This is a genomic window from Streptomyces sp. NPDC033178, assembly GCF_055577685.1.
Genome location: NZ_JBVIPT010000001.1, coordinates 281,572 through 501,411 on the forward strand (window position 1 = coordinate 281,572; position 219,840 = coordinate 501,411).

210 protein-coding genes and 21 pseudogenes (2 of these 231 cut by a window edge) are annotated in these 219,840 nt (G+C 69.8%); 119 read left to right on the top strand and 112 right to left on the bottom strand.

Features of this window, described 5'->3' with window-relative positions:
* The 3 genes from ACZ5VQ_RS01370 to ACZ5VQ_RS01380 form a co-directional block, all read right to left on the bottom strand.
* A protein-coding gene (locus tag ACZ5VQ_RS01370; RefSeq protein ID WP_469103556.1) for an RNA polymerase sigma factor crosses the window boundary here: on the bottom strand, positions 1 to 643 show its 5' portion. 503 nt of this gene lie to the left of the window's left edge; 643 of the gene's 1,146 nt are visible here — the first part of the coding sequence; its start codon is at positions 641 to 643; the stop codon falls past the left edge of the window.
* Positions 640 to 1,059, bottom strand: coding sequence for a YciI family protein (locus ACZ5VQ_RS01375; RefSeq protein ID WP_362070294.1), 420 nt, complete (start codon positions 1,057 to 1,059; stop codon positions 640 to 642). Before ACZ5VQ_RS01375 ends, ACZ5VQ_RS01370 begins: the two co-directional genes overlap by 4 nt.
* Positions 1,060 to 1,155: 96 nt before the next feature.
* Entirely contained in the window at positions 1,156 to 1,902 is a 747-nt protein-coding gene (locus tag ACZ5VQ_RS01380) for a TetR/AcrR family transcriptional regulator (protein WP_469103114.1), read from the bottom strand.
* 239 nt (positions 1,903 to 2,141) lie between these two features.
* On the opposite strand from ACZ5VQ_RS01380, the gene ACZ5VQ_RS01385 reads away from it, so the two are divergent.
* Both ACZ5VQ_RS01385 and ACZ5VQ_RS01390 read left to right on the top strand, forming a co-directional pair.
* Positions 2,142 to 4,379 carry an MMPL family transporter gene (locus ACZ5VQ_RS01385; RefSeq protein ID WP_469103115.1) on the top strand — a complete coding sequence of 746 codons (2,238 nt, stop codon included), beginning with the start codon at positions 2,142 to 2,144 and terminating at the stop codon, positions 4,377 to 4,379.
* Positions 4,380 to 4,604: 225 nt separating this feature from the next.
* On the top strand, positions 4,605 to 5,288 hold the full coding sequence (locus tag ACZ5VQ_RS01390) for a GOLPH3/VPS74 family protein (protein WP_469103116.1): 684 nt from the start codon (positions 4,605 to 4,607) through the stop codon (positions 5,286 to 5,288).
* 8 nt (positions 5,289 to 5,296) lie between these two features.
* On the opposite strand, the gene ACZ5VQ_RS01395 is transcribed toward ACZ5VQ_RS01390, so the two are convergent.
* Positions 5,297 to 5,665, bottom strand: a complete 369-nt coding sequence (locus ACZ5VQ_RS01395) for a hypothetical protein (protein WP_469103117.1) — start codon at positions 5,663 to 5,665, stop codon at positions 5,297 to 5,299.
* A gap of 170 nt (positions 5,666 to 5,835) precedes the next feature.
* Between ACZ5VQ_RS01395 and ACZ5VQ_RS01400 the strand changes: the two genes are divergently transcribed.
* From ACZ5VQ_RS01400 to ACZ5VQ_RS01415, 4 genes are all read left to right on the top strand, one after another.
* Positions 5,836 to 7,158, top strand: coding sequence for a hypothetical protein (locus ACZ5VQ_RS01400; protein ID WP_469103118.1), 1,323 nt, complete (start codon positions 5,836 to 5,838; stop codon positions 7,156 to 7,158).
* A 708-nt stretch (positions 7,159 to 7,866) separates the two neighbouring features.
* Positions 7,867 to 8,187, top strand: a complete 321-nt coding sequence (locus tag ACZ5VQ_RS01405; protein ID WP_469103119.1) for a PadR family transcriptional regulator — start codon at positions 7,867 to 7,869, stop codon at positions 8,185 to 8,187.
* An 89-nt stretch (positions 8,188 to 8,276) separates the two neighbouring features.
* Positions 8,277 to 8,945 carry a hypothetical protein gene (locus ACZ5VQ_RS01410; RefSeq protein WP_469103120.1) on the top strand — a complete coding sequence of 223 codons (669 nt, stop codon included), beginning with the start codon at positions 8,277 to 8,279 and terminating at the stop codon, positions 8,943 to 8,945.
* A 62-nt stretch (positions 8,946 to 9,007) separates the two neighbouring features.
* The gene (locus tag ACZ5VQ_RS01415; RefSeq protein WP_469103121.1) at positions 9,008 to 9,307 is read left to right on the top strand and encodes a hypothetical protein; all 300 of its coding nucleotides are present in this window, start codon (positions 9,008 to 9,010) and stop codon (positions 9,305 to 9,307) included.
* A 126-nt stretch (positions 9,308 to 9,433) separates the two neighbouring features.
* Here the strand turns inward: ACZ5VQ_RS01415 and ACZ5VQ_RS01420 are convergent, their stop codons facing one another.
* The 5 genes from ACZ5VQ_RS01420 to ACZ5VQ_RS01440 form a co-directional block, all read right to left on the bottom strand.
* Entirely contained in the window at positions 9,434 to 10,393 is a 960-nt protein-coding gene (locus tag ACZ5VQ_RS01420; protein WP_469103557.1) for a phosphotransferase family protein, read from the bottom strand.
* Positions 10,394 to 10,615: 222 nt separating this feature from the next.
* On the bottom strand, positions 10,616 to 10,819 hold the full coding sequence (locus ACZ5VQ_RS01425; protein ID WP_055617413.1) for a cold-shock protein: 204 nt from the start codon (positions 10,817 to 10,819) through the stop codon (positions 10,616 to 10,618).
* A 274-nt stretch (positions 10,820 to 11,093) separates the two neighbouring features.
* On the bottom strand, positions 11,094 to 11,915 hold the full coding sequence (locus tag ACZ5VQ_RS01430; protein WP_469103122.1) for a hypothetical protein: 822 nt from the start codon (positions 11,913 to 11,915) through the stop codon (positions 11,094 to 11,096).
* A gap of 73 nt (positions 11,916 to 11,988) precedes the next feature.
* Positions 11,989 to 12,708, bottom strand: coding sequence for a helix-turn-helix domain-containing protein (locus ACZ5VQ_RS01435; RefSeq protein WP_469103123.1), 720 nt, complete (start codon positions 12,706 to 12,708; stop codon positions 11,989 to 11,991).
* Between the two features lie 190 nt (positions 12,709 to 12,898).
* The gene (locus ACZ5VQ_RS01440) at positions 12,899 to 13,582 is read right to left on the bottom strand and encodes a GntR family transcriptional regulator (RefSeq protein ID WP_469103124.1); all 684 of its coding nucleotides are present in this window, start codon (positions 13,580 to 13,582) and stop codon (positions 12,899 to 12,901) included.
* Between the two features lie 171 nt (positions 13,583 to 13,753).
* Here ACZ5VQ_RS01440 and ACZ5VQ_RS01445 point away from each other — a divergent pair, with 171 nt between their 5' ends.
* Both ACZ5VQ_RS01445 and ACZ5VQ_RS01450 read left to right on the top strand, forming a co-directional pair.
* A complete protein-coding gene (locus ACZ5VQ_RS01445; protein WP_469103125.1) occupies positions 13,754 to 14,293 on the top strand; it encodes a YbhB/YbcL family Raf kinase inhibitor-like protein in 540 nt (179 codons plus the stop codon).
* An 8-nt stretch (positions 14,294 to 14,301) separates the two neighbouring features.
* Positions 14,302 to 15,000, top strand: a complete 699-nt coding sequence (locus tag ACZ5VQ_RS01450; protein ID WP_469103126.1) for a metal-dependent transcriptional regulator — start codon at positions 14,302 to 14,304, stop codon at positions 14,998 to 15,000.
* A gap of 163 nt (positions 15,001 to 15,163) precedes the next feature.
* Here ACZ5VQ_RS01450 and ACZ5VQ_RS01455 read toward each other — a convergent pair whose 3' ends face one another.
* Positions 15,164 to 15,628 carry a nuclear transport factor 2 family protein gene (locus ACZ5VQ_RS01455; RefSeq protein WP_469103127.1) on the bottom strand — a complete coding sequence of 155 codons (465 nt, stop codon included), beginning with the start codon at positions 15,626 to 15,628 and terminating at the stop codon, positions 15,164 to 15,166.
* Between the two features lie 291 nt (positions 15,629 to 15,919).
* On the opposite strand from ACZ5VQ_RS01455, the gene ACZ5VQ_RS01460 reads away from it, so the two are divergent.
* Complete coding sequence (locus ACZ5VQ_RS01460; protein ID WP_469103128.1) at positions 15,920 to 18,928, top strand: 3-keto-alpha-glucoside-1,2-lyase-like domain-containing protein; 3,009 nt, start codon at positions 15,920 to 15,922, stop codon at positions 18,926 to 18,928.
* Positions 18,929 to 19,033: 105 nt separating this feature from the next.
* Here the strand turns inward: ACZ5VQ_RS01460 and ACZ5VQ_RS01465 are convergent.
* A pseudogene (locus ACZ5VQ_RS01465) lies at positions 19,034 to 20,582 on the bottom strand (sensor histidine kinase).
* Positions 20,583 to 20,703: 121 nt separating this feature from the next.
* Positions 20,704 to 21,447 (bottom strand): winged helix-turn-helix domain-containing protein, encoded by a 744-nt coding sequence (locus ACZ5VQ_RS01470; RefSeq protein WP_469103558.1) that lies wholly within the window; start codon positions 21,445 to 21,447, stop codon positions 20,704 to 20,706.
* Between the two features lie 343 nt (positions 21,448 to 21,790).
* Between ACZ5VQ_RS01470 and ACZ5VQ_RS01475 the strand changes: the two genes are divergently transcribed.
* Positions 21,791 to 22,615: an ABC transporter permease gene (locus ACZ5VQ_RS01475; protein ID WP_469103129.1), complete on the top strand. Its 825-nt coding sequence runs from the start codon at positions 21,791 to 21,793 to the stop codon at positions 22,613 to 22,615.
* An 84-nt stretch (positions 22,616 to 22,699) separates the two neighbouring features.
* Here ACZ5VQ_RS01475 and ACZ5VQ_RS01480 read toward each other — a convergent pair whose 3' ends face one another.
* Positions 22,700 to 23,533 carry a helix-turn-helix domain-containing protein gene (locus tag ACZ5VQ_RS01480; RefSeq protein WP_469103130.1) on the bottom strand — a complete coding sequence of 278 codons (834 nt, stop codon included), beginning with the start codon at positions 23,531 to 23,533 and terminating at the stop codon, positions 22,700 to 22,702.
* 156 nt (positions 23,534 to 23,689) lie between these two features.
* Between ACZ5VQ_RS01480 and ACZ5VQ_RS01485 the strand changes: the two genes are divergently transcribed.
* The gene (locus ACZ5VQ_RS01485; RefSeq protein WP_469103131.1) at positions 23,690 to 24,415 is read left to right on the top strand and encodes an alpha/beta fold hydrolase; all 726 of its coding nucleotides are present in this window, start codon (positions 23,690 to 23,692) and stop codon (positions 24,413 to 24,415) included.
* Between the two features lie 4 nt (positions 24,416 to 24,419).
* On the opposite strand, the gene pepN is transcribed toward ACZ5VQ_RS01485, so the two are convergent.
* The 3 genes from pepN to ACZ5VQ_RS01500 form a co-directional block, all read right to left on the bottom strand.
* Positions 24,420 to 26,948 carry an aminopeptidase N gene (pepN, locus tag ACZ5VQ_RS01490; protein ID WP_469103132.1) on the bottom strand — a complete coding sequence of 843 codons (2,529 nt, stop codon included), beginning with the start codon at positions 26,946 to 26,948 and terminating at the stop codon, positions 24,420 to 24,422.
* 155 nt (positions 26,949 to 27,103) lie between these two features.
* On the bottom strand, positions 27,104 to 27,268 hold the full coding sequence (locus ACZ5VQ_RS01495) for a hypothetical protein (RefSeq protein WP_469103133.1): 165 nt from the start codon (positions 27,266 to 27,268) through the stop codon (positions 27,104 to 27,106).
* Positions 27,269 to 27,375: 107 nt separating this feature from the next.
* Positions 27,376 to 28,338, bottom strand: coding sequence for an NAD(P)H-dependent flavin oxidoreductase (locus tag ACZ5VQ_RS01500; RefSeq protein ID WP_469103134.1), 963 nt, complete (start codon positions 28,336 to 28,338; stop codon positions 27,376 to 27,378).
* Between the two features lie 74 nt (positions 28,339 to 28,412).
* Here ACZ5VQ_RS01500 and ACZ5VQ_RS01505 point away from each other — a divergent pair, with 74 nt between their 5' ends.
* Entirely contained in the window at positions 28,413 to 28,835 is a 423-nt protein-coding gene (locus ACZ5VQ_RS01505) for an ankyrin repeat domain-containing protein (RefSeq protein ID WP_469103135.1), read from the top strand.
* A gap of 99 nt (positions 28,836 to 28,934) precedes the next feature.
* Here the strand turns inward: ACZ5VQ_RS01505 and ACZ5VQ_RS01510 are convergent, their stop codons facing one another.
* The 3 genes from ACZ5VQ_RS01510 to ACZ5VQ_RS01520 all read right to left on the bottom strand — a co-directional run bounded on the left by ACZ5VQ_RS01510 (position 28,935) and on the right by ACZ5VQ_RS01520 (position 31,218).
* Entirely contained in the window at positions 28,935 to 29,315 is a 381-nt protein-coding gene (locus ACZ5VQ_RS01510) for a RidA family protein (protein WP_362070377.1), read from the bottom strand.
* Positions 29,316 to 29,589: 274 nt separating this feature from the next.
* A complete protein-coding gene (locus ACZ5VQ_RS01515; RefSeq protein WP_469103136.1) occupies positions 29,590 to 30,693 on the bottom strand; it encodes a DUF4037 domain-containing protein in 1,104 nt (367 codons plus the stop codon).
* 87 nt (positions 30,694 to 30,780) lie between these two features.
* Positions 30,781 to 31,218: a glutaredoxin domain-containing protein gene (locus ACZ5VQ_RS01520; RefSeq protein ID WP_469103137.1), complete on the bottom strand. Its 438-nt coding sequence runs from the start codon at positions 31,216 to 31,218 to the stop codon at positions 30,781 to 30,783.
* A gap of 122 nt (positions 31,219 to 31,340) precedes the next feature.
* Here ACZ5VQ_RS01520 and ACZ5VQ_RS01525 point away from each other — a divergent pair, with 122 nt between their 5' ends.
* The gene (locus tag ACZ5VQ_RS01525; protein WP_469103138.1) at positions 31,341 to 32,534 is read left to right on the top strand and encodes an MFS transporter; all 1,194 of its coding nucleotides are present in this window, start codon (positions 31,341 to 31,343) and stop codon (positions 32,532 to 32,534) included.
* Positions 32,535 to 32,569: 35 nt separating this feature from the next.
* On the opposite strand, the gene ACZ5VQ_RS01530 is transcribed toward ACZ5VQ_RS01525, so the two are convergent.
* Both ACZ5VQ_RS01530 and ACZ5VQ_RS01535 read right to left on the bottom strand, forming a co-directional pair.
* Positions 32,570 to 33,739, bottom strand: a complete 1,170-nt coding sequence (locus ACZ5VQ_RS01530) for an FAD-dependent oxidoreductase (protein ID WP_469103139.1) — start codon at positions 33,737 to 33,739, stop codon at positions 32,570 to 32,572.
* Positions 33,736 to 34,506, bottom strand: coding sequence for a TetR/AcrR family transcriptional regulator (locus ACZ5VQ_RS01535; RefSeq protein ID WP_469103140.1), 771 nt, complete (start codon positions 34,504 to 34,506; stop codon positions 33,736 to 33,738). Before ACZ5VQ_RS01535 ends, ACZ5VQ_RS01530 begins: the two co-directional genes overlap by 4 nt.
* Positions 34,507 to 34,662: 156 nt before the next feature.
* On the opposite strand from ACZ5VQ_RS01535, the gene ACZ5VQ_RS01540 reads away from it, so the two are divergent.
* Positions 34,663 to 36,180: a hypothetical protein gene (locus tag ACZ5VQ_RS01540; RefSeq protein ID WP_469103141.1), complete on the top strand. Its 1,518-nt coding sequence runs from the start codon at positions 34,663 to 34,665 to the stop codon at positions 36,178 to 36,180.
* 68 nt (positions 36,181 to 36,248) lie between these two features.
* Here the strand turns inward: ACZ5VQ_RS01540 and ACZ5VQ_RS01545 are convergent, their stop codons facing one another.
* The 10 genes from ACZ5VQ_RS01545 to ACZ5VQ_RS01590 form a co-directional block, all read right to left on the bottom strand.
* Positions 36,249 to 37,472, bottom strand: coding sequence for an FAD-dependent monooxygenase (locus ACZ5VQ_RS01545; RefSeq protein WP_469103142.1), 1,224 nt, complete (start codon positions 37,470 to 37,472; stop codon positions 36,249 to 36,251).
* Positions 37,469 to 38,980: an MFS transporter gene (locus tag ACZ5VQ_RS01550; protein WP_469103143.1), complete on the bottom strand. Its 1,512-nt coding sequence runs from the start codon at positions 38,978 to 38,980 to the stop codon at positions 37,469 to 37,471. The genes ACZ5VQ_RS01545 and ACZ5VQ_RS01550 overlap by 4 nt, the downstream gene beginning before the upstream one ends.
* 311 nt (positions 38,981 to 39,291) lie before the next feature.
* Positions 39,292 to 41,829 carry an FtsX-like permease family protein gene (locus tag ACZ5VQ_RS01555; RefSeq protein ID WP_469103144.1) on the bottom strand — a complete coding sequence of 846 codons (2,538 nt, stop codon included), beginning with the start codon at positions 41,827 to 41,829 and terminating at the stop codon, positions 39,292 to 39,294.
* Positions 41,826 to 42,647 (bottom strand): ABC transporter ATP-binding protein, encoded by an 822-nt coding sequence (locus ACZ5VQ_RS01560; RefSeq protein ID WP_362070395.1) that lies wholly within the window; start codon positions 42,645 to 42,647, stop codon positions 41,826 to 41,828. The genes ACZ5VQ_RS01555 and ACZ5VQ_RS01560 overlap by 4 nt, the downstream gene beginning before the upstream one ends.
* Positions 42,648 to 43,150: 503 nt before the next feature.
* A complete protein-coding gene (locus ACZ5VQ_RS01565) occupies positions 43,151 to 43,825 on the bottom strand; it encodes a response regulator transcription factor (RefSeq protein WP_362070397.1) in 675 nt (224 codons plus the stop codon).
* Entirely contained in the window at positions 43,822 to 45,066 is a 1,245-nt protein-coding gene (locus ACZ5VQ_RS01570) for a sensor histidine kinase (RefSeq protein WP_469103145.1), read from the bottom strand. Before ACZ5VQ_RS01570 ends, ACZ5VQ_RS01565 begins: the two co-directional genes overlap by 4 nt.
* Before the next feature lie 73 nt (positions 45,067 to 45,139).
* On the bottom strand, positions 45,140 to 46,234 hold the full coding sequence (locus ACZ5VQ_RS01575; RefSeq protein ID WP_469103146.1) for a fatty acid desaturase family protein: 1,095 nt from the start codon (positions 46,232 to 46,234) through the stop codon (positions 45,140 to 45,142).
* A gap of 204 nt (positions 46,235 to 46,438) precedes the next feature.
* Positions 46,439 to 47,650, bottom strand: coding sequence for an acyltransferase family protein (locus ACZ5VQ_RS01580; RefSeq protein ID WP_469103147.1), 1,212 nt, complete (start codon positions 47,648 to 47,650; stop codon positions 46,439 to 46,441).
* Positions 47,650 to 48,624, bottom strand: coding sequence for an alpha/beta hydrolase (locus ACZ5VQ_RS01585; RefSeq protein WP_469103148.1), 975 nt, complete (start codon positions 48,622 to 48,624; stop codon positions 47,650 to 47,652). Before ACZ5VQ_RS01585 ends, ACZ5VQ_RS01580 begins: the two co-directional genes overlap by 1 nt.
* Positions 48,625 to 48,785: 161 nt before the next feature.
* A complete protein-coding gene (locus ACZ5VQ_RS01590; protein WP_469103149.1) occupies positions 48,786 to 49,841 on the bottom strand; it encodes a helix-turn-helix domain-containing protein in 1,056 nt (351 codons plus the stop codon).
* A gap of 692 nt (positions 49,842 to 50,533) precedes the next feature.
* On the opposite strand from ACZ5VQ_RS01590, the gene ACZ5VQ_RS01595 reads away from it, so the two are divergent.
* The 3 genes from ACZ5VQ_RS01595 to ACZ5VQ_RS01605 are packed head-to-tail and all read left to right on the top strand — an operon-like array spanning position 50,534 to position 50,930.
* A complete protein-coding gene (locus ACZ5VQ_RS01595) occupies positions 50,534 to 50,674 on the top strand; it encodes a hypothetical protein (protein WP_469103150.1) in 141 nt (46 codons plus the stop codon).
* Positions 50,671 to 50,796 carry a hypothetical protein gene (locus ACZ5VQ_RS01600; protein WP_469103151.1) on the top strand — a complete coding sequence of 42 codons (126 nt, stop codon included), beginning with the start codon at positions 50,671 to 50,673 and terminating at the stop codon, positions 50,794 to 50,796. Before ACZ5VQ_RS01595 ends, ACZ5VQ_RS01600 begins: the two co-directional genes overlap by 4 nt.
* Entirely contained in the window at positions 50,793 to 50,930 is a 138-nt protein-coding gene (locus tag ACZ5VQ_RS01605) for an MmyB family transcriptional regulator (protein ID WP_469103152.1), read from the top strand. The genes ACZ5VQ_RS01600 and ACZ5VQ_RS01605 overlap by 4 nt, the downstream gene beginning before the upstream one ends.
* Positions 50,931 to 50,961: 31 nt before the next feature.
* Here ACZ5VQ_RS01605 and ACZ5VQ_RS01610 read toward each other — a convergent pair whose 3' ends face one another.
* The gene (locus ACZ5VQ_RS01610) at positions 50,962 to 51,504 is read right to left on the bottom strand and encodes a cytochrome P450 (protein ID WP_469103153.1); all 543 of its coding nucleotides are present in this window, start codon (positions 51,502 to 51,504) and stop codon (positions 50,962 to 50,964) included.
* Between the two features lie 370 nt (positions 51,505 to 51,874).
* Between ACZ5VQ_RS01610 and ACZ5VQ_RS01615 the strand changes: the two genes are divergently transcribed.
* The 4 genes from ACZ5VQ_RS01615 (at position 51,875) to ACZ5VQ_RS01630 (ending at position 54,073) form a co-directional block, all read left to right on the top strand.
* Positions 51,875 to 52,426, top strand: a complete 552-nt coding sequence (locus ACZ5VQ_RS01615; RefSeq protein WP_469103154.1) for a DUF3455 domain-containing protein — start codon at positions 51,875 to 51,877, stop codon at positions 52,424 to 52,426.
* Between the two features lie 135 nt (positions 52,427 to 52,561).
* The gene (locus ACZ5VQ_RS01620) at positions 52,562 to 53,224 is read left to right on the top strand and encodes a serine/threonine-protein kinase (protein ID WP_469103155.1); all 663 of its coding nucleotides are present in this window, start codon (positions 52,562 to 52,564) and stop codon (positions 53,222 to 53,224) included.
* Between the two features lie 108 nt (positions 53,225 to 53,332).
* The gene (locus ACZ5VQ_RS01625) at positions 53,333 to 53,668 is read left to right on the top strand and encodes a YnfA family protein (protein ID WP_055616634.1); all 336 of its coding nucleotides are present in this window, start codon (positions 53,333 to 53,335) and stop codon (positions 53,666 to 53,668) included.
* Between the two features lie 63 nt (positions 53,669 to 53,731).
* A complete protein-coding gene (locus tag ACZ5VQ_RS01630) occupies positions 53,732 to 54,073 on the top strand; it encodes a VOC family protein (protein ID WP_469103156.1) in 342 nt (113 codons plus the stop codon).
* 27 nt (positions 54,074 to 54,100) lie between these two features.
* Here ACZ5VQ_RS01630 and ACZ5VQ_RS01635 read toward each other — a convergent pair whose 3' ends face one another.
* Complete coding sequence (locus ACZ5VQ_RS01635) at positions 54,101 to 54,787, bottom strand: SDR family oxidoreductase (protein WP_469103157.1); 687 nt, start codon at positions 54,785 to 54,787, stop codon at positions 54,101 to 54,103.
* A 142-nt stretch (positions 54,788 to 54,929) separates the two neighbouring features.
* On the opposite strand from ACZ5VQ_RS01635, the gene ACZ5VQ_RS01640 reads away from it, so the two are divergent.
* Together ACZ5VQ_RS01640 and ACZ5VQ_RS01645 are read left to right on the top strand one after the other, a co-directional pair.
* Positions 54,930 to 55,535, top strand: coding sequence for a TetR/AcrR family transcriptional regulator (locus ACZ5VQ_RS01640; RefSeq protein WP_469103158.1), 606 nt, complete (start codon positions 54,930 to 54,932; stop codon positions 55,533 to 55,535).
* Between the two features lie 145 nt (positions 55,536 to 55,680).
* Positions 55,681 to 57,336 carry a serine/threonine protein kinase gene (locus ACZ5VQ_RS01645; RefSeq protein ID WP_469103159.1) on the top strand — a complete coding sequence of 552 codons (1,656 nt, stop codon included), beginning with the start codon at positions 55,681 to 55,683 and terminating at the stop codon, positions 57,334 to 57,336.
* A 166-nt stretch (positions 57,337 to 57,502) separates the two neighbouring features.
* Here the strand turns inward: ACZ5VQ_RS01645 and ACZ5VQ_RS01650 are convergent, their stop codons facing one another.
* Together ACZ5VQ_RS01650 and ACZ5VQ_RS01655 are read right to left on the bottom strand one after the other, a co-directional pair.
* Positions 57,503 to 57,724, bottom strand: a complete 222-nt coding sequence (locus ACZ5VQ_RS01650; RefSeq protein WP_370021954.1) for a helix-turn-helix domain-containing protein — start codon at positions 57,722 to 57,724, stop codon at positions 57,503 to 57,505.
* Positions 57,724 to 58,215 carry a DUF2975 domain-containing protein gene (locus ACZ5VQ_RS01655; protein ID WP_469103160.1) on the bottom strand — a complete coding sequence of 164 codons (492 nt, stop codon included), beginning with the start codon at positions 58,213 to 58,215 and terminating at the stop codon, positions 57,724 to 57,726. The genes ACZ5VQ_RS01650 and ACZ5VQ_RS01655 overlap by 1 nt, the downstream gene beginning before the upstream one ends.
* Positions 58,216 to 58,501: 286 nt before the next feature.
* Here ACZ5VQ_RS01655 and ACZ5VQ_RS01660 point away from each other — a divergent pair, with 286 nt between their 5' ends.
* Positions 58,502 to 59,029, top strand: coding sequence for a DinB family protein (locus ACZ5VQ_RS01660; RefSeq protein WP_469103161.1), 528 nt, complete (start codon positions 58,502 to 58,504; stop codon positions 59,027 to 59,029).
* Between the two features lie 176 nt (positions 59,030 to 59,205).
* Here ACZ5VQ_RS01660 and ACZ5VQ_RS01665 read toward each other — a convergent pair.
* Positions 59,206 to 59,508 (bottom strand): annotated as a pseudogene (locus ACZ5VQ_RS01665) (winged helix-turn-helix domain-containing protein); the annotation flags it as partial.
* A 138-nt stretch (positions 59,509 to 59,646) separates the two neighbouring features.
* Positions 59,647 to 60,696, bottom strand: a pseudogene (locus ACZ5VQ_RS01670) (response regulator transcription factor); the annotation flags it as partial.
* 890 nt (positions 60,697 to 61,586) lie between these two features.
* Between ACZ5VQ_RS01670 and ACZ5VQ_RS01675 the strand changes: the two are divergent.
* The 10 genes and pseudogenes from ACZ5VQ_RS01675 to ACZ5VQ_RS01720 all read left to right on the top strand — a co-directional run bounded on the left by ACZ5VQ_RS01675 (position 61,587) and on the right by ACZ5VQ_RS01720 (position 68,818).
* On the top strand, positions 61,587 to 62,057 hold the full coding sequence (locus ACZ5VQ_RS01675; RefSeq protein ID WP_469103162.1) for a protein kinase family protein: 471 nt from the start codon (positions 61,587 to 61,589) through the stop codon (positions 62,055 to 62,057).
* Positions 61,981 to 62,319 (top strand): annotated as a pseudogene (locus ACZ5VQ_RS01680) (protein kinase domain-containing protein); the annotation flags it as partial. The gene ACZ5VQ_RS01675 and the pseudogene ACZ5VQ_RS01680, both read left to right, overlap by 77 nt.
* Positions 62,320 to 62,701: 382 nt before the next feature.
* Positions 62,702 to 63,685 (top strand): outer membrane protein assembly factor BamB family protein, encoded by a 984-nt coding sequence (locus tag ACZ5VQ_RS01685; RefSeq protein WP_469103163.1) that lies wholly within the window; start codon positions 62,702 to 62,704, stop codon positions 63,683 to 63,685.
* A 160-nt stretch (positions 63,686 to 63,845) separates the two neighbouring features.
* Positions 63,846 to 64,199, top strand: coding sequence for an SsgA family sporulation/cell division regulator (locus ACZ5VQ_RS01690; protein WP_469103164.1), 354 nt, complete (start codon positions 63,846 to 63,848; stop codon positions 64,197 to 64,199).
* 393 nt (positions 64,200 to 64,592) lie between these two features.
* The gene (locus tag ACZ5VQ_RS01695; RefSeq protein WP_469103165.1) at positions 64,593 to 65,420 is read left to right on the top strand and encodes a DNA topoisomerase IB; all 828 of its coding nucleotides are present in this window, start codon (positions 64,593 to 64,595) and stop codon (positions 65,418 to 65,420) included.
* Positions 65,383 to 65,694, top strand: a pseudogene (locus tag ACZ5VQ_RS01700) (Rieske 2Fe-2S domain-containing protein); the annotation flags it as partial. The gene ACZ5VQ_RS01695 and the pseudogene ACZ5VQ_RS01700, both read left to right, overlap by 38 nt.
* 90 nt (positions 65,695 to 65,784) lie before the next feature.
* Entirely contained in the window at positions 65,785 to 65,961 is a 177-nt protein-coding gene (locus tag ACZ5VQ_RS01705) for a hypothetical protein (protein WP_362070477.1), read from the top strand.
* 72 nt (positions 65,962 to 66,033) lie between these two features.
* Positions 66,034 to 67,506 carry an aminotransferase class I/II-fold pyridoxal phosphate-dependent enzyme gene (locus ACZ5VQ_RS01710; protein ID WP_469103166.1) on the top strand — a complete coding sequence of 491 codons (1,473 nt, stop codon included), beginning with the start codon at positions 66,034 to 66,036 and terminating at the stop codon, positions 67,504 to 67,506.
* 98 nt (positions 67,507 to 67,604) lie between these two features.
* Positions 67,605 to 68,207 (top strand): LLM class flavin-dependent oxidoreductase, encoded by a 603-nt coding sequence (locus tag ACZ5VQ_RS01715; protein ID WP_469103167.1) that lies wholly within the window; start codon positions 67,605 to 67,607, stop codon positions 68,205 to 68,207.
* Between the two features lie 50 nt (positions 68,208 to 68,257).
* The gene (locus ACZ5VQ_RS01720; RefSeq protein WP_469103168.1) at positions 68,258 to 68,818 is read left to right on the top strand and encodes a cysteine hydrolase family protein; all 561 of its coding nucleotides are present in this window, start codon (positions 68,258 to 68,260) and stop codon (positions 68,816 to 68,818) included.
* Between the two features lie 91 nt (positions 68,819 to 68,909).
* On the opposite strand, the gene ACZ5VQ_RS01725 is transcribed toward ACZ5VQ_RS01720, so the two are convergent.
* From ACZ5VQ_RS01725 to ACZ5VQ_RS01735, 3 genes are read right to left on the bottom strand one after another with little or no spacing between them, the layout of a single operon-like run.
* Positions 68,910 to 69,146: a CDGSH iron-sulfur domain-containing protein gene (locus tag ACZ5VQ_RS01725; RefSeq protein ID WP_469103169.1), complete on the bottom strand. Its 237-nt coding sequence runs from the start codon at positions 69,144 to 69,146 to the stop codon at positions 68,910 to 68,912.
* Entirely contained in the window at positions 69,127 to 69,780 is a 654-nt protein-coding gene (locus ACZ5VQ_RS01730; RefSeq protein WP_469103170.1) for a HemK2/MTQ2 family protein methyltransferase, read from the bottom strand. The genes ACZ5VQ_RS01725 and ACZ5VQ_RS01730 overlap by 20 nt, the downstream gene beginning before the upstream one ends.
* Positions 69,781 to 69,839: 59 nt before the next feature.
* Complete coding sequence (locus ACZ5VQ_RS01735; protein WP_469103171.1) at positions 69,840 to 70,829, bottom strand: iron-containing redox enzyme family protein; 990 nt, start codon at positions 70,827 to 70,829, stop codon at positions 69,840 to 69,842.
* Between the two features lie 574 nt (positions 70,830 to 71,403).
* Here ACZ5VQ_RS01735 and ACZ5VQ_RS01740 point away from each other — a divergent pair.
* The 5 genes from ACZ5VQ_RS01740 (at position 71,404) to nrfD (ending at position 80,146) form a co-directional block, all read left to right on the top strand.
* Positions 71,404 to 72,714, top strand: coding sequence for an ATP-grasp domain-containing protein (locus ACZ5VQ_RS01740; RefSeq protein WP_469103172.1), 1,311 nt, complete (start codon positions 71,404 to 71,406; stop codon positions 72,712 to 72,714).
* A gap of 7 nt (positions 72,715 to 72,721) precedes the next feature.
* Complete coding sequence (locus ACZ5VQ_RS01745) at positions 72,722 to 74,743, top strand: CocE/NonD family hydrolase (protein WP_469103173.1); 2,022 nt, start codon at positions 72,722 to 72,724, stop codon at positions 74,741 to 74,743.
* 233 nt (positions 74,744 to 74,976) lie between these two features.
* The gene (gene fdh, locus ACZ5VQ_RS01750; protein ID WP_469103174.1) at positions 74,977 to 78,222 is read left to right on the top strand and encodes a formate dehydrogenase; all 3,246 of its coding nucleotides are present in this window, start codon (positions 74,977 to 74,979) and stop codon (positions 78,220 to 78,222) included.
* Positions 78,219 to 79,175 (top strand): 4Fe-4S dicluster domain-containing protein, encoded by a 957-nt coding sequence (locus ACZ5VQ_RS01755; RefSeq protein WP_469103175.1) that lies wholly within the window; start codon positions 78,219 to 78,221, stop codon positions 79,173 to 79,175. The genes fdh and ACZ5VQ_RS01755 overlap by 4 nt, the downstream gene beginning before the upstream one ends.
* A gap of 62 nt (positions 79,176 to 79,237) precedes the next feature.
* On the top strand, positions 79,238 to 80,146 hold the full coding sequence (gene nrfD, locus ACZ5VQ_RS01760; RefSeq protein WP_469103559.1) for an NrfD/PsrC family molybdoenzyme membrane anchor subunit: 909 nt from the start codon (positions 79,238 to 79,240) through the stop codon (positions 80,144 to 80,146).
* 262 nt (positions 80,147 to 80,408) lie between these two features.
* Here the strand turns inward: nrfD and ACZ5VQ_RS01765 are convergent, their stop codons facing one another.
* The 3 genes from ACZ5VQ_RS01765 to ACZ5VQ_RS01775 all read right to left on the bottom strand — a co-directional run bounded on the left by ACZ5VQ_RS01765 (position 80,409) and on the right by ACZ5VQ_RS01775 (position 82,279).
* Positions 80,409 to 81,593, bottom strand: a complete 1,185-nt coding sequence (locus tag ACZ5VQ_RS01765) for an alcohol dehydrogenase catalytic domain-containing protein (protein ID WP_469103176.1) — start codon at positions 81,591 to 81,593, stop codon at positions 80,409 to 80,411.
* A gap of 38 nt (positions 81,594 to 81,631) precedes the next feature.
* Positions 81,632 to 81,766: a hypothetical protein gene (locus ACZ5VQ_RS01770; protein ID WP_469103177.1), complete on the bottom strand. Its 135-nt coding sequence runs from the start codon at positions 81,764 to 81,766 to the stop codon at positions 81,632 to 81,634.
* Between the two features lie 147 nt (positions 81,767 to 81,913).
* A complete protein-coding gene (locus tag ACZ5VQ_RS01775; RefSeq protein ID WP_469103178.1) occupies positions 81,914 to 82,279 on the bottom strand; it encodes a DUF6479 family protein in 366 nt (121 codons plus the stop codon).
* Here ACZ5VQ_RS01775 and ACZ5VQ_RS01780 point away from each other — a divergent pair.
* Positions 82,278 to 82,679, top strand: coding sequence for an ANTAR domain-containing response regulator (locus ACZ5VQ_RS01780; protein ID WP_469103179.1), 402 nt, complete (start codon positions 82,278 to 82,280; stop codon positions 82,677 to 82,679). The two genes, ACZ5VQ_RS01775 and ACZ5VQ_RS01780, sit on opposite strands and share 2 nt — an antisense overlap.
* Positions 82,680 to 82,850: 171 nt before the next feature.
* A complete protein-coding gene (locus ACZ5VQ_RS01785; protein ID WP_469103180.1) occupies positions 82,851 to 83,879 on the top strand; it encodes a Ppx/GppA family phosphatase in 1,029 nt (342 codons plus the stop codon).
* A 427-nt stretch (positions 83,880 to 84,306) separates the two neighbouring features.
* On the opposite strand, the gene ACZ5VQ_RS01790 is transcribed toward ACZ5VQ_RS01785, so the two are convergent.
* Positions 84,307 to 84,507, bottom strand: coding sequence for a hypothetical protein (locus ACZ5VQ_RS01790; RefSeq protein WP_469103181.1), 201 nt, complete (start codon positions 84,505 to 84,507; stop codon positions 84,307 to 84,309).
* A gap of 574 nt (positions 84,508 to 85,081) precedes the next feature.
* Here ACZ5VQ_RS01790 and ACZ5VQ_RS01795 point away from each other — a divergent pair.
* Together ACZ5VQ_RS01795 and ACZ5VQ_RS01800 are read left to right on the top strand one after the other, a co-directional pair.
* Entirely contained in the window at positions 85,082 to 85,954 is an 873-nt protein-coding gene (locus tag ACZ5VQ_RS01795; protein ID WP_469103182.1) for an SDR family oxidoreductase, read from the top strand.
* Positions 85,951 to 87,120, top strand: a complete 1,170-nt coding sequence (locus tag ACZ5VQ_RS01800; RefSeq protein ID WP_469103183.1) for an FUSC family protein — start codon at positions 85,951 to 85,953, stop codon at positions 87,118 to 87,120. Before ACZ5VQ_RS01795 ends, ACZ5VQ_RS01800 begins: the two co-directional genes overlap by 4 nt.
* A 509-nt stretch (positions 87,121 to 87,629) precedes the next feature.
* Here ACZ5VQ_RS01800 and ACZ5VQ_RS01805 read toward each other — a convergent pair.
* The 9 genes from ACZ5VQ_RS01805 to ACZ5VQ_RS01845 form a co-directional block, all read right to left on the bottom strand.
* A complete protein-coding gene (locus ACZ5VQ_RS01805) occupies positions 87,630 to 88,346 on the bottom strand; it encodes a UdgX family uracil-DNA binding protein (RefSeq protein ID WP_469103184.1) in 717 nt (238 codons plus the stop codon).
* Between the two features lie 390 nt (positions 88,347 to 88,736).
* Positions 88,737 to 89,516: an Fpg/Nei family DNA glycosylase gene (locus ACZ5VQ_RS01810; protein ID WP_469103185.1), complete on the bottom strand. Its 780-nt coding sequence runs from the start codon at positions 89,514 to 89,516 to the stop codon at positions 88,737 to 88,739.
* An 88-nt stretch (positions 89,517 to 89,604) separates the two neighbouring features.
* Positions 89,605 to 89,958 carry a Rho termination factor N-terminal domain-containing protein gene (locus tag ACZ5VQ_RS01815; protein ID WP_469103186.1) on the bottom strand — a complete coding sequence of 118 codons (354 nt, stop codon included), beginning with the start codon at positions 89,956 to 89,958 and terminating at the stop codon, positions 89,605 to 89,607.
* A gap of 427 nt (positions 89,959 to 90,385) precedes the next feature.
* Complete coding sequence (locus tag ACZ5VQ_RS01820) at positions 90,386 to 91,207, bottom strand: SDR family oxidoreductase (protein ID WP_469103187.1); 822 nt, start codon at positions 91,205 to 91,207, stop codon at positions 90,386 to 90,388.
* Between the two features lie 27 nt (positions 91,208 to 91,234).
* Positions 91,235 to 92,005, bottom strand: a complete 771-nt coding sequence (locus ACZ5VQ_RS01825; RefSeq protein ID WP_469103188.1) for a metallophosphoesterase family protein — start codon at positions 92,003 to 92,005, stop codon at positions 91,235 to 91,237.
* Complete coding sequence (locus ACZ5VQ_RS01830) at positions 92,002 to 92,277, bottom strand: hypothetical protein (RefSeq protein ID WP_469103189.1); 276 nt, start codon at positions 92,275 to 92,277, stop codon at positions 92,002 to 92,004. The genes ACZ5VQ_RS01825 and ACZ5VQ_RS01830 overlap by 4 nt, the downstream gene beginning before the upstream one ends.
* Before the next feature lie 10 nt (positions 92,278 to 92,287).
* Positions 92,288 to 92,980: a nucleotidyltransferase family protein gene (locus ACZ5VQ_RS01835; RefSeq protein WP_469103190.1), complete on the bottom strand. Its 693-nt coding sequence runs from the start codon at positions 92,978 to 92,980 to the stop codon at positions 92,288 to 92,290.
* Positions 92,981 to 93,052: 72 nt separating this feature from the next.
* Positions 93,053 to 93,529: an SRPBCC family protein gene (locus ACZ5VQ_RS01840; RefSeq protein ID WP_469103191.1), complete on the bottom strand. Its 477-nt coding sequence runs from the start codon at positions 93,527 to 93,529 to the stop codon at positions 93,053 to 93,055.
* Positions 93,530 to 94,032: 503 nt separating this feature from the next.
* Positions 94,033 to 94,434 carry an SseB family protein gene (locus ACZ5VQ_RS01845; protein WP_469103192.1) on the bottom strand — a complete coding sequence of 134 codons (402 nt, stop codon included), beginning with the start codon at positions 94,432 to 94,434 and terminating at the stop codon, positions 94,033 to 94,035.
* Positions 94,435 to 95,423: 989 nt separating this feature from the next.
* On the opposite strand from ACZ5VQ_RS01845, the gene ACZ5VQ_RS01850 reads away from it, so the two are divergent.
* Both ACZ5VQ_RS01850 and ACZ5VQ_RS01855 read left to right on the top strand, forming a co-directional pair.
* Positions 95,424 to 97,268: a thiamine pyrophosphate-requiring protein gene (locus tag ACZ5VQ_RS01850; RefSeq protein WP_469103193.1), complete on the top strand. Its 1,845-nt coding sequence runs from the start codon at positions 95,424 to 95,426 to the stop codon at positions 97,266 to 97,268.
* A 317-nt stretch (positions 97,269 to 97,585) separates the two neighbouring features.
* A pseudogene (locus ACZ5VQ_RS01855) lies at positions 97,586 to 97,889 on the top strand (glycoside hydrolase family 15 protein); the annotation flags it as partial.
* Between the two features lie 303 nt (positions 97,890 to 98,192).
* Here ACZ5VQ_RS01855 and ACZ5VQ_RS01860 read toward each other — a convergent pair.
* The 4 genes and pseudogenes from ACZ5VQ_RS01860 to ACZ5VQ_RS01875 all read right to left on the bottom strand — a co-directional run bounded on the left by ACZ5VQ_RS01860 (position 98,193) and on the right by ACZ5VQ_RS01875 (position 101,014).
* Entirely contained in the window at positions 98,193 to 98,753 is a 561-nt protein-coding gene (locus ACZ5VQ_RS01860) for a hemerythrin domain-containing protein (RefSeq protein ID WP_469103194.1), read from the bottom strand.
* A gap of 223 nt (positions 98,754 to 98,976) precedes the next feature.
* Positions 98,977 to 99,990 (bottom strand): SDR family oxidoreductase, encoded by a 1,014-nt coding sequence (locus ACZ5VQ_RS01865; protein ID WP_469103560.1) that lies wholly within the window; start codon positions 99,988 to 99,990, stop codon positions 98,977 to 98,979.
* 372 nt (positions 99,991 to 100,362) lie between these two features.
* A pseudogene (locus tag ACZ5VQ_RS01870) lies at positions 100,363 to 100,632 on the bottom strand (SRPBCC family protein); the annotation flags it as partial.
* A gap of 16 nt (positions 100,633 to 100,648) precedes the next feature.
* On the bottom strand, positions 100,649 to 101,014 hold the full coding sequence (locus ACZ5VQ_RS01875; RefSeq protein WP_469103195.1) for a DUF6479 family protein: 366 nt from the start codon (positions 101,012 to 101,014) through the stop codon (positions 100,649 to 100,651).
* A 268-nt stretch (positions 101,015 to 101,282) separates the two neighbouring features.
* On the opposite strand from ACZ5VQ_RS01875, the gene ctaD reads away from it, so the two are divergent.
* Both ctaD and ctaF read left to right on the top strand, forming a co-directional pair.
* Positions 101,283 to 102,956 carry an aa3-type cytochrome oxidase subunit I gene (ctaD, locus tag ACZ5VQ_RS01880; protein WP_469103196.1) on the top strand — a complete coding sequence of 558 codons (1,674 nt, stop codon included), beginning with the start codon at positions 101,283 to 101,285 and terminating at the stop codon, positions 102,954 to 102,956.
* On the top strand, positions 102,953 to 103,342 hold the full coding sequence (gene ctaF / locus ACZ5VQ_RS01885) for an aa3-type cytochrome oxidase subunit IV (RefSeq protein WP_469103197.1): 390 nt from the start codon (positions 102,953 to 102,955) through the stop codon (positions 103,340 to 103,342). The genes ctaD and ctaF overlap by 4 nt, the downstream gene beginning before the upstream one ends.
* Here ctaF and qcrB read toward each other — a convergent pair.
* The gene (gene qcrB, locus ACZ5VQ_RS01890; RefSeq protein WP_469103198.1) at positions 103,272 to 104,819 is read right to left on the bottom strand and encodes a cytochrome bc1 complex cytochrome b subunit; all 1,548 of its coding nucleotides are present in this window, start codon (positions 104,817 to 104,819) and stop codon (positions 103,272 to 103,274) included. The genes ctaF and qcrB overlap by 71 nt on opposite strands.
* A 427-nt stretch (positions 104,820 to 105,246) precedes the next feature.
* Between qcrB and ACZ5VQ_RS01895 the strand changes: the two genes are divergently transcribed.
* A complete protein-coding gene (locus ACZ5VQ_RS01895) occupies positions 105,247 to 105,348 on the top strand; it encodes a hypothetical protein (RefSeq protein WP_469103561.1) in 102 nt (33 codons plus the stop codon).
* A 165-nt stretch (positions 105,349 to 105,513) separates the two neighbouring features.
* On the opposite strand, the gene ACZ5VQ_RS01900 is transcribed toward ACZ5VQ_RS01895, so the two are convergent.
* Complete coding sequence (locus ACZ5VQ_RS01900) at positions 105,514 to 105,744, bottom strand: DUF5133 domain-containing protein (protein WP_469103199.1); 231 nt, start codon at positions 105,742 to 105,744, stop codon at positions 105,514 to 105,516.
* A 785-nt stretch (positions 105,745 to 106,529) separates the two neighbouring features.
* On the opposite strand from ACZ5VQ_RS01900, the gene ACZ5VQ_RS01905 reads away from it, so the two are divergent.
* Entirely contained in the window at positions 106,530 to 107,636 is a 1,107-nt protein-coding gene (locus ACZ5VQ_RS01905; protein WP_469103200.1) for a baeRF2 domain-containing protein, read from the top strand.
* 152 nt (positions 107,637 to 107,788) lie between these two features.
* Here the strand turns inward: ACZ5VQ_RS01905 and ACZ5VQ_RS01910 are convergent, their stop codons facing one another.
* Genes ACZ5VQ_RS01910 through ACZ5VQ_RS01920 form a run of 3 tightly spaced genes read right to left on the bottom strand, consistent with a single transcriptional unit; the run spans position 107,789 to position 109,161 of the window.
* Positions 107,789 to 108,358 (bottom strand): hypothetical protein, encoded by a 570-nt coding sequence (locus tag ACZ5VQ_RS01910; protein WP_469103201.1) that lies wholly within the window; start codon positions 108,356 to 108,358, stop codon positions 107,789 to 107,791.
* Between the two features lie 39 nt (positions 108,359 to 108,397).
* The gene (locus ACZ5VQ_RS01915; protein WP_469103202.1) at positions 108,398 to 108,610 is read right to left on the bottom strand and encodes an ANTAR domain-containing protein; all 213 of its coding nucleotides are present in this window, start codon (positions 108,608 to 108,610) and stop codon (positions 108,398 to 108,400) included.
* Positions 108,611 to 108,642: 32 nt separating this feature from the next.
* Positions 108,643 to 109,161: a GAF domain-containing protein gene (locus ACZ5VQ_RS01920; RefSeq protein WP_469103203.1), complete on the bottom strand. Its 519-nt coding sequence runs from the start codon at positions 109,159 to 109,161 to the stop codon at positions 108,643 to 108,645.
* Positions 109,162 to 109,307: 146 nt separating this feature from the next.
* Here ACZ5VQ_RS01920 and ACZ5VQ_RS01925 point away from each other — a divergent pair, with 146 nt between their 5' ends.
* Entirely contained in the window at positions 109,308 to 109,517 is a 210-nt protein-coding gene (locus ACZ5VQ_RS01925; protein WP_469103204.1) for an ANTAR domain-containing protein, read from the top strand.
* A 433-nt stretch (positions 109,518 to 109,950) separates the two neighbouring features.
* On the opposite strand, the gene ACZ5VQ_RS01930 is transcribed toward ACZ5VQ_RS01925, so the two are convergent.
* From ACZ5VQ_RS01930 to ACZ5VQ_RS01945, 4 genes are all read right to left on the bottom strand, one after another.
* Positions 109,951 to 110,940 carry an SDR family NAD(P)-dependent oxidoreductase gene (locus ACZ5VQ_RS01930; RefSeq protein ID WP_469103562.1) on the bottom strand — a complete coding sequence of 330 codons (990 nt, stop codon included), beginning with the start codon at positions 110,938 to 110,940 and terminating at the stop codon, positions 109,951 to 109,953.
* A 68-nt stretch (positions 110,941 to 111,008) separates the two neighbouring features.
* Positions 111,009 to 112,067 (bottom strand): zinc-binding dehydrogenase, encoded by a 1,059-nt coding sequence (locus tag ACZ5VQ_RS01935; protein ID WP_469103205.1) that lies wholly within the window; start codon positions 112,065 to 112,067, stop codon positions 111,009 to 111,011.
* Positions 112,068 to 112,102: 35 nt separating this feature from the next.
* Positions 112,103 to 112,429, bottom strand: a complete 327-nt coding sequence (locus ACZ5VQ_RS01940) for a plasmid stabilization protein (protein WP_469103206.1) — start codon at positions 112,427 to 112,429, stop codon at positions 112,103 to 112,105.
* A 107-nt stretch (positions 112,430 to 112,536) separates the two neighbouring features.
* Positions 112,537 to 112,917, bottom strand: coding sequence for a hypothetical protein (locus ACZ5VQ_RS01945; protein WP_469103207.1), 381 nt, complete (start codon positions 112,915 to 112,917; stop codon positions 112,537 to 112,539).
* Positions 112,918 to 113,228: 311 nt separating this feature from the next.
* Between ACZ5VQ_RS01945 and ACZ5VQ_RS01950 the strand changes: the two genes are divergently transcribed.
* The 6 genes and pseudogenes from ACZ5VQ_RS01950 (at position 113,229) to ACZ5VQ_RS01975 (ending at position 116,977) form a co-directional block, all read left to right on the top strand.
* The gene (locus ACZ5VQ_RS01950) at positions 113,229 to 113,861 is read left to right on the top strand and encodes a diguanylate cyclase (protein WP_469103208.1); all 633 of its coding nucleotides are present in this window, start codon (positions 113,229 to 113,231) and stop codon (positions 113,859 to 113,861) included.
* A 343-nt stretch (positions 113,862 to 114,204) separates the two neighbouring features.
* Positions 114,205 to 114,447, top strand: a pseudogene (locus ACZ5VQ_RS01955) (SMP-30/gluconolactonase/LRE family protein); the annotation flags it as partial.
* A gap of 361 nt (positions 114,448 to 114,808) precedes the next feature.
* Complete coding sequence (locus tag ACZ5VQ_RS01960; protein ID WP_469103209.1) at positions 114,809 to 115,669, top strand: DUF72 domain-containing protein; 861 nt, start codon at positions 114,809 to 114,811, stop codon at positions 115,667 to 115,669.
* A gap of 313 nt (positions 115,670 to 115,982) precedes the next feature.
* A pseudogene (locus tag ACZ5VQ_RS01965) lies at positions 115,983 to 116,531 on the top strand (Ppx/GppA phosphatase family protein); the annotation flags it as partial.
* 14 nt (positions 116,532 to 116,545) lie between these two features.
* Positions 116,546 to 116,755, top strand: a complete 210-nt coding sequence (locus ACZ5VQ_RS01970; protein WP_469103580.1) for a hypothetical protein — start codon at positions 116,546 to 116,548, stop codon at positions 116,753 to 116,755.
* Positions 116,756 to 116,851: 96 nt separating this feature from the next.
* Positions 116,852 to 116,977 (top strand): hypothetical protein, encoded by a 126-nt coding sequence (locus ACZ5VQ_RS01975; RefSeq protein ID WP_469103581.1) that lies wholly within the window; start codon positions 116,852 to 116,854, stop codon positions 116,975 to 116,977.
* A gap of 2 nt (positions 116,978 to 116,979) precedes the next feature.
* On the opposite strand, the pseudogene ACZ5VQ_RS01980 reads toward ACZ5VQ_RS01975, so the two are convergent.
* The 4 genes and pseudogenes from ACZ5VQ_RS01980 to ACZ5VQ_RS01995 form a co-directional block, all read right to left on the bottom strand.
* Positions 116,980 to 117,282: pseudogene (locus ACZ5VQ_RS01980) on the bottom strand (hemerythrin domain-containing protein); the annotation flags it as partial.
* 723 nt (positions 117,283 to 118,005) lie between these two features.
* A complete protein-coding gene (locus tag ACZ5VQ_RS01985; RefSeq protein ID WP_469103210.1) occupies positions 118,006 to 118,572 on the bottom strand; it encodes a DJ-1/PfpI/YhbO family deglycase/protease in 567 nt (188 codons plus the stop codon).
* Positions 118,573 to 118,685: 113 nt separating this feature from the next.
* Positions 118,686 to 119,285, bottom strand: a complete 600-nt coding sequence (locus ACZ5VQ_RS01990; protein ID WP_469103211.1) for a flavodoxin family protein — start codon at positions 119,283 to 119,285, stop codon at positions 118,686 to 118,688.
* Between the two features lie 179 nt (positions 119,286 to 119,464).
* On the bottom strand, positions 119,465 to 120,424 hold the full coding sequence (locus ACZ5VQ_RS01995) for an LLM class F420-dependent oxidoreductase (protein WP_469103212.1): 960 nt from the start codon (positions 120,422 to 120,424) through the stop codon (positions 119,465 to 119,467).
* Positions 120,425 to 120,829: 405 nt separating this feature from the next.
* On the opposite strand from ACZ5VQ_RS01995, the pseudogene ACZ5VQ_RS02000 reads away from it, so the two are divergent.
* Positions 120,830 to 121,142, top strand: a pseudogene (locus ACZ5VQ_RS02000) (FAD-binding oxidoreductase); the annotation flags it as partial.
* 1 nt (position 121,143) lies between these two features.
* Here ACZ5VQ_RS02000 and ACZ5VQ_RS02005 read toward each other — a convergent pair.
* Positions 121,144 to 121,449, bottom strand: a pseudogene (locus ACZ5VQ_RS02005) (amino acid permease); the annotation flags it as partial.
* A gap of 374 nt (positions 121,450 to 121,823) precedes the next feature.
* Here ACZ5VQ_RS02005 and ACZ5VQ_RS02010 point away from each other — a divergent pair.
* A complete protein-coding gene (locus ACZ5VQ_RS02010) occupies positions 121,824 to 122,162 on the top strand; it encodes a hypothetical protein (protein WP_469103213.1) in 339 nt (112 codons plus the stop codon).
* An 84-nt stretch (positions 122,163 to 122,246) separates the two neighbouring features.
* Entirely contained in the window at positions 122,247 to 122,966 is a 720-nt protein-coding gene (locus tag ACZ5VQ_RS02015; RefSeq protein ID WP_469103214.1) for a DUF6766 family protein, read from the top strand.
* An 83-nt stretch (positions 122,967 to 123,049) separates the two neighbouring features.
* On the opposite strand, the gene ACZ5VQ_RS02020 is transcribed toward ACZ5VQ_RS02015, so the two are convergent.
* Complete coding sequence (locus ACZ5VQ_RS02020; protein ID WP_469103215.1) at positions 123,050 to 123,286, bottom strand: hypothetical protein; 237 nt, start codon at positions 123,284 to 123,286, stop codon at positions 123,050 to 123,052.
* Positions 123,287 to 123,465: 179 nt separating this feature from the next.
* Here ACZ5VQ_RS02020 and ACZ5VQ_RS02025 point away from each other — a divergent pair, with 179 nt between their 5' ends.
* Genes ACZ5VQ_RS02025 through ACZ5VQ_RS02040 form a run of 4 tightly spaced genes read left to right on the top strand, consistent with a single transcriptional unit; the run spans position 123,466 to position 127,691 of the window.
* Positions 123,466 to 123,951 (top strand): DUF5709 domain-containing protein, encoded by a 486-nt coding sequence (locus ACZ5VQ_RS02025; protein ID WP_469103216.1) that lies wholly within the window; start codon positions 123,466 to 123,468, stop codon positions 123,949 to 123,951.
* 58 nt (positions 123,952 to 124,009) lie between these two features.
* The gene (locus ACZ5VQ_RS02030) at positions 124,010 to 124,570 is read left to right on the top strand and encodes a (2Fe-2S)-binding protein (protein ID WP_469103217.1); all 561 of its coding nucleotides are present in this window, start codon (positions 124,010 to 124,012) and stop codon (positions 124,568 to 124,570) included.
* On the top strand, positions 124,567 to 125,559 hold the full coding sequence (locus ACZ5VQ_RS02035; protein ID WP_469103218.1) for an FAD binding domain-containing protein: 993 nt from the start codon (positions 124,567 to 124,569) through the stop codon (positions 125,557 to 125,559). The genes ACZ5VQ_RS02030 and ACZ5VQ_RS02035 overlap by 4 nt, the downstream gene beginning before the upstream one ends.
* 35 nt (positions 125,560 to 125,594) lie before the next feature.
* Positions 125,595 to 127,691 (top strand): xanthine dehydrogenase family protein molybdopterin-binding subunit, encoded by a 2,097-nt coding sequence (locus tag ACZ5VQ_RS02040; protein WP_469103219.1) that lies wholly within the window; start codon positions 125,595 to 125,597, stop codon positions 127,689 to 127,691.
* A gap of 336 nt (positions 127,692 to 128,027) precedes the next feature.
* Here the strand turns inward: ACZ5VQ_RS02040 and ACZ5VQ_RS02045 are convergent, their stop codons facing one another.
* On the bottom strand, positions 128,028 to 128,447 hold the full coding sequence (locus ACZ5VQ_RS02045) for a CBS domain-containing protein (RefSeq protein WP_362070593.1): 420 nt from the start codon (positions 128,445 to 128,447) through the stop codon (positions 128,028 to 128,030).
* A gap of 157 nt (positions 128,448 to 128,604) precedes the next feature.
* Here ACZ5VQ_RS02045 and ACZ5VQ_RS02050 point away from each other — a divergent pair, with 157 nt between their 5' ends.
* Positions 128,605 to 129,000, top strand: coding sequence for a VOC family protein (locus ACZ5VQ_RS02050; protein WP_469103220.1), 396 nt, complete (start codon positions 128,605 to 128,607; stop codon positions 128,998 to 129,000).
* Positions 129,001 to 129,237: 237 nt separating this feature from the next.
* Here the strand turns inward: ACZ5VQ_RS02050 and ACZ5VQ_RS02055 are convergent.
* Positions 129,238 to 129,375, bottom strand: a pseudogene (locus ACZ5VQ_RS02055) (plasmid stabilization protein); the annotation flags it as partial.
* A gap of 229 nt (positions 129,376 to 129,604) precedes the next feature.
* Here ACZ5VQ_RS02055 and ACZ5VQ_RS02060 point away from each other — a divergent pair.
* On the top strand, positions 129,605 to 130,663 hold the full coding sequence (locus ACZ5VQ_RS02060) for a YihY/virulence factor BrkB family protein (RefSeq protein ID WP_469103221.1): 1,059 nt from the start codon (positions 129,605 to 129,607) through the stop codon (positions 130,661 to 130,663).
* Positions 130,664 to 130,776: 113 nt separating this feature from the next.
* Here the strand turns inward: ACZ5VQ_RS02060 and ACZ5VQ_RS02065 are convergent.
* Positions 130,777 to 131,043: pseudogene (locus tag ACZ5VQ_RS02065) on the bottom strand (SRPBCC family protein); the annotation flags it as partial.
* Positions 131,044 to 131,102: 59 nt separating this feature from the next.
* On the opposite strand from ACZ5VQ_RS02065, the gene ACZ5VQ_RS02070 reads away from it, so the two are divergent.
* A complete protein-coding gene (locus tag ACZ5VQ_RS02070) occupies positions 131,103 to 132,635 on the top strand; it encodes an FAD-dependent oxidoreductase (protein ID WP_469103222.1) in 1,533 nt (510 codons plus the stop codon).
* Here the strand turns inward: ACZ5VQ_RS02070 and ACZ5VQ_RS02075 are convergent.
* From ACZ5VQ_RS02075 to ACZ5VQ_RS02085, 3 genes and pseudogenes are all read right to left on the bottom strand, one after another.
* On the bottom strand, positions 132,517 to 133,257 hold the full coding sequence (locus ACZ5VQ_RS02075; RefSeq protein ID WP_469103223.1) for a TetR-like C-terminal domain-containing protein: 741 nt from the start codon (positions 133,255 to 133,257) through the stop codon (positions 132,517 to 132,519). The genes ACZ5VQ_RS02070 and ACZ5VQ_RS02075 overlap by 119 nt on opposite strands.
* 918 nt (positions 133,258 to 134,175) lie before the next feature.
* Positions 134,176 to 134,427: pseudogene (locus ACZ5VQ_RS02080) on the bottom strand ((2Fe-2S) ferredoxin domain-containing protein); the annotation flags it as partial.
* The gene (locus ACZ5VQ_RS02085) at positions 134,424 to 136,403 is read right to left on the bottom strand and encodes a heavy metal translocating P-type ATPase (RefSeq protein WP_469103224.1); all 1,980 of its coding nucleotides are present in this window, start codon (positions 136,401 to 136,403) and stop codon (positions 134,424 to 134,426) included. The pseudogene ACZ5VQ_RS02080 and the gene ACZ5VQ_RS02085, both read right to left, overlap by 4 nt.
* Positions 136,404 to 136,565: 162 nt before the next feature.
* Between ACZ5VQ_RS02085 and ACZ5VQ_RS02090 the strand changes: the two genes are divergently transcribed.
* Both ACZ5VQ_RS02090 and ACZ5VQ_RS02095 read left to right on the top strand, forming a co-directional pair.
* On the top strand, positions 136,566 to 136,949 hold the full coding sequence (locus tag ACZ5VQ_RS02090; protein WP_469103225.1) for an ArsR/SmtB family transcription factor: 384 nt from the start codon (positions 136,566 to 136,568) through the stop codon (positions 136,947 to 136,949).
* Positions 136,950 to 137,290: 341 nt separating this feature from the next.
* Positions 137,291 to 138,121 carry an IS5 family transposase gene (locus ACZ5VQ_RS02095; RefSeq protein ID WP_469103226.1) on the top strand — a complete coding sequence of 277 codons (831 nt, stop codon included), beginning with the start codon at positions 137,291 to 137,293 and terminating at the stop codon, positions 138,119 to 138,121.
* On the opposite strand, the gene ACZ5VQ_RS02100 is transcribed toward ACZ5VQ_RS02095, so the two are convergent.
* Positions 138,118 to 138,888 (bottom strand): hypothetical protein, encoded by a 771-nt coding sequence (locus tag ACZ5VQ_RS02100; RefSeq protein WP_469103227.1) that lies wholly within the window; start codon positions 138,886 to 138,888, stop codon positions 138,118 to 138,120. The genes ACZ5VQ_RS02095 and ACZ5VQ_RS02100 overlap by 4 nt on opposite strands.
* Before the next feature lie 1,028 nt (positions 138,889 to 139,916).
* Between ACZ5VQ_RS02100 and ACZ5VQ_RS02105 the strand changes: the two are divergent.
* The 4 genes and pseudogenes from ACZ5VQ_RS02105 to ACZ5VQ_RS02120 all read left to right on the top strand — a co-directional run.
* Positions 139,917 to 140,075 (top strand): annotated as a pseudogene (locus tag ACZ5VQ_RS02105) (response regulator transcription factor); the annotation flags it as partial.
* 494 nt (positions 140,076 to 140,569) lie between these two features.
* Entirely contained in the window at positions 140,570 to 140,995 is a 426-nt protein-coding gene (locus ACZ5VQ_RS02110; protein WP_469103228.1) for an SRPBCC family protein, read from the top strand.
* A 131-nt stretch (positions 140,996 to 141,126) separates the two neighbouring features.
* Entirely contained in the window at positions 141,127 to 141,483 is a 357-nt protein-coding gene (locus tag ACZ5VQ_RS02115) for a hypothetical protein (RefSeq protein WP_469103229.1), read from the top strand.
* 291 nt (positions 141,484 to 141,774) lie between these two features.
* A complete protein-coding gene (locus ACZ5VQ_RS02120; RefSeq protein WP_469103230.1) occupies positions 141,775 to 142,689 on the top strand; it encodes a helix-turn-helix transcriptional regulator in 915 nt (304 codons plus the stop codon).
* 54 nt (positions 142,690 to 142,743) lie between these two features.
* On the opposite strand, the gene ACZ5VQ_RS02125 is transcribed toward ACZ5VQ_RS02120, so the two are convergent.
* The gene (locus ACZ5VQ_RS02125) at positions 142,744 to 143,661 is read right to left on the bottom strand and encodes a helix-turn-helix transcriptional regulator (RefSeq protein WP_469103231.1); all 918 of its coding nucleotides are present in this window, start codon (positions 143,659 to 143,661) and stop codon (positions 142,744 to 142,746) included.
* Between the two features lie 499 nt (positions 143,662 to 144,160).
* Here ACZ5VQ_RS02125 and ACZ5VQ_RS02130 point away from each other — a divergent pair, with 499 nt between their 5' ends.
* The 7 genes and pseudogenes from ACZ5VQ_RS02130 to ACZ5VQ_RS02160 all read left to right on the top strand — a co-directional run.
* The gene (locus tag ACZ5VQ_RS02130) at positions 144,161 to 145,012 is read left to right on the top strand and encodes an aldo/keto reductase (protein WP_469103563.1); all 852 of its coding nucleotides are present in this window, start codon (positions 144,161 to 144,163) and stop codon (positions 145,010 to 145,012) included.
* Positions 145,013 to 145,150: 138 nt separating this feature from the next.
* A complete protein-coding gene (locus ACZ5VQ_RS02135) occupies positions 145,151 to 145,939 on the top strand; it encodes an SDR family oxidoreductase (RefSeq protein WP_469103232.1) in 789 nt (262 codons plus the stop codon).
* A 92-nt stretch (positions 145,940 to 146,031) separates the two neighbouring features.
* The gene (locus ACZ5VQ_RS02140) at positions 146,032 to 146,652 is read left to right on the top strand and encodes a flavodoxin (RefSeq protein WP_469103233.1); all 621 of its coding nucleotides are present in this window, start codon (positions 146,032 to 146,034) and stop codon (positions 146,650 to 146,652) included.
* Positions 146,653 to 146,887: 235 nt separating this feature from the next.
* The gene (locus tag ACZ5VQ_RS02145; RefSeq protein WP_469103234.1) at positions 146,888 to 147,532 is read left to right on the top strand and encodes a (2Fe-2S)-binding protein; all 645 of its coding nucleotides are present in this window, start codon (positions 146,888 to 146,890) and stop codon (positions 147,530 to 147,532) included.
* A gap of 6 nt (positions 147,533 to 147,538) precedes the next feature.
* A complete protein-coding gene (locus tag ACZ5VQ_RS02150; protein WP_469103235.1) occupies positions 147,539 to 148,519 on the top strand; it encodes an FAD binding domain-containing protein in 981 nt (326 codons plus the stop codon).
* Positions 148,516 to 150,711 (top strand): xanthine dehydrogenase family protein molybdopterin-binding subunit, encoded by a 2,196-nt coding sequence (locus ACZ5VQ_RS02155; RefSeq protein WP_469103236.1) that lies wholly within the window; start codon positions 148,516 to 148,518, stop codon positions 150,709 to 150,711. Before ACZ5VQ_RS02150 ends, ACZ5VQ_RS02155 begins: the two co-directional genes overlap by 4 nt.
* A 77-nt stretch (positions 150,712 to 150,788) precedes the next feature.
* Positions 150,789 to 150,962 (top strand): annotated as a pseudogene (locus ACZ5VQ_RS02160) (XdhC family protein); the annotation flags it as partial.
* Between the two features lie 61 nt (positions 150,963 to 151,023).
* Here ACZ5VQ_RS02160 and ACZ5VQ_RS02165 read toward each other — a convergent pair.
* From ACZ5VQ_RS02165 to ACZ5VQ_RS02180, 4 genes and pseudogenes are all read right to left on the bottom strand, one after another.
* Positions 151,024 to 151,113: pseudogene (locus ACZ5VQ_RS02165) on the bottom strand (DUF2255 family protein); the annotation flags it as partial.
* 183 nt (positions 151,114 to 151,296) lie between these two features.
* Positions 151,297 to 152,340, bottom strand: a complete 1,044-nt coding sequence (locus tag ACZ5VQ_RS02170) for an NAD(P)-dependent alcohol dehydrogenase (RefSeq protein WP_469103237.1) — start codon at positions 152,338 to 152,340, stop codon at positions 151,297 to 151,299.
* A 70-nt stretch (positions 152,341 to 152,410) separates the two neighbouring features.
* Positions 152,411 to 152,794, bottom strand: a complete 384-nt coding sequence (locus ACZ5VQ_RS02175) for a DUF2255 family protein (protein ID WP_469103238.1) — start codon at positions 152,792 to 152,794, stop codon at positions 152,411 to 152,413.
* Positions 152,791 to 154,191, bottom strand: a complete 1,401-nt coding sequence (locus tag ACZ5VQ_RS02180; RefSeq protein WP_469103239.1) for an MFS transporter — start codon at positions 154,189 to 154,191, stop codon at positions 152,791 to 152,793. The genes ACZ5VQ_RS02175 and ACZ5VQ_RS02180 overlap by 4 nt, the downstream gene beginning before the upstream one ends.
* Before the next feature lie 637 nt (positions 154,192 to 154,828).
* Between ACZ5VQ_RS02180 and ACZ5VQ_RS02185 the strand changes: the two genes are divergently transcribed.
* The 4 genes from ACZ5VQ_RS02185 to ACZ5VQ_RS02200 all read left to right on the top strand — a co-directional run bounded on the left by ACZ5VQ_RS02185 (position 154,829) and on the right by ACZ5VQ_RS02200 (position 157,852).
* On the top strand, positions 154,829 to 154,954 hold the full coding sequence (locus ACZ5VQ_RS02185) for a hypothetical protein (protein WP_469103582.1): 126 nt from the start codon (positions 154,829 to 154,831) through the stop codon (positions 154,952 to 154,954).
* 580 nt (positions 154,955 to 155,534) lie between these two features.
* Entirely contained in the window at positions 155,535 to 155,948 is a 414-nt protein-coding gene (locus tag ACZ5VQ_RS02190; protein ID WP_469103240.1) for a (R)-mandelonitrile lyase, read from the top strand.
* A 21-nt stretch (positions 155,949 to 155,969) separates the two neighbouring features.
* A complete protein-coding gene (locus ACZ5VQ_RS02195; protein WP_469103241.1) occupies positions 155,970 to 157,004 on the top strand; it encodes a zinc-dependent alcohol dehydrogenase family protein in 1,035 nt (344 codons plus the stop codon).
* Positions 157,005 to 157,021: 17 nt separating this feature from the next.
* Positions 157,022 to 157,852 carry an SDR family oxidoreductase gene (locus ACZ5VQ_RS02200; RefSeq protein ID WP_469103242.1) on the top strand — a complete coding sequence of 277 codons (831 nt, stop codon included), beginning with the start codon at positions 157,022 to 157,024 and terminating at the stop codon, positions 157,850 to 157,852.
* 31 nt (positions 157,853 to 157,883) lie between these two features.
* On the opposite strand, the gene ACZ5VQ_RS02205 is transcribed toward ACZ5VQ_RS02200, so the two are convergent.
* Positions 157,884 to 158,807 (bottom strand): helix-turn-helix transcriptional regulator, encoded by a 924-nt coding sequence (locus tag ACZ5VQ_RS02205; RefSeq protein WP_469103243.1) that lies wholly within the window; start codon positions 158,805 to 158,807, stop codon positions 157,884 to 157,886.
* Between the two features lie 613 nt (positions 158,808 to 159,420).
* On the opposite strand from ACZ5VQ_RS02205, the gene ACZ5VQ_RS02210 reads away from it, so the two are divergent.
* Positions 159,421 to 160,959, top strand: coding sequence for a glycoside hydrolase family 43 protein (locus ACZ5VQ_RS02210; protein WP_469103244.1), 1,539 nt, complete (start codon positions 159,421 to 159,423; stop codon positions 160,957 to 160,959).
* A gap of 89 nt (positions 160,960 to 161,048) precedes the next feature.
* On the opposite strand, the gene ACZ5VQ_RS02215 is transcribed toward ACZ5VQ_RS02210, so the two are convergent.
* Complete coding sequence (locus ACZ5VQ_RS02215; RefSeq protein WP_469103245.1) at positions 161,049 to 162,047, bottom strand: aldo/keto reductase; 999 nt, start codon at positions 162,045 to 162,047, stop codon at positions 161,049 to 161,051.
* A gap of 127 nt (positions 162,048 to 162,174) precedes the next feature.
* On the opposite strand from ACZ5VQ_RS02215, the gene ACZ5VQ_RS02220 reads away from it, so the two are divergent.
* The 4 genes from ACZ5VQ_RS02220 (at position 162,175) to ACZ5VQ_RS02235 (ending at position 166,005) form a co-directional block, all read left to right on the top strand.
* A complete protein-coding gene (locus ACZ5VQ_RS02220; RefSeq protein ID WP_469103246.1) occupies positions 162,175 to 163,035 on the top strand; it encodes a helix-turn-helix transcriptional regulator in 861 nt (286 codons plus the stop codon).
* Between the two features lie 301 nt (positions 163,036 to 163,336).
* Entirely contained in the window at positions 163,337 to 164,233 is an 897-nt protein-coding gene (locus tag ACZ5VQ_RS02225) for a hypothetical protein (RefSeq protein WP_469103247.1), read from the top strand.
* A 186-nt stretch (positions 164,234 to 164,419) separates the two neighbouring features.
* A complete protein-coding gene (locus tag ACZ5VQ_RS02230; protein ID WP_469103248.1) occupies positions 164,420 to 165,322 on the top strand; it encodes a TIGR03619 family F420-dependent LLM class oxidoreductase in 903 nt (300 codons plus the stop codon).
* 212 nt (positions 165,323 to 165,534) lie between these two features.
* Positions 165,535 to 166,005, top strand: a complete 471-nt coding sequence (locus ACZ5VQ_RS02235) for a hypothetical protein (RefSeq protein ID WP_469103249.1) — start codon at positions 165,535 to 165,537, stop codon at positions 166,003 to 166,005.
* Positions 166,006 to 166,087: 82 nt separating this feature from the next.
* Here ACZ5VQ_RS02235 and ACZ5VQ_RS02240 read toward each other — a convergent pair whose 3' ends face one another.
* Entirely contained in the window at positions 166,088 to 166,555 is a 468-nt protein-coding gene (locus tag ACZ5VQ_RS02240; RefSeq protein ID WP_469103250.1) for an SRPBCC family protein, read from the bottom strand.
* A gap of 179 nt (positions 166,556 to 166,734) precedes the next feature.
* On the opposite strand from ACZ5VQ_RS02240, the gene ACZ5VQ_RS02245 reads away from it, so the two are divergent.
* The 4 genes from ACZ5VQ_RS02245 (at position 166,735) to ACZ5VQ_RS02260 (ending at position 170,133) form a co-directional block, all read left to right on the top strand.
* Positions 166,735 to 168,066 (top strand): cytochrome P450, encoded by a 1,332-nt coding sequence (locus tag ACZ5VQ_RS02245; RefSeq protein ID WP_469103251.1) that lies wholly within the window; start codon positions 166,735 to 166,737, stop codon positions 168,064 to 168,066.
* Between the two features lie 177 nt (positions 168,067 to 168,243).
* Positions 168,244 to 168,474, top strand: a complete 231-nt coding sequence (locus tag ACZ5VQ_RS02250) for a hypothetical protein (RefSeq protein WP_469103252.1) — start codon at positions 168,244 to 168,246, stop codon at positions 168,472 to 168,474.
* Positions 168,475 to 168,614: 140 nt separating this feature from the next.
* Complete coding sequence (locus tag ACZ5VQ_RS02255) at positions 168,615 to 169,214, top strand: isochorismatase family protein (RefSeq protein WP_469103253.1); 600 nt, start codon at positions 168,615 to 168,617, stop codon at positions 169,212 to 169,214.
* Positions 169,215 to 169,224: 10 nt separating this feature from the next.
* Positions 169,225 to 170,133, top strand: a complete 909-nt coding sequence (locus ACZ5VQ_RS02260) for a GlxA family transcriptional regulator (protein WP_469103254.1) — start codon at positions 169,225 to 169,227, stop codon at positions 170,131 to 170,133.
* Here ACZ5VQ_RS02260 and ACZ5VQ_RS02265 read toward each other — a convergent pair.
* Positions 170,042 to 170,527: a hypothetical protein gene (locus ACZ5VQ_RS02265; RefSeq protein ID WP_469103255.1), complete on the bottom strand. Its 486-nt coding sequence runs from the start codon at positions 170,525 to 170,527 to the stop codon at positions 170,042 to 170,044. The two genes, ACZ5VQ_RS02260 and ACZ5VQ_RS02265, sit on opposite strands and share 92 nt — an antisense overlap.
* 52 nt (positions 170,528 to 170,579) lie before the next feature.
* Between ACZ5VQ_RS02265 and ACZ5VQ_RS02270 the strand changes: the two genes are divergently transcribed.
* The 8 genes and pseudogenes from ACZ5VQ_RS02270 (at position 170,580) to ACZ5VQ_RS02305 (ending at position 178,957) form a co-directional block, all read left to right on the top strand.
* Positions 170,580 to 171,614 (top strand): ArsR/SmtB family transcription factor, encoded by a 1,035-nt coding sequence (locus ACZ5VQ_RS02270; protein ID WP_469103256.1) that lies wholly within the window; start codon positions 170,580 to 170,582, stop codon positions 171,612 to 171,614.
* A gap of 185 nt (positions 171,615 to 171,799) precedes the next feature.
* The gene (locus ACZ5VQ_RS02275) at positions 171,800 to 172,324 is read left to right on the top strand and encodes a hypothetical protein (RefSeq protein WP_469103257.1); all 525 of its coding nucleotides are present in this window, start codon (positions 171,800 to 171,802) and stop codon (positions 172,322 to 172,324) included.
* A 177-nt stretch (positions 172,325 to 172,501) separates the two neighbouring features.
* Positions 172,502 to 173,284, top strand: a complete 783-nt coding sequence (locus ACZ5VQ_RS02280) for a class I SAM-dependent methyltransferase (RefSeq protein ID WP_469103258.1) — start codon at positions 172,502 to 172,504, stop codon at positions 173,282 to 173,284.
* A 49-nt stretch (positions 173,285 to 173,333) separates the two neighbouring features.
* Positions 173,334 to 173,933 (top strand): MSMEG_1061 family FMN-dependent PPOX-type flavoprotein, encoded by a 600-nt coding sequence (locus ACZ5VQ_RS02285; RefSeq protein WP_469103259.1) that lies wholly within the window; start codon positions 173,334 to 173,336, stop codon positions 173,931 to 173,933.
* A 21-nt stretch (positions 173,934 to 173,954) separates the two neighbouring features.
* Positions 173,955 to 174,824 (top strand): ABC transporter ATP-binding protein, encoded by an 870-nt coding sequence (locus ACZ5VQ_RS02290; protein WP_469103260.1) that lies wholly within the window; start codon positions 173,955 to 173,957, stop codon positions 174,822 to 174,824.
* Positions 174,821 to 175,804, top strand: coding sequence for an iron-siderophore ABC transporter substrate-binding protein (locus tag ACZ5VQ_RS02295; RefSeq protein ID WP_469103261.1), 984 nt, complete (start codon positions 174,821 to 174,823; stop codon positions 175,802 to 175,804). The genes ACZ5VQ_RS02290 and ACZ5VQ_RS02295 overlap by 4 nt, the downstream gene beginning before the upstream one ends.
* A 40-nt stretch (positions 175,805 to 175,844) precedes the next feature.
* A pseudogene (locus ACZ5VQ_RS02300) lies at positions 175,845 to 177,917 on the top strand (iron ABC transporter permease); the annotation flags it as partial.
* A gap of 146 nt (positions 177,918 to 178,063) precedes the next feature.
* Positions 178,064 to 178,957 (top strand): Gfo/Idh/MocA family protein, encoded by an 894-nt coding sequence (locus ACZ5VQ_RS02305; RefSeq protein ID WP_469103262.1) that lies wholly within the window; start codon positions 178,064 to 178,066, stop codon positions 178,955 to 178,957.
* A 33-nt stretch (positions 178,958 to 178,990) separates the two neighbouring features.
* On the opposite strand, the gene ACZ5VQ_RS02310 is transcribed toward ACZ5VQ_RS02305, so the two are convergent.
* From ACZ5VQ_RS02310 to ACZ5VQ_RS02325, 4 genes are all read right to left on the bottom strand, one after another.
* Positions 178,991 to 179,419: a cupin domain-containing protein gene (locus tag ACZ5VQ_RS02310; RefSeq protein WP_469103564.1), complete on the bottom strand. Its 429-nt coding sequence runs from the start codon at positions 179,417 to 179,419 to the stop codon at positions 178,991 to 178,993.
* A 223-nt stretch (positions 179,420 to 179,642) separates the two neighbouring features.
* Positions 179,643 to 181,004: an NAD(P)/FAD-dependent oxidoreductase gene (locus ACZ5VQ_RS02315; protein WP_469103263.1), complete on the bottom strand. Its 1,362-nt coding sequence runs from the start codon at positions 181,002 to 181,004 to the stop codon at positions 179,643 to 179,645.
* A gap of 118 nt (positions 181,005 to 181,122) precedes the next feature.
* A complete protein-coding gene (locus ACZ5VQ_RS02320) occupies positions 181,123 to 182,040 on the bottom strand; it encodes an SGNH/GDSL hydrolase family protein (RefSeq protein ID WP_469103264.1) in 918 nt (305 codons plus the stop codon).
* A 237-nt stretch (positions 182,041 to 182,277) separates the two neighbouring features.
* Complete coding sequence (locus tag ACZ5VQ_RS02325) at positions 182,278 to 182,883, bottom strand: tellurite resistance TerB family protein (RefSeq protein ID WP_469103565.1); 606 nt, start codon at positions 182,881 to 182,883, stop codon at positions 182,278 to 182,280.
* Positions 182,884 to 183,067: 184 nt separating this feature from the next.
* On the opposite strand from ACZ5VQ_RS02325, the gene ACZ5VQ_RS02330 reads away from it, so the two are divergent.
* Positions 183,068 to 183,460: a helix-turn-helix domain-containing protein gene (locus ACZ5VQ_RS02330; RefSeq protein ID WP_469103265.1), complete on the top strand. Its 393-nt coding sequence runs from the start codon at positions 183,068 to 183,070 to the stop codon at positions 183,458 to 183,460.
* 82 nt (positions 183,461 to 183,542) lie between these two features.
* Complete coding sequence (locus tag ACZ5VQ_RS02335; RefSeq protein WP_362070705.1) at positions 183,543 to 183,953, top strand: VOC family protein; 411 nt, start codon at positions 183,543 to 183,545, stop codon at positions 183,951 to 183,953.
* Positions 183,954 to 184,010: 57 nt separating this feature from the next.
* Here ACZ5VQ_RS02335 and ACZ5VQ_RS02340 read toward each other — a convergent pair whose 3' ends face one another.
* From ACZ5VQ_RS02340 to ACZ5VQ_RS02350, 3 genes are all read right to left on the bottom strand, one after another.
* Complete coding sequence (locus tag ACZ5VQ_RS02340) at positions 184,011 to 184,775, bottom strand: alpha/beta fold hydrolase (protein WP_469103266.1); 765 nt, start codon at positions 184,773 to 184,775, stop codon at positions 184,011 to 184,013.
* Positions 184,776 to 184,979: 204 nt separating this feature from the next.
* Positions 184,980 to 186,260 (bottom strand): MFS transporter, encoded by a 1,281-nt coding sequence (locus tag ACZ5VQ_RS02345; RefSeq protein ID WP_469103267.1) that lies wholly within the window; start codon positions 186,258 to 186,260, stop codon positions 184,980 to 184,982.
* A gap of 721 nt (positions 186,261 to 186,981) precedes the next feature.
* Entirely contained in the window at positions 186,982 to 187,530 is a 549-nt protein-coding gene (locus ACZ5VQ_RS02350; protein ID WP_469103268.1) for a hypothetical protein, read from the bottom strand.
* Positions 187,531 to 187,749: 219 nt separating this feature from the next.
* Here ACZ5VQ_RS02350 and ACZ5VQ_RS02355 point away from each other — a divergent pair, with 219 nt between their 5' ends.
* Complete coding sequence (locus tag ACZ5VQ_RS02355; protein ID WP_469103269.1) at positions 187,750 to 189,381, top strand: amidase; 1,632 nt, start codon at positions 187,750 to 187,752, stop codon at positions 189,379 to 189,381.
* A 69-nt stretch (positions 189,382 to 189,450) separates the two neighbouring features.
* On the opposite strand, the gene ACZ5VQ_RS02360 is transcribed toward ACZ5VQ_RS02355, so the two are convergent.
* Both ACZ5VQ_RS02360 and ACZ5VQ_RS02365 read right to left on the bottom strand, forming a co-directional pair.
* Positions 189,451 to 189,651, bottom strand: a complete 201-nt coding sequence (locus ACZ5VQ_RS02360) for a ferredoxin (RefSeq protein ID WP_469103270.1) — start codon at positions 189,649 to 189,651, stop codon at positions 189,451 to 189,453.
* Between the two features lie 11 nt (positions 189,652 to 189,662).
* Complete coding sequence (locus tag ACZ5VQ_RS02365) at positions 189,663 to 190,889, bottom strand: cytochrome P450 (RefSeq protein WP_469103271.1); 1,227 nt, start codon at positions 190,887 to 190,889, stop codon at positions 189,663 to 189,665.
* A gap of 379 nt (positions 190,890 to 191,268) precedes the next feature.
* Between ACZ5VQ_RS02365 and ACZ5VQ_RS02370 the strand changes: the two genes are divergently transcribed.
* From ACZ5VQ_RS02370 to ACZ5VQ_RS02380, 3 genes are all read left to right on the top strand, one after another.
* Positions 191,269 to 192,657, top strand: a complete 1,389-nt coding sequence (locus ACZ5VQ_RS02370) for a glycoside hydrolase family 43 protein (RefSeq protein ID WP_469103272.1) — start codon at positions 191,269 to 191,271, stop codon at positions 192,655 to 192,657.
* A gap of 42 nt (positions 192,658 to 192,699) precedes the next feature.
* Complete coding sequence (locus ACZ5VQ_RS02375; protein WP_469103273.1) at positions 192,700 to 193,056, top strand: VOC family protein; 357 nt, start codon at positions 192,700 to 192,702, stop codon at positions 193,054 to 193,056.
* 267 nt (positions 193,057 to 193,323) lie between these two features.
* Positions 193,324 to 193,881, top strand: coding sequence for a DUF1062 domain-containing protein (locus ACZ5VQ_RS02380; protein ID WP_469103274.1), 558 nt, complete (start codon positions 193,324 to 193,326; stop codon positions 193,879 to 193,881).
* 108 nt (positions 193,882 to 193,989) lie between these two features.
* Here ACZ5VQ_RS02380 and ACZ5VQ_RS02385 read toward each other — a convergent pair whose 3' ends face one another.
* On the bottom strand, positions 193,990 to 194,157 hold the full coding sequence (locus ACZ5VQ_RS02385) for a hypothetical protein (RefSeq protein ID WP_469103275.1): 168 nt from the start codon (positions 194,155 to 194,157) through the stop codon (positions 193,990 to 193,992).
* 66 nt (positions 194,158 to 194,223) lie between these two features.
* The gene (locus ACZ5VQ_RS02390) at positions 194,224 to 195,207 is read right to left on the bottom strand and encodes an oxidoreductase (RefSeq protein WP_469103276.1); all 984 of its coding nucleotides are present in this window, start codon (positions 195,205 to 195,207) and stop codon (positions 194,224 to 194,226) included.
* A gap of 108 nt (positions 195,208 to 195,315) precedes the next feature.
* Between ACZ5VQ_RS02390 and ACZ5VQ_RS02395 the strand changes: the two genes are divergently transcribed.
* On the top strand, positions 195,316 to 196,260 hold the full coding sequence (locus tag ACZ5VQ_RS02395; RefSeq protein ID WP_469103277.1) for an AraC family transcriptional regulator: 945 nt from the start codon (positions 195,316 to 195,318) through the stop codon (positions 196,258 to 196,260).
* A 45-nt stretch (positions 196,261 to 196,305) separates the two neighbouring features.
* On the opposite strand, the gene ACZ5VQ_RS02400 is transcribed toward ACZ5VQ_RS02395, so the two are convergent.
* Positions 196,306 to 196,872, bottom strand: a complete 567-nt coding sequence (locus ACZ5VQ_RS02400; protein WP_469103278.1) for a nucleoside deaminase — start codon at positions 196,870 to 196,872, stop codon at positions 196,306 to 196,308.
* A 145-nt stretch (positions 196,873 to 197,017) separates the two neighbouring features.
* Between ACZ5VQ_RS02400 and ACZ5VQ_RS02405 the strand changes: the two genes are divergently transcribed.
* A complete protein-coding gene (locus ACZ5VQ_RS02405) occupies positions 197,018 to 197,188 on the top strand; it encodes a hypothetical protein (RefSeq protein WP_469103279.1) in 171 nt (56 codons plus the stop codon).
* A 43-nt stretch (positions 197,189 to 197,231) separates the two neighbouring features.
* Complete coding sequence (locus ACZ5VQ_RS02410) at positions 197,232 to 198,614, top strand: FAD-binding oxidoreductase (protein WP_469103280.1); 1,383 nt, start codon at positions 197,232 to 197,234, stop codon at positions 198,612 to 198,614.
* 20 nt (positions 198,615 to 198,634) lie between these two features.
* Here the strand turns inward: ACZ5VQ_RS02410 and ACZ5VQ_RS02415 are convergent, their stop codons facing one another.
* From ACZ5VQ_RS02415 to ACZ5VQ_RS02425, 3 genes are all read right to left on the bottom strand, one after another.
* Entirely contained in the window at positions 198,635 to 200,149 is a 1,515-nt protein-coding gene (locus tag ACZ5VQ_RS02415) for an FAD-binding oxidoreductase (RefSeq protein WP_469103281.1), read from the bottom strand.
* 234 nt (positions 200,150 to 200,383) lie between these two features.
* Complete coding sequence (locus ACZ5VQ_RS02420) at positions 200,384 to 200,827, bottom strand: hypothetical protein (protein ID WP_469103282.1); 444 nt, start codon at positions 200,825 to 200,827, stop codon at positions 200,384 to 200,386.
* 166 nt (positions 200,828 to 200,993) lie between these two features.
* The gene (locus ACZ5VQ_RS02425; RefSeq protein ID WP_469103283.1) at positions 200,994 to 201,446 is read right to left on the bottom strand and encodes an Lrp/AsnC family transcriptional regulator; all 453 of its coding nucleotides are present in this window, start codon (positions 201,444 to 201,446) and stop codon (positions 200,994 to 200,996) included.
* Between the two features lie 27 nt (positions 201,447 to 201,473).
* Between ACZ5VQ_RS02425 and ACZ5VQ_RS02430 the strand changes: the two are divergent.
* Positions 201,474 to 201,866: pseudogene (locus tag ACZ5VQ_RS02430) on the top strand (LysE family translocator); the annotation flags it as partial.
* A 195-nt stretch (positions 201,867 to 202,061) separates the two neighbouring features.
* Here the strand turns inward: ACZ5VQ_RS02430 and ACZ5VQ_RS02435 are convergent.
* Entirely contained in the window at positions 202,062 to 202,763 is a 702-nt protein-coding gene (locus tag ACZ5VQ_RS02435; RefSeq protein WP_469103583.1) for a hypothetical protein, read from the bottom strand.
* Positions 202,764 to 202,929: 166 nt separating this feature from the next.
* Here ACZ5VQ_RS02435 and ACZ5VQ_RS02440 point away from each other — a divergent pair, with 166 nt between their 5' ends.
* Positions 202,930 to 205,806, top strand: a complete 2,877-nt coding sequence (locus ACZ5VQ_RS02440) for an ABC transporter substrate-binding protein (RefSeq protein WP_469103284.1) — start codon at positions 202,930 to 202,932, stop codon at positions 205,804 to 205,806.
* Here ACZ5VQ_RS02440 and ACZ5VQ_RS02445 read toward each other — a convergent pair.
* The gene (locus ACZ5VQ_RS02445) at positions 205,784 to 206,776 is read right to left on the bottom strand and encodes a GlxA family transcriptional regulator (protein ID WP_469103285.1); all 993 of its coding nucleotides are present in this window, start codon (positions 206,774 to 206,776) and stop codon (positions 205,784 to 205,786) included. The two genes, ACZ5VQ_RS02440 and ACZ5VQ_RS02445, sit on opposite strands and share 23 nt — an antisense overlap.
* A 217-nt stretch (positions 206,777 to 206,993) precedes the next feature.
* On the opposite strand from ACZ5VQ_RS02445, the gene ACZ5VQ_RS02450 reads away from it, so the two are divergent.
* Positions 206,994 to 207,425, top strand: coding sequence for a Rid family hydrolase (locus ACZ5VQ_RS02450; RefSeq protein ID WP_469103286.1), 432 nt, complete (start codon positions 206,994 to 206,996; stop codon positions 207,423 to 207,425).
* Positions 207,426 to 207,465: 40 nt separating this feature from the next.
* Here the strand turns inward: ACZ5VQ_RS02450 and ACZ5VQ_RS02455 are convergent, their stop codons facing one another.
* Positions 207,466 to 208,149: a response regulator gene (locus ACZ5VQ_RS02455; RefSeq protein ID WP_469103287.1), complete on the bottom strand. Its 684-nt coding sequence runs from the start codon at positions 208,147 to 208,149 to the stop codon at positions 207,466 to 207,468.
* Between ACZ5VQ_RS02455 and ACZ5VQ_RS02460 the strand changes: the two genes are divergently transcribed.
* Together ACZ5VQ_RS02460 and ACZ5VQ_RS02465 are read left to right on the top strand one after the other, a co-directional pair.
* Positions 208,088 to 208,540, top strand: a complete 453-nt coding sequence (locus ACZ5VQ_RS02460; RefSeq protein WP_469103288.1) for a DUF5707 domain-containing protein — start codon at positions 208,088 to 208,090, stop codon at positions 208,538 to 208,540. The two genes, ACZ5VQ_RS02455 and ACZ5VQ_RS02460, sit on opposite strands and share 62 nt — an antisense overlap.
* Before the next feature lie 123 nt (positions 208,541 to 208,663).
* On the top strand, positions 208,664 to 209,128 hold the full coding sequence (locus ACZ5VQ_RS02465) for an SRPBCC family protein (protein WP_362070754.1): 465 nt from the start codon (positions 208,664 to 208,666) through the stop codon (positions 209,126 to 209,128).
* Positions 209,129 to 209,172: 44 nt separating this feature from the next.
* On the opposite strand, the gene ACZ5VQ_RS02470 is transcribed toward ACZ5VQ_RS02465, so the two are convergent.
* The 4 genes from ACZ5VQ_RS02470 to ACZ5VQ_RS02485 form a co-directional block, all read right to left on the bottom strand.
* Entirely contained in the window at positions 209,173 to 210,009 is an 837-nt protein-coding gene (locus ACZ5VQ_RS02470) for a carbohydrate ABC transporter permease (RefSeq protein ID WP_398885989.1), read from the bottom strand.
* Positions 210,006 to 211,001, bottom strand: a complete 996-nt coding sequence (locus ACZ5VQ_RS02475; RefSeq protein ID WP_469103289.1) for a carbohydrate ABC transporter permease — start codon at positions 210,999 to 211,001, stop codon at positions 210,006 to 210,008. Before ACZ5VQ_RS02475 ends, ACZ5VQ_RS02470 begins: the two co-directional genes overlap by 4 nt.
* Before the next feature lie 2 nt (positions 211,002 to 211,003).
* Positions 211,004 to 212,308 carry an ABC transporter substrate-binding protein gene (locus ACZ5VQ_RS02480; protein WP_469103290.1) on the bottom strand — a complete coding sequence of 435 codons (1,305 nt, stop codon included), beginning with the start codon at positions 212,306 to 212,308 and terminating at the stop codon, positions 211,004 to 211,006.
* A gap of 136 nt (positions 212,309 to 212,444) precedes the next feature.
* Complete coding sequence (locus ACZ5VQ_RS02485) at positions 212,445 to 213,668, bottom strand: aminotransferase class V-fold PLP-dependent enzyme (RefSeq protein ID WP_469103291.1); 1,224 nt, start codon at positions 213,666 to 213,668, stop codon at positions 212,445 to 212,447.
* Between the two features lie 220 nt (positions 213,669 to 213,888).
* Here ACZ5VQ_RS02485 and ACZ5VQ_RS02490 point away from each other — a divergent pair, with 220 nt between their 5' ends.
* The gene (locus ACZ5VQ_RS02490; RefSeq protein WP_362070762.1) at positions 213,889 to 214,605 is read left to right on the top strand and encodes a FadR/GntR family transcriptional regulator; all 717 of its coding nucleotides are present in this window, start codon (positions 213,889 to 213,891) and stop codon (positions 214,603 to 214,605) included.
* Between the two features lie 105 nt (positions 214,606 to 214,710).
* Here the strand turns inward: ACZ5VQ_RS02490 and ACZ5VQ_RS02495 are convergent.
* A pseudogene (locus ACZ5VQ_RS02495) lies at positions 214,711 to 215,280 on the bottom strand (phosphotransferase family protein); the annotation flags it as partial.
* A 92-nt stretch (positions 215,281 to 215,372) separates the two neighbouring features.
* On the opposite strand from ACZ5VQ_RS02495, the gene ACZ5VQ_RS02500 reads away from it, so the two are divergent.
* Complete coding sequence (locus ACZ5VQ_RS02500) at positions 215,373 to 216,905, top strand: DUF4419 domain-containing protein (RefSeq protein ID WP_469103292.1); 1,533 nt, start codon at positions 215,373 to 215,375, stop codon at positions 216,903 to 216,905.
* 102 nt (positions 216,906 to 217,007) lie between these two features.
* On the opposite strand, the gene ACZ5VQ_RS02505 is transcribed toward ACZ5VQ_RS02500, so the two are convergent.
* Positions 217,008 to 218,081, bottom strand: a complete 1,074-nt coding sequence (locus ACZ5VQ_RS02505) for an alkene reductase (protein WP_469103293.1) — start codon at positions 218,079 to 218,081, stop codon at positions 217,008 to 217,010.
* 143 nt (positions 218,082 to 218,224) lie between these two features.
* On the opposite strand from ACZ5VQ_RS02505, the gene ACZ5VQ_RS02510 reads away from it, so the two are divergent.
* From ACZ5VQ_RS02510 to ACZ5VQ_RS02520, 3 genes are all read left to right on the top strand, one after another.
* Positions 218,225 to 218,602, top strand: a complete 378-nt coding sequence (locus tag ACZ5VQ_RS02510) for a MerR family transcriptional regulator (RefSeq protein ID WP_469103294.1) — start codon at positions 218,225 to 218,227, stop codon at positions 218,600 to 218,602.
* Positions 218,603 to 218,665: 63 nt separating this feature from the next.
* On the top strand, positions 218,666 to 219,517 hold the full coding sequence (locus ACZ5VQ_RS02515) for a class I SAM-dependent methyltransferase (RefSeq protein WP_469103295.1): 852 nt from the start codon (positions 218,666 to 218,668) through the stop codon (positions 219,515 to 219,517).
* 48 nt (positions 219,518 to 219,565) lie between these two features.
* A protein-coding gene (locus ACZ5VQ_RS02520; protein WP_469103296.1) for a hypothetical protein crosses the window boundary here: on the top strand, positions 219,566 to 219,840 show its 5' portion. Its footprint extends 262 nt past the window's final position; 275 of the gene's 537 nt are visible here — the first part of the coding sequence; it begins with the start codon at positions 219,566 to 219,568; its stop codon lies beyond the right edge, outside the window.

Genomic DNA, 219,840 nt, shown 5'->3' on the forward strand with positions numbered 1-219,840 from the left:
GGCGGGCGTGGTGGAGCAGCATGAGGGCGAGCAGTCCCGCGACCTCGGGGTGGTCGATCACGGTCGCGAGCTGCCGGGTGAGGCGGATGGCCTCGGCGGCAAGGTCCACATCGCCGGAGTAGCCCTCGTTGAAGACCAGGTAGAGGACGCGCAGCACGGTCGCGACGTCGCCGGGCTGGTCGAACCGCACGCTGGAGACGGTGCGTTTGGCCCTGCTGATGCGCTGGGCCATCGTCGCTTCCGGCACCAGGTAGGACTGGGCGATCTGGCGGGTGGTCAGCCCGCCGACCGCGCGCAGCGTGAGTGCGACCGCGGACGACGGTGAGAGCGAGGGGTGGGCGCACAGGAAGTAGAGCTGGAGCGTGTCGTCCGTCGCCGGTGCGGGCCCGGGCGCCGGTTCCTCCTCGACGAGGTCCTCGCGCCGGCGGCGGGCGGTGTCGGCGCGGGTCGCGTCGAGGAACTTGCGCCAGGCGACGGTGACCAGCCAGCCCTTCGCATCCCGCGGAGGGTCGGCCGGCCACACGCGGACCGCCTCGATGAGCGCGTCCTGCACGGCGTCCTCGGCCGCCGCGAAGTCGGCTCCGCGGCGGACGAGGATGCCGAGCACGTTCGGCGTGAGGCTCCGGAGCAGAGCCTCGTTCACTTCCACGGGCATTCCGTGGCGGTGGGCTGCGCGCCGTAGAACGGGCGCAGCTCCAGCCACTCGTGGATCGGCCGACCACCCGCGCCGGGGGCGGCCGACAGTTCACCCGCCAGCTCGACGGCACGCTCGTAGCTGTCCACGTCGATGATCATCCAGCCGGCGATGAGGTCCTTGGTCTCCGCGAACGGCCCGTCGGTGACCGGCGGGCGCCCCTCGCCGCCGTACTGGACGAACGTCCCCTCCGGAGACAGCGCCTGACTGTCGACGAACTCGCCGCTCTTCTCCAGCCGCGCCGCGAAGTCGCTCATGTACTGCACGTGCGCCGAGATCTCCTCGGGCGTCCACTGGTCCATGGGTACGTCGTTGACCGCAGCCGGGGCGCCTCGGTAGTGCTTCAGCAGCAGGTACTTCGCCATGGTGTCTCTCCTCGGTACTGGTGCGCCCCATTGTGGTCGCGTTCACTGCAGGGACGGAGCCGGCCACGGGTTCTCGACATCGCCGCCCAAAGTTTGTTAATGCGGCTTACTCACGTGTGCGGGGATCCGGCGGTGGATGTCCTCGATCAGGGTCCGCATTGCCATGCGGAAGATCTCGGCCTGGTGGTCACCGAGGAAAGAGGTGTGCCCGAACACCTCCAGGACGACGAGACCGTGCAGGTGTCCCCACGCGCTCAGCAGGAGAGCGGTCGAGGCCGGGGGCAGATGTCCCAGACCGTAGTGCGGCAGCTGTTCCAGGTATGCCCGGAGCGGGGGCGAGAGTGCGGGGGTCTCGGCTGCGGCGAGTTGCTCCGCGGTGAACCCGTCGAACATCTCGCGCTCGAAGATCGAGCTCATCCGGCGCGTCGCCTGGGTGGTCGGGCCGTCGACCGGTGCCGCATAGTCCCGCAGCGGTGTTCCGTAGAGGAGTTGGAAGCGCTCGGGATGGGCAATGGCCCATCGGCGGTAGCCCTCGGCCGCGACCACCAGGCGCGGCAGGGCCGGGTCGTCCGGCGCGGTCTCGACGGCGGCCTGCACGGCATCGGTCAGGTCGTCGTACGCCTTGGTGACGAGGGCCGTGACGAGGGCGTCCCGGCTCGGAAAGTAGTGGTAGAGCGCCTGCACGGTCATGCCGAGGCTGCGGGCGACCGCTCGTAGGGACAGGGCCGCGGGCCCTCGTTCGGCGATGTGGCGCTCGGCGGCGTCCAGGATCTCCTGCGTGGCGGCGGCCCGGCGGCGCTGGCGCAGGGTGGGCGTGGCCATTGCGTGTTCCTCCGCGGGCATGCGGCGACCGTACGACGGTCGCCCCTGTGGGCACCCAGAATTGCAGGGTGTGAAGAAAATCTAACACTGCCAAATCTTCTACCGCGTCACTAACGTCTCTCTCGGCGACGAAGAGTGCGACACCGCACCTGCTCCTGACGGGGTGAAGAGACTCCGCAGGGCACCGCGCCGGCCCCACGCAGGTCAACTCCGGCCGTTTCGCGCCGTTTTCACCGTATGGACATCAAAGGAGATCGGGCGTGTTTGAACGCATAGCCGAACTGGCGATTCGCCGGTCCCGGCTGGTACTCGTCGTCGCCGTCGTGGCTGTGGCCCTCATGGGAGCCCTGGGCGCCGGCGCGTTCGGCAAGTTGCTGGGAGGTGGCTACGACGACCCGGCCTCCCAGTCCTCCCGGGCCGCGAAGGTCATCGACGAGAAGTTCGGCGGGGAGACGAACCTGGTCCTGCTGGTCCGCGCCTCCGAAGGCCGTATCGACGACCCGGCGGCCCAGCAGAGCGGCCGGGCCCTGGTGGCCGACCTCAAGAAGGAACAGCACCTTGAGAACGTGGTCTCGTTCTGGGACACGGCCAGCCCCGATCTCCGCTCCGAGGACGGCCGCGAAGCCATGGTGCTCGCGCATGTGAAGGGTGAGGGCACCGAGCGGGACGAGAACGCCAAGAGCGTCATCGACGCCTACACCGGACCGTACAAGGACGCGTTCACTGTCCAGGCAGGCGGCGGCGCCGCCGTCACCAGCGAGATGGGAACGCAGTCGGGCGAGGATCTCGTCCTGGCCGAGGGCATCGCGGTGCCGCTCACGCTCGTGCTGCTCCTGCTCGTCTTCGGAAGCATGGTCGCGGCCCTGTTGCCCCTGGCGATCGGAATCATCGCCATCGTGGGCACGTTCGCGGAGCTCTTCGTCCTCGGCAGCGTCACCGATGTCTCCATCTTCGCGATCAACCTGACCACGGCTCTGGGCCTCGGCCTCGGCATCGACTACGCGCTGCTGATGGTCAGCCGGTTCCGGGAGCAACTCGCGGCAGGAGCGAGCGTGGACGACGCGGTCCGGCGGACGGTGAGCACCGCAGGCCGTACGGTCGCGTTCTCCGCCGCGACGGTCGCGGCCGCACTCGCGGCACTCATGGTGTTCCCGCAGTACTTCCTGCGCTCGTTCGGCTATGCCGGGGTCGGTGTCGTCGCCATCGCGGCCGTCAGCACCCTGTTCGTCATGCCGGCCCTGTTCGTCGTCCTTGGGCACAGGGTCAACAGCGGGCGGCTGCCGTGGGCGAAGCGTGAGCGCTCCGGCACCCGGGCACCGTTCTGGGGACGGCTGGCCGGCACGGTCATGCGGCGGCCCGCGCTCACCGCGCTGCCCGCGCTCGCGGTCCTGCTGCTGGCGGCGAGCCCGCTCCTCGGCATCACCTTCGGCACACCGGACGAACGCGTGCTGCCCGAGGACGCCGAGAGCCGCCAGGTCTCGTCGGTACTGCAGGAGAAGTTCAACGGCAGCGACGACTCGGCCGTCCACGTCGTCATCGACAAGGCCGTGAGCAAGGCCCCGCTGGAGTCGTACGCGGTCGAACTGTCCGGGCTCAAGGGCGTGGTCCGCGTCGAGACCAGCACGGGAACCTACGCCGACGGAGGGTCCGGGGCGACCGACCCCGGCAACAGCGCCCTCGGCCGCCCCGACGCGCAGCAGATCAACGTGGTGAGCGCCCTGGAACCGAAGTCCGACGAGGCCCAGAACCTGGTCGATGAGGTACGGGCGGTCGCCCCGCCCGCCGGGTCACACTCCCTGGTGGGCGGAGTCGACGCCGTACTGGTCGACTCCAAGGACTCCGTCGGCAGCCGGCTCCCGCTCGCCGTGGCACTGGTCGCCCTCACCACCTTCCTCCTCCTCTTCCTGTTCACCGGCAGCGTCGTACAGCCACTGCGTGCGCTGGTCCTCAACATGATCAGCCTGGGAGCGACCCTCGGCGTCATGACCTGGATCTTCCAGGACGGCAACCTCTCCTCGCTGCTCGGCTTCACGGCGCAGCCGATGGATGTGTCCATGACCGTGCTGATGTTCTGCATCGCCTTCGGCCTCTCGATGGACTACGAGGTGTTCGTCACCAGCCGGATCAAGGAACTCCACGACCTGGGCGAGGACAACGAGTCCGCCGTGACCAACGGTCTCGGGCACACGGGACGCATCGTCACCGCTGCGGCCTGTCTCCTCGCGGTGAGCTTCTTCGCGTTCGGAACGGCCAAGCTCAGCTTCATGCAGCTGTTCGGCCTGGGCAGCGGACTGGCCATCCTCATCGACGCCGTCGCCGTACGCGGCATCCTCGTTCCCGCCGCGATGCGCCTGCTCGGCCGCTCGGCCTGGTACGCGCCCGGATTCCTGCGCAAGTTCCACGGGCGGTTCGGCCTCAGTGAGGGCGGCCCCGCGCCCACTGCCGCGCCGGGATCCGCGGTGGAGTCGCCGTACGTGAAGGACTCGACGGGAGTCTGACCGACCGAGCCCATGCGCCGCTGTGTGCCCGCCTCTGCCGTATGAGAGGCGGGCACACAGCGACGCGGTCGGCCGATCGCCGGGGCGGGCTGTCACGGGACACTCATGACGTCTGTCACGAACAGTGATGACAGGCCGCGCTGCTCTCACTGTCCATTCGGGCCTAGCTTGGAATGAGGCCCACTCCCGAGGGCCTCTCCCGACACCGCCGGTTGGAAATGGACCATGCAGAACGAGACCCTCCTTGTCGAAGATCTGATGCTGCTGCTGATGGACGACAAGTCGGAGGCGATCGCGGGAGCCGGCACGCTGTACTACACCCTCGGCGGCGCCGTTCTCGTCGAGCTCGCCCTCGACGGACACGTCACGGTCGACGATGACGACAAGGGACTGAACGGTCTGAAGGTGCACGCCGTCTCCGGCGATCCGCTGTCGGACCCCGTGCTCCGGACGGCCCAGGAGAAGGTCGCCGACCGAGTACGAGGTGCGCAGACCCTCCTCATCGAGATCGGCACCGGGTTGCGCGAGACCGTTCTCGACCGACTCGTCGAGCGGGGCATGCTGCGCCGGGAGACCAAGAAGACGCTGGGTGTGTTCCGTTCGACTTCCACGACGGCCGCGGACACGGGGCACAAGAAGGCCCTCATGGAGAAGGTCCGGGCCGTCCTGGTCTACGGCGAGGAGCCCGATGCCCGTACAGCGGCGGTGATCGGGCTGCTCTCCGCAAGCGGCACCCTGCCGAGTCTGCACGGCTCCATCCCGTGGTCGGGCAAGGTCTACAAGCGTGCGAAGGAACTGGAGCAGGCCAGTTGGGGCGCCGAAGCGGTGAACACCGCCGTGCTGCGGACCGTGGCAGCGGTCTCCGTGGGGACCGCTGTCGCCGTCGGCGTGACCAGCCAGGTGTATTGATCACGAGGTCAGGCGTGCCAGTCGAGTTGCTGTTCAGGGACACCGACGGAGCGGCCGTAGTCCTGCGCCTCGCGACGGCCTTCGGCTTGCCCTCGTGGGTAGCGGAAGACCTTGTCGGCAAAGATGACGAAGGTGTCGCGCGAGGTGTGAAAGTCGGTGTACCAGCCTCCCGTTGACGAAAGACTGGACGCCAGCTGATCCGCGAGCCGCTCGGCTTCGAGCTCGTCGGCGACGAAGTCCAGCAGTGTCCAGAGCCGTGGCTGGTCCTGCCCGGGGTCGGTCATCTCGACCCGTGTCAGCTTGGTGATCTGCAGTGGAATCCCGGTCAACTGGGCCCCGGTCCGCAGGCTTTCGGCGATCAGTACCCCTTCGAGCATCTGAACCTCCTTGGTGTCGGTGGGATTCTTTCCTTCTCGGGGCCTTCTCGGGGCCTTCTCAGGGCCTTCTCGGGACCCCTCCCGACGCCCCTCAGTAGAGTCCCCGGCGTTCGAGCACGGACGCTCGGACACGCAGTGCCGGAGGACCACACAGAAGGATCACGACGCGGATGGGCAGGAAGCTCGAAGAGCTGATCGGGAACCTGAGTATCTGGCAGACGGGCGACTACGGCGACGTAGACACTTCGAGTCCTCGCGACCTGGCCATCGCCGAGCTGCGAGCGATGGGGCCGCAAGCAGTCCCGGCGCTCATCGAGCGGCTCGATGGTCTCCTGGCCGCCGCTGCGGGGCATCGCGAGCGCGTCAACGCCGTCCAGGCCGCATGGACCGCCTGGTACGAGGAGAGCGACAGACTCAGCGACGAACACGGATTGGGCGCCGACCTGGAGCGCTACCGCACGATCCCCAGCGACAGCCTCCCCCAGCGGTCGGTGGAGGACACGAACCACCGGGATCCCTACGACCTCAAACAGGGGATCATCGAGGCTCTGCATCAGCTCGGTGACCAGCGGGCGGCGCCCGTGCTCACGGCCGCGCTGTCCGACCGTACGTGCATTCCCGCGGCGGCCCAGGCGTTGTGTGACATCCATGCCGACCGGGCCGTGCCTGCGTTGCTGGACGCTGTCACCCTCATCGACCACAACACCAACAGAAGCATCGTGTTCGATCCGCTGTTGGCCTCGCTGCGGCACTACGGGGTCACCATGGCGCAGGCGCGGGAACGGTTCGAGGCCGAGACCTCCCCGCAGGGCCGGGTGCGCCTGATGCACCTGATGAGGCAACTGCCCGACGACGGCACCGACAGGCCCTCCGAGTCTCAGATCAGAGAGTCGCTGGTCTTCCTCGCGCTCGACGACAAGGACAACACCAGTCGGTGGGAGGCCGTCGGCGCTCTGAACAAGATCGACAACAAAACGGTCGAGAGAGACATATTCTCCGAATGGGACGCGCCGCCACCGGCCGAAGTCATCCGCTCGGCGATCGCCCTGGCCGCCCACGGCAAACCGCCGGGCCATGACCGGGAGTTGACGAGCAGGCTGCGCCGCATACGGCACACGCCGCCCGCCGCGCGAGCCGTCGAGGCAACGCTCACCCAGGACTCACCCGAGCCCGACGCCCAGGAACTACGCCTCGCGCTGCGACTCGCCCTCGGGGTGCACACCTCCGAACTCGACGACCCTCTGCGGTTCGCCCGCGCGCTGCACCGTTTGACTTCGCACTCCCAGGTCAGCGACTCCGCGCTGCTTGCCCTGCGCCGCACCTGCTGGGATCTGCTGTTCCCACAGATGGTCCAGCCCGACGAAGCACGCCGACGCGAGGCGCGGACCATCTTCGACGCCATCGCCACGCCGCACGAGCACACCCGGTTCGCCGGCTACACCGCGTCCCGATCGTTCTGGAGCAAGCTCCGGCAGCGGTTCAGGCGGGGGTGACGGTGACACACACGCACCGGCCCATCCACCGTCCGCGAGTACCGCTATTCGGGGAGCAAGGGCTGGATCTGGGCCGCCATGACCGCCCCCTTCGCGGGTGCTGCCGGGCTCACCTACGACATGGCCATGGACGACGGGGTGCCGATCGCCGTGCCCATAGCCGTGGGCACCGCGTTCGCGGCGATGTTCGTCCTCCTGCTTCTCACGATCCATGCGACGGCGACGACCAGTCGCGGGCGTGAGTGCGCCCTGCGGTGGTCACCTCTTCGATGCGCCGCACCAAGGTCTCGACGCTCTCCGGTTCGGCTGATCGCCCGGTCGAGGCCCCCGCGGGAGTGCTTGAGGGTCTCGACACTGCTCTCGGCGACAGCCTGATCCGCGCAACCTCGGAGACGAGCGCGCCCTTCGTCCGTTCAGCGCCCTCGGCGGCCCCATGCTGAACGCCTCGGCCCGGTAGCGGTCGGACAGGTCGTCAGTCGGCTTGACGCATTGGCGGTGCGGTTCCAGTGGTTGGCGCGGGGCACTGAGTCAGCCCTCCCCCATCACCCGTGCGAGGGAATCCCAGCATGGGCACCGTCCGCCATGCAGCACCCTGATCTGCGAAGAAGCCGGATGAGGTGGTGTGCGACGCCGAAGGGGCTCAGTAGAGATGGACCTAGGGTCTGCCCCGTGAAACCTCGACGAGATGAACGGCCACCCCAGCCTCGGATGACACTGCCGACGCAGTTGGTCCTGCGCTCGCTGCTGAGTGATCCCACCGGTATGCACTACGGCCTGCAACTAGGTGCCGCAGCAGGTCTGCCGAGCGGCACGATCCACCCCATCCTGGCCCGGCTGGAGGCCTTCGGCTGGCTGGAGTCGTACTGGGAAGACGCCGACCCACGAGAGGCCGGCCGTCCCCGCCGCCGGTACTACGTTTTCAGTTCCGACGGCGCGGAGCAGGCGCGCATCGCGCTCGCGCTTGTCGACACCAAGCGGGATGCCCTGCGGATCCGGCCGCCCGGGCTCGCGGGCGGAGCCACGGCGTGAACCCGACCGGGCCGGGTGGCCCTCCGCCCTCCTCCGCACAACTGCCGGGTGGCCCTCCGCCCTACTCCGCACAACTCACGTCGGTGCTCTTGACCCTCATTGACCTCAAGCTCGCCATCCACCGTGTCTGCGATCTCGCGGAGGACCGCGCACGGGACCGGGCTCTGCTCCGTTCCCTCGCCCGCGTCATCGATCAAGTACGACAGGCCCGGCTGTTCCCGAACACCGACGATGAACACGAGGACCGGCTCGGCCTGGCTTCGGACGACTACCTTGGCCTCGCTCAGGTTCGTACATGCATCAGCGAACTCGTAGTGGTTCTCAACGTCGTCGACCGATTCTTCGATCTCGACCTCGACCTCGACGTAGACCTCGCCCGGGGTCTGGGACGGGTGAGGGATCTCGCCCGCGACTTCGATCTCGACCTCGTCCGAGACCTCGACCGGGTGATGGGCCGCGTGGTGGACCCGGCCGATCAGCCCTCCAGGGTGGACTTCGAGCCGAGCGGCCGTCCCCGGGCGGAGACCCCAGTACAGGTGAGCCTGTGGGCGCGTGGCTTTCTGGGCGGAGCGCTGCTCATGCTGCCGCAGCTGGAGCGCGCACGGTACGCGGAGGAGTGGCGCTCGGACCTGCGTCAGCTCGCGGAACGGCCCCGGGGACGGCTCCACCAAGTCTCCTACGGCTTCGGGCTCCTCATGGTTTCCCACGGCGTACGCCGCGCGGTCCTTCAGGGACGGCGGGTCAAAGCGGAGAAGTGACCGGGCCGGACGATGTCCCCACCTCAGCCACACATGTCGAACCGAAAGGGAATGTCAACGCAATGAAGCAGGACCCCATCTCCCCGGAGCCGAGCGCCCCCGTTCCCGCCTCCTCCACCGACCCCGCACACGACGCCAGAACCCGGTGGCGATCGAAAGAGGTCTCCTTCCGGCTGCCCGTGCCACCCCGCATCCGTATGGCGGCCACCGCCGGAACGGCCGGCAGCTGGGGAATCAGTGCAGTCCTCGCCAGGAGCGACACCATGAACGTCGACCCGACCTGGATCTGGCCGGCCGTCGCGCTCACCTTGGGCTGCATGGCGTACGACGCGGCCATGCGGGTCACTGACCGCCGCCGCTGACCATTACCGGCCCCGGGTTGCCGCTGCTCGACAGCACCGCCGAGCGGTCTCGGCCACGGCACAGGGGACGATCGTGGATGGCACGAGCAGTTCCTGACGGTCGAAGAGGTGAGACGCGGCGGGCGTTCAGGTGCGGATCAGTTCCAGCGCCTGAGTCAGGTTGTACTCGGCGACGCACGTCATGAACGCCCGGTCGGGGAAGTCCCCGTCGAGCAGCCGCAGTGGCCCCGCCGTCAGTGACAGACGCTGCGCGAGCATGTAGAGCGCGAGCCGGTCCTCGTCCAGTCCGTCCACCTCCAACGGCCGGTAGGCGTCGTGCAGGCGGATCCGGAGAAAGACGTGCTCCCACTCGACGTCGAAGTACATCAAGCCCTCGATGTCGATCGCCACGGGGTTCCCGACCGCGTCCACCAGCACGTGGTCGGGCCCCAGTTCGCCGTGCACGACCGCGAAATCCGTGCGCGGCCGCACGTCAGCCGCCAGACGCCTCAGCCGTTCCTCCAGCTGGTCGCGGGCTCCCGCGATCCGTGGATCACGGGACGCCGCCTCGGCCAGGTCCCGCAGCGCGCGGTCCAGCACGACCGCTTCGCACGAGGTCCCGAGCGACGAACCTCCCCCGTCGACCACGGCCACCTTGCCGTACGTCGGCGCCCGATGTTGCCGCATCGCCTCAAGGGACTCCCCGAGCCGAGCCATGACCGGGGCGGCCGCGCTCGGGTCGCGCGCGAGCAGGTCCTCCAGGTTCTCGCCCGGGAGGTCCTCGACGATCGCGAGGTCGGCCGGGCAGTGGGCGCCGTCACGGTCGACGAGGTGGATGGCGGGGACGCGGACGCCGAGCGCGTCAAGCCGCGTGTGCGCGGCCTGGAACAGGTCGAGCCCGAGGCCGGGCGCGAACGGGTCGGTGAGGTCGTCGTCGCCCTCGGCCGTCGGCCAGTAGTTCTCGGTGTCGTCCCACAGGTAGGCGATCGCAGTCGTCGCGTCGTCCATCACCAGGCGGTATACGCCCTTCTTACTACCGCCCGCGATCCGCTCAGTGGCCTCCAGCCGCCGCCCACCGCCCAGCGCGGCCCGCGCCGCACCGGCCAACTGCGCACGCGTCTCTGCCCCGGGTGCCACGCCCGAACCGCCTCTCCCTCACGACAACTTACGTACCGTACGGGACCAACTGCCTGGCGGCGATTGCTTTGTTCCGCCTCCGCCGACCCGCCGACCCGGTCCGCTCAAGGGCACGAGGAATCGGATCCTCAGGAATGCGTCGGGCCCCCCGGAACACGTGTTCCGGGGGGCCGACGATGTCCGACCGCCGGGTCAGGCGGGCGTGATGTTCTCCGCCTGCGGGCCCTTCTGGCCCTGCGTGACGTCGAAGGTCACGACCTGGCCTTCCTGGAGCTCACGGAAGCCGGTGGAGTTGATGTTGGAGTAGTGCGCGAAGACGTCCGGTCCCCCGCCGTCCTGAGCAATGAAGCCGAAGCCCTTTTCGGCGTTGAACCACTTGACGGTTCCCTTGGCCATGCTGATGCCTTCCAGTCAATATCGGACCCGCACCGCGCGGCCCCGGAGGTGATCGCCCTGGTCCGGCACTGCACAGCAGAACGCCCGCACCGGAGCGCGGGCAGGTACTGCGAACCACGACATCTGAGAGTGACGCTACACGGCAAAACCGGCTCCCACCAGAGAACAACAGCCATGATCCGAACCGCGTCGCGCGTGCTGCCCGTCAGCGGCCCGCGCGCGCAACATCGACACTCGTTCTCCTGGCACCCGGGGCCACGCCGGGCACGGCCGCTCAGAGCCGACCGTGCTCCCGGAGGATCTGCAGGGCGCTGAGGGTGACGATGCCACGCCACTCGGTGCTCTGTGCCGGCATCCAGTGGAGGAAGTGGAAGTCCCAGCCACCGTCGTCCAGTTGCTCGCTCTCCAGCCGCCCGAGATCGGCATCGATCTGGGCGGGCGTGAAGAGTGCCCGGCTCGGGGTTTCCGGCCGTGGCGAGAGTTCGAGCGGCTTGATGTGTTCGCCCTCGATGCCGCCCGGGACGGGGACGGTGCCGTCGGGGCGGATCGACGGCCGTAGCCGGTCGATCGCGGCGGCGGCGCGATCCGGGTCGGGCACCGCGTCGAGGAACTGCAGGGCGAACACCACGGTGTAGCCGCCGGCTTCCTTCTGCGATTCGAGCTCCCGCCAGCTCCAGGCCGTCGCGGCGTCGAGCCACGGGTGCTCGACGCCCAGCTGGTGCAGCCGGCCGGCGATGGCGAAGGTCAGGAAGCTGGACTCGTCGTTCGGCTCCATCCAAGGGGTACGCGGGTGGCCGAGGGCCGAGGGCAGTACTTGTGCGACACCACCGTCGGGTCGGGCGACCGAGGCGACCCAGTCGGCGGTCGCAGTGACCATCGGATCGTTCGTGGCGCCGATCTCCGCCAGAACCCCAAGTGCGGTGAGGGCCGCGGAGGGCTGGCTGCCCGGACAGCGCACATCGGGTTCGAGCGCGTGGCCGAAGCCGCCGTCGGCATTCCGGTAGGGCCGCAGCGCGTCGAGCACCGGCTCGGCCGGCGCGTCATCGAGAAACACTTCGAGCTGGCGCCGCTCCAGCACGCGCGCCGTGCCTTCCATGAACTGTCGAGCCGAGTCGACACGGGATTCACTGCTGGTCTCACTGCTCGTTCGAGTAGTCATGCCATCGACGCTAGGCGGCGGTCAGCCGGACGTCTTCCAGGAATCGGACAGGCGTGACTCCCGTCAGCCGGTGGACCTCATCCGTCATGTGGGCCTGACTGGCATAGCCGGCCGCAAGCGCCTGATCGGCCAGCGACACCGTGGGGGCCTCGTCGGCCCCGATGAGCCGGCGGAGCCGGGCGACGCGGGCGAGCGTCTTCGGGGCGTACCCGACCGCGGCGGTCACCCGCCGGTGGAGTTGTCTCTCACCGACTCCGAGTTCGGCGGCGAGATCGGCGACCCGGATCTCGCGATCCGCCAGCCGGCGGGCCGCCTCGGTGGCGAGCGGATCAGGCGTGGTCCGGCGGTGGAGAACGGCTCCGGCGAGCAGGCGGAGGCATTCGGCGGTGTCACCGGCCGTGGCCACCCGCTCGCTCAGGGCCCCGGCCTCCGGCCACACCTCGGTGAGAGGGACCTGGAGGTCGCGGACGGCGGAGGCCGGCAGCCCCAGCACGTTGCCCGCGGAACCCTGCCGTAGGCGTACGCCGCAGGTCGGCACGCCAGTCGGCTTCCACAGCACCGGGCCGGTGTCGGGGCCGACAACGAGCGGCGCGCCTTCGCCCAGCCAGACCAGGTCGACGCAGCCGTCCGGGACCACCCGCTCCGTCCCGTCCACGAGGGTGTCGTTGCGCCACAGACAAGCGACCACGGGCAGCAGCCCGGCCGGCGCACGGAACTCGCGGTAGCTCACGCCATCCACGATAGAACCCCGATTGGCTTCGTCCACGTGCACCGTCCACGCTCACGCCCAGGCCGCCCAGGCCGCCCAGGCCGCCCAGGCCGCCCAGCGGCAGCGTCCAGCGTTCGTCCGCTGGTTCGGGCAGCAGCCAGAGATCTTGAGGCCCGCGGATGTTACGAGAAATGGCGGCGCGGCTCTGCCGTCACCCGGTAGTGCCGGTCAGGCTTGCCGCAGTCTGGGTGAGGTGCTGAGCCAGTACCTCTGCCGCGGTGTCGGCGTCGCGGGCCAGCGCTGCCTCCTCCAACCGACAGTGCTCGTCGACGCCGTCCCGGTCGGGGTTGCGGTGCGCCGACCAGCGGCGAGCCAGCTCGCTCGCGGTCCACATCCGATCGACGGTCTCCAGCAGCACGGGGTTGCCGCAACCTTCGAGCAGGGTGCGGTGGAAGACCCGGTGAGCTTCGGACCATGCGCTGCTGTAGTACTCGCCCTCCTCCGGAACGTACGCCGGAGTGCGCGCCAGGCGGTGGTGGGCGGCTCGTACGCGGGCCTCCCAGTCGACGTCGCCGCGCTCGACGGACATGCGCAGCACGACCGGTTCGATGGTGATGCGGGCCTCCGTGATCTCCTGCCAGCGGCGGTCGGAGAAGGCCGGGACGGCGAAGCCGCGGTTGGGCAGCCGGTCGGCGAGACCCTCACCGACCACCCGCACGAGCGCCTCGCGCACGACGGCCAGGCTCACGCCCTGTTCCTTGGCGAGGTCCTGCGGCTTGAGGGCATGGCCGGGGGCGTACTCCCCGCGCATGATCGCGTCCCGCAGGTGTGCGTAGACCTGCTCGGAGAGCATCTGCTTGCCCGGCGAAGGCGAGGTGTGGGCCGTCTGGGTCATGTCGCCATCGTAGACGATCCAGCAGATAATCGATTATCCGTGTTATCGTCGATTCCATCGCGGGTGGAAGTCGACAGCGAACCCTCTACGCGACGCTGCCGCCCGCTCCGTCGGCCGCATCACGGCCATCACCACCGTCACCCCACAGCAAGGCCCGAAAGGAACGACGCAATGAGCGCCAACGACCCCTTCGCCCGCCTCCCCGAGGCGGCCTCATTCACCGTCACGAGCACCAACGTCACCGACGGCGCAGCCTGGTCGCCCGAGCAGCTCTCCGGCATGTCCGGTGTCCCGGGCGGGAAGGACATCTCCCCGCAGCTCTCCTGGAGCGGCGCCCCGGAAGGCACCAGGAGCTACGCAGTCACCGTCTACGACCCCGACGCCCCCACCGGGTCCGGGTTCTGGCACTGGGCGGTCGCCGACATCCCCGCCACCGTCACCGAGTTGCCGGAGGGTGCCGGAGACGACACCGGCTCGGGCCTGCCCGAGGGCGCCTTCCAGTTGCCCAACGACGCCCGCGCGGCCCGCTTCATCGGCGCCGCCCCGCCGGCCGGGCACGGGCCGCACCGGTACTTCGTCGTGGTCCATGCCCTCGCCGTCGAGTCCATCGGCGTTGCGGCCGACGCCACGCCGGCCGTCCTCGGGTTCACCATGGCGGGCCACATACTCGGCCGCGCGGTCCTGACCGCCACTGCCGAAACCCTCGCCTGACGAACAGCATGTCCGCACTCATCGACACCACGGAGATGTATCTCCGCACCGTCCTGGAGCTCGAAGAAGAAGGCGTGGTCCCCCTGCGCGCCCGCATCGCCGAGCGCCTGGACCAGAGTGGACCCACCGTCAGCCAGACCACCGCCCGCATGGAGCGCGACGGTCTCCTGCACGTCGCCGGCGACCGGCACCTGGAGCTGACGGAGCACGGCCGTCGACTGGCCACCCGCGTGATGCGCAAGCACCGGCTCGCGGAGTGTCTGCTCGTCGACGTGATCGGTCTGGAGTGGGAGCAGGTGCACGCCGAGGCCTGCCGCTGGGAGCACGTGATGAGCGAGGCCGTCGAACGCCGCGCCCTGGAGTTGCTCCGCAACCCGACCAAGTCGCCCTACGGCAACCCGATCCCGGGCCTGGAGGAGCTCGGCGTGAAGAGCACCGTGGATCCGTTCCTCGACGAGGCCATGGTCAGCCTCAGCGACCTGGACCCCGGGCCGAACGGAGCGAGTGTGAGCGCGGTCGTACGGCGTATCGGGGAGCTGATCCAGACCGACCCGCGGCTGATGCGCACCCTGCGGCGGGCCGGGGTGCGGCCCGGCGCGGTCGTGAATGTGACGTCATCGCGGGGCGGCGTGATGGTCGGCCGCGGCGGGGAGGCCGCCGAGTTCCCCACTCAGACCGCCGCGCACGTCTTCGTTGCCAAGCGCTGAGGCCAGCCAAGCGCCACGCCCGGCCGGGCGCCGCCCCGCCACCGCGAAACGGTACAAGCACCAGGACGGCCCTCGACCACTGGAACGGAGGATCGTGGTCGAGGGCCGTCCTCGTTGATGCAGCGGAAGCTGTGCACGAGCTGGCCCCGCACATGACGGCCTCTCAGTTCTCCCGGGCGCAGGCCTCGGCAATGGACAGGCTGTTCTCGTACAGGTGGTGCCGGGTGATCCGGCCGTCCTCGACCGTGAGGCGCAGTGCGAACGGGCCCTCGAAGGACTTTCCCGTCGCGCGTACGGTTCCCGACAGGTGGCCCATCAGGACCGCCTCGGTGCCGTCGACGAGGAAGGTGTCGACGGAGGCGCGCGCGTCCTCCGGCACGGTGTGTTCCATCAACTCCTGGGCCTGGGCGGCGCATTCGGCGGCTGTGGACCGCGGGCGGATCCACGGGACGGTCGGGTTCTCGGCGAACATCCAGTCGACCTCGTCGGCGAATAGCGCGACGAGCCGCCCGGTGTCCCCGGCCACCCGGGCGGCGATGAACTCCTGCACGGCGGACCGGGTGGCCTCGGCCACGGAACTCGCGGTGGTGGTCGAACTCGCCGTGGTCTCGGTGGACTTGACGGACATCGCACTCTCCTCGCTGCTGCGGCCGAATCCCGGCGGGGTTCCCGTCGGTGTGCTCGATCCTGCTGGAGTGAGGGGTGAAGGGTCGATTACCCCGGAGGTAAGGACCCCGGCCGCCGCATCATGGCCGATTCGTTCAGATCACACGGGTATCCGCCAAAGACTTTGAACACTCACATGACAAAGTATGGACATGTCAAGTGAAAGCCCCTTAGGTTGGCGGCGCAACGCAGTCACGTCAATGAAGACCGGAACGAAATCCGGCACGGTCCGGTCCCGCCTTATGGAGGACCGTTGTCCCACCATCTGTTCCTGCGTGCCCGAAGACTTGTCACGTCCTTACTGACCGGAGCCGTTCTGGCCGGCGGCCTCTGGGCCGCCCCGGCGTCCTCGGCCGCCCCGGCGGACATCCCGCCACAGGAGCCCGGAGTCACACTGCGCGTGTTCGACGTGCAGACGCCGCTGAGCAAACTGTGCACCCTCAAGCCCGGACAGACCCCCAACCACGACTCGTTGAAGGCGACGGTGGACTGGTCCACGGCTGACGACTTCGGTGGCTTCTCCGACCGCTTCGTCACCGAGGTGACCGGCAACCTGGTCGTGCCGCGCGACGGCACCTACGGGTTCCGCCTCACCAGCGACGACGGCTCCCGGCTGACCATCGGCGGCGACACGGTGGTCGACCACGACGGACTCCACGGCGCGGAGCCGAAGGACGGCGCGATCACGCTCACCGCGGGATCGCACCCGCTGCGCATCGATCACTTCGAGCGCGACGGCGGGCAGCAGCTCCAACTGGCCTGGAAGCCGCCGGGCGAGAGCGACTTCGCCGTCGTGCCCCGCGAAGCACTGAGTACGGATGCCGATGTCGTCCGGGTGACGGCCCCCGGACGCAAGGAATGCGAGGCGAGCGGCGACTCCCCCGGCGACGGCCTCCCGCTCACATCCGTCCGGCCGGACCTGACGCTCACCGATCTGCGCCCGGACGGTTTCGAACCGCAGGTCACCGGTATGGACTGGCTGCCCGACGGACGGCTGGCGATCAGCACCTGGGGCGGCTCCGACAACGTTGCCGGAGAGGTCTATCTGCTGGACAACGTCACCGGTCCGACGAGCAAGGACAAGGTCACCGTCAAGAAGGTGGCAAGCGGACTGCGTGAACCGATGGGCATCAAGTACGTCGACGGTTCGCTGTACGTCTCGCAGAAACACGAGCTGACCCGGCTCGTCGACCGGAACCGCGATGACGTGGCCGACGAGTACCGCACCGTCGCGACCTGGCCGTACGGAGGGAACTTCCACGAGTTCGCCTTCGGCCTCCTCTACCGCGACGGCTTCTTCTACGTGAACCTCTCCGTCTCCATCAACCTCGGCGGTGCGACCACGGTTCCGCAGCCCGCTCCGGGCCGCGGGACGACGTACAAGGTCAGCAAGAAGACCGGCAAGATCAGCCCGGTCGCCGGCGGACTTCGTACGCCGAACGGGATCGGCTGGGGACCGGACGGTGAACTCTTCGCCACGGACAACCAAGGCGGTTGGCTTCCTTCGTCGAAGCTCGTCCACGTCAAGCAGGACCGCTTCTTCAACCACTACACCGAGCCGTCGGGCCCCTTCGACGCCTCCGCGCCGACCGATCCGGTGCTGTGGCTGCCGCAGAACGAGATCGCGAACTCACCCTCCACGCCGCTGTATGTGAAGAAGGGCAGGTTCGCGGGTCAGATGCTGATCGGCGACGTGACCTACGGAGGCCTGCAGCGCGCGTACCTGGAGAAGGTGAAGGGGCAGTACCAGGGCGCCGTCTTCCGCTACACGCAGGGTCTTGAGGCCGGAGTCAACCGCCTCACCCTCGGTCCCGACGGCTCGATCTACGCCGGCGGTCTGGGCGCCGAGGGCAACTGGGGTCAGGAGGGCAAGCTCAAGTTCGGCCTGCAGAAGCTCACGCCCAACGGCGGCAACACCTTCGACATCCAGACGATGCGTGCCGTGCCGGGCGGCTTCGACCTTACGTACACCCAGCCGGTGTCCGCGACGACGGCCGAGGAGCTGGCCAAGCGCTACCGAGCCGAACAGTGGCGATACACGCCGACCACCGACTACGGCGGTCCGAAGATCGCCGAAGAGGCGCTGCCCGTACGGTCGGCCGAACTGTCGAAGGACGGACGTACCGTTCGGCTGCGGCTGGACGGTCTGAAGTCGGGCCGTGTCGTGCACCTTCGCTCCCCGCGTCCCTTCACTTCGACGTCCGGTGAGGCTCTGTGGAGCACCGAGGCCTGGTACACACTCAACGCCATGCCCGGCAAGCAGCCGCCTCCCGCCACCCAGTACGAGGCCGAGGAGGCGCGTCTGACGGGGGCGGCGGGCGTCGACACCGATCACGTCGGCTACTCCGGCAGCGGCTTCGTCGACAGATACGCCACGGAGGGCAAGGTTGCCACCACCTTCGACGTGACAGTCCCCAAGGCGGGCACGTACGACGTCAACCTGCGCTACTCCAACGGCCCGAATCCCTTCCAGGGCACCAAGTCGCTCTCCCTGTACACCAATGGGAAGAAGCTGCGGCAGGTGAAGCTGGCCTCCACCGGTGACTGGGATTCATGGTCCACCCAGACGGAACCAGTGGTGCTGCGCGCGGGAAAGAACACCCTCTCCTACAGCTACGACCCGGGCGACACCGGGCACGTCAACCTCGATCTGATCACTGTTCGCCCGCACGGCGCGCCGGTCTCCCTCTTCGACGGGAGCGCCGCCTCGCAGTCCGAATGGCAGCACACGGACGGGCGGCGGCTCAAGTGGCCGCTCTCCGACGAGGAGTCGATGGAGGTGTGCTGCGGTGACATCCGGACTCTGGACGCCTACCAGGACTTCACGTTGCATGTCGAATTCCGCGTTCCGCTGCTCCCTCCCGAAGTGACGGGACAGGACCGTGGCAACAGCGGAATCTTCATCCAGGACCGCTACGAACTGCAGATCCTCGACTCCTTCGGTGACACCTCCTTGGACACCAACGAGGCCGGTGCCATCTATCTGAAGAAGGCTCCCGACGTGAACGCGGCCAAGGCGCCCGAGACCTGGCAGACGTACGACATCGTCTTCCGCGCCGCCCGGTACGACGACAGCGGCCGCAAGACCGCCGACGCGCGGCTGACCGTGGTGTGGAACGGCGAGAAGGTGCACGACGACATCGCCCTCGACGGCCCCACTGCCTCGGGCAGAGCCGAGACGCCGGCAGCGGGAGCGATCCGTCTGCAGGACCACGGGAACAAGGTCCGGTTCCGCAACATCAGACTGGAGCCGCTGACCTGATCCGAAGCCGGCCCCGGTTTCCTGACCGGGTCCGGCTTCCACAGCGGGCCCGGCGTCCCTGGCGGGCCCGACTTCGGTACCGCCTTCGGCGGATGTGGCCCGAGGTCAGCTCCTCCGCCTGTCGGCAGGTACGACGGGCAGCGCCACGCCGAAGACCGTGCCGGCCCCCGGAGTGTTGTGGACCGCCACCGTCCCGTCATGGGCATGGGTGAGCTGGCGGACGATGGCCAGACCGAGCCCGCTGCCGCCGGTGGAACGGCTGCGGGATTTCTCCGCCCGCCAGAAACGGTCGAAGACATACGGCAGTTCCTCCGGCTCGATGCCATGGCCGGTGTCACTGACCTCGATCCTCACCCCGGTCTCCGCGCGGACCGCGCTCACCTCGACACTGCCCCGGGCCGCCGTGTGGCGTACCGCGTTCGACACCAGGTTGCCGATCATCTGGCGGATGCGTACGGGGTCGGCGTACAGCTTCGGATCGTCTTCCGTGCGGACGGTGAGGGTGACTCCGGCCGAGTCCGCCGCGGCACGGTGCGCTGTCGCCACCTGCTGGAGAAGGTCCCGTACGAAGACATCCTCGCGGTGCAGCCGCAGCACGCCCGCGTCGGCGGTGGCGAGGTCCTGCAAGTCGTCGATGAGGTGCTGCAGTTGCAGCGCCTCCTCCAGGAGCGAGGTGGTGAAGTCGTCGTCGGGCTCGGCGACTCCGTCCTCCGCGGCCTCCAGCCAGACCCGGATGTTGTTGAGCGGGCTACGCAGCTCATGGGCGATGTCGCTGACCACCGCCCTGCGCTGTTCCTCGGCGCGCTCGCGCCCCGGCGATCCGGGTGGTGTTGGCCGGCGAGAGGTCGAGTCCGACGGCCGCTGCGGCGGGCGCTTGGGCGTCACCGATGAACAGGAGGGCGGGCGGGGCCACATACGGGGTGAGCTGTTCGCGCCGGGCGGTGTCCACGCAGTCCTGTGCCGTGGAGGTGGTGGCGATGAAGTCGAGTCCGACGCCGACGGGCGGCTCGTGCCGGTCACGCAGGCACTTCGCCACGAGGGCGTTGAGGCGGTCGAGGGCCTTCCGCTCCGTCTCCGTCGGGGTGTCGAGCTCGACCGTCGGGCAGAGAACGATGATCTTGTATCCGAGGGCGTCGTCGTTGCCGATCCGGAACACCGGGCGACCGCTGGGCTGGTCCGTGCGCGTCGCGGGTGCTCCATATCGCTTCAGACACGCCTCGATCCGGTCGGCGGCGCTGCGCAGTTTCGCGCGCCCGTCGGCGGTGAGCCGGTAGGGACCGATGACACGCGGATCGATGTGGTCGGCGTCCGTGCTCCCGGCCGGTGCGACGCGCAGCGGGTCGACGACCGCGGACACCCGGTCGGGCAGCGGTGCCTTCGGGTCGGAGTCGGCGAGCGTCCGGCGGTCCCGGGTCGTCAGGGCGATGCGACGCCCGGTGCGCGACGCCAACTCCTCAACCAGCCGGTCCACTTGGGACCAGTCCCGATGGGTTGCCGCGCGGCCCACCAGGGCGTCGTAGAGCTGGGTGTCGTCGGCCAGGATGCGGCCCTGTTCCTGGCGGATCGCGCCGGTGGTGGTGCGTACGGTGAGCCACGCGGTGGCCGCGATCGCACAGACGGCGATCAGCACGGATGTGGCGAGCAGGCGTACCAGGAGGCTGCGATGCGGCGGAACCCGCCCGCCGTCGGTCCGCTCGCCGTCGGTCCGCTCGGCGTTGGTCCGCTCATCCTCAGCTCGCCCGCCATCGGCCTGCCCGTCGCCCGCGCCTGCGCTGTCATAGCGCGGCACGGCCGTCGGTGAGCTCGGTGCCGTCGGTCGCCTCGGCATCACCGGCCGGCTTGTTGCCGTCGGTGAGCTTGTGGCCGACGCCGTACACAGTCAGCAGGCGGACCGGTTCGCGCGGATCCGGCTCGATCTTCCTGCGCAGGTTCATCACATGGACGTCCACGGTGCGTTCCGTGATGTAGCGGTCGAGCCCCCGTGTCCGGGCGAGGAGTTGACGACGGCTGAACACCCGCTCCGGGTGGGCCGCCAGCGCCTGGAGGATCACGAACTCGCCCGGTGTGCACTCCACTTCACGGCCGTCGGCCTCGACCACATGGCGTACGGGGTCGACGACCAGGTCGCCGACCCGCAGAACGGACACCTCTTCCACGGCTGAGGCGGACCGGCCGGTGCGTCTGAGGAGGGCGCGGATCCTGGCCATCAGTTCACGCGGGCTGTACGGCTTGGTCATGTAGTCGCCGGCGCCGTGATCGAGCCCGCGCAGCAGATCCTCCTCCGCGGAGCGCGCCGTGAGCATCAGTACCGCCACGCCCTCGGCCTCGCAGCGGACCGTACGGCACACGTCCAGGCCGTCCACGAGGGGCGGCATCACATCGAGGATCAGCACATCGGGACTGAGTGCCTGGGAGAACGTGGCGACCGGGCTGTTGTACGCGGGCGTCGCACGCCGTTCGCGTAAGCCACGCGCGCTGGAGGCGCTGGCGAGGTGGGACTCGACCACCGCTCGGGGCATCTCCCCCACCAGCTGTCCGGTGGCGAACGGCAACGGGTGGCGATCGCCCGGGCCCTCGTCCATGAACCCATGCTGGTCCTGGCGGACGAGCCGACCGGCGCCCTGGACACCGCGAACGGCACCGCCGTCCTCGATCTGCTCAGCACACTCAACGACGACGGCACGACCATCGCGGTCATCGCCCATGACCGCGACATCGCGTCCCGGCTGCCCCGCACAGTGGAGCTCCGCGACGGGCGGATCGTCGCGGACACCGAGCCGAGGCCCGAGCCGGGACCGTCTCCGGATCCGGAGACGAAGCCCGGCCCCTCGCAGACACCCGGAAGGCAGGGAAGGCTCCCGCATGACAGGAACCGAAGCCGCGTCGGCCCATCGCCGCAAGAGACCCCGGCCCGTCCGGCTCGCCCCGGCCGATCTGCTCGGTCTCGGGCTGCTGGGCGTCCGTACCCGCAAGGTCCGGGCCGCCCTGTCCGCCCTGTCCGCCCTGGGCATCTCCATCGGGATCGCGACGCTGATAGTGGTGACCGGCATCCCGGCGTCGAGTCAGCGAGCTCTGATGGCGGAACTCTCGGCGCTCGGCACCAACATGCTGCGAGCGCAGCCGGTCCCCGACCAGGATCCGCCGGTGCTGCTGCCCGAGGAGTCCCCCGCGATGGCCCGCCGTATCGGCCCCGTCACCACGGTTGGCGTGGTCGCCAACACCCATGCCACCGTGCACCGTTCGGACCGCGTCGATCCTGGCGACTCCTCCGGCATCAGTGTGCTGGCCACCCGGCCGGGGCTGCTGAAAGCCGTCAACGGCTGGATGCTGTCGGGCCGGTTTCTCGGCTCGTCGACCGAGCGGCTGCCGACCGTGGTGCTGGGCTCGGTGGCAGCGTGCCGGCTCGGCATCCCCCGGGTGACCGGGAACCCGCAGATCTTCGTCGGCGGCCACTGGTTCACCGTCATCGGCATCCTGCGGGGAGATCGGGCTGCGCCGTGCGCTGGGTGCGAGCCGGGGCCAGATCCGCGGCCAGTTCCTGGGAGTCGGTCGTCCTGTCCACGCTGGGCGGACTGTCGGGCACGGTCATCGGGGTCCTGGCCACGATCGGCTACGCGTCCTGGCACGACTGGCCCCCGGTCGTCCCCGCGGCGGCTGTGCTCAGCGGGGTGGGAGGTGCCGTGGTGATCGGGGTGGTCGCCGGGGTCTACCCCTCGGTCCGAGCGGCCCGGCTCACACCTACGGAGGCACTGGCCACCGTCTAGCGGCCCGTCACGTCCGGACAGACATCTGTATGGCGGAGGCGAGCAGTGCCAGTTTGTCGGCGCTGTCAGTGCCGGGGTCCGGGTGGTAGACGACGAGCATCTGGCCGGCCGCGCCGCCGATGCCCAGCCTCTCCCGGTTCAGCTGCAGGCCACCGACCTGGGGGTGGTCGATGTGCTTGGGTGCGCCTTCGCACGCCTCTACGTCGTGGCGCGCCCAGAGCCGGCTGAAGCGGGGGCTGGCGAGACACAGTTCGCCGACGAGCTCGATGAATCGGGGGTCGTCCGTGTCGGTGCCGACGGACTCGCGGAAGCCGGCGACCATGCCCACGGTGGCGTTCTCCCAGTCCGGATAGAGGGCCTGCTCGGCGGGGTCGAGGAACACGTCCCGCAGCCGGTTGGCTCCGGCCACGAGACGCGGGGACAGGGCTGTCGCCAAGGCGTTGGCGGCGAGTACGTCGAAGTAGCGGCCCTCGACCGTGGCGGGCAGCGGGAGCATGGCAATGAGCTTGGTGATGCCGGGAGGAACGGTTTCCTTCCGGCGTCGGCGCCGGCGCCGTCGTGGTTTGTCGGCGCCGAGGCGTAGCAGGTATGCCGTCGCGTCGTCGTCGAGCTGCAGCACGCGGGCGAGCGACTCCAGGACCTGTACGGAGGGGTTGCGGTCGCGGCCCTGTTCCAGGCGCAGGTAGTAGTCGGCGCTGATGCCGGCGAGCATCGCGACCTCTTCCCGGCGCAGACCCGGTACGCGCCGTACCCCCATGACGGGGATACCGACCTGTTCAGGAGTGACGAGCTCACGGCGGGCGCGCACGTAATCACCCAGCAGGTTCGGTCCGTCGGTCATCTCTCCACTGTAGTTCGCGCGGTTGCGCGCGTGCCTGGTCCTGTCACCCCCAGGATCGCGGGGGCCCTGGCTCGGTCGGAACCAGGACTACAGCGTGGTCGGCGGCCCACGTCATCGCCCGCCCCAGCGCGGACAAGCACAGCAAGGAGCGCAAACATGTCGACGTATCTACTGGTACACGGTGCCTGGCACAGCGGAGAGTGCTGGCAGCGGGTGGTCCCGATGCTGGCGTCGGCCGGGCATCGGGTACTCACGCCGTCGCTGACCGGCTACGGCGACAAGACGCATCTGCTCGGCCCCGAGGTAGGACTCGACACCCATGTCGACGACATCGTCAAGCTGATCGTCGAGGAGGACCTCACCGAGGTGACCCTCGTGGGACACAGCTACGCCGGGCTGGTCATCTCGTCCGCGGCCAACCGGGTCCCGGACCGGATCGCACGTCTGGTCTACCTCGACGCGATGGTGCCGGAGGACGGCGAGAGCGCGGCCGATGTCCTGCCCGTGACGCAGGCCCTGATCGACCTCGCCCTGAAGTCCGCCAGTGGCTGGCGGGTTCCGCCACTACCCGAACTGCCCCCGCCCTCGGGTCTGTTCGGGGTCACCGACCCGGCGGACGTCGCCTGGCTGCGGACCATGCTGTCGGACCAGCCGGTGCGCTGCCTCCAGCAACCGGTCCGACTCGACAACCCGGCCGTTGACGCGATCCCGCGGACCCACATCCACTGCACCGTCGGCAAGCCGGACGGCTTCGACCGGCGCCCCGTCCCCGCGGTACAGCCCAACGGCACCCCGGCACAGGTGTGGGAAATGGCGACGGGCCACGACTGCATGGTCACGATGCCGGTCGAGCTCGCCGAACTACTGCTCAAGCTCGGCTGACCACTCACCCGCTCACCGGGGCCGTCGGCGTGCCCCGGGAGTGGAGCATTCGCCGTACCGTGTCCGAGCGTTCCAGGAGGGTGTTGCGGACCACCGGGACCGCCTCGTGGGACGCCTTCTGGGCCTCCTCGATGTACGCGGGGTCAATGGCGTGCGGTGGGAAGAGCTGGCCCGCGAAGACCATCGCCGGGATCATTCCGCCTCGGTGCAGGTGCGGGATCGAGTCCAGGTAGTGCTGGGTGTAGGGCAGCAACAGGGCGTCCTGGTCGGGGCGCCAGAACGCGGCCGCCACCTGGCCGACCGAGTTGACCGGCACCGCACGGTCCACCGCCAGCTTCTGCCAGACCTCTGACTTCGCGGCGGGGTCCGGCAGGGCGGCCCGTACGGTGAGGGCGCGGACCCAGGCGTCGGGGTCCGGGTCGCGTTCCAGCAGGAGGGCGCTCTCCGACGAGACGTCCCCGCCGAGTTCCGCCTCACGGACCAGTGTTCGCCAGAGCAGGTCCACGTCGTCACCGGCTTGTTCGCGGAGCCGTGCCAGGTCGTCCGGTGTCGTCGCGGTGCGGGCCAGTCCGCGAAGGGCCACCTGCCGACGACCGGGGTCCATGGCGAGGCGTAGGCAGGCCTCCGCCACCGCTGCCGTCAGTCCGGCACGTTCTCCTTCCGGCGCCCACAGTTCGGCGATGTTCGCGGCGAGGGTCAGACAGGGCTCGATCACGGCGTCGGACGTCTCGGCCATGAGGACAGCGGTGATGCACCGCCCTGCTTCCGCCGCCGTGGCCTCGCCGGTGGTCAGCATGTCCCATACGGTCGCCGTGGCCACTCCCCGGGAGATGGCAGTGGGCAGTTGTGCGGCTGCGCGGAAGAAGGCGTCCCTGGTCGCGGGGTCGGGACGGGTCGTGGCGAAGGTCAGGTCCTCGTCGTTGATCAGCAGAACGTCGAGGTCCGCCTCGTTCGGGAGCCCGGTGACCGGAGTGCGGGTCTGCGTGACCTCGACGCGCACCAGCGCCCTGCGTTCGACGACTTCGCCGTTCGTGTCGCTGTTCCTGCCTTCCGTGTCGTCATTCCTGCCGCTCGTGCCGCTCGTGCCGCCGTTCCCGCTTTTCCTGCTGTACGCGCCCACCGCCAGTACCTGCGGGCGCGGGGTGTCGGCGGCCACGAGCGTGACGGTGTCGTCGTCGCGTTCCAGTGAGAAGCGGTCGGTGCCCGCGGTCGCCAGCCAGGCCGTGCGCCAGGTGTCCAGGTCCCGCCCACTGGCCTCGGAGAGAGCGTCGATGAGGTCCTGGAGCGTGGCGCTGCCCCACGCGTGACGCGCGAAGTAGGCGGTCATGCCGACCCTGAACCGCTCTTCGCCGACATACGTCATGAGCTGCTGGAGAACCGAGGCGCCCTTGGGGTAGGTGATGTTGTCGAAGATCGACGCGGCCTGGGCGACATCGTGGATGGGCTGGTGGATCGGGTGGGAAACGGGACCCTGGTCGGAGAGGTACGCCCTGAGCTTGCCGCCCGCCAGATGGCTCGCCCACGCGTCGGTGTAGCGGGTGGCGCGCTCGGCGGCCCAGTGGCAGGCGAACTCCGCGAACGCCTCGTTCAGCCAAAGGTCGTCCCACCACCGCATGGTGACGATGTTGCCGAACCACATGTGCGCCATCTCGTGCAGCAGCACCTTCGCGAGCAGTTCGCTCTCGGCGGGCGTCGGCGTGGCCCGTCGCAGGAACGCGTCCGACCAGGTCACACAGCCGTAGTTCTCCATCGCCCCGCCGAATTCGGGCACGAACACCTGGTCGTACTTGCGCTGCGGGAACGGCATGGCGAAGACCTCGCCGAAGAAGGCGAGCCCCTGTCGGGTGAGGGTGAAGAGCTCGTCCGCGTCACGCTCAAGAATCGGAGCGAGGGAGCGACGGGCGTAGACGCCCAAGTCGTGGCCGCCCGCCTCGCGCCGGATCTCGTGGAAGGGGCCCGCGTTGATGACGGTGTTGTACGTCGACAGCGGCGGGGTGTCCGGGAAGGTCCAGCGGCGGGCCGACTCCAGTTCCTCGATGCGCGGTTCGCCGGAGTTGCTGGTGACAGTCCATGCGGGTGGCGCCGTGACGGTGAAGGCGTGCGGTGCCTTGAGGTCGGGTTGGTCGAAGCACGCCCAGACGAAGCGGGCCTCGTCCGGTTCGAAACTCATCCACATGTAGACCTCGCCGTCCGCGGGGTCGATCGCCTTGTGTACGCCCTGGCCCGTGGCCGTGTCGGCCTGGACGCTCTCCACGCGCAGAATGTTGTGCCCGGAAAGCGCGGGCAGGGATATCCGGCCGTCCCCAGCGGGGGTGAGAGATCTGCCGTTCAGGGTGGCACTCCGCACCTCTGCCGCACAGTCCACGAAGGTCTCCGCGCCCGGCTCGCGACAGCTGAAGATCACGGTGGAGACACAGCGGACCTCAGTCCCGTCCACCAGGCCGGTGAGGTCGACGTCCACGTCGTACCGCTCGACCTTCAACAGCGCGCCCCGACGCTCGGCTTCGGCACGGGTCAGGCTCCGGATCTCCATACGTCCTCCCTCGGCAGACAGCGGGCGTCAGCGTACGACGGAGGACGGCCGTGGGCGCAGGGATTTTGATGTGCCGAACGGGCTTCGGGAGCCTTGCAGTTGTCGTGGCTGCGGGCATGCGTGCCGTCCACTCCGCCTTGAGAACAGTGACGTGCTCAACTCATCAGCTCCGGGACGAAGTAGTCGCGCAGCCGGGCGATCTTCCCGTCGCGGATGCGGAAGATCTGTACCAGAGAGACAGTCGCGTCCTCTCCGTCCCCGTCGAAGACCGTGTCGATCTCGGCGACGAAGACATCGGGGCTGGAGTTGGTGTGCAGCACGTACCCGGACTTCTCGAACGTTCATCTCCGCCGGACAGACCGACGAGCATCCGGGGAGGGTCCGGGGAGGGCTGTTGCCCGGCGCGCCGCCCTGCAGCCGGTTCCGGTCAGCGTCTTCCGGCTCGGTCGAGTGCATCTTCGGCCTGTGCGGCCAGGGTCGTGACGAGATCAGCCGCGGACGGCAGGTCGGTGATGAGGTCGATCGCCTCGCCCGCCCACATCGGCAGCGGAGGGATGTCCCCCTGGGCCACGTCGTGTTGGTAGTCCTGCCTGGCCCTGGGGTCCGCGGCGAGTTCGGCTTCCCTGCCCCGCCACTGGTCCAGGTAACGGTGGCCCAGGGTGCGGGCGGTGTACTTCGAGGGCCACCGGGAGCCTCGGGCGATGTCGAGCACCCTGTTGCGCTCGGTGTCCTCGCCATGTCCCTCGACGATCGCCTGGGCCGTCGAGGGGTCCACCAGGGCCTCGGTCGTGGCTTGGAAGCGTGTGCCGACCAGCGCTCCCGCGGCGCCCAGCGCCAGGGCCGCCGCCACCCCGCGGCCGTCGGCGATCCCGCCGGCCGCCAGTACCGGCACGGGTGCCGCCAGATCCACCACGACCGGCACGAACGGCAAGGTGGAACGCCCTTGTCGGGCCCCATGCCCGCCGCTTTCGGTGCCTTGCGCCACAATGACGTCGGCGCCCAGGTCGACCGCCCGCCTGGCCTCTTCGAGGTCGGTCGCCTGGATGATCAGCGCCGTGCCGGCCGCGCGGATGCGCTCAGCGAACGGGCTCGGGTCGCCGAAGGACAACATCACTGCCCTGGGCCGGTGTTCGAGCGCCCGCTCGATCGCCTCGGTGTCGATCTGCCAGGTCAGGAAACCGATGCCCCACGGCCTCCCGGCAGCCTCCGCGATGAGCGGCAGCTCGCGGGCCAGCCACTCCGGGTCCCCGTTCGCGGAGCCCAGCATCCCGAGGCCGCCGCCACGAGAGACGGCCGCCGCCAGCGCACCGCCGGCCGATCCACCCATCGGCGCCAGCGCGATCGGGTGCCGCACACCGAGCAACTCCGTGAACCGCGTCGACAGTCCCATAACCTCCTTCGTCCCTCTCCGTGGAGTGGATATGACTGGCCCCGCCGCTCACCCAGTCGTTAGCCTCGGCCCCTATGAATCAGCGGCAGCGGAAGAAGCTCTCCCGCCAACTCTTCGCAGCAATTCTGGCGGGTGACACCGCCCGCGTGAAGGCAGCGCTGCGGGCCGGAGCCGACCCGGAGCGAGGAGACAGCGAGGGCACCACCCCGCTGTACGTGGCATCCGTGAACGGAGAAGCAGAGATCGCCCGCCTGCTCCTGGTAGCCGGAGCCTCCCCTGACGCCGAGAGCAGCGGACTCGGCTCGGACGGCACGCCGTTGTGCGCAGCCGCATGCTGGGGGCACACCGAGACGGTGCGCGAACTGTTGGCGCACGGCGCCGATCCGAACCTTCATGAAGACCACGGCACAGGCCGCTCCCCCCTGCACTGGGCGGACATCGGCCCCCACCCCGAAACAGCCGATCTCCTCAGGACAGCGGGAGCGGCAAACACGTAGCACCGCCGCCGACGGACTCGGCTCTGTGCGCCTGCCGCCCGGGGCAGAGCGGTCTGCGTGACCCACACCGCGCCGAAGAAGCAGGCGGGCGGCAACGGCTCAGTCTGTGACGGCTGTCATGGCGATGGACACCAGGATCCCCGGCCGGTCGACGCCGAGCTTGCTGACGCAACGCGGCGGTCGCACGTCGGGGAAGAACTCGTCGAAGACCTCGATGACGCCATCGGCGTCTTCGGGTCGCATGAGCAGGGTGTGGACCATCACCGCGTCACTCAGCTCGGCGCCTCCGGCGCGCAGGATCGCTTGGCAGTTGAGCAACGACCGGCGGGTCTGCTCCTGGATCGTGGGCCCTGCGAGCTCACCGGTCGTCACGTCGACGCCGACTGTTCCGGCAACGTAGATCGTGTTGCCGACCTTGACCGCCTGGCTGTAGCTGGGGAACTCCGGCGCGTCGGGGGTGGAGATGACTTCTCGGGGCATCGATGGGGCTCCTGTCGGGAAGGTTGCTGCTCAACTCGGCCGTCACCAGCCGGTCGAAGGTCCGCTTGTTCGGTGTGGCGCTGCGCCGTGCCGGCCCGGACCGTGCGGAATCGACTCCGTGCTCACGTATCAAGGCCCCGTACGCCATCCCGGTCCGGGCATCACGGCGGATCGTCGCGTGCAGGTCGACCTTGGAAATCGACGGTGTCATCGCAGCCTCATCCCACAGAGCGCTTCGATGCTCCCACTGCATGCCTCCAGGTGTTGCCAGAACTCAGCTTGTCCTTGCAGCCACCGTTACGTGGGTGGCGGCGCGTGTCAGTTCGGGGTGGCTGAGGACGTCGGTGCTGTCGATGAACTGGTCGACGGTGCCGATCGTCGGCAGGGAGCGGATGGCCGGGTCGGAGATGCGGGCGATCAGCGCCTCGGTGAAGCGTTCGGCGTGCAGCACTTGGAATGGTCTGCTGTGGTATGGCCGCGTGCTGGGGTCGACGGGGTCGGTGAGGCCGAGCTGGTTGTGCATGACCGCGATGGCCCTGTAGGCGCGGGTCAAGTGCTGTTCACGGATGTGCCAGTCGGTGGCGGCGAGGGCCGCGGTGAGGACCGGCATGAGGGAGGACGCCTGGGGGGTGCGGGCGAAGGCGCTGCCGAGCCACTTGCTGTAGGGCGGATAGCGGCGGTCCATGAGCAGGCACAGCCGCATCACATCGCGCACCAGGCGGCCGGCGACGACCGCGGAGCCGAGCTCGTCGCCCACTTCGCCGCAACGGCCGACGAAGGCCTCCTCCTGGGAGATGCGCTGCCACTGGCACGCGAGCAGGTAGAGCCAGAGATCGTGGGGGTACCAGTCGAGGGCCGCGCGCGCCGGTGTGAGCCGGCCGAGTCCGTCGTGGAAGACGGCACCCCCGGTGACCTCGGCGAGCAGTTGGGTGGGCGTGGCCAGCCAGTCCGCCGGTGTGACGTCCCCGCGCGGGTCGAAGCCCAGTAGGGCGGTGAACCAGGCGCCCAGGTCCGTGACTTCGACTCGGTGGTGGACCGGCCCGTCGGTCGTCTCCATGACCCCAATGCCCGGATCGCCGGCCGGGGCGAAGTGCGTCGGGTACCCGCGGAAGGTCCTGGGCAGGCGTTCGGAGAGCAGTGCGATGATCCTCGCGCCATGACGGGTGACGTCCTGCGGGTCGAGGAAGAGCTGCAGGCGGGGGCCCCACTCGTGGTCGGCGGAGCGGGCGGTGTCGAATCCGAGGACTTCCGAACCGCTGCCCAGGCGAGCGGCGGAGTGCGCCGTTCCAGGGACGACCGCGTCCAGCACCGGCCGTACGGCCTCGAAGTAGAAGTGGCGGGAGAGTTCCAGTCCGGGGATGAAGGACGGCTTGGTCATGCCGTGGAGGGTGCCGGATCGGCGTGCGGTCCGTCGAAGGCTTTTCCACCTCCTGCGAACGCCTCCTCGATATGGCACCACTCCCGATCACGCGGGAGGCGAGAGCTGTTCGCGTACCCATGCGGAATCGGGGTTGACGTGCGGTCGGCCCGCCACGAAGACAGTCGGCACGGTCTCATTGCCGTCGTTGGCTGCCCTCACCACCGTTGCTCCATCTGCGTCACGCCAGATGTCGACCCAGTGCAACCGGCGGGCGCTGCGGCCCAACCGTATGCGCAGTCGCAGGCAGTACATGCAACCCGGCCGCCAGAAGACGACCGGCCGGCCGTCGAGCGCGCTGCGGCGTTGTGCCTCCAGGGCACCGATCGACCTCGGGAAGATCAGAAGCGAGTTCACGCCTGCGAGCAGCACAAACACCAGCAGCAGTGCTACGGCCGCGCCGGTACTCCCCCTGAGGATCAGCCCAGCAGCAACGAATGAGCCGCTGAGCACAAGCAGCATCGGCAAGATCCAGGCGCGCATCATGATGACTCAGGCTATCGAGCCGGACTGGATCCGTTCCAGGGCGTACGCCACTTTTCCGCAATGGCGGCGCGCCGGGCACGCCGCGCCGGTACCCAGCGGCTCGCGGGATTACCGTCGCCGGCATGGACGGTGATCGCCGAGGGTGGCTCCAGTGTTTGCTCAGCGGGGCGGTGTTCGCCGTGTGCATGGCCGGCACCACGCTGCCGACCCCGCTCTACCCCCTCTATCAGGAGAAGTTCGGGTTCTCCGAGCTGACGGTGACCGTCGTGTACGCCGTGTACGCCTTCGCGGTCATCGCCGTGCTGATACTGGCCGGCAACGTCTCGGATGCCGTGGGCAGGCGGCCGGTGCTGCTCTGGGGCCTGGGGTTCGCGGCGGCCAGTGCCGTCTGCTTCCTGTGCGCCACCGGACTGGGCTGGCTCTATGTGGGGCGGTTGTTCTCGGGGCTGTCCGCCGGTCTCTTCACCGGGGCAGCCACGGTGTACGTGATGGAGCTGGCACCGGAAGGCGGTGCGTCCCGGGCCACGTTCGTGGCGACCGCCGCCAACATGGGCGGGCTGGGCTGCGGTCCACTGCTCGCCGGAGTCCTCGCTGAGTACGCCGCCTGGCCGCTGTACCTGCCGTTCGTCGTGCACCTCGCGCTGGCGACCGGTTCGGCCGCCCTCCTGCTGTGGTGGCTGCCGGAGACCGTACGCGAGCGGCGGCCGCTGAGCACGGTACGGCCGCAGCGGCCCGGTGTGCCCCCGCAGGTGCGGAAGGTGTTCGGGCCTGCGGCGATCGCCTCGTTCGTGGGGTTCGCACTGTTCGGGGTGTTCACGTCGGTCAGCCCGGCGTTCCTGGCGCAGTTCCTGGACGTGGACAATCACGCCGTCAGTGGGCTCGTCGTCGCGCTTGCCTTCTTCTCCTCGACCGCAGGGCAACTGGTGGTCGGCCGGGTCGGGTTGGCACGGTCTCTGCCGCTGGGCTGCGCCGGGCTCCTCGCCGGACTGGCGCTGCTCGCGGGCGCGCTGCACTGGGACCTGCTCTCGCTGGTGGTGCTGAGCGCGATCGTCGGCGGGGTCGGGCAGGGTCTGGCGTTTCGCGGGGCGCTGTCCGCGGTGGCCCAGGCGTCTCCCGCGGACCGCCGGGCATCGGTGATCTCGACGCTGTTCGTGGTGGCTTACGCGGGCATCTCGGTGCCGGTGATCGGTGTGGGAGTACTGACGGGTCCGATCGGCCTGGAGGGCGCGGGGCTGGTGTTCATCGCCTGCATGGCCGTCCTGGTCACGACCGCGGGCGTCTACTTGCTCCGGCGACCGGTACGAACGAGGACGTGAGGTGTGGGCTGCCTCCTGGGGTGCTTCGGGCAGCGTCAGTTGTCGGTGTGGACGTGGGAGGCGAACTGGTCGTACAGGCCCTGCAGAGCGTCGTCGCCGAACATCAGCTCCAGGCTGGCGGCGGAGTCGTTGGCGGACGCCTCGCTGCGAGGGAAGAGTTCCTGTTCGTAGGCGGTGAGGGCGGACTCGATGTCCCCGGAGTGGTCGGAGATCGCGCGGCCGAGCTGGGCGCCGTCGAGCATGGCCAGGTTGGCTCCCTCGCCTGCGAAAGGGGACATCAGGTGCGCGGCGTCGCCGAGGAGCGTGACGCCGGTGTGGTGGCCCCAGCGGTGACCGACGGGCAGGGCGTGGATACGGCGAGGTACCGCGGGGCCATCGGCGTCGGCGACCAGCGCGCGCAGGTCCTCGTGCCAGCCGTCGAAGTGGGCGAGGACCTGCTTCTTCGCGGTCTCCGTGTCGGTGAAGTCGATGGTGTCCAGCCAGCCCTCGGCCGCCTTGACCGCGGTGTAGACGTGAATGCTGCCGTCGGACTCGTTGTGGGCGAGGAAGCCCTTGTGGTCGCCGAGGCAGATGAAGAATCCATTCCCGACCAGCGCGGCGGCGGCCGGGTGGCGGGAGGCGGCCTCCAACAGGTCGGTCTCGACGAAGGAGATCCCTGTGTAGGTGGGGAGGGCATCGGAGACAAGGGTGCGGATGCGCGACCAGGCGCCGTCCGCACCGACGAGCAGGTCGGTGGTGATCGCCGTGCCGTCGGCGAAGGTCACCTCGTGACGGCCGTGGTCCAGCTCCCGGGCGCCGGTCGCCCGCTTTCCCCAGTGAACGGTGCCCGCCGGAGGCGAGTCCAGCAGCAGGTCGCGCAGCTGCCCGCGGTCCACTTCAGGACGGTCTCCGCTGCCGTCGTCCTCCTCCGCCAGGCGCACCGTGCCCTGTGGGTCGACGAGGCGCATCGCCTGGCCGCCGGGATGGATCAGCTTGCGGAACTCGTCGTACAGGCCTGCGGCGCGCAGCGCGGCCTGGCCGGAGTTCTCGTGGATGTCGAGCATGCCGCCCTGAGTACGGACCTCGGGTGATGCTTCCAGGTCGAAGACGGTCGCCTCGATGCCGCGGACGTGCAGCACCCGGGCCAGAGTGAGGCCGCCGAGGCCGCCTCCGATGATCGCGATGGGGTGGTGTCGGGTGGGCTGGGTGGAACCGTTGTCGGTCATGGCTGCTCCTTGTACTGGTCGAGGCGGTGGGGGGGTTCACCTGTCGGTGCCGTCGGTGTCCGACGTCGGAGTGGGGTGGGGGTGGGCGTAGGAGTGTGGGCGATGCCGTTGATCAGTACCTGAAGACACCAGGTCATGCGGTCCTCGGGCGAGCCGCCCAGGAGGCTTGCCGCCAGTGTGTGGACATGGGGGTGGGTCTTCTCGGCGACGCCGTGGATGGCGCGAGTCAGGGCGTCCCATTCCTCCTCGGCTTCGGTCCCCTGCCTGCGGGTGGACTGCTCGGCCGCGGTGGCGGTGGCGAACATCAACAGCACGTCCACGCCCCAGGCGGCCTGCAGGCGCGGTACGCCGCCCTCGTCCAGGAGGGCCAGCAGCCGCTCCAGCAGCCGCAGATAGTGCTCGCCGCTGGGGCGGGCGGTCAGGGCCGAGCGGGCCAGCGCCGGGTGCGCGAAGAGCATGTCGGAGTAGGAGGTGAGCACCCCCGCAAGCCTGTCGCGCCAGTCACCTTCGCCCTCGGCGGGGTCCAGTTCGACCTCTCCGAGCAGCTCGTCCAGGACGGCCGCGTGCAGTTCGGCGGTGTTGGCCACGTACACGTACAGCGAGGCCGGTCCGGTGTCCAGCTCCTGCGCCAGGAGCCGCATGGTCACCTTCTCCAGCCCTTCGGCCCGCATCAGGGCGACTGCGGTCGCAATGATCCCTTCGCGGGTCAGCGCCGGTTTCGCCGGACGCTCCCGCCTGCTGGTCGGTGTTCTGCGTCGTTCTGTCACGCGACCAGGGTAACGAACATGTTCGCTAGAAACAAGTTCGTGACGAACATGTTCGTTGATCCTCAGGGCGCGCCCATGACGTGCTCGGGCGCCCAGCAACTCGACCACGTGGAAATCCACGAGCCACCTGGTCCCAGTCCAGGCAGGATGCCCCCTGTGAACCACGTCCTGTGCGGGCTCGCCGCCAATACGGCCCTGCCGTCCGAGCTGGTCGACCGGCTCATCGCGGTGGCCGACGCCGACATCGCCGCGGACCTCGCCGGCCGCGCGGACCTCAGCCATGCGCAGGCGATTGCGCTGGTCTCACGCGTCGAAGAGAGCGCCGCGCGGCTTGCGCACGAGGGTCTGCTGACCGCCGCCGACATCGATCCCGCGGCGCGGCCGCACGCCGCCCTCGCCTTGCTCCATGAAGGCGCCGGCAGACCGGAGTGGGCGCGCCTGCTCGCGGCAGATCCGCTCGTTGAGCACCGGGAGAAGCTGGCTGCCTGTCCAGGCCTCCCGTCCGATGTGGTGGAGTCGCTTGCCGCGGACTCGGACATACGAGTCGTCGCGGAGCTCGCGCTCTGCGCCACGCCGGACGTGGCGGCCAGGCTCGCGGGACATCCGCACGCCGAGGTCCGCCGCGCGGTGGCGGCAAACGAGGCAACACCGTCGGTCGTGCTGGCGGCGCTGACAACCGGCGAAGGGCTGCCTCCCGTGCAACGGTGTCTGGTCTGCGACCGCGAAGAGACGCCGTTCGTGCATGATCCGCAATGCGCCCGGCTCGACTGCGATCTACTGCCGGGTGCGTCCTGCGACGGCTCCCACGAGTCCACCCTGTATGACACCCAGCGAGCGGTTCTGGGGAACCCTGCCACGCCCACCGAGGCCGTCCTCGGTTTTGCCGACCATCCCTCGACACTGCTGCGCTGGGCACTCGCCGCCCGCCCGGACCTGCCTTCGGAGGTGTGCGGACGACTCGCCGAGGACGGCGTTCCTGGTGTACGAACCGACCTCGCCGAGAACCCCGCGATCGACGAAGCCCTGATCCGCGTACTGGTCGGCGACCATGGCCACGACGTAAGGCGCAGGCTTGCGCACAATCCGCACGTACCGCTCGACGTGCTCACCGACCTGGCAGGCCATGCCAAGATCGGCGCCACACTGCTGCCGCGGATCGCCGCCGCCTCACCCAAAGAGGTTGAGGAACTGGCCGAGTCACCGAACCCGGCCGTGCGGATGATCCTGGCCCAACGACGTGATCTGCCGGCCGCGATCCGCGACGTGTTGGCCGCCGACCCTGACGCGAAAGTGGTCAAGTCCGTCGCCGGGCACCCCGGCCTCTCCGAAGCGCAGTTGCGCACCATGGTCGACCGGCACGGAGTCCAGGTCCTCGCCACGGTGGCTGCCAATCCGGACGCGACTCCGGCGCTGCTGGAGTACCTGACTCGGCACCAACCACCGGCACAGAAGGCGCTGCGCGAGGTCGCCCGGCATCGCAATGCGACCGCCCCTGCACTGCTCGTCTGCTTGGCAGACAGAAGGGCGAGGCCCGTCGCCGCCGGGCATCCCGCACTCCCGCCTCCGCTGATCGTGGAACTCCTCACCGACAACGACTGGCAGGTGGTTGAAGCTGCCGCCGCCAACCCGTCGCTGCCGCCTGCGGCGATGTGGGGCCTGGTGCCCCGGCTGTAGCGCGATGGCTCACTCGGCCGGGAGGGCGAAGTGCGGCGGCAGGGAGCACTGATCCCCGCCGCCCACCCTCACCTGGAGCCAAGCTCGCTGGGGAAGTCCTCGGTGTGTTCGGGCAGTGTGAGGGCCGTGTGGGCTGGGCGCCCGGTTTTCGGTGGAAAGGCGGTGAGGCCGCGGAGTTTGCTGTTGCGCTGTTCAAGGGCTTCGGCGGTGGTGGGGAAGAGCGCCGCATCGCCTTCGCCGACCTGTGCCTGGTTCAGTTCGACGAATGCGCGGATGTCGCGTTCGTACGCGGCGAAGGCCGCGGTGTGGTCGCGGTGGGCGGCCAGCGAGCCGGCGAGCATGTAGGCGCCGACGAGGGCGAGGCTGGACCCTTGCCCGGTCAGGAACGACGGAGCGTAGGCGGCATCGCCGAGAAGCGCGACTCGCCCACTGGACCAGCACGGCATGTGGACTTGGCTCACGGTGTCGAAGAACGCATCCTTCGCGTGACGCATGGCGGCGACCATGGCCGGGATTTCCCACCCGTCGTCGACAAAGGTGGTGGCGACGAGATTGCGTTGAGCCTCGGGAGTGCGGAGGATCTCGCGTGGTGGTTCGGGGTGGGCGAAGTTCAGGAATGCGTGTAGCTCGTTGCTGTCTCTCACCGCGTAGAGCGCCGCCGCCCTTCCGGGAGTGTTCCAGATGAGTGCCTCATGGGAGAGTCCGAAGGTGTTGGGCATGGTGAATATGGCGAAGCAGTACCCCAGATAGCGGTGGAATTGCTCCTCGGGGCCGAAGACGAGCTCCCTGGTACGCGAGTGCAGCCCGTCCGCGCCCAAGACCAGGTCGAAGCTGCGCTGAACACCGCTGCGGAAGGTGACGTCGACACCATGCTCGTGTTCCTTGAGCGCATCGATGGAGTCGTCGAACACGAACTCCACCTCGTCACGGACGGCCCCGTACAGGACTTCCGCCAAATCCCCGCGAGGAACCTCGACGTCATGTCCCTCGACCCCACCGACCACCGACTGTGGATGAACCACCGCCGCTTCACTGCCATCGGCGTTGAGGAAGGTCAACCGGCGGGACTCGATATGCGCTTTCTGGAGCCGCGGCAGGATTCCCATCCGGCGAGCCACCTCAACCGCGGTGCCGCGCACGTCTATCGGGTACCCGCCGCCGCGCAGTCCGCTGGACTTCTCCACCACCGTCACAGCGAATCCGTACCGTTGCAGCCAGAACGCCACGGCGGGACCCGCGATGCTCGCGCCGGAAACCAGGACCGAACCCTTCGACGCAGTTCTCGTGTTCATTCGTCAACTCCCAGTGCGTTATGGGGAATATGCGGAATCCGAAGGCCAGCCGTGTCCCGCTCCAGGTCGGGTGACGGCGAGTTGCGGCTGAGGCGTGTGCTCCGTACGAGCATGACGACCAGCACCGCGGCGATTGCGAATGCGCCCGAAGCGATCGCGATATAGCTGAACACGCCCGTGGCCGAGTTCGTTGTCTCGCCGTCGACGACCACGGCGGTCGACTTGAGCACGGCAGCGCCCACGAAGTTCAGCACCACCGAGCCGATCGAAACCATGACCATGACCAGGCTGGACACGATGCCCTGCCGTTCGGCGGACGCCAGGCTGCCCGCCATGTTGAAGCCGGATGTCCCGAGCGCTCCCACCGTGACTCCCAGCAGGAATGCGCAGCAGAGCGCGGCGGGAAGCTGGGAGGCCCCGAGGAACATCCCGATGGTCACCACCGTTCCGAGCATGACTGTCCCGGCCAGCGTCGAGGCCGGTCCGATGCGGGCGGCAAGCCAGCCGGCCACCGGGCCTCCGAGCATGACTCCGAGTCCTGGGGCCGCGAGCAGCTGTGCGACCGATCCCTGGTCGGCCAGTCCGTACCCGAGTTGCTGATCCGCCGAGACGTCACCGATGAGAGGGATGAGCTGGAGCATGCTCTGGTATGAACCGGCTCCGAGGAAGACGACGAGGAGCATGAGTACCAGCGGCCCATCGAGGTCCCTGACATCGATCAGCGGGTCGGGCTTTCGACTGGAGACCAGGAACCACCTGGCCAACGCCGCGACGCCGCCGACGAGGAGAGCCAGCGGGCCGGCGGCGAGCCAGCCGAGGTCCGAGCCCAGACTGACGTAGCTGAGTACCCCGGCGAGACCCCCGCCGAGGAGGAGGGCACCGCCGACGTCGATCCTGCCCGGTGTCCTGACCAGGGATTCGGGAATGACGTTGTGCACGCAGATCGCCATCACAGCCCCGACGAAGGCCGACAGGAGGAACAGGATCTGGAAGCCGAACTCCGTGGCCAGTTTCTCGATGAGGAACCGGGACGCGATGTTGAGCACCGCGGAGCTGGACGTGACGATGCCTACGACGATCATCGCGATGCGGGGTGCGCAGACACCTCGCACGATCGCGACGGAGAGGAACACGGCGGCCAGAGACGCTCCCTGAAGCATGCGCCCCGGCACGAATATCCAGAGGCTGGGGGCCACGGCGCACAGGAGGGCGCCCGCGCAGCTGAGGAGCAACGACAGCACGAGCACCCTGCGCTTGCCGTAGATGTCGGCACTCTTTCCGAGCAGGGGTGCCCACATGACCCCCGCGAGCATCGCGGTGGCGTTGAGCCAGGCCGCCTGGTCGGTACCGAAATGGTCGAGCATCTCCGGGAGGACGAGCAGCGGCGCGGTGATGGCCGAGTCGACCACGAAGTTCACCAGGGCCAGAACAACCACCAGGCCGATGAGCCGCCCGTTCCATCTCGTGTGCAGTCCGGTGTCTTTACTTCCGGTCCTGCTCTGCTGCATTGAGGACTCCTCACTACGGGTTCGCGTACGTCGACTTGCGCGACGGGGTGGAGAGTGCGGGGGCGGCTGCGCGCCGGGCGTCATACCGGGGAGCCAATGCGGAGGTGCTACCGCGGTAGGGGTGGAGGGGGCGCCGAGCCCGATGGCTCGGGGCACAGGGCGATGGCGCGAACGAATGCGGCAACTGCCCTCGCCTGTCCCGGATGTGGGACAGGCTCGCCGACAGCGGGTACGCTCCCGGCCCGGCCCCCGGACGGCCTCCCGGCTCAGCCTTTTCCGACCTCAGGCCTGCCGGCTCGGCCTCACCGACCTCAGGACTCCCGGTCCCGCAGTGCCGCGCGGGCCGGGAGAGTTACTGCGAGGAGGCCGAGGGATACCGCGGTTGCGGCGAATGTGGCGTACAGCAGTGGGGGTATGTGTGGGGACTCGCCCGTCAGGCCGCGCATCATCGGGGTCAGTGTGATCATGGCGATGGTCGTGCCCAGGGCCACGCCCGCCACGGACACCAGCAGGCTCTCCCAGTGGAGCATGTGCAGCACCTGGCGGCGGGTGGAGCCGACGAGGCGGAGCGTGGCCAGTTCGCGGCGGCGGTCCAGGACCGTCATCACCAGGGTGTTGACGGCGGCTATGACGGCGAAGCCGCCCAGGACACCGGCCATCGTGTAGTTCGCCCAGGCGCCGAGTTCGCGGTCCACGTTCTGCTCGACGGCGTAGCCCGAGGCGTCGGTGACCTCACCGAGTGCGGTGAGCGACTTGGCGTCGCCGCCGCGCACCAGCAGCGTGCTGTCGAAGCCCGACGTGACGTGCCCGGCCAGGGACGCGCGGTCCATGGTCACCGCCGCCGGGCCCAGACCACGGCCGTAGACCGCGACGACTTCCGGGCGGGCCTCGGTGCCGTCGGGGAGGTAGAGCGGCAGCTTGTCGCCGACCTTGACCTTCGCCGAGGTGGCGAGGGTCCTGCCGATGGCGATACGGCCCGCGCCCACGCGGTCCAGGCTGCCGCTGCGTACGTCCAGGTCCTGCACCTCGGCGAGTTGGGCGCCGGAGCCCGAGATGCCCTGGGCCGCCGCCCCCTGCAGCGATGTCTCGCCGCCGGAGTCGACGGGCACCAGCACCTGCGTGTCGAGGAGGCTCACGGCCGCATCGACGCCGGGAGCGCGGGAGGCCCGGTCGGCGGCGCCGGCGGGCAGGCCCGCCGGGTCCGTGACGACGTGGTCCGCGGTGATGCCGTCACGGAGCTGTTGCGAGGCGATACGGCTCTCGCTCGTGTGCATGAAGACGAGCGTCGAGGCGAAGGCCATCGCCAGGACGATCGGGGTGATGGCGGAGGCCAACCGGCGTGCGTTGGTACGGGAGTTGGCGGCGGCCAGCGCCGCAGCCGCGCCGCCCCCGCGGAGCAGCAGGCCGAAGAGCGCCGCGCACAGCCGGGCCACCAGCGGGCCGAGCAGGGCGACGGCGAGCATGAAGAGCATGATGACGCCGAGGGAGGCGTTGGCCGCGTTGTCACCGGCGGCAGAGGCGGCGACGCCGGCGAAAACCGCGCCGCCGACGAGTGCGCCCAGCCCGAGGACGGTACGGATGACGCCCGGCCGCAGCCGCTCCACCGAGGCTTCGGTGAGCGCCTGCCCCGGCTTGATCTTCGCGGGCCTGCGCCCGGCCATCCAGCCGGAGCCGAGCGCCGTGAGCAGTCCGGCCCCGACGGCGGCGGCCGGCGGGATCCACGAGACGTGCAGATCGACCGCCTCCGGGACGGCCCCGCGGTCCTTCAACTGCCCGAACCACCAGCTCGCCAGCGCGATCCCCGGCAGGCACCCGACCAGCCCGGCGAGCGGCGCGACAAGCAGCGCCTCGGTGGCGACCGCGCGGCGGATCTGCCGCGCGGTGGCGCCGACGGCACGCAACAGCGCGAACTCGCGGATGCGCTGGCCGACGGACAGGGCGACCGTGCCGGCCGCGGTGAAGACGGCGACCAGGGTGGCGATCCCGCCGAACTGGCTGCCGAGTCCGGTGAGCGTCTCCTTGGCGTACGCCAGGCCCCGCTCCTCGGCTTCGCCGCGGCTGTCGCCGGTGAGCACCTGCGCGCCGGAGCCGGCGAGGGACTTCTCGACGGCGGCGGCAAGGGCATTGGTGTCAGTGCCCTCCGCGGCCAGCACGGCGATGGCGTCGGCCTTGCCGGGGTGGCCGGCCAGTGCGGGTGCCTCGTCGTCGGCGAACCAGGCCGTGGCTTTGCCACCGCCCACTGCGCCGCCCGCGCCTGCCGCGGCGATGTCCCCCTCCCCTGCCTTGGCCAGCCCGGACACCCGGAAGTCCGTGCGGCCGGCGGCCGTTTCGAGCGCGACGGTGTCGCCCACGTCGGCCTTCGCGGTACGGGCCGCGGCGGCGTCGAGCACGACCTCTCCCGTGCGCGGCGCGGCCCCCGCGGACAGCGCGGTACCGGTGAAGGCGTGCGAGCCCCAGCCGTGGCCGGTGAGCGCCGCACCGCCCTGTCGCGGACCATGCCGCACCGGGAAGGTGAAGTCCGGCACCGCGGCCTCGGCGCCCGGCGCCCGGGCGGCCTTCGCCGCTAGCCCCACGTCCACGCGAGCGGTGTCCGGCAGCGGGTACGCGGTTTCCTCGGGGCCGTCGATGCTGTCGGCGACGAGTCGTACGGACTGGTCGGCCGCCGCGACGACCGGCGCCTTCGCGTACCGCTCCGCCGGTACCGAGGCGCGCGCGCCCGTCTCCAGCAGGATGCCGCAGGCCGCGACGATCAGCGCCGACATCATCAGCGCGACGAACGTGCCCGCGAACGACGCGGGTTTGAAGCGTACGGCCGCACGAGCGAGGCCGTTCGGGGCGAAGCTCCTCATGCCGCGGCCCCTGCCATCGCGCCCGTACGGCCGGCGAGCATCGCCATTCGCGCGGCGATCTGCTCCGCAGAACCGCGCTCCAGGCCGTCCACGAAGGTGCCGTCGGCGAGGAACAGCACGCGGTCGGCCCAGGCGGCCGCGGCCGGGTCGTGCGTGACCATGACGACGGTCGCGCCGAGGGAGTCCACGGCGTGCCGGAGCAGGCCGAGGACCTCGGCGGCGGTGCCGGTGTCGAGGGCGCCGGTGGGCTCGTCGGCGAAAATCACGTCGGGGCCGGTGACCAGGGCGCGGGCGACGGCCACGCGCTGCTGCTGGCCGCCGGAGAGCTCGCCGGGGCGGCGCCGCGCCTTGTCGGCGAGCCCGACCTGCGCGAGCACCTCGGCTGCCCGGCGGCGGCCCCGGCGCTGCCCGGAGAGGCGCAGGGGCAGCAGGACGTTCTGCTCCACGGTCAGCGACGGCAGCAGGTTGAACGCCTGGAAGACGAAGCCGAGGCGGCTGCGGCGGAGTTCGGTGAGCTTGTTCTCGCTCATTCCGGTGATCTCCGTACCGCCGAGGCGCACGGATCCCGCCGACGGCCGGTCGAGCCCGGCGGCGCACTGCAGGAAGGTGGACTTGCCGGAACCGGACGGGCCCATGACCGCGGTGAACGTGCCGCGCGGGAGGGCGAGGTCGACGCCTGCGAGGGCGTGCACTGAGCCCGCGCCGCGGCCGTACTGCCGCCGGACACCGAGCAGTTCGACGGCGAGACCGGGTGTGGTGGCGGCCGGGGCCTCCGGTCGGTCTTCCGTCTTCTGCCGCTTGCCGTTGCGTAGCCTCATGTTCCGCCCTCTCGCGTTCTTCTCGTGCTGACGAGGTGGAGAGTGCGGGGGCGGCCGCGCGCCTGGCGTCATACCCGGGAGCCAATGTGGGTGTGCTACCGCGGTAGGGGGTGGAGGAGGAGCAGGCTCTCCCTCCGCCACCGCCGGGAACTACCGCCCAGGACCTGGCGGTAAAGCCCCGGCCTGCGCCGGAGGCTCGGCGGTCCGGCTGCCGCCGACGCGGCACGCATGGGGGCTTCGCCCCGTTGCCGCCCTGTGCCAGAGTCCGGGCGCAGCCCCGGCGAGGGAGCCGCTTCGCCGAGTGCGGGCCGCCTGCGTCGTCCGGGCGTGGAACGAACCGCCCCCGACGAGGCGCGACCCGCCCGACGTGGCTCAGGGACAGGAACCAGCAGGCCGGAACGTCGCCGCGCAGCATGCGAGCATCAGGGCCGCACCCACCTCCGGCTCCGCCTCCGATGGCGACGTGCTCGGGGCCGTGGGCGCAACCCCGGCGAGAGGCCGTCCTACTCGCCTGGCGCCACCAGCCCCGACTCGTACGCGAAGACCACCGCCTGGGCGCGGTCGCGCAGGTCGAGCTTGGTGAGGACGCGGCTCACGTGCGTCTTCACCGTCTGCTCGGCCAGCACCAGCAGCTCCGCGATCTCCGTGTTGGACCGGCCACGGGCCACCAGGGTGAGGACCTCGGTTTCGCGTTCCGTCAGGGCCTTGAGCCGGAGCGCGGGCTTGCCACGGCCGGCGGGACGTTGGCGGGCGAAGTCCGCGATGAGGCGGCGCGTCACGGAGGGGGCGAGCAGCGCGTCGCCCGAGGCCACGACGCGTACCGCCGAGATGAGGTCGGCCGGTGGCGCGTCCTTCAGCAGGAAGCCGCTCGCACCCGCCCGCAGCGCCTCGTAGACGTAGTCGTCGACGTCGAACGTGGTGAGCATCAGGACGCGCGGCCGGTGCGTCACGCCCCGCGGGGGCGCGAGGAGGCGACGCGCGGCCTCCAGGCCGTCCATCTCGGGCATCCGGACGTCCATCAGCACGACGTCCGGATGGGTGCGCCGGCTCAGCTCGACGCCCTGCGCACCGTCGGGGGCCTCGCCCACCACGTCGATGTCGCTCTGGGCGGCCAGCAGCGCGGCGAAGCCGGCCCGCACCATGGCCTGGTCGTCGACGATGATGACGCGCGTCGTCACGTGAAGTCCTTTCCGTTCAGGGGAAGTTGGGCAGCCACTCGGAAGCCGCCGCCCGGCAGCGGCCCCGCGTCGAGGCTGCCGCCTGCCAGCCGCACTCGCTCGCGCATGCCGACGAGGCCGTGCCCGGTGCCGCCCTCCTCTAGCGGCGCGGCGGGCGGCTCGGGCGGCGGGCCGTTGACCACGAGGACGGTGAGCCGCGCACCGTCATCCGAACCGGACTCCGACACCAGCTCCGACACCGACACCTGCGTCGGAGCACCCGGCGCGTGCCGCACGACGTTCGCGAGGGCCTCCTGGACGATGCGGTACGCGGAGAGGCCCACCGCCTCGGGCACTTCGGCGTCGCAGGGGGTGAACTCCACCGGCACGCCCGCCCTTGCCGTCGCCTCCACCAGTTGCCCGATCCGCGTCAGGCCCGGCTGGGGCGCGAGTTCGCCGTGCGCCTCCTCGTTGCGCAGCACGCCGAGGAGCCGTCGCATCTCGCCGAGGGACTCGCGCGAAGTCGCCGCGATGGACGTGAACTCCTCCTGGACGTCCGGCGGCAGCCGGTCGAGGCGGTACGCCGCGGTGTCCGCCTGCACCGTGATGACGGACATGTGGTGCGCCACCACGTCGTGCAGCTCGCGCGCGATGCGGGCGCGTTCCTCCAGCAGCGTCCGCCGGTCGCGCTCGGCCTCGCTGATCGTCTCCTGCTCGGCCAGCCTGCGCTGCGCCTCGTACCGCTCGCGGAGCGCACCCCCGAGCACGAGTACGACGCCGCTGAGAATGGTGAGCAACACGCTCATGGCGCTCGTGCCGTGGGGCGCGACAAACCCCAGGCCGACGTTCGCGACCGCTGTCGCCAGCCACACCAGCAGCAACGTCCGGCGCGGCTCGCGCAGACCGAGGGCGAGGCAGAGCCCGATGTACCCGACGATCTCCATGGGTGGGAACGGCCACAGGAGCTGCTCCCTGAAGTCGACGGTGAGGAGGGCGAGCGCCCCGGCCACGTCCGCGGCGAAGATCACGTACCAGGCCTGCAGGGGACGGACGACGGCGAGCAGCAGCGGTGCCGCCTGCGCAACGGCCAGCGCGCTCGCGATGCCGCCGTTCAGGCCGTAGTCGGCACTGAGCACCTGGATGGTGGTGGGCAGCAGGGCGACGCTCAGCACGAACGCCACGCCCCACGGCAGCATCCGTACCCACCGACGCGAAGCCCCCGCGAGCAGCGCGCGCGGGGGTTCATCCTCCACTGAGGTCATGGGCCCCAGCCTATGTGAGGTGGGACGACGTCAGGAGACGCGCAACTGCCGGGCCGACTCGGCGGAACCGCAGTCACCGAGGCCGCCGAGCCTGTGAATGGCTCCTGTCGGAGCGCAGCGGTTCTCCCACTTCGTGCATGTGCAGCAGGGCCTGGCGGTAGGAGTCGATGAGACCGGTCTCCGCGTAGGGGATACCGAGGTCACGGCAGTGGGCCTTCACCATGGACTGGGCGAGCCGCAGGTGGGGGCGGGGCATGCTGGGGAACAGGTGGTGCTCGATCTGGTGGTTGAGGCCGCCCAGGAACCAGTCGGTCAGGACGCCGCCCCTGACACTGCGGGACGTGAGGACCTGGCGTCGCAGGTGTCCCCACTTTTCGCCGTCGGGGTCCGGCATGTCCATCCCCTTGTGGTTGGGCGCGAAGGCCATGCCCAGGTGCAGCCCGAACAGGGCTTGATGGAGCGCGGCGAAGACGAGTGCGTGCGCGAGCGGCATGGTCGTCAGGAGCAGGGTGACGTACCCGGCGATGTGGGCGACAAGGAGCGCGCCCTCAAGCATGCGCTCGCGGCCGGTCTGGCGGCGCAGGTCCTGGAAGCCGTAGAGCTTCAGGGCGAGGCCTACCAGGAGGGTGAGGGGGAAGAAGAGCCATGCCTGGTGGCGGGTGAGCCGACCGCGGAAGCCCGTGCGGGTGGCGGCCTGCTTGCTGGTGAAGACGAGGACGTCGGCGGCGACGTCAGGGTCCTTGTCGATGTGGTTGGGGTTGGCGTGATGGCGGTTGTGCTTGTCGTTCCACCACGCACAGCTCATGCCGAGCAGGAGGTTGCCGTGTACGAGTCCGATGCGGCGGTTCGTGTCGCGGTTGCCGCTGATCTGGGCGTGGCCCGCGTCGTGGCCGATAAACGCGGTACGGGCACACAGAACGGCGAGGACGGGGGCGAGAGCAAGTACCCACCACGAACCGCCGATGAGTGCCATGCCACTGACGACGGCGGCCAGGCTGAGCGCGTTGGTCACTATGGTGCGTGCGTACCAGCCGGTGCGCCGGTCGAGCAGCTCCTGTTCCTTGACTGCACGCAGCAGGGGCGTGAACTCGCTGCCCGTGTCCGGTGGGGACTGCCTCGCGGCGGCCTTCTCGGGGTGTGGCAGAGCGGTTTCGCCAGCCAAGGACATGGTTGTACTCCTGTGTTCGGTGGTTGGTGTCGATGCGGCGCGCGGCTCGTCGGCCCGGCCTCAAAGGGCGTACGGGTCAAGGGCGTTGACGGCCCGTGGACCCATCACTCGGCCGATCGGGGGCCTGCCGCCCGGTGAAAGGGGTGTGCGAGTGGGTCTGCGGCGGCCCCGGACCACGGTGATACGGCGGTGCGTATGCATCGCTCACGCCGCCAGCGCGAAGTAGGCGAAGCCCGCCGCCAGTACGCCCGCCACCGCGCGGCGGGTCGTGCCGGTGCGGTCCCACGGGGTCTCCAGGGGCTGGGCGAACTTCGCGATCACCACGAGCAGCCCCGCGAAGAGCGGCATCCAGGCCATCCGCGCCAGGATCCATCCGGCCGTGTCCGGCGCGGTGGTCAGGCCGGGGATCTCGCCGAAGCACGAGGCAGGGACCGCGGCGGCGAGCATCGCCGTCTGGTGCCAGCACAGGATCGTCATCGCCGACAGGTTGACGATCACCACCAGGGCCCACAGGACGGGGCGCCGGAGCAGCCGGGCCAGCCGGTCGCGCAGCAGGATCGCCACACCGGACTGGGCGGCCGCGAGTGCCAGGACCAGCAGGGACGGCGGATGGGAGTTGGTACGGGACTCGCCGGGCACACCCACCATCGACGCCGGGTAGTGGAAGGCAAGCAACAGGGTGGCGAACAAGGCCGTGCCGCCGGCGAACAGCAGCCACGCCTCGCGGCGGCCCAGCCGCTTGTCCGCCCAGGTCACCCCCAGTTGGTAGGCGAACATCCAGCCCGGAAGCAGGTTGAGCAGACTCACCCAGGACGGCATCGCGTCCGCGTACGGCCCGTATCGCAGGAAGTCGACCACCGCGACCGAGCCGAGCAGCGGGGCCGCGGACCAGAAACCGAGACGCTGCGAGGCGCGGACACAATACGGCGTGAGGGCCGTGATCGCGGCGTAGACGCCGACGAACCACAGGGGCTGGACGACCAGTGTCGACGCGGTGTGCAGGGTGGCGGTCGGGACGCCGAGGCCGTAGTGGAGGGTGGGAAGCAGCAGCGCCCATACGGCGGTGACTCCAAGGACCGGGCGGCCCAGACGGGTGAGCCGGCCGGTGATCCACTCACGGGCCGAGCCCTTGCGGCGCCGGTGGGAGAGGTACGAGGAGTAGCCGCCGACCAGGAAGAAGATGCCCAGCATCTGGAGGATCCAGCCGGCCGGGGCAAGCACGCCGAACGTGGCCAGCGGGCTGGCGTTGTGCAGGCCGCCACCGGTGTCCAGGGTGAAGCCGCCGAGCAGCCAGTGGCCGGTCGGGACGGCCAGGAGCGCCAGCGCGCGCAGGCCGTCGATGGCACGGTCGCGATGGGCGGGGGTCCGGTCGTCGATCTTGGCGGTGAGCTTCGCGAGCTTCGTAGGGGTCTTCATCACAGGTCTCCGCCGGCTATCGCCGCGAACGCGGTCAGGGTGGAGGTGCCGGGGGTGAAGTACTCGTCGTGCGCCGGGACGTCGTCGGCGGGCAGGACGGTCGCGCCGAAGTCGGGCGAGGTGGGATCCGCGCCGTGACCCAGGCCCAGGACCTCGACATTGGGGACGCGGTCGATCCAGTCGTCCGGGGACTTCGCCGCCCAGATGTGGGCATCGGTGCCGAGTGCGGTGACGTCGTCGGCGCGCATGCCTGGCGAGCCCATGACGACGATGTCGCTCGCGTCGATGTCGGGGGCGGCGAGGCCGCAGACCACCGAGCCGTAGCTGTGGCAGAAGAGGGAGGGGTCGGGGAGGCCGGCCGCGTCCAGGCCGTCGGTGAAACGGGTGAGGCGCTCGGCGCCGGTCTCGGCGAGGCGGCCCGTCGCCAGGTCGGGGCCGATGCCGGAGGGGGTGGTGTAGCCGGCCCAGGCGATGACGGCCGTATCGGCGCCCGCCTCCTCCTGGAGGTCGGTGGCCCACTGTGCCGTACCGTCGAACGTCGAGATGTCGATGTCCGAGCCGGGGACGATCACCGAGACATGAGTGGCGTGCTCCAGGTCGCCGGCGACCTGCACGATCAGGCCGCGGCCGCGCGGGTCGTACGCCAGGACCTGGTCGCCTGCGAAGGCGTTGGCCTCGTAACGGAGATTTACGGGGGCGCCGTCGAGGTTGCCCACCACGGTGGGGTGGTCCGCGACAAGTCGCTGTTGCTGAGTGTCGGTCAGGCCCGCGAAGAAGACCGCCACTTCGGACGGGGTGGCCGTGCCGGGGTCGGGCAACTCCTTGTCCAGAGAGTCGTCCGCCAGCCAGGCGGCGGTGCCGGGGAGCGGGCCGCTCAGCGCGCCCTCACTGCTCTCCGAGGCCCAGCCTGCCGTGCTGCCGACCAGCAGTGTGGTCAGTACGGCCGTGGTCAGGGCCTTCCTGAAGCGGCGCATCCGTGCGTCTCCCTCTGTCTCGTCCGTGGTGACGGAGAGGAAGGTAGGAAGGCGGTGGAGGGTGGCGCGTCACACTGGGGAGCCAAGTCGGGAGTAATACCCCGGTAGGGGGTGGGCCAGATGCCGGGACGAGCCGTGCGGCCGGAACCGAGGCCTTCGGTTCACTGGCCGGTCGGCCCCGTCGGCCCCGTCGGCGCGGTCGGCCCGCTCGGCCCGCTCGGCCCGCTCGGCCCGCTCGGCCCGCTCGGCCCCGTCGAGCGGGCGTACTCGGTGGGGGTCTGGCCGTAGCGCTTCTTGAAGGCCCGGATGAAGTGGCTGCTGTCGGCGAACTGCCAGTGGGCGGCGAGTTCCGGGACGCTCGGCCGGCCGGGCCCGGCGGTGAGAGCGAGGCGGGCTTCCTCCAGGCGCCGGTGGCGGATGAAGGTGGTGACCGACTCTCCCACCGCGGCGAACGCCCGCTGCAACGTACGTACGGAGACACGCAGTTCACGCGCCAGCATCGCCGGAGACAGCTCAGGATCGGCGAGATGACTGTCCGCGAGGTCCTTCGCCGCCTGTGCGAGCGAAGGAGCCAGCAAGGGTTCTGTGTCGTCGAACCGGCTCTGCGCCACCGCCTTGGCCAGCTCGACCAGGGTGCTGTGGGCGGCGTGCACACCGGCCGGACTCAGGTCGGCGATGGTCTCGTGGACCATGTTCGCGTGCGCCACCAGCAGCCGCACCTCGGCCGACTCGACCGGTCCGGTGATGGTCCGGTTCCCGAGCAATGGTCCGAGCATCGCGGTGGGCAGGAAAAGGATCTTCGCCGTGGTGTGCGGCGCGGTTTCGAAGGCCGACGGATGTCCGAAGTGCCGCAGGAGGAACTGCCCGGCCGACACGGTGTGCTCGTCACGATCGCGCGGGCCGTCCAACGCCCATGTGCCCTGCCGCACCACGTACATCCGCACCAGATCCTCGTCGCCGCGCGGGGTGCCCACGGTCCGGGTGGCCGACGCGCCGTGGAGATCGGCGATCGTCACGTCGCTCAGTCTGGCGGCGCGGCCCTTGACCCGGAAGTCACCGATCGTGGCGGGGCTGAAGGCGGGCAGCCTGAAGCCACCGCCGAGCTGTGTCTCCCACCCGCGCCGGAAGGCCTCGAGTCCTCGCGACGCGGCGCCCGGGACCGTGGAGTCCAGGTGGAACGCCCCGTGCGACACGTCGGCCCTCGTTCCAGTGCTCATCGCCTTCCGATCCCCCTCGCACGAGTTGCTCCAACGCCCGCTTGTGGCACGGATGTTCCATCCGGACGCCACTGTTGTTCGAGTGCGTGGCGTGTCGACCTTCCTGGACATCGGCGGGAGGGGCAAAACCCCGACACTTCCCGGCGTGGCGCACCGGGCATCCCGGCTACCGCCAGGCGGCCCTGCCGGCCAGGTTCGGCAGACCGTCGGCTGTCCACCTGGTGATGGGGTCGGTCATGGAGTTGGCCATGGGCCCCTCTTCCGTACGTCGCCGCGGTGTCGGTCACCCCGGACCTCGACCAGTTGACGGCACCCCGCGGCGCGGATGAAGGACACGCTCATCCACTGATCGGGAGTCAGTGGATGAGCCCGCTCGCGCCTGCGGCGATGCCCACGAGGGCGGAAGGGAACCTGTTCACGGAACAGACGTTGGGCCGCCCTCGTGGGGCGACTTCTTGCATGCCCGGCGGGAGGCGCTGCAGCCGGAGGACGTGGGGCTGCGCCGCGGTACACGTCGGCGTGCCCGCGGGCTGCGAAGGGAGGAGGTGGCCGAGTTGTGCGACATGTCGGCCGACTACTCCGCCCGCCTGGAACGCGGCAGCGGGCGCAGCCCTCACAGCAGATGGCGGCGGCCATCGCCCGCGGGCTGCGCCTCACCCCGGACGAACGCGATCACCTGTTCCTGTTGGTGTGTGCACCTCGCACCGCAGCGGCGGCTGTGCAGCGAGCACGTCAGCCCGGGACTGATGCGCATCCTGGTCCGGCTGCAGGACACACCGGCTCAGGTCATGGACCCCCTCGGCGAGAAATTGCTGCAGACACCTCCGCCGTGACCCTGCTCGGCGAACAGACCCACCACACCGGGGACGCGCGCAGCGCCCCCTACCGCTGGTTCACCGATCCGGCCGCCCGTGAGCGGTATCTCCCCGACGACCACGGCTCAGCAGCCGGGTGAACGTCGTGCTCCTGCGGGCGGCGTACACGAAGGACGGGCCCCGGCCGCAGGCCGCCCGTCTCGTGGCGAGTCTGCTGCGGCACAGCACGGAGTTCGCGTCGCTGTGGGACCGGCAGGAGGTCGGTCTGCGCTGATACCCCCGTCTCGCTGGCCCCGCCTCTCCCCCTAGCGGCGCGTCGCGACCAGCGGCAGGTGCTTGATCCCCGCGATGAAGTTCGAGTGCAGGTGTTCCGGTTCACCCGCCGGCTCGAAGTGCTCGAACTGGGCGAAGAGTTCCTGGAAGAACTCCTCCAACGTGATCCTGACCAGGGCGTGGCCGAGGCAGAAGTGCGGGCCGACGCAGAAGGCCAGGTGCCGCTGGGCGTTGCGGCGTACGTCGAAGGTGTACGGGTCCGGGAACACGCTCGCGTCCCGGTTCGCCGAGCCGATCCACGCGGCGACCGCCTCACCGGCGCGGACCGTGACCTTGCCGAGTTGGACGTCGTGCGTGGCGTAGCGGATGAAGTGGCTGGTCGGTGAGGACCAGCGCAGCGCTTCCTCGATCCCGCTGTCCAGCAGCTCCGGATGGTCGGCCCAGTCGGCGTACGTGCCGGTGGCGGCCAACTCGGCCAGGGCCGCGTTCGGTACGTGCGGTGTCGTGGCGTTCGCGCCGAGCAGCAGGCTGTAGCAGTTCGAGACGATCTCGCCCGCGGTCAGCGGTCCTGCCAATTCCTTTTCGGCTCACGGCGGTTCGGCCGGAGTGGTTCGTGGGGTTGCACCTTCTGTGGTGCCCCGGCGACGACTACGACGGCCTACGCAACCACCGCCTCGTGCCCCCCAGCCATACGCGCAAGGCCGGGATCCATACGCGTCTGAGCCTGATGTACAGCCATCCAAGCCGGTGAGCAGAGTTGGCCACTGACTGATCAGAAGTTGGCTGAACAACCGGCCGGCTGCACGCGTACAGTGCGGCATCAAGGCTGAAGATCATCTGACCGGCCCGGACGTCTGGAACCTGCCCAGTCCCGGCTTGGGACACGCACGGCATCCGCGTCCATCCCCACGATCACGTTCAGAAATTGCTCTGGAGACACACCTGATGAAGCTAGCCAAGCGGCTTGTCCTCACCACCACGGCTCTCGCCACTGTCACCGCCGCCACCCTCATAGGTGCGACGGTCGGCCCGGCGGCGGCTTCGCAGTCCGCCCGCACCGGCGTCGACGTTCCCGCCGCGCTGAAGGTCCCCGACGGCAACCGGCTCACCGGCGTCTTCTCCGCCGAAGGCGTCCAGACCTACACCTGCACCGACGGCGCCTGGAAGCTGCTGGAGCCCGCCGCCACCCTGTGGGCCAAGAAGGACCACTCCCGCCGCACGGTCGCCCTCCACTCCCGCGGCCCCGTCTGGGTGTCCACGGTGGACGGCAGCGCCGTGAACGCCGCCGCCGTCGCCACGTCCCCCAAGACCGGCACCATCCCCGAACTCCTCCTGAAGTCCACCGCCACTCGCGGCACCGGGGTCTTCGCCGACGTCTCCTACATCCAGCGCCTCAACACCAACGGCGGCGTCGCCCCGGCCACCGCCTGCACCGGCGCGGACCAGACGAGCGTCCCCTACTCCGCCACCTACACCTTCTACAAGCCCGCCAAGTGATGCGGTAGCAGCAACGGCAGTGGCCCCTGGGCGTTTTCGAGGGGCCACTGCCGTTGCGGCCCCCCAGCAACAGAAGCAGAGCGCCAGACGACGGCCGGTGGCGTTGACGCTGCCGGGAGGGATATGTGAGAGCGCGTGTTGTCCGGAGATGGCGATCACCAGGCGGGGATACGTTCCGAACGCGGCTCGGGGCGGCTGATCGCCGGCCGGTACCTGCTCCACGACATCCTCGGCCAAGGCGGCATGGGCACCGTCTGGCGCGCCCATGACCAGTTGCTGGACCGCCCGGTCGCCGTCAAGGAACTCCACGTTCTCACCCAGGGCGATGAGGAGCAGCGTATCCGGGTGCGGCGTGCGGTGCGTGAGGCGCGGGCGGTGGCCCGGGTGCCGCACCCGCATGTGGTGGGCGTCCATGACCTGGCCGAGTCGCAGGACCGGCTGTGGATCGTGATGGAGCTCGTCGAGGGTCCCTCGCTGGCCCAGCACCTGGCCGAGCGCGGACCGCTCACCGCGCAGCACACCGCCGCCCTGGGACTGCAGTTGCTCGACGCGCTGGTGGCGGTGCACGCGGCCGGCACCCTGCACCGGGACGTCAAACCGGCGACACCCTTCGGCACCCTCCTGGCACGCCTCACCGGCGAGCCGGACCTCCCCCTCCGCTCCGTCGGACGGAAACTGACCTTCAAGGCCGCCGACAACGCCACCCTGCAACTGGCCATCAACGACGCCGCCGACCGATGCCTCCACGACAACAGAGGCACCCTGACCGTCCAAGTCAGCGTCACCCACCAACCCTGAGGGGCCGGCTACAACTGGGCGGTGGTCGAGGGTGCCCACGGGCTGCTCAAGGCGAACCGCCGCCCTGCTTCAGGTTGGCGGCGCGGGTCGTCGGTAAGCTCACCGATCATGACCGTTGCACGTTCCGTGGCCCTGTTCGTCGTGGCCGCCCTGTTCGAGATCGGCGGGGCCTGGCTGGTCTGGCAGGGCATCCGCGAACACAAGGGCTGGATCTGGATCGGCGCCGGGGTCATCGCCCTCGGTCTCTACGGCGTGGTGGCCACCTTCCAGTCCGACGACAACTTCGGACGCATCCTCGCCGCGTACGGCGGGATCTTCGTCGCCGGGTCGATCGCCTGGGGCATGGTCGCCGACGGCTACCGGCCCGACCGGTACGACGTCATCGGGGCGCTGGTGTGCCTCGCCGGGATGGCCGTGATCATGTACGCGCCCCGCAGCCACTGAGCGCGGTCGCTGCCTCGGCGGTATTCGCGCGGGCAACAGAGGCGCCGCACCTACCATGACCGCATGCCCCTCGACCTCTTCGCAGGCATCCCCGTCAACGACTACGCAGCGGCACTGCCCTGGTACGAGCGACTCCTCGGCGCCCCGCCGACGTTCTTCCCGCACGACACGGAAGCCGTATGGGAACTGGCGGAACACCGGTACGTGTACATCGTGCAGCGGCCCGGTCAGGCCGGAAACGCCGTGCACACCGTCCTCGTCGATGACCTCGACACCCGTGTCGCGCAAATCGCCGATCGGGGTCTGGAGCCCACGAGCCGCGAGACCTACGCCGAAGGCATGCGCAAGATCACCTACCACGACCCGGACGGCAACGAGTTCGGATTCGGCGGCGCCGCACACTGACGCCGCCGTGCGATGAGCCGCTATCTGTCAGGTGATCAGCATGCCGCCGTCGACGTTCAGATCGTGAGCGTTCATGCCTGCGTTGCGCAGGAGGAAGTCGGTGGCGTCGGCGATCTCGGCCATGGTGACCAGACGTCCGGTGGGTGTGCGGCGCAGGTGCGGGTGGTCGGTGACGTCACGCCATTTGGGACTGTCTCCGATCACGCCGGGGTGCAGTGCGTTGACCCGGTGCGGAGCGATCTCGGCGGCGAGGGTCTTGACCAACCCTGTCAGGCCGGCGTTGAACGTGGTCACCATCGTCGAGCCGGGGTAAGGGCGTTCTCTCGCCAGACCGCCGAAGAGGACGACTGAAGCGGCAGGGTTGAAGCGGTCGCACAGTGCGCGGACCGTTTCGGCGTACCCGACCAGTTTGATGGTCACGACGCGGACGGCGTCGGTGAGATCGAAGTCGGCCAGGGAGTTCGGTACGGGATCCATGGCCGTGATGACCAGATGGTCGACTTCGGTGATGCCGCCAAGGGCGTGCGCGATCGTGTCGGGCTGGGACAGATCGAGGGCCATGCCCCGCGCCCCGCCTCCTATCTCCTCCGCTGCCGCTTCGGCCCGTGCCTTGTCCCGGCTGGTGACGACAACGGAATCACCACGATCGGCGAATCGCTGGGCGATGACGCGGCCGAGTCCGCCGCTGCCGCCGATGACGATGGACGTACTCATGCAGAAGTCCCCTTCACGTTCTGGACGGGCCTGAGCGTGACGTGCGCCTGTTGGCACAGCCCGGCTCCGCTAATGACCGCTTGGACAGTACCGCATCGCACGGTGGCCACAAGGCGTTTCTGTACGCGCGTACAGTAAGGGGGTGCCAAAGACCTCACGTCCCGACAAGGCTCCGACGCGGGCAGCCGCCACCGGTCGTCGTCGCGATCCGGAGGCGAGCCGCGCAGCCATCCTGGAGGCCGCCCGGGTGGCCTTCACGGAACGGGGCTATGCACGGGCGACGATTCGCGACATCGCCCGCCGGGCCGGTGTCACGCACGGCCTGGTCATGCTGCACTTCACCTCGAAGGAGCGTCTTTTCCTGGCGGCGGTGCCCGGGACTCGCGACCTGACCGACATCGTCGCCGGCGACCGCGAAACGCTGCCCGAGCGGATCGCCGCCGGCTTCGTCGAGCGGATGGAGAGCAACCCTTCCGGCGACCCGTTCGTCGCGCTCCTGCGCAGTGCCGCCACCAACGAGGCCGCCGCGGCGAATCTCTACACCGCCATGCAGGCCCACAGCGAGTCGGCGTACCGCGAGGCGCTCACCGGCGACGACATGGACGTCCGCATCGGGATGCTCGCCGCGCAGCTGATCGGCGTGACGTTCACCCGCTACATCGTCAGGGTGGGCAGGCTCGCCGAGATGTCCACGGACGAACTGCGCGTTCACCTGAGCCGCGTCCTGCGCCAAATCCTTTTCGCCTGAGACCTGTTGGCCAAACGAGGCCCGGGCTCGGAGCGTCGACGCGCCGCACCGCCGGAAAGCGCAATCACACCTGATTGAACACTCACCGGCATCGCCTTCGTACTCATGGCCAAGGTGCAAACCACGGGCTCAGTGAAGGATCAGCATGGCAGAAGCGCAGACCTCCACAAATGAGTTGATCGCCGGGAGGTATCGACCGCTCCAGATCGTGCACCGAGAGGAGTTCCGGGTCGGCTGGCACGGCCAGGACATGGCATCGGGCCGACTGGTGTTCCTGGCGGAGGCACGACTGCCCGCGGTCCTCCGCGAGGAGACGTCCCGGCAGACCACGGCCCGGGTGCTGCGGGAGACCGCGGACCTGGAGGCCGCCGCCCCCGGCCAGGTGGCCACCGTCCTCGACGTCACCGAGCAGGACGGCCGGCTGTGGACCGTCATGGAGCCGATCGAGGGCCGGTCCCTGAGCGAACTCCTCGACCGGCGTGGGCCGTTCAACCAGCCCCGGGCGGTCCGCATCGGCCTGCAGATCCTCGATGTGCTCGCCGCCGCGCACCGCCTGGGCGTCACACACGGCGACCTCGGTCCCGACCAGGTCTTCGTCAAGGCGGACGGCGGGGTCGTGGTCACGGGTTTCGGACTGACCGGAGCGACCCGGTCCTTGAGGGCGACCGCACCCTCGTACGCGTCTCCGGAACAGATCCGCGGTGAGCCGATCGATCCCTCGACGGATCTGTGGGCCCTGGGAGCACTGCTGCACACCATGATCGAGGGCCGGCCGCCCGCCCCGGACCAGGGGCGCGGCGAAGGTACTTCGGCCTTCGCGCAGGTGTACACGGGAGAGGGGGCCCAGGGCGGAGGGGAAAGATCCTCGGGGGACGACGTCCACACCGGCCGGCTGCGCCAGACCATTCACGGACTGCTCCGCGAGAACCCGAACGAACGGCTCACCGAACCGGTACTGCGCAAGGCGCTGAGCCGCATGGTCAGCGAGGACTCGGCCGAACAGTCGCACATGTTCAGGCTGCGCGGAGCGTACGGGAACGTGCCGGGGGCGGATCGGGCCTGGCGCAGGAAGCGGCCCATCGTCCTCGCCATCGTCGGTTCCGCGCTGGCCGTCGTGGCCATCCCGGTCGTACTCGCCGTGAACAGCAGACCGGCCTCGGACACACCCGACGCCTCCGGCCCCGTACCCACCGCATCCGGTTCCGCCGCCGCGCCGCCTCCCGCGGCTTCCACCCCTGCCGCCCCCTCCGCGGACCCGACCGGTGGCGCCTCGGCAAGCGCATCGGACCCGGGCGCACCCGCCACCCCCTCCCCCACCGCTTCCGCCGGGAAGACGGCCCCGCCCGCCACCGAGCGGTACGACGCGCCGGAAGGATTCTCGGTCCAACTGCCCGCGGACTGGGGGCGCATCAAGGACACCGGGCGGCCGGACAACGCCTTCAGTGTCACGTTCGGCGCCTCGGGTGACCCCCGCGCGCTGAGGATCACCTTCGGCAGGGTCCCCTCGTCCGACCCCGTCACCGTCTGGCGCGACGCCGAGCCCCGATTGCGGCGGCTCAACCCCGGCTTCGACCGCATCGGCGACATCCGGCGCGTGGACGGTTCCGGTGGACGGGCAGCCGACCTGGAATGGTTCGCCGACGGCGACCCCGACCGCACACGCACGCTCGCCCGTGCCCTCCTCGTCGACACCGACCTCGGCTACTCCATCAGGTGGACGACCCCGGCCGACGACTGGAACACTCCCGCCAACCAGCAGGCCCTCAACACCTTCTTGACATCGTTCCGCCCCGCGCGGTGAATGGTCCGACCCGGTTCCGCTGTGACCGCTCGCAACAGCTGGCGACCCCGGGCTGCTCGCCGAGTTGCTCAAGAGGCAGGCCGGATCGGTGATGATGCGTCGGCAGGCGCGGTCTTCCACTCGGATCACGGGACGTCGCGAGACTCCATGATCCTGGAAGGGCACGTCACCCGCCTGCGGCGTCCTCGGCCTCCCAGCGCAGCAGGTCGCCCGGCTGGCACTTGAGCACCTCACAGAGCGCGGCGAGAGTCGTGAAGCGCACCGCTTTGGCGCGGCCGTTCTTGAGTACCGCCAGGTTGGCGGGCGTGATCCCTACGCGGTCCGCGAGCTCACCTACGGACATCTTCCGCCTGGCCAACATCACGTCGATGTCGACGGCGATCGGCATCAGATCACCTCGTCCAACTCGGACTGCATCTGCGTCGCTTCGACGTCGCGTGCGACGGCCTGGACGAGCAGCATCCGCAGTACGAGCACGATGAGCGCGACCCCCAGGACGGCCAGGCCGATCCCGCCCATGATGACGGTGACACCCGGGTCGTCCCGCTGGCCCGGCGCATTGATGGCCGTGACCGTGAACCACACGAGGGCGGCCGCCACGATCGCGCCGATCACGCCGTCCACGTACCGGAAGGCGGCATGGGAGAACACGGTTCCGCGTCGCACCATCGTCACCAGCCGCCATACGCAGACCAGGGCGACCTGGACCGACACCATGCCCAGGATCGTGATCACGCGCAGCGGGGTCAGCGGGAGCGACCCGTCCTCCGGGTCGTTCCCGCCGACCAACGCCCACACCATCCCTGCCTGCACGAACACGGTGCCGGCGAGCACCACCCCGAGCACGGCGCGCAGCGCACGCACTGTCAGCTTTCCCACGACTCGTCCTCCCATCGAATGGCGATGGGAATCTATCGAAATTCGATAGGCGGGGCAAGGGTCGGGGCGGGCGGTGGCGGGTTCGCACGATGGTGGTGGAGATCCCCGAAGGTCGGATGCTGCTCGCATCCACGCTTCCGCCGACCTGCCGACCTGCCGACCTGCCGACCTGCCGACCTGCCGACCTGCCGACCTGCCGACCTGCCGACCTGCCGACCTGCCGTTGATTGTGTGTCCCGGGTATCGGAGAACTCCCAGCATGCCCGCAGGAGTTGGGGAATCCTGAGTGACCGTGACCGAAAATACGATCGAAACGGCTCCGGACAGTGAGGTCGGGGCGCTTCTTCGGGTTTTGGCCGGGCAGCGCCGCCACGTTCTCGGCATCCTTGACGGGCTCGACGCGGAGGATCTGCGACGGCCGGTGCTGCCATCCGGATGGCACTGCCTTGGGCTGGTCCAGCACCTTGCCTTGGACGTTGAGCGTTTCTGGTTCCGTGCAGTTGTCGCCGGGGAGGAGGAGACCATCCGCAGCTTGACGAGCGGCGACGAAGCTTGGAACGTGGCTCCGGAAGCGCGGGCCGTCGACGTGCTCGACGGCTACCGGCAGGAGACAGAGCTCTCCGACGCCGTCATCACCACCACTCCTGCTGACGGCGTCCTGGCGTGGTGGCCTCACGACCTGTTCGGCGAACCGCATCTGCACACCCTGCGCGACGTCCTGTTGCACGTCATCACTGAGACTGCATGCCACGCCGGCCATCTCGACGCGGCACGAGAGCTCATCGACGGCCGACGCTGGTTGGTCCTGACCTAGCACTGCGGTCCAGCTTCATGATCTCGCGTCGGGGCCGGCCGGGTCCGGGCACGTTCCTTCCGCGCGGCGGTGACGCACCGTTGGGGGTCGGCGAGACAGTCGCCTCTTCGGCGGTGGCCCCGACGGCCGTCATCCCAGCCCCTCGGGGGCTGGGATGTGGGCACGCTGCTTTGTTACTAGGCCGGGGTGACGAGACGGTAGCCGACGCCGCGCACGATCTCGATCAGGGCCGGCATACGCAGCTTGGAGCGCAGGGACGCGACGTGCACCTCCAGGGTGCGGCCGGTCCCCTCCCAACTGGTGCGCCAGACCTCGCTGATGATCTGCTCCCGCCGGACGACCACGCCTGGGCGCTGGGCGAGCAGGGCGAGCAGATCGAATTCCCTTTGGGTCAGTTCGACGACCGAACCGCCCACGCTGACCTGCCGGGTGAGCAGTTCGATGTGCACAGGGCCCAGGCGCAGTACCGTCTTGCCGCCGGCGCTGCCCGGGTCCTGCGATTCCAGGATGCTCAGCACATTGCCCGCGTGCCCGTAGCCCGACCGGGATGATGAAGGGTCGGGCGCCGCAGGGTTGCCTGCCGTGGACGGCCCTGGTGCTTGGTAGAGGTAGCCGACAGCTCGGGCCGAAACAATCGATGCGCTGCCGACAGCGGTTGAGTCCAGTTTCCTGCGCAGGCGCGAGATGGCGAATTTGACCTTTTCGGTGTCACGCCCGTTGGGGTCGTCCCACGCTCGCGCGAGCAGCGTACGGAAGGACTGGACGACTCCCGTGTTGCGCACGAGCAGGTCGAGTACGCGGAACTCGGTGGGCGTCAGCTTCAGCGGCGCACCGGCCACGCTGGCCCCAAAACTCTGGGAGTCGAGCCGTAGCAGGCCGTCGTCGTAGATGTTCTCCGCCCACTGCTGCGGTGATGTGCGGCGGTGTAGCACCCTCTGGATACGAGCAAGGAGTTCCGCAGTGGCGTAGGGCTTGACGAGGTAGTCGTCCGCTCCCAGGTTGAGTCCGTGCAGACGTGAGCGGAGATCGTCGCGTGCCGTCACGACGATGACGGGCACGTCACTGACGGCCCGAAGCCGGGTCAGGATCTCGTAGCCGTCCATGTCCGGGAGTCCGAGGTCCAGGAGCACCAGATCGGGCCGTTGGGCATACGCCGCATGCAGACCGGCAGATCCCGATGACTTGTGGATGACGGTGTAGTCGTGCCGGGTCAGGACCATGGTCAGCGCCGTGGCGACGTGCGGGTCGTCTTCGATGAGGAGAGTGCATGCCCGGCCGGCGACGACGGCCGGCGCCGGCGCTGTCGCCCCGTCATCAACCTCGCGCTCGTCGACTGCCTCGGGCAGCAGGTGAACGTCGACCGAGGAGGCCGGCAAACCGCCCTTGATCAGGAACGACATGGTCATGTCGTAGCACTCGGCGCAGACTTGGCTTTCGGTGCCGTTCACCACGACGGTGTGCCGCGCGTTCCGGTCGCAGCGGCGACCGGCTATGGCCGTCGAACACCGGCGCGAAGCGGCAGTGTCAGCAGATTCCTTCTGTCGGTTACGGGACCGCCGAGCGGCCGATCTGCAGACGTCCGAGCAGTACTGGCGTGGCCGGCCGGTGTCCGAAGCGGGTGGCAGCCGCCCTCCGCACTCCCGGCACTCGCCGCCTGCCATCCCCATGTAGAGGTCTCCTCTTCGGACAGACCGCGAGCATGACACGAAACCCGCTTTTGTGACGCTCCGTTGGGTGCAATTGGGAGAGCGCCCCTTGGCTGAGGTCGGCGGTCCATGTTCTCCTGGATGCAGAGGGCCTGACCGCCTCTCGACGATCAGGCCCCCGGTTTCATGACCGTTCGTGCTTGCAGGCCTCGACGATCATGTCACCAACCGCGATGAGAGCCCTTGCCCACTGGGCAAGGGCCTCGTGGTGTTTCAGGGCCGCCACCGTGTCCACGACGAGCAGCACGGCTCGTAACCCCGTCCACCACGAGTTCACATCCCGCGGATGCCACCTCGTGGGCGTTCCAGGGCCGACTGAGGAAGGTTCGTCGCCCTCCGCGTCCGTGCCCGGATCGTCCGGCTCTGAGGTTCGGCACATCGGCCACCTCCTCTCGACAGCGACCGCGACCATCGCGAGCTGTCGCGACGCGCACGCGGTGGATCCGCGAGTCGCCGGTGCGTCGTGCGAGAGGAGCTGAGAGGTGTGTGGACCCCATCACCTGAAGTGGTTCGCTTACCGTCCCCCAGAACACGCCCCACCGGCAAGGATGCGCAATCAACGTAGCGTCAGCGCCAGTTGGAGAGAGCGGCGATGCTCGCCCGGCCAGAGCGGCTGAGGGTCCGGCGCAGAAGCGTGTCGGCCGGTACGGGACGAGCAGGGGGCTGCATCCGCGCGTCGTGGAGCGCGGTGATCTCGCCGGTCGCTGTCCCCCTGTCTGCCCGCCTCCGCGCGCTCGCGGCGCATCGCCGCCGGATCCGTACGTTGAGCGGTTCGGGCTCCTGGGAACCTCTGGCGCCGTACAGGCGTCGCAGGGATCATCGGCGCGCGGGGCGTACAGGCAGGGGGTCCGATGGGCCGGTTCGAGTTCGGGGAGTACCGGACGCTCGCGTTGCTCGGAGCGGGTGGCATGGGCCGTGCGTATCTGGCCCGTTCGGGGTCGGGGCGGCTCGTCGTGGTCAAGGTGATGCATGCGCACCTCGCCGCCGAGCCGCTGTTCCGGGAGCGGCTGCGGCGCGAGGTGCAGGCGGCACGTGTCGTGACCGGCCCGTTCACGGCGGCCGTGCTCGACGCGGGGACGCAGGCCCCGCTGCCATGGCTGGCCGTCGAGTACTGCGCGGGACCCACCCTGTCGGAGGCCGTGGCCGGGTGCGGGCCACTGGCGGCAGGCGACCTCGCCTCGCTCGGTGCCGCCCCTCGCGGAGGCGCTCACCGCGATCCACGCGGCGGGCCTGGCGCATCGCGACCTGAAGCCGACGAATATCCTGGTCACCGGTCAGGGCCCGCGCGTCATCGACTTCGGTATCGCGAAGGCGCTCGGTGACGGACCGGCGTCAGGACCGTCGGGTGAGGCCCTGACGGGGAGCGGGGAGATGCTCGGCTCTTTCGGCTTCATGGCACCCGAGCAGATCACGTACGCCACCGGACCCGCGGCCTCCTGTGACGTGTTCGCGCTCGGGGCGCTGCTCGCACTGGCGGCGACGGGCCGCAATCCGCACGGCGGGGGTACGGCCCCGCAGATCGTGTACCGGACGCTGCACGAGGAACCGGACCTCGCCGGCGTGCCGGACGGGGAGTGGACCGCCTTCCTGACCCGCTGTCTGTCGAAGGGGCCGGACGGGTGCCCCACCGCGGCGGAGGTCCTGGACTGGTGCGCCGCGCGCGCGGGCGAACGGCCGTGGTGGGAGCGGCCGGAGGTGACCGCCCTGATCGACGGCCACGAGGAGGCGGTCGCGCGCCGGATCGCCGCGTCGGCCGACGCCGACAGGGAAGGCGCCACCCGCGTCGGCCCGCCGCCGGCCCCCGCGGGTCCGTCGCGCAGACGTGTGTTCGCGTGGGCGGGCGCCGCCGTCACGACCGCCGCGGGGGTGACGACGGCGAACGCCCTCTTTAAGGGACGAGCCGGGCGCGCGGCGGCAGCCGGTCACGTCGTCCTGGCGCACCGGCACCCCGCTGTGGACCCGCGAGGTGGGCGCCCTCGAATACGGCGGCGCGCTGACCCGTACGGCCGACGCCCTCTACGTGCGCTTCGACGGCACGGCCCGCCGACTCGACCCGAACACCGGTGCTGTGGCCTGGGAGTTCGAGGACGCGGCCGATGTCCTGCCCTCCGGCGACACGGTGTACGTCACCCACCGCGGTTCGGGCAGTTCCTCCCCCGAGGTCGTGGCGCTCGACGCGGCCACCAGCACGGAGCGGTGGCGCACGGGCGGCCTGGAGTCGAACCCGTATGGGCCCTACGGTTTCCACTCGCCCGACGGCGACTCGACGCTGCTCGCCGTCACACGGCGCACGGCATGTCTGGTCACGTTCGCCGAGTACGACACGTCGTGGGCACGGCGCACGAACCAGGGGCAGCGCTGGCGGGCGTACGGCTTCGACCTGCCGACGGGCGCCCCACTGTGGTTCAGGAGCGGTACGGCGGCACAGGTGACGGCGCTGAACGCGGCGGGCGGCCGGTTCGCCCTGGCCTCGGCGACCGCGACATTCGGTCCCCTGTACGTGCTCCGTGAGCGCTCGGGCGAGGAGGAGTCCAGCATCCCCGACGGCTCGGCCACGCCCGAGGTGCATCCGGAAGCCCGGGGAACCCGCTACTACACGACGCAGACGTCCGTGCGCCGGGTGAACCTGGCCACCGGGAAGGCGAGCTGGACCCGGCCCCTGACGCAGGCGAGGGTGGCACCACTGGCCGGCGACGAACTCGTCGTGGCCGCCACGGCCGACGGCCTGGGCGCACTGGACGCGGCCGGCGGCGACCGGCGTTGGTGGCGCGACGAGGTCCGCGCGCTCACCACCACCGACGGCCGCCCCCTGGGGGACGGCGGCGTGGTCACCCCTCTGACCAGGGCCTCCTTGGAAATGTGCGAGACGTCCGCTTCCGGAATCCTGAACATGTCTTCCGTCCTACGTGACACACCACAATCGGGGGTACCCGTCCTACCCCGTGCTTGAGACGGCAGGTACGAGGAGGGCTGGCGGGAGTCGGCCTGTCGCACTCACGCTTCGGAAGTGATCACTCGTGTCAAAACCAGTCACGCTGACGGAACTTCATCCGCACCGAACCACCACACTGCGCCACCGTACGCAACTGGTCCGCGACGGTCGGCCTGCCGTGGCTCTCGACCTGGAGTTGCGCTACACGTCGTTGGACCCGTTCGCCGTCCGCATCGGCCTGGACGCGGACGGCGCCTCAATCCACTGGTCCCTGTCACGAGAGGCTCTTCTGCTCGGGCTGCGCCGCCATGAGGGGATCGGCGACGTGGCCGTATGGCCCGTCCATCAGAGGGACGGCCGTGGATGGTTGCGTATCCGGCTCGGGCCGCTCAGGAGCTGCGCCGTCTTCCAGATGGAACGGGACGTTGTTTCCGACTGGCTGAACATCACACTGCAGCTCGTTCCCCGGGACACGGAGAACGATCACCTGGACTGGGAAGGTTTCCTCGCGCCTCTGCTCGACCAGGACTGAGCCTGCCCCGGAACCCGGTTCGACACGTTCTGCGGCCGCCTCTTGGTGGGCGGGGCGACTGACGGCCTTGCCGTGGCAAGGACGCTGCCCGTCGTGACGCGGAGCTCACAAGCAGAAGGCGCCCTCCATGCTGTGGAGACGGAGAACGCGGCCCTGTGCAAGAAGGTCCGCGTATTGCCTGAGCAATTCGTCAGGGAGGGGCGCTGTTTCGAACCAACCCGATCCGCTCTGGCGGGTGTCGCCGCTCACCGACCGCCAGGTGATGCGGCCGCCCTGTGGTGCGTCGCCACGCTGTGGCCCATCACCCTCCTACTGGCTTTCCGGATGCTACGCCGTCCGGCCGGCGCAGAGAACCGCACCAGGTCATGGTCGTGAACTCCGTGCCGTCGCACGGTGGTTCCCGGCGGTAGGCCCGGTTGCGCGCCAGTAACCTCCACCGGCCGGGAATCACCCGGATCCGCTGCGGACGAGGGTTCTGCTACGTCGATCCCGGCGGCCGCTCCATCACCGACGGGGGCCGAGAAGCAACGCCTGCGCGACCTGGCCGTACCGCCCGCGTGGGAGGACGTATGGATCTGCCCCGTGGCCAACGGCCACATCCAGGCGACGGGCACCGACGCCGCGGGGCGTCGCCAGCACCTGTACCACCCGCGGTTCCGTGAGCGGCAGGAGGCGGCCAAGCACGAGCATGTGCTGGAAGCGGCTCCCGTCCTGCCCCGGCTGCGGAAACTCACGGCCGAGGACCTCGCCGCCCGGCACCTGTGCCGGGACCGTGTGCTTGCCTACGCTACGCGTCTGCTCGACCTGGGGTTCTTCAGGATCGGGAACGAGTCGTACCGCCGCGACAACGAGGCGCACGGGCTCACCACGCTGCTCCGCGAGCACGCCTCGTGCCACCACGGCGAGGTGCGCTTCGCCTATCCAGCCAAGGATGCGAAGAACGTGTCGCAGGCACTGGCAGAGGAGTCCGTCTGCCGGGCCCTGCGCGCGCTGCTGCGCCGACGTGACGACGGTGATCGCCTCTTCGCCTACTGCAGACCGGTGCCTGGCACGACGTGCACGCGGACGATCTCAACGCCTATCTGCGCGAACGCACGGACACCGACCTCGGCCAAGGACTTCCGCACCTGGCACGCCACAGTCCTCGCGGCAGTCGCGCCTGCCGTGGCGGAGCCCGTCGCGGAAGCAACAGGCGCACGTGGCCCAGCACTTCGTCGGTGACCGGTTGCCACCGCTGACGGGCCCGGCATCGGAGGACATCCCTCGCGGCGAGGGTGCCGTGGTACGGACGGGCGGTCGGCAGTGCGTCGTTCACCGCGACGAGAACGGCTCGCTCCACGCGGTCTCGGCCCGCTGCACCCACCTGGGCTGCATCGTGGCCTTCAACCGTGCGGAGCAGGCATGGGAATGCCCGTGTCGCGGTTCCCGCTTCGCCCCGGACGGACCGATCCTCCAGGGGCCTGCCGTAGAGCCGTTGGAGAAGCGCGACATCTGAACGGCATGGCGTTTCACGGTCCTGGCCGACGGGAACCCGGTGAGCATTCCATCGAGATCCTGCCCTGACACAGAGAGAAGTTGAAACGCCGTGACCGCGCGCACTGCCCAGCAGAAAGTCCTGAAGGTGGCCAGGACCGGTTGGTGGAAGGCCCGTCACCGCCGCGGCAAGGAAGTACGTACGTGCGTCCGCGCCGTGGACAGCAGCGGCCCCCCGGTCACGGCGCACATGGGCGCGGAGTGGAACGTCGTCCGGGGCGAAGACTGACCGGCGACTGTTCGCGACGGTGCCGACGTTCCTGGCCTGCATGATTGCCACGCCGCGGGGAACCCGGCCGCCATGGGTGCGAACCAGGCTGAGGCCCCGATTCTCGAAGCGCTCGCCCGATACAGGGACGCGGACGAACTGGGATTCACGCCCCCAGGTCACAAACAGGCACGCGGCGCGGACCCCCGCGCCCGCGAGATCCTGGGTGACGCCGTGTTCTACGGTGACATCCTGGCCAACGGCGGCCTGGACGACCGGCTGACCCGGGGCGGTGTCCTGGCGCGGGCCGAGAACCTCATGGCCGACGCGGTACACGCGGAGCACACGTTCTTCTCGACGTGCGGCAGTTCCCTGTCGGTGAAGGCCGCCATGCTGGCGGTCACCTGCCCCGGCCACCGGCTCCTCGTCGGGCGCGACGCGCACAAGTCCGTAGTGGCCGGGCTCATCCTCTCAGGCGTCGAGCCCGTGTGGGTGGAACCCCAGTGGGACAATCCCCGGCACATCGCCCATCCCCCTTCGGTGGCGGCCTACGACAAGGCGTTCGCGGAGCATCCGGATGCCGACGGGGCCCTGGTCACCAGCCCCACGCCGTACGGAGCCGCGGCCGATCTCGGAGGCATCGCGGATGTCTGCCACCGCCGCGGCAAGCCGCTCATCGTGGACGAGGCGTGGGGTGCGCACCTGCCCTTCCACGACGACCTGCCGTCGTGGGCGATGGACGCGGGCGCCGACATCTGTGTGACCAGCATCCACAAGATGGGCAGTGGCCTGGAACAGGGCTCGGTGTTCCATCTCCAGGGCGACCTCATCGATCCCGCCGAACTGGCCTCGCGGGCCGACCTCCTCGGCACGACCAGCCCGAACGTCCTGCTCTACGCCGGCATCGACGCCTGGCGCCGGCAGATGATCCAGCACGGTCACGAACTCATCGGCCAGGCCCTGAAGCTGGCCGCACGCACCCGCGAGGCCATCGAGGCGATCGACGGCTTCCACGTCAACGACGCCAAGGACTTCCGCGGTCCCGGTCTCGCAGCCGATTTCGACCCGCTCCCGGTCGTCATGGACATCGGCGAACTGGGCACCAGCGGCTACCGCGCCGCCGACTGGCTGCGAACCCACCATCACATCGACACCCACCTGTTCGACCACCGGCGCATCAGCGCGCAGCTCACCCACGCCGACGACGAGCAGACCACCGCGCGTCTGCTCACCGCCCTGCGCGAGCTGGCCGACCATGCCACCGAACTGCGGGACGCCCCTCAGGTCGCCGTCCCCTCCCCCGCCGATCTGCGGATGGACCAGGCCCGCCTGCCCCGGGACGCCTACTTCGCACACCATGCGAAGGTCCCGACCAGCGACGCCGTCGGCAGGATCGCCGCCGAGATGATCACTCCCTACCCGCCCGGCATCCCCGTGGTCCTGCCCGGCGAACGCCTCACCGAGCCGGTACTGAACTACCTGGTCACAGGAGTCGAGGCGGGAATGTTCCTGCCGGACGCGGCCGACCAGCGGCTGAAGACCGTACGGGTCGTCGAGGAAGACTGACCCACGACGCCACTCACGCCCTTGTTAGTCATCCGGGCCACCGGGTACTCGGAGCGCGTTCCCGGCACCGCCGCCACACGCTCCACCTGGGAGAGACGATGTCCGACTTCGGATACTTCCTCTCGTGCGAGGAACACGGCCCGGCGGAACTCGTCGATCACGCCCGGATGGCCGAGCAGGCCGGCTTCGACTCCCTCTGGATCTCGGACCACTACCACCCGTGGAACGACCGCCAGGGCCAGAGCCCGTTCGTGCGGACGGTGATCGGCGCCCTGTCACAGGCCGTCTCGCTGCCCGTCGAAACGGCGGTGACCTGCCCCCTCGTACGCACTCGTCCCGCAGTGATCGCCCGGGCGGCCGCCACCGGCGCCGCCCAGCTGGGCGGCAGTTTCCGGCTGGGGGTCGGCACCAGCGAGCAGACGAGCCACAACGGCAAGCACTGCACAAACGAGCGACTCCCCGGCGAACTCCCCCAGATACTGCCGGCCCCGCGCCACTTCGAACAGGCGTCCGAGCTGGTCACCGAGGACCGGGTGGCAGCCGCCGTACCGTGCGGCGACGATCACGACGCGCACATCGAGGCTCCGGCCGCGTTCGTCGACGCGGGATTCGACGCCGTGTACGTCAAGCAGATCGGGAAGGACCAGCAGGGTTTCTTCGACTTCTACCGCACGAAGATCCTGCCGCGACTGCGCGACTGACAGCCTCGGCCAAGAGCAATGGCGACAGCACTGGACGGGCGGTGGAAGCCATGGACCGGCCCGCAGGCACGACGGGACTCGCTCTCGTCGTGATCGACATGATCAACACCTACGACCACGAGGACGCCGATCTGCTCGTGCCGTCCGTCAAACGTGTCGTGCCCGTCCTGGCGGAGCTGATCGACCGAGCCCGCAGCGCGGACGTGCCGGTGATCTACGCGAACGACAACTTCGGACTGTGGCGCTCCCACCACGGAGAACTCCTGGACACCGCGCTGGCCCGGCCGCACGCCGACCTGATCGAGCCGATAACGCCCGACGACGACTCGCTCTTCGTGGTGAAGGCCCGCCATTCCGTCTTCTACGAGACGCCCTTGTCCTACCTCCTGCAGCGACTGGACGTCGGACACGTAGTGCTGAGCGGACAGGTCACCGAGCAATGCGTCCTCTACTCCGCTCTGGACGCGCACATCCGCCACCTGGAGGTCACGGTGCCCAAAGACGCCGTCGCCTCCATCCACCCCCACCTGGAGTCCGCCGCCCTGGAAATGATGGAACGCAACATGGGCGCCCGGATCACCACGGCGAAGAACATCGACTTCGCCCGGTAGCAAGACGTAGAGACACTTCGTACGACCGAACACCGCGCCTCGATCAGCGGCTCAGGACAGCGGTCTTCTCCTCCGCACGTACCGCGCCGGATCACTCCCAGGAGGAGGCTCCGCCGTCCGGCTTCCTCGGCCGCTCGGGCCTGCGGTGACTGGTGTCGCACCACGGGTAGGTACGGCTGCGTCGGCAGGTGCACAGGGCGACGCAGAACCGGTCGGACGACACAGTGCTGCCATCCTCCAGTGTGACCTCCACCGGTCCTTCGACCAGCAGTGGCCCCAGGCGCCGGGCCACGATGCGGCAGCGCCGTTCATCCGGGTCGTACGGCACGAATGATCACCAGCTCTTCCTTCTCGGCGTCACCTTCGACCAGGCCGCGGTCGCGCAGCCAGCCGCTGCGGGAACGCAGGACGGGACCGAAGGCGACGCTGCGGTGTTCCACGATTCCGACGCGCAGGCCCGCCGCACGCAACCTCCGCAGCGACTCTTCCGGGCCGCTCAGCGCGGACTGGACCACCAGCAGCACGCCGCCGGGCCTCAGGAGTCCGGGTGCGTCCTGGCAGATCCGGTCCAGTACGAGACGGCCGTCGTGCCCCGCGTCCCAGGCCCGTGCCACGCCCCGCCGGGGGCACGCGCTGGTGGGGGCCGGAACGTACGGCGGATTGGACAGAATGAGGTCGAAGGACCGGCCCGAGACGGGAGCCAGCAGCTCGCCGCGTTCGACCCGGATCGGGAGACGCGCCAGCAGCGCGTTGACCTTGGCATTGAAAGCCGCTCGCCAGGAGATGTCGATCGCCGTGACGCGGGCACCGAGCCGGGCCGCGGCCAGAGCGACGGCACCTGTTCCGGTGCCCACGTCGAGAACTTCGGCATGCGAAGGCAGGAGTTCGTCGTGCAGGAATCGGATGAGCAGGTCGGTGTCGTCCTGCGGGGTGTAGACGCCTGGCAGCGTGACCGTGGTCATGTGGTTCCATCTCCGGTTCTCGTGGACGCGGGAGAACCTGTTCGTGGTGGGAACGCCGGTCAGACGGGTATGCGCAGCGACGATTTCCCCGCCCGCCACGCACCGAGAAGGTGTTCGGCGAGGCGGTCTTCGAGGTACGTGGTGGCGTCCACGCCGAAGGCGACATCTCCGTCGAGGTGGGGCTCCTCCTCAAGCAGACCCGCTACGACGTCCCGTCGGACGACCTGTTCGTGCACGGCGTCGGCCTCGACGTGCTCGTCGTAGAAGTGCTCGGCCGCCGGCCCGGCACGGGTGCGCCGCATGGCCTGGGCCAGGCGCCGTGACCCCGGCGACGAGGTGACCTCAACGGCGGCGAAATGCCCCACCAGGGCCCCTCGCAAGGCGCGGTGCAGGCCGAAGAGGGACATCTGGTTCACGGTGGCGAGGGCCTCGGCGCCTGCGGCGTCGAGCCAGTGCCCGTACGCGGTGTCCAGTTCGAGGTCGGCCATGAGATCGGCGAACAGACGGGCGTGCACTCGCTCCGCGCGACCTCCGCCGAACTCGTCGAACTCCACGGCCGCCATTCCCGCCTTTGCCCGGCCCCACAGCCGGGGCAGCACCCAGGCGTGCGGGTCGGCCTCCTTGAGGTGGTACAGCGAGCGCTGAGCGGCATACTCACGCACCTGCCACAGTTCCCCCTCGTCCCGCAGGAAGTGGCTGACGCCGCAACCGTCGACAGGTTCGACGAGCAGTTCGTCCAGCGCCTCGTCGGCGTGCCTGTGCACGGTTGCCGCGTCACGGAGAGTCTCGAGAAACGGCTGCTCCAGGGCTGCCCTGACCTTGAGCAGGTCGGGGTCCCACTCACGGTCCGCGTCGACGTCGGCGAATCCCCGGTAGTGCAGCTCGTAGCAGATGTACAGAGCGAGCTGGAGATCGTCTCCGAGCGAGTCGGCAGCAGAAACCGCCTTCCTGTTCGGAAGCGGTCCCGTATCACGCAGATACTCGATGATCGCCGCCGAGATCCGACCACGAGCGAGCGGCAAGGTCGGCTCTCGCGATGTGACGTTCATGGACGCCGAGTACCCGTGATCGAGAAGCTCTCACGTGAGACGCTGTGGAACGTTCGCGGTGCGAGTTCTCTGGTGGTCTTCGCTTGCAATACCCGTGTTCCGGGTACTGCGACTCGTACTGCGCGGAACAAGCCCGGCCGGAAGCCGGGAGACCGCTCGTATCGGTGGTGACACGCGGAAGAGCCCCACTCCCCCGAAAACAACGCCCGGGCGGCCCGAGGTCCGAACAGAGACCTGCGCCCTCAACGCCGGCTGCTGCCCCCGCCGACGGCTCTCACTGGTCCACCCCGCCCTGGTCGCGAAGGTCTGTCGGCGCAAAAGGCCTCGCGGAGTTGGTCGCTGCCCGACACGCTCCTCCTCGAGCCTTACGTGGCCAGTGACGGCCACCGCAAACCCCGCGCTCGCGGTATCCGGCGTCACTTGGGCACTCCCTGGCGCGCAACCCTGTCCCGGGTCTGCTGCCATCACCCTCTGCGTCCTGCGCGGACAGATGACGGCGTTGGGGCTCTCGCCGTATACCTGATCGTCTCGCGGGTACCCGCTCGGTTCCATACACCGACCCCTGGAGCCGTCAGTGAGCCCACGCCCCCGCAACGTATTCGTCGTCGGTCTCGACGAGGCCAATCTGCGGACCCTGCGGGCCGTCCCCCGCGCCGAAGAGCTGCGTTTCCACCGCCTCCTGACCATCCAGGAGCTCCAGCACGGCGAGGTGGCCGTACCGGACCTGCTCGACCGGGCCCGGAGCGTGCTGGACGGCTTCGACGGACCGATCGACGCGATCGTCGGCTACTGGGACTTCCCGGTGAGCACGCTGGTCGCGCTGCTCGGAAAGGAATACGGGACGCGCGTCACCAGTCTGGAATCGGTGGTCAAGTGCGAGCACAAGTACTGGAGCCGTCTCGTGCAGCAGGAGGTCGCCACGGAGCATCCGCGCTTCGGCCGGGTGGATCTCGACGCCGCCGACCCGCGGCCGCCGGAGGGTGTGCGCTTCCCCATGTGGCTCAAGCCGGCGCTGTCGTACTCCTCCGAACTCGCCTACGGGGTGGGCGACATGGCGGGATTCCGCACGGCCGTGGAGCACATCGGCCAGGGCATCCATCGCGTCGGCCGCCCCTTCGAGTACATCCTGGACCAGCTCGACCTGCCGCAGGAGATGGCCGGGGTCGGCGGCCGGGTCTGCCTCGCCGAGGAGACGCTCAACGGAGTCCAGGTCGCGGTCGAGGGATACGAGCACGACGGCGAGATCACCGTGTACGGCGTTCTCGACTCGATCAACTACCCGGATTCCACCAGCTTCCTGCGCCACCAGTACCCCTCGGCGCTGCCTGATCCGGTGCAGCAGCGCCTGCGCGAGGTGTCGAAACGGGTCATGCGACGCATCGGCTGGCGGCAGGCGACCTTCAGCATCGAGTTCTTCTACGATCCGGCCACCGACGGGATCTCGATCCTGGAGATCAACCCCCGCCACTCCCAGGCGCACGCGGAACTCTTCGCCTACGTCGACGGCGTACCCAACCACCACTGCATGCTCGCCCTCGCCCTGGGCGAGGATCCTGCCATGCCGTTCAGGCAGGGTCCGTACGCCCTGGCCGCCAAGTGGTACCACCGCTGGTTCGCCGACGGGGTCGTACACGAGGTGCCACCGCCCGAAGAACTGGCCCGCATCGAGAAGGAGATACCCGGCGTCCGCATCGACGTCGTGCCCGACGAGGGGCAACGCCTGTCGGACGTCGACCAGCAGGACAGTTACAGCTACGAGGTGGCGCACGTCTTCACCGGCGGTGCCGACGAGCACGAGCTGCGCGAGAAGTACGACCGCTGTGTCGCCGCGCTCCAACTCGCCTTCGACCACCCGACCGACCGTAGGACCGACCGCACGACCTGAGAGACGCATGCGATACATCGAGAACCTCCCGCACACCACCAGGCAAGAGGACCAGGTCAGGATCCCGATGCCGGACGGCGTCCACCTCTCGGCGCGCATCTGGCGCCCGGTGTCCTCGGACGACTCCCCCGTCCCGGCGATCCTGGAGTACATCCCGTACCGCAAGGGCGATCTGAGTTCGGTCCGCGACTCGGTCCACCACCCCTACATCGCCGGTCACGGCTACGCGTGTGTCCGCGTCGACCTGCGTGGTACCGGTGACTCAGAGGGCGTACTCACCGACGAGTACCTGGAAGTCGAGCAGAGCGACGCCGAGTCGGTGCTGGACTGGCTGGCCACGCAGCCCTGGTGCGACGGCACGACCGGAATGATGGGCATTTCCTGGGGCGCGTTCGCGGCCCTGCAGGTGGCCGCTCGGCGCCCCGCGAGTCTGCGGGCCATCGTCATCTCCTCGTTCACCGATGACCGTTACGCCGACGACATGCACTACATGGGCGGCGCGATGCTGTCCGACAACCTCGCCGAAGCGGGCACCATGTTCGCCTACGCCACGTGCCCGCCGGACCCGTCCGCCGTCGGCGACCGCTGGCGCGAGATGTGGCACGAGCGTCTGGACGCCGCACAGCCCTGGGTCCTGAACTGGCTGCGCCACCAGCGCCGCGACAGCTACTGGCGGCACGCGTCGGTGTGCGAGGACTACACCGCCGTACGCTGCCCCGTCCTCGCCTCCAGCGGCTGGGCCGACGGATACTCCAACGCGGTGACCCGCCTCCTCTCCCACCTGGACGTGCCGCGCAAGGGGCTGATCGGCCCCTGGTCCCACAAGTACCCGCACCTGGGCGAGCCCGGACCCGCCATCGGCTACCTCCAGGAAGTGGTGCGCTGGTGGGACCACTGGCTGAAGGGGACGGACAACGGGGCGATGGACGGTCCGATGCTCCGGGCGTGGATGCAGGACAGCGTGCCGCCCTCCACCTCGTACGAGGATCGCCCCGGCCGGTGGGTCGGCGAGCCCACATGGCCCTCGGGGCACGTGCGCGACACCGCGTACGCGCTGCGCTCCCGCCACCTCACAGCCAAGGACGAGGCCCCCGACGACGGGCGGAGCCAGACGCTGCGGTCCCCGCTGTCCGTGGGCCAGTTCGCCGGAAAGTGGGCCTCCTACAACGCTCCGCCCGACCTGCCCTACGACCAGCGCGAGGAGGACGGCGGCTCCCTGGTCTACGAGACCGAGCCGCTGACGGACCGGCTGGAGATCCTCGGAGCCCCGCGCGTCGAACTGGAGGTGAGCGCGGACCAGCCCGTGGCCATGGTGGCCGCCCGGCTGTCGGACGTGGCCCCGGACGGCAGCGCCACCCGGGTCACCTACGGCGTCCTCAACCTCACCCGCCGGGACAGCACGGACGAGCCCGCCCCTTTGGGACCCGGCCGACGCTACCGGGCCGCACTCCACCTGAACGGCGTGGCGCAGGCATTCCCGCCAGGCCACCGCGTAAGGCTTTCCCTGTCCACGTCGTACTGGCCGCTGGCCTGGCCACCGCCGCGGCCCACGCTCCTGACGGTCCACGAGCAGCCGAGTCTCCTCGTCCTGCCGGTCCGCCCGGCCGACGAACCGGATACCCCGGCCCCCTTCGAGGCACCCGAAGGCACCGCCCCCATCACGACGACTCCGGTGACGCCGCCCGAGCAGCGCTGGGAGGTCAGCCGCGACCTGATCGACTACGGCGCGGCGTTGGACATCGTCAAGGACCGCGGCACGGTCCACTTCGACGCGATGGACCTGGACGTCGGCTGCCGCGCCCACGAGCGGTACACCTCGGTCGCCGACGACTTCACCTCACCGGCCGGTGAAGTGACGTGGACCATGAGTTTCCGGCGCAAGGACTGGGACGTACAGGTCCGCACAAGCACGACGTTGACCTGCGACGCCGAGGAGTTCCACGTCAACGCCACGCTGGACGCCTACGAGGGCGGCCGTCGCGTCGCCTCCCGCACCTGGAACGAGTCGGTCCCCAGGGACGTGCTGTAGGCCGTGCGCGGGCAGGCCGTTTCGAGGGAGAAAGGGTCCGACCGGCCCTGCGTGGCGATGCCTCGTCCTGGGTACCCGGGGTCCGACCGGGGTCCAGCACCCCCGTTCGGACACTGCCTTGTCCCACGAACCGCCCGGCTGACGCTCCGCGCGCCGTCCCCGCCCCGGTGGGCCAGTCTGGAAACGACGCCCACCACCGACGCCGGAGATCCCAGCCGCCGAAAGGACACACCATGGGTGTGCGCACGTGGATCAGTGACTGGCCCGCCTTCCGTCAGCTCACCGGATCCGACCGGCTGGGCCGGGGCCGTGCGGCGATGTCGGGCCGCACCGAACAGCTCCGGCCGCGCACGGACACCGCCGACCGGGTGGTGAGTTCCGTCTGCCCCTACTGCGCGGTCGGCTGCGGCCAGCAGATCTACGTCAAGGACGACAAGGTCGTCCAGATCGAGGGTGACCCCGATTCACCCATCAGCCGGGGCCGGCTCTGCCCCAAGGGCTCCGCCACACTCCAGCTCACCACGGGCTCCGCGCGCCGCCACCAGGTGCTGTACCGGCGGCCGTACGCCACCGACTGGGAGCCCCTGGACCTGGAGACCGCCATGAACATGGTGGCCGAGCGGGTGGTCGAGACGCGGCGGCGGACCTGGGAGTGGGAATCGGACGGGCTGCGCACCGCGCGCACCCTCGGCATCGCCAGCCTGGGCGGCGCAACGCTCGACAACGAGGAGAACTACCTCATCAAGAAGCTCCTCACGGGCCTCGGCGTGGTCCAGGTGGAGAACCAGGCCCGGGTCTGCCACAGCTCCACCGTGGCCGGTCTCGGCACGTCCTTCGGGCGGGGCGGCGCCACCACCTTCATGCAGGACCTCCAGCACTCCGACTGCATCGTCATCCAGGGCTCCAACTTCGCCGAGGCCCACCCCGTCGGCTTCCAGTGGGTGATGGAGGCCAAGGCGCGCGGGGCGCGGATCATCCACGTCGACCCGCGTTTCACCCGCACCAGCGCCCTCGCCGATCTGCACGTGCCGATCCGGGCCGGCAGCGACATCGCGTTCCTGGGCGGGATCATCAACCATGTCCTGACCGAGGGGAAGGACTTCCGGGAGTACGTCCTCAACTACACCAACGCCGCAACCCTCGTCAGCGAGGACTTCCGCGACACCGAGGATCTCGACGGCGTCTTCTCCGGTCTGGACGAGGACAAGCACCACTACGACCCTTCCAGCTGGCAGTACGAGGGCGTGGCCGTGCAGCAGCCCACGGGAGAGGTCGACGAGCAGTACGAGGAGCGTGTCCGCGGCTCCGGCGGACCCGAGACGCACGGTTCCGGCGGGGCGCCCACCGCGGGCCGGGCGCCCCGGGACGAGACACTGCGCCACCCGCGCTGCGTCTACCAGATCCTCAAGCGCCACTACGCCCGCTACACCCCGGAGTTGGTGGAGGAGGTCTGCGGCGTGCCGCGTGCGACCTTCCTCCGGGTGTGCGAGGACCTGACCTCGAACTCGGGCCGCGAACGGACCAGCGCGTTCGCGTACGCGGTCGGCTGGACCCAGCACTCGGTCGGCGCGCAGTACATCCGCGCCGCGAGCGTGCTCCAACTGCTGCTCGGAAACATCGGCCGGCCCGGTGGCGGCATCCAGGCGCTGCGCGGCCACGCCTCCATCCAGGGCTCCAGCGACATCCCCACCCTCTACAACCTGCTGCCCGGCTACCTCCCCATGCCGCACGCCCACGCGCACGAGGACCTGGACGCGTTCATCGCGGCCAGCCGTACCGACAAGGGCTTCTGGGGCAACATGCGGGCGTACTTCGTCAGCCTCCTCAAGGCGTACTACGGCGACGCGGCCACCGCCGACAACGACTTCTGCTTCGACCACCTGCCGCGCCTGACCGGCTCCCACGCCACCTACGACACGGTGATGGCCCAGTTGGACGGCGTCTGCAAGGGCTACTTCCTGATGGGTGAGAACCCTGCGGTGGGCTCCGCCAACACGCGGCTCCAGCGGCTCGGCATGGCCAGTCTGGAGTGGCTGGTGGTGCGCGACTTCTCCCTCATCGAGTCGGCGACCTGGTGGCAGGACGGCCCGGAGATCGAGACCGGGGAGCTGCGGACCGAGGACATCGGCACCGAGGTGTTCTTCTTCCCGGCCGCCGCCCACACCGAGAAGTCCGGCTCCTTCACGAACACCAACCGCTGGCTGCAGTGGCATCACGCGGCCGTCGAGCCGGAGGGCGACGCCCGCAGCGACCTGTGGTTCATGTACCACCTGGGCCGCCGCATCCGGGCGAAGCTGGCCTCCTCGACCGACCCGATGGACCGGCCCGTACAGGACCTGACCTGGGACTATCCGGTGGACGGTCCGCTGGAGGAGCCGGTCGCCGCCGCTGTGCTCGCCGAGATCAACGGGCACGGCCCGGACGGGGCGCCGCTCTCGGCGTACACCGAACTCAAGGACGACGGCTCGACGAGGTGCGGCTGCTGGATCTACTGCGGGGTCTACGCGGACGGTGTCAACCGGGCCGCCCTCAGGAAGCCCGGGTCCGAGCAGGACTGGGTGGCCGCCGAGTGGGCCTGGGCGTGGCCCGCCAACCGCCGCATCCTCTACAACCGTGCCTCGGCGGCTCCGGACGGCACGCCGTGGAGCGAGCGCAAGGCGTACGTCTGGTGGGACGAGGCGGAGGGGAAGTGGACCGGGTACGACGTCCCGGACTTCGTCCCCGACCGCGCGCCCGGCCACGTACCGTCCGACGACGCGACCGGGCCGGACGCCCTGCGCGGCGACGACCCGTTCATCATGCAGGCAGACGGCAAGGGCTGGCTGTACGCCCCCGCGGGGTTGGAGGACGGCCCGCTGCCCACCCACTACGAGCCGCAGGACTCGCCCTTCACCAACGCCGTCCATCCGTCGACACCGCGTTCCCCCGTACGGCAGTTGCTGCCCCGGGAGGGCAACCGCTACCACCCGAGCGGCGACGAGAAGGGTGCCGAGGTGTTCCCGTACGTCGTTACCACGCACCGTCTCACCGAGCACTTCACGGCGGGCGGCATGAGCCGCTGGTCGCCCTACCTCTCCGAGCTCCAGCCGGAGTTCTTCTGCGAGGTCTCCCCGCAACTGGCCGCCGAACGCGGTCTGGAGCACCTGGGATGGGCGACCATCGTCACGGCCCGCAACGCGATCGAGGCGCGCGTCATGGTCACCGCGCGGATCACTCCCCTGACGGTGCAGGGCCGGACGATCCACCAGATCGGGCTGCCGTTCCACTGGGGGCCCAACGGCGTGGCCACCGGCGACGCGGCCAACGAGCTGGTCGCGATCGCCCTCGACCCCAACGCCCACATCCAGGAGGACAAGGCACTGAGCGCCGACATCCGTCCTGGACGCCGGCCGCGCGGCCCCGACCTGCCGAAGCTGGTCGCCGAGTACCGCAGGCGCGCGGGCATCACCGCCACCACGGGAACGGAGACCCGGAAATGACGGACCGTCATCTGCTGAGCGGTACGGAACCCGACCCCGCTCGCGACGCCGGGCACCCCGAACCCCCGCCACGCGTCGGCTTCTTCACCGACACCTCCGTCTGTATCGGCTGCAAGGCCTGCGAGGTGGCGTGCAAGGAGTGGAACGCCATCCCGGAGGACGGGCTCTCCCTCACCGGCATGAGCTACGACAACACGCAGGGGCTCGGTGCCTCCACGTGGCGCCATGTCGCCTTCATCGAACAGGAGAAGCAGCAGCCGCCGCAGGTCCCGGAGCCGGACGGACGTACCCAACTTCCCCTGGTGGAGGCCGAGTCCGGGCCGGCCGACGGGACGGGCGGCGGGACGGGCGGCGGGACGGGCGGCGAGTTGCGCTGGCTGATGTCGTCCGACGTCTGCAAGCACTGCACGCACGCGGCCTGTCTGGACGTCTGCCCCACCGGCTCTCTCTTCAGGACCGAGTTCGGCACGGTCGTCGTCCAGGAGGACATCTGCAACGGCTGCGGCTACTGCGTGCCCGCCTGTCCGTACGGCGTCATCGAGCAACGCCCCTCCGACGGCCGGGCGTTCAAGTGCACGATGTGCTACGACCGCCTCGGCGCCGGCCAGGAGCCCGCCTGCGCCAAGGCCTGCCCGACGGAGTCCATCCAGTTCGGCCCGCTGGACGAACTGCGCGAACGCGCCGCGCTGCGCGTCGACCAACTGCACGCGGCGGGCGTGGACGACGCCCGCCTCTACGGCCACGAGCCCGACGACGGGGTCGGCGGCGACGGCGCGTTCTTCCTGCTCCTGGACGAACCCGAGGTCTACGGGCTGCCGCCGAACCCGGTCGTCACCACCCGCGACCTCCCCACGATGTGGAAGCACGCCGGCGTGGCGGCCCTCTCCCTCGCCGGGAGCTTCGCCGTCTCCTTCGCGCTGTCCGCGGTCCTGGGAAGGAGGGGATCCCGATGACGGAGAAGCAGGCAGGCACCGCGCACGGCAAGCAGCGTCGGCGGCGTCGCGGGGAGCAACTCATGGTTCCGCGCGCCGAGTTCGAGTCGTACTACGGCCGCCCGATCATCAAGGCACCGTCCTGGGCCGCCCGGGACATCGCCGGATACTTCTTCCTCGGCGGGCTCGCCGGCGCCGGATCGGTACTCGCGGCGGGCGCCCAGCTCACCGGGCGTCCGACGACCGCCACCGCGATGAAGGTGTCCTCGCTCGCCGCGGTGTCGCTGTCCGCCGCGGCGCTCGTGCACGACCTCGGGGTGCCGAGCCGTTTCCCCAACATGCTCCGGGTACTCAAGCCGACCTCGCCCATGAGCGTGGGCTCGTGGCTCCTGGCGGGCTACGGCCCGGCCGCCGGCGTGGCCGCCGTCACCGCTGTCGGCGGGCGGCTGCCCCGGGCCGGGGCGGCGGCGACCGCGACGGCGGCACTGCTTGGCCCGGCGGTCGCCTCGTACACCGCCGTCCTGGCGGCGGACACCGCCGTTCCCGCCTGGCACGGCGCGCACCGTGAACTGCCCTACCTGTTCGCCGCCTCCGCGACGGCGGCCGCCTCCGGCATGGCCCTGGTCCTCGGCCCCACACAGGAGTCGGCACCCGCGCGCTGCGCCGCGGCCCTCGCCGTCGGTGCCGAGGAGGTCGCGACCCGGGCGGCCGAGCGGCGCCTCGGCATGGTCGCGGAAACCTACCGTCAGGGCCGCGCCGGAAACCTGCTGCGGGCCGCCCGTCTGCTCACCGCGACAGGCGCCACGACCGGACTGCTGCTCAGCCACCGCAGCCGCCCGGCGGCCGTGGTCGGCGGCCTGGCCCTCCTCGCGGGCTCGGCCTGCACCCGATTCGGCATTTTCGCGGCCGGAGTTGCCTCGGCCGAGGACCCGAAGTACACGGTCGTGCCCCAACGCGCAGCAGCGAATCCGTCCGACGAGGCTGCGAGCTGACGGCTCCAGGACGTGGACACGGTTTCCCGATGCCCCACTTCCTGCGGCTCCGGGGCATGCTCGCTCGGCGACCGCGCGGCGCAAAGGACGACGGCGGCGCACGGCCCAGGATCGCTGTCCCAACGGGGCAGCGCCACGCACGAAGCGATCAGCACTGCGTCCGTCGGTGTTCGTCGACTGCCTCCCACAGGTGCCCCTCGGCAGCTGACACGCGTACCGCGCGATCCGTGATCCCGTGCACGGGCACGGGCACGTCGGCGGTTCAGGGGCGCAGCAGGGTTTTAATCATGCCGTCCTGCTTGGCCTGGAAGGCCGCGTACGCCTGCGGCGCCTCAGCCAGCGGCAGGTGGTGGGTCGCGAAGCCGTCCACGCCGAGGGGGTCCTCGTCGGTGAGCAGCGGCAGGATCTCCGGCACCCAACGCCACACGTTCGCCTGACCCATCCGGAGCTGAAGCTGCTTGTCGAACATTCGCAGCAACGGCAGGGGGTCCAAGGCCCCGCCGTACACCCCGGAGAGCGAGACGATACCGCCACGCCGTACGAGATCGATCGCCGCGTAGAGCGCGCCGAGGCGGTCCACGCCCGCCTTCTCCATGAACGGCTGGGCCAACGCGTCGGGCAGCAGCGCGGTCGCCCACTGGGCGGCCCTGGTCACCGGGTTGCCGTGCGCCTCCATACCGACAGCATCGATCACCGCGTCGGTACCGCGTCCGTCGGTCAGTTCGCGCACCGCGTCTCCGAGGTCCTTCTCGTGACGGCGCAGGTCCAGGCAGGTCACACCGTGCGCGGATGCCCGGCCGAGGCGTTCGTCCACGAGGTCGACGCCGATGACCAGATCCACGCCCCGCTGCTGGGCGATGCGCGTGGCCATGTCGCCGATCGGGCCGAGCCCGAGAACGGTGAGCGATCCGCCGGGCGGCACCGCCGCATACTCGACGGCCTGCCAGGCGGTCGGCAGCACGTCGGAGAGATAGACGAAACGGTCGTCGGGCGGCCCTGCGGGCACCTTGACCGGCAGGGTGTTGCCGAACGGCACCCGCAGGTACTCGGCCTGCCCGCCCGGCACCTGCCCGTACAGCTTGGTGTAGCCGAACAGGGACGCGCCGGAGCCGTACGCATGAACCTGCGTCGTCTCGCACTGCGAATGCAGGCCCTGGGAGCACATGAAGCAGGTGCCGCAGGAGACGTTGAACGGAATGACGACCCGGTCTCCGCGGGCGAGGTCACGCACCTCGGGACCGGCCTCCTCGACGATGCCCATGGCTTCGTGCCCCAGGATGTCGCCCGGGTCCAAGAACGGGCCGAGGACTTCGTACAGGTGCAGGTCCGAGCCGCAGATACCGGTGGAGGTGATCCGCACGATCACGTCGTCGGGCTGTTCGATCACTGGGTCCGGGACCGTCTCCACCCGGACGTCCCGCCGGCCCTGCCACGTCAGAGCACGCATACTGTCCGCCTCCTCGCTTGTGCTTCGGCCAGTGCCGTTCACGGCCGGGTATCCACAGTCGGCTCACTGCCGGAGAGGGTGTACAGCTCGGCTTCGTCCGCGGTGCCCGCGACGATGGCTCGCAGGGCCAGATGTACGGCGGAGGCGGCGCCGTTCGGAGAGTAGTCCCTCACGGTGGGGCCGATATGCGGGTGAACATGCGGAGATCGCACTGTCCATGATCGTGGTCGGTACAGACCTGCTGCGTAGCGCCGTGCTCGGCGTCCTGCCAGGGGTGCGATCGTCACACGTTGGCGCGCGCCGCGGTCGCCGTGCCGCCGTTATGACTTGCTCGGGCCGCCGCCGCCGAACGAGCCGCTGGAGCCGCGATTCCAGCGTCGGCGCTTCTGGTTCTCGCTGCGTTTGCTGCCGGATGCCTGGAGGTTGTGCGGGGTGAGCCGTTCGCTCTCCTCCGCCGTTCGGGGGACCTCGTTCGGTTCCCGCATCTGCCGGGTCTCGTGGACCGGTCCGGATTCGGGGAGCGTGGGTTGTTCCTGCCGCCCGGGGGGTCCTGGTTCACGGCTCCGTACCTTGATACCGAGCTGTACGGCCCACACCAGAGCGCCGGCGATGAGAAGACCGCCGATCAGGACGGCGATCACTCCGGCCGGATTCGTCGCGGCTGCCTGATATGCGATGGCGTTCATGTTGGCCGAGTACCCAGGTCCGGGCAGCGGATACCCCCTGCCCTGGAGGTGTCTCGCGTTCAGCCACTCCGCGCCCGGTGCCGTGCAGCCGCTCCGGCAGGAGATCGACCAGCTGCGCCAAACCCTGGGCACCCGTCCGGTCATCGACATGGCACGGGGAATCCTGATGGCGGGGCTCGGCTGCTCCACCGAGGCGGCATGGGAGATCCTGGTGAAGGTCTCCCAGCACAGCAACACCAAACTGCGTGACGTGGCCGACTCCCTGGTGGAAGCGAGACGACCCGGCGGCGAAATGCCGCAGGATCTTCAACAACACCTGTCGGCGGCCGTTCAGGACTCTCAGAACGAGCCGCCCCCTCCCGCCCAACCAGGTCCAGAGGGAATCCGGCACTCGCAGTAGGAAGCGGCGGTCGTGGATGGGCCTTCAGGTCGCGCCGTCTTCGAGCCTGCGACCATGACGCGCACACCATGCGCTCCTCCTGTCTCCGGTGTCTGCTTCCGCGAAGAAACCAGGCTTTGGTGGGGGTGTCCTCGGGCGGTTCGCCTCTGGCGGGTCGGGTACTCGCGGCTGATGCGAGTCAGCGTGGTGGATGCGGGATCGAACACAGTCCGTCTGGCCATCGCGGACACCGACGCAGGCGTCCCGCTCCCAGTACACACGGTCAAGTGGAAGCTACGGCTGTCCGAACACGTCCAGCCCGACGGAGCCATCGGCGACGAGGCATTGGAGCACCTGATACAGGCCGTGGCCGCCGCCGGCAGAACAGCCCAGGACTGGAACGCCTCCGCACCCCTCGCGTTCGCAACAGCCGTGGTGCGCCGCGCCCCCAACCGCCAACAGGTGCTGGACACCGTGCAGGCACAGACCGGCATCCACATGCGCACCCTGCCCGGCGAGACAGAAGCCGAACTCACGTTCCTGGCAGCCCGCCGCTGGATGGGCTGGCACGCCGGCCCCCTGGCAGTACTCGACATCGGAGGCGGCTCACTGGAAGTCGCCTACGGCCGAGGCCGCCTGCCCGACTTCGCCGTCTCCCTCCCCCTGGGCGCCAACCGCCTCACCCACGACTTCTTCACCACCCAGGACCCACCCACCGAGACAGAGATCAAGGCACTGCGCCGCACCGTCCGCCATCAACTGCGCGACGTGGCGGAACGGATCCGCTGGGAGAACCCGCGGACCGTCGTGGTCACCTCCCGTACGTTCCACCAACTGGCCCGGTTGTGCGGAGCCGCCCCCGGACGCCATGGCCCCTTCAAGCGGCGCACCATGCACCGCCAGCACCTGCGCAAGGCCATCAACGTCCTCGCCGCCGTACCGACCGCCGAACGCGCCCAACTGTCCGGCATCTCCACCCCGCGCGCCGCCCAGAGCCTGGCCGGAGCAATCGTCGGCCACACCGCCATGAAACTCATGGCCCTGCGCACCGTCACCGTCTGCCCCTGGGCCGTCCGCGAAGGCGTGCTGCTGCGGCACATCGAGGACGGCGAGGACTGGTGGACGGAAATCACCCGCGACACCCGCACCGCCGTAGCACCTGCCGACCCCCTGCGCCTCGCCATCCTGCCCGCCCCGCCAGGCGCCCAGAGCGGATCATGAACTCCACCGGATTGCCGAAGCCGGCCCGCACCAGACCAGGCACGGAGCGGACCCGGCTCACCCGTACGAACCCACGGCATGGAGCTACCGGCGCCCCGACCACGCACCGGACCACTTGGAAGGACAACGCGGACGTGAGCTTGTCCCGCACACCGGCCAGATCATGGCCGAACCTCCATGGCGTCGCGTAGATGTTGAGGGCCCGACTCCGTGGGCGCGCCTGACGGGCCGGAGGTACCTCACAGCCGAGCCGAACATCCGCAAAGAAGCACGTCACTATGCGCGGGATCCAGGATCAGCCTTGCAACCAATGCGCGGGCGAGCGAGGGAGTCCAGCTGAAACGGGCACGGACAGGGCACCCCACCGAGGCATCATGCCGCTCTGAAGACCGGTGGGAGTGCCGGGCCGTACGGACCGATCGCCCCGTCACCACGTGAGGGTGCCCGGCAGCAAAAGGGCTCCGAGCACGGTCGTGCCCGCCAGGAACCAGGCGACGTAGTCGCCGATGTGTCCCGACTGCAGCCGACGCAGGGGTTCGGTCCAGCCGTACGGTTCCTGGCGGGCCGGACCGTGCACCGCGGCCGTGGCCAGCCCGATGGCCGGCGCGACCGAGTGCAGTCGCGACATCTGCTGCCGGTGATCGAAGCGCTGCCCCGCGGGCGCGCGCCTGGCCCTGATCACCGATCGCCGCTGGTGACCGGCTCATCCAATGGGTACGCAACGGTGGCCGAGGACCGCGTCCCCAGAAGCTGACCGCGGTCACCCCCTGCGGGTGACCAGCCACCGGATCACCGTCGCCGACACGGACAGCACCTGCCGCGGCACGACGTCCGGCTCCCCGGCCGAGCACTGTCCCTTCGAGCGTGGCAGGTGACCGATTCCGTACTCCCCGCCCGCAGCGGGAACCCGGACACGTCCGTGTGGATCACTCCAGCGGGGGCACCCGGAGCCACAACAGAGGCGACGTGCATCGCCACGGTTCCCGACAGGCCGCCCCGCGACACACAGCAGGTGCAATACGCGGTACTGGAAACAGGGACCGCAGCCCGTGCGGCCTGTGCCGGACCGAGGGGCCCCTTGGCCACAGGACAGCTGCCGACTTGGGCGGCCAAATACCTCGAGGAGCGGCTCGGCACCACCCCTCAAAACCCGGCGCCGGCCGCGCCGCATCCCGCTAATCCACGACTGAGCAGGAGCCACCGTGCCCGAGAACCCCGCTGACAAGCACCCCCGCCCCGACTTCCCGCAACAGGACCAGGAACACCCCGGCTGGACCGGCCCGATGGACCCGCCACCCGACCATGGCGAAACCTCCTACGAAGGCAGCGGACTCCTCCACGACCGCAAGGCGATAGTGACCGGCGGCGACTCCGGCATCGGACGCGCCGTAGCCCTCGCCTACGCCCGCGAAGGCGCCGACGTGCTGTTCACCTACCTGCCGGAGGAGGGCCAGGAGGCCGCCGACACCGCACGTCTCGTCGAGGAGGCGGGCCGCAAGGCCGTCGCCGTGCCCTGCGACATCCGCGAGGAGGAGCAGTGCCGTCGACTGGTGGAGCGCGCCGTCGACGAGTTCGGGCGGATCGACATCCTCGTCAACAACGCCGCCTACCAGATGTCCCAACCGGACGGAATCGAAGCGATCTCGACGGCCCAGTTCGACCGGGTGATGCACACGAACCTGTACGGCATGTTCTGGCTCTGCAAGATGGCCCTGCCGCACATCCCGGCGGGTGGTTCCATCATCAACACCACGTCCGTGCAGGCGTACAAGCCGAGCCCGCATCTGCTCGACTACGCGATGACGAAGGGCGCGATCGTGACCTTCACCCAGGGGCTCGCGCAGATGCTGTCCTCCGCCGGTGTTCGCGTCAACGCGGTGGCACCCGGACCGGTATGGACACCCCTGATCCCGGCGACACTCCCTGACACCGTCGAATTCGGTAAGCAGGCACCGCTCGGGCGGCCCGCCCAGCCCGCCGAGATGGCGCCCGCCTTCGTCTTCCTCGCCTCGCCACAGGCGAGTTTCATCACCGCGGAGATCCTCAACGCCACGGGCGGCACGCCGCTGCCGTGAGGAACTGGAAGAAGACAACCCTCTTTGCCTGGCGCTCGATCACCGGGGAGGCCCGGGCCATCAGGCACTCGGCCCGCAGGTGCGCCACCGAGGCGGGGCCGGAGCGCGACACCGCGGTGCAGTCCCTCAAAGCAGCGGGCGCCGCGCTGCTGGCCTGGGCGGTGGCCGGTTGGTGGTGGAGTGCGCCCATGGCCCTGCTGGCGCCATGGACTGCGCTGTTCCTCGTCCAGAGCACCGTCTACCGGTCGCTGTTGTCCGCGCTGCAGCAGTTCGCCGTGGTCGTGGCGGGCACGCTCCTCGCAGCCGGAGCGGGCATGCTGACGCACCACACCATGGCTGCGATGGCGCTGGCTCTACCGCTCACCGTGCTGCTGGGCAATTACGCGCGGTTCGGCGCGCAGGGTCTGTACGCGCCCACGGCCGCGCTCTTCGTACTCGTCTACGGCTCGTACACGGGCTTTGACATCCTGCACCGACTCCTGGAGACCCTGCTGGGCGCGGTCATCGGCATCGCCGTGAACGCCCTCGTTCTGCCGCCGGTTCACTCCAGCCGTGTCCGCCATCTACGGGAGCGACTGCCCCAGGACTGCGCCGAGTTCCTGCACACCGTCGCCGACGGCCTGCAGGAGCCGTACGACCGGGAGCAGGCTCGCGCCTGGTACCACCGGGCGGTACGACTCACCGACGCAGTGACGGACCTGCGGGTCGCACGGCGCTGGTCGAACGAGAGCTACCGCCTCAATCCCGGGCACAAGCTGCGCCGATCCGTTCTCGCACCTCCGCGGGCCGACTGGGACCTCACTTGGGACCGGGTCACCGAACACATCCGGGCGACCATGCGCACACTGACCGAGGCCACCGTGCTGCCGGACGGCGTGCCCGGCATCCTCGCGACGCTGCTGCGGGCTGCCGGTGACGTGCTCGGCCTCCAGGAAAGCGACGCCACCGACGATGGCCGCCGCGCCGAGGACGTGGCAATGGCAGCTCATCGCCGGCTGACTCTCGTACTCGCCGATGCCCGCTACGAGACCACTCCCGCGCTGGGAGGACTGGTCGCGGACACGCAGCGGCTCCTGGACGATCTCACTTTGCTCGTCAATGCCAGGCACGAGACACCCCGCAGCACAGCTGGTGAACCGCCCGGAACGGCAGCGTCACCCGGGTGATCGGAGACGACAGCATGGCGACTTCGCCGTCAGCCTCTCCCCGCGCCCGGGCTGATCGAGATCTGGGCCCCCACTCGTTGCGCCCGCCCGCGACCGGGAAGCCACACCACATGACAACACATGGCCCCGTGGTTCAGGGGTACTGCGCGCCACGTCATGCCGACGCAGCCCCGTCAGGCGGGGAACAAAAGGAAGGCCAAGGTGATGGCTGTTTTCGAGGGGATCGGTGACATCGTGGTGGCCGACGACCATCACGCCATCGCAGTGCCCACCGACCGTGACGTAGCCCTGTGTGCTGTCGCCCATGGAGCCAAACCGCAGACAGTGAGTGGGCAGGCGGTCTGTACCCCGCAGCCGGTCGTGCCCGGCCCGGACGACCCCGTCCTGGTCGCCCCTCCATTCCGACCACACCGGGTTGACGAGGATGTCGCCACCGCGTGGCAGACCGGCACACCGGAGAAAATGCGGCGGCATCATGGTCGGCGGTGGGAGCCCGTCGGCCGACGCTCTCAGCTGCGTTTCCGCAGCGCCCGCGCGGCGACTTCCAGATCCGACACAAGGCCCGCGTACGCGGCCTCTCTGTCATCGGATCGCAGTACGGCTGAGGGGTGAAGCGTCGCCACTACATAGCGCTCCTCACCCTCATTCCGGTCCTCGCTTCCGTGCCGTCCTGCGTCCGGATCGGGCAGCGGAATGAGGGTTCCGCGGTCCTTGGTCACGCGAAACGACTGCCCGAGCAGGGCTTTTCCGGCCGTCGCGCCGAGGGCCACCACCACGTCAGGCCTGACCAGGTGCAGCTCGGCAAGAAGCCAGGGCCGGCAGGCGGTCAGCTCACGCAGGTCCGGCGCCTTGTGGATACGGCGTTTGCTGCCTTCGGCGAGAGCGAACTTGAAGTGCTTCACCGCGTTGGTGACATAGGTGGTCTTCCGGTCGATCCCGGACTCGGCCAGGGCTTTGTCCAGCAGCCGACCGGCGGGGCCGACGAAGGGCTCGCCCTGCTTGTCCTCCTGGTCTCCGGGCTGCTCCCCCACGAGGACGATCCGCGCTGTGGACGTGCCATTGCCGAAGACGGTCCGGGTGGCGTTCTCGAAGAGGGGGCAGCCCCGGCACTCCGCCGCCGCCCGCCGGTGGGCAGGGAGCCCGCCCCGCTTCGGCAGGTAAGGGGTGGCGTCATACGCGTCGGGGCCCGGGGACTGGTCCGCGTGAGCGCCGTCTGATCGGTTCATTTTTCCGCCTGCTCACGTCCTGCCGAGGCTGCCGTCCTGCCTTCACAGGCAAGCGCACCCACACACCAGCACGCCTGCGATGCCAAGACCGCCGGTGAAGGGGCGCCGATCGGCCCCCTGGCCGCGTTCAACCCGCATCACGCAGTGCACTGCGTGATGCGTCGCCTTCATGGACGCCGAGTACCCGGCCCTCCAAAGAGCCAACCGATCCGGATGAGCTGCGTGGGCGCTTCCTGCGTCGCGGCTGCCATCAGAACAGCCCCCGAAGTCATTGCTCGGAAGGACGGCAGTTTCGCGGCCAACGTGATCATGGGGCCCCAAGAACAATCGGGTCGCGACAATCGACCGGACGGGCCCTGCCGGCCGATGGGTCACGAGCCACACGCTCGTTCAGGTCTGACACTGTGGGCACCAGACCGTGCGGCGTCCGGCGACGCGACTCGAACGCATGGAACTGCCGCAACGCGGACACAGTGGCTCGCTGTCGTCCCTGCGTCCGGTGAGCCACGAGCGTCGTGGCGGCACACACCCCGCCCGCACGGATGCCTCAAGAACACGGCCCAACGCCGCGTGGATACGCCGGAGGGCCTTCTCGCTCAGGTTCCGTGTCGGAGTCCGAGGGGCGACACGAGCCCGCCACAGGATCTCGTCGCACAGGAGGTTTCCGAGGCCCGCGATTACGGACTGGTCCATCAGCGCACTCTTGATGGCGCCCCGTCGTCCCGACAGCAGCTCCAGGAAATCCTCTCGGTTCACGTCCAGAGCGTCCGGGCCCAGACCGTCCAGAATCCGGTCGACGGCGGCGCCGTCGGCCAACTGCACGCCCTGCAACTTGCGTTGATCGCGATAGCACAGACTCCGAGTACCGTCGAGCATCAGCACGATGCGGTCATGCGCTTCGACCGGTTCCTTCCGGTCACAGCACCGGAGTGATCCCGTCATGCCGAAATGGAAGACGAGTGTCGGGCCGCCGCCCGTCGGCACGAAGAGCCATTTCCCGTGACGCCATGCCTTCCCAAGGCGGCGCCCCTCCAGTTCTCTCCGCAGCCGTTTCTCGGTGACACCCCGTAGAACTCCGTCATCCCGCACGTCGATGCCGGTGACAGACCGGTGCCGGCCGCAGGTCAGCAGGATCTGGCGGAATCCTTCGACATCTGGGAGTTCGGGCATGATTCCAATCCGGCGTTCCGGCACGTGGCGATGAAGCCGCTGTGCCGATGGTGGACACCTCTACCGACTGGCCCAAACGCTCACCGTGTCAGGAGGCGTGCGCTTTCCGGCCCTCGTTGAGGGCGAGGGCGAGGATGAGTTCGTCGCGGTTCATCGAGGACCGGCCGTGGACATCGGCATCGGTGGCACGTCGGTAGAGCTCCGCCTTGGTGAGCTTTCGCAGATCCGCAGTCGTTGAGGTCCGCCTGTCGTGAGAGGACTTCTTGCCCCGTGCCGGGGCCGCGGGCTTCTTGCGCCGGGGGCGCTTGTTGCGGACCCGGTCGGAGGTGCCGCGTTGCAGCTGATGTAAGTGAATCGCGTGGGTGTCCGTCGCTGTGAAGAGTTGCACGGGCACTGTGACGAGTCCGAACGTCAGCACTCCGCTCCATACGGCACGCGCCATCGTTCTCACCTCCTACACCCCATCGCACCCCGCGCCTGCTCCGCTCGCATCAGGAACAGCCGCGGTTCATGACCCTGCACACCCGCATCCCGCTCTTGCCCTCGTGTTCGCGGCCCACGGGACGGCATGATCTGCTGGGTGATCAAGGCGGACAAGGCACACACACTCATGTCCGGCCCGCCGCGTAAATGGGTGCAAGAGAAGGTCCTGTACGTCGCCCTGGGCCGCGCGGTGGAAGTGATGAGCGCCCAGTGCGCGCGCCGGCACCGGTCGTCGGCGAAGGGCAGCACCCGGTGGGGCATCGCTTCCAGCGGCGACCTGGGGATGCGGACCCATGCCGCTCGCCTTGATCATGATGGTGGCGCCGGTCACGTAGCCCTTGCCGGGCAGACTCAGGGCTGCCGCCAGGCATCGTCGCTGGGCAGACTCAGGGCCGCCGCCAGGCATCGTCGGGGAGATGACTGCCGGCCTGCGGTCCCATCCGCAGCATCCCCCCGTCCACCGCCCAGGAGGCACCCGTGACGTAGGACGCGTCCGGGCCGGCGAGGAAGGCGATCACTGCCGCGACCTCCCGGGCATCGCCCGGGCGCCCCAGCGGCACCCCGGGCCGTCGCTCGGTGGTGACGTCGGTGTCTTCCTGGCCGGTCATCGGCGTGGCGATCTCACCTGGAGCGACAGCGTTCACGGTGATCCCGTGTTCGGCCAGTTCCAGTGCCATGACCTGGGTGAGTAGCCCGAGCCCGCCCTTGGCCGCGCAGTACGGTGCCGCCCCCACACGTGGCTGATGCTCGTGAACGCTGGTGACGTTGATGATCCGACCGCCTTCGCCCTGGGCGATCATGTGGTGGGCGGCGCGCTGAGCGCACAGGAAGGGCCCCACCAGATCGACATCTACGACCTCGCGCACGGTGCCGAGATCCAGATCGAGGAACGGGGTCATGGTGCCGGTCCCCGAGTTGTTGACCAGCACGTCGAGCCTGCCCAGCCGCTCGGCCAGCCGATCTACGACCCCGGCTGCCTCCGGAAGCCGGGTGAGGTCCAACTGCTCGATCTCGGCGCGGCGCCCTGCCGCGCGTACCTCGTGGGCCGTCTGCTGTGCCCCTTCCTCGTCGCGGTGCCAGGTGACGCCGATGTCCATGCCGGCTTCGGCCAGCCGGACGGCTGTGGCACGGCCGATCCCGGAGTCGGATCCGGTGATCAGGGCCACGGGGACGGCACGTGGTCCCGGGGCGGGGTGCTGCGGTTCCATGGCGCCTCCGAGTGAGTGTTGGCCGGCTCACTCGACTGGACGAGCGAGCGTGGGCTGTGCCGGCACGGACGTGTCCCCGGCAGGGAGGTGGTAGACGCTGAAGGCCCGGCGGATGACCGGCTGCGCGACATTGCGTACACGCACGCCTCCGCCGGTCATCCCGTGTTCCGTGCCGGCGTGGGCGTGCCCGTGGACGACCAGGTCGGCGCCTGCGGTGTCCACCGCCTCCGCCAGCAGGTAGCTGCCGAGGAACGGATAGATCTCCGGGAGCTCGCCCGCCAGGGTGTCCGGAACCGGGGAAAAGTGCATGAGTGCAATCCGTACCGCGCACCCCTCTCGCGCCAGAGCTTCGAGACTGCCGCGCAGACCGTCCGCGCACCGGCGCGTGTACCGGACGAACTCCTTCATCAATGGTTCGCCGAACTCACTGCCGCACCGCCCCGCGAACCCGCCCCCGAACCCCTTGGTACCGGCGACGCCGACGAGGAGGCCGTCGACCTCGACGACCGTTCCCTCACCTTCCAGGACCCGCACGCCCGCCCCACGGAGAATGTCGGTGACCTCCTCCGGCTTCTCGTCGTGATGGTCGTGGTTGCCGAGGACAGCCACGACGGGTACGGCCAGACCGGTCAGTTCCTCGGCGACCACCCGTGCCTCCTCCGGTGTGCCGTGCCGGGTGAGGTCGCCGGCGAGGAGCAGCAGATCGGCGCAGCCGGACAGGGTGTCGAACGCGGGCCTGAGGAGCCCCTGGCTGTCCGGGCCCATGTGGATGTCACCGACGGCCGCGACGCGGATCATGTCAGGTCCTCCGAGTGGTCGGGCGGCGCGACCTCGGCGATCATGATGTCCGTGTGGATCGCGAGCCCCGCCAGTTCCCGACCCACCGCACGCAGCAGTTCCTCGCGGCAGTCGGCGGTGGGCACGGTTCCACGGACCGTCACGGCCGTTCCGTGCATCTCGATGCGCATGCCCAGCTCGCCCAGTTCTCCCGCGGCGAGGCTCGCCTCCAAGCCGGCGATCCGGTACTCGAGGTTCGCCGCCGACTCCGTTTCCTTGCCGTGGCCGTTCATGACCGTCTCCTCATGTCCCACTCGCCGGCGCGATCACCTGCAGGCGCTCCAGCAGGTAGAGGAACGCCTCCGGCATCGGCGCGTCCGCGCAGTCCTCGCGGACCCGCTCCCAGTCGACCTTCTCCCGCAGCGCCCGTGCGATGGGCAGCACGGCGCCGAAGTCGCAGTGGTGCTCGGAGAACGACGCCAGCAGGCTCCACAGCAGGTCGGTGGCGGCCAGCACGGGCATGTGCACCGAGTCCACAGGCAGCTCCACCGCTCGGTCCAGCATCTCGGACGTCACCGGTTCGTGGGCCAGCTCGAAGAGCAGATCGATGTCCTGGCCCAGGCACTTCGCCTTCCACAGCCAGTCCTCCGGCGGCTCGACGACGCTCAGACCCGCCTCGGTCAAGGTGGCCGCGACAGCATCCGCGTCCTCGCGTCTCACGCAGAAGTCGGCGTCGTTCTGGAGCCGGCCCGACCCGCCATGGGCGTGGACCGCAACGCTCCCCGCGAGGGCAAAGCGGTGGCCTTGTCGCTTCAGCAGGGAGCCGACCTGCTTGGCCGCCTCCAGAATCGCCTGATGGCGATCCTGCGCAGGGCCCTGACCCTCCGGCGCTCCAAGTGCTACCGGGTGGAGGGCGGCCTCGGCCGAGTACCCTGCCAGGGGCGCGCCGGATACGGTGCCACGCTCGCTCTCAGCGGTGTCGTTCGCCTTGGACATGCCTGCCACTCCATCTCCCTGGCCAGAACGCCACGGAAGCCGGCCTCGCGCGCCCCTTCGCTTCTCCGCTTGTCAGATGGTCGAACCGGGATTCTCGGGCCGGATACGTCCTCGCCAGGCACCCGTCTCTCCCCCGCGCTCTTCGACGTATTCCTTGAAGCGGTGCAGATCCCCCTTGACCCGACGGTCGATCATCCCCAACGCGTCGGCGCCCTTCTCGGCGACCCCGGTGGGCTCGACGTCCATCGTGAGCTCCACCCGAGTGTGGGTGTCGTCCAGCCGCTCGAACCTGACCGAGCCCCGCTGCCGGGTGTCACCGTCGACCACCCGCCAGGTGATCCGGTCGTCCGGCAACTGGTCGACGATCTCGGTGTCGAACTCCCGCCGCACCCCACCGATCTTCGTGGTCCAGTGATTGTGCCGGTCGTCAAGCTGCCGCACCTCCTCGACGCCCTCCATGAAGCGCGGGAACTCCTCGAACTGCGTCCACTGGTTGTAAGCCGTGTGGACGGGGACCTCGACGTCGACTGCTTCCTTCACCGTGCTCATCGATTCCTCCTCAGTGGTGATCGTCCGCGCGGAACCTGGCGGCCATCGCCCCTCCGCACGACTCCGGGTACCCCGGTACAGAGCCATGAAGACTCGCATAACAGGGCGTATCCCCCACCGGGGCGGGCATTCTGCGGCAATGGACCCTGGACGGGAGCCCAGGGTCCATTGGCGGGACCCCGCATAGGGGCGACACCGCTGCCCCGCCGTCGAATCACCTACCGACGCCGGGCCTCGCCGACCGCCGTGCGGCCCCGGCCACCGGCTCAGCGCGACGGCGCAACAACACGGCGCATCCGGGGGTGGGCTCGCCGGTCAGCGCTGGTACAGACCCCTGAGCCGTCGGCCGGCTCCCGTTTCATGACCGCCTCGTGTACTCGGTCGGCGCGGGGCGCGTCGGGGAGAACACACAGCCCTGACAGGGCGTACAGGCGGAAGAAGTGCCCCGCAGTATCCCGGCCCCGGCCGGGCATGGAGGAAGATGGGGCGGCCGTCTCTCGGCCTCAGGCGGCGCCGCGGTCGAGCAGTTCCCTGACGCCCTGAGCCGTCAGCGCTACTTCCTCGGGTGTGCCGGCGTCGATGACCAACGCCAGCTTCTCGGACGGCCAGCCGTGGGCGAGCACTCCGAGTGTCACCTGTCGATGCTGGGTGATCTCCGGGAGCGCCTGCTGCATGCGTGCCCGTGTGGTGAACACCGGCACCAGCTCGGTGCCGTCCTCCTGCTCGTAGACGGGCAGGGTCACCTCCCCGGAATCCTGCTCCGGGGCGACAACGCCGCCCGTGGGGACGAGGACCTCACTGCCGGCGAGGGTGTAGAGCTCGGCTTCATCGGCGTCGCCCGCGACCACGGCGCGCAGGGCCAGATGAACCGCGGAGGCGGCGCCATTGGGAGAGTAGTCGGTCACGGTCGGTCCAATCGGCGGGTCGAAGGTGCAGGGATCGCGTTGTCCTCACTCGTGGTCCGACGCCTCGAGTACCCCGGAGCCGCGCGGACCATGTGTCCCCTTTTGTGCGCGGTTCCGTGCCGCCCACGTCCCGTCGCAGCGACTGGCCGCGCCATTGCTGTGGAATCCAGGAAGACACCCTCGCCCGCCGACCCGGAACGGGCTGGACGCGGCCACGCTGGCGGCGCGGGCAGAGCCCACGCACCCGCGTACGCGACGATCGACGGCGACGTGTGGCAGATACGGAGCGGGGACAACTGGAACGTCCTGCGGGACGAGGACCGAACGACTCTCACCCTTTGAACACCGACCCTCGTGCACACCCGGGGCGCCCCGAGGGCGTGACGTCGAGACGATTCGCGGCCCCGTCCGGTGCTACGCGTACCCGGCGGCCTCCGACGCACGAGACGAACGCCACCCTGCCGGGGGTAGCCATGGCCAGTGCGGTCAAGGGCATGCTCGACACCTGTCCCGGCGTCCTGAGCGGTGTGGACCGTGGCGAGCTCGCTCGTCTCCCTGGGCTGACGGCCAGGCCGTCAGGCCGGCGCCGCGCACAGAGCGGCGAGGCACCGGCGAGGTTCTTCGAAGGGGGGCCCGGTCCCACCGCTGCCCCCTGGCCGGGCGCGGACGCCGCAGAGGACCCCTGAGCCGTGCGCGGCGGAACAGGCTGGTCCTGGTGCGGACTGGTACCCAGCCACCGACGGGCGGAGCTCGGGTGAGCCGCCGTCAGGCGTACGGCGACGCGGCCGCCGGCGGGTGGTTGTTTTCCGGAGAGCGTCCGCGACAGCTGCTTGCCATGAACCGCGAGAGCGACCTTCCGGGTGCGACGTTTCCCTCGTACGTGCACGGTTACCCATGGAATGTCCCGCCGCACGGCGACACATGCGATCGGCCTGGACAGGGGGCGTCGAGGACAGTCGCACAGCACGAGGACCGGAAACGGAGTTTTCATGGCCAGCACGAAAGTGTCCGACTACATCCTCCAGCGGCTGCGCGACTGGGACGTGGATCACGTCTTCGCCTACGCCGGGGACGGCATCAACGGCCTGCTGGCGGCCTGGGGGCGAGCCGAGAACAAGCCGAAGTTCGTCCAGGCGCGGCACGAGGAGATGTCTGCCTTCCAGGCGGTGGGGTACGCCAAGTTCTCCGGCAAGGTGGGGGTGTGCGCGGCCACGTCCGGGCCGGGAGCGATCCACCTGCTGAACGGGCTCTACGACGCCAAGCTGGACCACGTGCCCGTCGTGGCGCTGGTCGGGCAGACCAACCGCAGCGCGATGGGCGGCTCGTACCAGCAGGAAGTGGATCTGCACAGTCTGTACAAGGACGTCGCCTCGGAGTTCTGCGAGACGGCGACGGTGCCGGAGCAGTTGCCGAACCTCATCGACCGGGCGATGCGCACCGCGTACGCCAAGCAGACCGTCACCGCGATCATCCTGCCCGCCGACGTGCAGGAGCTGGACTACAGTCCGCCGACCCACGCCTTCAAGATGGTGCCCTCCAGTCTGGGCCTGGGACGTTACGCGCCGGTGCCGGCCGACGAGGACATCGAGCGTGCCGCCGAAGTGCTGAACGCCGGCGAGAAGGTCGCCGTGCTGATCGGGCAGGGTGCGCGCGGGGCACGCGCCGAGGTGGAGCAGCTGGCGGACGTGCTCGGGGCCGGGGTGGCCAAGGCCCTGCTCGGCAAGGACGTCCTGCCGGACGACCTGCCCTATGTGACCGGCTCCATCGGGCTGCTGGGGACCCGCCCGTCCTATGAGCTGATGCAGGAGTGCGACACCCTGCTGATGATCGGTTCCAGCTTCCCGTACACGCAGTTCATGCCGGGACTGGACCAGGCGCGGGCGGTGCAGATCGACATCGACCCGCACATGATCGGCCTGCGGTATCCCTTCGAGGTGAATCTGGTGGGCGACGCGCGGGAAACGCTGCAGCGTCTGCTGCCGCGCCTGCACCGCAAGGAGAAGCGTGCCTGGCGGGAGAAGGTCGAGAAGAACGTCTCCCGGTGGTGGGAGGTCATGCAGCGCCGGGCGGCCGTCGACGCCGATCCGATCAATCCCGAATACGTGGTGCACGCCCTGGACGGCAAGCTGCCCGAGGATGTCATCCTCGCCGCGGACTCGGGCTCCGCCGCCAACTGGTATGCCCGTCATCTGCGGCTGCGGGGCAGGATGCGCGGCTCGCTGTCCGGGACGCTGGCGACGATGGGGCCCGGTGTGCCGTACGCGATCGGCGCGAAGTTCGCCCATCCCGACCGTCCGGCCATCGCGCTGGTCGGTGACGGGGCCATGCAGATGAACGGCATGATGGAGATGGTCACCGCCGCGAAGTACTACCACGAGTGGTCCGATCCGCGGCTGATCGTTGCCGTGCTGAACAACGGCGACCTCAACCAGGTCACCTGGGAGATGCGGGCCCTGTCCGGTGCCCCGCAGTTCGAGGAGTCGCAGCACATCCCGGATCTGCCCTATGCCGAGATCGCCCAGCGCATCGGCCTGGACGGCGTGCGGGTGGAGAAGCCGGCGGACGTCGAGGCCGCCTGGGACCGGGCCCTCGCCGCGGACCGGCCCTTCGTCATCGACTTCCGCACCGATCCGGCCGTCCCGCCGATCCCGCCGCACGCGTCCCTGGACCAGATCGAGGCCGCGGCCTCCGCGATCCTGCACGGCGACAGCGACCGCGGTTCCATGGTCAGGCAGGGACTGAAGGCCAAGGTGCAGGAGATGCTGCCGGGCCGTCGGCATCGCGAGGACCGTCCTGGAGCCGGGTCCCACGACAGCGCCGAAGAGAACAAGTGACCCGTCCGGCATCACAGGCTCAGGTGCTTCACAACGGCCCTGCCGTGGAGCACCTGTCCGTCTCTGTGTACCGCGTCCCCACGGATCTGCCGGGCGGGATGCCACGCTCACCTGGAACTCCACGACCCTCGCCCTTGGTCGAGGTCGCCGCGGCGGAAGAGAGCGGAAGAGAAGGGCATCGGCTGGACGTACGGGTCGGCCGCCACAGCCTCGGTCGTCGAGCACGAACTCGCGGACCTCGTCGTCGGGCAGGACTTCGGAGTCCCCGCCGCCAACGACCGCATGAGCCGGGCCGTGCGCAAACACCGGCAGACCCGGCCCGTACTGCCTACGCCGTCCTGAACGGGCTGACCAGCACCGCCGGCGGCATGGTCGCCGCTGCCACCACCTCGCTGCCCGAACGCGCGGACACCGACCGCGACTACGACTACCGCTACGCCTGGGTCCGCGACCAGTGCTACGCCGGCATCGCCGCCGCCGCGCACGACCCCCACTCCCTGCTGGACCGCGCGGTGCGCTGCGTCCTCCCTGCTGGACCGCGCGGTGCGCTTCGTCGCCGAGCGCGTCCTGGAAGACGACGTCGATCTGCGCCCCGCGTACACCGTGAACGGGGAACCCGTCACTGCTTCAACGGCTGCCTCCGCCGTCCACGGGACGACGACCCCGATCGGCACCTGCCGGTAGTTCGAGCCGTCCGTCGAGTACGCCGCACGCCTACCCGGGTCGAACCGGACCTCCCCGTCGACCCGAGCACACAGCTCCCGTTCAAGGGCGTCGATGTCGACATCGTTCGAAGTCGACGGGCGGCGGACGACGGGCAGGGGCAGATCGACCGGGTCCATGAACAACCTTCTGCTGTGGAGTCACTGATGCGCGTCGGCGTCCGCGCCCGCTCAGCGCCTTGCCGCGTCAGTCCTTGCTACGTCAGTCCTTGCCACGTCCTGTCAGGGCGTCCCTGAGGCGGTCCACCATGCCCGCGCCGGGGGCCAGCAGCTTGTTGGCGGGCGGGGTGTCCGGAGCCGACGGATGCGGGCGGGTCGGAGCGGTCTTCTTGGCCCGGCGGACCTCGTCGCCCAGCTTCATCAGCAGGTCCTCGGAGGCCGCAGACCGCAGCCTGGGGAAGAGGTTCTCCTCCTCGTCACGGAGGTGCGAGCGGATCTCGGTCATCAACTTGCCGATGAGCCGGTCGAACCCCGGCTCGTCGGCATCGACGCCCTCAAGTTCCTTCATGGTCCGCTCGGCCTCGGAGTGGTCCTCGATCTCCTTGTCGGCGACCGTGTCACCGTCCGGCAGGACCTGGCGCACGGCGGGATAGAGGTACATCTCCTCGGCGACCGAGTGCCGCACCAGCTCGATCACTGCCTGTTCGGCATACACCTTGCGTTGCTTGTCCCCCGCGGGCAGCGCATCGATCCGCCCGAACAGTTCCTCGACCTCACGGTGATCGGTGGTCAGTTCCGCGATGACATCTCCACCGTGGCCCATGGTGTTTCCTCTCTCCTGCGGCGACCGGGATGCTCCGACCGTGTATCCCTGGCCCCACCCGCGCAAACCGGGCAGAGCATTCGGTACACACGCAAAGCCGTGCGGCCTCCTCCGCCGCGCGGCCGCATGCGCATGCGCATGCGCATCCGCATCCCGGACGGTGAGCGCTACGCCTGCCCCCTCGCCCGCTGCCCCCGCCTGCCGACTGAAGGTCAGCCGACGGTCAGGACCTGCGGTATCGGCGTAGTACGGCGTAACCTGCCCCGGCGAGTCCTGCGGCGGCGACGGCCTGTCCCACGTGGTGACGGCTGGCCCACAGCTGTGGGCTGGAGGCTTGCGCCTGGTCGTCGAAGACGCCATGCGTGCCGTAGTCCTCCTTCTCGTCCGCCGGCTCGAAGAGGTTGCCGTGCCCGGTGGTCGGCGGAAAGGCGTCGGTCTGCTGCGCCTCGAATCCGCTGCGCGCCAGGTATCGGTCCAGCAGTCCCGGTACGACGGCGTTCGCCAGCAACGTCGCCACCGTCGAGGCACCGACCCAGTACTCGCGCCGCTGCGGATGGTCGGCGGCGCGCAGCACAGCGCGGGCAGCGACCTCCGGCTGGTAGATCGGAGGCACCGGCTGAGCGTGCCGGGGCAGATGCGTGCGCAGCCAGGTGAACTGGGGGGTGTTGACGGCCGGCATCTGGACCATCGTGACCCGGACCCCGGACTTGTCGTGCAGCAGCTCGCAGCGAACCGATTCGGTGAAGCCCTGGATCGCGTGCTTGGCGCCGCTGTACGCGCTCTGCAGCGGGGCACCTCGGTAGGCGAGGGCAGATCCGACTTGCACGATCGTGCCCCGGTCCCGGGGCAGCATGCGGGCGAGGGCGGCACGGGTGCCGTTCACATGGCCCAGATAGGTCGACCTCGTCGTCTGGAGGAACTCCTCCGGCGACACGTCCATGAAGGTGCCGAAGGCGGCGGTGAAGGCGTTGTTCACCCAGACGTCGATGGGACCAAGCTCCTCCTCGACGCGGCGGGCCGCCTCCTCGACCTGGTCCGGTTCGGCCATGTCGGTCACGATGGGCAACGCCTGCCCACCCGCGTCCTGTACCTCGGCCGCAGCCGCGTCGAGCCCCGCCCTTCCACGAGCGAGCAGTGCCACCCGGGCTCCGCGGGCGCCGAACATCATGGCTGTCGCCCGTCCGATGCCAGCGCTGGCCCCGGTCACCACGACCGTCTGTCGTTTCGTCCCACTCATAGGTCCTCCCGGCTCATGACGAGTCCCTTTCAGGTATCGCGTTGTCCGTGCTGGAAAACGAAATCCCAGATAACCGGCTCGAGCACTCCGGGGCCGATGAGGGAGAGTTGCAGGCAGTCGGCCGCACACCACCGCCGCCGTTTGGAGCGGACGCCACGCGGGAGCATCTCCCCCGGAGACGAAGAAGCGCACTGAGAGCAGGCCCAGATTGGACAAGGACCAGCCATGGGACGGCCGTCGACCGGCGGCCAGCCCTGGGACACCGAGACCTATCTCGGCTTCGCGCCCACCCAGCTGGAAGCCGTACGGGAGCGCTTCGGCTTCGGTCTCCACCTGCTCCACGACGTGCACCACGATCCAGATGGTCCAGTGGCTGTGCCGGTCGTCGAGCTGCGTGCTCTCCTCGACGCCTTCCATGAACTGTGGGAACTCCTCGAACCGAGTCCACTGGTCGTAGGCCGTGCGGAACGGAACCTCCACGCCGGCTGCCGGCTGCGGCTTGTGCGAGGCACCGAGTTGTCCGGGAGCGCCGTACGAAGACTCCGGCCCGGCCGTCAAGAGGCGTCGGTCGGCTTTCGCGGGGAACTCGGGCGGTCGTCGGCACCCAGGACTCCGGCGCCGACCAGGGCGGACACGTGGCACACCCAGTGGGTCGTCGTCAGGTCTTGCCCGGGCCGCCGCCGCCGAACGAGCCGCTGGAGCCGCGATTCCAGCGTCGGCGTTTCTGATTCTCGCTGCGTTTGCTGCCGGATGACCGAAGGTCGTGCGGCGTGAGCCGTTCGCTCTCGTCCGCCGCGCGGGGGACCTCGTTCGGTTCCCGCATCTCCCGGGTCTCGTGGACCGGTCCTGATTCGGGGAGCGTGGGCTGTTCGTGTCGTCTCGGCGGCCCTGGTTCGCGGCTCCGCACCTTGGTACCGAGCCGTACGGCCCACACCAGGGCACCGGCGATGAGAAGACCGCCAATGAGGAGGGCGATCACTCCGGCCGGATTCGTCGCGGCTGCCTGATATGCGATGGCCTTCATCTTGGCCGAGTACCCAGGTCCGGGCAGCGGATACCGCCTGCCCGGGAGGCGTCACACGTTCGGCTGTGCGCGGCCGGGGCGAGCTCCTCCGAGGACGGACAGCGGGCGTGGCGCAAGCGGTTTTCCGGTGGCTCGCCGATAGCGTCGCCGACGCCGGTGTCCGGCCCGGTTTCCTACCGTGCTGCCAGGGCACTCGCATGCCGCTTCCCCGTGCGGCATGGCTCTCGGGGCGCCTCCTGGGCCGGAGGTACCCCCGCTGAGGAGGACGATGACCGAGCTCTCTGAACGTGCCGACAAAGCCGAGTCTCCGTCGGCCTCCAGACAGTCGCTGGGTCATACTCTGCTGCGCTGGGCCACGACGACGGACCACAAGGAGATCGGCCGTCTCTACATGGTCACGGCGTTCTGCTTCTTCCTGTTCGCCGGTCTGCTGGCGCTGGCAATGCGGGCCGAACTCGCCCGCCCCGGACTGCAGTTCGTGAACGAGCACACCTACAACCAGCTCTTCACGATCCACGGCACGATCATGATGCTGCTGTTCGCCACCCCGATGTTCGCGGGCTTCGCGAACGCGGTGATGCCCATGCAGATCGGTGCCCCGGACGTCGCCTTCCCGCGTCTGAACGCCTTGTCCTACTGGATGTATCTGTTCGGCGGGCTGATGGTCGTGGCCGGTTTCCTCGTACCGGACGGCGCCGCCGCGTTCGGCTGGTTCGCGTACGCGCCGTTGAACAGCTCCTACCACTCCCCGGGTGCCGGCGGGGACCTGTGGGCGATGGGGCTGGTCGTCACGGGAGTGTCGACGACACTCGGCGCGGTCAACTTCATCACGACGATTCTGTGTCTGCGCGCGCCCGGGATGACGATGTTCCGGATGCCGATCTTCACGTGGAACATCCTGTTCACCTCGATCCTGGTGCTGCCGGCGTTCCCGGTCCTGACCGCCGCGCTGCTCGCCCTGGAAGCGGACCGCAAGTTCGGCGGGCACATCTTCGACCCGGCGAACGGGGGCGCCCTGCTCTGGCAGCACCTCTTCTGGTTCTTCGGTCACCCGGAGGTCTACATCGTCGCGCTGCCGTTCTTCGGGATCATCTCGGAGATCCTGCCGGTGTTCTCGCGCAAGCCGCTGTTCGGGTACCTGCCGCTCATCGGGGCGACGATCGCGATCACCATGCTGTCGGCGGTCGTGTGGGCGCACCACATGTTCGTCACCGGTGCGGTGCTGCTGCCGTTCTTCTCCCTGATGTCGTTCCTGATCGCGGTGCCCACCGGGATCAAGTTCTTCGCGTGGATCGGCACCATGCTCAAGGGGTCGATCTCGTTCGAGACGCCCATGCTGTGGGCGCTCGGCTTCCTGGTGTCGTTCCTGCTCGGCGGTCTGAGCGGGGTGCTCATCGCCTCCCCGCCCCTCGACTTCCACCTCACCGACTCGTACTTCATCGTGGCCCACCTGCACTACGTGCTGTTCGGCACCGTCGTCTTCGCGATGTTCGCCGGGTTCTACTTCTGGTGGCCCAAGTTCACCGGGAAGATGCTCGACGAACGGCTCGGCAAGGTGCATTTCTGGCTGCTGTTCCCCGCCTTCCATCTGACCTTCCTGGTGCAGCACTGGCTTGGCGAGGAGGGGATGCCGCGCAGGTACGCCGACTATCTGGCCGCCGACGGCTTCACGCTCCTCAACGCCCTCTCGTCCGTGGGCGCGTTCCTGCTCGGTATCTCCACCCTGCCGTTCCTTTTCAACGTCTGGCGCACCGCCCGGTACGGAAAGCGCGTGGACGAGGACGATCCCTGGGGCTACGGGCGTGGGCTGGAGTGGGCGACGTCCTGTCCGCCGCCCCGCCACAACTTCGTGGCCCTTCCCCGGGTGCGCTCGGAGTCACCCGCGTTCGACCTGCACCATCCCGGCATCGTCCAGCAGGCGAAGAAGGAGGGACTGCGATGAAGGTCGAGGCATTCCTCTTCGGTGGCGTGGCCGCGTTCTTCGCGGCCGCCGCCGCGCTGTACGGCTGGTGGTCACGCGACCCGGCCGGAACGGCTGCCCTGGTGGTCGCCTTCCTGATGGGTGCCCTGGTGAGCTTCTTCTGCGCCATGCAGTACCGGCGCAAGGGCCGACGCCCACAGGACCGTACGGACGCGGAAGTCGCCGACTCCAGCGGGCCGTTGGAGTTCTTCCCGCCGCGGAGCCCCTGGCCCCTGATCACCGCTCTCGGCTTCGCGATCGCGTCCACCGGCGTGGTCTACGGACTGTGGCTGTTCCTCATCGGTTTCGGGGTGCTCGCTCGGGGGGTTCTGGGGATGGTGTTCCAGTACGCCCGTCGGCAGGGCTGACCGGGATCCTGGGGGCCCCAGGCCTGAACCGGTCGACAGGCCGGTGGCTGCTCTCGTACCCGCCTTCCAAGGTCTGCCGCACCTCTCCCGTCTCCTCCCCGTCCTCAAGACGCACACGTTCGGCATCCAGGAGGGCGTGGCAAAGCCGACGGGTGACAAAGAAGGCGAGGACGGGCCCCGCCACGAGGGCGACGCGCAGCACCCAGGTGAGGGTGTTGAGGGAGATCCGGAAGGTCTGCGCCACGATGTCGTTGCCACCGGCCAGCAGCAGGACGCCGAAGAAGGTGACTCCGGTAGCACCCAGACCGGTACGCACGGGGCGCTCCCGCGGCCGATCGCACAAGTGCTGCTCGTGGCGCCACTCCCCGGTCAGCCGCTGCTCGACAAAGGGGTACAGATACAGAACGAGGAACAGTAGCGCGGGCAGGACGACCGCCGGGAGCAGCACGTTCCACATGAGCGTGTGACCGGCAAGGGTCGTCTCCCACGGTGGTACGAGCCGCAGCGCCCCCTCCAGGAAACCGACGTACCAGTCCGGCTGGGAACCAGTGGACACCTGGTCCGGCCGGTAGGGCCCGTACACCCACACCGGGTTGATCTGGGCGAGACCGCCGAGCAGCGCCAGAACGCCGAAGACCATGAAGAACAGCCCCCCGGAAGAGGCCACGAACTGCGGGAACAACGGCTTGCCGACGGCGTTTTGCCGCGACCTCCCGGGACCGCGCCACTGGGTGTGCTTCAGGTAGAACACCAGGATCAGATGCACGGTGACCAGGGCGATCAGCGCCCCGGGCAGCAGCAGGATGTGCATGCTGTAGAGCCGCGTGACGATGTCCTCGCCAGGGAACTGGGCACCGAACGCGAACATGCTCACATAGGTGCCCACGACCGGGATCGACAGCATGATGCCCTGCGCGATACGCAGCCCCGTGCCGGACAGCAGGTCGTCGGGGAGCGAGTAGCCCGCGAAGCCCTCGGCGAGAGCGAGCGTGAACAGTGTGACGCCGATGACCCAGTTCACTTCTCGGGGCCTGCGGAAGGCTCCGGTGAAGAAGATCCGCAGCAGATGCACGCCGATCGCGGCGGCGAAGACGAGCGCCGCCCAGTGGTGGGTCTGCCGCACGAGGAGTCCGCCGCGTACGTCGAAGCTGATGTGCAGGGTGGAATCGAACGCCGCCGACATCCGCACACCGCGCAGCGGCTCGTACTGCCCTTGGTACACCACCTCGCTCATCTCCGGCTTGAAGAACAGCGTCAGCCAGACCCCGGTGACCAGCAGGACAACCAGGCTGTAGAGCGCGATCTCGCCCAGGAGGAAGGACCAGTGGTCGGGAAACGCCTTGCGCAGCATCCGCCCGCCGCCGTCGAGCACGGGCAGCCGCCCGTCCGCGGCGTCCGCGAGGCGTTCCCCGGGCCGGTGGGGCCGGCCGTCCGCCGTCGGTGAGGGCGGTGCGGACCGCCGGCGCGCCGCCCTCACGCGTCCTCCGGGCCAGGCCCGCCGTGACGTTTGCAGTCCACCAAACCCCTCCTCATGCCGGGCGTGGCCCGGCCCCCGTGAGCCGCCCTGTTCTCTGTCCCGAGCTATCCACGAGCGAAACAGCCGGCGAGTACCCAGAGACGGCCGAACACTCCTCCTTGGGCGCACAGCACCCGATCGGAGGCAGCCGACAGCCGTCTGTGTGGACGTACATGTAGTGGACGCGTGCGTCGGGCAGGCGATTGTCATGCGACAGAGCTCGACTTCTCAGCGAGGCTGCGGAGACGAAGGGCGGCCCATGCATCTGCGGAGCACGCAGGCTGCGTCCTCTCGGCGACAAAGTCATTCCGAGTCCGGTGCCGTGCAGCCGCTCCGGCAGGAGATCGACCAGTTGCGCCAAACTCTGGGCACCCGTCCGGTCATCGACATGGCACGGGGAATCCTGATGGCGGGGCTCGGCTGCTCCGCCGGGGCGGCATGGGAGATCCTGGTGAAGGTTCTCCCAGCACAGCACCACCAAACTGCGTGACGTGGCCGACTCCCTGGTCTAAGCGACACCGTGACGAGGGCGTGCCCGCCGCCCGTGATGGCCGATACGCAGGCGGGCTCGGCCCTGCACAGGGCACGCCAGCCCGGCGGCCCGCGGGAGTCGCGCTCAGTCGGTCGGCAGGTTCGCCCGTTGCAGCGGCACGTGTCAGGTGGCGGCTCTGAAGGAGTCGTTGTCGGGCCGGGTGCTCAGAAGTTGATGGCGGGCGGCTTTGAGCGCGGCATCGATGTCGCGGGTGCCAGTGGCGACGCACAGGGTGTAGGAGACATCGTTCAGGCGCTGACGTGCCTGTGCGTTGTTCTCCTTGTCGTGGCGCGCCTGCAGAGTTTCGTACTGCTCAAGCAAGTCGGCGAGGACGGTGGGGTGGGCCATCAACATGAGAGGCTCTCCCTTTCGCGAGGTGGGAGTGACGTCGGGTCAAACTGGCTGAGGGTCTGGCGGGGCCGGGGAATCGCTGTCCATACGGCGGGACAGCTGACGACCTATCCGCCCCAGCAGGCGTGGGAACTACTCTCTCTGAGCCGCCCCGCCTTCACCCGAGGCCGGCCCTGGTCATGTCCTGGACGAACTCCATCCACAGCGTGCGGCACTCTCGCGCGCGCAGCATGCGGCAGCAGGGCTTGTTCGCCTCGGGACGCAACGGCATGGTCACGGGCTATGGCCCGCCCGTGGTCGGCTGCGGTATCAGAGAGTCCTCACGGCTACGCCGGGCGGCAACGCGGATCCTGTGCTCATCGAGTCCGTTCTCCTCCCGTCGCACTGCGGTCAGACAGACGCGAGAGGAGCTTGGGGCGGCACGCACCGAAGACAGCCGACTGTCGGCCGCTCTCGCGAGTGGGCCTGTCATCCCAAGCACCTGCCGGGCTGTGTGCCCCACCTCGCACAGACTCAAACCGGCCCGTGCCGGAACCGGGCCGGCCGCCGTCGGCACCGCTACCGGACTGATCCGAAGGGCTGCGGCGCCGAGTGACGATACGACGTCCCGCCCAACGTGCCCAGCGTTCGCGACGGTGGACAGTCATGCGACGGGCACGCACGTCACAGCCCGAGCGGCGCGGCGCGCTGCACCCAGGGCCCAGTGGTACCTCGATCTTCGTGTTCCTTCGGTGCGGTTCGGGTACCCGCCCGGGCAACAATTCCCGAGCGGCATCCGGGAGGAACCAATGGATCTCGCCTTTCTCCACCCGCTTTACGAACATCCTGGGCCGTGGGCGTCCGTGTACGCCGACACCTCTCGGCATACGGAGGGCACCCTGCACGAGAGGTCGCTGACGGCCCGCGCGGCGGCCACGGAACTCGCCGGGCAGGGCGCCGACGAGGCCACCTGCCAGGCAGTCCGAGGAGCGCTGGAGGAGCTGCGGCACTCCCCCGAGCCACACGGCCAGGCCCTGTTCGCCACCGCCGGCGAGGTGGTGCTCGACCCTGCCCTGGCCGCATCCCCCCGGAGCCTGTCCGCTCAGTGGTCGGCCCTGCCGCGCACCGCCCCACTACTCGACCTGGCCGGCGAGGACCCGCTCTGTGTGGTCGCCTACATCGACCGCCGGGGCGCCGACTTCGAACTGCGGGGCGCACGCGGCAGCAAGGACGCGGGCTCGGTGACCGGGCGGCAGTGGCCCGTGCACCGGACCAGCACCTCCGACTGGTCCGAGCGACACTTCCAGCTCAAGGTCGAGAACACCTGGGAGCACAACGCGGCCGAGATCGCGGACGCACTCGCCGTGTGCCAGGAGGAAACCCGCGCCGACCTGCTGATACTCGTCGGAGACGACCGAGAGCGGCGGGCCGTGCGCGAACGGCTGCCCCAGAGGCTGCACGACCTCGTGGTCGAGGCCCCGCACGGGCCCGGCAGCAAGCTGCTGGACCAGGACGTGGAGCGGGCCCGCGCGGAGCATGTCCACCGCAGGGCGGCCGATGAACTGGAGCGGTTCGTGGCGGCCCGGGCGCCGGACGCGGAAGGACATGTCGGCGCCGTGGAGGACGTTCCCGCGCTGGTCGAGGCGGCCAGGGAGCACCGGATCGACGAACTCCTGATCCGACCGGACGGCCCCGACGCACACCGTGAGGTGTGGATAGGCGAGGCCCCGGACCAGTTGGCGGTACGTCGCACGGACACCAAGGTGCTCGGCCAGCCGAACCCCTGGCCCGCCCGTGCGGACGACGCACTCCTGCGCTCCGCGGTGGCCACGGGCGCACCCGCCCTGTCGGTGACGGTGGCCGGCCCCCAGGACACTCCGGTGGGCGGGCTCGGAGCGCTGCTGCGCTGGGCCTAGCCCGGCCGGGGAGACAGGCGCCCCGGCACGTAAATCCGTGTGCCGGGGCGCCGGCGCGCGACCGCTTCCGATTTCGGCCTGCCCTCCCTGCGCGTCATCCGGCACCGTGTACTTCTGGGCCCGCCTCGCCCTCCTCTTGCCTCATGCCGACTTCACCTTCTCCAGTGCCCGGCGGTCACTGCGGGATGCCAGGCAGCGGGGGAACGAGTAGTCGTGGGGGACGGCGAGCACCGTGCCCTCTTACGCCAGGGGGCTCCAACTGCCGTACCTCGACTGGTGAGGCAGATGACCGGGACACCGTCCCGACAGGGGCGGCCCGCCGAGCCGCGGCTCAACGACGGCCAGGCCAGTACCTCTCGGTTGCAGGAGGGCCGCGGGCCCGATCCCACCGGGTCCGCGGCCCTCCTCCCACTTGGCCACCGCTCACGCTCGGCAGTGATGTCCGGGATGCTGCGGGCAACACCGGTGCGGTAGCAGTCCATGCAGGGACCGCGTCCGGTCTGGGTCTGCAGCAACTCGACGAACGCGGCCTCTTCGTCGGTGGCGGCCATCGTCTTCAGACCGCCGCGGGCGTCGGCGGTCATCACGGCCGCCGCGTCCACCCCCAGTAGCCCCTGGCAGGCGTGGACCAGGCGATGGAAGAGATGCAGTGGGTCGAACTCTGATGCATAAGTGTCCGACAGGCCGACGAACGCCTTCGCCAGCTCTCGCTCGCGGTTCATCCTCGCCGCCCCGGCGGTGTGGCCCCATATTCTGCTTCTTCAGTCACCGCGGATGTCCATGGTGTGGTCAATGGCGGCCCGCGCTACCTCGGTCGAGGTACGGCCCTCCGCAAAGGCCCGGGCGCGCAGACGCAGAAGGGCCTCCTCGGCGCCGACTCCCAGATGCACCATCACTGTGCCGGTGGCCTGGTGAACCTCCTCCCGGTCGGACTCGGCTCCCTCCAGCCACGATGCGACTCCGTCGGGATGCACAGGAGCGTGATCAAGGGTTGCGACGGCCAGCGTCACGGCGTCGGCGACCAGCAGCGCGGTGCGTACGTGATCGCCGTCCAGCGTCCCCGCAGCGGCAACCGGTACAGGTCAAGGGTGCCCAACGCGCCTCTGGCGCCACCCAACGGGACCGAGAAGACGGCTTCCGCACCCGCCCTGGTCGCCTGGACGGAAAACAGGGGCCACCGGCGACTGTCCGGAGCACGGGTCAGATCCGTCGCGAAGACCGGCGCGCGCAGGCGTACCGCCTCCATACACGGGCCTTCGCCCAGGGTGTACTGGAGCTCCGCCAACCGTGCGGCGACCTCGCCGCTCGCACACAGCACCACCCCCGTCTCGTAACCGTTCCCCGTCATCGTCATCGTCATCGACATCGACATCTCCGAGACCACAGGCAACAGCCCCATGCAGGCTCGGCACAGAGCGTCGGGCACCTCAGCCGGCGGCAGCCCGCGCACGACTGCGATGAGTTCGCGGGCGATCCGGGCCCTGCGGACTTCAGTCTCCTGCTCGGCGTCTCCGCCACCGAGCATCTCGTGCACCCCCCGGTGCCACGTCCCGCCCCCAGGCGCGGGCCGCGAGCGACCCCCATGGCGAAGAGGACCTCCGTACAGAAATCACGCACCTGAAGCGGGCTCTCCAAACCCGGCCCGTCATCGACCTGGCCCGCGGCGTCCTGATGGCCTCCTTCGGGCTCAGCGCAGAAGGAGCATGGACAGTCCTGGTCGAGGCGTCGCAGCACACCAACACCAAACTGCGCTACGTCGCTGAAGAGTTGGTCAACGCTGTCGACGCTGACGAGATGCCCGAGCCGTTCCAGCAACAAATAGCCGCTGCCGTCACGAGGCTCCAAACCCCGCAATCCGCCTCCTCAAACAGAGAAGGATGAGTGGACCGCAGACCGCACAGCTGATGCGCGAGAACGACATCCGCAACATGGTGGCCTGCGACGGCGACCAGCTGCTCGGCCTGGTCACCGACCGGACCTCGCCGTGCGCGTCGTCGCCGACGGCGCCGACCCTCGGATCGTCGATGTGGGCGCGGTGTGCACGCCTGATCCCGTATGCATCGGTCCGTAGGAGGAGACGGAGCGCGCCGTGGCCCTGCTGCGTCGGCATGCGGTGCGTCGGCTCCCGGTCGTCAGCGACGGCCGAGCGATCGGCACGGTCAGCATCGGCGGCCTCGCCGAACACCACAACCCTGACTCGGCTCCCGCTGACGTCAGCAGGGCGAAACCGAGTCCGAGCCAAGGGCACTTTGTCTCCTTGACCGACTGGAGCAGCAGCCGGACTGCCGGGGCGGCTCGACAGAGCGGGACGAGGTCAGGAACTGGTGCGGGGCCCGGGCTCCTGCTGGTTGGCATCGCGTACGGTCCGGTCATTCCGTGCACTGGCCCAGGCCCGGATCTTTCGTGCGATCCGGTGGCGCGGCAGCCCGGCCTCATGGCCCTGGCGCAGTGGCCCTTGGCCTGGCGCTGACGGCAAGAGCCTCGCGGCGAGGCCGGTCAGGCGGGTCGTCAGGCCGGGAGCCACGCCATGCGCGAGCTGCGCCGCCTTGGCCGGCGCGGTGAGCACGAGCCGGGCGCGTCGTTGGATCACCGCGTCCACGATCCGGCGGGCCGCCCTGTCGGCGTCCATGGACAGCAGCGGGGCGCCTGCGGCAGCGCTGAACCAGCCGAACTCGGCACTCGTGTCGCCACCGAACTCCGCCTGCCGGTGCGAGCCGGTCCGCATGAGTCCGGGATGTACCGCGGTGACGCTCACACCCGCAGCTGCCGTCTCCGCGTGCAGCCCCTCGGCGAGAGCACCCACCGCGGCCTTGGCGCACGAATACGGCAGCAGGTGAGGCACGCCGAGCAGGCCACCGACGGAACCGATCAGAGCCAGGCGCCCACGGCTCCCGCGAAGATAGGGCAGCGCTTCCAACGACGTGTACAGAGCGCCGTAGAACATCGTCTCCATGGCGTCGGTGAACTCCTCGGGACCGACTGCCTCAACGGGGGCGACCTGAATGACCCCGGCGTTGGCGACCACGATGTCCAGGCCGTCGCGTTCATGGACCACACGCGTCATCTCGCCCACGGCAGCCCGGTCGCGTACGTCGCACACCGCCACGTGCACGGTCGCGCCGGTCTCCTCACGCAACTGGCCTGCCGCACGCTCCAGCTCGGCCGCGTCCCGGGCGGCGATGGTCACGATGCATCCACGCTCGGCCAGGTGCCGGGCGATGAACAGCCCCAGCCCCCGGGACCCGCCGGTGACCAGGGCCCCCGGCCCCTTGAGCCGGGGAGGAAAGCGGGTGCGGTCGGCCATGTCGTTGCCCTTCTGGAAGATGAAGCGGTTCCCACCCGCCGGACGACTCGTCGCCGGATGGCGTGCACTCACGGCTTCAGCAGTGTCTTCACCATGCCGTCCTCCTTGGCCTGAAACGTCGCGTACGCCGCCGGGCCCTCGCGCAGGGGCAGGTGATGTGTGGCGAACCCGTCGACGTCCAGGGGATCGTCGTCGGTCAGGTGCGGGCGGATGTCGTCGATCCAACGCCACACGTTCGCTTGGCCCATGCGCACCTGCGGTTGCTTGTCGAACATCGTGAGCAGGGGCAGCGGGCTGGCGGCCCCGCCGTAGACGCCGCTGATGGACGGCGTGCCGCCACGGCGCACTGCGTCGATTCCTGTCAGCAGGGCGCCCAGACGGTCGACGCCGGCGTACTCCATCAGGGGCCGGGCAACCTTGTCGGGCAGGAGTCCGGTGGCCCACTGCGCGGCCTGGGCCACCGGGGCGCCGTGAGCCTCCAGGCCGACCGCGTCGATGACGGCGTCCGAACCGCGGCCCTGAGTGAGATCGCGGACGGCGTCTCCCGGGCCCTTGTCGTGTTCGCCTGGATCCAGAGCGGTGACGCCGGGCCGCCGGGCGCGTTCGAGCCTGGCGTCGCCCAGGTCGACCCCGGTGACCTGTTCCGCGCCGCGCAGCCGCGCGATCCGGGTCTCCATGTCCCCGATGGGGCCGGGGCCCAGGACGGTGACACTGCCGCCAGGGGGGATGTCGGCGTACTCCACGGCCTGCCAGGCGGTGGGCAGGACATCGGACAGGTAGACGAAACGGTCGTCCGGGGGGCCGTCCGGCACCTTGATGGGCAGGGTGTTGCCGAAGGGGACCCGCAGATATTCGGCCTGGCCGCCCGGCACCTGGCCGTACAGCTTCGTGTAGCCGAACAGGGCGGCTCCGCTGCCCATGGACGTCACCTGCGCCTGCGTCGTCTCGTGTCCGAGGTTGTCCCCCGGGTCGAGGTAGGGGCCGAAGACTTCGTAGGGATGCAGGTCCGATCCACAGATACCTGTCGACGTCACACGGACGATGATGTCGTCGGGCTTCTCGATGCGGGGGTCAGGGACCTCCTCGATACGTACGTCGGGCTTTCCCTGCCATGTCAGAGCGCGCATGCTGACACGCCTCCCGAAATACGTGCAGGTGCGGCTCAGCGGCCCACGGCCTTGGCCAGTTCCGCCTTGTTCATCGAGGAGCGGCCCTTGACGTTCTTGCGCTGCGCTTCGGCGTAGAGCTGGTCCTTGGTGCGGCCCTGCGCTCCCTTGTGGGAACGTTCGCCTCCTCGCTGGGAAGCCGACTTGGGGTCCTTGGTGGAGGTACGGCTGGCCGTACGGGACTCACCGCTGCGGGCCCGCTCCTTGTTCACGGTACGCGCGGCGATCTCCTCGGCTCGCTTCGTGGACTCCCCGCGCTGCTTCGCGCTCTCCTTGACGTGTTCGTACTGTCGTTCCCTCTTGCGGCTCGCTCCTGCGGGCATGACCGTTCCTTTCGTCGGGCAAAGGTCCTCTTCCAGGGGCTCACATCGTGCGGCATCTCGCCACGTGACTGCCTCTGGCAGGGAACACCCCGCGTACCCACGGTCGGCTACGTAATGCGATTCGGTGTCGTTGTCCGGCACAAGATCCCCCACTCTTCCGCCATGTCACCGAGCCAATCGGCTTCACCAGCCCATGTGAACAGCGCCATGCCGTCCGTGAAGGCCATCTGTGCTGTGGCGCACCGTCCGTCGTTTTCCCGGATACGCCGACGCAGAACGGACCAGCGAGACGCCTCATGGCCGGTGAATTCGGTCAGTCCTCCTCGGGTCGGAGCGTCCAGCATCCCGGCCGCGTCGACGAGGTCGAACTCCGCGTAGAGAAACCGAGAGCCGACACGCGAAGCCAGATCCAGGAATCCCTCGCCCGAGACCTCCCCGGCCTCCACACTGCGCAGCGACATCGTGTGCTGTTTGGGCAGCGAAAGCATGCGCGGGACGAGACGGATTCGCCCACTCTCAGCGTGTGCTGACGCCTGTTCCGTCAGATCATCGAGATCGGTGGAGGAGCTGGCAGGTGCGACGGACGACATTTCCCTTTGCCTCTCTTCAGACAGGGCCGCAATAGCCCGGAATCTTCCGGGTGCCCCGGTCCATGGAGGTAAAGCTCCCTTCTGTGGCGTCTCGCCGAGGCCGAGGTCCTGCCCACCGCTGCCCGTGTCGGACACGTCCGGAGGGGTACCGGCCCGGTGGCACCCATGCGGTGCGGCCCTCGCATCCAAGCCCTTCGGAGGAGGCCCCCATGTCTCTGCGCACGATCTCCCGCTCGTGGCGTCACTGGCGCCGCGGCGCTGACCTGAGCGTCCCGATGCACGCCACCGACGCCGAGGACACCAACCGCCGGTTTCTGCTCTACGGAGTCCTGCCCCTGTGGGTGGTACCTGCCGTGGCCGACTGGATCATGCACCGCAGGACGCACATCGAGACGACGAGCGGGACCAAGGAATCCGCCGTGCACGCGCTCATGATGACGGAGGCAGGCGTCCCGGTCGCCATGGGCCTGCTCGCCCGGATCAACCCGCTCGTCCTCACCGTCATGGGCGGCGCGGCCCTCGCGCATTCGGCCACGGCCCTGTGGGACGTCACCCTCGCTACGGGCGAGCGCGAGGTACGCCCCGTGGAACAGCACATTCACAGCTTTCTCGAGGTGCTGCCCCTGACAGCGATGGCGTTCACCGCATGCCTGCACTCCGAGGAGGTGCGCGCCACTTTGCGAGGCGGCCGCGGGGCCGACGACTGGCGCCTGCTCCCCAAGAGGCATCCGCTGCCCGCCGGATACCTCGCCGCGCTGGCGGCTGTCATCGGCGCCGGCGTTGCCCTGCCCTATGCGGAGGAAATGCGGCGCTGCCTGCGTGTTCGGCTGGCTGCCGCGTGACACGGTCCCGGACCGCCCGGGGCGAACCGCGACCACTGGTCGTACGACACCGGATCCTCGTCGGTCGAGGGCAGGAGCACGTCACGCCGGATGGCCACGGCCGGCTCCTGACCGGGGTCGAGGACGGCCGCGTTCTGCGTGTTGATCCGGCGCCACCACACGCTGTCGAGCAGGTAGCGCACACCGGGGCCGTCCGCTCGGATTGACCGCGCAGACCGACGGCCGCGTCCTCGTCCGTGACGCGGAGCGGGGTCTGCTGCGGCTGTCTCCCGACGACGGGCTCCGCGAGGTGTTGGCCGACCGGATCGGCGGAGAGCCGCTACAGGTGTGCAGCAACGTGACGGTGGGCGCGGACGACACCGCGTACTTCGCCTCCTCAAGCAGCCGCTACCCGCTGTCCCGGTGGCGCAGCGACCTGCTGGAGCACACCGCATCCGGACGCGTCCTTCGCCTGACGCCCCGCGGCAGTCCCGAAGTACTCGCAGGGGCCCTAGAGTTCGCCAACGGAGCCGTCCTCGCCCCGGGCGCCCCGGACGCCCCGCACCTCATCGTCGCCGAGACAGGATCTCGCCGTCTGATGCGCCTGTGGCTCACCGGGCCGGACGCCGGCCGCCTTGAGGTGTTCCTGGAAGACCTGCCCGGCTATCCCGACAATCTGACGCAAGGGCCCTCGGGCGACCTTTGGGTGGCTCTTGCGGTGCCGCCCGATCCATGGGTGGAGGCTCTGCGCAGCGCGTCGGCCGTGCTGCGGCGGACGATGGCGACCGCGGCGGGCATCGTGCGGTCGGCGTCGGACAGGTCCGGGAAGCGCGGGGGTGAAGACCGTACGAGGTGCCCTGCTCCCCACCCGGCAGGAAGCCGAGGTGGAGTCACGGTGGCACCGCACGGAACCTCACGGGCAGGCTCGTGTCCTGTGGGTACCGGGTTCCTGTGGGTACCGGTCTCGTATGGGCGACATCCTCGTGGGCACCTGCTCGTGGACCGATCCGGCACTGGTGCGCAGCGGTTGGTATCCGGCCGGTCAGCGGGATGCGGAAGGACGGCTGCGGTACTACGCCGGGAGGTTTCCGGTCGTCGAGGCCGACGCGTCGTACTACGCCTTACCTCAAGAACGGGTCAGCCGGATGTGGGTGGAGCGCACGCCGGGCGGATTCGCCTTTGACGTAAAGGCGTTCTCATTGTTGACCGGGCATCCCACCCGCGAGTCGATGATGCCGGAAGGGCTGCCGGCCGATGCGCAGGACAGCGGTGTGCTCAAGGAGGTGTGGTCGCGGTTCGCTGAGGGAGTAGGGCCGTTGCGGCGGGCCGGGCGGCTCGGCAGCGTGCTGTTCCAGTTCCCGCCATGGCTGAGGCCCGGAGCTCGGGCCGAGCGGATCCTGGCGCAGACCGCGCGACGCACGACCGGCTGGCCGATCGCTGTGGAATTCCGGCATCCCGACTGGTGGCGTGAGGGGCAGGCCGAGTTGACGTGCGCCCTGCTCACGGACCATGGCATGGCCGCCGTCGCCGTCGACATGGCCCAAGGGCTGCCCTCCTCCCTGCAGCCCGCCGCACCCGTCACCACATCGCGGCTTGCCGTCGTGCGGTTCCACGGACGCAGCGCTTCATGGGGGCGAGGGAGCAAGGAGGAGCGCTTCCGGTACGCGTATTCCGAGGGCGAACTCGCCGAGTGGCTGCCTCGGTTGCGTGAGCTGGCCGGTCAGGCGGAGCGGGTCCACGTGCTCTTCAACAACTGCTGCGGTGGTGCCTCGGTGCGGGCCGCGGAGCAGATGGACAGCCTGCTGCGCGTAGGCCACCGGCCTGCGTGATCGACGACAGCTCAGCGAGGCCGTCGCCATGCCGGTCACCGCGATCATCTCATCCACGGTGAACCCGGAGCCCACGTCGGACACCAGGCACACCCATGGCGGGGTGATCACCTCTGACTGGGCCTGGCGGGGCTGCCGGGCTGGGGGGGAGGGCACGGCCAGCTGGGCGGGGCACGCGGCGGCCGCCGTCTCGAATGGCGGCCGCCGCGTGTTCACTCCCGGGGCGGGCTCCCGAGCCGTGGTAAGGAGACTGCCGACTCGGCGTGGCCGTCCGGCGATGGGTACTCCGGCGGCATGCGAATGAGCGTGGTGGATGTGGACTCGAATACAGTGCGAGGCCGTCCGAGCACAGACACCGTTGCCAGTGCACACCACCGAGCGACGTCTGCGCCTGGCCCAACTCGTCGAGCCCGATGGCACCATCGGACCCGACGCCGTGGACCGGTTGGTGAACGCGGTGACCGCCGCACGGGAGGAAGTCCTGCAGCAGGGTTCGGATGAGCCGTCCGCCTTCGGCACGTCGGTCGTGCGCGACGTGCCGAACCGTGCGGAGGTCCTCGACGAGGTGCAGCAGAAGTCCGGCGTACGACCGCACCTGCTGCCGGGCGAGGTCGAGGCGGAGGCGACGTTCCTGGCCGCGCGCCGGTGGATGGGATGGCGCAGCGGCGCCCGCTGCTCGTCCTCGACGTCGGCGGGGTCGCTGGAGGTGGCGTTCGACCGCAACCGGCCGGCCGACTTCGCGCTGTCGCTCCCCCTCGGCGCCGGCCCGCTGACTCGCCCCCGCCTCCGCGACCAGGACCCGACCGAGCCTGCGGCTCTCATGTCACTACGGCGCATGATCCGGCACCAGTCGCGGGACGCGGCCGAACGTATCCGGTGGGAATCGCCGCGGACGCCCGTCGCCACCTCGCGGGCCTTCGCGCAGCCGACTCAGCTCTGTGGCGCGAGTTGCTCCGCAAGGAACTCGGCCGTGCGGTGCGCCGCCTGGCGGAGATCCCCGCCGAGGAGCGCGCCCAACTGCCGGGCATCTCCGGGCCCCGCGCCGACCAGTCGCTCGCAGGGCCCTTGTGGATCGCACCGCCGTGAAGCGGATGGGCATCGGTCGGCTGACCACCTGTCCCTGGGCCGTGCGCGAGGGCATCCTGCTGCGTCGTATGGTCGTATGGAGGAGGGCGAGGGCTGGTGGGACTCGCTGCTGCCCCCGCGATCGGGCCGGGCCAGAAGGCGGTGCGGTCGCTGCATCTCGCGGCCCTCCACCTCACGTCGTCGAGCAGCCAGGCGGCCGACAACTCCCTCGTCTCCTGCTGAGCTCACCGGCCACGGCCGGTGAGGAAGTCGCGCACCCGGCGCACCAGACCCATACCGGGAGCAAGCAGCTTGTTGCCCGGCGGTGTGCTGGGGGCACGCGGATGCGGACGCGTGGGCGCCGTCTTCTTCGCCGAGCGGATCTTGTCGCCGAGGTCGAGCAGTTCCTCCTCGTTGCGCGCCTCACGCAGGCGGGGGAAAAGGTTGTTCTCCTCCTCCCGCACGTGCCCGGCCACCTCGGTCTGCAGGGTGGCGACCAGTTCATCGAACGTCGCAGCGCTCGGCGGGAGTTGCTCCAGCTGCTTGAAAAGGCCGACGGTTCGTCCTCTTCAGGCTTCGGCTGCTCCCGTATGTCGAGGGGGTCCTCTTCATGTGCTTCTGCCTGCCTGCCGTGACACGCGTCCGCAGGCTCCGCTCCCCTTGTGCCGCTAACGGCCGCGCCCCGGGCCCCGTCGGCCATGACCGTCCAGACTCGGCGCCGCCTCGGCGAAGCCGCGGCCGCCGCCGACCTCCGACCGCGTCCTCCCCTTCATTCGAAGCCGTCGGCCGACACCACGCCCTAGTCCCCGACGCCCGCTCAGAGGCAGTCGCGTGGGGCAGACTCTTTCCACGTCCTGGAGAAGACGCGCCACCGCCCCCGAACGCGTCGAGTGTCACCGAGACGTGGAACTCCTCCTCGTCGCAGGGTGAGTTCCGTGCGGGTGACGATCTCCGTGCCCCGGTCGCCCCGGTGGAAACGCATCGTCCACGTGGACTCGCCGGTCGTCGACGTGAAGTCATCGGCCACGGCGCCGTACCGCTCGACCGCCCGCCGCCCCCACCTCCAGGTCGATATCGTCGAAGCGGACCGTGCCACGATCAGCTACTGCCCCGGCAGGAGGAGGTACAGCCCGACCGCCGCCAGCGTCGCGACGACGGTCGGCAGGCGGGCCCCGCCGCATCGCTGGTGGCGGGGGTGGCGGGGTGGCGGCGCTGGGCAGCCTCTTGGGTACGGGTCACACGTCGTCCTGCGCTCGTCTGTCCGTTCGCTCTCAGACCTGAGCGAGCCGTTCGCGGATCGCCGTCACGAAGTCGTCCAGGTCTTTCGGGGTGCGGGAAGTGATCAGCGGGTAGCCGCGCTCCACGTCCACGACGACCGGTTCGTCCACCCACGCCTCGGCGCCGGCGTTGGTGATGTCGGTGCGCAGGGACGGGTATGAGGTGAGGGTCTTGCCCCGCAGGACGTCGGCCTCCACCAGCGCCCACGGGCCGTGGCAGATGGCGGCGACGGGGCGGCCGCTGGTGGCGAACGCCTTCACCGTGTCGACGGCGGCCGTCTCCAGGCGCAGGTGGTCTGCGTTGAGCGTGCCGCCGGGGATGAGCAGCAGGTCGTGCGGGGCGGCGCCCAAAGCCTCGTGGGACACGTCCGGGTCCACGCTCTCGCCGGGGTCCTTGTCCCCCTGCAGCGTCTGGACGGGGTCCGTGCTGACCGCGGCGACGGTGACGTCGACGCCGTCCTTGCGCAACTCCCGCAGCGGGACGAGCAGTTCGTCCTGTTCGACGCCGTAGTTGGTGACGAGGGCCAGGACGCTGCGGCCGTCGAGTCGTCGGTCAGTCATGGGGTGAACCTTTCTGCGCGCGGTGTGGGGCAGTACGAGTGGGGCTGTACCAGTGGGGCTGTACGAGTGGGGCTGTACGAGTGCCGCTCTGATCCGGACGGGCTCCGGCCCTGTCATCCGGCCGGGTAGGGGTGTTCCTTCAGGAGCTTCGCGAGGTGGACGGTGTTGACGGCGAGCGTGTGGGTCGTGTCCGCCACGGTGTCGGGTGTCCCTTCGAGGTCCTGGTAGTCGGTGCCCTGCTGGGCCTCCCCGACCCAGTAGGTGACGGCGCCGGGGGCGAGGGAGAAACCGACGTCGTTCAGCGCCTGGAAGACGTCCGCGCTGACCTTGTGCGCGCCGTCCTCGTTGCCGACCACGGCGACCGCGGCGACCTTGTCGTACAGGAGGGGGCGCTCCTGCTCGTCGGTCTGCGACGACTCGGCGTTCAGCCGTTCCAAAACCCGCTGGCAGATGCTGGAGGGGTGGCCCAGCCAGATCGGGGTGGCGATCACGAGGATGTCGGCCTGGTGCACCTTCTCGCGCAGCATTGGCCAGGCATCGCCCTCCCCCATGTCCACCCCGATGCCGGGGCGTACGTCGTGGTCGGCGACACGGACCGTCTCGGTCGTCACACCGAGCTTGTCGAGTTCGGCGGAGATCTGGTCCGAGAGCAGCAGGCTGCTGGAGGGGGCGGGGGAAGAGTTGAGCGTGCAGACCAGGGAAAGGGCGCGCATGGTGAACTTCTCCTTGTACGAGGATGCGTGGGCGGGATCACCGGATCAGGTGGACGGCCGGCCTGGCAGCGGGGGTTCTCGCGCCACGCGGTGAGCAGGGCCCGGCACAGCGGCCGCTCGTGCGTCGGCGCCTGCCGTTCCGGGCATCGACCGGGCGGGAGCGCGGCTCTCACGCAAGGTCACCGGTCGTCAAGCCGCGGAAGGACTTCGGTGCGGTAGAAGTCGAAGAAGCCCTGCTGGTCGGGCCCGATCTGGCCGACGTACACCTCGTCGAATCCCGCGTCGACGTACGCCTCCACGGCCCGGACGTGCTCGTCCACGTCGTCACCGCAGACCATCCCATCGGCGACGGCCTCCTCGGTCACGAGCGTCGACGCCTGCTCGAAATGGGCCGGGTCGGGCAGCACCTGACCGAGTTCGCCCGGCAGGAACTGGGTCGGCCACAGCCGGTGGGCCGTCTTGACCGCCTGGCCCCGGTCGGCGCCCCAGCACACCTTCACACCGCCGAGTACGGGCTTCTGGCCGCCTCCCGCGCGCCGGAACTGCCCCACCAGATCGGCGTCCGGCGTCATCGTGACGAACCCGTCCCCGATCCGGCCGGCCAGCGCCGCGGCCTTGGGACCGAACCCGGAGACATAGATGGGCACAGGCTCGTCGGGCACCGTGTAGAGCCGGGCGTTCTCCACGGTGTAGTGCTTACCGCGGTGGGTGACCTCGTCGCCGCTCTGCAAGCTCCGGATGATCTGGACCGCCTCCTCCAGCATCTCCAGGCGTACGTCGACGGCGGGCCAGGCGTCGCCGAGGATGTGCTCGTTGAGGGCCTCACCGCTGCCCACGCCGAACCTGAAGCGGTTGCCGGTGAGCACCCCCGAGGTGGCGACGGCCTGAGCGTTGATCGCCGGGTGCATACGAATGGTGGGACAGGTGACGAAAGTCGTCACGGGCAGTGACGTCGCCTGTGCGAGCGCACCGATCATCGACCACACGAAAGGGCTCTGCCCCTGCTCGCCCGTCCACGGGTGGTAGTGGTCGGAAATGGCCAGGCAGGTGAACCCCGCCTGTTCCGCGGCGCGAGCCTGCTCCAGCAGTTCGGCGGGCGTGAACTCCTCGCTCGCCAGAAAGTATCCGAAACGCGTCATTGCCTGCTCCTCACTGCATCGTCGCGCGCCGTCGACGGCCCGCCTCGTGAGCCCTTTCGCGGGGCTTCACACGGCTCCCAGCCCGACCCGGCGCGGGCCCGTGGCTTCCTCGGCGCCAATCTCATCAGCCTGCGCGATCCCGGTAAGGGGCACCACACGAGCGGGTTCGAGTGGCCCGTGTACCCAGAGGCCGCAATCCAAGTCACGAAACCCCGGCGAGCACGGGGCCCGAGGTATCCGGGCCTGTCGCCCGGGCACGGCGCGCGGCGGCTGCGCCCAGGACAGGGGCTTTGCTCGGCGCGATGATGGGTACCAGGGTGGTCGGCGCCCTCCTGAGTGCCGACGAGGTAGGTAGTCACGGGGCGGGTGGCGCGACCGGCGCCCGCTGAAGCGCATTCCGCGTGGGTGACCGCCCGTCCGCCGGACTACCAGGAGACCTGGGAGGGCTGGGAGGACTCGGCCGTCCCGCCCGAGCAGCTCGGCGCCTATCTGCGGGACCTGAAGCGCCTGTTCGCCGAGTTCGACTACGCCCATGCGTCGCTGTACGGGCACTTCGGCCAGGAGTGCGTGCACACGCGGATCCCGTTCGGGCTCAGGACCGCCGAGGGCGTCGCGGACTTCCGCCGATTCCTGGAGCGCGCCGCCGACCTGGTCGTCTCCTACGGCGAGCTCCCTGTCCGGCGAGCACGGGGACGGCCGGTCCCGGGGCGAACTGCTCAAGTCTTGCCCACCACGAAGCTCCAGCCGGCCAGACAGCCCCAGAAGTCCCCCAGCCGCTCACGGCCGTGGACATAAGTGCCACCCGAGGCCGGGTGCCGTGCGGCCGGCCAGCCGGGCGGAGGGCGCGCGTTGCAGTACGCCACCACTGCCGCAACGGCCAGGCCCAGCAACAGACCGGACCCGGCCGCCCGCACCGCCGGAGCCAGAGCGGCGAAGATCCCCGCACCGATCATGGATCCCAGGCCGACCACCACGGCATCGCCCACCCCGAGCCTGCGCTGCAACGCGTCCGGAACGCCGTTCACATCACTTTGGAAAGCCGGCCCGGCATCGCGGAGCCTGATCGCCTGGCCCGCCGCACTGTCGGTACGCCAGCGCCGGCACAGCGCCGGACAGCCCGTGTCGCCCTACGAGTCCACTCCATGGCACATCAAGTGCCACACCAGGCTCGTCACCGACCGCGTACGCCACGGACGTACGGCCTGTTGCGGCCCGCCTTCCTCATCCCCGCCGGATCCCCGCCGGATCGGCCAGGTGGGGGAAGGCTGGGGCGCGGTAGCCGCTCGCGTGGGGCTCGTTGCGTTGTACTGCAGTTGGAGGTGGGCGGATGGCCGGGCGAGCGTGCACGGTGGTTGTTGCCGTTCTACTGGGCGCCTGCAGCACCAGCGGGTGCGGAACGGTGGCCGAACGGCGGGACGACGTACGCGACACAACGGCCGTGTTCGAGCAGGCCCTCGGCGAAGGTGCCTACGACCGGGTGTGCGCCGTTCTCGCGCCCGCGACCGTGGAGGAGTTGGAGCAGTCGGCGGACACTCCCTGCGCGAAGGCGCTGAGTGAGGAGTCGTTGCCGCCGGGCGGTCCCGTGCGGCGGGCGGACGTGTACGGGAACCAGGCGCGGGCGGTGCTTTCGTCGGACACCCTGTTCCTCTCCCACTTCACCTCCGGCTGGAAGGTGGTGGCCGCCGGATGCGAGCCGCGGCCGCAGGAGCCGTACCAGTGCCGGGTCAAGGGCGGGTGAGGTCGTGAGGGTCATGTTCACCGTGGTCGTCGTGATCATCGCGGTCGGCCTTGTCTACCTGGCGGTCCTGGGGTTGATGCACCGATGACCGACGACTCCTCCCGGACCACACCGCCGACCCGCCGGGGCCTGAGGGGCTTCGTGCGGGACAACGGGCTCGGGCTGTTCTTCACGGCCGCGTTCCTGCTGGCCCTTGTCGGGCAGGCGATCGCCGGACACGCCGACTTCAACAACCAGATGGCCGCGGACCAGCTCCAGCAGATCTCTCTCGGCGAGTACGTCACGACGTCCGACTTCGCCGTCGACGTGTCCGAGAACTGGCAGTCGGAGTACCTGCAGTTCTTCCTGTACGTCGGGGTGACCGTCTGGCTGCTGCAACGCGGCTCCCCGGAGTCCAAGGAACTGCACAAGGCCGGCACCGAGTCCGACGAGGCACAGTTGGTCGGCGAGCACGCCAAGGAGAGCTCGCCCAGGTGGGCCAAGGCCGGCGGATGGCGGCGCGCGGTGTACTCCCACTCGCTACTGCTGGTCATGGGTACGGTCTTCCTGCTGTCCTGGCTGGTCCAGTCGATCACCGGCACGGCCGCCTACAACGAACAGCGGCTACGACAGCTGCAGGCACCGCTGAGCTGGGCCGACTACCTGGGCGCGGCGGACTTCTGGAACCGCACGCTGCAGAACTGGCAGTCCGAACTGCTGGCCGTCGCCTCGATGGCGGTCCTCTCGATCTACCTGCGGCAACGCGGATCCCCGGAGTCGAAGCCGGTGGGAGCGGCCCACGGGGCCACCGGAGTGGAAGGCTGAGGACACAGACCAGGCGGTCGGCTCGAACCCGGATCCGACCGCTCTGCCGTCACATCGACCCACGGACGTGCCCGGTACGGCCGTCAGCTGTCGGCCAGCCGCGAGCGCAGTAGACGCTTGCCGATTTCGGCGCCCTTGCGGCTGTCCGCCTGGGCCTTGCGGAAAAGATCCACGGCCTCGGCGTCCTTGTCACGCTCCGCATCCGCGATGTACGCCTCCAGGCGCAGCGCGTTGCTCAAACACGCCTCCACATACCAGATCAGGTTGTAGTCCTTGTCCGGCGTGCCCGTGACGCCACCGGTTTCCGTGCTGCTGGTCATACGAGCCTCCTTGGTGTTCGCGGGCTCTCGCCCGTCGGGACGGCCGGGTACCCGCCCCGCCCCCGCACACACCCCGGCCCCAGCCCCGCACACCTCCCCGGCGTGCCGGAAAGTGTGGACGGGGTCAGCCTGGATACGTGGACTCAAGCACCTGGATCCATCCGAAAGGTATGTGCGCCATGGGAAGCCAGAACGACGACGCCATGGGTGACGAGGTCTACCAGCCCCAAGGCACCGACGACCGTGAGGACGAGGGCGTCCTGGATCCGGAGGACACGCTCAGCGACCGGGGCAGCGACCCCTACGAGGAAGGCTGGTCACCCCCCGAGCGTCCGCTCGCCGTGGAGCACCAGGGCACCACCGGTCGTGAGCAGCACGAGGGCGAGAGCCTGGACCAGAGGCTGGCCGAGGAGCGTACGGATCCGGCGCTGGAGGAGCCCGACGCGGACGATCGCGTAGGGGACCTCCCGGGCGGGCAGGGGGAGCCGCTGGACGCGGAGGTGGGTGCAGACCGGGCGGGCCGCCTCGTGGCTCCGGACGAGGGCGCGCGCGAGGACGCCGAGAAGGACATGATCGCCGACGACGTCGGCATCGACGGCGGCGCGGCCGCTGCGGAAGAGGCTGCCGTCCACCTGGTCCCGGACGAGGACGACACATTGCCGTAGCTCTCGTACCCCTTTTCCGAACGCCCCGTCCCAACGGCCTTTACGTACGGAGGTCTTCATGGATTCCGATGTCGCGCGCGGCGCCTCCGCCTCACCCGACAGCCACCACTCGGACATCACTCTGCGGGTGAACGGCAAACCGCACACGCTCACCGTCGACCACCGTTCCGTTCTTCTGGACGTACTGCGCGAGGACCTCGACCTCATCGGTGCCAAGAAGGGCTGTGACCATGGCCAGTGCGGCGCCTGCACGGTCCTGGTCGACGGCCGCCGTGCCAACAGCTGCCTGCTGCCCGCCGTCGCCCTCGACGGCGGCGACATCACGACCGTCGAAGGACTCTCGGGGGACGGCGAGGAACTCCATCCGCTCCAGCGCGCCTTCCTGGACCGCGACGCCTTTCAGTGCGGCTACTGCACTCCAGGGCAGATCTGCAGCGCCCTGGGCGCGGTCGCCGAGGCGGGGGCCGGCCATCCCTCCCACGTCACCGACCACGCTGTCCCCTCCGGGCAGCCCGTACCGCTGGGCGGGGACGAGATCCGCGAGCGGCTCAGCGGCAACCTCTGCCGTTGCGGCGCCTACCCGCACATCGTCGAAGCCGTCCAGGACGTGATCTCGTGAAGCCCTTCGGATACATACGCGCGGGCAGCGCCGAGGAGGCGGCCGACGCGTACGCCTCGCATCCCGGCGCGCGGTATCTCGGCGGCGGCACCAATCTCGTCGATCTGATGAAGCTCGGCGTGGAAGAGCCGGCCACCCTCGTCGACGTCAGCCGACTGCCCCTGGACTCGGTGGAGTTGCTGCCCGACGGCGGGCTGCGTATCGGGGCCACCGTCCGCAACAGCGACCTCGCGGCCCACCCTGTGGTCCGTGACCGCTACCCGGTGCTCTCACAGGCGCTGCTCGCGGGCGCCTCCGGGCAGCTGCGCAACATCGCCACCACGGGCGGCAACCTTCTCCAGCGCACCCGCTGCCCCTACTTCCAGGACACCGGCAAGCCCTGCAACAAGCGCGAGCCGGGCAGCGGCTGCGGCGCCCGGGACGGCGTCCATCGCGACCACGCGGTGCTCGGGCATTCGCCGCTGTGCATCGCCACGCATCCCTCCGACATGGCCGTCGCCCTGTCCGCCCTCGACGCACGCGTCGAGTTGTACGGGGCAGAGGGCGAACGCGCCGTTCCCGCCGCCGAGTTCCATCGGCTGCCCGGTGACCACCCTGAGCGTGACACCGAGATCCGCCCCGGTGAACTCATCACCGCGGTCGTCCTGCCGGCCGCCGCGGCCGGGCTGCCGTCCCTCTACCGCAAGGCCCGCGACCGCGCCTCGTACGCCTTCGCCCTCGCCTCCGTCGCCGCGGTCCTGCACACCGGCGACGGCGTCGTCCAGCACGCCGGGATCGCTTTCGGCGCGCTGGCCCACCGGCCCTGGCGCGCCCGGCGCGCGGAGGAAGCCCTGCTGGGCGCGGCGCCCACGGTCGCCGCCTTCGAGCGTGCCGTGGACCTCGAACTCGCCGCCGCCCAGCCCCTGCGCGACAACGCCTACAAGGTGCGTCTGGCCCGCAACCTCGCCCTCGACGTCCTGACCCGGCTGGCGCCGCCGGCCAACACCTGACAGGGCCTCGCGACCGGCACCCCCAGGAGGACTCCATGGCCGACACCGATACCGCGCTGGGCGCGCCCGCCGAGCGCCGGGAGGGCCGTGACAAGGTCACCGGCCTGGCCCGTTACGCCGCCGAACACACTGTCTCCGACCGGGTGCACGCGTGGCCCGTGGCTGCCGCCGTCGCCCGTGGTTCGGTCCGCGCGATCGACGCCAGCGAGGCCCTGCGGCTCCCCGAGGTCCTGACCGTGCTCACCCACGAGAACGCTCCCCGGCTCGCCGACCCCGACGACCCCACACTCGCCGTCCTGCAGAACTCCCGGGTACCGCACCGCGGTTGGCCGATCGCACTGGTCGTCGCCGAGACGCTGGAAGCGGCCCGGGCCGGTGCCGCGGCCGTGCGTGTCGAGTACGCCGCACAGGACCATGACGTGACGCTCACCGAGACCCATCCGGGAGCGTACGTCCCCGAAGAGGCCAACGGTGGCTACCCGGCACAGCGGGAACAGGGCGACCCCGAGGGCGCGTTCACGTCCGCCGCGGTCCGCGTCGACGCCGACTATCGGGTGCCGCCCCTGCACAACCACCCCATGGAGCCGCACGCGGCCACCGCCCGCTGGAACGACGGCCGGCTTGTTGTGTACGACTCCAGCCAGGGCACCACGGTCGTACGAGCCACACTCGCCGCGCTGTTCCGGCTTCCCGAGGACCGGGTCACCGTCATGTCCGAGCATGTCGGCGGCGGCTTCGGGTCCAAGGGGACCCCACGCCCCCACGTGGTGCTCGCCGCGATGGCGGCGCGGCAGACCGGACGCCCTGTCACCGTGGCCCTGCCCCGCCGCCTCCTGCCCGCCCTCGTCGGCCATCGCGCGCCCACCCTGCACCGCATCCGCCTCGGTGCCACCGAACAGGGTTCCCTCACCTCGCTGCGGCACGAGGTCACCACTCACACATCCCGTATCAAGGAGTTCGTCGAACAGGCAGCTGTATCCGCCCGCATCATGTACGCCGCGCCGAACAGCCGCACCAGCCACCGCGTCGTACCGCTGGATGTTCCCAGCCCTTCCTGGATGCGCGCGCCCGGTGAGGCACCGGGCATGTACGCCCTGGAGTCGGCCATGGACGAACTCGCGGTCGCACTCAGGATGGACCCCGTCGAGCTGCGCGTTGCCAACGAGCCGGAGACCGAACCGGACAGTGGCAAGCCCTTCAGCAGCCGGCATCTCGTCGAGTGTCTGCGTGAAGGTGCCCGACTCTTCGGCTGGCCGCACCGCGACCCCCGTCCGCGCTCCCGCTCCGCGGGTCCCCTGCTGGTGGGGACGGGAGTGGCGGCCGCGATGTATCCGGTATTGATCCAGCCTTCCACCGCGACCGCCGAAGCCCGGCCGGACGGAAGCTTCATCGTCCGGATCAACGCGACCGACATCGGCACCGGTGCCCGCACGGTCCTCGCACAGGTCGCCGCCGACGCCCTCGGCGTCCCGCTGGAACGGGTCCGTACCGAGATCGGGAACAGTGACCTGCCGTCGGCGTCACTGGCCGGCGGTTCCTCGGGCACCGCCTCGTGGGGCTGGGCGGTCCACGAGGCCTGCACACGGTTGAGCGCGGTTCTCGCGGAACACACGAGGCCCCTGCCGGAGCCGGGCCTCACCGCGAGCGCCGACACAGAAGGCAGCGCGGACGCCGACAGCGGCTTCTCGCGGCACGCCTTCGGCGCCCACTTCGCCGAGGTCACCGTCGACACGGTCACCGGGGAGGTCCGGGTCCGCCGCCTGCTGGGCGTGTACGCGGCGGGGCACATCCTCAACGCCCGTACCGCCCGCTCCCAGTTCATCGGCGGTATGACGATGGGCCTGGGCATGGCCCTGACCGAGGGCAGCACCATGGACGCCGCGTTCGGTGACTTCACCGAGGCGGACCTGGCCGCCTACCACGTGCCCGCCCACGCCGACGTACCCGCTGTGGAGGCCCACTGGATCGACGAGGACGATCCCCATCTCAACCCGATGGGCAGCAAGGGCATCGGCGAGATCGGGATCGTCGGGACGGCGGCGGCCATCGGCAACGCCGTCCACCACGCCACCGGTGTCCGCTACCGCGAACTTCCCCTGACGCCGGACCGCGTGCTGGCCAACCTGCCGTAGATCCGTTCGGGCAACACGCCCAGCGGATCGGTCAGGGTCCGGCCCGGCCGCCCTGGGCATTGACCACAACGCTCCCGGCGAGGGCGAAACAGCGGTCTTGCCGCTTCAGGCGGGAGCCGACCTGCTTGGCCGACTCCAGAATCGCCTGATGGCGATCCAGCAGACAGCGCCGGACGTCCGCCGCTCCGGGCCCCACCGAGCGGAGGGGGCCTCGGCCGCGCGCCCCTTCGTTCCGCGCAGGGCAGCCTGCCGGTCGCGGGTATCTCGTCAGCCTGTGCGTGAACGGCCTCGTCCCGCGCTCACGGCGACGCCGAGGCCAGTGCGCGCAGGGCGGAGCTACTGATTGGACTTCGCCACGCTGATGTCTCCGAGCGCCGACTCCGGGTCCCTTTCCATGGCCAGGTCGCCGAGGGCGACGACCCCCACGGCCCGTCCACCGTCGACGACCGGAATCCGGCGTACGGAGTGCTCGCGCATCAGCTCCACCACACGGTCCAGGTCCTCCTCCGGACCCACCGTGACCAAGTCACTGCTGCACACGCCCGCCACGGTCGTCTGCTCCGGGTCGCCACCCTCCGCGACCGCCCGGACGACCAGGTCACGGTCAGTGACCAGTCCACGCAGCTGATCACCGTCCATCACCAGAACGTCCCCTATGTTCTCGTCACGCATCAGCCGGGCGACCGCCGTCACCGAACTCTGCGGTTCAACGGTCACCGGTGCGCTGGTCATGATGTCGCGTACTTGCTGGGTCATGAGCGTTCTCTTCCCTGAGCCCGGCGATGCCTGCCACTGCCGGTTGACCTCCGGGTACCCGAGGAGAACGGCCCTGCACGTCACCGTGCCATCGGAAGACGCTGCCGGGCAGACGGGTGGAAGGCGTCCCAGCAACGAACCAGGGAAGCAGTACCGCATGAGCCCCCGACCGCGTTTCACGTTGTCCGCGACCACCGTTGACGCACCGAACGCCCACGAACTCGCACGGTTCTACCAAGGCCTGCTCGGGTGGCCGACAAGAAAGGAGGAACCGGACTGGGTGGAGATCGCACCGCCCGACGGCAGTGCCGGGCTGTCGTTCCAGACAGAGCCGAACTTCACGCGCCCCCAGTGGCCTTCGGCCCCGTCCGGGCAGCAGATGATGATGCACCTGGACATCGAGGTCGACGATCTGTCATCAGCCGTCGGGCACGCCCTTGGCCTGGGAGCGACCCTGGCGGAGTTCCAGCCCCAGGACGATGTACGCGTCCTGCGCGACCCGGTGGGCCACCCCTTCTGCCTCTGGACGCGCACCGACTCGTTCAGGGCCTAGCACTTTGGGTCACCCGGTCAAGCCAGTACCTCCCGGGTGCGGGAAGGCGGCGGACCCGGGTCCCACCGGGTCCGCCGCCTTCGTCCCACGGCCGCTCAGCCACACCCGGAGTTTCCCTGCAGTCTCCGTTCAAACACAGGCGCCCACTGCCGAGCTGAACTTCTGAGGGCGGCTCCGGAGAGCGGTCGCGCTGTCACCGCGCGCTTGGGAACGGGGCGATGGGCCCGGCGTGTCCGTTCAACACCCCAGCTTCTGCTGCGGTTCCGCCTTCTTCATGCAGGAGCGGCCCTTGATGTTGCGGCGCTCGGCCTCTCCGTACAACTGGTTGTACGTGGGGCCTTCCGCACCAGTGTGCGATCGCTGGCCGCCCCGCTTTGCGTCCGGGGCCCGGCCGGCGGGGGCGAAGACGCCGCCGACCACTCTCGACACCACACTCGGATACCCGTTCGAAGTGGCGCGGGGCTGGCAGGATCTGGGGGAGTTCGCCGGACAGTTGCCCGTTGGCCCACGGGACCACCGGCGTGGAAGGCTGAGGACACAGAATTAGAGTCCGAAATGTCAAAAATCCGCGTATGAGCGGCGTGAGGCCGGATACCCGTGCGGAATGGTACGGATATTGAAGCGGCACGGACGTCACGGCGGGCGGGTCGCCGGCCCCGAGGGCGAGACCGTGCAGAATCCGGACGCCGGGCCGGACGAGCAGGTGGAGCGTCGTGCGCCGGACAGTCCGACGGATCTGCCCAGGCGCTCCTGGGGAGCGGTGCTGAAAGGCACCCTGAAGGAGTTCAAGAAGGACGAGCTGACCGACCGGGCAGCGGCTCTCACCTACTACTCGATCTTGGCGCTGTTTCCCGCGCTGTTGGCGCTGGTGTCGCTGCTGGGGGTCGTCGGGCAGTCCGCCACGCAAGCGGTCCTGGACAACATCCAGAAGCTCGCTCCGGGCGCGGCACAGGACGTTCTGCGCAACGCGGTGCAGCAGATGCAGGGCAAGGGCGGGATCGGCTCGGTCATGGCGATCGCGGGTCTGGCGCTGGCGGTGTGGTCGGCCTCCGGCTATGTCGCCGCATTCATCCGCAGCGCCAACGCGGTCTACGACGTACCCGAGGGCCGTCCGGTGTGGAAGGTACTGCCGGTACGGATCGGTGTGACCGTGATGCTCATGGTGATGGCCGTGATCAGCGCGCTGATCGTGGTGTTCACCGGCGGTCTCGCACGGCAGGCGGGCGCCGCACTGGGAGTCGGCGACGCGGGGCTGACGATGTGGTCGATCGCGAAGTGGCCGGTGCTGGTGGTCCTGGTCACGGTGATGATCGCGGTCCTGTTCTGGACCACCCCGAACGCCAAGGTCCACGGTTTCCGCTGGATCACGCCGGGCAGCTTCCTGGCACTGCTGATCTGGATGATCGCCTCGGCAGGCTTCGCGCTCTACGTGGCGAACTTCGGCTCGTACAACAAGACCTACGGCACTCTCGCCGGCGTGATCATTTTCCTGGTGTGGCTGTGGATCACGAACCTGGCGATTCTGCTCGGCCTGGAGTTCGACGCGGAGCTGGTCCGCCAGCGCGCGGTCGCCGGGGGCCACCCGGCCGACGACGAACCGTACGTCCAGCCACGGGACACCCGGAAATGGGACGAGGAGGACCGTCGCCGCCTCGGAGGCTGAGCCCTTGGCCACAGCTAGCACCCAGCGAGCACCCGCGGGCGGCGCGAGCCGTTCCGCGCGGCCCCTGGATGAGGACCGTTGTCGGCGGGAACCCGATTCGCGGTTCCAGGTCGTCAGAATGCCGAACCGGGATTCTCGGGCCGGATGCGTCCTCGCCAGGCGCCTGACTCTCCCCCGCGCTGTTCGACGTAGTCCTTGAAGCGGTGCAGATCGCCCTTGATCCGACGGCCGATCACGCCCAGCATGTCCGCGCTCTTCTCGGCGATGCCGGTGGGCTCTACGTCCATCGTGAGCTCCACCCGGGTGTGGGTGTCGTCCAGCCTCTCGAACCTGACCGATCCCCGTTGCCGGGTCTCGCCGTCGACGACCCGCCAGGTGATTCCGGCCGAGGACAGGCATATCGGCGCGTATCACGCGTCACGGAGGGCACTCGGCCGCTATGAACGCTGAGAGAGGAATCCAGGGGTCCTACTGGCTGGAAACCGCACCGCCCGGCGCCCCCGCTCCCCCGCCGTCCGGTGACCTCACCGTCGACGTCGCCGTGGTCGGCGGCGGCATCGCCGGACTCAGCACGGCCTGGGAGCTGGTCCGGCAGGGACGCGAGGTGGCGGTGCTGGAGGCCGACCGCGTCGCCGCAGGGGTCACCGGCCACACGACGGCCAAGCTGACCGCCCTGCACACTCTGGTCTACGACCACCTGCGCCGCACCCGCGGCCCCGAGGGAGCGCGACTGTACGCGCTCTCGCAGATGGCAGCGATCGGCCGTGCCCGCGAGATCGTCGACGAGCTCGGCATCGACTGCGAGTGGGAAGAGGCGGCGGCCTTCACCTATTCCGAGGATCCGCGGCGCGTCGGAAGGCTGCGGGCGGAGTCCGAAGCGGCGCGTGAGGCGGGGCTTCCGGCAGAGTTCGTCACCGAGACCGACCTGCCCTTCGCCGTCGCCGGCGCGGTCCGGGTGAGCGGCCAGGCCCAGTTCCATCCCCGCAAGTACCTGCTGGCGCTCACCGACGATCTGCGCCGACGCGGCGGCACGGTGTACGAGGGAACACGCGTCGTCGGCCTCACCGAGGGCGAACCCTGCGTCCTGCGGACGGACACCGGCGTGTCGATCCGCGCCGACAAGGTCGTGATCGCCACGCACTACCCCGTCTTCGACCGGGCCCTCCTCTTCACCCGCCTCAGCCCACGCCGTGAACTCGTCGTCGCCGCCACCATCGACGAGGACCGCGCCCCGCGCGGCATGTACATCACACCGGAACAGGCCACGCGCTCCGTGCGCACCGCGCCGTACCGTGGCGGCAAACGCCTGCTGATCGTCACCGGGGAACACTTCGTCCCCGGCACCGCGGACGTCGAGGAGCGGTTCGCCCGGCTGTCCGCCTGGGCCGACGACCACTTCGCCGGGCTCACGTTCACCCACCGCTGGGCCACGCAGGACAACGACTCCACCGACTCCGTACCTCTGGTCGGCCCGCTCCGTCCCGGCAGCCGGCACACCTACGTGGCCACCGGGTTCGGCGGCTGGGGCATGAGCGGCGGCATCATGGCGGGAGGTCTGCTCAGCGACCTGATCAACGGCCGCGAGGTCGCGTGGGACGGCCTCTACGATCCACGCCGCCTGGCCTCCGTCGTCCGGGAGGGGACATCGTTCCTCAAGCATCAGGCCCATGTCGCCCGGCACTTCGTCGGCGACCGGCTGTCGCCCGTGAAGGGCCCCGGACCGGACGACATCCCCCCGGGCGACGGCGCCGTGGTGCGCCTGGGCGGACGGCAGTACGCCGTCCACCGGGACGAGAACGGTCACGTACAGGCAGTCTCGGCCCGCTGCACCCACCTCGGATGCATCGTGTCCTTCAACCGCGCGGAGCAGGCGTGGGAGTGCCCGTGCCACGGATCGCGCTTCGCCCCGGACGGAGAGATCCTCCAAGGTCCTGCAGTACGCCCTCTGGAGAAGCGCGACTTCCCGGAATAGGCACGGCTCCTGCCCCACCGAAGGCAGGTCGGTGGCCGAGAAACCACACACACGCGACCGTGCCGTCGAGCGGATCAGGATCTCGTTGACGTTGACGTTGACGTCGGCGTCGGCGTCGGCGTCGGCGGACTGGGTGACTGGCGGAGGACCGCGCCGGCGACACCTCGAATCTGACGGCACCGAACAGGTGGGTGCGGCCCAGGAAGCCGAGGGCCAGCAGGGGTTCAGGCAGCTCGGGGAGGTGATCCTGCCGGATGCGGGTGAAGTCGGCGCGCACGTCATCCGGGAGTGCGATCGGGCCTGTGTCGGGCAGTGCGCCGTCACGGACGCCGTCAATGAGGATCTGCAACAGCACCCGTGGGGTGCGGGTGGCGGCGGGGAGGATGTCCAGCGGGGCGGTGTACCCGGGGACCGGGCTGCCGAAGATCAACGCGTACTCGGCGCGGTTGGCCAGCGCCCAGTTCCGCACCCCGTGGCAGATGCCCAGCCAGCGGCCGCGCAGGGCGGCGCGGTCGGCTTCGGCCGCGTCCCCGAGCGCGTTGTAGGCGTCGATGATCAGCGCGGTCAGCAGGTCGTCACGGCTGGCGAAGTAGCGGTACAGCGCCGAGGGCACCAGCTCCATCTCCCGGGCGACCGCGCGCAACGAGAGGTTCGCGCCGCCTGCTGAAGAGCGGACACCTGCGTGACGACTTCACCTCGCAGGACCTGGTCGTCCTCCTGATGGCCAACGCCGGCGTCATCGCCGCCACCGGCGACTCGGCCCCCGACACCTGGCGCCGCCTGGTCGGCCAGATGCTCCGCGCCTACGCCACCCCCGGAACCGAACCCCCGCACCCGCACCCGCACCCCGCACATTCTGAACCACGCCGGCGGACAGGAGCAGACCAGGGTGTATCCCGCAAGAGAGGCCACATCCCCCCCGGTCGGAGGCGGTGAAGGGAATGCCAGCCCAGTACAGCCAGGTGCCCGTCCTCCAGCGGGGACAGCCGCCCGCCGAGGGCCATACGCCCCTCCCCCGCTACCCGCGCATCAGCGGTTCCTGTCGGCCGACCAGCCCAGCAGTTGCCGTTGTCTCCGGTGAAAGACGCCGCCAGGCCACCAAAATGCGCGCGGCTTGCGGCAGTTCGACCGCTCGGCGTCACCCCAGGCGGCCGCTCCGCCGGCCTCCGTCCGAACTCACCGGCCACTGGCGGATCAAACGGCAGCCCTCCCGGTACCAACCCAATGGCGGTGAGTGCGTGTTTGCGACTTGTCGGCCTGCTTGTGAGGTGTGGGGGCGGCCGGACAGGGGACTTGGTGGGCAGGTCGGGTTCAGTGGTGTTCCCATGGGGCTGGCTCGGCCCAGGCTTCTCTGGTTCAGCCACGAGCCGGGGAGGCCGCCACTCAGTTCACGACAGGCCATCGCGGGCCTCGCGGCGCACTGTCGTGGAGGTCGGTGTCGAGCACGAGCACACCGGCCTCGACGCCGAGCGTCCCCACCCGGTCTGCGCCCAACGGGGCGCGGCCTGAGACGGCACAGCCACGCCCACCTGGCAGTTCACCTGCCGCTCGCCGCGCGGCCGGCGGACGAGGGCTGCACGACGACAACGTCGGCCTGTTCGCAGGCGTCCAGACAGTTCACCACCCGCACTTGGGCTAGCTGCCCCAACTCTGCCTTGAGTCGGGCCGGTTGAGCCGCATGGTCCAGGCCCGGGGCCCTCGGCGTACCGCAGTAGCAGCCCCGGCATACGGTGACCGTGCAGCGGGCCGCAGACGCTGCGGGAGCCGTCTGCCGGGTGCGGCAGCGGCTCACCGAGCACCCTCGACCGTGGCCCGCTGCCAGGCCGCGTCGCGCAGCAGGCGCAGGCCGTTGAGGCCGACGATGACAGTGGAGCCCTCGTGGCCGAGCACGCCGAGCGGCAGCGGCAGCGTGCCGGCCAGGTCCCAGACGACGAGACCGGTGATGAACACTCCGGCGATGACGAGGTTCTGGACGACCAGCCGGCGGGCCCGGCGGGAAAGCGCGATAGTGGTGGGGACGGTGGCGAGCTCGTCGCGGACGATCACCGCGTCGGCGGTCTCCAGGGCGAGGTCGGAGCCCGCCCGCCCCATGGCGATGCCGGTGTGCGCGGCGGCCAGCGCCGGGGCGTCGTTGACGCCGTCGCCGACCACCAGGACCTTGCGGCCCGCGCCCTCCATCTCCTTGACCGCGCTCACCTTGTCCTGCGGCAGCAGCCCGGCGCGTACCTCGTCGATCCCGGCCTCGGCGGCCAGGCGGGCGGCGGCGCGCGAGTTGTCGCCAGTCAGCAGCATGGGCGCGGAACCGGTGAGCGCGGCAAGGAACTTGACCGTGGCGGCAGCGTCCTGTCGCAGCTGGTCGGCAAGGCCGAACACCCCGGCGGGGGTGCCGTCGACGACGACCAGGACAGCGGTACGGCCGGATTCCTCCAGCCCTTCCGCGACCGCGGTCGCCCGGTGGTCGGCGCCCTGGACGAGACGGGAGGGGGCGCCCACCTCGACCGTACGACCGTCGATCACTGCCTTCACGCCGACGCCTGGTGCCGACGTGAAGTCCCGTGCCTGCGGCAGGTCGAGGCCCCGCTCGCGGGGCGCGTCGACGATCGCGCGGGCCAGCGGGTGCTCGCTGGGGTGCTCCGCGGCGGCTGCCAGGGCGAGCAACCCGTCTTCGTCGTAGAGGGAATGAGCCAGCGGCCGGATGTCGGTGACCCGCGGGGTGCCCTCGGTCAGAGTCCCGGTCTTGTCGAGCGCGACCGCGTCGACCTGTGCGAGCCGTTCCATCACCACAGCCGACTTCACCAGCACGCCGTGCCGCCCGGCGTTGGCGATCGCGGACAACAGCGGCGGCATGGTCGCCAGGACCACCGCGCACGGCGAGGCCACGATCATGAAGGTCATGGCGCGCAGCAGCGCGTCGGTCGGCTCGGCGCCGAAGGCGAGCGGCGCGAAGAAAACGGCGAGGGTGGCCGCGACCATGCAGAGCGAGTAGCGCTGCTCGACCTTCTCGATGAACAGCTGGGTGGGCGCCTTGGTCTCGGATGCCTCCTCGACCATGCGCACGATCCGTGCGATCACCGAGTCGGACGCGTCGCGCTCCACCCGTACCCGCAGGGCACCGGTGCCGTTGAGGGTGCCCGCGAACACCTCGTCGCCCGGCTCCTTCGTCACGGGCAGCGGCTCACCGGTGATGGTGGCCTGATCCACGTCACTGGCCCCACCCAGGACGCACCCGTCCGCACCGACGCGCTCCCCCGGGCGTACCAGAATCGTGTCGCCGACCCTCAACTCCTCGACGGCCACCGGCTGTTCACCATCGCCGTCGGACAGCTTCACGGCGGTGGCGGGCGCCAGGTCCAGCAGGCCGCGTACCGAATCGGCGGTGCGCGCCGTGGCCAGCGCCTCCAGCGCTCCGGAGGTGGCGAAGATGACGACCAGCAGGGCGCCGTCCATCACCTGGCCGATCGAGGCCGCCCCGAGCGCGGCGACGATCATCAGCAGGTCGACGTCGAGGGTCTTGTCCTTCAGCGCCTTCAATCCCTCCCAACCCGGCTCCCATCCGCCGGTGACGTACGCCAGCGCGTACAGCGGACCCCAGGCCCAGGCCGGGACTCCGGCCAGTTGCAGGGGCAGGGCGAGCAGGAAGAGGACAGTGGCCGCGGTGGCCCAGCGCGCCTCGGGCAGGGCGAAGACGTGCGTACGCCGCCGGAACGTGCCCCCGTCGCGGGCATGGGCGGCCCGGTTGGCGGAGGGCGGGGCGATGGTGAACGTCATGAGGGCGGTGATCCTTCACAGAGACGTACGCGAGGTCATACGCGAAGACGTGCGAACAGGCAGGCGGATGGGCGAGCACACAGTGGCGCCCGAGGCCATTGAGCCCCCATACAGGAACACATGAAGACCCATTCATATCCTCATGTCCGTAGGATGAGGTCCATGGGCCACGGAGCTGACACCACGACCACCGCCACCGCACGCGAGCGCCTCGAAGCCGTCGGTGCGGGCGATGTCGCCGCCACGCTCCAGGCCCTCGCGACGCCGTCCCGGCTGCGGATCCTGACCCGGCTCCAGGAGGGCCCCTGTGCAGCGACCGAGCTCGCCGACGCAGTGGGCATGGAGCAGTCGGCCTGCTCCCACCAGCTGCGGCTGCTGCGCAATCTCGGCCTGGTCACCGGCGAGCGCCGTGGCCGATCGGTGATCTACGCGCTGTACGACGATCACGTCGCCGAACTGCTCGAACAGGCCCTCTTCCATGTCGAGCATCTACGCCTCGGCCTGCGCGACGCGCCACCCTCGGCGGTCACCGGCGCTGACCACTGACCGGCCGGGGTCGACGGCAGCACGTGCGGCCCGAGTCCGTCACCTCACACCCGCACCGCCGGAACCGGGCACGGGACCAGGTGCCCTCCCGGTCCAGCCACGCCATCGGGCCCGAGCACCCGCGGCTCGTTCCCGCCAGCACCAGCCACGGCAACCACCACACCCCTGTCGACCAGCACGCCCACCGCCGATCCTTCGAGGGCGATCCTGCAGCCGGACGGCACACCACCCTCTGGAACCGTCAAGGCGCGAGGACCTTTGCCACTTAGGGGTCCTTGCGGAATGACCTTGTTGTGGCACGGTGGAGATGTATGTGATCCCGTGTTTTGTGGGGTGTGACCATGGCGCGGCGGAAGCCGTGGGAGGTCAGTGACGGGTTGTGGGCGGTGATCGAACCGCTGTTGCCGAAGCATGAGCGTCGTTTCCGGTATCCGGGGCGCAAGCGGATCGGTGACCGCAGGACCCTGCAGGGTGTGCTGTTCGTCCTGTACACCGGTGTCCAGTGGGAGTTCCTGCCGCAGGAGTTGGGGTTCGGTTCGGGTCCTACCTGCTGGCGGCGTCTGGCCGAGTGGCAGGAGGCCGGGGTGTGGGAGGAGCTCCAGCGGGTGCTGCTGGATGGGTTGCGGGCAGCCGACCGCCTCGACTTCTCCCGCGCCACGATCGATGCGTCCCACGTGCAGGCCAAGCGGGGGCGAAGCAGCCCAAAAGTCGGCCCGAGCCCGGTTGACCGCGCACGACCGGGCTCGAAGCATCACGTCCTGACCGACGCCCGCGGCACTCCGCTGCGGGTGTCTCTGACCGGCGGGCACCGCAACGACGTCACCCAGCTCCTGCCGCTGATCGACAGTCTTGGGCCGGTGCGGGGCAAGCGGGGCCGCCCACGGCGCAAGCCCCGCGCGTTATACACCGACCGCGGCTACGACCACGACAGTTACCGGCGACGGCTGCGCGAGCGCGGCATCGTTCCAAGGATCGCCCGGCGGGGGCAGCCGCACGGTTCGGGCCTGGGCTGCGTCCGGTGGGTTGCCGAGTCCGCGATCGCCTGGCTCCACGGGCCCCGCCGCTTACGGATCCGCTGGGAAACCAGAGACGACATGCACGATGCATTCCTCCAGCTCGCGCACTGCATGATCCTCGCCCGCAAAAACCCAGCACTCTCAAAGCACCACTAAGCAGGGGTGCGCGGCTGAGTACCGGGCCGAAGCTCGATGCGAATGGTGTCGTCGTCCACGATGACGTACGTGGGATCCGTGGCCTTACTCCACCCCAGGCCCAGCAGGTAGTAGCGCTGATCACGCTGGATCAGCAACCGCAGGCCGCTGTAGCGGTACCGGTAGTGCGCATCGGGTCCCAGATCCTCCACATGCGGGCCGGGCGCCGCGATGCTCAGCGGCTCGGTGCTCAGCACGATCACGGCCACGCGGCGCACCAACTGGTCTGCATCGCGGTGCGCGTCCTGACGGCCGAGCTGCCCAGCTATCAGGGCCACCACCCAGATCAGAAAGAGACCCGCAACCAAGACAGACACGGCACGCTCCCATGCGGGCCTGCGCGGCTCACCCGCAGGAGCAGCACTGCGCGTCTGGCCGAGGAGGAGTCCAGCTGCCACAAGCAAGGGCGCCGACCAGGCGGCAGGCTGGATCCACCGCCACAACACCATCAGCACGACCCCCGCGGCGACGAACGCCGGATACGCCCGCGCCGCTGCTTGCCCGAAAACGCGCAAGCGGCGGACATGGCGTTCTGCGAGGTGCAGGGTGATCAGCAGTCGTGGAACAGCCGGTACCAGCAGCGCCAGGGCGACGGCTACCAGAGCCGGCAGCGTGGCGAGCCGCAGGCTGCGCATCCCCAGTTCCAAAGTGCTGAAGCCCATGGCAAAGCTATCCACGTGGAAGTAGCCGAAGTAGGCGTTGGTGTAGATGGAACCGGCGTAGAGCATCAGGCCGCCGACGAACGACGTCGCTCCGAAAGCCGAGTTGACAAGCTCCAGCCGACCGCCTGTGTCCGTATGCGGGTCAGGCGGTGGTGAGGCGTTCCCATCCCCGAGATGGCGGTGACGTGCAGGCCCGCGGCGGACCTCGCGGCGGCGGGGTCGGTGGTCAGGCGGGCGGAGCGTAGCGGAGGGAACTGCCGGCTCCTGGGGTACGGCGGCGCCCATCCAGTCAGCCCTCCTCGGGTGGCATGCCGGTCTCCGGCTCGGTCGGGGATGTCGAACACGTGTTGCCCGGATCCGGAGTCGGGCTGCACGGGGGCGGCGTCGACGCCGGCTCGCTGGCCACGACCATGGGGCCAGGCTCTGCGGGTGGCTCGGTGTCCGTTGGAGGCGGTTCCACGGGGGGAATCCCCGGGTCCCCATCTGCCCCTCCACCGTTGTCCCGGTCAGCCAGGACACCGCCCCTGTCATCCTCGTCGGCGGCAGATCCATCGTCGTCACTCCGACCGCTGCCGGTGCTGCGCTCGCCGCTCTGGCCGTTGACGGTTCCGCCGCCGTCGCCCTGGTCAGCCGGGGTTCCGCTCTCCCCGCTGTGCCCGGGAGTCGTCGGCCCTGACGGGGTAGCTGCTGGCACCGAGGCATCAACAGGTGGATTTCCGCCAAGTGGCTCTCCCGGAGTGCCACACCCTGCAGCCCCAAACCCCAGGACCACCGCCGTGACAACAGCGGTAACAGCCCTGCCCCCACTGACGCCTCCTGGGCACACCCGTATCCGTTTCCTCGTCACAACCTGCAATACTTCACGGCCCGTAGAGGCAGGATCAACTAGATACAGGCATTGCACACATGTACGGATGAAACGATAGAAACCGCTGCACGAATGCGCGCTGGTGTCCTGCGCCAGTAGTTGATCGTTAGTAGTTGCGTGACTTCTGCTGCTGGCGCGTCAGTTCCTTGCCTGGGCCCCAAGTTGGAGCCGTTGCTGCTGTCTGCGGAGGAGCGGGCGGCTTGGAGCCGTGGACGCGTCGGGCGACATCGGCCACGCCAATGCCGAGATCGCCGCCTCCCTCTTCGTCTCGCTCTCGACCGTGAAGACGCACCTCACCAGCGTCCAGCTGAAGCTCTCCGCCCGAAACCGCGTCGAGATCGCCGCCTGGGCCTGGCGAACCGGCCACGCCGACGGCCCGGCATAGCCCCTCGGCCACCGCCAGTCCACGGACCTCTTCATCCCCGACCGCTGTGTCTGTTCCGACAGCTGGAGGTTTCCCAGTCTGTGCAAGCGGACTGGGGGACAATCCTCGGGACTGTTAGCAATCAGCACGCCAGACGGCAATCAAACGAGAGCTGTACGCCTCCTACCTCGCGGCCATGGCGCAGACCTGGAATGAAATCCGTGCGGCAGTCATCGAGAACTCAAGAGGGAGAACCAAACCTGGTTCGACGCCTTCAGCGCCATGCGCCGCATGACGCGCCTGGACCTCGACCCCGAAGCGCTTCCCTTGCCGTCTGCCGGGTCGTGAAGGCCCCGTCCGACGGCTCGGACATGGGCCGCCCGCGCTTCCGCCTCGTATGCGGCATCGCGAAGGGCCCGGCCTCATACGTCGTGTGGGTGGGACGTACGCGGGTAACCGGGTCCCACTGATCCGTCGGGCCCAGCGCCCCAGCCGACCGTAAAAGAGGTACCTCTGTGTCCGCTTCTCTGGTGGAGACCGTCGACATCCAGGCCCCCGTGTCCGTCACCTGGGCTCTGTGGAGCGATGTGGCGAGGTGGCCGTCCTTCCTCAGCCACGTCCGCCTGGTGGAGCCTCTGGACGAACGCCGTTTCGCCTGGCAACTGTCCCTGCCCGGCGCGGACAAGAACTTCGTCGCCGAACTGGCCGAGGTCGTCCCCGAGGAGCGGATCGCCTGGCACACCACCCAGGGCGTGCACCATGCCGGAGTTGTCACGTTCCACCGGCTGAGCGACACCGCGAGCCGGGTCACTTTGCAGATCGAGTACGACCCGAAGGGCTTCGTCGAGCACCTCGGCGCTCTCACCAACCTGGACTCGACGCTCGCCAACTACGACCTCGGAGAGTTCCAGAGGCTCGCGGAATCCGCAGCTTCGGCCTGACCACGATCATGTGGTGCCGGCGAACGCCGCCAAGCGGACCGGTCCGCTGTACGGGCCGGTTCCATGGCGGCCGAGGATGCTCGGTCCTTGGCGTCCGGGCACCGGACCACCGCAGGGACCGGGGACGACGTATGGCCACGAGTGTCGCGTTGGAGCTGGTGGTGGAACGGGCCCGGGCGACAATCGGGAGCTGGGAGCGGCAGTCGTTGGGGGTCGTACGGGCCGAGGCCGCGGCGGAGTTCGCACGCGCCGCCGGAGAGAGCGCGCCGTGTCTGGTCGACTCCGACCGCGCCGACTTCGTCGTCCAACCGATGTCTGCCGTGAGCCTGCTGCGTGGGGCGCCCGGTGCCGACCCGGCGGAGTTCCGGCCCGACGGCATGTACCGCGACGAGGTGCCCGGCACCGACGGGCTCGACGTCCGTCCCCTGGTCGAGGTCACGGAGACGTTCATCGTCCGACGACGGATCACCTGCGGCAGGTCACGGTAGGACAGCGGGTGCCGCCCGTCGAGCCGACGCTCGACGCGATCGCCCTGGTGCGTTTCGGGGCGCGCCGCGCCTCCGCCAAGGACTTCAGTTTCCCGCCGAGTTGGATCGAAGTGATGACAAGTTTACGGAGGTGCCGACGGCCCTCTGGGACGGGGGTCCCCACACGGTCAACAGTTCCTCGCGCACGCGACACGTGCCAGACCGCGCTGTGCCGGGGAACCGCGTTCCAGGGCATGACAGGGCCCCCCACGCGTCTACCGGCGGGTCACCTGCACCCGCACACTCGAAGACATGACACGTGAGCAGCCCACCAGCGGGGGCACCGAGCTGGGACGCTTCCTGCGCGCCCGCCGGGGCCGGATCACCCCCGCCGAGGCCGGTCTCACGGTCGGCCCGGGACTGCGCCGCACGCCCGGTCTGCGCCGTGAGGAACTGGCCACCCTCGCCGGCATCAGCATCGACTACTACACCCGCCTGGAACGCGGCAAGGAAACCAGGCCCAGCCCGTCCGTCGTCGACGCCCTGGCTCGCGCCCTGCGCCTGGAGGAGGACGAACACGAGCATCTGCGCAGCCTCGTCGCCCTCGCCGCCCGCACCTCGCCGGAACCTCCGGCGCTGCCCAACCGGACCATCCGGCCGGGCGTGAAGCTGCTGCTGGAGACCTTGCGGCCGAACCCCACTCACGTGGTCAGCCGTACCAACGACCTGCTCGCGGCCAACCCCAGCGGGCTGAAACTGCTGACCGGGATCGAGGAGTGGCCGACCAGGCAGCGCAACATCGCCCGCTACGTCTTTCTCCACCCCGCGGCCCGCAGCCTCTTCCATGACTGGGCCACCCAGGTCCGCGGCTGCGTCGCCCGCCTGCGCGCCCTGGCCGGCACCGACCCCGATGCCCCGGACCTGGCCCGGCTCGCCGGTGAACTCCTGCTGAAAAGCCCGGAGTTCGCCCGCCTGTGGGAGCGCTACGACATCAAGGGCCACTCCCACGGCCGCAAGACCTTCCACCACCCTGACGTCGGCGACCTCACCCTCGGCTACCAGTCCATGGAACTGGAAGGCACACCGGGCCACCGCCTCATCATGTACTACGCCGAGCCCGGCACCGCCGACCACGACGCCCTCGTCCTTCTCGACCTGCTCGGCTCCCAGTCGGCGCCGCACGCACCGACCGCGTCCCAGGACGAGAGCACGTCGTCGTCGACCTGACCCCGCGGCGCCCCACCGTCCCTGGCACGGTGCCGGACAGACGGTTGGTGTTCGTCAGGACCGTGTGCGCCGTTGCTGTTCGGCCGACCTACTGGCATGCCCGGCGGACTGGGGGACGCTCGCGTCGAGCAGGAGCATGGCGTCGTGGTCGGGGGTCCCTGGTAGGGCGGTGTAGACGCCCAGACGTTGGCCGGGGGTCCCTTCGAGGTGCATGCTCTGGCCGCTGAGAGTGAGGATGCCGACCTCGGGATGGTGGAAGGTCTTCTCGATCTTCTTGCGCCCAGTGACGTCGTAGCGCTCCCACAGCTTGGCGAAGTCGGGGCTCTTCAGCAGGAGCTCACCCACCAGGCTGGTGAGGTCGGGGGCATCCGGGTCGGTGCCGGCAAAGGCGCGGAGCCGGGCGACGCAGCCGCGGACCTGGTAGTCCCAGTCGGGGAAGAGGGTGCGCGCGGTGGAGTGGAGGAACAGGTAGCGGGCGAGGTTGCGCTGAGTGGCGGGCCAGTCGGCCAGGCCTGCGTACAGGGCGAGGCCGCCCGGATTCCAGGCGAGCAGGTCCATGCTGCGGCTGATGACGTAGGCGGGCCCCGGCCGCATGGTCTCCAGGACCAGCTTCAGATGGGGGCGCACGGTCCGGCTGGGCGGCGGCGCAGGCTCGGGGGCGTACCGGGCGGCCCGGGCTGCGAGCTCGCGCAGGTGCTGGTGCCCGGCGTCGTCGAGACGCAGGGCACGGGCCAGTGCGTCCAGCACCGAGGGGCTGGGGCGGGTCTCCTTGCCGCGCTCCAGGCGTACGTAGTAGTCGATGCTGATGCCGGCGAGTGTGGCCAGTTCCTCGCGGCGCAGGCCAGGGGTGCGGCGCAGGCCCGTGCCCACGGTGAGACCGACCTGCTCAGGGCTGGTCTGGGTGCGGCGCGCGTGCAGGAACCGGCCCAGTTCCATGTCGGCGCTCCTGCTGGTGCTTCGCTCCGATGCCATATCGACAGTCTCACACCGCGCTGACCTGCGTGGGAGGCGTGTGGGGGGCCCTGTCACACCCCTGAATGTCGCTCCCCTGTACGGCCCGGCCTGCCACAGCGGACAAAAAGGCGCGAGGCTCGTGTTCTGTCAGCTCGGCTCTTCCAGTGCAGGAGATCGTCCCTTGTCCACGTCCGCCGCAACCGCACCGCTCACGGTGGGCGCGGCCGGCCCGCCGCCGCAGATCAGGTCCGGCGCGCGGCCGACGCTGGTCGGGCGGAGCGCACTCGCCACCAGCACGGCATTCCTGCCGCTGGTGCCACTGTTGCTGGAGTTGCTGGAGAGCGCGCCTGCCGAACGGACCGACGTCACCAGTGGTGTGCTGAACGCCGCCCGCCGCCTCGGCGGTGCCCCGGGCCGTCGCCGCCATCAGTCGCAGACGCGCGCCTCGTCTCCTCGAGCACTGACCGGTCACCTGCCGCGCCCCGCCTCGCCCCTCCCCGTACAGAAAGAAGATCCCATGCAGACCGTCACCCTCAACAACGGCGTCGAAATGCCGATCCTCGGCTTCGGCGTCTACCAGATCCCGCCGGAACAGACCGAGCAGGCCGTCACCGACGCCCTCTCGGCCGGCTACCGGCTGCTCGACACGGCTGCCGCGTACCAGAACGAGGAGGCCGTCGGCCGCGCCATCAAGAACAGCGGCATCCCGCGCGCAGAACTGTTCGTCACCACCAAGCTGTGGGTTCAGGACGCGCCCGCCGAGGAGAACACCAAGCGCGCCTTCGAGACGTCCCTGACCAAGCTCGGCCTGGACTACCTCGACCTGTACCTGATGCACCAGCCCTACGGCGACGTGTACGGCCAGTGGCGTGCCATGGAGGACCTGAACCGCGAGGGCCGCGCCAAGGCGATCGGCGTCGCCAACTTCTACCCCGACCGGCTCCTCGACCTCGTCATCAACAACGAGGTCACCCCCGCGGTCAACCAGATCGAGACCCACCCGTTCTTCCAGCGCACCACCGACCAGGAGCTCATGCGCGAGCACGGCGTGCAGATCCAGTCATGGGGCGGGTTCGCCGAAGGCAAGAACAACATCTTCACCCACCCGGTCCTGAGCGGGATCGGCGAGAAGCACGGCAAGTCCGTGGCGCAGGTCGTGCTCCGCTGGCTGACCCAGCGCGGTGTCGTCGCCATCCCCAAGTCGGTCCGCGCCGAGCGCATGGCGGAGAACATCGACATCTTCGACTTCGACCTCACCGACGACCAGATGGCGGCCATCGCCACCCTGGACACCGGGGGGACGCTGTTCTTCGACCACCACGCACCGGAGATGGTCAGCTGGCTCAGCGCGCGGCGTCTGGACGGCTGACCCGGCAGACGGCGACAACCGCTCCTGAACTCGCGCGCGCGGGTGCCTTCACCCGCCCCGGACCGAGGCACCCGCGCCTGAGGATCTCCGCCTCGCCGCCCTCACGGCAGCACTCACCTCACGGACCAGGACCTCACCATGTCCCAGAACCAGAACATCACCGACGTACTCATGGTCGGCGCGACCGGCAGCATCGGACAGCTCGCCGTGCGCGCCGCACAGCGACAGGGCCTGCGCCCGCGGGCACTCGTTCGCGATCTGCGGCGGGCCGAGCAGTTGCTCCCCGGTGTCGAGCTGGTACAGGGCGACCTTGAGGCCCCCGCCTCACTGCGGCGCGCCGTGGGCGGAGCCGACGCGATCGTCCTCACCCACGGATCCGGTGGCGACTCCCGCCCGGACGCCCGTGCGCACGTCGACTACGGCGGCGTACGCAACATCCTGCAGGCCCTCGACGGCGCCCGGCCGCGCGTGGCGCTGATGACCTCCATCTACGCCACGCGCAGCGACATCCCCGGTGCGACCCCGTGGAAGCGGCGCTCCGAGCGACTCCTGCGGGCCAGTGGCCTGCCGTACACGGTCGTCCGGCCCGGCTGGTTCGACATTGCCGGCCCCGCTCAGCGGAGGCTCGTCCTGGAACAGGGCGGCACGGCCGATGGCGGGGTCGCCCGCGACCAGATCGCCGAGACGCTGGTGCGCAGCCTGCTGACCGACACCGCGCTGGGCAGGACGTTCGAGCTGATCGCCACCGAGGGCGAAGAGCCGTCGGACTGGGCAGAGCTCTTCGGCGCTCTGAGGAGCGACGAGTCCGGCACCGTGGACGGCGTGTTGGACCCGCCCGACCTTCCTGTCGAAGCCGAGCCGCGAAGGGTGCGTGCCGATCTCGATGCCGTCCGTTCCCTTCGCGGAACCAGCGGAATCAGCGGATGACTGCCGGCGGAGTCGGCGCCGGGCAGGGCAAACCCGCCGCGCCGGGGCGTCGCGCGCTCCTTCGAGGCGTACTCCTGGGAGGAGCCGCCGTCATGACCGGTGTCCAGATCACCGGCTGTTCCCCGTCGAAGCCGAGCGGGCCGACGCCGGAGTCCACCGGGCGATCTGCCTCGGCGGCCTCGCCGCGGCAGCGGATCCTGCTGGCCTACTTCTCCCGGCCGGGCGAGAACTACTCCTACGGCGGGCGTACGAATCTCAAGGTCGGGAACACCGAGGTTCTGGCCGAAATGATCAGCGAGCGCATCGAGTGCGACGTGCACCGCATCGAACCCGTCGACCCCTACTCCGACGACTACGACGAGACAGTGGCGCGCAATGTCCGCGAACAGGACGCCGATGCACGGCCCGCCATGGTCGACCCTCCGTCCTCGATCGAGCGTTACGACGTGGTGCTGCTGGGCAGCCCCATCTGGAACGTCAGAGCGCCCATGATCATGTCGACCTTCACCGAGAGGTACGACTTCCGCGGCAAGACGGTCCATCCGCTCACGACGTATGCGATGAGCGGACTGGGCACCACCGAGCGGGACTACGCGGCGTCCTGCCCGGGCGCGACCATCGGGGAAGGGCTCGCGGTGCGCGGCGAGGAAGTCCGGGAGGCCGATGCCCAAGTCGAGTCATGGCTGCGGCGCGTCGGCATTCCGCGGGGCTGAACCCGTTCCCCAAACGGCCCAGTCTTACATCGCCGTGCCCCGTGGGACAGGTGGGAAGAGGGGCCCTCTCACACCCTGGCACACCGTTCCCCGGCACAACACGGCCTGCCACCCGGCCAGTTGTCCCGCCAGGCTGGGCAGAAGCCGAAATGCCATGAGGGGCAACAGTGAACCTCCGTCCTGGGCTCACGCCGGTCAGCAAGTCCCCCACCTTCCTCGTGTCGAGAGAGTGAGCATGTCTACCGAAACCTCCGAGTCAGCCACGTCTCCCCCCACCCGGCCGCCCTCCGCACCCTCGCGTCGTACCTTCATCGCAACGACGTCCGCGGCCGGTGGTGTCATCGCGGCGGGCGGTCTGGTCGCGGCGCCGTCCGCGCTCGGCGTCGAGGAAGCGGTCGCCGCCGAGGCACCGGTCCCCAGCAGCCGCGTCTCGTTGACGGTCAACGGCCGGCGGCACGCCGTCACCGTCGACAACCGGACCTCGCTCCTCGACCTGCTGCGCGAACACCTCGGTCTGACCGGTTCCAAGAAGGGCTGCAACGCCGGCGCCTGCGGGGCCTGCACGGTCCTGGTCGACGGACGCCGCGTCAACTCCTGCCTCACCCTGGCGGTGCGCCTGGACGGCGCCGAGGTCACCACCGTCGAGGGCCTGGCCAGGGGCGATCGACTGCACCCGCTGCAGCAGGCGTTCATCGACCAGGACGCGTTCCAGTGCGGCTACTGCACGCCGGGCCAGATCGTGTCGGGCGTCGGCTGCATGCAGGAAGGCCACACCGGCTCCGCCGAGGAGATCCGGGAGTGGATGAGCGGCAACATCTGCCGCTGCGGGTGTTACGTGAAGATCGTGCGCGCGGTCGAGCAGGCCTCGGGCCGGAAGTGAGTGGCGATGTATCCCTTCTCATGCACCAAGGCACCCAGCACGCGTGAGGCTCTCGAAGCCGGTCGGCGCGGTGGGCGGTACATCGCGGGCGGGACCACCCTGGTCGACCTGATGCGCGAGACCGTCGAACGGCCCGAAACCCTCGTCGACATCAGTGGTCTGCCGTTGGACGAGGTAACCGTCACCGAGCGTGGCGGGCTGCGGATCGGCGCCCTGGTGACCATGAGCGAGGCCGCCGCCCACCGCAAGGTGCGCACCACGTATCCGGTCGTCTCGCAGGCGCTGGAGCTGAGCGCTTCCGCCCAACTGCGCAACATGGCCACCATCGGCGGCAACATCATGCAGCGCACCCGCTGCACCTACTTCCGTGACGTGACCGCCGCCTGCAACAAGCGCGAGCCCGGCTCCGGTTGTGCCGCGCGCGAGGGGTACAACCGCACCCACGCGATCCTGGGCACCTCCGAGGACTGCGTTGCCACCCACCCCTCCGACGCGGCCGTCGCCTTCGCCGCCCTGGACGCACGGGTGCATCTGCTCGGCCCGGACGGCGCACGCAGTGTCCCCTTCACCGACTTCCTGCTACGGCCGGGCAGTACTCCGAACCGCGAACAGGCCCTCAGCAAAGGCGAGTTGATCACCGCCGTAGAAATCCCGGCCTACCCGCGCCCGCTGAAGTCCGGCTACCTGAAGGTCCGTGACCGGCAGTCCTACGAGTTCGCCCTCACCTCCGCCGCCGTCGCCCTGCACGTCCGCGGCGGCGTGATCCGCGAGGCGAAGGTGGCCGCCGGAGGAGTGGGCACCGTGCCGTGGAAGCTGCCCGCCGTCGAAGAAGCCCTCGTCGGCGAACGGCCCTCGGAGCGGCTCTGGGCCCAGGCGGCGGCATCGGCTGCGGACGGGGCCCGGCCGTTGGAACACAACCGCTTCAAGGTCGAACTGCTCAAGCGGACGGTCGAACGTCAGCTGCGCATCGTAGGAGACAACGCATGAGCCCCCAGCCGCAGGCAGCCGTCGGCGCACCGCTCTCCCGGGTGGACGGGCGCCTCAAGGTGACAGGGCAGGCGAAGTACGCCGCCGACCACGAACCCGACGGTGTAGTGCACGCCGTCGTGGTCGACAGCAGTATCGGCAAGGGCCGGATCACCGGCATCGACACCCGCGCTGCCGAAGGCCGGCCCGGCGTCCTGAAGGTGATCCACCACCGCAACGCCCCCAAGCTGCCGTACGGACCCAATCCGGGATCGCTCAACCTTCCGGGTGAGCGGCTGCGCGTCTTCCAGGACGACCGGGTCCGCTTCCACGGCCAGCCGGTCGCCGTCGTCGTGGCCACCACGCTGGAGGCCGCCCAGCACGCGGCGAGCATGGTGAAGCTCGACTACGACAGCGAGCAGTCCACCACAGACCTCACAGACGCTCCGCCGGCGGGCGAGCCCAGGACCTACGCGCGTGGTGACGCGGAGGCGGCCCTGCAAGCCTCCCCCGTACGGCTGGAGATGACCTACCGTCCCGCCCGCAACCACCACAACGCGATGGAGCTCCACGCCACCGTCGCCCAGTGGGACGGCGACCGGCTGACGCTGTGGGACAAGACCCAGTGGGTGCAGAGCCCGCGGGACGAACTCGCCGCCAACTTCGGCATCCCGGCGGAGAACATCCGGGTCATCTCGCCGTTCGTCGGCGGCGCGTTCGGCAATGCCGCGCGGGCCTGGCCACACATCACCATCGCGGCCCTCGCCGCCCGCGAGGCGGGCCGGCCGGTCAAGCTCGTACTGACACGCAGGCAGCTCTACTTCGGTGTGGGCTACCGGCCGGCGTACGAGTACAAGGTGCGCCTGGGCAGCGACCGCCGCGGACGGCTGACCGCGATGACCCACGACCTGCGCGCCGAGACGTCCAGCTACGAGACGTTCGCCGAGCGCGGTGTCGTCTCCCCGGGGCAGATGCTCTACACCACGCCCAACGTCGCCCAGACGCACCGGACGGTGCCGCTGGACGTGAACACCCCGACCCCGATGCGCGGCCCTGGCTACTCCACCGCCGCCTTCCCCATCGAGAGCGCGATGGACGAACTCGCCCACGAACTGGGCATCGATCCGATCGAGCTGCGGCGGCGCAACGAACCCGAGAACGACCAGTCCAGCGGGCGGCCGTTCTCCACCAGGCGGCTGCGCGAGTGCTACACCGTCGGCGCCCGTGAGTTCGGCTGGAATCGCCGCAACCCCCGGCCCCGCTCCACCCGCGACGGCGACTGGCTCATCGGCACCGGCATGGCCACCGCGCTCTACGACACCCTGCGCGCTCCCGGCCAGGCCGGCGTGCGGCTGGACGCCGACGGCACCGCCCTGGTCGAGTCCTCGACCAGCGACATGGGCCCCGGCACGTACACCTCCATGACGCAGGTCGCCGCCGACGCCCTCGGCTTGGCGGTCCGCAACGTGACGTTCCGGCTCGGCGACACGAACATGCCCACGGCCCCGCTCCACGGCGGCTCGCTGACCATGGCCAGCGTCGGATCCACCGTCCAGGACGGCTGCGACAAACTACGACAGCAGGCGATCGAACTCGCCGTCGGGGACGAGGACTCACCGCTGTTCGGCATCGACGCCGACGACATCGTCGTACGGGGCGGCCGACTGCACGTGAGCGACAACCCCGCGCGCGGGGAGACCTATCGGCAGCTCCTCACCCGCAACAACCGCACGCACCTCGAAGCGGTCGGGTCCTGGACCCCGGGGCAGTCCCGGTCCTCGATGTACGCCTACGGCGCGGTGTTCGCCGAGGTCGCCGTCGACGCCCGCCTCGGTCTGGTCCGGGTGCGGCGGATGCTCGGCGTCTTCGACGCGGGCCGCATCATCAGCCCCAAGCTCGCCGACAGCCAGGCCATCGGCGCAATGACCGGCGGCATCGGCATGGCACTCCTCGAACACACCGTCACCGACCACCGCGACGGCCGGATAGTCAACGCCAACCTGGCCGACTACCTGGTACCGGTCAACGCCGACGTCCCCGAACTCAAGGCGATCTACGTCGACGGCCGGGACGACGAGGCCGACCCCCTCGGCGTCAAGGGCCTCGGCGAGGTCGTCCTGGTGGGCGTGGCACCCGCCATCGCCAACGCCGTCTTCCATGCCACCGGCCGCCGGGTACGCAATCTGCCCATCACCGCCGAGTCGCTGCTCTGAGTCACGCCGCGGGCAGCGGTGCACACGCACCGCTGCGCAGGGCCTGGAGCCTGCTGTTCCTTCCTGGAGACCCACCTGTGCTGAACATCGCGGAGACGCTGCACACCTGGTGCCGCGAGGCCTGCCCTTTCGCCCTCGCCACCGTCGTCCAGGTCAGCGGCAGTGCACCTCTGCCCGTCGGTACCGCGCTGGCCGTGGACGCCGACGGCAATGCCGTCGGCAGCATCTCGGGCGGCTGCGTCGAAGGCGCCGCCGCATGGTCGTCGAGCCCGCGGTGGCGCTCGTGATGCGCTCGATGGTGTTGGCGGAGTAGCGGCCGTACTTGGTGCGGTGGGCGGCGTCGACCGCGTCGTTGATCTCCCCGTCGACGTCCTCGAACGCCACGTCCTTCTCGACCCCGCCGGCCTTGAGACGGCCCTCGTGGCGGGCTCGGGTGCCGCGGAACCAGCAGGAACTCCCGCGGGGGCAAGAGGACCTTCAACGAGCATCAAGCCTGGTCACTGTTCTGTCGGCGGCACCCCGTACGAGGGCTCTCGGGGGCGCGGCTCCTCGTACGGGGTGGTCTCAGGCGGACGCGGCCGTGGGTCAGGCCAACGTCGAGGTGTCGATCACGAAGCGGTAGCGCACGTCGGAGGCGAGGACACGCTCATAGGCCTCGTTGATCTTGTCGGCCGGGATGACCTCGATCTCGGAGCCGATGCCGTGCTCGGCGCAGAAATCGAGCATCTCCTGCGTCTCGCGGATGCCGCCGATCAGCGAACCGGCGTACGACCGGCCGCGCATGATCAGCGAGAACACGTTGAGCGACAGCGGCTCGGCGGGGGCGCCGACGTTGACCAGGGCGCCGTTCACGGCCAGCAGGCCGAGGTAGGCGTCGAGGTCGAGTTTCGCGCTGACCGTGTTGATGATGAGGTCGAAGGTGCCGGCCAGTTGCTCGAAGGTGGCCGGGTCGCTGGTGGCGTGGTAGTGGTCGGCGCCCAGGCGCAGGCCGTCGTCCATCTTCTTCAGCGACTGCGACAGCACGGTGACCTCGGCGCCCATCGCATGCGCGAGCTTCACGGCCACATGGCCCAGTCCGCCGAGACCGATGACAGCGACCTTCCTGCCCGGACCCGCACCCCAGCGGCGCAGCGGGGAGTACGTCGTGATGCCCGCGCACAGCAGCGGGGCCGCCGCGTCGAGGTCGATGCCCTCCGGGATGCGGACGACGAAGTCCTCGGTGACGACGACGTGGGTGGAGTACCCGCCCTGGGTGATCGTGCCGTCCTCGTCGATGCCGCCGTAGGTGAGGGTGTTGCCGTTCAGGCAGTACTGCTCCTCGCCCTTCAGGCACGACTCGCACTCGCGGCAGGACTCCACCAGGCAGCCGACACCGACCCGGTCGCCGACGGCGAACCTGCCGACCTCGGAGCCGACGTCGGTGACGATGCCGGCGATCTCGTGGCCGGGCACGATCGGATAGACCTGCTCGCCCCACTCGCTGCGGGCGTGGCTGATGTCGGAGTGACAGATACCGCAGTACTTGATCTCGATGAGGACGTCGTGCGGGCCGACGTCACGACGTTCGACGGTGGTCGGCGCGAGAGGTTCGGCAGCGGCCGTGGCGGAGTACGCGTTGACGGTGAGCATGGCTTCTCCGATCTGGTGGTTCTGGTGGAGCTGCTGTAGCTCGTAGGGGGGTTGGGTCGGCGGAGTTCGGTCAGCGCGGTTCGAGCCGCATCGTGGTGGAGCTCGCCTCGGGGCTGGTGATGGCCTTGACGATGTACGCGGCGTAGTGCCCGTACTTGGTCCGGTACGCGGTGTCCACGGCGTCGTTGACCTCGTCGCCGGTGTCGATGATCATGACGTCCTTCTCGACCCCGCCCGCCTGGATACGGCCTTCCTGGCGGGCCCGGGTGCCGCGGTACCAGTCGGAGCCGGGGCCGTTGACGGAACGGACGTAGATGCCGTCGCCGACGCGGACCATCCAGATCGTCCGCCGACCGCCCAGCTCGCCGCTGCGCCGCACGGAGGCGATCGCCAGTTCCTCCGCGTGTTCGATGCTGTCGAGTTCCTGGCTCGTCCAGGCCGAGGTCGAGGTCATGAGGTCTTCCCCTTGAGGAGTAGGGATGCCGCCGCGGTGAGGGCCACGAGCAGCGCGGCGATCAGGAGGCTGGTGCGCAGCCCGTGCAGGAAGTGCGCGTGGTTCGAGACCAGGGCGCCGAAGACGGCCACGGACAGGGCGCCACCGAGCTGGCGGGAGGCGTTGAGGACACCGCTCGCGGTGCCGGCCCGCTGAGCGGGGACGCGGTCGAGGAGCAGTGAGGTCACCGCCGGTACGGCGAGGCCGCCGCCGGTTCCGACCGGGATCATCAGCAGGACCAGCAGCCAGGCGGGCGCCGAGGCCGTCGGAACGCAGAGTGCCACCAGGCCGGTGGCCATCAGGAGTTGCCCGGTGATGATCGGCATCCGCGGCCCGAACCTCGCGGCGAGCCGGGCCGCCGTCGGGCTGACGACCGCGGTCAGCAGCGTCATCGGCAGGAACGCCAGCCCGGTGGCCATCGGCGACAGACCCTGCTCCTGCTGGAGGTACAGGCCGAGCAGGAAGATCATGCCGTAGAAGCCGACGTTGAGCGCGAAACCCACGGTCGCCGAGAGCGCCATCGTCCGGGCGCGCAGGAGTTCCAGCGGCACCATCGGGTTCCGGCCGCGTGCCTGGGACGTCAGGAAGACCACCGCCGCCGCCACGGCCACCGCGAGCGCGAGCAGCACGCGCGGCGCGCCGATGCCCACGGCACCGGCCTCGATCGCGGCATACGTCAGGCCGCCCATCGCCGCGACCGCGGCGATCTGGCCGATCCAGTCGAACGGAGCGTCGCCCTGGCGGGGCGAACGCGCGGTCCGGGTGAGCAGGAACAGTGCCAGCAAACCCACCGGCAGATTGACGAAGAAGATCATCCGCCAGCTGAGCTCACTGAGCACACCGCCCAGCACCGGTCCTGCCGCGGCGCCCACCGAACCGCCCATCGCCCAGATCGAGATGGCCCGGGCACGCCGGGTGGGGTCGGGGAACGCCTCGCGGATCAGCGCCAGCGACGCCGGCACGATCACCGCGGCGCCTGCACCCTGCACCAGTCGGGCCACGACGAGCACACCCAGGTTCGGTGCGAAACCGCAGGCCGCCGAGGCGACGGTGAACACCACGAGCCCCGCCCCGAACGCCTGCCGCGCACCGATCCGATCGGTCACCGACCCGGCCGACAGCAGCAGCGCGGCGAACATCAGCGTGTAGCCGTCCACCACCCACTGCAGGCCCGTCATGCCGCCGCCGAAGCCACGCCCGATCTCCGGCAGGGCGACGTTGACGATCAGGGCGTCGAGTGTCATCACGAAGAAGCCGAGCAGAGCGGCCGCCAGCGCCCAACGGGCACCGTTCGCGGTGCCGCGTCGGCCGCCGGCGGTATCGGCGGACGACCTGTCCGACACGACAGAACTGGACACGGGTGGTTCTCCTGTAGAACGAAACGGGATGGATTCCCTGCGCGGAGGGTGTTCCTCGACCGACACCCAGCCTGCGCGCCGGGCCCGTCCCGTGGCAGGCCGAGCTGTGCAGGGGAGCGCTGTTCGGGGGTGTGGCAGGGCCCCTCACAGTGCGTGCCCACAGCTCATGGATCCGGTACGCCCGACCTGCCACTGAGCACATGGCACGTGAGCAGCGCAACGGCAGCGACGGCACGGAACTGGGGCGTTTCCTACGCGCCCACCGCACCCGGTGACCCCCGAGGCGGCCGGTCTCCCTCCGGCCACGGCCTGCGTCGTACCCCGGGGCTGCGCCGCGAGGAGCTGGGCCCTCGCCGACGTGAGCATCGACTACTGCACGCGCATTGAACGCGGCAAGGAGTCCCGCCCGAGCCCGTCCGTCATCGACGCGCCGGCCCGGGTCCTCCCGCTGGACGAGCGCGCTGGACGAGCGCGAGCACGCGCACTTGCGGGACCTCGCCGTGTGCGCCGCCCGCACCACCGCCCCGGCGCTCGCGGCTGCGCCCACTTCGTCAGTAGGGCCCGGAATCGAGTTCCTGTTGGAAAGCCTGCGGCCCAACCCCGCGGTCGTGGTGAGCCGCACGATGGACCTGCTCGCGTGGAACCCGAGCGGGCAATGGTCCTGCTCGACATGCTGGGGCAGGAGCAGGTCGCCAAGGGGGCACAGACACACGACGACCCGTTGGTGGCTGTGGAGGACCAGACCACTCCTCCCCCGTCCTGACCGCCCCTGTCTGTCAACCGGCCGACCGCGGTCCTGCCGGCCGGCTGCCGCCGTGGATCGATCCCGACGCGCCCGACCTGGCCCCGCCGGCCGGCGAACTCCTCCGCTACCGGGGCATTCAGCCGGAGGGTTCGCCCGGCCGTCGCCTGGTCACGTACTACGCCGAGCCAGGTGCCCCCGACCTCGACGCGATCCTCGACCTCGACCTCGACCTCGACCTCGACATGACCTCGCCCAAGGCGTCCTCCCATTCCCATGGTGCGCCGCGACAGATCAGAACGTCGGCCGCCGCGGTGGAACTCCAGACGCCGAGCGTGCAGAGACGGTGTGCGCGGTGCGGAGGGGGGCCCTGCTGTTCCCCCGCACACGGCTCCCCCGAACAGCTCGACCTGCCACACGCGTGCGGCAAGCGGAATGCTGGACAACAGACTGACCGGAGAAGGGCCGACCGGCCGCCACCCTCCACAGCGGCTTCGGTTCCGAATGGCCCAGCGCCCTGGACACCAGCACCTCACTCAAGGCCGGCCATCGTCGAAGTGACGCCTCGGCCCGACCGGCCCTCGATTCACGGAACGGCACCATGGAACTCCTCAAGAAGCAGCCCACCGTCAAAGCTCCCGCCGACTGGTTCACCGGCGACGTCTGGTTCGACGTCATTCTCGCCGGCCAGGAACCGTCCCGGATTCGTGCCAACCTGGTGCGGTTCGCACCCTGCGCCCGCACCGACTGGCACTCCCACGCGCTCGGTCAGACCCTGCACATCGTCTCCGGTGTCGCTCTGATCGGCACCCGTGACGGCACCGTGATCGAGGCTCAGCCGGGCGACACCGTCCACACCCCGCCCGGCGAGGAGCACTGGCATGGTGCCGTTCCCGAGCACTTCATGGAACATCTCGCTCTGTGGGAGGGCGTCGGTGACGGAAGCCCGGAGACGACCTGGCTGGAGAAGGTCGACGACGCGGTGTACAACGCGCCGCGCAGCAGCACCCGCTGAACCACCTGAAGGAGAAGGACCGTGCGAGCAACACTCATGTACGGAGCAGGGGACGTCCGGGTCGAGGACGTTCCGGACCCGAAGATCCAGCAGCCCACCGACGCCATCGTCCGCGTGACCCGCGCCTGTGTCTGTGGCAGTGACCTGTGGCCCTACGGCTCTCTGCCCGCCTCGGAGCAGGGGCAGCGGATGGGTCATGAGTTCCTGGGCGTGGTGGAGGAACTCGGCGCGCAGGTGTCCGGGCTCAAGCGCGGTGATCTGGTGGTTGCCCCGTTCGTCTGGTCCGACAACACGTGCACCTTCTGTGCCGAGGGACTGCACACGTCGTGCTGGCACGGCGGTACCTGGGGGCGTGAGGGCATCGACGGCGGTCAGGGCGAGGCGGTACGCGTCCCGCAGGCCCAGGGCACACTGGTCGGGCTGCCGGTGGCCGAGGACTCGGCCCTGCTGCCATCCCTGCTCACCCTGTCCGACGTGTTCTGCACCGGCCACCACAGTGCGGTCACCGCCGGGGTCAACCCCCGTACGACGGTCACGGTCGTCGGCGACGGAGCCGTCGGCCTGTCCGCCGTGCTGGCCGCCAGGCGGCTCGGTGCGGAGCGGATCATCCTGATGGGCCGACACCAGGACCGCACCGGCCTGGGCCGTGACTTCGGCGCCACCGACGTCGTCGCCGAGCGCGGCGAGGAGGGCATCGAGCGCGTACGGGACCTGACCGGCGGCGACGGCACCCACACCGTCCTGGAATGTGTCGGCACCCTGCCCGCCCTGCAGATGTCCATCGGCGCGGTCCGCGCGGGCGGCACCATCAGCCGCGTCGGCGCACCCCAGTACCCCGAAGTTCCTCTCGGCTTCCCGGAGTTCATGAACAACATCACTCTTACCGGCGGGGTCGCCCCGGCCCGCGCCTACATCGAGGAACTCCTCCCCGACGTCCTGGAGGGCCGCATCGAACCCGGCCGCGTCTTCGACCGTACCGTCGGCCTGGACGACGTCCCCGACGGCTACCGCGCGATGGCCGACCGGGAAGCACTGAAGGTGATGGTCACCCCGTGACAGCGAAGGATCCTGGCATGAGCACAGAAATCGCTGTCATCATCGGCGCAGGCAGCATCGGCCGCGCGATCGCCCGCCGTGTGGGCACCGGCCGCCTCCTGCTTCTGGCCGACCAGAACGACAAGGCACTCGCCGAGGCCGCCGAGCACCTGGGCGACCAGGGCTACGAAGTGACCACCCAGATCACCGACGTGTCCGACCGCGACGCGGTCGAGGCCCTGGCCGGCACGGCGGCCGAGCTGGGTCCGGTGACCAGGGTGGTGCACAACGCCGGTGTCTCACCCACCCAGGCGAGTACGGAGCGGGTCCTGCATGTCGACCTGCTGGGCACGGCGCTGGTCCTGGACGCGTTCGCCCGCGTGATCGCCGCCGGCCGAGCAGGCATCGTGGTCGCCAGCATGGCCGGACACCGGGAAAGTCCGTACGCGCCCGAGATCGAGCACGCGCTGGGGACCACCGAGACCTCGCGACTGCTCGCGCTACCGTTCCTCCAGCCCGACCAGGTGGGTTCTTCCGTCCACGCCTACGCGCTCTCCAAGCGGGCCAATGTACTGCGGGTGCAGACTGCCGCCGCCGCGTGGGGCAAGCGCGGAGCACGGGTCAACGCCGTCAGCCCCGGAGTGATCATCACTCCGCTGGCCAAGGACGAGCTCTCGGGCCCTCGCGCCGAGTGGTTCCAACACGTGCGCGAGGTGTCGGCCGCCGGGCGGTTCGGCACGCCGGACGAGGTCGCGGAGGCAGCGGCCTTCCTTCTCGGAGAACACGCCGGGTTCATCACCGGCACCGATCTGCTGATGGACGGCGGGGTGACCGCGGCCCTGCGCGCCGGGGAGCTGACGGCATCCTGACCGCTGCCACCGAGCCGTCCCGACGGCCCCGTCAGGCGCGCCGGTCCGCGGCCGGCAGGTGGTCCGGTGCCGCCGGCCGCGGCCGGTCCATGTCGAGGAGCACCAGCACGTCGTACTCGGAGGTGCCCGGCTCCGCGTGGTAGAAGATCACGCGATGGCCGCCGGTGCCGTCGAGGTCCATGGCCTGGAAGCCGAGCGTGAAGACGCCGAACTCGGGATGGTGGAAGGTCTTGCGGCCGGTGGTGTGGCCCTGGATGTCGTACTGCTCCCACAGGCGGGCAAAGTCCGGACTCCCGTCGCGCAGTTCGTCGATGAGCGGAGCAAGGCCCGCGGCGTCGGGCTCGGTACCGGCCAGTGCACGCAGCCGGGCCACGCAGCCGCGGATCTGGTTCTCCCAGTCGTCCCGGTACAGGGCGCGGGCGGCGGGGTGCAGGGCCAGCCACCGTACGATGTTGCGCTGCCCGGCAGGGATGTCGGTCATGCCGGGCAGCAGGCGCAGGCCGCCGGGGGTGGCGGCCAGCAGCTCGTAGGTCCGGCTGACGACGTGGGCGGGGCTGGGGCGCAGCGACTCCAGGAGCAGTGTGACGCCCCGGTCCACGACCGGACGCTCTCCGGCCGGACCCGGTCCCCCGGTTCCGCCGCCGCGGGCCGAGAGAGCGGCCAGGCCGCGCAGGTACTCGCGCTCCGCCTCGTCCAGACACAGCGCCGACGCGAGCGCCTCGACGACGGACGCACTGGGACGGTTCTCCTTGCCGCGTTCGAGCCGGGTGTAGTAGTCGATGCTCACTCCTGCCAGGGTCGCGATCTCCTCACGGCGCAACCCGGGCGTACGACGCAGGCCGGGGCCGGCGGGCAGGCCGACGTCGGCCGGCGTCACCCGGGTTCGGCGCGCGCGCAGGAAGGAGCCCAGCTCACTGCCGTCACCCTGGCCACCGGTCTGCCGCGTGTGCTCCATTTCTCCAGTGTGGCACCCCAGTGAACTGCATATTCTGCCGCGAGCGGTCGGTGCCCCTCTGCCGCCACCGACCGAGACCCCCTGAACCAGCACCCGACGTGACAAGGAGACCGCGGACACTTCTCGTCGAAGCGCTTCAACTCTTGGGAGATGCTAACTACGGACAACGTTACCCACAACAGGTCGAGTGGAGGCTCGTCATGCTCCAGCATCAGCCCCATCAGACCTCATCACCGACCTGTTGACATGACGCAGGCCTGCGTGCGAGCTTCGAAGCGCTTCGACAAGTCAGCCTTGCAGTCGGTCTCTGTACCGCCTCGCCCTGTCTCCACCAGCCGTCGCCGATCGCCGCACGACCTAGGGGTTTGCCTACTGTGAGTCCCGCTTCCGCGCCGGTACCGAGCTCCGGCGACAACCGCAGCCGGACCACGGCCCGCCGTCGGCCTCGCGCACCAACTCCCGGACACCCACGGCCTGTACCTGGTGCTCACCGGCGAACTCCGGTCGGCAACCGTCGAGTTCGGGGCCCGTGGCCCATCTGTCCGACCCCTTGACCCCGTGCGGATGTTCCCCACGGAACGCGCTTCCCCCGACCACACCCCTCAGGACGGACATGGCGTTCTTCGACAATCCCGTAATACCCGGCTTCAGCCCGGACCCGAGCATCTGCCGGGCCGGCGACGACTACTACGTGGCGACGTCCAGCTTCGAGTACGTACCGGGCGTGCCGATCTGGCACAGCCGTGACCTGGTGCACTGGCGGCTGATCGGGCACGCCCTGGACCGGCCCTCTCAGCTGGCGCTGCCCGACACGGCCCCGTCCTCCACTGGGGTGTACGCGCCCACTCTGCGGCACCACGACGGCCGGTTCTGGCTGATCACAACCGTGGTCGCCGGGGCGGGCAACGTCCTGGTGACCGCCGAGGATCCCGCGGGACCGTGGTCGGACCCGGTGCGGGTCGGCGTACCGGGTATCGACCCCGACCTGGCCTGGGACGAGGACGGGACCTGCTGGTGCGTGTTCTCCTCGGGCGGGATCCGTGGAGTCCGCATCGACCCGAAGTCCGGCGAACTGCTCGGCGAGCCGGTGCCGATGTGGTCGGGCAGCGGACTGCAGTATCCCGAGGGTCCACACCTGTACCAGGTCGGCAGCTGGTGGTATCTGCTGCTGTCGGAGGGTGGCACCGAACGCGGGCACGCGCTCTCGGTGGCCAGGGCCCGTACTCTGCCCGGGCCGTTCGAACCACACCCGGCCAACCCCGTGCTGTCCCACCGCAGTACCAACCATCCGGTGCAGAACACCGGCCACGGCGACTTGGTACAGGCGCACGACGGCACGTGGTGGATGGTTCTGCTGGGCACCAGGCCCCGTGGCGACACACCGATGTACCACGGCATGGGCCGGGAGACGTTCCTGGCACCGGTCCGGTGGGAGGACGAGTGGCCGCTGCCCGGGCCACTGGAGCTGCGCGCGTCGGCCCCGGCGCTGCCACCGTATCCCTGGCCGCAGGAGCCGGGTCGGGACGACTTCGACTCCCCCGCGCTCGCTCCGTGCTGGGTGTCGCTTCGCCGGAGTGATCCGGAAGCCGTTCGTCTGGACGAGCGGCCGGGCCACCTGGTGCTCCACGCCCGCGCGGACAGCCTGGACAAGCCCGGCGCGCTCTTCGTCGGACGACGGCAGCACGACGCCGACTGCACCGCGCGCACGCTGGTCGACGTCGCCGAAGGGGGCTTGGGCGGACTCGCCGTACGGCTGGACGAGGCGCACCACTACGAGGTGGAGGCGGGCGACGGCATGATCCGTGCGATCGCCAGGATCGGCCCGCTGCGCCACTCCATCGCCGAGCGGACCGTACCGTCCGGGCTCGTGACCCTGCGGATCGACGTCACGACCTCCGACGTCCTGCCGCCCACGGTCACGAGCCGGGGCACGGAAGCAGACGCGACTCCCCCGCCCGGCCTCAGAGCCGGCGGTCCCGACACCCTCCGCCTGGGCTACGAGACGGGCAGCGGGGAGTTCGAGATCCTCGCCGAACTCGACGGCCGCTACCTCACCACCGAGGTCGCCGGTGGCTTCACCGGTCGTGTCTTCGGCATGTACGCCACGCGGGGCAGCGCGGCCTTCGACTGGTTCGAGTTGCGGGCCACCTGACCTGGATCCACGCGTAGGCGTGGCGGGGTCGCTGGTTCCGGATCGAGGTCCGTTACAGACCCCTTCGGAGTGCTGACGGGTATGCGGACTCAGTTCCCCACGCCCAGACCGGCCATGAACGCGGACGGGTACCGGTCGCCGCGTGCCGCGCCCGGCGGCACCACCTTCTCGATCTCGGCGAGTCCGTCCGCGGTGAGGTTCACCTCCAGCGCGGGCAGCGCCTCGGCCAGACGCTCGCGGGTGCGGGCGCCGACCAGCGGCACGACGTCGTCGCCGCCCTGTGCGGCCACCCAGGCGATGGCCAGTTGGGCGACCGTGCACCCCTTCGCGTCGGCGACCCGGCGCAGTGCCTCCACGAGGGCGAGGTTGTGCTCCACGTTCCCGCTCGAGAACCGCGGGCTGAAGCCGCGGCCGTCACCGGGGCCGGCGGTGCGGTCGACGGACCAGTGCCCGGAGATGAGACCGCGGCCGAGGACGCCGTACGCGGTCAGGCCGATGCCGAGCTCCCGCAGCGTGGGCAGGATGTCCGCCTCCACCGCGCGGGACAGGAGGGAGTACTCGATCTGCAGGTCGGCGACCGGGTGGACGGCATGCGCCCGGCGGATCGTCGCGGCGTCGACCTCCGAGAGGCCGAGGTGCCGGACATGCCCGGCGTCGATCATCTCCTTGATCGCGCCCACCGTCTCCTCGATCGGTACCGCCGGGTCCAGCCGGGCGGGACGGTAGATGTCGATGTGGTCGGTGCCCAGCCGGGTCAACGAATAGGCCAGGAAGTTCTTCACCGCCTCGGGCCGGCCGTCCTGCCCGCCGAACTCGCGGCCCGGACCCCGCAACTGGCCGAACTTGACGCTCAGCTGGTAGCTGTCCCGGTCCCGGCCGTCCAGCGCCTCGGCGAGCAGCATCTCGTTGTGGCCCATGGCGTAGAAGTCACCGGTGTCGATCAGCGTCACGCCGGCCTCCAGCGCCGCGTGCACGGTGGCGATACTCTCCGTGCGGTCGGCCACGCCGTAAGCACCCGACATGCCCATCGCACCCAGGCCCAGCGCGGAAACGGCCGGGCCGGTGCTGCCCAGGGTTCGTGTCTGCATCGCGTTCTCCTTCGTCGTCGGTCTGTCAGCCACCCTGCGGCCGCGCCGCGACGCACGGGAGCGGAGCGTTCATCCTGGGAGAGCCGCTCCCTGGCTCGGCTCCCCCGCCGCGAGGGACGATGGGGCCATGGAACGTGAGCAGCTCGCCGACTTCCTGCGCCGCCGCCGCGAGGCGATCCGCCCGGCCGAGGTCGGCATCACCGACGGCCCACGCCGCCGCACCACCGGCCTGCGCCGCGAAGAGGTGGCCATGCTCGCCGGCATGTCGGTGGACTACGTCGTACGCCTCGAACAGGGCCGCAGCAGTCAGCCCTCGACCCAGCTGCTCGGCGCGCTGGCCCGGGCGCTGCGCCTCTCCGACGACGAGCGCGACCACCTGTTCCACCTGGCCGGCCACCGGCCCCCGCCCGCCGACGGAGTAGCCCGCCAGGCCCGCGCCGGCCTGATCCGCATGCTCGGCCTGCTCGGCGACACCCCGGCCCTGGTGCTGTCCGACCTGGGCGAGGTCCTCGCCCAGAACCGGACAGCCCTCCTGCTCATGGGCGACCTCACCGGCTTCTCCGGCGACCGGCGCTTCGTCGTGCATCGCTGGTTCACCGACCCCGCTGCCCGCGCCGTAGGCCCGCCCGAGGAGCAGGAACGCCACGCCCGCCAACTCGTGGCCGACCTGCGGGCGGCCGTCGGCCGCCGGACCGGAGACTCCACCGTCGCCGGGCTCGTCGACCGGTTGCAGGCCGCGAGCGCCGACTTCCGCCGACTGTGGGCCGAGCACGAGGTGGCGGTCCGGCGCGCCGACCGCAAGACGTTCCTGCACCCGCGCGTGGGCCGCCTGCCGATGGACTGCGAGACCCTGGTCACTCCCGACCAGGGCCAGCAACTGCTGGTACTCACCCCGGCGGACGCCGAGGCCCGCGAGCGGCTGGAGCTGCTGCGGGTGATCGGGAGCGAGGAATTCCCCACGGGGGCAACGGGCCCGACGGCACGGTGACGCGGCCGATCAAAGCGCAGCAGCTCGGTGGCGCAGGAACGCGGGACGCTCGGGACACCGCGGAGTCGTGAGCCGCGCAACTGCCCGCGCTGAAAATCGGACATGAATTCGCCACTTGTTGGGAAACTCCGACAAGTGCGTTGATCCGCCGTCGTGTTGGCGGCCGTCCGAGGAGAGTGCCCTGCCCATGAGCCAACCAGAGCTGTCGGGAGTGGCGTTGGCGGCCGCTGCGGCCGAACGGTGGCCATCAGGGGCACCCTCTGATGTCACGTCAAGCAAGTGAGGGAGCGGGGCCCGTGTCATGAGCACCGAGATGGGGTGGATCACCGCCGGCTGGCTGCTGGGGTTCACCGGGTTCAACTCGGCCCTGGGCGTGGCCTGGTGGAGGCGTACGCGCGCGGAGCGGCAGTTCGTGCGGGGCGCACGGAGGTCGGTCGTGGACCCGGTCCAGGCGGGGTGGTGGCTCGGCGCCTCGTGGAAGGGCGCGTCGGCCCAGCGGGAGAGATACGCCGCCGAGGTCGCCGTACGACTGCTCGTCCTGACCGGCCACGCACACGTCGACGAGACCGGCCGGATCAGCCTCGCGCCGGGGCAGCACAGTGCTCCGGAGGATCCGACCCCCGCCGCCCTCGCGGTCGGCCTGCGCCGCGACGAGGGCGTCACCGTCCACGAACTCCTCACCGAGCCGCGATTCGCACCGTTCCGCACGGCCCTGGAAGCACACCGTGCTCCCCTGCGCCGATGCTTCGGCGCCTACCGCGTCCCCGCGCTGCTCGCCGCCTTCGTGGTGTCGTTCGGGATGTCGATGAACGCGATGCTCCTGGGCAACGGATTCCCGGGCCTGCCCGACCAGGACCCCGGATGGTGGACGCTTCTGTGGATGGCACCCTGGGCCGGCTTGTCCCTCCTGGCGGCTGCTTGGCCGCCCGAAGCGTCCCGTCCCTGGCCCCGGTTCACCCGCCACTGCCGCGCCGCGCTCACGCGGGCACTGGCCGGCGAAAGCCCGGAGACCGGCTTCAGGGTCTCCAGAGGCGCGTACCCTCCGCCCACCCCGTCGACGTCCACTGCCGGTGCGAACGTCCGTCGGCCCCTGGACGAGTCCGCCGACCGTACAGGGCGTGGCGATCTCGCCGAACTCGCCCCCGACACGGCGGACTTGGATGTGGACCACGACAGCGGCTTCGTGGGAGGTGACTGACGCGGGGCGCGACACGCCGTCAGCGATCAATCGAGGTAGTTGCGCAATCAACTTCTGTACTCTCGGTGCGCATGACGGCCGTGGACGACCGTCCCGCGCTGCCAACTCCCTTACAGGGAACCGGTATGCGCTGGTCGCCCGAGGGGACGGCCGATGGTTGCCACGACTACTCAGCAAGGAACAGCCATGAAGATCGGTTTTGCGCTCCCGCAGTTCCACAAGCAGGCCTTAGGCATGGCCCGGACCGCGGAGTTCGCGCGCGAGGCGGAGAACGCGGGTGCCGCGAGCCTGTGGGTGGGCGACCGCAATCTGGCCGCCGTCAGTCCCAAGGTCGGCTACGGCGGGCAGGGCGACTCCATTCCGGCCGAACTCAACACGGCCGCCGACCCGTTCGTACTCCTCGCCATCGCCGCGAGCGCCACCGAGCGCGTACTGCTCGGAACGCATGTGCTCATAGCCCCGCTGTATCCGCCCGTCCAGCTGGCCAGGTCGCTCACCAGCATCGACGTGATCAGTGACGGCCGTCTGCTGCCCGGCTTCGGAATCGGCTGGTCGCCCGAGGAGTACGAGGCCGCGGGCTCCGACTTCACCCGGCGCGGCGCCCGGATGAACGAACTGCTCGACGCGCTCGACGCCATCTGGACCACCGACCCGGCCCAGTACAGCGGTGAGCTGATTTCGGTGCCCCTGCACCACTCCCCCCTCAAGCCCGCCCGGCGCCCCCGTCCGCCGTTCTACCTCGGCGCCATGTCCGAGCGCGCCCTGCGGCGGGTCGCCGAGCGCGGTGACGGCTGGCTGCCGCTGATCGTGGTGCCCAGCTACGTGGACATCGACGGGCTGGTGTTCCAGCGGACGGCCATCGACCAACTGGCCCGGGAGGCCGGTCGGGACCCGTCCGCGATCGATGCCGTCCTGCGGGTCAACATCGACGCGGGCACCACGACCCAGCAGGTCGCCGACACCATCAAGAGTGTCCACGAGCGCACCGGCATCGACCACTTCATGGTCGACTCCATGTACGCCGTCCACAGCGTCGACGAGTCCCTGGCCCTCGCCACCGAGCTGATCGCCCTGGTCGAGAAGGGCTGACGGCGCTGCGCCGATCCCCCTCTCGCAGCGGACGATCGGCCACATCGTGCAGTCGTCGAGGTTCGCCTGATCGCTGAAACCGAGCGTGGAACAGCGCGTCTCGCCCTTCTGCGCAATGTGCTTCTCGATTCCCGACCGGTTCGGCGCGGTTGCGCTACGCTCTCGGCGCTCCGCCCGGCCCGGGCGGGCAGGACACGACGACAGGGGGCGCGATGCGAGCCGGTACGGGGCTTCGGTCGCTGATACCGCTGCTGGTCTGCGGGGTCATCGCCGCGACCGCGGGCTGTGGAGGTTCCAGCGACGAACAGGGCGGCGAGTCCCTGGAGTTGGAGGCGAAGTGGCACGACAGGATCAGCGAGGCGGTGAGTGCGAAGCCCGACGGCTGCACGGCCGGCGTGGGCAGTGCCTGCGAGACCCATGCGGCGGCCGTGCACGCGATCACCGAGCGGTTGCACAAGGAGGTGGAGGCTCGTCCCGACAAGGACCGCTACCAGGCGACACTGGACGACACCACCGCCATCAACGAGCAATACGACCAGTACTTCACCCAGTTGTGCGCCACCGTGCCCGAGACCACGGTCGATGCCGCCACCACCCAGAAGTTCAACACCTGCTCCGGGCTCTACACCTCGATCATCACGGGCGCGGGCGACCTCCAGGACAACCTGCGCCCGTCCGGGTAGTCCAGGGCGGGCCGAGCCCAGGCCGGAAGCGGGACCACCACCTGCCTGCGACGTGGCCGGGCCAGGTCGCAGCCGACCCGAGTCAGCCGGTCCCTTCGAGGTACGACGCCAGGTTGGCCAGCGACGAGGCGATCCCGGCCTCGTGGTCCGCCTGGTCGATGCCGGGTGGCACATCCGTGGCGGTGACGGTCACCTCGGTTCCGTCACCGGCGGCGGCGAGATGCCAGGTCATCGTCATGGTGCCCGCGAACGACGGGTCGTTGGCCTCGAACACCGCCCGCTGCACCACGCGTTCCGGTGGCACCAGTTCGGCGAACCCCACGTCGACAACATCCGTCGCGTCCGAAGTCTTGCCGGGGCTGTCGGTGGGGTCGAGGTAGGTGAGGACCATCCGGAATCCGCCACCGGGCCGGGGATCACACCACTCGACCCGCCCGCGCATGCCGTCCGGCGGCAACCAGGCTTCCAGGGACTCCCGGTCGAGGAGGGCGTCGTAGACAGTTGCGGGTGGTGCCGCGATCACCCGGCTGGCGCGGTCGGTCCTGTCCATGGCCCGAGTCTAGGGCGAAGGCTGTTCCCTGCGCGGCGCAGGGCGACGGCGTCCGGGCCGTGCCGGGACGGACGCCGTACCCAGGTGAGCTGTCACCCGCTGTGTCCGCTCCCGTACAGTCCGCCTTGGCGTCGGCGCCCCGTTGCGGCCGAGCCAGGCGGTCGACCAGGAGAGGAAACATGGACACTGAAGCCGGTCCCGGCTCCCCTTCGTACGTCCCCGGCACGGGGCGGCCGGTCCCCGAGGCCGAGGCTGCACTCGTGAAGCAGTGGCATTCGGGCGGAGGTGAGTTGGTCGAGCTGCTGTCCCAGGTGCGCGAGCGGTTCGGCGGCGTCGCCGCGTTCCGACTCGGGCCGGCCCCCACCGTTCTCGTCACCGACCCGCAAGCGGTCCAGCACGTACTCGCCCGGCACCCGGAGCGGTACGTCAAGCGCTCCCACCGCGCCCGTGTGCTGATCGGCGACGGTGTCCTGGCCGCCACCGGTGCGGCGTGGAAGCAGCAACGCCGTTTGCTGCAGTCCCAGTTCACCGGTACCGGGATGCGCCGCTACGAACAGCGCATCACCGCGGCCGCCCTGACCACAGCGGGACGCTGGGACGGGTACGCCCGTACCGGGCAGCCCTTCGATGTCGGGCAGGAGATGCGCCGCTTCGCCCTGGACTCCATCTGGCGATCCCTGACCGGGCACCCCCTGGATGACGAGACCGAGCGCGAACTGGCCGCCGTGGAAAGCGTGGGGGCCGCTCTTCCGACTCTGCCCGCCGATATCGGCGACGCCCAGGAAGCCGTTGCCGCCGACCTCGCCCGGATCGATGCGGTCGCGCGGCACGCCATCGAGGCCGCCCGCGGCGGAGCGGCCGGACCCGACGGCCCTGGCCTGCTGCACGTCCTGCTCGACGCCGCCGCCGAGCACCCCGAGTACACCGACCGGCTGATCCGCGACGAGTTGGTCACGCTGCTGGCGGCCGGGCACGAGACCACCGCCACCACCCTGAACTGGCTCTACCTGCTCCTCGACCGGAACCCCGGCGCCCGCGAACAAGCCCTGGCCGCCGGCGGCGAAGGATCCCCGGAACGCCGCCAGGCCATCCAGGCCCTGATCCACGAAACGCTCCGGCTCTACCCGCCCGCCTGGATCCTGCCCCGCCACGCCACCGAGGACGACACCCTCGCCGGGTACGCCGTCGAGGCGGGCACCGACCTCCTGGTCTGCCCGTACCTCACACACCGCGATCCCGAACTCTGGCCGGACCCGGAGCACTTCGACCCCCAGCGCTTCATCACGCCGGGCGCCCGACCAACCCACCCGGGCGCCTACTTCCCCTTCGGCCTCGGCCCCCGCGCCTGCCTCGGCCTGCAGTTCGCACTCCGCGAATCAACCGTCCTGCTCGAACACCTGCTACCGCCCCACACCCCGGCCTTCTCCTCCACCCCCACAAAGGCAGTACACGGCATCACCGTCCGCCCTGATGGCCCCACCCCGGCGACCTTGGTACCGCCACCTGCCTGAGGCGGGCCATCGCACACCGTGAAGTTGCCGGAGGGCGGCAGAGTTCTGCCAGTCACTGGTGCCGGAAGCGGCTGTTCGTCTGTGGTCGCCCGCTGAGTACGGTGGCGTGAGCGGCCCTGGGCGATCTGTGCCGGGGCGCGATCGAGGTGAACGGTCCGAGGCGAGAACGGGGTGAGGATGGTCTACCTGGTCCTGGCTGCGACAGCGGTCGTGTCCATCATGGCGGCCGCCGTGACCGTGCTGGTGGGCCGTCGGAGGCGCCGGACGGATTCCGGTCCGGAGGCGCGGCGAATCGAAGCGGCGGCCACGAGAGGCGTGCGCGATGCGCGCCGCCAGGCTCATGCCCATCAGCATTTCAACGATGCCGGCGGCTTCAGCGCTCTGCGGGATCGTGACTCCCTCTCGTAGGGACTCGTAACGACTCGCAGAGATACGGGGCGACCTCAATGGCCTCACAGCCCCGACGGCCCCGCCCCTGACCGGATCGGTCCGCACCCGGACCCGATGCGGCCTGGTCCCGGCCCTCTCCTGCGGTCCAGGCTTGGGGCATGACCCGAGCACTGATCGTCATTGATGTCCAGGAGTCCTTCCGGGCCCGTCCTCTGTGGGAAACCACCTCCGACCTGAAGATCGCCGACCAGGTGAACCGTCTGGTCAGGCTCTCCCGTGAGGCCGGGGACCTGGTCGTATGGGTGCTGCACTCCGAGCCCGGCAGCGGGGACGTCTTCGATCCCGCCCTCGGCCATGTCCGGCTCATGGAGGAACTGGAGCGGGCGGACGGGGAACCGCTGATCCACAAGACCTCGCACAACGCCTTCACCACCACCAACCTGCAGCAACTGCTCACCGAGCGCGGTGTCCGGGAACTCACCGTCTGCGGCATCCGCACCGAGCAGTGCGTGGAGACCACCACCCGCGTCGCGAGCGACCTCGGCCACCAGGTCACCTTCGTCACCGACGCGACCGCGACCAACCCCATCCCCCACCGAGACGCCCCCGCCGACCAGAGCGTCGCCGAGCTGTTGGCCGACCCCCTCACACTGCCCGCCGAAGAGGTCATCAGGCGCACCGAGTACGCCCTCGCCGGACGCTTCGCCACCATCGCGACGGTCGACCAGCTGGAGGCCGCGGCAGGGCGTGGGGCATGATGACCGAATCGTGAGCCACATCGTCTTCTTCCTGGTGCCCGGAGTCCACCTGCTGGACCTGGCCGGTCCCGCGCAGGTCTTCTCGACGGCCGCCGACTTCGGGCACCCCTACACGCTTTCCTACGTCGCGGAGCGGCCGCAGGTCTCCACCGCGCAGGGGCTGCCGCTGGTGGCGGGGCTCGACTGGCCCGAACTCGGACCCGAGGACCTCATCGTGGTGCCCGGCTGGCGAGCGGCAACCCTGGCCGACAGTCCCGCCATCGGGGACTCCTCCCTCCAGGTCCTGCGCGACCACCACTCCAGGGGTGGAACGGTGGCCAGCGTCTGCGCCGGCGCCGAGGCGCTCGGCCGGGCCGGGCTGCTGGACGGCCGCCGCTGCACCACCCACCACGACGTGCAGGACGAGCTGGCCACGCGCCACCCCGGGGCACTGGTCGTCCGCGACGTCCTGTTCACCGCCGACGACCGGGTGATCACCTCGGCCGGTATCGCCAGCGGTATCGACCTGGCCCTGTACCTGGTCGCCGCCCAGCACGGCCCGGCCGTCGCGGCCCAGGTGGCCCGCGACATGGTCGTCTACGCCCGCCGCAACGGCCATGAGCCGCAGTCCAGCGCGATGCTCCGGCACCGGTCCCACCTCGACGACACCGTGCACCGGGCCCAGGACCTCATCGACGCCCGCTTCGACCAGCCGCTCCCCCTCCCCGCCCTGGCGTCGGCCGTCGGTGTGAGCGAGCGAACCCTCACCCGGCTCTTCGGCCGCGCCACGGGACTCACCCCACTGCGCTACCAGCAGGCCCTGCGCCTCGAACGCGCCCAACACCTCATCAGCCACGGCGCGACAACCGACGCCGCCGCCCGCTCAGTCGGCTTCGAGGACCCCCGCATGCTGCGCCGCCTCCGCGCCCGCACGGCCTGACCACGCCGACGCCGCGCAACCGTGCTGCCACAGGTGCCCTCACGGCGTCCGTGACGGCCCGCAGGGCGGCCGGCAGCAGGTCCGACTCCCCCGCGACGGCGACCTGATCGCCCAGTTGGGCGATGGCCTCCAGTGGATCCCTGCGTACGCCGTACACGAAGCGGTCCGCCATTCGCTGCAGCCGGTCCCGGGCCGGTGTGAGTGACACCGCCACCAGTGCCGCGGTCAGCACCCCGGGCAGCGGGCGTTCGTCCAGGGCGGATCCGACGAGGACCGTGACCGTCAGATAGACGGCGATCACCGCGGCGGTGAGTCCGCCGTGGACGAGCCCGCGCCGCCGAACAACCTCTGTGACCGAATGTGCCCCCTTGCCCGGGCAGTGGTGCTCCCTCACTGTCGTTGGGCACCGCCATTCACCTGATGACCGCCGACTGCCGGAGATCCCCATGCTGCGGGTGCACTTCACGGCCGACGACATCGCACGCGTACGTGTCGCCGCCGCCCCCGACCCCCTGTGGGAGATCGTCAACAGCTTCCAGGCGCTGATCAGGGAGGAGAACGCCCTGGCGTTCGGCGACTGGCGGCGGATCGTACGGCCACGACTGGGTCCGGCGGACGGGCTGCTTGCCGCGCTGCTGCCGCCCCGCGGCTACTTCCCGGACTTCCTCACGCCCGACCTGGGCGGCTCCCTCGGGCTGAAGAACGCGGTCGACACCGTGCTCGGCACGCCCCGGGCCGACCTGCGTGGCGATCTGGCCAGGCTCGTCACCTCCCCGGCCCGGCCGAGACCACTGCCGGCCGAGGTCCGTGCCCTCGCGGAGGGCACCCTGGAGGCCCTGCAACAACTGGGCGCCGCACTGCATGGGTACCACCGACGAGCGCTCGCCGCCTTCTGGCCGCACATCCGGGCGCAGGTGGACGCCGACCGTGCCGTACGCGCCCGGGCGGTGCTGGGTGGCGGAACCGATGGGCTGCTGGCGAGCCTCCGGCCCGTACTGCGCTGGCAGCCGCCGGTACTGGAGGCCGACTATCCGGTCGACCACGAACTGCGGCTCGGTGGGCGGGGGTTACTGCTGCAGCCGTCCTTGTTCTGTTCCCGACGACCCGTCACTCTCGCCGTACCACTCCCCGACCGCACACCGGTCCTGGTCTACCCGATCCAGCTCACCCTCGGCTGGGCGCTGATGCCCGGCGCCGCGGGCCGGAGCACGGGACTGGGCGCGCTGCTCGGCCGCACGCGGGCCGCCATCCTGGAGGAGGTCGTCACCGGGCGTACGACCGGTGAACTCGCGGAGCGGATCGGCATTTCCGGGGCCGCGGTGAGCCAGCACACGGCCGTGCTGCGGCAGGCCGGACTGCTGCTGAGCGTGCGCCGCAGCAAGCACGTGCTGCACACCATCACTCCAGCGGGGCTCATCCTCCTCGACGGCGCGCCGCACACGCCGCACACTCCGTTCAGCCCCCTGACGTCTGACAACTGACGCCTCACGCCTGCCCGTTGGCGCCAGGCGTGAGGCGAGAGACGCCTGAGAGGCGGCTTCCGTTTAAGCCACGGCTTCAACGTGTGGCGGCGACGCGGCGGCCGGCGTCAGCCTGGCACCACGAACGGGGTCACACCACCACCGGGTGCCTCGTATGTCGCGTCCTGAACAGGGGGATCAACCGAATGCGCAGAGTACGCAGCGTGCACGGAGTGCGTGGCAGGCGCTCCATCCTCGGCCTCATCGGTGCCTTGGCTCTGATGCTGGCGGCTGTCCTCACCGCCGGCCCGGCCCAGGCGTCCGTGGCCTCGGACGACGGTGCGGCCGGCCGGCTCCTGACCGCGCCGCCGGCACCGCAGGACGCACAGTCGGCGTCGACCCGGTCAGCGGCCGCGAACTCCCCGAGCGTCTCGCCGTCCGCCAGGTCCATCCACATGGCACCCGGCGCCACGTTCAACTGCCCCAGCGGAAACCTCTGCACGGAGGTCTGGGATCCCACGACGGGCAGCTGGGAGATCTTCTTCCTCTACACCTGCAACCGCTACTACACGTCGTACTGGAACGGCGCCGGCTACTACTACGACTTCCAGACCGGAGGCGTCACCTCGTACTTCTACGGCCAGAGCGGCAACGTCCTCCACTCCTTCAGGCCCGACTCGGCCCTGCACTCCTACACCTGGACCCCCGTCTGGAGCGTCCGCAACTGCTGAGCACGAGTAGGCGATGACGTTCGCCCCGGCGCCGCACTCAGGAGAGTGCCGCACCGGGGCGGACGTATCAGAGCCGGTGGCGGGCCACCGACCGCCTGGGGCGACGACCCGGGCATGCGCGACGCCGTCTCCGTCAGTTGCTGGCGACTCCGTCCTCCGCCCACAAAGATCGTGGGCATGGCATTACCCGCGAACCAGCCCCGTGCCCTGTCCTTCGACTCCATTGCCGCGCAGTACGCCTCCACCCGCCCCGGCTATCCGCCCGCCCTCTTCGACGCCGTGGAGGAGCTCGCAGGCCGACGACTGGCCGGCGCCGACGTGCTGGACTGCGGGGCCGGCACCGGTATCGCCACCCGGCTCCTGCGCGAGCGCGGCGCCCGTGTCGTGGCGATGGAGCCGGGCGCCGGTATGGCCGCGGAGTTGCGCCGAGCCGAACCCGAGGTCCCGTTGGTGCGGGGCGAGGGGAACCGCCTGCCCTTCTCCGCCGGCAGTTTCGACGTGGTCGCCTACGCGCAGGCCTGGCACTGGACCGAGCCGGCCCGTTCCGTCCCCGAGGCACTGCGGGTGCTGCGCCCGGACGGCGTACTGGCCCTGTGGTGGAACCAGGCCGACATCCGCGTCCCATGGGTCGCGGCCGAGGAGGACCGGCTCGCGCCCTTCACCCGAGGCTTCCCGACGACGGTGGCCGAGCTGTTCGCCCCGTTTCCGGTCCGGGTGGCCACCCGTGAGGTCACGTGGTCGCGCCGGATCACCGTCGAGGAGCACATCCGCAACCTCGGCACGCACTCGCATTTCGTGGTCATGGACCCCGCCGAGCGAGCCCAACTCCTCGGCGCGAACCGCACCGCGCTGGCGCGGCTGTTCCCCGACGGCGAGCTCGACGAGCCGTACCGGTGCGGCCTGACCGTCGTACGCGCAGCAGCCACACCGCGAAGTAAGGTGACCCTAACGTCAAGATGATGTTCCCTGTGCAACTACTCGCCGGACGCACGTACGTTGGGAGTCGGCTTTGCCGCACACGATCGATACCGCCGGGAACGGGCCGGACGCGGTGGCCGAGGAGGGCTGGGTCGAGCTGGAGTCGAGCGCCGAGTTGCGTGAACTGCTGGGCGAGCCCTGGCCCGTGGTGATCGAGAAGGTTCACGACCGACTCACCGACAAGGACCGGGACATAGTGGCCCGCTCGCCCTTCTGTCTGCTGGCCACCTCCGACGCGGGCGGCAACTGTGACGTCTCCCCTCGTGGGGACGCACCGGGTTTCACGTACGTCATCGACTCGCGCACGCTCGCCCTCCCCGACCGGCCGGGGAACCGGCGGGGCGACAGCTTCCACAACATCCTCGACAACCCGCACGCCGGCCTGCTGTACCTGATACCAGGCAGCAAGGAGGTCCTGCGGGTCAACGGCCGGGCCCGCGTCCTCACCGATGCCCCGTTCTTCGACGCCATGAAGCTGGACGATCAGCGCCCCACGCTGGCCCTGGTCCTGGAGATCGACGAGATCTACCTGCACTGCCCGCAGTCCCTGCGCCGCTCGGGAGTGTGGAATCCGGCGTCGTGGCAGGCCGGCCGAGCCGGCACCCGGGACACTCCCATCAAGATCAATTAAGGTTAGGCTAACCTTCACCGCGTGAGATCTGGTGAAGAGGCAGCCGACACCCCTCGTCTGCGCGGTCATGAGCTGTCGGCCACGGGTGTGACCGTGTCGTACGACGGCGTCGACGTCGTACACGACGCCGCGGTCGTGCTCCATCCCGGCGAGGTGACCGTTCTGGTCGGTCCCAACGGCAGCGGCAAGTCGACGCTCCTGCGGACGATCGCCCGGTTGCAGCGGGGCCGCCACGCCGCGCTGAGGATCGACGGCGACACCGACGGCCTCGCCCTGAGTGCCCGTGAGTTCTCGCGCCACGTCGCCCTGCTGACCCAGGGCCGCCCCACGCCCAGCGGACTGACCGTGCGGGACGTCGTCGAGTTCGGCCGCTACCCGTACCGGGGCCGCTTCGGCCGGCCCGATCCGGACGCGTCGGCCGCGGTCGACCGGGCGCTCGCCCTGACCGGTGTCACGGACCTCGCGGATCGGGGCGCCGACCACCTGTCCGGCGGGCAGTTGCAGCGGGTGTGGCTCGCCAGTTGTCTCGCCCAGGAAACCGGTGTGCTGCTGCTGGACGAGCCGACCACGTATCTCGACCTGCGCTACCAGGTCGAACTCCTCGACCTCATCCGCGACCTGGCGGACGACCACGGGATCGCCGTCGGTGTGGTCCTGCACGACCTCGACCAGGCGGCGGCCGTCGCCGACCGGATCACGCTGCTCGAAGCGGGCCGGATCGTCGCCGACGGCCTGCCCGAGGACGTCCTGACCCCGGAACGCCTGACCGCCGTCTACGGCATCCGGATCGACGTCGACACAGACCCCCTGACCGGCCGACTGCGCACCCGCCCGATCGGCCGCCATCACACACGGAACACTCGAACCGAAAGGCTCGGCACCACCTCATGAGACGCCTCCTGCTCACCGCGGCCGCCACCACCGCCGCGGCACTCGCCCTTGCCGCCTGCGGCACCACCGAGCCTGCCGCGGACAAGTCCGAGAAGAAGACGTCCGAGGCCATCAGCCTCACCGACGCCACCGGCGCGAAGCTCAAGCTCGACGGCCCGGCCACCAAGGTGGTCGCCACCGAGTGGAACGAGGTCGAGAGCCTCATCACGCTCGGCGTCGACCCCGTGGGTGTCGCCGACGTGAAGGGCTACAAGACCTGGGACACCGCCGTCCCGCTGAAGAACGAGCCGAAGGACATCGGCACCCGCGGCGAGCCGAGCATGGACACCGTCGCCTCCCTCTCCCCCGACCTCATCGTGGCCTCCTCCGACCTGCCGCCCGCGGCCGTCAAGCAGCTGCGCAAGATCGCCCCGGTGCTGGGCATCAAGTCCGCCGACGCCTCGGACCAGGTCGGTCAGATGCTGGAGAACCTCGACCTCATCGCCAAGGCCACCGGCACCACCGACAAGGCGAAGACGGCCCGTACGAACTTCGAGGCCAAGGTCGCCGAGGGCAAGAAGGCCCTGGCCGACGCCGGTCTCGACGGCACGGACTTCGCCTTCGCGGACGGTTACGTCACCTCCAACCAGGTCTCCCTGCGCCCGTACACCAGCGGCTCGCTCATCGGGGCCGTCAACGAGCAGATCGGCCTGAAGAACGCCTGGAAGATCAAGGGCGACGCGGCCTACGGCCTCGGGACCACCGACGTCGAGGGCCTCACCGACCTGCCGAAGGACGTCCAGTTCGCCTACATAGGCAACGACGGCGACAAGGGCAGCATGCCCTTCACCGGCGCGCTCGCGAAGAACGCCGTGTGGAAGTCCCTGCCGTTCGTGAAGGCCGGCGACGTGCACCGGCTGCCCGACGGCATCTGGATGTTCGGCGGCCCCGAGTCGATGGAGGCGTACATCGACGCCGTCGTCGACGCGCTGACGAAGTAGACGACCCGGAAAGAACAGACGAAGCAGACGAAACGACGAAGCCATGGCCGTCACCGCAACGCCTCCCGCCGCCACCCGTCCGCCGACGACCGCGTCCCGGACGGGCGCGGCCGCGGTGGCGGCCGGGCTCGTCCTCCTGGTCGGCGTCCTCGCCGTCGTCGACATCACCCAGGGCACCGCCGCCGTCGGACCGGCCGAGGTGTTCAAGGCCCTGACCGGGCAGGCCGATCCGTCCGACGCGTCCGTCGTGATCGCCTCCCGGCTGCCGCGGATGACCGCCGGCATCCTGGTCGGCGTCATCCTCGGCGTGGCGGGCGCCGTACTGCAGGCCGTCAGCCGCAACGTGCTCGCCGCTCCCGACACCCTCGCGGTGAACGCCGGTTCGTACCTGGCGCTCGGGCTCGTCGGCGCCACCGGCGTCTCGCTCCCGCTGCTCGCCTCCTCCGGGGTCGCCTTCACCGGCGGGCTCCTGGCCGCGGCCGTCGTACTCGCCCTGTCCGGACTCGGCACGGGCACCGTACGACTGGTCCTCGCCGGCACCGCGCTGGCACTGGGCCTGACCTCCATGACGGAGAGCCTGCTCCTGCTGTTCCCCGAGCAGACCGAGGGCCTGTACCAGTGGAACCAGGGCAGCATCAGCCAGAACGGCTACGACGGCGTCCTGCAGATGCTGCCCGTCGCCCTGATCGGACTCGTCGGCCTGCTGCTGACCGCCCGTCGGGTCGACGCACTCGCCCTCGGTGACGACGCCGCGCGCGGACTGGGCGTCCCGGTCCGCGCCACCCGCGTCACCGTGGTCGTACTGGCAACGCTGCTGTCCGCGGCGGCGGTCACGCTCGCCGGGCCCATCGGCTTCGTCGGCCTGTGCGCACCGGCCCTGGTGCGTCCGCTCGCCCGCCGGTTCCGGGGCCTCGTACGCACCCGTACGAACCTGCCCGTGGCCGGCGTGGTCGGCGCGGCTCTGGTCCTCGGCTCGGACGTGCTGCTGCGGGCCCTGGTGCCCTCGGACACGGCCGTCGCCGTCCCCACCGGCGTCGTCACCAGCCTCATCGGCGCCGTGTTCCTGGTGGTGATGGCCCTGCGGCTGCGGGACACGGCCGGAGCCGAGACACCGGACCGGTTGCGCATCCCCAGCCGGGCGGCGTTCCTGGGCACGCTGGCCGCCCTGGTCGCCGTGGTCGTCGGCATCACGATCGCCGGCGCGCTGCTGGGCGACAGCAAGCTCCTGCTCGGCGACGTCGTGAACTGGGCGCAGGGGCGGGCCGGTCAGACCGTGTCCTTCGTGCTCGACACCCGGATGCCCCGGGTGCTCGCCGCCCTGTGCGCGGGCGCGGCGCTCGCCCTGGCCGGCACGCTGGTGCAGGCCGTGACCCGCAACCCGCTCGCGGAGCCGGGGGTCCTGGGCGTCTCCGGCGGAGCCGCGCTGGGCGCCGTACTCCTCGTCACCACCGTGCCCGTCGCCGGCACCTGGGGCGTCGCGGGGGCCGCGTTCGCGGGGGCCGCGGTCACCTCCGTCATTGTCTTCGGGCTGGCCGCCCGGGGCGGCTACCAGCAGAACCGGCTGGTCCTCGTCGGCATCGGCATGGCCGCCGGTACGACGGCGCTGGTCAGCCTGCTCATCGTGCTCACCGACCCGTTCAACGCCACCAAGGCGCTGACCTGGCTGTCCGGTTCGACGTACGGCCGGACCATGCCGGACGTCCTGCCCGTCGCGCTCGTGCTGGTGCTGGGCCTTGTCGTCGCGGTCGCCCGACGGACCGAACTGGACCTCATCTCCCTGGACGCGGACACTCCGCGCCTCCTCGGCCTGCGACTGTCCCCGGCCAGGCTCGGCTTCCTGGTGGTCAGTGTCCTGCTCAGCGCGACCGCCGTCGCCTCGGCCGGCACCATCGGCTTCGTGGGCCTCGTGGCCCCGCACGCGGCACGTGCCCTCGTGGGCCGACGGCACGTACGGGTCGTGCCGGTCGCCGTCCTCCTCGGCGCAGCGCTCGTCTGCACGGCCGACCTCCTCGGCCGGACGGTCATCGCCCCCGCCCAGTTGGGCGCCGGCCTGATGACAGCGGTCATCGGCACGCCGTACTTCCTGTATCTGCTGGTACGAAGCCGGCGCTAGCCCCGCGGGACCGCGTGCTCGCGGTGTCCGGTGCGGTGGGTGGGGCTGGGCAGCGTCCGGGCCTGCGTGAAAAGCTCACCCCTGGTGGCGCCGGACGATCACGGACGGCGGCCCCTTATGAGACAGGCACGACGAGAGGTGGCGGCATGCGCATCGGACTGCTCGGTACTGGGCCCTGGGCCGACATGGCTCACGCTCCCGCCCTCAGCGGGCATCGCGAACTGGACTTCGTGGGGGTGTGGGGCCGGCGGGCCGACGCGGCCAAGGCCCTGGCCGACCGTCACGGGACGCGCGCGTACGAGGATGTCGACGCCCTCCTCGCCGAGGTGGACGCGGTCGCCATTGCCCTGCCTCCGTCCGTACAGGCCCCGCTCGCGGCGCGCGCCGCGCGGGCGAACTGCCATCTGCTGCTCGACAAGCCTCTCGCGGCGACCGTGGAGGAGGGCCGCACCGTCGTGGAGGCGGTCGAGCAGGCAGGCGTCGCCTCAGTCGTCTTCTTCACCAGCCGCTTCCAGCCCGAGATCCAGGCCTGGATCGCCGAACAGGCCGCTACGGAGGGCTGGTTCACCGCTCGCGCCGAGTGGCTCGGCGCCGTGTTCACGAGTGACAGCCCGTTCGCGGCGTCGCCCTGGCGGCAGGAGAAGGGCGGCCTTTGGGATGTCGGCCCTCACGCCCTGTCCGTGCTGATGCCGGTTCTCGGCGATGTCGAGCGGGTGGCCGCCGCCGCGCGGGGCCCGAAGGACACCGTGCACCTGGTGCTCCACCACACCGGCGGGGCGTCGAGCACGCTGACGCTCAGCCTGACGGCCCCGCCCGCGGCCGCCGGAGCCGCCGTCGAGCTGCGCGGCAAGGCAGGGGTGACCATCCTGCCCGGGTCCGCCGAAGGGGCGGTCGAGGCGCTCACCCGGGCCGCCGACGCCCTCCTCGAAGCCGCCCGCACCGGCCGCCCGCATCCGTGCGACGCCGCCTTCGGCCTGCGGGTGACGGAGATCCTCACCGATGCCGAAGCACAGCTCGGCACCGCGCCCCAGGTCCGCTGAGAGCACCACGCAACCGCATTCTCCGGCCTGTGCCTAACTCCCGGCACACGCCGGAGCGTCCGCGTCGAGCGACAGCGGGCTGCCCTTGGGCACGAGGTAGGTGACGTACAACTCGACCGGCTCGGTGCCGAGGTTGCGGCCGACGTGGACGTGCCGGGGCCCGGCGGGCTCGATGAACGACGTGCCCGCCTGGCTGACCTCCACGGAGCAGTCCTGCAACGTGCGGGTGAGTGTGCCCGACTTGACGACGGCGATCAGCTGGCCCGGGTGATAGTGCCAGCCGGTCGTACCGCCCGGTGCGATGGTGATGGACCGCACGATGACGTCCGTACGTCCCTTGGCCTTGACCTTCAGTGTTCCGGCCGAGGTGCCCTGGGCGAGGATCGTGCCGGTGACCCCGCTCCCGGGGGTGGCGAGGGCGGACGTCGACCCGAAGGCCAGTGCGGCCGCGCAGCCGGTCATGACGAACGTTCTGCGAACCTTGCCCAGCCGAGACGTGCTGCTCATGGGAATCCCCTCCGGATCGGCCAACTCGTGGGCCTTTCCACCGACTTGGGCCCGACAGGCTAACTGCCCCCGCGCGTCGCCGTCCACACACGAGTGGCCCGGATCGCTCCGGGCCACTCGTGTGCCCGCCGGGCCGCTTGTGTCCCCGCCGGGACACGTACGCTCGCGGGCCCTCGCGTCACTCGCTCTCGGTGCGCTCTCGAATCTGCTCCGGGGTCAGGTACGCGTTCGTGTGCTCGAAGTCGCGCAGCTTCGCGGACGAACGGGACAGCAGTCCGGTACCCACGAAGTCGTGGCCGGCCACCGCGTTCAGCGCCCAGTTCGTCGCCACCCGGACCTTCGCCACATTGGTGCGCAGCGCCGACCAGTGGTAGCCGCGGGCGACGACCTGGGCGGGCAGGCCGCGCAGCTCGACCCCGAGCGGCTTGGACACGGCGTCGAGGCCACCGAGGTCGACGACCAGTCCCAGGTCCTTGTGGACGTACGGGGTCATCGGCTGCCCGCGCAGCGACGCGATGACGTTGTCGGCGACGTGCTTGCCCTGACGCATCGCGTGCTGGGCGGTCGGCGGGCAGATGGCGCCCTCCGTGTCCTTTGCCTCGTCCGGCACGGCGGCGGCGTCACCGAGCGCGAAGACGCCGTCGTGGCCGGGCAGGGACATCTCCGAAGTGACCGCGAGGCGCCCCTTGACCGTCTCGGCGCCCAGGGTGGCCATGAGCGGGCTCGCCGCGACTCCGGCGGTCCAGATCAGCGTGTGGGTCGGGACCACCCGGCCGTCGGTGAAGGTGACCTCGTCCGGGCCCGCCTTCGCGATGGAGACACCCAGTGAGATGTCGATGCCCCGCTTGCGCAGGATCTCCTGGGCGCTCCGCCCGAGCTTGTCACCCAGTTCCGGCATGAGCTTCGGTGCGATGTCGATCAGGTGCCACTTGATCAGCTTCGGGTCGAGCCGCGGGTAGCGCTTGACGGCGTTCTGTGTCAGGCGCCGCAGGCACGCGGCGGTCTCCGTACCAGCGTAGCCGCCGCCGACCACCACGAACTGAAGCCGCGCCGCCCGCTCGGCCTCGTCCTGGCTGGCGTCGGCGAGGTCGAGCTGCGCGATGACGTGGTCACGGAGGTACGCGGCTTCGGCGAGCGTCTTCATGCCGCGGGCGTGGTCCGTAAGGCCCGGGATGTCGAAGGTGCGCGTGACGCTGCCCGGTGCCAGCACGATGTGGTCGTACCGCTCGTTCACGATCTCGCCCGTGATCTTGCGGACGACGCAGACCTTGGCTTTCAGATCCACACCGATGGCACCACCGGGGATGATGCGCGTGCGGTACTTACGGCTGCGGCGCAGCGACACGGCGATCGACTGCGGGGTCAGCACTCCTGAGGCGACCTGTGGGAGCAGCGGCAGATAGAGCTGGTAGGAGAACGGTGTGACCAGCGCCAGGTCGGCCTCGTCGGATCCGAGTTTGCGCTCCAGGCGCCGGACGCACCCGACTCCCGCGAAGCCTGCTCCGACCACCAAGATCTTCGGTCGTACCACGATGTCCATCCCTTCACCGGCCGCACACGTTCTGACTTCCCACGGTCCCCCTGCCCCCTGAGTCCCCCCTTCGCACGTGGTGATCCCCCGATGAGGCGAGCGGACGCACTTCCTCGTGGGAGGTGCGTCAGTGTCCGTGCCCCTTGCTCAGGCTCCGCAGCACGGCACGTGCCATGGCCGCTTCGCCCTTGGCGTTGGGGTGGGCCGGGGCCGCCGGTGAGGCCGGTCGCAGCGGTTCGACCCAGCGGATGTCCGGGGCCTTGCACATGTCGTGTCCGATCGTGGGTCCGTACGTGTCAACGTATTCGGCCCCGTTCAACCGCGCCACCACGCGCATCATCAGGTTGAGGCGCTTGCCGGTGTCGCGCAGATAGGGGAAGTCCTTCGCCGCGAACGGCACCGAGGGGTAGCAGCCGCTGCCGTCGTCCGGCAGGAGATCGGGGTAGCCGACGACGAGCAGGCGGGCGTGCGGCGCCCTGGCGTGCACGGCCCGCAGCACGCGGGTGATCTTGGGTGCCGTGTCGAGGATCCTGAGCGTCAGCTGATCGACCCCGGAGGACGTGAAGTGACGCCGGCACGGGTCCCCCGTGAGGTCCTGCGAACTCAGCTGGGCGCAGGTGCTGATGATGGAGCTGAACCCGATGTCGTTGCCGCCGATCTGGACGGTCACCAGGTCGGTGTCCCGTTGGACGGCGTTGAGCTGTGGAGGGTTGGTCCCCTGTGCCTTCCACATCTGCTCGGTGGTGGCGCCGCCGCAGCTCACGTCCTTGAACGTGGACGTCCTGCGCTCCGCGGCGACGAGTGAGGGGTAGTTCTGGTCGGAGCGGGCGCAGTTCGCATCCACCTGCGTCGGGATCCCCGGCCCCGAGGTGTACGAGTCCCCGAGCGATACGTAGTCCGTGCCCCGGCCGTGGCCGCCGCCGTGGGCCGCGACGGGTGCCGCGGAGGCGACGACGAGGGCGCAGCCGCTGACCGCCGCTCCCACTGCGGTCGCCCGTCGGCGGTTCGTTGCCGTGCTGCCGTACTGGGTGCGACGGTTCTTCAAGATCCCCCCTGGGTCCAATACCGCGAGCCGGGCCGCCGACGGCGCGCCCTTGCACGGTGACTGAACTTGTATACCGGCCAGTTCGTCCCCAGGACAGAGGAACGCAGGACGCAGGAGCAACAGGTTCGCGCCGCAGTTCCTCGTCGGCGTGACCACGAGGGCGCCGGCCACGAGGTGCCGACTTCACAGGGCCGCCGACTCCGCCGGGGGGGGAGGCGGAATCGGCGGCCACCCCTGTCAGACGCCGAACTCCGTGGGTGACAGACCGAGGGCGGCGCAGGCGTCGCGAATGGCGAACTGCTCGGACTGCTCGAAGTGCCCGTCGGCACCCGCTACCACGATGCCCGTCTGGATGACCGCGCGGGCCTCCGCCGGCTTCTTGGCGGCCTTGGCGATCTCCCGCAGCGCCTCGGCCTTGCCCAGCTCGAAGTTGGCGATGAGCTGGTCCAGGTGCTTGTTGAAGCGCTGGCGAAGCTGGTCCGCCGGGAAGTTCTGCAATACCTCGTTGGAGACGATCAGCTCCTCCACACGCTGCCTCTCCGCCTGCTCCACATGTCCGTCGGCCGCGGCCACGAGCGCGCACATGGCCATGCTCGCGTCCCGGTAGGCGCCGCTCTTGAGCTCGGTCTTGACCGACGCGAGCTGGGACTTGAGCAGCCCGACCAGCTGAGCCTTGGAGCCGCCGGAGGACGAACCGGACCCGTGGCCACCACGCTGGCCCTGCCCGTACGGAGCCTGGCCCTGCCCATAGGGGGCCTGCCCCTGTCCGCCGCCCGATCCCCTGGAACCCTGGGACTGCTGGAGGTTCTTGGCCTGGTCCTTGAGCCGGTCCCACATCGCCACTACTGCCACCTCGGCTTCTGCTGTTGCCTGTCCGGTACTGATCATCGGTCGCGCTGGTTCACGCCCCGCGACAAGTGAACGCTCTTCGCGGCCACCAGGGTTCCCGAATGGCAAAGGCAACGTAAAACAATCCTGGTCTGCGGCCTCTTTCACGGGCCGCGGAGGTCCGTGATGTGATGGCGTCGTGAGTCGTGCCGCAGAAGAGAGCAACCGTCGCATGCTTCGGGCACGGGATGCGATGGACCGCGGCTACGCGCAGCCGCTGGACGTGCCGGCCCTGGCCCGGATCGCCCATGTGTCCCAGGCGCACTTCACCCGCACCTTCCGGGCCACGTTCGGCGAGACGCCGCACCGCTATCTGCAGCGCCGCCGGGTCGAGCGTGCGATGTTCCTGCTGCGGGAGACCGACCGCAGCGTGACGGACATCTGCTTCCAGGTGGGCTTCGGCAGCCCGGGAACCTTCAGCCGCACGTTCCGCGACATCGTCGGCCTGTCGCCGAGGGCATACCGCCGGGCAGCGGTGACCGCGCCCGTGCCGACGTGTTTCACGATGGCCTGGACGCGTCCGAGCGGCTGACCGTCCGCACGAGCCGTACCGTCCCGTCGGCTGAGCAGTTTTGGATAAGTTTTCGTCCGGCCGGCTCGATAGCGTGATGCACATGTTCACCGCTATCACGCACTCGCAGATCTACGTCCTCGACCAGGACGAGGCCCTCGACTTCTACGTGGGCAAGCTCGACCTGGAGGTCAACACCGACGTGTCCCTGGGCTTCATGCGCTGGCTGACCGTCAACGTCCCCGGTCACCCCGACCGCCAGATCCTGCTGGAGAAGCCGGGCCCGCCGGCACTGTCCGAGGAGACGGCGCAGCAGGTACGGGAGCTGCTGACCAAGGGGGCGATGGGCGGCCACCTCATCTTCACCACCGACGACTGCCGCAAGACGTACGAGAAGCTGCTGGGCCGTGGTGTCGAGTTCACCGAGGAACCCACCGAGCGTCCGTACGGAATCGACTGCGGGCTCCGCGATCCCTTCGGCAACAGCATCCGCTTCACCCAGCCCAAGGAGTAGGGCACCTGACAGCGGTATCGGCGCCCGACCGGTGGCCGGACGCCGATATCCGTCACGTCAGGCCGGTGTCATGACGGCCCGGCCGAGATGCCGTGCGAAGAACCGGACCGCGCTGTCGGCCTCGAACCGGGGCAGCTCCTTGTGCCTGCCCGCGTTGGCGTGCAACGTCTTCTCCTTCGAGGCGAAGGCGTCGAACAGCGCGAGACCGGACTCGCGTGGGATGTGCTCGTCGTCCCACTGGAGCGCGTACTCGATCGGTACGGTGATCCGCCTCGCCGTCTCGGCCAGGGGATCGGGCCAGAAGAGGCCGAAGACCGCGGCCGCGATCCTGGGTTCGATCGCCGTCAGCGGCACACCGATCGCGGTGCCCATGTTCAGGCCGAAGTAGCCGACCGGCCCTTCGGTGCCGATCTCCGGCAGTTCCTGGAGAGCGTCCAAGGTCGCCTGCCACTCCGGGACGGCACGCTCCGCCAGGTGGGCGTTGTACCGGACGACGATCGGGCCGACCGGTTCGCCCGTCGCCATGGCCTGCTGCATGGCGGCGATCTCCCGCTCGTCGTGCGCCGTGCGCGGCCGGCCGCCGTGCCCGGGCGCGTCGATGGTGGCGACATGGAAACCGCAGCCGGTCACGAGGCGCTGTGCGCGGCCCGCCATGGCCGGTGCCTTCTTGTGTGTGCCGCCGCCGTGCCCCATCAGCACCAGGGGCGCGCGATCGGAGCCGGATACGGGCGACCAGAGTACGCCGGGGACTTCACCCACGGTGAAGTCGCGTTCGCGGAGACCGTTGGACGAGGTCTCCGCGGTGAACTGCACAGAATGCATGGGTTGTTGCCTTTCGGGAGTGCCTTGTCGAGGCGCTCCCGGCGACACCTATGCCAATCGCCCGACCGTGAAAGGGAGGGGGAGCACCCACATGGATACGGCGTTCATGGGTCCCACCTCCTCGCTCGATGTCACGATCGACTGCAAGCTAGCAGCCCGGGCGCCGTCCCGCCCAACGCTTTTCCTGCCCTGGCGACTTCGCGGTCAGGCTGTCGCCTGGGCCATGTTGCCCGAGCCGCGCAGCACCGGATCGCCCCGCAGGCGCAGGAACGCCAGGCCGAGGGCGACGGCCTGGAGTACGCCGCACACCAGGATGGCGTGCTGGAGCGCCGACAACGGTGTCAGAGCAACCACGACTCCCGCGACCGGGAAGGGCAGCAGCAGGAGCAGGATGGTCAGGGAGAGGGTGCTTCCGAAGGCGGCCGGGGGTATGAGGAGCGAGCGCAGGGTGCGCAGTACGACGGTCAGGCCGCCGTCCGCGGCCATGAAGAGCGCCATGACCAGGACGTACGAGATGTAGGTGGGCGCCTGGGCCAGGGCGAGACAGGCCGCGGACGCGACGGTGGAGCAGACCACGCCGACTCCCCACAGGCCCAGCCGGTTGAGCGCGAACCGGCAGGCCGCGACGGCGAGCAGGGTGGATGCCGCCGCCGCCGACCAGAGGGTGCCCACGGCGGCCGAGGTCAGTCCGAAACGCTCGATCACGATGATCGGGCTGGCGGCCTGCAGCAGTCCCAGGGCGAGGTTGGACACGACAAGACCTGCCACGAGCCAGCTCAGCACGGGCAGTGAACTCAGCGTGCGCCAGCCGGTCTTGAGGCCTGCTTGCCGTCGCACCCCGTTCTTCGCCGAGCCGCGCAGGGGCGTCGGCGGGGTTTGCAGGGCGAGACAGGCCGCGAGGACGGAGAACACCCCGAGGACGGCGAGCATGTGGCTCGGCCCGGCGAGCAGAAGCACACCTCCCAGCGCGGGCCCGGTGAGGGTGGCGGTCTGGTCGATCCCGATCAGCACGGCCTGCACCTTGTGCGCCTGGCCCGCCGTACGCCGGCTGACGATCGCGCCCACGGCTTCGTTGGCGATGAAGCTGAACTGTGTCAGGGCCCCTGTTCCGGCGGCCAGCGCCATCACAGTGACCGTTTCGGCCGTCCCGCGCGGAAGCATGAACAGGGCGACGCCTCCCGCCGCCACGAGCAGCGCCCGTGCGAGGGAGGCGAGGAAGAACACGATCGCGGCCCCACGCCGGTCGACCAGGTCGCCCGCCAGGCCGAAGGCCGCCACCCGCGGAAGCCATTCCAGCGCGAAGGCCAGACCTGTCAGAGACGCGGACCTGGTCGTGGCCAGCACCAGGAGCGGCATGGCGTAGGTGCACATGGAGAAGGCGAGCGCGTCAAAAGCTCGGGGTGCGTATACCCGACGGAGCAGGCTGCCTTGGGGAACGGCTGCGTGCCGGCCGGCCGGTTGGCCCTCGTAAACGGAGATGGTCACGGAGTGGGGTGCTTTCAGTCAGCGGTGGCATGACAAAGGAGAGGGCCGACCCGGCGGCCCATCGCATGAAGGACCCGGGTCGATGATTCTTGGCCTGAAGCCGGAAAGTACGTGCCGGAGCCGTTCCTACAAGACGGCGACCGGCACTCGGGGAGTTTCCGTCGTCGGCCGCGTCGAGCGGGCGGCTCCGCATTCGCTCAGCAGGGCATCAGACGTTGTTCGTACGCGATACGCGGCCGTCGCACCGCCGTCCGCGCACCGTCGGCGCGAGCCCTTGAACGGCTGCGCGGCCTCGTCGGACATGCCTCTGGGATTCCCGCGACCGCGCGTCGAAGGAATGCCGGTCGGCCCACTCGTGCCGCTCCGCTCGGCGGCGTGCATGGCTGGGACGGGGACGCTGTCCGTCCACACCAGGGTGCGAGCTCTTGGGCACGCGGACTCCACTCGAGTGGGGGCAAGAGGGAAATCAGGCCTGCGGTATGAAGCGGCACGCCCGACAGTTGTGAAAGGACCTTGCCATACGCCTTGTTGCCCAATCAACCACAGATTGCGCACGAGTTTGCCGCATCATGCCCGCGCCGCTGCCCGGCCGCAGGTGTCAACTCCACTGGCGAGATGGACAGTTCGGGTCTTCCCGGACCGACCGGTGAGGATGGCGTACGAGGGCCGGGGAGCCTCTCGGGGCCGGACAGGCCCTCGTACGCGCCGGTTCTGCAACGTTCTATGCGTAGAACGGCCCTGGGTGGGCCCACGTCGTCGTGCCGAAGATCTCGGGGTCGTCGATCGAGATCCGCAGGTTGCTGACCTTGAGGCCGTACTGGGTCGGGGTCATGCCGGCCGGGCAGTCGACGTCCACGATCGGCGTGAAGTTGACGAACCAGTTGGGCCCGTATGCGGCGTCGGGACAGTCCCGGAGCCGCTGGACGAGGTTGGCGGCGCCGCCCTCGACGTAGACCGGGGACAGGCGGCGCTGGTCCTGGTGGACGACGAAGGCGGTGGAGTGGTCGAAGCTGCCGTCAGGACGCAGGCAGCCGAAGGTGCGGTCGGTGTCGGCATACGCGTCGAAGTGGCCCGTGCCGGCCAGTCCCGCCCTGTAGCCGGGCTGCTCGCGGACGTTGTGCAGCACCGTCCCGAGCTTGAAGCCGCCACAGCCGGAGGACGGGTCGAACTGCCGGAAGTACAGCTGGCAGGTGTTCGGCTCGTTGTACGCGGCGTCCGGGTCCGGGGTGTAGAGCTGGGGCACAACAGCCCCGTAGAACTTCATCGTCATGGAGACGCCGCCCGGCGTGGGTGCCGGGATGTCGACGATGGTGCTCGCTCGGGCGGCGTTCGGTCCGGTCAGGACGAGTCCCGTGGCCGCCGGCAGCGCGACGCCCAGTCGCGTGACGGCGTTCCGGCTGACCCCCGGGTTGACCGGGGGCTGCTCTCACCGGAGAGCCGGGGGACAGTCGGAGCGAGAAACCTCGGCGACGCCTCTAACGTGCAGTGAATGGACCGGATCAACGCCCCACGCCGCCGCACAGTGCTCGCACTCGGCACCGCCGCCACGGCCGCACCCTGGCTCGGCGGAGCCTCCGCCCGTGCCGACGCCTCGACAGCGGGACGAGCCGCGGACAGGGCACACCCGGCGGCAACGGAACTGGACGAGTTGGGCGTCGTCGAGCTCCGTCGGCGGATGGACGACGGACGGCTCACCGCCGAACAGCTCACCCGCCACTATCTGGAGCGCATCGAACGCATCGACCCACTTCTGCACGCGGTGATCGAGGTCAATCCCGACGCACTGCGAGAGGCCCGCCGCCTGGACGCCCAGGGGGATCGCCGTGGGCCCCTGCACGGCATGCCCATCCTGCTCAAGGATCTGGTGGAGACCGCGGACCGGATGCACACGACGGCCGGATCACTCGCCCTGCAGGGCCTGCGGCCGGCGAGGGACGCCACGGTCGCCGCCCGGCTGCGCGCGGCCGGTGCCGTCATCCTCGGCAAGACCAATCTCAGCGAGTGGGCCGGCGGGATGTCACTCACCCACCACGCCGGCTGGAGCGCCCGCGGCGGCCAGACCAGCAACCCCTACAAACTGGACCGGTCACCGAACGAGTCCAGTTCAGGCACCGCGGTCGCCGCCGCGGCCAACCTGTGTGTGGCCGGAATCGGTACGGAGACCAACGGCTCGATCATCGATCCGGCCTCGGCGAACTGCGTCGTCGGGGTGAAGCCGACCGTCGGACTGGTCGGGCGCGGTGGCGTGATCCCCGGTGTGCCGAGCCAGGACAGTGTCGGTCCGATCGCACGCACGGTCCGCGACGCCGCGATCCTGCTCGGCACGCTCGTCGGAATCGACGACCGCGATCCGGCGACCGAGGCGAGCCGCGGCCACTTCCATCGCGACTACACCCGCTTCCTCGACGCCGACGGGCTGCGCGGGGCCCGCATCGGCGTACCGCGAGCGGTGTACTTCGGCTACAGCCACCACGCCGACGAGATCGCGGAGCGGGCGATCGCCACCCTGCGCAGGGCCGGGGCGACAGTGGTCGACCCGGCGGACATCCCGACGGCCGAGCAGCTCGAGGACCTGCCCAGCTCGATGGTCGTCCAGGCGTACGAGATCAAGCGTGGGCTGAACGCCTACCTGGCAGCCGCCCCCGGCGACCACCCGCGCAGCCTCGCGGAGCTGATCGCGTTCAACCGGGCGCACGCCGACCGCGAACTCCGCTATGTGCAGCAGGACGGGCTGGAGGCGGTGCACGAGCTGGACTTCACCGAACGCGAATACCGTGAGGCGCTGGCCACCAACCACCGGCTCTCACGCGCCGAGGGCATCGACGCGGTGCTGCGCCGATTCGACCTGGACGCGCTCGTCATGCCGACCACCGGACCGCCGGCCAAGATCGACCTGATCCGCGGGGACAGCTACGGCGGCGGCTCGTCGACGCCCGCCGCACTCGCCGGATACCCCGCGATCAGCGTCCCGGCCGGCTTCGCGTTCGGCCTGCCGGTCGGCCTGACCTTCATGGGTACGGCGTGGAGCGAGCCGACTCTGCTCCGGCTCGCCCACGCCTACGAGCAGGCGTCCCGCGTCCGCCGACCGCCGACCTACCGGGATGCCGATGTCGGCTTCTGACCCGACCGTCGAGAACACGCGCCGTCGGTGTATCCGTGGTGGCCCCTGCCCAAGGGACCACCGCGGCGGTCACGGTCGCGCGGTTTCGGAGACCTTGATGGCACCGACCGGGCAGGCTCGGGCCGCCTCCCGGACCATCGGGTCGCCGCTGTCCTCCTGACCGGGCAGGAGGCTGCTGAAGCCGTCGTCGTCCTGGGTGAAGACGGCCGGGGCGGACATCGCGCACTGCCCGGCGCCGATGCACACGCCCGTGTCGATATCGATGTGCATGAGGAGATCCCCTACCAGGCCACGGGCAGATCCAGCATCCCCTGGATCGTGTCGCCCGGTTTGAAGCGGACCGCGTCCGGCGCCACGTCGAGCCGCAGCCCGGGCAACCGCTCGAACAGGGAACACAGGGCGATCTCCATTTCGGCACGGGCGAGGTTCTGGCCGAGGCACTGGTGGATGCCGAAGCCGAACGCCACGTGATGGCGCGTGGGGCGGTGCCAGTCGAGGGAGTCGGGTTCGGCGTAGACCTCCCCGTCGCGGTTGATGACCGACGTCGCGAAGACCACGCCCTCACCGGCACGGATCGTCGTCCCGGCCACCTCGATGTCCTCCGTGGCCTGCCGCAGCAGTCCGTCCGCGATGGACAGCATCCGCATCAACTCGTCGACGGCGGCGGGCCACAGGGACGGGCCGGCCCGCAACTCCGCCAGCCGCTCGGGGTGCTGGAGCAGGGTGTACGTGCCCAGCGAGATCATGTTGGCCGTCGTCTCGTGGCCTGCGACGAGCAGGATCGTGGCCAGCGCGATCGCCTCCTGGCGGTCCACCGCACCCTCGCGCAGCTGTTCGTGGACCAGGGCGTCGAGGACACCGTCACCGGCGGACGACTCGGACTTGCGGTCGATCAGCGCCCCGAGGTAGCAGTCGAGCTGGTCGCGCGCGTCCCGCACCTCGTCCAGGTCCTTGCCCCGCAGCAGCCGACGGGACTGCTCCTCGAAGAACTCGTGATCGGCGTACGGGACACCGAGCAGTTCACAGATCACCGTCGAGGGAACCGGGAGCGCGAAGGCGTTCACCAACTCGGAGGGCGGGCCCTGCGCGAGCATCGCGTCGAGGCATTCGTCGACGATCCGCTGGATGGCGGGCCGCAACGCGGCGGCGCGCTTGAGGGTGAAGCTCGGGACCAGCATGCGACGTTGGGCGTGGTGCTCGGGGTCGTCGACGTTCAGCAGGGCGGCCCGGCGGTCACGGAACGCCACGATGCGCGGTGAGGTGGCCGGATACCCGGGGCGCATGCGGTCGGACGACAGGCGGGAATCGGCGAGCAGGCTGCGGGCCAGGTCACGGCCGGTGACCAGCCAGGTGGTCCGGCCGTCGTAGAGGGTCACTCGGGCGAGCGGTCGGGCGGTGCGCAGGGGGTCGTAGCCCGTGGGCGGCCGGTAGGGACAGGTGCGGTCCTGGGGGAAGGCGACGGGTGCCGAGAGCGGCTTCACGTCTGCCGTATCCGTCATGTCTGTCATCGAAGACCTCGCGGACGAAGGATGCGTCGTACCGATCTTCATTAGATGCCGCGGGCACCTATGAGGCGACATCGAGTTCGGCCAGATCCACGAAGGGGACATTCTGGCCGGAATTGACCGCTCCGGTGTGGGGATTCGGCCGATCCGTCGAACGCGCCGACCCCTCCCCACCGGAAGCCCGCAACACTCGGCAGCACAGATTCACCACAGCCTCGACAGAGTGATTGACGCACGTTGAACAGCGCTCTACCTTCTGATCGACTTTCCGAACCTGGTTCGAAATGTCGACCAATTCGCTTGCCCGGCTGTGTACTTCACGCCCCCGGTCCCCGCACCGCGCAGCCGCTCACCCGCCCCCGTATGCCGCCTGGAGACCAAGATGAGCGCAAGACCCCAGCCGTCCCGTCGCCTCTTCCTCGGCATGGCCGCCACCACCCCCCTGGCCATGTCCGGCGTACTGACCCTCGGCGCCGGCACCGCCCACGCGGCCGACTCGGCGTACGTGATGTGCTACTTCACCGAGTCGACCAACCTGGGCGCGGGCACCGACTACGGCCTTCACCTCGCCGTCAGCCCCGACTCGCTGAACTGGACGCCGCTGAACCAGAACAACCCCGTGGTCACCCCCACCGCGGGCGCCCTCGGTCTTCGCGACCCGTTCCTCATGCGCAAGCAGGACGGCACCTTCGTGGTCATCGCCACCGACCTCAAGGGCACCGACTGGAGCTACAACAGCCAGTACATCCATGTCTGGGACTCCGTCGACCTGCGCACCTTCACCGGTTACCGCCGCCTCAAGCTGCACGACATGACCACCCACAGCTGGGCCCCCGAGGCGTTCTGGGACGCCGGGCGGGGTCAGTACGCGGTCATCTACTCCTCGGTGAACTCCAGCGGCCACAACGTGATCATGGTGAACTACACCAGCGACTTCGTCACCGCCTCGGCCCCGCAGGTCTTCTTCGACCCCGGCTACGACGTCATCGACGGCAACATGGCCGTCGGCGTCAACGGAGTCAACTACCTCTTCTTCAAGAAGAACCAGACGCTGGTGGCGGCGAGGTCCACTTCTCTCGACCCCGGCAGTTTCACCGAGTTCGGCGCGGGTGTCGCACACGGCGGCACCGAGGCCCCGACGGTGTTCAAGTCACTGACGTCGAACACCTGGTACCTGTGGGGTGACACATACACCCCGAACGGTGTCTTCTACGCCTGGCAGTCCACCAACCTGGCCTCGGGGGCCTGGACCGCACTCGACCAGAAGACCTACACCCAGCCGGTCAACTCCAAGCACTGCGGCATCGCGACGATCACCACGGCCGAGTACAACAACCTGCTCACCAAGTGGGGTGCGCCGACCTGGAACCGGCTCAAGTCGTACAACTTCCCGGACCGTTACGTCCGGCACGCCAACTATGCCGCCCGCATCGACACGTACCCCTTCGACCTGCACACCGACTCGCAGTGGAAGCTCGTCCCGGGCCTGGCCGACAGTTCCGGGGTCTCCTTCCAGTCGGTCAACTACCCCACCCGCTATCTGCGGCACTACAACTACCAGCTCCAACTCGACGTCAACGACGGCACGTCGACGTACGCGGGCGACGCGACCTTCTACCGCACGGCGGGCCTCGCGGACAGCTCCTGGTCGTCCTTCCGCTCGTACAACAACCCGACCCGCTACATCCGCCACGCCAACTACGTGCTGCGCATCGACCCGGTCTCCACGTCCACCGAACAGCAGGACGCGACGTTCCGCGTCGGCTACTGAGTCGGCTGTTGAAGGGCCCACGTCCCCTGGGATGCTCTACGGATGAAGTTGAGCGCGATAACACTCGACTGCCCTGATCCACTGGCTCTGGCGGCGTTCTATCAGCAGGCCACCGGCCTCGGCCTCCACCCGAAATCCGACTCCGACTTCGCTGCTCTCACCTGCGAGAACGGGCTCTCCATCGGCTTTCAACGGGTCGACGACCACCAGCCTCCACACTGGCCCGACCAGACGGTTCCCCAGCAGCTTCACCTCGACTTCACCGTCGACGACCTGGACGAGACCGAGGCCCGGCTGCTGGAACTGGGCGCGGGCAAACCTCCCCACCAGCCGAACGAGAACAGATGGCGGGTCCTGACCGACCCGGTCGGCCACCCCTTCTGTGTGGTGAAAGGCTGATCCCTTCCAGATCGATGCCACGTTGCGGCAGGCGGAAGACCGTCCACGAACGGCACGACGCCGGTCGGAACCCAGCAGGGAGCCGTTCCAAAACCAGTGGAGCAGTGCCGCTGTGCGCCACTACCGTGCTGCCGGACCAAGTCGTCTGGGCAAGGACGTGCCGTTGTACACCGTGTGAGACCCCCCGAGTGCTGAATCGTCGCGCGTCGCGCAGCTGCGCCGCGCTCCTTTTTGCTGCGGACTTCTCACTGGAACCGGTGTACTTCTGTGCTCGAAAACTGGGTGGTCATGCCCACCTGCCTACCGCTACTTCTCCGCCGCTGCCATGCGTGCGCGTCCGAGCGTTTCCGGGCGAACGGCAAGTTTCGCGTCAACGCACACCACAAGCTCATCGACGCCTGGCTCCTCGCGCTCTGTGCCGTCTGCGGGGCGACCACGAAGCTCACGGTCCTGGAGCGGATGAACGTGCGCTCCGTACGACCTGAGCTGCTGGACCGGCTGCACGACAACGACCCTGGTCTGGCAGCCGAGTTGCTTCAGGATCCGGTCGTGCGGCGCCGCAATCGCATCGCCCTCGACTGGGACAACGCCTGGCGGCTCGACACCGGCGGACCGGATCACCTGGACCGCGAGGTGAGCGATGCGATCGACGTATCGGTCCACTTCGCGGCTCGGATCCCTGTCCGGCCGGTGCGGCTGATCGCTGAAGGTTTCGGTCTTTCGCGGGCCGAGGTCGGGAGACTGATCACGGAGGGGAACCTCGTGTCGGCGATCCGGCTGAGCGGCAAGGTCTCCGGCGACTTCACGTTCACGCTCAAGCGCTGAGGCCCCTCTCGGGACCAGGGGCCTGTCAGGCGAGATCTGCCTGACAGGCCCCTGGTCCCGAACACGCCTCACAGCACTCAACCAACGGGCACCCGGACAACGTCGAACTCAGCCCGCCGCGCCGTCGAGCAGCCGGCTGTAGCGCAGCCGCAGCGCCCGCTCGGTGCTGGCCGCCACAGTCCCGAGCCCGACCACGGTGTTGCCCCATGGGGCCGGGTGACCTGCCCCGGTCGGTACCGGCAGCCCGCGGCAGATCGAGGACAGCGTCGCGGTCACCCGCGACCTGGACCTCGACGCCGACGGGCCGGCCCGCATCGACGCGGTCGTCAGACCGTCAGGGAGTCAGGCCGTCAGCCGTTCGCTGATCTCCCAGAGGCGGGCGGCCGCCTCCGGGTCCACGGCGCGGGGCAGTACGCCCGGGACGCTGTCCCCGCCGGCCCAGGCGGCCTCGTTCTCGGGGGTCACCAGCGGGCTGATGTCGACGTTCTCGCAGTAGACCCCGCCGAGACCGTCGAGCTGCGGGCTGGTCGCGCACCAGACGCTGGTGGCCGCGCCCTGCTGCACGGTCTTCATCTGGCGCTCGGGGTCACGGACGGGCCGGCCCTCGCTGTCGAGCGCGCCCGCGGCCTGGAGCGCCGCCGGGTCGAGGTGCTTGACCAGGCCGGTGTCGATGATCAGGCCCGGGTGCACGGCGAACGCCCGGATCCCGTGCGCCTGCCCGCGCCGGTCCACCTCCACGGCGAACAGTGCGTTGGCCGTCTTCGACTGGCCGTAGGCCACGAAGGGCTCGTAGGTCCGGTGCTCGAAGTTCAGGTCGTCGAAGTCGACGCCGGCGAAGCGGATGCCCCGCGACGACAGCACCACGACCCGTGCCCCCTCTGCCGCGACCAGCGAGGGCCACAGCCGGGTGGTCAACTGGAAGTGCCCCAGGTGGTTGGTGGCGAACTGCCCCTCGTATCCGCGCGCGTCCCGCGCCGGCGGGGTCGCCATGATCCCGGCACTGTTGACCAGGAGGTGCAGCGGACGCCCGGAGGCAAGGAACTTCTCCGCGAAGGCGTCGATGGACGCCGGGTCCAGCAGGTCCAGGTACCCGACCTCCGCTCCGGGCACGTCCTTGAGGGCCGTCCGGGCCCGCTCCACGTCCCGTGCCGGTACGACGACCTCGGCGCCGGCTGCGCGCAGGACGCGGGCCGTCTCCAGCCCGATGCCGGAGTAGCCGCCGGTGACGATCGCGACCTTCCCGGTCAGGTCGATCCCCTTGATCACCTCCTCGGCGGTGGACGTGGCTCCGAAGCCGGAACCCAGGGGGTGCTGTGTGGTGGTCATGTCTGGTCTCTCCTCAAGCCTCAGGTCGAGCTGTCCAGACCACCGTAGGTCGGCGGATCCGTACGATGAATGCTTGAGAATCCGCATTACTTGCGTGATAGTTCGAGCATGACCGTCGACCCACTGTCCGACGCCCTGGCCGTCGCCGACGCCCGCAGTGTGTTCTCCGGGGGCTTCACGGCCGGCGGGGACTGGGCCATCGAGCTGCGCGGACGCCACCGGCTGAAGGTGAAGGCCGTGCTGCGCGGCAGCTGCCTGCTGGTCCGCGAGGGGGGCGGTGAACCCATGCGGCTCACCGAGGGAGACGTGGTGGTCTCCGACGGTGACCAGCCGTACGTGCTGTGCAATCGGCCGGGAGTCGAGCCGACCGACCCCGACGACGTGGTGATGGACCCGGCGACACGGATGGCCAGGCTCGGCCAGGGCGAGGCGGTGGACGTCTCGTGTGTGTCCGGGCACATCGACCTGAGCCGGGACCGGGGCGACCTGCTGCGGCGGGCACTGCCGGAGCTGGTCCACGTTCGGGCCGACTCGCCCGAGGCCGGCGTACTGCGGTGGCTCATCGGGCAGTTGGTGGCGGAGATGAGGACGGGCCGGGCCGGCGTCGAGTTCGTCTCGGCCCAGCTCGCGCAGCTGATGTTCGTGCAGGTGCTGCGGATCTGTCTGACCGACTCGAAGGGGCTGCCGCCCGGCTGGCTGCGCGCCCTCGCCGACGAACGGCTCGCCCCGGCGCTGCGCCTGATGCACGGCGACCCGGCCCACCCCTGGCAACTGGAGGAACTCGCCCGGGCGGCGGCGATGTCCCGCACCACGTTCGCCGTACGTTTCAAGGAGGCGGCCGGGGTGCCGCCCCTGACGTACCTGTTGAACTGGCGCATGAGCCTGGCCGCCCGGGCCCTGAGGCAGGACACCGCCCCGGTCGCGGCGCTCGCCCGCTCGGTCGGCTACACCTCCGAGAGCGCCTTCAGCAATGCCTTCAAGCGTGCGGTCGGCGTGGCACCGCGGACCTACCGGGTGGAGGCCACTGCCGGGGCTCGCCCGAGCGACGGCTGATCCCGCACTGGCATCGCGCCCGCCCCGACAACTTCAGCGACAACTTCAGTAGAGGTGCCGGTCGGGCTTGTGCGACCAGGTTTCGTAGGCCTGGGCGCCGAGTTCGGGGTGGATCTGCTCCACGTGGATCCGGCGCTGGTCGAGAGGCTTCTGGAAGTCCTCGTACTGGAAGGCGTCGTCGAAGCCGATCTCGCGTGTGGCCTTCAGATCGCAGCTGTAGTAGACGTTGTCGATCCGCGACCAGTAGATGGCGCTCATGCACATCGGGCAGGGGGCGCCGCTGATATAGATCGAACAGCCCTTGAGCATCCGGGCGCGCTCCGGTACCGGGTCGGGGGATCCTTCGGGGCGCGGCACGTATTCGAGCGTGCTCTCGTTCTGGTGTTCCGGCGATATCGAGGGAGCCTCGGGATTCAGGCGCTGCACGGCCTTGCGAATGGTCTCCACTTCGGCGTGCGCGGTGGGGTCGCCGGTGAGCAGAACGCGGTTCTGACCCCGGGCCACGATTTCGTCGTCCCGGGTGATCACGGCACCGAACGGACCGCCCCAGCCCTCTTCGACGGATTCGGTGGCCAACCGTACCGCTTCGGTCAGAAACTCCTTGTGCCTCATGTCGGACCTCCGCTCGGCATCACCGAAGAAATCAGCACCGTTTGTCCGATAACTCCCCTTCGAATTAGACTACTCGGTATGGCTGTCAGTGTAATCCGTGCCCCGACCGGCGACGGTGCGACCGTTGGAGAAGTACCCGGGTTTCATGGGGACCGAGTTGTTCAAGCCGGTCGAGGGGATCCAGGACAACTGGGTCGTTGTCTTCCGCTTCGACACCCACCAACACCTCGCCGAGTGGCTCACCTCGGGCGCCCGCGAGAAGCTCCTCGAAAGAGACATCGGCCTGTTCCTGATATTCGGGCTGACCACCGGCTGACGACCGACCGACTACCGGCTAACCACCGGCTGAGGAGCGCATCATGAGCGGAGTTGGCGGAGTCAGTGGCGTGATCGAGGGGGAAGTCGTCCGGCGGGGCGACGCCGACTACGACAGCACCTGGTCGGCCATGCTGTGGAACGGCCTCAAGCCGGAGCGCTTTCCCGACCTCATCGTCCGGGTCGCTTCGGACCGCGACATCCCGGCGGCCATCCGGCTGGCCCGCTCCGAGGGGCTCCGGGTCGCCATTCGCTCCCATGGGCACAGCTGGTGCGGTTCCCCGCTGCGCGACGGCGGCATGCTCATCGACCTCTCCGCGCTCAACGCCTGCGAGATCGATCCGGCTGCCCGCACCGCGGCCGTGCAACCCGCGCTCACCGGCCGCGAGTTCGTCGCGGCCCTCGCCCCGCACGGCCTGGCCTTCCCGGCCGGGCACTGCGGGCCCGTCGCCCTGAGCGGCTACCTCCTCAGCGGTGGTCTCGGCTGGAACTCCGGCCTTCTCGGTCCGGCCGCCGCCGGCGTGCAGGCGGTCGAGGTGGTCACGGCGGACGGCGACACCCTCACCTGCAGCCGGCGCGAGAACCCCGACCTCTTCTGGGCCGCGCGGGGCGCGGGACCCGGCTTCTTCGCGGTCGCCACCCGCTTCCACGTGACGCTGCACGACCTTCCGACGGCGGTCGCCGAGACCACGTACACCTTTCCCCTGGCCGAGGTCGAACCCGTGACCCTCTGGGCCACCGAAGCGGCCCAGCGCCTTCCCGCGAATGTCGAGACGTCCTTCATGCTCTCGACCGCCTCCCCCGACATCACGGCGGATTCGCCGAGGCCCAAGGTGATCAGCTTCACCGGCACGGCCTTCGCTCGCACGCGTGACGAGGCCGTCCGCTGCCTGGAGCCGCTGCGGGCCTGCCCGTTCGCCGAACGCGCCCTGTTCCGGCAGACGGACGAGCCGAGGACCTTCGAGGACCTGTACGGCACGTCCTCCGGCTTCTGGCCCCAAGCGCACCGCAACGCGGTGGACACCCTGTGGTCGGACACCGGATACGAGACCCTGCTGCCGATCCTCGCCGCCTCGCTCGTCCAGGCCCCCTCCGAGCAGTCGCTCATCCTCGCTCCCCTGTGGCCCGCTTCCCGGGACCGCTCCCTCTCGGACGGCATGGCCTTCTCGGTCCTGGGCGAGACCTATGTCGCCCCCTTCGCGATCTGGGACGACCCGGCGGCGGACAGTGCCAACACCCGCTGGCTCCGGGACACCATGCGTGCGGTCGAGCCGTACGGAACCGGCCACTACATCGCCGAGGCCGACCTCACCGCCGACGCCTCCAGGGCTCGCAGGTCGTACGCCCCGGAGGACTGGGAGCGGCTACAGACCCTCAAAGCCACGTACGACCCCGCGAACGTCTTCCACACCTACCTCACGCCGTAGGCGCCGAAGGGGGCTCGGGCTCAGGGCTGTGGACGGCCGACGGCCTGCTGGTAGCGGAACAGGGCGGCGGGGTCGCAGCTGCGCTTGACGTCCACCAGGCGGGCGTAGTTGGCGCCGTAGTAGGCGTGCTGCCAGTCGTGCAGGTCCGGGTCGGGGAAGTTGACGTACGCGGCGTCGGTGTTGAGGTGACGGCGCAGCATGCGGTGGGCGGCGCGGGTCTGTTCCAGCAGGCCGCGCACCTGGGCGGGCGGGACGGCAGGCTTCCAGTGGGTGCCGATGTCGATGACGAAGGCGGCTTCCCGGTGGGGGTAGGCCGTTTCGTCCGGTCGTCGTGTCGCGGTGTCGCCGCCCATGGCGAACAGGGTCACGTAACCGGTGCTGCGGCCCGGTCCGGGACGCCAGTTGCGGGTCCAGTCGGCGATGGCGGCCACGGTGTCAGGGCCGGGCCACTGGTCGGGGACGAGGGACTTGGAGGCGTAGGCCTCTTTCGGGCCGGGGGTCTCCATCAGGAAGTCCTGCGCGGACCAGAAGCCGCGTTCCTCGATGACCGCCTGGTCGGGACGCAGGCTCAGCAACGGTGCGAAACGGCGGAGCAGTCCGTCCTCGTCGCCGAGTCGCTGTCCGAGCAGCGCGAGGGTGGCCGTGCCGTCGCCGGCGTGCTTGAAACCGATGCGTACGTCGAAGTCGTTGTCCCGGTCGGTGTCGAGGATGTCCCGCAGTTCCTCCAGCACGTCGACGGCCGCGTGCAGGGGGTAGATGAGGTGGAAGACGGTGGCGCGCAGCCTGCCCACGGGTACGGCGGAGAAGGTGAACGCGGTGTTGATGCCGAAGTTGCCGCCCGCTCCGCCGCGGCAGGCCCAGAAGAGGTCCGGGTTCTCGTCCTCGGACGCGCGGACGAGGGTGCCGTCGGCCAGTACGAGACGGGTCTCCGTGAGCCGGTCGCAGGTCAGGCCCCACTTGCGGTCGTTGAAGCCGAGGCCGCCGCCGAGGGTCAGGCCCGCCACGCCCACCTCGGGGCAACGGCCGCCGGGAAAGTACAGGTTCGCGGCGCGGGCGGCGTACACGTCGGAGTTGGTGGCGCCCCCGCCGAGCCGCAGCTCATGCCCTCGCGGCACGACCTGGTTCATCGCCCGCAGGCTGATCACCAGGCCCGGGGTGGTGGAGTAGCCGGCGTAGTTGTGGCCGCCGGAGCGGGGAGCGAGCGGCACTCCGTGTTTCGCGCACCACAGCACCGCCGTCCGTACGTCGCTCTCCGTCGCGCAGGCGAGGACCCCGGCCGGACGCACGGACGCGTAGCGCTGGTTGTCGGCCGTCGCCCGGGCCGCGTACTCCGGCTGTCCCGGTCGGTAGAGCCGGGCAGCCGGGCTCAGGCTCCTGACCAGCTCGCGCCAGGCACCGGACTCCGCTCCCCCGACTGGGGAGGTCCGGCGGGCGGAGGCGAACGCCGGGCCGTTTCCGCCGCCCAGCGCGATCGCGGCCCCGGCGGCCGCGAGGGCCCCTCCGGTTCGCAGGACATCTCGTCGGCCAGTCTGCACAGGTACGCCCCTTCGCACATGGTGTCCGGATGCCGGAGACATGGGAGTCGTGCACACGCCATGCGCAAGATCCCCCAGCCCGGGCAGGGCTCACGATGGAGAAGGACGGGGTCGGGAAGGGCTACTGACACCCTGGGACAAGCAAGCTTCATGCGAACGGGCCAGAGACGATCAATGCCGTCCGGCCCCTGGACGCACGACCCGTACGACGCATCGAGTGTGCCCCTGCGCCGGTCAGGCGTCCTCCGGGCGCTCGCCCGGTTCCCACGCCGCGGGGCCGGCTCCCGCGGCTATGCGGCGGTAGGCGGCGCGGGCATGGACGAGGCGGGCGACTGCTGTGCCGATAAGGGCCGCGGCGAGCAGGCAGCTGAGCCAGAACGTGTCGCGGTGCCCGGCCCAGCTGAGGGTGCCCAGGGGCGGGATGGCGAAGGCGTTGAGGAACAGCCAGCACAGCGCGGCCGTTCCGGGGGCCGCGGTGAAGCGTGAACGCCCGCCCAGCAGGGCGGCCAGCAAGGACAGCGCCGTCAGCGCGAGTGCGGGCCGGTCGGGGCCGACGAGGGTGTTGAGGGTTGCCACCAGCACCAGGGCACCGCCGAAAGCCGCAGCCCAGACCAGCGGGGTCGCGACCGGCCGCGGGACTGGCCTTGCCCCGGCGCTGAGAAACACCCACTCGATCACGCTGACGGTTCCTTCCGGTCCTCCCGGGCGCCGACGGAGAGATGCACCGACCGTCCCATGGCCGTAGCTCGGCCCCAGGATGGGGATTCTCCCACTCAGTCCTCGACGGCACTTCCGTTGGCCGATTCCGGGCGCTCGCCGGGAACAAGCGCCTCCGAAACCGGTCTCAGGCAGGCAGCGGGCGGTCGTCGACAACGTGCTTCATGACGATGGTGGAGGTCAGGCGCTGGACGCCGGGCAGAGTGGCCAGCTCTTGGTCGTACAGCTGCTGAAAGGCCGACAGGTCAGCGGTGACGACGCGCAGGAGGTAGTCGGGTTCGCCGAAGAGGCGCTGGGCCTGGACCACGTGCGGGACCGCGGCCACGGCCTGCTCGAAGGCGGCGACGGTGTCGCGGTCCTCCCAGCGCAGGGTGGCGAAGACCAGGGCCTCGAAGTCCAGGCCGACAGTGGCCGGATCCACGACAGCGCGGTAGCCCCGGATCGCGCCGGTCCGCTCCAGGTCGCGCAGGCGCCGGTGGCACGGCGAGACGCTCAGCTTCACCCGGGCGGCCAGCTCGGTCACCGTCAGACGGCCGTCCAGCTGTAGCTCGGTAAGAATCTTCCGGTCCAGGTCATCCATGGGAAAGATTGTGCCCCAGCAGCCCGGATGCGGAGAAAGTATGGCAACACTTTCGCGCACATCCCGCCTAACGTTCCCTCTCGTAGGAGTCAGCGAGAGAGGGAACGGTTCAGCGTGGACGCGGGCACAGTGGCGGCTTTCCTGGCAGTGGATCTGCTGCTGGTGTTCACGCCCGGCGCGGACTGGGCGTACGCGATCACGGCAGGGCTGCGGAGCCGGTCGCTTGTCCCCGCCGTGGCCGGACTGGTCGCCGGATACGCCGGATACACCGTGCTCGCGGTGGCCGGCCGGGTGGTGATCGTCGCGAGCTCCGCGACCCTGCTCACGGCGCTGACCGTCCTCGGGGCCGCCTATCTGGTGTGGCTCGGCCGGGGCGTCCTGGCACGGCCTGCCACGCCCAGCGTCTCCGGTGAGGTGATGGCCGCCTCCAATCGGCAGATCATGCTGAAGGGCGCCGGGATCAGCGGCCTCAACCCCCACCCCGCATCCTCTCAACAGACGGACCGGACCGGCCGGGACACCCACTCAAGGAGAGCAACGGACCACCCGAATCAGCAGGAAGAGGCGAGAACCGGCTCGCTACACTCGTACGCCGGGCTCCGCGCGCACGCCTCCTCACAACTCCGCGAAAGCCCTCGCGCAGTACACCGGACCGCCCCCCAGCCCGGCGACGTCCAGGATGGACTCCTCCGTGAGCTGAGTGTCGTCCTTGCGCGGGCAGTTGTTGTCCAGGTCCGGTTCGCCGATGACCTTGACATCGGGCAGCACCTCCCCTTCGCAGGGGACTTCCTCGTACTTGTCACCCGTGTCCGAAGCCTCCAGGCAGTCACCGACGCGGACCTCCATGCCGCCCTGGCCCGGTTCGCCGGGGTGCGGGGCCTTGAGGTTGCGTACGCAGGCATAGCCCACGCCGACCGCGTACTTGAGGTAGTCGCGCGAGCCCGCGACCTCCCATCCGGGATCGCCGCTGATGCCCAGCACGTCGTCCGCGGAGTCGGAGCAGTCGGTGTACGTGTACACGGTCGTCTTCTTCTCGACACGCTTGAGGACCTTGCCGATGGCGTCGGGGTCGTCGCAGGGCATCTCCGCGGCATGACCCTGCTCGTCGCCTCTCGGGGGTCCGTAGCAGTCGCCCTTGGCCATCAGCACGTTGTCGTCGTTGTCGTAGTACGCCGGCTTGGACGGGCTGCTCGACGGGGTCCCGGTTGTGGCCGGGGTCGATGCGGTTGGTGGCGCCGACGATCCAGGCGCTTCGTCGTCGCCGTCCGAGCAGCCGGCCGCCCACACCAGTACACCCAGCAGGGCGGCGACTCGCATGACGCGCCCGTGTCGCATCTCAAGGCCCCCCTGCCTCGACGTTGCGGCAAGCATGGGACGTCGGCATCGGTCACGCAAGCCCTCATGCCTCACCCGGGAACCGCTCAACTCCCCTTGTGCGTAGGTACATTGAGACCGCTGATTCCTTGAGCGAGTGGGGGCGGGGATGCGCGACACGGTCCTGGACGGCCGGTACACGCTCACGGAGCGGATCGGTGCCGGCGGTATGGGTGTGGTGTGGCGGGCCAGGGACGCTCGGCTCGAACGCCCGGTGGCCGTCAAGCTGCTGAGCCTGCCGCCGGGCACGGCCGGCGCCGAGCGGGAGCGGCTGCTCGCCATGTTCGGGCGGGAGGCGCGGGCCGCCGCCGCACTGGACAGCTCGTACATCGTGCCGGTCTTCGACCACGGGGCGGACGGTGAAGTCCCCTACCTGGTCATGCCGTTGCTCTCGGGCCGGACCGTGGGCGAGTTGCTGACCGAGGGGCCGCTGCCGCCGGAGCGGGTCGCGGAGCTCGCGGCACAGGTCTGCCGGGCCCTGGCGACCGCGCACCGGGCCGGCATCGTGCACCGCGACATCAAACCGGCGAACGTGATGCTCACGGACGAGGGCACGGTCAAGGTGCTCGACTTCGGCATCGCCAAGTTCCTCGACGCGGCGGCCGGCGGCGGCAGGCTCACCGCGACCGCCGACTCCCCCATCGGCACCCTCCCCTACATGGCGCCGGAGCGCTTCACACGGGGCGCGGACGATGGCCGTACGGACGTGTACGCGCTGGGCTGCACGGTGTACGAGATGCTCACCGGTGCACCGCCCTTCGACTCGACGTCGGCGCCCGCGCTGATGCACAGCCATGTGTACGAGACACCGGAGAAGCCGTCCGTACGGCGTCCGGGGCTCGCCCCCGAGTGGGACGAGCTGGTGGGGCGGATGCTGGCGAAGCCGGTCGATCAGCGGCCGACGGCGGAGGAGGCACGAGCGGTATTCGAGAGACTGGCCCTGCCCGTGCCGCGGGTCCCACTCGGGGGCGAGCCTCCGGCCCAACTCCCCGACCACACCCCGCCTCAAGGGCAGCCCGCCCTCTCGGCCGCACCGGGGAGCCCGGCCCACGTATCCCCCGGAACCCCCGAACCGCAGCACTCCGCGGCTGCCTCAGCCGCGCCGCAACTCGCCCCGGGCGCCACAACGACCAGCCCCGACCCCACCTCGTACCTGCTCGCGCCGCCGCTCCCGAAGCAGCCGCCCGCTGCCCCGGCCGCTCGCCTGCGCGGGCGGCGCGTCACGTGGATCGCGGCCTCCGCGGTCGTCACCGCGCTCGTGGTCGTGCTCTCGGTCGTCCAGCCCTTCGGCGGCGACGACGGCGACGAGGGAAGTGGGAAGAGCGGCCCTGGCGGGCCGAAGGCCGGCACCGGCACTGTGGCCCCGGTGGCGAAGACCCAGACCCTCACGCTCGGCTCCGACGCCGATGCCAAGGGCCCCGCCCCGGCGGTGCGGGGCGCCACCAAGGGCGGCAAGGTCACGGTCCTCGAACCGGGTGGTATCACCACTCTCGACCCGGGCAACATGTGGTCCGGGGCCGACCGGTTGATCTCCCGGCTCGTCTACCGCAGCCTGACCACCCTCGAAACCCTGCCCAACGGCTCGGTCCGACTCGTCGGGGACCTCGCCCAGGACACCGGCCGGCCGTCGCTGGACGGCCGCGAATGGACGTTCACCCTCAAACCGGGCCTCACCTACAACGACGGATCGCCCGTACGCGCCCAGGACTTCGTGTTCGCGGTCAAGCGCGCCCTCGACCCCGACAAGTTCCCGATGGGCGACCGCACCCTGCGCAGCTTCCTGCTCGGTCCCGAGGACGCGGACGGCATCGGCGGCGAGCACGAGATGCCGCCGGGCGTCATCGGGACCCCGGACGACCGCACGATCGTGTTCCACCTCGACGGCGCCCACCCCGACTTCAACGTCGTCCTGGCAGGCCCGAACGGCGCGCCCGTGCCGGAGCGGGTCGCCGACATCTCCGGCACCTCCACACTCCTGCCGTCGACGGGCCCGTACCAGGTCGACTCCTTCACCGGTGCCAGGAACCTCACGCTCACCCGCAACCCGAAGTGGCGCGCGGACACGGACCCGGTGCGCACCGCGTACCCCGACCGCTACGAGATCACCGGTTCGCTGACTCTCGACGAGATCAAGTCCCGGATCCGCGCGGCCGGTTCGAAGTCGGCCGTGATGACGTTCTCCGGCTCGCTGGACAAGGACGGGCTGGGCAGGACGGACGGCGCCACCGGCAGCGGCACGGTCCGGGTGACGTCACCGGCCCCGTATGTCCACGCGTACTCGGTCGACACCAAACGCGTACCGAAACTGAAGGTCCGTCAGGCCATCGCCACCGCGTATCCGGCGGGGGACGTGCTGGCCGCGAGCGGCGAGGACGGCGTGGCCACGCACCACCTCATGCCGCCGGGCATTCCCGGTTCGCGCGACTTCGACCTGTACGGGGCCGGGGCGCACGGTGACCCCGCCGGCGCCCGCGCGCTGCTCGCCGAGGCCGGCGAGACGGGCTTCCCGCTCACCCTCGCCCATGCCACCACAGCGGACGAAGCACGGGCCAAAGCGGTGAAGAAGGCCCTGGACAAGGCCGGTTTCCGGGTGACGTTGAAGAACGTCGACGTCTCCGACATCTACGAGAACGTAGGCGATGGCGCCTACGACCTGGCCCGCCTGCCGATGAACATCAGCGGCCTCCCGTTGGCGTCGGCGTTTCTGCCCGACTCCTTCGACGGCCGCTACACCTACCCGACCACCTCCAACTTCTCCCGGCTCAACAGCACGGCGGTCAACGACGCGATCGACGAGGCCAACGCGACGGCCGACGTGGCGGCCGCGGGCGAGAAGTGGTCCACCGTCGACCGCCGGGTGATGGAGCAGGCGGCGGCCATTCCGGTGTACGTGCCGGTGCGCACGTTCCTCTACAGCTCCAGGCTGAAGGGGGTCCAGGTGGACCTGGACGGGTTGTCTCCGCTCAACGCGTATGTGACCAAGTGACGGCCATCGCCGCATGTGTCTTCCGGTAGGCGGTCGGGGTCACTCCCACCTCTCGTCGGAAGATGTTCCGGAGGTTCGCGGCCGTGCCGAACCCCGTCGCTCCGGCGATCCTCTCCACGGACCAGTCGGAGGATTCGAGGAGTCGGCGCGCGCCGAGGATCCGCTGTCGGGCGACCCAGTGCATGGGAGGCATTCCTGTCTCGCGCACGAAGTGCCGGATGAAGGTTCTCCGCGAGAGCCGGCTGTGGTCCGCCATCCGCTGCACGGTGATCGAGGATCCAATGTTTTCGATCACCCATTCCCGGGTCGCCTGAAGGCCGGAGCGAGGAAGGGGCGGAACGTCCACGTACTGTGGCTCGCTCGCACTGCGGGCAGCGGAGAAGACGACGTCCTTCGCCACCTCGTCCGCGACTGTCGTTCCGAAATCGCTTTGGATGACGTGGAGACATGCGTCGATTCCCGAGCCCGCACCCGCGGACGTGAGGAACGCCCCGTCCTCGACGAACAGCCGGTTCTCGGCGACGTCGACTCCGGGATACGTCGTCCGAAGTTGGTCGGTGTACTGCCAGTGCGTCGTAGCCGTCTTCCCGTCGAGCATTCCGCTGGCCGCGAGCGCGAAAACGCCCGTGCAGACGGCGACTATACGGGCGCCCCGCTCACCAGCGAGCCGCACCGCCTTCAGATAGCCCTCCGGGATGGGGAGACTCGGGTTCTCATAGCCCGGAACGACGACGATATCGGCGTACTCCACATCCGAGAGCGAGTGGGTCGGCCTGATGTCCGCGGCCACGTCGGTGTGCGATGGCCGGTTGCTCGAATCGTCGTCCGCGTCGGGATTCTGGTCGCCGCACACGAAGACCCGATAGCCCGGATGCTGACCGAACACATGCGCCGGGATGCTGACGTCCAGTGAATACGCTCGCGGCATCGCAAGGATCGCGACAATTGTCCGGTCGTCTCTGGATCGCAATTGCGCCCCCTGGTCTCCGTGCCCCCTACTGCCCACGCCCCTCTCTCCAGGCTAACTCACGGACACGACACCGGACCTGGCCTGCGGTTCCGGCACGATCCTTGCTGAAAGTGGCACGGCTGCGTCTGGTCCACCCCGACCTGGCTGAATATCTTTCTCACACAGCCCCCTTCGTTCTTACAGACTTACAGAACGCACTTTTGACGATCGGATCGACATGAGCAAGGCAGATCAGGTGGAAAGCTTCGGAGTCCCTTGGGAAGAAGGCTACGGGTACGTACAGGCGGTCAAGCGCGGCGATACCATTTACGTCTCCGGCCAGGTGGCACACAACGGGACGGAACTCGTTGCCCCGGCTCCGGTGAACGAGGACGGGATGGTCACTGATTTCGCCAACATAGGCGAGCAGTTGCGCCAGTGCTATGCCAACGCCGCAGAATTGCTGAAGCGTTTCGACGCATCGCTGGACGACGTCGTCGACGAAGTCATCTACGTGGTCGATGCCGATGCGGGTGATGCCGCGACGGGGCCGGTGCGCAAGGAGGCCTACGGCCGACCGGACCCCCAGGTGGCAAGCACCATGATCGGCACCCCCCGACTGGCATTCCCCGAGCTACTCGTCGAGGTCAAACTCATCGCCCGGGTCTGACGGGCCGGCGGGGTCGTGAGGCGTGCGTGCCGGTGGGCCGTCACAGGTGGGCGCCCGGCGGGTTGGGGCGGGCGAGGCCGAGGTCGTACGCGAGGATCGTGACCTGGACGCGGTCGCGCAGCCCGAGTTTGCGCAGCAGCGCGTTGACGTGGGACTTCACGGTGCCGACGGTGATGCCGAGTTCTTCGGCGATCTCCGAGTTGTTGAGCCCGGACGCGACCAGGGCGAGGACGTTGCGTTGGCTGCCGGTCAGGCTGTCCAACTCGCGGGGGCCTGTGCCGACCCCGATCCCGGCGCCGGCCCCGGACGAGTAGTGGCCGATGAGCCGCCGGGTCGCGGACGGGGCGAGCACACTCTCGCCCGCGGCCACCACCCGGATGCCCTGCAGCAGTTCGGCGGGGTGTACGTCCTTGAGGAGGAATCCGGAGGCACCCGCGCGCAGCGCGTCGAAGACGTACGCGTCGAGGTCGAAGGTGGTCAGCACCAGGACGCGGGGTGCGTCCTGGCGGCCGGTGATGATCCGGGTGGCAGCGATGCCGTCCAGTTCGGGCATCCGGACGTCCATGACGACCACGTCGGGCGCCAGTTCGTCGGCGAGGCGTACCGCGGCGGCGCCGTCGGCCGCCTCGCCGACGACCGTCATGTCCTCCTCGGCGTCGATCATGGCGACGAACCCCGCCCGTACGACGCCCTGGTCGTCGACGACCAGCACACTGAGACTCATCGCTCTCCCTCTGGCCTCGGTCTCCGCCGCCACCGAGCCGACCCTGGAGAACGGTTCGGCCCGCTATGTCGCTCCGTCCGACGGCGGCGCGGGCGAGCTCACCTTCACCGCGGACGTGAGTGACGACTCGGGCATCTCAAGCCTCAAGGTCCTTGCGTGGCCCGCGAGTTCGAAGCTCGACCCGACCGAGGCGGAGCTCCGGTCCGTGGACAGTGCCACGTGCAGGAGCACCACGGACGAGACGTCCCGCTGCACCTACACGCTGCGGGTCACGAAGGAGGAGGCGGCCGAGCTGGACCAGGGCACCTGGTACGTCTCGGCGCTCGCGGCGGCCAGGGACGGGGACACGACGTTCGTGTCCCGCGCCGCGTCCTTCGACGTCACGGGCTGATCCACCACCGCGGCCGGGCGCCTCTGAAGGCGCCCGGCCGTTCGGGTCGGTGGCCGAGGGTGAGCCCAGGTCCCTCATGCGGTCATCAGGCCGTTGTCGGACCCTGGTGCTTTCATGGGAACCATGACCAGCAGAAGTGTCGTCGTCGAACGGCGGATCGCCGCGGCCCAGGGACCGGTGTGGGAGGCCATCACCGACCTGGCCGGCATGCAGCACGTCCTCAGCAGCGTATCCAAGGTCGAGGTCCTCACGGAGGGCGCCTTCGGCGTCGGCACGCGGTGGCGGGAGACGCGGCGCATGTTCGGCAAGGACGCCACCGAGGAGATGTGGGTGACGGCCAGCGAGCCGCCCGAGCGGTATGTGGTGGAGGCCGAGTCCCACGGCTCGCGCTATATCTCGGAGTGGGCGCTGCGCGCCGACGGCCCAGTGACGACGACGGTCCGCATGACGTTCTCGGCCGTGGCGTCCGGTGGAGTCGCGGGCTTTCTGGCCAAGATCATGGGCGCCCTTGGCGCGCGGGCGGTCAGCAAGGCCATCGCCAAGGACCTCGACGACATCGCCGCGGCGCTGGAGGGCCGCAGCGGCTGAGCCACACGCGGCCCAGCGCCCGCGCCCACTCTCCGAGGCCTCCCTCAGCCCTTCACCGCACCGGCGGTGAGCCCCTGGACGATGTGGCGGCTGGCGAAGGCGAACAGCAGCATCGTGGGCAGGATGGTGAGGACCGCGGCCGCGGACATGGATCCCCAGTCGATGTTGAAGCTGGAGATGAAGCCGTTCAGGGCCGTGGGGACGGTCTTGTTGCTGTCGCTGTTCATCAGCGTCACCGACAGGAACAGCTCGTTCCAGCAGTTGACGAAGTTGAAGATGAACGCGGCCACGATCCCGGGACGCATCACCGGCAGCAGTACCCGGAACAGCGCTCCGAACCGGGACAGGCCGTCGATCATGGCGGCCTCCTCCAGCGCGTCCGGGATGTTCTCGAAGAAGCCGCGGAGCATCACCGTGCAGAAGGGGATGCACACGGCGACGTACACGAGGATGAGCCCGAGCCTGTTGTCGACGAGGTTGAGGTCGGTCATGAGCAGGTACAGCGGTCCCAGCGCGATGAAGGTCGGGATCATCTGGGTGACCAGCGCGGCCATCAGCAGGGCGGACTTGGTGCGGAACTCGAAACGGGCCAGCACATAGGCCGACAGCATCGAGATCGCGGTGGCCACCACGCCCGCCACGAACGCGACGAGGAGGCTGTTGGTGAGGTAGACCCCGAAGTCGGCCTTGCCGAAGAGCCCGCTGTAGTTCTCCAGCGAGAAGTGCTCGGGCCAGTAGGCGATCGGGAAGGCGAAGATGTCGCCGGGCGCCTTCAGGGACGTGATGGTGATCCAGTAGAGCGGGAAGACGGTGAAGACCAGCCACAGTCCCAGGAAGGTGAACTTGGTGGCCCGGCCCGCCGTGGACTCCTTGCCGATCACGACTTCACCTCTCGCTTCTCACGCGTGGCCAGGAGGAAGAAGACCGCGAACACCAGCAGCGTGGCGACGACGATGAGCCCGAGCGCGGAGGCCCTGCCGTAGTCGCCCTGCTGAGTGATCTTGATCATCCAGGTGGTCACGATGTGCGTCTCGTTGTTCGGCCCGCCGCCGGTCATCCCGAAGATCAGGTCGGGGAAGTTGAAGATCCAGATGACGCGCAGCAGGACGGTCAGCGCGAGCGTGACCCGGATGTACGGAATGGTGATCTGGAACAGGGTGCGCACCTTGCCCGCGCCGTCCAGTGCCGCCGCCTCGTACAGCTCCTCGGGGATGGACTGCAGCGCGGCCAGGATCATGATGGTGAAGAAGGTGACGCCGTACCAGATGTTGGCGACCACGACGGCGAACATGGCCGTCTCCGGGTCGGCCAGCCAGGCGACCGGCTCGTCGATCAACCCGGCCTTCTGCAGGAGGTCGTTGACGACGCCGAACTCGCTGTTGAACATCCAGCGGAACAGGATGCCGATGAGGAAGCCGGAGATCGCCCAGGGGAAGAAGATGAGCGCCTGGTAGAGGCCCCGGAAGCGGAACCTCCTGCGCAGCCACAGTGCGAGGGCGAAGCCGATCACCAGCTGGGGCACGATCGAACCGAACACCCAGATCCCGGTGTTGCCCAGCACGGTGCCCCAGGCGGGGTCGGCGAAGACGTCGCGGAAGTTCTTCAGGCCCACCCAGGAGGTGTCGGTCAGGTCCGTCAGCTTCCAGTTGCGGAAGGCCATCTGGCTGCCGGCGATCATCGGGTAGTACGTGAAGACCGCCACGAAGACCGCGGCCGGTGCCATGAAGGCGGCGATCATGAAGCCGCGCCGGGCGGTGAACTCCGGCTTGCGGCGGCCTCGTTGCGCGCCGCGGCCCGGCGGGGTGCCCCCTGTTCCGGAGGGCCCCGCCGATGCCGTCTTCGTCGTTTCCGTCGTGTCGGACGCGGTGGGCATGGCTAGTTCTCCTGCTGCCGCTTCTCGGTCCAGTACGCGTCCCAGCCGTCCAGCAGCTTCTCGGGAGTCGTCTTGCCCAGCACCATCTTCTGGATGTCCGCGTCCGCCTTCTGCTGCCACTCCGCCCACCAGGCGACGCCGCGCGGCTGGCTGACGTTGAGGTACGTGTCCGGGTTCTCCGTCATGGTGACGTAGCTGGACCAGGGCCCGGTCTTGTAGAAGGGGTCCTCGGTCGCCGACTTGAGGATCGGCACCAGGCTGTTCTTCTTGGTGAAGGCCGTCGACGCCTTGCCCTCGGAGAGGAACTCGACCAGCTTGACGGCCTCTGCCTTGTGCTTGCTGCCGTCCGCTATCCCCCAGCCGGCGGTGGCGAGCGGCTGTACGGTCTTGCCGCTGGGCCCCGCCACCAGCGGGGCGGTGTCCCACTGGTCCTTCGCGATCGCCTTCGACTCCGAGACGGTGGCGATCACTTCCGGGTCCTGAAGCAGGAAGGCCGTGGAACCGTTGGAGAAGCCCTCGACCATCTCCGGATAGCCCCAGGAGACCGACGACTTGGGGGACGCCTCCTTGAAGAGCTTGAGGTAGGTCTTCATCGCGTCGACCGCCTCGGGGGCGGCGAAGATCGTGCTGCCGTCCTTCACCTTGAAGCCGTCGGCGGGGTCGATCTTGTCGGCGACGTACGCCTCGATGACGGCGGTGGCGTTGCCGTTGGCGTTGGCCCCGCCGCGGAAGGCGTACCCGTACCGGCGCTTGGCCGGGTCGTGGATGGCGGAGGCCTGTTCGAGCAGTTCGTCCCAGGTGGCCGGGGGCTTGTCGAAGCCGGCCTCCTTGATCAGGTCGGTGCGGTAGAAGACGCTCAGGCCGTAGAAGCCGTACGGGACGAAGTACGTCTTGCCGGCGGCGGTCTCGGAGGCCTTGACGGCGTTCTCCGTCATCGCCTCCCAGCCCTTCCAGGGCTTGAGGTCCTTCTTCATGTCGTAGAGCCAGCCGTTGTTCGACCAGGGGCCCACGGTGGTGTCCCGTACTTCGAGGGTGTCCACGCCGCTGCCGGACTGGAGCATCTGCTGGATCTTCTGGTCCGCCTGCTCGGTGGGCGGCGAGATCAGATTGACCTTGATCTTGGAGTTCTGCTTCTCGAAGTCCGCTATCAGGCTCTTCAGCAGGTCCGTGCGGGCGGGGTTCGTCAGGCTCTCGACCATGTTGAGGGTGACCGTCCCGTCGGCTTCTCCGCCGCTCATGGCGGAGCAGCCGGTCAGGACCATGGTGGCGGCTGTGCCGAGGGCGAGAGCTGCCGTCCTTCTACTCATCGTGCCGACCTCTTCCTTGGATACGGGCGCGCCGGCCGCGGCTTCGGGGGGCCGTGAGCCGTGTGTCGGGGGCCGTGGTGTCGGGGAATCGCGGTGTTGGGTAAGCGCGGTGTCGCGCCGTCGACGCGCCGGGCTTTCAGTGGGCCGCGCGGGCCCATTCGCCGAGGACGGGAACGCAGTCCTCGGCGAAGTACTCGTAGTCGGCGGCGGTGTTGTAGACGTGTGCGGACAGCCGCATGTAGCCGATGCCGTCGAAACTGGTGAAGGCCGCCTCAACGCCCAGTTCGCGGGCCGCCCGGTCGCGCAGTGCGTCCGCCTCGATCCGGCTGGGGGCCAGCCCCTCGGGCAGCCGCACGAGCCGCATTCCGGGAACGGGCATGCCCACGTCGACGGTGCCGGGGACTGCGCCGAGTTCGGCGAAGGCGGCTCCGACGAGGCGCTCGGCGTAGCCGGCCAGATCGTCCATGTACTGGCGAGCGGTGTCCCAGCCCCAGGTGCGGTCGACGAAGTCCAGTGCCGTCGACGCGGCGAGACAGCCGGTGACATCCACCGTGCCCTGCTGGTCGAAGCGGTCGGGATAGGGATCGGGGGCGCCCCACGAGTCGATCAGCGGATAGAGGTCCTCGCGCTGCGCGCCCCGTGCGACCAGCGCGGCGGTGCCGCGCGGCGCGCAGCCCCACTTGTGCAGGTTGCCGACCCAGAAGTCGCACGTCAGGCCGTCCAGTGGAGCCTCGATCAGACCGGGGGCGTGCGCACCGTCCACGAGCAGGGGGATCCCGCGCCTCGCGGCCTCCGCGCCGATCCGCTCGACCGGCATCCGGCGGGCGGTCGCCGAGGTGATCTGGTCGACGACGATGAGATCCGTCGAGTCGTCGACCTCCGCCATCACGGCCTCGTACGCCTGCTCCTCGTCCGCGGCCAGCGGCACCCGGGCGGTGCGGACCTCGCCGTCCCAGCGCCGGGCCAGCCGTTCGGCGCCCATGGTCACGGCTCCGTAGCCGTGGTCCGTGACGACGATCGCGCCGCCGCGGCGGCGCGGGAGAGCGTTGAGTACGACGCTCACTCCGGCGCTCGCGTTGGGCACCAGGGCGAGGTCGTCGGGGGTGGCCCGCAGGAAGGCCGCGAGGTCGACGCGGGCGTCGGCGATCTTCTGCGGCAGCGCGGGGAACCACACCACCGGGGCGCTGTCCATCTCGGCCCTCAGTTCGTTCTGCCGCTCCTGCGCCACCAGCGGGACCGCCCCGAACGAGCCGTGGTTCAGGTGCTTCATGACGGGGTCCAGCGACCACGCCCGGGCGGCGGGCCGGCCGTCCGCCAGCAGCAGGGGGCGCGGGGCGGTGGTGACCTCGGTCTCGCTCACATCACTCCACATCAGCCGAACCCGAGTGCCACCAGACATCAGAGGATGACGGCGACACGTATGATGACTCGGCATCCTGGCAGGCGTTTTCCGGCCTCGCAAGGGTCATGCAACGAAAGTCATCAGATGACTCCCGGCCGATACATCCGAGACATCAGATGACTGACTACAGTGCCCGAGGGTCTCGGTGGTGCCGCCGGCCCGTCAGGGGAGGAATCGGATGTCCGCAGTCGACAAGGCGTTCCACGGTCTGCGTCACATGATCGCGACGGGGCGTCTGGGCCCGGGAGACCGCATCCCGCCCGAGGCCGAGCTCGGCGAGGAACTGGGCGTCTCGCGGGGCCCGCTGCGCGAGGCCGTACGGATGCTCGCGGCGCTCGGTGTGGTGGAGCCGCGGCACGGTTCGGGCACCTACGTCTCCCAGCTCCGGCCCGAGGACGTCATCGGAAGTCTGTCGCTGACCCTCGAACTCCTGCCGCTGTCCGGCCTGTTGGAGGTCTACGAGATCCGGCGGGTGCTGGAGGCACACGTGGCCGCCAAGGCCGCCGCGCGCCGGACCCCCGAGACGGTGAAGACGCTCTACTCGCTCATCGAGTCCATGGAGGCGACCGAGGACCCCACCGAGGCCTCGGAGCTCGACCACCGTTTCCACGCCGAGGTGGCTCGGGCCGCCGAGAACCCCACGCTCGCCTCCCTGCTCGCGGTCTTCCGCGCCCGCTCCCGCAAGTACCAGGTCTTCACCCTCCCCGAAGGCCCCGAGATGCGACGCAAGAGCGACGCGGACCACCGGGTCCTCGCCACGGCGATCGCCGACCGCGACCCGGGCGCCGCCGCCGGCGCGGCCGAGGCCCACGTCGCCCAGACGGAACGGTGGCTGCGGGCCTTCATGCCACCGGTGGAGGAGAACGACGACGGACCGGAGGACACCCCGAGCTGACACCCGCTCGTTCTCGGAGCGGGGTCGGGCGCGCTCATCCGTAGCGGGTGAGGAGTGCCTGGAGGTAGTCCTCAGGCCGGTGGGTGAGCGTCATGGGTGTGAGGGCGGGGGCGGACGACGGATGACGTCCACGGTCCGTCGCCACAGCTCGGGCCGCCGTGTGCCTTCGGGCGACCGCACGCGATCGGGTGCCGTCCAGGCCTCGTACGTACGCGGCCGTGTCCGTGTCGGCACGAACAGCCCATGGATGTCGGCGAGTTGTTGAGCCAGCAGCTCGGTCCTGCGGGGCACGTCCTCTTCGTCCAGCCTGACGCGTCCCGGCAACCAGGACATCAGGAGCGAGGGGTGGTCGCAGTGCTCTGCCAGGGCGTCCACACCGTGGAGGTCGGCGACCGGCACGGGCGTCTCCGCGAGGAACCTCAGCATGTCCGCTTCGCGCGTGAGCAGCCCGTGCGCGTGCTTGACGAAGAAGGGCTTGACGAACGACCGCAGGACGAGCGACCGGGGTTCACCCTTCCCGGGTTCGCCCTTCCCTTCGATGTCGAGACGGCGCATCTGCGAGGTCCAGCCGCCACGAAGCGGGACGACGGCCTTGATGCGATCGCCTTCGCCCAGTGTCTTCTCCACCCAGGCACGGGTGTTGGACCAGCCTCGATCGTCCACTGCGGCACCCATGACGTCCGCTTGCTCCCCCGCGTCCACCCCCGCCTGGCGCCCGCGACAGCCTACTGATCACCGGCTAACCCGGAACGCCATAGGATCGTGCGATGGTGACCTTCGAGATCGACGATGTGACGCCCGCTGTCGAGCCGTTGCCCACCCGGCCTCTCGGTGACCTGGTCGTGGACGCGCTCGCGGTCGGCGGTGACCCGAGCACCCCGCTCATCGAGCCGAACGGTGTGCATCCGCTGCTCGGGGCTGTGGGGCGTGCGTTCGCCGATCATCGTCGGCTCGTACTGACTCCGGACGCGGTGTGGCTGACGATCGCGCAGGGCCTCGCCCAGCACATCCGTCTGCACGCCGAGGAACTGCGGCCGCGACTGGTGCGTCACGCGGGTCGCAAGCGGCTCACCGTGGCCGTCGACGGGCAGCTACCGGACGACCCCAACTCCTGGCAGGACGCTGTGGAGTTGTTCCACAAACTGCTCGCGGCGGAGATCGACGACACCGGCACGACCGCCGGCCTCTTCGAGTGCGACTTCTCCACCAGCACCGACGTCGAGCGGGTCGCGGGACGCATCGTCATGCTCGACGCGTACGCGCCGTACTTCGCCCTGTGGATGACCTTCGTCTGCGGCATCCCGTCGGTCACGTTGACCGGCACGGTCGAGGACTGGCAGCGGATCCGTGCACGGCTGGACGCGGTCGCCGATCTGGGCCCGGAGACATGGTGCCGGTCGCTCGTCCCGATAACCGACCAGTTCGTCCGTGCCGCGGCAGGCGACGTGGACACCGCGTTCTGGCGCCGCATCTACAGCCCGGTCGACGCCTACGGCGGCGAGGTGGTCACCGGATGGATCGCCCGGTTCTATCCGTACCTGACCCGCCACGGCACCGTCACGAGGCCGAATCCACTGCTGGAGCTTCCCCTCGACGAACCGCGCGACCTGACCCTCGACGGCATGTTCTACCAGGGCCCCGGCGTGCGCAGCGACGACGTGCCGGCGACGCTGTCGCGGCTGGTCGTCCACATCAACGACCGGGTGGGAGGCGACAACCGAGTGGTCGCCCTGCACGCCGGACTCGTGGGTGTCGGCCAGGACGACGACGGATCGCTGCGGCCGGTGGCCGGCTGGCATCTCGCGCCGGCGGCGGTCGAGATGGACGACGTGATCGACCGGATCGTGCGTGACCATGCCACCACCCCCGCGCAGTCTCCGGACGGGCTCTGGTTCGAGGGGTGCGCGGACGTGGTGGCGCTCTACAGTCGTATCGGCTCCGCGACGCTGTTCGACGATGCCTGGCGACTCCGGCCGATCGCCGACCGCCGCACGGTGTGGCGCGGCCACCGCGCGCACTCGATCGCCGTCGTCATCGATCTAGCGGACGGTCGGAGTCTCGGCGCGGTCGACAACTCCCGCACAGGGACGACCCATTGGGTCGTCTGCCGGATCGAGGAAGTACCGTCCGACGGCACGGAGACGAACCGTCCGCGCCTCCGTCTCGTCGACGAGCCGAACGAGGTCCCGGTGTACGGCACTTCACTCGCTCTCCTCCTCGACACGGCCCTGGACTCGGGCGGTGACATCGCACACCTGGAGACCGGCCGACTCGACGAACTGGACCGCGACATCGCCTGACCGGGGCGACCGGACACAGGGCGCGGGAACCGGCGAGCGGCGCGCCGCAGCGCGAGCCACCCGGCGGGCCCCCGGTCGGACCCCCCGGTCGGGCCCCCGGTATCAGGCGCTGTACTGGTGCGCCGGATACGTCAGGTATCCCGCGTCGCCGCCCTGGTAGTAGGTCGCCTCGTCGACGGGCGCGACAGGCACACCCGTGCGCAGGCGTTCCACCAGGTCGGGGTTGGCGATGAAGGCGCGGCCGAAACTGATCAGGTCCGCGCCCAGACCGAGCCAGTGGTCGGCCTCGGAACGGCCGGTCTGCTTGGGGCCCATGGGGACGACCGGGTTCATGACGAGCGTGCCGGGCCAGGCACGGCGCAGCGCCACCAGCACCTCTTCGTCCGTGGTCGCTTCGAGATGGACGTACGCCACCTCCAGCCGCGCCAACTCGCCGAGCAGGGCGCTGTAGAGCTCCGTGACCTCCGTCTCCCGCACGCCCCAGAAGGTCCCGCCCGGGGAGAGCCGGATGCCCGTGCGCGCCGCGCCGACCGCCTCGACGGTCGCGGACACCGCTTCGACGGCGAACCTGATCCGGTGGGCCACGGAGCCTCCGTACCGGTCCGTGCGCAGGTTGGCGTTGGACGAGAGGAACTGCGAGATCAGGTATCCGTTGGCTCCGTGCAGTTCCACTCCGTCGAATCCCGCGTCCACGGCCCGGCGTGCCGCGTCGGCGTATGAACGGGCGTGCTCCGGGACTTCCGAGGTCTCCAGCGCGCGGGGCACGGGGACCGGCTGGGGCCCGGTCGGCGTGAACACCTCGCCGACGGCGGGCACGGCCGACGGGCCCACGGGCCGCATGCCCGTGGTGTCGGGATGCGAGACGCGCCCGCCGTGCATGAGCTGGGCGAAGATCCGTCCGCCGTTGGCGTGCACGGCGTCCGTCACCGGCTGCCACGAGGCCTGCTGCTCCTCGGTGTGCAGGCCGGGCGTGCCCGGGTTGGACTGCCCGATCAGACTCGGCTGGACGCCCTCGGACACGATCAGCCCGGCGGTCGCGCGCTGGGCGTAGTAGGTCGCCATCGACGGCGTCGCCAGACCACCGGAGGCGGCCCTCACCCGGCTCATGGGGGCCATCACGACGCGGTTGGGCAGCGTCAGTTCGCCGAGCTGATGGCGCTGGAACAGGCTCGTCACTTCAGGACTCCTTCGCGATCCGCTGTACCCGGTGCCGGGCACAGCGGTTACGCTAAAACCTGACATTGACGTCAGGGGCAAGGTCTGTGTCGCAGGTAACAGTGCCTGTGTCGCAGGTGACAACGGGGAGCGGGGAGAACGGCATGCGCATCGGAGAGCTCGCCGAACGGGCCGGCGTCAGCGTCCGGTCGCTGCGCTACTACGAGGAACAGGGCCTGCTCACCAGCACGCGCAGCGCCAGTGGTCAGCGGCACTACACGGACAACGAGGTCGAGCGAGTCACCTTCATCCAGCGGATGTACGCGGCAGGTCTGTCCAGCCGGACCATCACGGAACTGCTCCCCTGCGTCGACTCGCCCAGCGAGGAGAACTCGGACGCCGCCCTCGAACGCATGGGCCAGGAACGCGACCGGCTCACCGCACACATCGCGGAACTCGTTCAGACCCGCGACGCCCTGGACGGCCTGATGACCGGGGCCCGAGCTCACCGCGAGCAGTTCCAATCGGCCGCATCCGCCTGACGTCACCCCGGCGCCCGGCCCGACGCGGTGACACGGGGCAAAGCAGGGCGTCACCATGTACGTATGACGGACGAGACGATCGTGAACACGCATCAGGCCGAGGCCTGGAACGGCTATGAAGGCACCCACTGGGCCGACCACCAGACGCGCTACGACAATCTCAACGACGCCGCCAACGAGCCTCTCCTGGCAGCCGCCCGCATCAAGGACACGGACGCGGTCCTCGACATCGGCTGCGGCAACGGACGTGTCGCCCGCCTCGCGGCCGGCCGAGGAGCCCGTGCCCTCGGCGTCGATCTGTCCGTGCCGATGCTGGAGCGGGCCAGGGCGAGCGCCGCCGAGGAGGGGCTCGACAACGTCTCCTTCGTGCAGGGCGACGCCCAGGTGTATCCCTTTCCCGAGGCGGGCTTCGACGTGGCGCTCAGCCGCTTCGGGGTGATGTTCTTCGCCGATCCGGTGGCCGCGTTCGCCAACATCGGGCGGGCTCTGCGGCCGGGCGGACGCCTCGCCTTCGTCTGTCCGCAGGCCTTCAGCCGTATGGAACAGTCCGTCGTCCTCGCCGCCGTCGCCGAGCATGTGCCCCTGCCCGACCTGTCCCAGGACACGAAGACCGGCCCCGCCTCCTTCGCCGACCCCGAACGCACCACGGGCGTGCTGCGCGACGCGGGCTTCGAGGACGCCGACGCCGAGGCGATCGAACGGACACAGCTGTGGGGCGCGGATGCGGAGGACGCCGCGACCTTCCTCTTCGGTTGGGGTCCCATGCGGCACTGGCTGCGGGACACCGACCCGCTGGCCACGGAACGCGCCCGGCTCGCGGCGGTCGACGCCTTCCGCGCCTACGAGTCGGACACCGGCGTACGGCTGACAGCCCGCCTCTGGCTGGTGACCGCAACCTGGCCGGGGAGCGCGTGAACGAGCCAAGCGCGGGGCGGGAGCAGCGATGGGAAAGGAGGTAACGGCATGAACCGGCCGCTTCTCTACCTCGACGTGGACGGGCCGCTCAACCCCTACGCCGCCAAGCCGCACCGGCGGCCCGCGGGGTATGCCACGCATCGGATGAAGCCCGAGGGCTGGATCGCCCAGCACCCCGGCACGCCGCGGGCCTACGTAAAACCCCTCCGGGTCTGGCTCAACCCCGAACACGGCCCCCGTCTGAGGGAGTTGGGCGGGCGGTACGACCTGGTGTGGGCGACGACCTGGGGCGTGGAGGCCAACACGTACATCGGGCCTGTCAT

What these genes read in the sequence shown, in the direction of transcription:
- ACZ5VQ_RS01375 (WP_362070294.1), bottom strand. Translation starts at nt 1,059, where the DNA reads ATGGCGAAGTACCTGCTGCTGAAGCACTACCGAGGCGCCCCGGCTGCG.
- ACZ5VQ_RS01380 (WP_469103114.1), bottom strand. Translation starts at nt 1,902, where the DNA reads ATGCCCGCGGAGGAACACGCAATGGCCACGCCCACCCTGCGCCAGCGC.
- ACZ5VQ_RS01390 (WP_469103116.1), top strand. Translation starts at nt 4,605, where the DNA reads ATGCAGAACGAGACCCTCCTTGTCGAAGATCTGATGCTGCTGCTGATG.
- ACZ5VQ_RS01395 (WP_469103117.1), bottom strand. Translation starts at nt 5,665, where the DNA reads ATGCTCGAAGGGGTACTGATCGCCGAAAGCCTGCGGACCGGGGCCCAG.
- ACZ5VQ_RS01400 (WP_469103118.1), top strand. Translation starts at nt 5,836, where the DNA reads ATGGGCAGGAAGCTCGAAGAGCTGATCGGGAACCTGAGTATCTGGCAG.
- ACZ5VQ_RS01405 (WP_469103119.1), top strand. Translation starts at nt 7,867, where the DNA reads ATGACACTGCCGACGCAGTTGGTCCTGCGCTCGCTGCTGAGTGATCCC.
- ACZ5VQ_RS01415 (WP_469103121.1), top strand. Translation starts at nt 9,008, where the DNA reads ATGAAGCAGGACCCCATCTCCCCGGAGCCGAGCGCCCCCGTTCCCGCC.
- ACZ5VQ_RS01425 (WP_055617413.1), bottom strand. Translation starts at nt 10,819, where the DNA reads ATGGCCAAGGGAACCGTCAAGTGGTTCAACGCCGAAAAGGGCTTCGGC.
- ACZ5VQ_RS01430 (WP_469103122.1), bottom strand. Translation starts at nt 11,915, where the DNA reads ATGGAAGGCACGGCGCGCGTGCTGGAGCGGCGCCAGCTCGAAGTGTTT.
- ACZ5VQ_RS01440 (WP_469103124.1), bottom strand. Translation starts at nt 13,582, where the DNA reads ATGACCCAGACGGCCCACACCTCGCCTTCGCCGGGCAAGCAGATGCTC.
- ACZ5VQ_RS01445 (WP_469103125.1), top strand. Translation starts at nt 13,754, where the DNA reads ATGAGCGCCAACGACCCCTTCGCCCGCCTCCCCGAGGCGGCCTCATTC.
- ACZ5VQ_RS01450 (WP_469103126.1), top strand. Translation starts at nt 14,302, where the DNA reads ATGTCCGCACTCATCGACACCACGGAGATGTATCTCCGCACCGTCCTG.
- ACZ5VQ_RS01455 (WP_469103127.1), bottom strand. Translation starts at nt 15,628, where the DNA reads ATGTCCGTCAAGTCCACCGAGACCACGGCGAGTTCGACCACCACCGCG.
- ACZ5VQ_RS01470 (WP_469103558.1), bottom strand. Translation starts at nt 21,447, where the DNA reads ATGCCCCGAGCGGTGGTCGAGTCCCACCTCGCCAGCGCCTCCAGCGCG.
- ACZ5VQ_RS01475 (WP_469103129.1), top strand. Translation starts at nt 21,791, where the DNA reads ATGACAGGAACCGAAGCCGCGTCGGCCCATCGCCGCAAGAGACCCCGG.
- ACZ5VQ_RS01480 (WP_469103130.1), bottom strand. Translation starts at nt 23,533, where the DNA reads ATGACCGACGGACCGAACCTGCTGGGTGATTACGTGCGCGCCCGCCGT.
- ACZ5VQ_RS01485 (WP_469103131.1), top strand. Translation starts at nt 23,690, where the DNA reads ATGTCGACGTATCTACTGGTACACGGTGCCTGGCACAGCGGAGAGTGC.
- pepN (WP_469103132.1), bottom strand. Translation starts at nt 26,948, where the DNA reads ATGGAGATCCGGAGCCTGACCCGTGCCGAAGCCGAGCGTCGGGGCGCG.
- ACZ5VQ_RS01500 (WP_469103134.1), bottom strand. Translation starts at nt 28,338, where the DNA reads ATGGGACTGTCGACGCGGTTCACGGAGTTGCTCGGTGTGCGGCACCCG.
- ACZ5VQ_RS01505 (WP_469103135.1), top strand. Translation starts at nt 28,413, where the DNA reads ATGAATCAGCGGCAGCGGAAGAAGCTCTCCCGCCAACTCTTCGCAGCA.
- ACZ5VQ_RS01510 (WP_362070377.1), bottom strand. Translation starts at nt 29,315, where the DNA reads ATGCCCCGAGAAGTCATCTCCACCCCCGACGCGCCGGAGTTCCCCAGC.
- ACZ5VQ_RS01515 (WP_469103136.1), bottom strand. Translation starts at nt 30,693, where the DNA reads ATGACCAAGCCGTCCTTCATCCCCGGACTGGAACTCTCCCGCCACTTC.
- ACZ5VQ_RS01520 (WP_469103137.1), bottom strand. Translation starts at nt 31,218, where the DNA reads ATGATGCGCGCCTGGATCTTGCCGATGCTGCTTGTGCTCAGCGGCTCA.
- ACZ5VQ_RS01525 (WP_469103138.1), top strand. Translation starts at nt 31,341, where the DNA reads ATGGACGGTGATCGCCGAGGGTGGCTCCAGTGTTTGCTCAGCGGGGCG.
- ACZ5VQ_RS01530 (WP_469103139.1), bottom strand. Translation starts at nt 33,739, where the DNA reads ATGACCGACAACGGTTCCACCCAGCCCACCCGACACCACCCCATCGCG.
- ACZ5VQ_RS01545 (WP_469103142.1), bottom strand. Translation starts at nt 37,472, where the DNA reads ATGAACACGAGAACTGCGTCGAAGGGTTCGGTCCTGGTTTCCGGCGCG.
- ACZ5VQ_RS01550 (WP_469103143.1), bottom strand. Translation starts at nt 38,980, where the DNA reads ATGCAGCAGAGCAGGACCGGAAGTAAAGACACCGGACTGCACACGAGA.
- ACZ5VQ_RS01555 (WP_469103144.1), bottom strand. Translation starts at nt 41,829, where the DNA reads ATGAGGAGCTTCGCCCCGAACGGCCTCGCTCGTGCGGCCGTACGCTTC.
- ACZ5VQ_RS01560 (WP_362070395.1), bottom strand. Translation starts at nt 42,647, where the DNA reads ATGAGGCTACGCAACGGCAAGCGGCAGAAGACGGAAGACCGACCGGAG.
- ACZ5VQ_RS01570 (WP_469103145.1), bottom strand. Translation starts at nt 45,066, where the DNA reads ATGACCTCAGTGGAGGATGAACCCCCGCGCGCGCTGCTCGCGGGGGCT.
- ACZ5VQ_RS01575 (WP_469103146.1), bottom strand. Translation starts at nt 46,234, where the DNA reads ATGTCCTTGGCTGGCGAAACCGCTCTGCCACACCCCGAGAAGGCCGCC.
- ACZ5VQ_RS01580 (WP_469103147.1), bottom strand. Translation starts at nt 47,650, where the DNA reads ATGAAGACCCCTACGAAGCTCGCGAAGCTCACCGCCAAGATCGACGAC.
- ACZ5VQ_RS01585 (WP_469103148.1), bottom strand. Translation starts at nt 48,624, where the DNA reads ATGCGCCGCTTCAGGAAGGCCCTGACCACGGCCGTACTGACCACACTG.
- ACZ5VQ_RS01590 (WP_469103149.1), bottom strand. Translation starts at nt 49,841, where the DNA reads ATGAGCACTGGAACGAGGGCCGACGTGTCGCACGGGGCGTTCCACCTG.
- ACZ5VQ_RS01615 (WP_469103154.1), top strand. Translation starts at nt 51,875, where the DNA reads ATGAAGCTAGCCAAGCGGCTTGTCCTCACCACCACGGCTCTCGCCACT.
- ACZ5VQ_RS01625 (WP_055616634.1), top strand. Translation starts at nt 53,333, where the DNA reads ATGACCGTTGCACGTTCCGTGGCCCTGTTCGTCGTGGCCGCCCTGTTC.
- ACZ5VQ_RS01630 (WP_469103156.1), top strand. Translation starts at nt 53,732, where the DNA reads ATGCCCCTCGACCTCTTCGCAGGCATCCCCGTCAACGACTACGCAGCG.
- ACZ5VQ_RS01635 (WP_469103157.1), bottom strand. Translation starts at nt 54,787, where the DNA reads ATGAGTACGTCCATCGTCATCGGCGGCAGCGGCGGACTCGGCCGCGTC.
- ACZ5VQ_RS01645 (WP_469103159.1), top strand. Translation starts at nt 55,681, where the DNA reads ATGGCAGAAGCGCAGACCTCCACAAATGAGTTGATCGCCGGGAGGTAT.
- ACZ5VQ_RS01650 (WP_370021954.1), bottom strand. Translation starts at nt 57,724, where the DNA reads ATGCCGATCGCCGTCGACATCGACGTGATGTTGGCCAGGCGGAAGATG.
- ACZ5VQ_RS01675 (WP_469103162.1), top strand. Translation starts at nt 61,587, where the DNA reads ATGGGCCGGTTCGAGTTCGGGGAGTACCGGACGCTCGCGTTGCTCGGA.
- ACZ5VQ_RS01710 (WP_469103166.1), top strand. Translation starts at nt 66,034, where the DNA reads ATGGGTGCGAACCAGGCTGAGGCCCCGATTCTCGAAGCGCTCGCCCGA.
- ACZ5VQ_RS01715 (WP_469103167.1), top strand. Translation starts at nt 67,605, where the DNA reads ATGTCCGACTTCGGATACTTCCTCTCGTGCGAGGAACACGGCCCGGCG.
- ACZ5VQ_RS01720 (WP_469103168.1), top strand. Translation starts at nt 68,258, where the DNA reads ATGGACCGGCCCGCAGGCACGACGGGACTCGCTCTCGTCGTGATCGAC.
- ACZ5VQ_RS01730 (WP_469103170.1), bottom strand. Translation starts at nt 69,780, where the DNA reads ATGACCACGGTCACGCTGCCAGGCGTCTACACCCCGCAGGACGACACC.
- ACZ5VQ_RS01735 (WP_469103171.1), bottom strand. Translation starts at nt 70,829, where the DNA reads ATGAACGTCACATCGCGAGAGCCGACCTTGCCGCTCGCTCGTGGTCGG.
- ACZ5VQ_RS01745 (WP_469103173.1), top strand. Translation starts at nt 72,722, where the DNA reads ATGCGATACATCGAGAACCTCCCGCACACCACCAGGCAAGAGGACCAG.
- fdh (WP_469103174.1), top strand. Translation starts at nt 74,977, where the DNA reads ATGGGTGTGCGCACGTGGATCAGTGACTGGCCCGCCTTCCGTCAGCTC.
- ACZ5VQ_RS01755 (WP_469103175.1), top strand. Translation starts at nt 78,219, where the DNA reads ATGACGGACCGTCATCTGCTGAGCGGTACGGAACCCGACCCCGCTCGC.
- nrfD (WP_469103559.1), top strand. Translation starts at nt 79,238, where the DNA reads ATGGTTCCGCGCGCCGAGTTCGAGTCGTACTACGGCCGCCCGATCATC.
- ACZ5VQ_RS01765 (WP_469103176.1), bottom strand. Translation starts at nt 81,593, where the DNA reads ATGCGTGCTCTGACGTGGCAGGGCCGGCGGGACGTCCGGGTGGAGACG.
- ACZ5VQ_RS01780 (WP_469103179.1), top strand. Translation starts at nt 82,278, where the DNA reads ATGTTGGCCGAGTACCCAGGTCCGGGCAGCGGATACCCCCTGCCCTGG.
- ACZ5VQ_RS01775 (WP_469103178.1), bottom strand. Translation starts at nt 82,279, where the DNA reads ATGAACGCCATCGCATATCAGGCAGCCGCGACGAATCCGGCCGGAGTG.
- ACZ5VQ_RS01785 (WP_469103180.1), top strand. Translation starts at nt 82,851, where the DNA reads ATGCGAGTCAGCGTGGTGGATGCGGGATCGAACACAGTCCGTCTGGCC.
- ACZ5VQ_RS01790 (WP_469103181.1), bottom strand. Translation starts at nt 84,507, where the DNA reads ATGTCGCGACTGCACTCGGTCGCGCCGGCCATCGGGCTGGCCACGGCC.
- ACZ5VQ_RS01805 (WP_469103184.1), bottom strand. Translation starts at nt 88,346, where the DNA reads ATGAACCGATCAGACGGCGCTCACGCGGACCAGTCCCCGGGCCCCGAC.
- ACZ5VQ_RS01810 (WP_469103185.1), bottom strand. Translation starts at nt 89,516, where the DNA reads ATGCCCGAACTCCCAGATGTCGAAGGATTCCGCCAGATCCTGCTGACC.
- ACZ5VQ_RS01815 (WP_469103186.1), bottom strand. Translation starts at nt 89,958, where the DNA reads ATGGCGCGTGCCGTATGGAGCGGAGTGCTGACGTTCGGACTCGTCACA.
- ACZ5VQ_RS01820 (WP_469103187.1), bottom strand. Translation starts at nt 91,207, where the DNA reads ATGGAACCGCAGCACCCCGCCCCGGGACCACGTGCCGTCCCCGTGGCC.
- ACZ5VQ_RS01825 (WP_469103188.1), bottom strand. Translation starts at nt 92,005, where the DNA reads ATGATCCGCGTCGCGGCCGTCGGTGACATCCACATGGGCCCGGACAGC.
- ACZ5VQ_RS01830 (WP_469103189.1), bottom strand. Translation starts at nt 92,277, where the DNA reads ATGAACGGCCACGGCAAGGAAACGGAGTCGGCGGCGAACCTCGAGTAC.
- ACZ5VQ_RS01835 (WP_469103190.1), bottom strand. Translation starts at nt 92,980, where the DNA reads ATGTCCAAGGCGAACGACACCGCTGAGAGCGAGCGTGGCACCGTATCC.
- ACZ5VQ_RS01840 (WP_469103191.1), bottom strand. Translation starts at nt 93,529, where the DNA reads ATGAGCACGGTGAAGGAAGCAGTCGACGTCGAGGTCCCCGTCCACACG.
- ACZ5VQ_RS01850 (WP_469103193.1), top strand. Translation starts at nt 95,424, where the DNA reads ATGGCCAGCACGAAAGTGTCCGACTACATCCTCCAGCGGCTGCGCGAC.
- ACZ5VQ_RS01860 (WP_469103194.1), bottom strand. Translation starts at nt 98,753, where the DNA reads ATGGGCCACGGTGGAGATGTCATCGCGGAACTGACCACCGATCACCGT.
- ACZ5VQ_RS01865 (WP_469103560.1), bottom strand. Translation starts at nt 99,990, where the DNA reads ATGAGTGGGACGAAACGACAGACGGTCGTGGTGACCGGGGCCAGCGCT.
- ACZ5VQ_RS01875 (WP_469103195.1), bottom strand. Translation starts at nt 101,014, where the DNA reads ATGAAGGCCATCGCATATCAGGCAGCCGCGACGAATCCGGCCGGAGTG.
- ctaD (WP_469103196.1), top strand. Translation starts at nt 101,283, where the DNA reads ATGACCGAGCTCTCTGAACGTGCCGACAAAGCCGAGTCTCCGTCGGCC.
- ctaF (WP_469103197.1), top strand. Translation starts at nt 102,953, where the DNA reads ATGAAGGTCGAGGCATTCCTCTTCGGTGGCGTGGCCGCGTTCTTCGCG.
- ACZ5VQ_RS01895 (WP_469103561.1), top strand. Translation starts at nt 105,247, where the DNA reads ATGGCACGGGGAATCCTGATGGCGGGGCTCGGCTGCTCCGCCGGGGCG.
- ACZ5VQ_RS01900 (WP_469103199.1), bottom strand. Translation starts at nt 105,744, where the DNA reads ATGTTGATGGCCCACCCCACCGTCCTCGCCGACTTGCTTGAGCAGTAC.
- ACZ5VQ_RS01905 (WP_469103200.1), top strand. Translation starts at nt 106,530, where the DNA reads ATGGATCTCGCCTTTCTCCACCCGCTTTACGAACATCCTGGGCCGTGG.
- ACZ5VQ_RS01910 (WP_469103201.1), bottom strand. Translation starts at nt 108,358, where the DNA reads ATGAACCGCGAGCGAGAGCTGGCGAAGGCGTTCGTCGGCCTGTCGGAC.
- ACZ5VQ_RS01920 (WP_469103203.1), bottom strand. Translation starts at nt 109,161, where the DNA reads ATGCTCGGTGGCGGAGACGCCGAGCAGGAGACTGAAGTCCGCAGGGCC.
- ACZ5VQ_RS01925 (WP_469103204.1), top strand. Translation starts at nt 109,308, where the DNA reads ATGGCCTCCTTCGGGCTCAGCGCAGAAGGAGCATGGACAGTCCTGGTC.
- ACZ5VQ_RS01930 (WP_469103562.1), bottom strand. Translation starts at nt 110,940, where the DNA reads ATGGCCGACCGCACCCGCTTTCCTCCCCGGCTCAAGGGGCCGGGGGCC.
- ACZ5VQ_RS01935 (WP_469103205.1), bottom strand. Translation starts at nt 112,067, where the DNA reads ATGCGCGCTCTGACATGGCAGGGAAAGCCCGACGTACGTATCGAGGAG.
- ACZ5VQ_RS01940 (WP_469103206.1), bottom strand. Translation starts at nt 112,429, where the DNA reads ATGCCCGCAGGAGCGAGCCGCAAGAGGGAACGACAGTACGAACACGTC.
- ACZ5VQ_RS01945 (WP_469103207.1), bottom strand. Translation starts at nt 112,917, where the DNA reads ATGCTTTCGCTGCCCAAACAGCACACGATGTCGCTGCGCAGTGTGGAG.
- ACZ5VQ_RS01950 (WP_469103208.1), top strand. Translation starts at nt 113,229, where the DNA reads ATGTCTCTGCGCACGATCTCCCGCTCGTGGCGTCACTGGCGCCGCGGC.
- ACZ5VQ_RS01960 (WP_469103209.1), top strand. Translation starts at nt 114,809, where the DNA reads ATGGGCGACATCCTCGTGGGCACCTGCTCGTGGACCGATCCGGCACTG.
- ACZ5VQ_RS01985 (WP_469103210.1), bottom strand. Translation starts at nt 118,572, where the DNA reads ATGACTGACCGACGACTCGACGGCCGCAGCGTCCTGGCCCTCGTCACC.
- ACZ5VQ_RS01990 (WP_469103211.1), bottom strand. Translation starts at nt 119,285, where the DNA reads ATGCGCGCCCTTTCCCTGGTCTGCACGCTCAACTCTTCCCCCGCCCCC.
- ACZ5VQ_RS01995 (WP_469103212.1), bottom strand. Translation starts at nt 120,424, where the DNA reads ATGACGCGTTTCGGATACTTTCTGGCGAGCGAGGAGTTCACGCCCGCC.
- ACZ5VQ_RS02015 (WP_469103214.1), top strand. Translation starts at nt 122,247, where the DNA reads ATGACCGACGACTCCTCCCGGACCACACCGCCGACCCGCCGGGGCCTG.
- ACZ5VQ_RS02020 (WP_469103215.1), bottom strand. Translation starts at nt 123,286, where the DNA reads ATGACCAGCAGCACGGAAACCGGTGGCGTCACGGGCACGCCGGACAAG.
- ACZ5VQ_RS02025 (WP_469103216.1), top strand. Translation starts at nt 123,466, where the DNA reads ATGGGAAGCCAGAACGACGACGCCATGGGTGACGAGGTCTACCAGCCC.
- ACZ5VQ_RS02030 (WP_469103217.1), top strand. Translation starts at nt 124,010, where the DNA reads ATGGATTCCGATGTCGCGCGCGGCGCCTCCGCCTCACCCGACAGCCAC.
- ACZ5VQ_RS02040 (WP_469103219.1), top strand. Translation starts at nt 125,595, where the DNA reads ATGGCCGACACCGATACCGCGCTGGGCGCGCCCGCCGAGCGCCGGGAG.
- ACZ5VQ_RS02045 (WP_362070593.1), bottom strand. Translation starts at nt 128,447, where the DNA reads ATGACCCAGCAAGTACGCGACATCATGACCAGCGCACCGGTGACCGTT.
- ACZ5VQ_RS02050 (WP_469103220.1), top strand. Translation starts at nt 128,605, where the DNA reads ATGAGCCCCCGACCGCGTTTCACGTTGTCCGCGACCACCGTTGACGCA.
- ACZ5VQ_RS02060 (WP_469103221.1), top strand. Translation starts at nt 129,605, where the DNA reads ATGGTACGGATATTGAAGCGGCACGGACGTCACGGCGGGCGGGTCGCC.
- ACZ5VQ_RS02070 (WP_469103222.1), top strand. Translation starts at nt 131,103, where the DNA reads ATGAACGCTGAGAGAGGAATCCAGGGGTCCTACTGGCTGGAAACCGCA.
- ACZ5VQ_RS02075 (WP_469103223.1), bottom strand. Translation starts at nt 133,257, where the DNA reads ATGGAGCTGGTGCCCTCGGCGCTGTACCGCTACTTCGCCAGCCGTGAC.
- ACZ5VQ_RS02085 (WP_469103224.1), bottom strand. Translation starts at nt 136,403, where the DNA reads ATGACGTTCACCATCGCCCCGCCCTCCGCCAACCGGGCCGCCCATGCC.
- ACZ5VQ_RS02090 (WP_469103225.1), top strand. Translation starts at nt 136,566, where the DNA reads ATGGGCCACGGAGCTGACACCACGACCACCGCCACCGCACGCGAGCGC.
- ACZ5VQ_RS02095 (WP_469103226.1), top strand. Translation starts at nt 137,291, where the DNA reads ATGGCGCGGCGGAAGCCGTGGGAGGTCAGTGACGGGTTGTGGGCGGTG.
- ACZ5VQ_RS02100 (WP_469103227.1), bottom strand. Translation starts at nt 138,888, where the DNA reads ATGCTCTACGCCGGTTCCATCTACACCAACGCCTACTTCGGCTACTTC.
- ACZ5VQ_RS02115 (WP_469103229.1), top strand. Translation starts at nt 141,127, where the DNA reads ATGGCCACGAGTGTCGCGTTGGAGCTGGTGGTGGAACGGGCCCGGGCG.
- ACZ5VQ_RS02120 (WP_469103230.1), top strand. Translation starts at nt 141,775, where the DNA reads ATGACACGTGAGCAGCCCACCAGCGGGGGCACCGAGCTGGGACGCTTC.
- ACZ5VQ_RS02125 (WP_469103231.1), bottom strand. Translation starts at nt 143,661, where the DNA reads ATGGCATCGGAGCGAAGCACCAGCAGGAGCGCCGACATGGAACTGGGC.
- ACZ5VQ_RS02130 (WP_469103563.1), top strand. Translation starts at nt 144,161, where the DNA reads ATGCAGACCGTCACCCTCAACAACGGCGTCGAAATGCCGATCCTCGGC.
- ACZ5VQ_RS02135 (WP_469103232.1), top strand. Translation starts at nt 145,151, where the DNA reads ATGTCCCAGAACCAGAACATCACCGACGTACTCATGGTCGGCGCGACC.
- ACZ5VQ_RS02140 (WP_469103233.1), top strand. Translation starts at nt 146,032, where the DNA reads ATGACCGGTGTCCAGATCACCGGCTGTTCCCCGTCGAAGCCGAGCGGG.
- ACZ5VQ_RS02145 (WP_469103234.1), top strand. Translation starts at nt 146,888, where the DNA reads ATGTCTACCGAAACCTCCGAGTCAGCCACGTCTCCCCCCACCCGGCCG.
- ACZ5VQ_RS02150 (WP_469103235.1), top strand. Translation starts at nt 147,539, where the DNA reads ATGTATCCCTTCTCATGCACCAAGGCACCCAGCACGCGTGAGGCTCTC.
- ACZ5VQ_RS02155 (WP_469103236.1), top strand. Translation starts at nt 148,516, where the DNA reads ATGAGCCCCCAGCCGCAGGCAGCCGTCGGCGCACCGCTCTCCCGGGTG.
- ACZ5VQ_RS02170 (WP_469103237.1), bottom strand. Translation starts at nt 152,340, where the DNA reads ATGCTCACCGTCAACGCGTACTCCGCCACGGCCGCTGCCGAACCTCTC.
- ACZ5VQ_RS02175 (WP_469103238.1), bottom strand. Translation starts at nt 152,794, where the DNA reads ATGACCTCGACCTCGGCCTGGACGAGCCAGGAACTCGACAGCATCGAA.
- ACZ5VQ_RS02190 (WP_469103240.1), top strand. Translation starts at nt 155,535, where the DNA reads ATGGAACTCCTCAAGAAGCAGCCCACCGTCAAAGCTCCCGCCGACTGG.
- ACZ5VQ_RS02200 (WP_469103242.1), top strand. Translation starts at nt 157,022, where the DNA reads ATGAGCACAGAAATCGCTGTCATCATCGGCGCAGGCAGCATCGGCCGC.
- ACZ5VQ_RS02205 (WP_469103243.1), bottom strand. Translation starts at nt 158,807, where the DNA reads ATGGAGCACACGCGGCAGACCGGTGGCCAGGGTGACGGCAGTGAGCTG.
- ACZ5VQ_RS02210 (WP_469103244.1), top strand. Translation starts at nt 159,421, where the DNA reads ATGGCGTTCTTCGACAATCCCGTAATACCCGGCTTCAGCCCGGACCCG.
- ACZ5VQ_RS02215 (WP_469103245.1), bottom strand. Translation starts at nt 162,047, where the DNA reads ATGCAGACACGAACCCTGGGCAGCACCGGCCCGGCCGTTTCCGCGCTG.
- ACZ5VQ_RS02220 (WP_469103246.1), top strand. Translation starts at nt 162,175, where the DNA reads ATGGAACGTGAGCAGCTCGCCGACTTCCTGCGCCGCCGCCGCGAGGCG.
- ACZ5VQ_RS02225 (WP_469103247.1), top strand. Translation starts at nt 163,337, where the DNA reads ATGAGCACCGAGATGGGGTGGATCACCGCCGGCTGGCTGCTGGGGTTC.
- ACZ5VQ_RS02230 (WP_469103248.1), top strand. Translation starts at nt 164,420, where the DNA reads ATGAAGATCGGTTTTGCGCTCCCGCAGTTCCACAAGCAGGCCTTAGGC.
- ACZ5VQ_RS02235 (WP_469103249.1), top strand. Translation starts at nt 165,535, where the DNA reads ATGCGAGCCGGTACGGGGCTTCGGTCGCTGATACCGCTGCTGGTCTGC.
- ACZ5VQ_RS02240 (WP_469103250.1), bottom strand. Translation starts at nt 166,555, where the DNA reads ATGGACAGGACCGACCGCGCCAGCCGGGTGATCGCGGCACCACCCGCA.
- ACZ5VQ_RS02245 (WP_469103251.1), top strand. Translation starts at nt 166,735, where the DNA reads ATGGACACTGAAGCCGGTCCCGGCTCCCCTTCGTACGTCCCCGGCACG.
- ACZ5VQ_RS02250 (WP_469103252.1), top strand. Translation starts at nt 168,244, where the DNA reads ATGGTCTACCTGGTCCTGGCTGCGACAGCGGTCGTGTCCATCATGGCG.
- ACZ5VQ_RS02255 (WP_469103253.1), top strand. Translation starts at nt 168,615, where the DNA reads ATGACCCGAGCACTGATCGTCATTGATGTCCAGGAGTCCTTCCGGGCC.
- ACZ5VQ_RS02270 (WP_469103256.1), top strand. Translation starts at nt 170,580, where the DNA reads ATGCTGCGGGTGCACTTCACGGCCGACGACATCGCACGCGTACGTGTC.
- ACZ5VQ_RS02275 (WP_469103257.1), top strand. Translation starts at nt 171,800, where the DNA reads ATGCGCAGAGTACGCAGCGTGCACGGAGTGCGTGGCAGGCGCTCCATC.
- ACZ5VQ_RS02280 (WP_469103258.1), top strand. Translation starts at nt 172,502, where the DNA reads ATGGCATTACCCGCGAACCAGCCCCGTGCCCTGTCCTTCGACTCCATT.
- ACZ5VQ_RS02295 (WP_469103261.1), top strand. Translation starts at nt 174,821, where the DNA reads ATGAGACGCCTCCTGCTCACCGCGGCCGCCACCACCGCCGCGGCACTC.
- ACZ5VQ_RS02305 (WP_469103262.1), top strand. Translation starts at nt 178,064, where the DNA reads ATGCGCATCGGACTGCTCGGTACTGGGCCCTGGGCCGACATGGCTCAC.
- ACZ5VQ_RS02310 (WP_469103564.1), bottom strand. Translation starts at nt 179,419, where the DNA reads ATGACCGGCTGCGCGGCCGCACTGGCCTTCGGGTCGACGTCCGCCCTC.
- ACZ5VQ_RS02315 (WP_469103263.1), bottom strand. Translation starts at nt 181,004, where the DNA reads ATGGACATCGTGGTACGACCGAAGATCTTGGTGGTCGGAGCAGGCTTC.
- ACZ5VQ_RS02335 (WP_362070705.1), top strand. Translation starts at nt 183,543, where the DNA reads ATGTTCACCGCTATCACGCACTCGCAGATCTACGTCCTCGACCAGGAC.
- ACZ5VQ_RS02340 (WP_469103266.1), bottom strand. Translation starts at nt 184,775, where the DNA reads ATGCATTCTGTGCAGTTCACCGCGGAGACCTCGTCCAACGGTCTCCGC.
- ACZ5VQ_RS02350 (WP_469103268.1), bottom strand. Translation starts at nt 187,530, where the DNA reads ATGACGATGAAGTTCTACGGGGCTGTTGTGCCCCAGCTCTACACCCCG.
- ACZ5VQ_RS02355 (WP_469103269.1), top strand. Translation starts at nt 187,750, where the DNA reads ATGGACCGGATCAACGCCCCACGCCGCCGCACAGTGCTCGCACTCGGC.
- ACZ5VQ_RS02360 (WP_469103270.1), bottom strand. Translation starts at nt 189,651, where the DNA reads ATGCACATCGATATCGACACGGGCGTGTGCATCGGCGCCGGGCAGTGC.
- ACZ5VQ_RS02365 (WP_469103271.1), bottom strand. Translation starts at nt 190,889, where the DNA reads ATGACAGACATGACGGATACGGCAGACGTGAAGCCGCTCTCGGCACCC.
- ACZ5VQ_RS02370 (WP_469103272.1), top strand. Translation starts at nt 191,269, where the DNA reads ATGAGCGCAAGACCCCAGCCGTCCCGTCGCCTCTTCCTCGGCATGGCC.
- ACZ5VQ_RS02375 (WP_469103273.1), top strand. Translation starts at nt 192,700, where the DNA reads ATGAAGTTGAGCGCGATAACACTCGACTGCCCTGATCCACTGGCTCTG.
- ACZ5VQ_RS02390 (WP_469103276.1), bottom strand. Translation starts at nt 195,207, where the DNA reads ATGACCACCACACAGCACCCCCTGGGTTCCGGCTTCGGAGCCACGTCC.
- ACZ5VQ_RS02395 (WP_469103277.1), top strand. Translation starts at nt 195,316, where the DNA reads ATGACCGTCGACCCACTGTCCGACGCCCTGGCCGTCGCCGACGCCCGC.
- ACZ5VQ_RS02400 (WP_469103278.1), bottom strand. Translation starts at nt 196,872, where the DNA reads ATGAGGCACAAGGAGTTTCTGACCGAAGCGGTACGGTTGGCCACCGAA.
- ACZ5VQ_RS02405 (WP_469103279.1), top strand. Translation starts at nt 197,018, where the DNA reads ATGGGGACCGAGTTGTTCAAGCCGGTCGAGGGGATCCAGGACAACTGG.
- ACZ5VQ_RS02410 (WP_469103280.1), top strand. Translation starts at nt 197,232, where the DNA reads ATGAGCGGAGTTGGCGGAGTCAGTGGCGTGATCGAGGGGGAAGTCGTC.
- ACZ5VQ_RS02425 (WP_469103283.1), bottom strand. Translation starts at nt 201,446, where the DNA reads ATGGATGACCTGGACCGGAAGATTCTTACCGAGCTACAGCTGGACGGC.
- ACZ5VQ_RS02435 (WP_469103583.1), bottom strand. Translation starts at nt 202,763, where the DNA reads ATGCGAGTCGCCGCCCTGCTGGGTGTACTGGTGTGGGCGGCCGGCTGC.
- ACZ5VQ_RS02440 (WP_469103284.1), top strand. Translation starts at nt 202,930, where the DNA reads ATGCGCGACACGGTCCTGGACGGCCGGTACACGCTCACGGAGCGGATC.
- ACZ5VQ_RS02450 (WP_469103286.1), top strand. Translation starts at nt 206,994, where the DNA reads ATGAGCAAGGCAGATCAGGTGGAAAGCTTCGGAGTCCCTTGGGAAGAA.
- ACZ5VQ_RS02460 (WP_469103288.1), top strand. Translation starts at nt 208,088, where the DNA reads ATGGCGACGAACCCCGCCCGTACGACGCCCTGGTCGTCGACGACCAGC.
- ACZ5VQ_RS02455 (WP_469103287.1), bottom strand. Translation starts at nt 208,149, where the DNA reads ATGAGTCTCAGTGTGCTGGTCGTCGACGACCAGGGCGTCGTACGGGCG.
- ACZ5VQ_RS02465 (WP_362070754.1), top strand. Translation starts at nt 208,664, where the DNA reads ATGACCAGCAGAAGTGTCGTCGTCGAACGGCGGATCGCCGCGGCCCAG.
- ACZ5VQ_RS02475 (WP_469103289.1), bottom strand. Translation starts at nt 211,001, where the DNA reads ATGCCCACCGCGTCCGACACGACGGAAACGACGAAGACGGCATCGGCG.
- ACZ5VQ_RS02480 (WP_469103290.1), bottom strand. Translation starts at nt 212,308, where the DNA reads ATGAGTAGAAGGACGGCAGCTCTCGCCCTCGGCACAGCCGCCACCATG.
- ACZ5VQ_RS02490 (WP_362070762.1), top strand. Translation starts at nt 213,889, where the DNA reads ATGTCCGCAGTCGACAAGGCGTTCCACGGTCTGCGTCACATGATCGCG.
- ACZ5VQ_RS02500 (WP_469103292.1), top strand. Translation starts at nt 215,373, where the DNA reads ATGGTGACCTTCGAGATCGACGATGTGACGCCCGCTGTCGAGCCGTTG.
- ACZ5VQ_RS02510 (WP_469103294.1), top strand. Translation starts at nt 218,225, where the DNA reads ATGCGCATCGGAGAGCTCGCCGAACGGGCCGGCGTCAGCGTCCGGTCG.
- ACZ5VQ_RS02515 (WP_469103295.1), top strand. Translation starts at nt 218,666, where the DNA reads ATGACGGACGAGACGATCGTGAACACGCATCAGGCCGAGGCCTGGAAC.